Origin of the sequence: Mycolicibacterium monacense (assembly GCF_010731575.1) — a bacterium.
Classification (GTDB): Bacteria; Actinomycetota; Actinomycetes; order Mycobacteriales; family Mycobacteriaceae; genus Mycobacterium; species Mycobacterium monacense.
The window spans coordinates 4119528-4344092 of sequence record NZ_AP022617.1 but is presented as its reverse complement, the minus strand read 5'-3'; the positions used below and the strand labels follow the sequence as shown (position 1 = coordinate 4344092).

Genomic DNA, 224565 nt, shown 5'->3' with positions numbered 1-224565 from the left:
GATGTTCGTGTGGAGTGACCGGGATTCGGCGCTGCTGCCCAAGGGCGCCTACGACACCGCCCGCTACGTCTCCGGCGAGTACCGCTTCGAGATCATGTCCGGCGCGTCGCACTGGCTGCCCGAGGAACGCGCCGACGAACTCGCCGCCCTGCTGCTGGAGTGGTTCGACGCCCACCCGATCACCTGAGCCCGTGGCGGCCCGGTTAGGTTGGGGCGGTGAGCGAATCCAGCAGGCCGACCATCGAATTCCCCGCCCGCATCGGTGTCTGGTGGGCCAGTGAGACCTGGTCGATCACCGACGCGCAGGACGTCGCCCGGGAGATCGAGGCGCTCGGCTACGGCTCGCTGTTCATCCCCGAGGTGACGGGCAAGGAGTGCCTGACCCAGTCGGCGGCGTTCCTGTCCGCCACCGACCGGCTCGTGATCGGCACCGGCATCGCGAACATCCACATCCGGCTGCCCTCGGCTGCGGAGACCGGCGGGCGCACGCTGGGCGCGCTGCACCCGAACCGCTTCGTGCTCGGCCTCGGCGTCAGCCACGCACCGCTCGTCGAGCACGGGATGGGCGGGACGTACTCGAAACCGCTGGCGACGATGCGCGGTTACCTGGAGAAGATGGCGGCGGTGTCGGAGGCGATCGAACCCGGCGCGCCCAGGCCGACCCGGCTGCTCGCCGCGCTCGGCCCCAAGATGATCGAGCTGTCGGGCACCCACGCCGACGGCGCCCACCCCTACCTCGTCACACCCGAGCAGACCCGCACCACGCGGGACATCCTCGGGCCCGACAAGTGGATCGTCTCCGAGCAGGCCGTCGCGATCGGCGGCGACGACGCCGACCAGTTGCGCCGCGCGCATCAGCACCTCGAGGTCTACAGCGGACTGCCGAACTACCGGAACTCGTGGCTGCGTCAGGGATTCGACGAATCCGATCTGGTGCGCGGCGGTTCGGACCGGTTGGCCCGCGGGATCGTCGGCATGGGGTCGGTCGACGCGGCGGCCGCCTCGGTGACCGCGCACCTCGACGCAGGCGCCGACCACGTGGTGCTGCAGGTGCTGGGGGACGACCCGATGGCCGATCCGCGGCCGGCGCTGCGTGAGCTGGCCGCGGCGCTGGGGCTCAACGGGTAAAACCGGTCGGCTGGTTCAATCGCGGATCAGCGGGTGTCGGCCGGGACTACGATCACCCCATTGGGGAGGTCCTGACATGGCTCATCCATCGATCGATCCGACTTTCTACCGCACCGCTGCCGACGCGGCAGCCGCTCCGGGCGAGCGCCTCGCGTACGTGGTGGCCTTCGACCGCGCCGCACACGACCACGATGCGATGACCGTCGTCGACGTGAAGCCGGGCTCCGAACGCTATGGGCGAGTGGTCGGCTGGACCGAGGTCCCCGGCCTCGGCGACGAACTTCATCACTTCGGCTGGAATGCCTGCAGCAGCGCCCTCAAACACGAGGGCCACGACATGCACGGTCTCGAGCGCCGCTACCTCTTGGTGCCGGGTCTGCGATCGTCGCGTGTCCACGTCTTCGACACCCGGCCCGACCCGCGCAACCCGACGCTGGTCAAGACGATCGACGCCAGCACCCTCTCCGAGACGGCGGGCTACTCGCGTCCGCACACCCTGCACTGCGGCCCCGACGGCGTCTTCCTCACCTGCCTGGGCGGCCGCGAGGGCGACGACGACGGCCCGGGTGGGATCGCTCTGCTCGACCACGCGACATTCGACGTGCTGCGGGCGTGGGAGACCGACCGCGGACCGCAGCACTTCCACTACGACGCCTGGTGGCATCTCAATCAGAACGTGCTGATCTCGAGCGAGTGGGGCAGCCCCTCGATGATCGAGAACGGCATCGTGCCGGAATTGTTGCTCGGCCAGAAGTACGGCCACGCCATCCACTTCTGGGACCTCGCCAAGGGTGAACACAGGCAGCGCCTCGACCTGGGCGCCCAGCACCAGATGGTGTTGGAGGTGCGCCCGTCGCACGATCCCGAGGCGACCTGGGGCTTCGTCGGCGTGGTCATATCGACCGACGATTTGTCCGGCTCGGTCTGGCGCTGGTTCCGCGACGGGGACGAGTGGAAGGCCGAGAAGGTCATCACCGTGCCCGCCGAGCCCGCCGACCCCGACCTCCTGCCACCCGCGCTCAAGCCGTTCGCCGCGGTGCCACCGCTCATCAGCGACATCGACCTGTCGGTCGACGACCGGTTCCTGTACGTATCATGCTGGGGCACCGGGGAATTGAAACAGTTCGACGTGTCGGACCCCGCGAACCCGAAGCAGGTGGGTTCGGTGCGGCTCGGCGGCATCGTCGACCGCGCACCGCACCCGGCGATGCCCGATACGCCGCTGGCCGGCGGACCGCAGATGGTCGAAGTCAGTCGCGACGGGAAGCGGGTGTACTTCACCAACTCGCTGTACGGGGCGTGGGACGACCAGTTCTACCCCGACGGTGTGGGCGCGTGGATGGTCAAACTCGACGCGGATCCCGACGGCGGGATGAGTATCGACGAGAGCTTCTTCCCGCACGGCGAGGAATTCCGCGGCCTGCGGGTGCATCAGATCCGGCTGCAGGGTGGCGACGCTTCGTCGGACTCATACTGCTACCGCTGACGCGGCGCCCCCGACAGCGCCGCCTTCACGTCGCGGGTCAACGCGTCGCCGAGGATCTCGTTCTCACCGGCGAACAGACCGTCGAGCGCGAGTTCCGCTATGGCACCCGGGTGGGACTTCTGGTCGGCGGGGATGTAGCTGACCATATCGGTGTCCATGTAGCCGACGTGCAGTGCGGCGACGTGAATTCCCTTTGGCGCCAACTCTGTTCGCACCGCGTCGGTCAGCGCCCAGGCCGCGGCCTTCGCGGCCGAGTAGGCACCGCTGGTCGGCGGATGGAACCACGACAACACCGACAGCACGTTGAGGACGGCCCCTCCGCCGTTACGTTCGATGATCGGGGCGAACGCCCGGAGCACCTGCAGCGTGCCGAAGTAGTGCGTCTCCATCTCCAGCCGGATGTCGTCGAGTGATCCGTCGAGCAGAGTGGATTGCGTCGAGACGCCGGCGTTGTTGATGACGACGTTGACATCGGCTGCGAACTCCGCAGCGCGCCTGATGGATTCGGGATCGGTGATGTCGAGTTGCACCGGTATCGCGCCGGGCAGGTCGACGGTCTCGGGTTTACGGGCGCCCGCGTAGACCTTGGCGCCCCGGGCGATGAGTTGTTCGGCGAAGTGCCGACCCAGTCCGCGATTTGCCCCGCTCACCAGGGCTACGACGTTTTCGGTGTTCATGGCGCCTCCTCCAGTTCGGACTTCCGGGGGAACGCCGATCGCGCTGACGACATTCCCCGTGGCACCATCACAGGCGAGGAGCATCGATGACATCACCACTGAGCGCCCTGGGCGTCCGACTTCCGGTTATCGCCGCACCGATGGCGGGCGGTGCCACCACCACCGACATGGTGGTCGCCGCCGCCCGGGCCGGCAGCCTGGGACTGCTCGCGGCAGGGTACAAGACTCCCGACGCCCTGCAGGCCGAGATCGCGACGGTGCGCGCCGCGTCGATCCCGTTCGGCGTCAACGTCTTCGCGCCGAACCCGGTCCCCATTGACATCGCGGCCTACCGCCGCTACGCAGCGCTCATCCAGCCCGAGGCCGACCGGTTCGGGCTCACCCTGCCCCCGGATCCGATCGATGACGACGACGCGTTCGGCGCGAAGGTCGATCTGCTGCGCGCCGACCCGGTGCCGATCGTGAGCTTCACCTTCGGGCTCCCGGCGAGCGACGTCATTCGCGCTCTGCAGAAGGCGGGCACGACCGTGGTGCAGACCGTCACCTCACCGCAGGAGGCCGAGGCGGCCGCCGCTGCGGGCGTCGACATGCTCGCCGTGCAGGCGTCGGTCGCCGGCGGCCACTCCGGCACCTTCACCCCCGACCGGATGGATGCGCCGGTCGTGCTGACAGAGCTGGTGCGGGCGGTGGTCACCCGGGTCGGCCTGCCCGTCATCGCGGCCGGGGGACTGGCCACCCCCGCCGACGTGACCGCGGTCCTGCATGCCGGGGCCGCCGCCGCGGCGGTCGGCACGGTGCTGCTGCGGGCCGACGAGAGCGGCGCCTCGGCGACTCACAGGGCGGCGCTGGCCGATCCGACGCGCACCGAGACCGTCATCACCCGCGCGTTCACCGGGCGCCCGGCGCGCGGCCTGCGTAACCGGTTCATCGACCGGTTCGAGGCGGACGCGCCGCTGGGGTATCCCGCCGTCCACCACCTGACGAGTCCGCTGCGCAAGGCGGCGGCGGCCGGCGGCGACGCCGACCTGGTCCACCTGTGGGCCGGCACCGGCTACCGCCACGCCGCCGAGAAGCCGACGGCGACGATCCTGACCGAGCTGGCCAGCTAGGCCGGCTCGATCGGCGGCGCGGCGATCCCGGCGCGCTTGGCGGCCTTGCGGCGCTTGTACCACTCGAGCAGCATCGGGGCGACGGAGACGATCACGATCGCGATGACGATCGGCTCGAGGAGTTTCTGCACCATCTCGAACCTGCCGAGCCAGTAGCCGAGCAGCGTCAGCCCCACCCCCCAGACCACCGCGCCGAGGATGTTGAACAGCGCGAACACCGGGTAGCTCATCCGGGCGGCGCCCGCGGTCAGCGGCGCCAGCGTGCGGACGATGGGCACGAACCGCGCGATGACGATCGCGAACGGTCCGCGTTCCTCGAAGAACAGGTGCGCCTCCTCGAGGTAGCGCTGTTTGAGGATGCGGGCGTTCGGTTTGAACATCGCGGTGCCGACACTGCGGCCGATCCAGTACCCGACCTGCCCGCCCAGGATCGCCGCGATGGGGATGAACACCAGCAACTGCCACAGGTGGAAGTTGATCGGCTCACCGCCGCTCTCGGCCACGGCCGCCGTCCCTGCGGCCAACATGCCCGCCACGAACAGCAGCGAGTCACCGGGCAGGACGGGGAACAGCACGCCGGATTCGACGAAGATCACGACCAGCAGGCCCACCAGCGCCCAGCCGCCGAAATAGCCGAGCAAAACCAGCGGATCCAGGAAATCGGGCATGAGGGCCAGATGGGTGGTCGTCATGGGTACCCAAGATACCGGCCGAAAATTGCAGCTAGCCGGTGCGCATTCGGGCGGCGGCGCCGTGTTCTCGTCATTAAGGTCCAAAACATGGCCACTCACAAAGCCGTCCACGTAGCCGCCGCGGGAGAACCGTTGACCCTCGCGGACGTCGAAACACCGTCTCCGCCGCCCGGCCACCTGCGCATCGACGTCGCCGCCTGCGGCGTGTGCGGTACCGACCACGGGTTCGTCAACGGTAACTTCCCCGGCCTGAGCTGGCCGATCACGCTCGGTCACGAGATCGCCGGCACCGTCGCCGAGCTGGGCGACGGGGTCGACGAGTTCGCCGTCGGCGACCGGGTGGCCGTCGGCTGGTTCGGCGGCAACTGCAACAAGTGCATCCCGTGCCGCCGGGGTCTGTTCATGCAGTGCGTCAACATGCAGGTGCCGAGTTGGCATTACCCCGGTGGCTACGCCGAATCGGTCGTCGTGCCCGCAAAGGCGCCGGCGCGCATCCCCGACGGGTTGTCGTTCGTCGAGGCGGCGCCGATGGGATGTGCGGGTGTCACCACGTTCAACGGGCTGCGCCAGACCAGGGCCCGCGCCGGCGACCTGGTGGCCGTCCTCGGCATCGGCGGGCTCGGCCACCTCGGGGTGCAGTTCGCGCGGGCGATGGGTTTCGAGACCGTCGCGATCGCCCGCGGGGCCGCCAAGGAGGACGACGCCCGGGCGCTGGGCGCCCACCACTACATCGACTCGACCGCCGGGGACGTCGCCGCGGCGTTGCAGAAGCTGGGCGGCGCCGCCGTGGTGCTCGCGACCGCGGCCAGTTCGGCCGCGATGGGTCAGACGGTCGGCGGGCTGGGCCCGCAGGGGGAGCTGATCGTCGTGGGCGTCACCCCCGAACAGCTGCCGATCAGCCCGCTCGATCTGATCAACTCGGGTCTGTCGGTGACCGGCCACCCGTCGGGCACCGCACGCGACGTCGAGGAGACCATGCACTTCGCGGTGCTCTCCGGCGTGCGCGCGCGGGTCGAGGAGAAGCCGCTCGCCGAGGCCGCCGAGGCCTACGCCGCGATGGACGAGGGCCGGGCCCGCTATCGCATGGTTCTCACCATGTGATCACGCCCCGATAGGGGGATACTTCGTCGTATGCCGATCGCCACACCCGAGGTCTACGCCGAGATGCTCGACCGCGCCAAGAAGCACTCGTTCGCGTTCCCCGCCATCAACTGCACGTCGTCGGAGACCGTCAACGCCGCGATCAAGGGATTCGCCGACGCCGGTAGCGACGGAATCATCCAATTCTCCACCGGTGGAGCGGAATTCGCGTCCGGCCTGGGGGTGAAGGAGATGGTGACCGGCGCCGTCGCGCTGGCCGAGTTCGCGCACGTGATCGCCGAGAAGTACCCGATCACCGTCGCCCTGCACACCGACCACTGTCCGAAGGACAAACTCGACACCTACGTCCGCCCACTGCTGGCCATCTCGGCCGACCGTGTCGCCGCCGGCGGCAACCCCCTGTTCCAGTCGCACATGTGGGACGGGTCGGCCGTGCCGATCGACGAGAACCTGACGATCGCACAGGAGCTGCTCAAACAGGCCGCCGCCGCCAAGATCGTGCTGGAGGTCGAGATCGGCGTGGTCGGCGGCGAAGAGGACGGTGTCGAGGCCGAGATCAACGACAAGCTCTACACCACCTCGGAGGACTTCGAGAAGACCATCGACGCCCTCGGCGCGGGGGAGCACGGCCGGTACCTGCTGGCCGCGACGTTCGGCAACGTGCACGGCGTGTACAAACCCGGCAACGTCAAACTCAAGCCCGAGGTGTTGGCGGAGGGCCAGAAGGTGGCCGCCGCGAAGCTCGGATTGGATTCGGACGCACAGCCTTTCGACTTCGTGTTCCACGGCGGCTCGGGGTCGCTGAAGTCGGAGATCGAGGACTCCCTGCGCTACGGCGTGGTCAAGATGAACGTCGACACCGACACCCAGTACGCGTTCACCCGCCCGATCGCCGCGCACATGTTCACCAACTACGACGGTGTGCTCAAGATCGACGGCGAAGTGGGCAACAAGAAGGTCTACGACCCGCGCAGCTATCTGAAGAAGGCCGAGGCGGGGATGGCCGAGCGTGTCATCGAGGCCTGCCGGGATCTACACAGCGAGGGCCGCTCGGTCACCGCCGATTAGGGCGACGGCGCCTGGCAGATCTTCCACTGGTCGTCGCGGAACTCCAGGTCGAAGCTGCGGGTCGAGCGGGTCTGCGGCGCATAGGCCATGAAGGCGGTGACGTTGGCCTCCGCGTGGTCGCCGTTGACGACGATCTGGTCGATGCTGGCGACCACCGGGTACTGCTTGGCCGCGGCGACCCGCTTGTGGGTCTCCGCCCAGGCCTTGTCGTCGTAGTTGACGTAACTGTCGCGCTTGGCGCCGCACGTGATGCCCCGCAACGTCGCCAGATCGCCGTTCTGGATGGCGACGTCGAACTGCTCGATTGTCGCGCGGACCTGATCCTCCTGCGATGCGGTCGACCCGGATCCGCGGGTCAACAGGATCGTGCCCAGGATCGCGATCGCCACCAGCGCCGCGATCACCAACACGACGGCCACCACCCAGCCCCAGCTGCGACGGCCCTGCTGCGGCGGTCGCGGCGCATCGCCGCGCGGGGGGATGACCTGCGGGCCCGCGGCCTTCTGCGCGGCGAACGGGTCGGTGCCCGAACCGGGGAGGCCGCCCTCGGAGCGGGGGAACACCTCGGTGGCCGGGTCCGGTGGTGGGTCGATCTTCTGGGTGGACCCGGCGTCGAAGCCCGACGGGGCGGTGAAGCGGCGTTCGCCCTCCGACGGCTCGAACTGGTCCGCCCCCGGTGACGAGGACGCGATCACCTCGGTGGCGGGTTCGTGATCGGCCGTCGGAGACGGCCTGGTGGTGTCGTCGGGGCCGGTCTGGTCGCCGGGGCCACCCGCTGCCGACGGGTCGGTCGGCTCGTCACCCTGTCCGGGCCCTCGTGGGTTCGACATCCCGTTGCGTTCCTCCTCCAACGACGCTACCGATGGAGCTTATCGGCCGATTCGGACCGATGACCGCGCGCCGCGACCGGCACGGCACAATGTTGTCCATGACGCGGATGGGTGACCTTCTCGGACCGGACCCGGTGCTGCTGCCGGGTGACCCCGAAGCGGAAGCGGAACTCGAGGCGAGTGAGAACCCGGCGATCGTGGCGGCGGCCCATCCGTCGGCGTCGGTCGCGTGGGCCGCGCTCGCCGAAGAGGCGCTCGCCGACGACAAGGCCGTCACCGCGTACGCCTACGCCCGCACCGGCTACCACCGGGGCCTGGACCAGCTGCGCCGCAACGGGTGGAAGGGATTCGGCCCGGTGCCCTACCGGCACGAGCCCAACCGCGGCTTCCTGCGCTGTGTGGCCGCGTTGGCCCGCGCGGCGGACACGATCGGCGAGACCGACGAGTACCAGCGCTGCCTCGACCTGCTCGACGACTGCGATCCCTCGGCGCGGGCGGAGTTCGGGCTCAGCTGAGGCCGTCGCGGTCGGGGGAGCGCCGCTACCAGTCGTTGCTCTCGCAGTTGCAGTCGGTTTCACCGGGCGGCTCGACCTGCACCGTCGCATGGTCCAGCCCGCGGGCGGCCAGCACCGCGCGGGCGTCGTCGAGCACGCGGGCCGAATCGCGGGCCGACGTCAGATGCGCGGTCACGACGTCCTTGCCCGGGACCAGCGTCCACACGTGCAGATCGTGCACCTCGGTCACGCCCTCGACCGCGCACAGCGCCGTCTTGAGCTCGTCGACGTCGATGTGGGCCGGCGAGGATTCCGAGAGGATCCGCAGGGCCGCCCGGGCCAGCGAGATCGCCCTCGGCAGCACCCACAGCGCGACGAACACCGCCACCACGACGTCGGCGTACGGCCAGCTTGTCGTCACCGTCACGATGCCCGCGATGAGCACCCCGATGCTGCCGACCGTATCGGCGACGACCTCCATGTAGGCGCCCTTGACCGCGAGGCTCTCCTTGGAGTGCGACCGCAGCAGCAGGACGACCACGGCGTTGGCGGCCAGCCCGGCCAGTGCGACCACGATCATCGGCACACCCGGAACGTCCGGCGCGTCGCCGAGTCGTTCAACCGCCTCGTAGAGGATGAACACCGCCATCGCGAGCAGCAGGACGGCGTTGGCGACCGCGGTGAACACCTCGGCCCGGTGCCAGCCGTAGGTGCGGGCGGGCGAGGCGCTGCCGCGCCGGGCGAGCAGGACGGCGGTCAGCCCCATGAACATCGCGACGAGGTCGGTGAGCATGTGCCCGGCGTCCGCGAGCAGGGCGATCGAGTCGATCCACAGCGCGGTGACCAGTTCGAGGACGAAGAACGCGGTGAGGACGGCGGCGGCGATGAGCATCCTGCTGACACGGGTGTCGGTCCCGTGCTGATGATCGTGACCGGCGCCCATGCCAGCAATCTATGCGTGAAGTCGCATATATCGCAAGAGGCCCCGCCGCCCGCGCACTACAGCCAGGCAGACCAGAAGCGGGTCAGCTGACCGCCGATCGACATCAGCGCGCTCGGCACCCCGGACAGTTCGGCGAGCCAGTACACGGCGCCGAAGAACCACTGGTTGAGCGCGGGGGCGAGCAGCAGGATCAGCAGGATGAAGAAACCCCACTGCTTGACGGGCACCAGGGCGCGCTGGGTGTCCGGGCTCAGGTGCGGCTCCAACGCGCCGTAGCCGTCCAGACCCGGGACCGGCAGCATGTTCAGGACGAACGCCGTGACCTGCAGGAACCCGAGGAATGCCAGCCCGGCCCAGAACACACCGTGCGCCGGGTCGTACAGCAGCCGCGTCGACCCCAGCAACAGGACCGCCAGCACGAGGTTCGCACTCGGGCCGGCGAGGCTCACCAGCGTCTTCTGGCGCGCGGTCATCCACGATGTCCGCAGGTAGACCGCCCCGCCCGGCAGCCCGATCCCGCCGAGCGCGATGAACAACACCGGCAGCCCGAGCGAGAGCATCGGGTGGGAGTACTTCAACGGATTCAGGGTCAGGTATCCGCGGATCTCGACGTCGCGGTCGCCGAACCGGAACGCGGTGTAGGCATGCCCGAACTCGTGCAGCGACAGCGACACCAGCCAGCCCGCGATCACCAGGACGAACACCCCGGCATACGCCAGCGGCGCGACGGTGTCCGCCGCCATCCATGCCAGGGCGCCGCCGGCGACGGTGATCGCCACCACGGCGAGGAAGACGGGGCTCGGCCGCACCGACTGGCGCAGCGGGCGGATGCTCACGATTCGACGTTACCGGCCGCTCCGGCAGCGCTCAGCCGGCCGAGCGGACCTCCGGCGACTCACGCGTGGACAGCACCGCCGCCACTTCGTCGCGGGCCTCCTCGATATGGGCGGCCATCGCCGCCGCCGCGCCGTCGGGGTCCGCGTTGCGGATGGCCTCGATCACCGCGGCGTGGCCGCGGATCGAGGATTCGTAGATGACGGCGAAGTCCTGGCGGTCCAGCCGGGAGAAGGCCGCGGCGCGGGCATCCTCGATCACCTGGCTGAGCATGCTGTTTCCGCTCAACCGGGCGACCGCCAGGTGGAACTCGGAGTCGGCGCGCCGGAAGGTGTGCACGTCGGAGCTGGCCCGCAACGCCTCCTGGCAGGAGTCCAGCCACCGCAGGCCCTCCGGCCGGCCCCGCCGGGCCGCGAGGCGGGCGGCCATCGACTCGACGGCCAGCCGCAACTCGAAGACCTCGTCGAGTCGGCGGCCGTAGTCCACGCCGTCCGGATCGTCCCCGAGGCGGGCGACCGTGGGCGCCACCACCGTGCCGCCGTTGCCCCGTTTGGTGATCAGCAGCCGTTCACCCTGCAAGACCCGCAGCGCCTCGCGCACCGTGACCCTCGAGACGCCGAGCCCTTCGGCCAGCGCCCGCTCGGACGGCAACCGGTCGCCGGGCAGCAACACCCCGAGCGCGACCGCGCGCCGGACCCGCTCGACGACGGCGGCATACGCCGGTGGGGCGTCGAGAGGTCGCAGCAGGAAATCGTCGGGCATCTTTTGCAGCGTAACCGGGCGCGGTCCCGAAGTCTGGTGGTATGAAACTAAGACCATGAATTCGGAAGTAACGCCACTGATCGGTGTCTGCGGGTTAAGCGTCGCCGCGCGCTGGGGTCTGTGGGACCAGCCGGCCGTCCTCGTCGCCCAGACCTACCTGGAGGCAATCCACCGCGCGGGCGGCCAACCGCTGATCCTGCCTCCGTCCGCACACGCCGACACCGACCTGCTGCTCCACACCGTCGACGCGATCGTCCTCGCCGGCGACGGCGACATCGAGGCGCAGCGCGACGATTTCGAACTCGACATCGCGGCCGCCGCCCTGTCCGAAGCGGTGCCGGTGCTCGGTGTCTGCCGCGGACTGCAGGCGCTCAACGTCGCGGCCGGTGGCACCGTTCGCCGACGGTTCGGACACCACCACACCGCCGAGACGACGTCGCACACCGTCGACGTGGCCGTCGACAGCCTGCTCGGCGAGGCCGGGTACGCCGGCGTCCGCGAGGTGAACTCACGCCACCGCCAGGGACTGGCGACGGTCGGCGACGGCGGCAAGGTGACGGCCGCATCGGTACCCGACGGCGCGATCGAAGCCGTCGAGTGGCCGGACCATCCGTTCGCCCTCGGCGTGCACTGGCATCCGGAGGACCCGCTCATGCACGAACTGTTCCGCGCGTTGATCTCGGCCGCAACGGCGCCGCTGTTCAACACCTCGACGCTGCCGGTGCAACCGTGATCCAGACACCATCCCTCTCGACCACATTTGTTGGAGTGCAGTGACAATCGACAACATCTCGACCATCGCGCCGTTCGGCAACCACCTGCCGGTGCGCATCACCTTCGGCGAGGGCAGCGCTCACCGCCTGCCCGACCTGCTCCGCGACGCGGGTGCGCAGCGCGTGCTGGTGCTGACCGATCAGGGCATCGAGCACCACAACCCGGCGGTCGCGGCTGTCCTGACGACCCTGTCCACCTCGGGCCTGACGGTCAGCCGACTGGACAAGGCCCCCGGTGAACCCACGATCGAGATGGTCGACGCCGCCACCGCGAGTATGACCTCCGAATCGGTCGACGCGATCGTCGCCCTCGGCGGCGGCTCGGTGATCGACACCGCCAAGGCCGCCCGGTTGTGCCACCAGCAGGGCCTGACCTTCGGCGAGTTCCTCGACTCCGCGCGCACCTATCCGGCTCCCGCGGTCCCGCTGATCGCCGTGCCGACCACGGCGGGTACCGGATCGGAGGTGTCCGGCGGTGCGGTGGTGTCCGATCCCCAGGCCGGGCGCAAGGCCGGCATCGCCCACCCGAACATGCGGGCCCAGTACGCCGTGGTCGATCCCGTGCTGACGTGGAGCATGCCGCCGGTGATGACCGCCAACACCGGTATCGACGCGCTCGCACAGGCGATGGCCGCGGTCATCGCCAAGGTGCGCACCCCGGTCGGGGATGCCATCGCCCTGGAAGCCGTACGCCTGATGGGCCATTCGCTGCCCGCCGCCTACCGCGACGGCGCCGATGCCGCCGCCCGTGCCGATATGGCCTGCGGCAGCATGATGGCCGGGCTGGCGATGAACATCTCCGACTGCGCGGCCGAACACTCGCTGGGGCAGGCCATCGGCGGCCTCACCGGCGCCCCGCACGGCCTGACCATCGGCCTGGTGTTGGCCGAGACGCTGGAACGGGAGCGCCACCACGTGCCCGACCGGATGGAGCGCATCGCCGACGCGTGGGGACTGCCCGCCGACGGGACCGCGGACGGTAGCCGACTGGTCGGTGCGGTCCGCCGACTCCTGAGTGATCTGCAGTTCCCGGTGCTGAGTGATCTCGGCCTCGGCGCCGAGCATCTGGACCGCCTCACCGACCTGGCCCTGTCGGACTACTTCATCACGATGGCCCCGCAACCGTGGGACCGCGCCGAGGTGCACCAGGCGTTCGCCCGCGCGCTGGCCACCCGTGACCGCGGCCTCGTCACGGCCGCAGGTTAGGAAAACCATGTCCGCCCAGCAGGATTCGCCCGACCGGTTCGACGTCGTGATCGTCGGTGCCGGTTTCGCCGGCCTGTACATGCTGCACCGCGTCCGCGCGCTGGGGCTCACCGCGCGGATCGTCGAACGGGGTGAGGACGTGGGCGGCACCTGGTACTGGAACCGCTATCCCGGCGCACGCTGCGACATCGAGAGCATCGACTACGCGTACTCCTTCGACGAGACCCTGACCCGTGAGTGGCGGTGGACCGAGCGGTACGCCGCGCAACCCGAGATCCTGTCCTACATCGGCCATGTCGCCGACCGCTTCGACCTGCGCGACGACATCACGTTCGGCACCACGGTGCGGCGCGCCGACTGGGACGACGACACGGCACAGTGGACGCTGGTCTGCGATACCGGCCAGGTACTGCGGGCGACGTTCTGCGTGATGGCGACAGGCTGCCTGTCCGTGGCCAAACAGCCGGAATTCCCGGGCCTTTCACAGTTTCGCGGACGGTGGTACCACACCGGGCGGTGGCCCCACGACCCCGTGGACTTCACCGGCAGGCGGGTCGCGGTGATCGGCACCGGATCCTCGGGTATCCAGGCCATTCCGCGCATCGCCGAGGCGGCCGAACAGCTCTTCGTGCTGCAGCGCACCCCGAACTACAGCATGCCGGCACAGAACCGGCCGCTCGCGGCCGATGAATTCGATTCGGCCATCGCCGATTTCGCCACCCGCCGCCGCATCTGTCAGCGCAGCGACGCCGGGGTCCCGCATCCGCCGCCGACCCAGGGCACCTTCGACGTCACCGCAGAGGAGCGCGAACGGCGCTACGAGGAGGGCTGGCAACGCGGCGGGATCAACGCGCTGTCGGCCGCGTTCACCGATTTCTTCACCGACGAAGACGCGAACCGGATGGCTCAGGAGTTCGCGCGCAACAAGATCCGCAGCATCGTCGAGGACGCCCAGACCGCCGAACTCCTCTGCCCCCAACACCACATCGGCACCAAACGCACGTGTGTGGACACCGGCTACTTCCAGACCTACAACCGCGACAACGTCGAGCTGGTCAACAGCCGCGCAGAACCGATCGACCAGATCACCGCCACCGGGATCCGGCTCGTCGGCGGACGCCACCTCGACGTCGACACGCTCGTGTTCGCGATCGGCTTCGATGCGATCACCGGGGCGCTGACCGACATCGACATCCGCGGCACCGGCGGCGCGGCACTGCGCGACGAATGGGACGACGGCCCACGGACCCTGCTCGGCCTGCAGACGGCCGGATTCCCGAACCTGTTCATGGTCACCGGGCCCGGAAGCCCGTCGGTGCTGAGCAACATGCTGGTGTCGATCGAACAGCACGTCGACTGGATCGCCGACTGCCTGCTGCACCTGCGCAAACTCGGCCACGACCGCATCGAGGCCACCCGCGACGCGCAGGACCGGTGGATGGAGCACATCGGCGAGCTGGCCGCCGAAACCCTCTACCCACAGGCGAACTCGTGGTACCTGGGCGCCAACATTCCCGGGAAGGCGCGCACCTTCATGCCCTACGTCGCCGGATGCGGTGAGTACCGGCGCGAGTGCGACGAGGTCGTCGCGTCGGGCTACTCGGGTTTCCTGCTCGGGCGACCCAGTCCGGTCCGCGAGGGGACGAGCGCATGATCGACGCACGCACCGCCCCCACCGCCTCGGAGGTCCTCGCCCGACTGCACGCTGAGGACATCGCGACGGTGATCCTCGGCGGCACCGACACCCACGGGGTGATGCGCGGCAAGCGGGTCCCGATCAGCCAGCTGCCCCGGATGCTCGAGCACGGGATGCCGATGTGCGACGTGTTCTGGGTGATGCACGTCGACGAATCCGACCTCGTCGCACGCCCCGACGGATACCGCGGATACTTCCCCACCGAACGGCAGGGCTACCCCGACATCCTGGCCGTCCCCGACCTGACCACCCTGCGGATCGTGCCCTGGCACGACGACACCGCGCTGTTGCTGTGTGACTGGGAGCTGCCGGCCGACCACCGGCCGGTGCCCATCGCGCCGCGGTCGGTGCTGCGCCGCGTCGTCGAACGTGCCGACGCGATGGGCTACCAGCCGCTGAGCGCGCTGGAGTTGGAGTTCTATCTGCTGCGCGAGAAGGCGGGCACCACGCACCGCAAACGGGCCGACGAACTCGTCCCGCTGCAGGAGGCGCCCAGCACCTACGGCGTGGTGATGGGTTCGCTGCAGGAGGACATCGGAGCGCTGATCCGGCGCCACATGCTCGACTACGGCCTGCCCGTCGAGGCCTGCAACCCCGAGACGGGTCCCGGGCAGTTCGAGATCACGCTGCGGTACGGCAACAGCCTGAAGTCCGCCGACGACGCCTTCCTGTTCAAATCGGCGGTCAAGGAGGTCGCCGCCCAGAACGACCTGCTCGCGACGTTCATGGCGAAACCCGTGACCGACTGGGCGGGTAACAGCTGCCACGTGCACCTGAGCCTGCGCGACATCGCCGGGGGCGGGGTCTTCTTCGACCAGGACGCCCCCGATCAGCTCTCCACCGCGCTGCGCCACTTCGCCGGCGGAATCCTGCACACCATGCGGGAATTCACCGCGCTGATGGCGCCGACACCGAACTCCTACCGCCGCTTCGTGCCGTACTCGTGGGCCGGCACCACCGCCACCTGGGGTGTCGACAACCGTTCGGTCGGCTTGCGCGTCATTCGCGAAGGCGACCACGGCACCCGCGTCGAGCACCGTCAGCCCGGTGGTGACGCCAACCCGTATCTGGCCACCGCCGCCGCCCTCGCGGGCGGACTGCACGGACTGCTCAACGAGATCGAACCCCGCGAACTGTCCACGACCGACATCTACAGCCAGCCGAGCGAGGATCTGCCGGTCCTGCCTGCCACCCTCGCCGAGGCGGTGGACCTGCTCGCGGACAGCGCGGCGGCACGAGAGTGGTTCGGGGACGACTTCGTCGACCATTACGTGCTGATGAAGCGCGCAGAGATCGCGGCCCAGTCGGTGGCGGTCACCGACTGGGAGGTCGCCCGGTACCTCGAGGCGATGTAACCGGTAACCCAGAAGGGAACTCCCGTGGCCGATTCCAGCGAGACACGCAGTTACGGCGACGTCGGATCCGCGCCGCACGGCGAGCTCACCCCGGAGCAGGAACGGGGTCTGCGCCGCGGCGCGATCAACTGGAGACAGGTGGCCGTCCTCTCGGTCGCCGGCTGCGGGCCCGCGTCGGTCATCGCGCTCAACCTGCAGTTCATGGGCCAGTTCGCCGGTGCCGCACTGGTTCTGGCATTCGTCCTGGTGTGGCCGGGAATCCTGTTGCTGGTCAACACGTTCGCGGAGTTCTCCAAGAGACTGCCGACCTCCGGCGGGCTCTACACATGGAACTCCAAGGCGTGGGGGCCCAATGTCGGGTTCGTCTACGGCTGGACGTTCATCGGCGCGTACCTGGTGTTCTCCGCCGCCGGGTTCGCGGTGTTCGGCGGATGGGTGCAGGAATGGCTGCAGACCCAGTTCGGCATCTCGGTGCCGTGGTGGTTGTTCACCTTCGCGGCGCTGGCCTACGTATGCGTGCTGGCCTACCTGGGAATCACCCAATCCCTGCATGCCGCACTGGGATTGCTGGCATTCGAGATCATCGTGCTGCTGGCCCTGGCGGCGTGGATCTTCATCACCGGGCCGCAGTCCGGCAGCGGATTCGGGGTCGCGCCGTTCCAGGTGTCCTCGGCCGGGGCGCTCGCCCTCGGCGGTGTCGGGTTGGCGATGACGTACGGCGTGCTGTCACACGTGGGCATCGAGGAGGGCGCCACCCTGGGCCAGGAGGTCAAGGACCCGAAACGCCAGATCCCGCGGGGGCTCTGGGTGGCGGCCGTCGTGGTGCCGGTCTTCTACATCGTCGTCGCCTACGCGATGGTCTACGGCTACGGCATCGACGACATGACGGCGTTCGGCGAGGATCCCGCACCGCTGCAGACGATCGCCCAGACATACTGGGGGCAGGTCGGTCTCACCGTCATCGTGCTGGCCACGCTGAGCAGCATCCTGGCGTTCAGCCAGACGGCGTTCCTGGCGGGCGCCCGCGTGCTCTACACGCTCGGCCGGGAGGGCGTGCTGCCCACCCGCCTCGGCGCGGTGTCGCGGCGGCAGACGCCGGCGGTGGCGATCGCGGTGATGGGTGTGCTGTCGATGCTGCTCGGGGTGCCCCTGGCGTTCCTCGTCGGACCGTTCAACGTGTGGGGCTACTTCGGGTTCCTCATCTCGATCGCCTTCTTGGTGTCCTACATCTTCACCAACATCGGCCTGGTGCGGTACATGCTGCGCATCGGGGAGTTCCACTGGTTCCGGCACGGCGTGCTCGGCGCCCTGGGGTCGCTGGTGTTCCTCTATCCGCTGTACAAGACCGTGTGGCCGCTGCAGACCGGCATCTACGGGGCGCTGCCGTTCGTGTACCTGGCATGGATCGTGCTGGGCATCGGATTGCTGATCTACACGCTGCGCCGGCGTCCCGAGGTGATGTCGCGCATCGGCACCTCGCTGGCCGACGACGACGTCAGCTGACCCGCAGCCAGCCCTCGGTGTGGCGGTAGAACGTCGACCGTTTCACCTCGCGGGTGCCCTCGACGCCGTCGCGGACCACCCGCGCACCCGTCGTCCCCAGTTGCGCGGCGCGGCCGGCCACCCAGCGCTGCGGCCGCCCGCGCCCGGACAGCACCGCTGCCCGCAACCCCGGGATCTCCGCCGTCGGCTCGATACGCACACCCGCCACCTCGCCGGAGAACAGCGTGGTGTCGTCGACCACCGCCTCGCCGAACAGCGCTCCCTCGGTGCCCCGCCACTGCGCCGAACCCACGATCGCGATCCCGGCGTCGTCCCTGATCAACGGCACCCGCCGCGCCGTACCCGACAGCGCGGTGCGCGGGAACAACCCCCGCGCGGCGGCCAGCTCGACACCGAGGCGCTCGGTGCGCATCAACCGGGTCAGCACCGTCGCCAGATCCGCGTCGGAACCGACGACGACCAGCCGCCGCGCTCCCGCCGCGGCCGCATCGACGTCCGGCGCACCGGCCACGTCGACGGTGTCCAGACCGGTCAACCCGCGCGGGGCGCGGTGTCCGCCGAACCGGAGCACGACCATGCCGTCGCCGCGGCCTGCGGCCCTGTCTCTGGCACTCAAGAGCGATCCTCCCGACCTGCTGGGATAGGGTGTGTCACCGGCTGCACCACATCAAAGCGGGAGACTAAGCCATGCCGGCAATCGTGCTCATCGGCGCCCAGTGGGGCGACGAGGGCAAAGGAAAGGCCACCGATCTACTCGGTGGCCGCGTGCAGTGGGTCGTGCGGTACCAGGGCGGCAACAACGCCGGTCACACCGTCGTGCTCCCCACCGGCGAGAACTTCGCGCTGCACCTCATCCCGTCGGGGATCCTCACCCCCGGCGTCACCAACGTCATCGGCAACGGCGTCGTCGTCGATCCGGGGGTGCTGCTCACCGAGCTGCGGGGTCTGGAGGAGCGCGGCGTGGACACCGAACGCCTGCTGATCTCCGCCGACGCCCACCTGCTGATGCCGTATCACGTCGCGATCGACAAGGTGGTCGAACGATATGCGGGCAGCAAGAAGATCGGCACCACCGGCCGCGGCATCGGACCGTGCTACCAGGACAAGATCGCCCGCCAGGGCATCCGTGTGGCCGACGTGCTCGACCCGACCGTGCTGGCCGAGAAGATCGAGGGCGCACTGGAGCTGAAGAACCAGGTGCTCGTCAAGATCTACAACCGCAAGGCGCTGGAGCCCGCCGAGGTGGTCGAGAACCTGTTGGAGCAGGCCGAGGGGTTCAAGCACCGCATCGCCGACGCACGGCTGCTGCTCAACCAGGCGCTCGAGCGCGACGAGATCGTGCTGCTGGAGGGGTCGCAGGGCACGCTGCTCGACGTCGACCACGGCACGTACCCGTACGTCACATCGTCGAATCCGACGGCCGGCGGCGCATCGGTGGGTTCGGGTATCGGACCCACCCGCATCACCACCGTGCTCGGGATTCTGAAGGCGTACACGACGCGGGTCGGCTCGGGTCCGTTCCCGACCGAATTGTTCGACGAGCACGGCGCCTATCTCGCCAAGACCGGCGGCGAGGTCGGTGTCACCACCGGCCGCGCCCGCCGCTGCGGCTGGTTCGACGCGGTGATCGCGCGGTACGCGACCCGAGTCAACGGCATCACCGACTACTTCCTCACCAAACTCGACGTGCTGTCCAGCCTGGAGACGGTGCCGATCTGCGTCGGCTACACCATCGACGGCAAGCGCACCGACGAGATGCCGATGACGCAGAGCGACATCGCGCGCGCCGAACCGGTCTACGAGGAACTGCCCGGCTGGTGGGAGGACATCTCCGGCGCCCGGGAGTTCGACGACCTGCCCGCGAAGGCGCGCGACTATGTGCTGCGGCTCGAAGAGCTTGCCGGAGCGCATGTTTCGTGTATCGGCGTGGGCCCGGGACGGGATCAGACCATTGTGCGGCGTGACGTGCTGGCGCCGTCGTGAGCTCCGACTACGGTCTGGATCCGCGCCGCGTCGACCCGGAATACGACCGCCACGGCGGGTTCCCGGTGTTCGAGGCCGCCGAACCCGGACCTGGTTTCGAGCGGTTCCTCACCGCCATGCGGCGCGCGCAGGATCTGGCCGTGTCGGTGAACCCGGACCCGGACACCTGGGACGAGGCGGCCGACCGCGTCGAGGAACTGGTCAAGCTGCTCGACCCGTACCGGGCCGGTGAGGGTGTCGGTCCCGCCAACCGGGTGCCGACGCTGCCGGGCGCGGGCAGCCTGCTCATGCCGCCGTGGCGGGTGACCAAGTTCGAATCCGACGGCGTCGAGTTGGAGGTGGCGTTCAGCCGCTACCACGTGGGCGGCAACTCCGCGGTGCACGGCGGTGTGCTGCCGCTGATGTTCGATTCGATGTTCGGCATGGTGATCCACGCGACCGGCCGTCCGATCAGCCGGACCGCCTTTCTGCACGTGGACTACCGCAGGGTCACCCCGATCGACTCGCTGCTGACGGCGCGGGGCTGGCTGCGGGAGGCCGAGGGGCGCAAGGCCTTCGTCAACGCGGAACTGCTCGACGCCGACGGCAATGTGCTCGCCGAGGCGAACGGCCTGATGATCCGGTTGCTCCCCGGTCAGCCCTGACCGCCGAGACTGCTGTCAGATCACGGTTTCGCCTCGGGCGGTGATCTGGCAGCAGCCTCGGGGAGTCGGTGCGACGATGACCGCGTGGCCGGACCTCAACCGCACCCGATGTCGACGCCCAGGGCCGCGGCGCTGGCCGGAGTCGTCTTCGCGCTGCTGTTCGGCGCGGCGCTCATCCTGATCCGCACGTCGCTTCCGGAGGGCGCCGAACCCGGCTCTCAGTGGATCGACGGCGGCAGTGACCGGTTACAAGTGGCAGCGGTGCTCATGCCGTTCGCCGGCATCGCTTTCCTCTGGTTCATCGGCGTGATCCGCGACGGGTTCGGCCGGTACGAGGACAAGTTCTTCGCCACGGTGTTCCTCGGCAGCGGCCTGCTGTTCCTGGCGATGATGTTCGTCGCCGCCGGGGTGGGCGCGGGCCTGGAGTCGATGAGCGGGCACCCCGCAGAATCCGTCTCCGGTGTGGCTCTGCTGGGGCAGACGGTGCTGCTGTCGATCTCGAAGACGTACGCGCTGCGGATGGCCGCGGTGTTCATGATGTCTCTGGCCACGATCTGGCTGCGCACCGGCCTGATGCCCCGGCCGTTGGTCTACGTCACCTATCTCGTGGCGGTGGCGCTGATCGTGGCGGCGGAGGTCAGCATGTGGCTCGTGTTGACCTTTCCCGCCTGGGTGTTGGTGGTCAGCGCACTGATCTACAGCCGCGAAGTCACTCCGACGCCACCCGCAGCGCCGTCGCCGGACACAGCTTGACCGCTTCGCGGGCGTGCTCGTGCTCGCTCTCGGGCACCGGGTCGGCCAGCAGCACGACGATGCCGTCGTCGTCCTGGTCGAACACCTCCGGCGCGGACATCACGCAGTTGCCCGCGCTGATGCACACGTCGCGGTTCGCCTCGATCCTCATCGCATCACCATCCCACCAGCAGCGACCGTAGCCCGTAGATGAAGTGGAACGACCGGAACTCGACATCTTCGAACGGTTCGGCCAGCGTCAGCGTGGGGAACCGGCGCAGCAGCGCGGGGAACGCGATCCGCATCTCCATGCGGGCCAGCGGCGCCCCGAGGCAGTGGTGCACTCCGTGGCCGAACGCGAGGTGACCGGGCGCGCCGCGGCGGATGTCGAAGGTCTCGGGCGCGTCAAGGAAACTCGGATCCCGGTTGGCCGACGGCAGCGACACGAACACCAGCTGACCCTTCGGGATCAGCACGCCGGCCACTTCGACGTCGGTGGTGGTGATCCGCGGGATGCCGCTGTGCACGATCGACAGCCACCGCAGCAGCTCCTCGACGGCGGGACCCACCGCGTCGGGGTCGTCGCGCACGGCCGCGAGCTGCTCGGGGTGGCGCAGCAGCGCCAGCACACCGAGGCCGAGCATGTTTGAGGTGGTCTCGTGCCCGGCGAGCAGCAGCAACCCCGCGATGCCGACCAGTTCGTCGTCGGTCAACTCGTCACCGTGCTCACGGACCAGCATGCCGAGGATGTCGTCACCCGGGGTGCGGCGGGCGCGGCCCACCAGCGTGTGCATGTACTCGCGCGCCTGCCGGGCCAGGTCGAGCCGCTCCGGGATCGGCAGCGACAGGTCGAGCTGGCGGGCGCTGCGGCGCTGGAAGTCCTCCCGGTCGGCGTACGGCACGCCGAGCAGTTCGCAGATCACCAGCGACGGTATGGGCAGCGCGAAGCCGGCCACCAGATCGGCCGGCGGGCCGGACTGCTGCATCGCGTCGAGGTGTTCGTCGACGATCGCCACGATCCGCGGTTCCAGCCGGTTGATCCGGCGCAGCGTGAACTCCGGGGTGAGCATCCGCCGCAGCCGCTGATGTTCGGGCGGATCGTTGGCGAGCAGGTTGCCCGCCTGCGCCCTGGCCTGTTCGGCATCGGAGATCGGCGACCCGGCGCCGGCGAAGCCCGGCGGGCGGGTGTTGGAGAACCGCGTGTGGTCTGCGAGGACCGCCTTGACGTCGTCATGGCGGGTCACCAGGTACACGTCCATCCCGAACGCGTTCTGGGTGAGGCGCACACCGGCCGACTCCCGGATGTCGCGCAGTTCGTCGGTGGGGTCGAATCCGGCGCGCCGCATGTGCAGCGGCGGGAGCGGGGGCGCCGTCGATGCTCCAGTCGTGCCTGTCATACCTACCGAACGTACGCGCGTGGAAGCGGAGCGGGGTTACGGCGAAGCGCGCAGCGCGGGCCACCAGATCTTCGGCCCGATCAACGTGAACAGGGCCGGGATGATGACCGTGCGCACCAGGAACGTGTCGAGCAGGATGCCGAGGCCGACGATGATGCCCAACTGCGTGAGCACGATCAGCGGCAACACCCCCAGCACGCAGAACACCGCGGCCAGCACGATGCCCGCGCTGGTGATGACGGCGCCGGTCGCCGACACCGCGCGCACGATGCCCTGGCGGGTGCCGTGGTCCGGCGTCTCCTCCCGCGCCCGGGTGACCAGGAAGATCGTGTAGTCCACGCCGAGGGCCACCAGGAACAGGAACGCGAACAGCGGCGTCGTGTCGTCGAGCGCCGGGAAGCCGAACAGGTGCACGCTGGCCCAGCCGCCGAGACCCAGTGCGGCCAGTGCGCTGAGCACTGTCACCGCGACCAGGATCAGCGGCGCGAGCGCGGAGCGCAGCAGGACGTACAGCACCACGAGGACGACGGCGAGGATCGTCGGGATCACCACCATGCGGTCACGCGAGGCGGCGCTGCTGATGTCGCGCGCCTGGGCGTCGGAACCACCGACCAGCGTCGACGAATCCACCCCACGCACGTTCTCGCGCAGCGCGTCCACGGTCGAGAACGCCTCGTCGGAGGCGGGTTCGGCGGACAGCACCACTGACCACTGCGTGAGCCCGGTCGGGGAGGTGCCCGCCGGGTCGGCCGACACGACGCCCGGCGTCTCGGAGATGGCGCGCTGGAGCTCGGCGGTCTTGTCGGAGGGCCCGATGACGCGGGTCGGATCGGTCAACCCGCTCGGGAAGTGGTCGGCCAGGGTTTCGTAGCCGGTCACCGATTCGGCCTGCACCCGGAACTGCTCGGTCTGCGTCAGCCCGATCGGGGTGAACAGCAGGCCGGTGCACAGCACGGCCAGCGCACCGATCGACGCGACGGCGACGACGGCGGGACGGCGTGAGACGCCGGCGGCGATGCGGTGCCACAGTCCGCTGTCGGTCAGCGGTGCGGCGCCTTCCTTCGGGATGAGCGGCCAGAACAGTTTCTTGCCGAACAATCGCAGCAGGGCGGGCAGCACCAGCAGTACGAAGACGGCCGCTACCACCAGGCCGGCGGCGGCCTGTACGCCGAGGGCGCGGGTGCTCGGCGCCGACGCGAACACCAGCGTGAGCAGGGCGAGCACCACGGTGGCGTTGCTCGCCAGGATGGCCGGTCCGGCGGCGCGCACGGCGACAGCGAGCGCTTCGCGGTGATCGCCATTGCGGCCCAGTTCCTCCCGGTACCGGGAGATCAGCAGCAGCGCGTAGTTGGTGCCGGCGCCGAACACCAGCACGCTGGTGATGCCGGAGGTCGACCCGTCGGGGGACATGCCGACGGCCTCGGCGATCGCGGTGCCCACCACGGCCGCCACCCGGTCGGCGAACCCGATCACCAGCAACGGCACCAGGAACAGCACCGGTGACCGGTAGGTGACGATCAGCAGCAGTGCGACGACGGCGGCCGTCACCGCCAGCAGGGTGACGTTGGCGCCGGAGAACGAGTTCGCGATGTCGGCGCCGAATGCGGGCCCGCCGGTCACCTCGGCCCGTAGGTCGCCGGGCAGTCCGTCGGCGGCGGCCTCCCGCAGACCCTTGACCGCGTCGTTGAGCCCGAACCCGGACAGGTCGGTGGCGAGCGGCACGGTGGCGATGGCGGCCTTGTCGTCCTCGCTGACGATCACCGGCGGACCGGCTGGCGCGCTCTGGGCGGCGTCGAGCATGCGGCCGCGCGCCGCCTCGGTGGCGGCGATGTCGGCGGGGGACAGCGCTGCGCCGTCGGTGCGGGTCACGACGAGGATCGTCGGCGCCTGATCGCCGCCGGGGAACTCGCTGCGTAAGGCGTTGACCTTGGCCGATTCCGCATCCGTCGGCACCGAGACCGGTGACTGCGAACTCGACTCGCCGCCGCTGAGCACACCCATCAGCCCGCCGGAGACGAGCACCACCAGCAACGCCACCACCCAGGAGAATCGACCTGCCATACCGACCACTATTCCCGATATTTCAGAAACTGAACATCTGCCGACCTATCCTCGTCGAGTGGCTGACGCCGACCGCGCCGCGCTCGAAGCGCTGATCGCCGCCGACGTGCGCGTGCTGTCGGCCGAGTCCGAACACATCGGTCGCGTCTTCGCCGCGCGTCATTCCTTGTCCGCCAACGACTTCCGGGCGCTGCTGCACATCATGGTCGCCGAGACGGCCGGCCGGCCGCTGACCGCTGGCGACCTCCGCAGGCAGATGGGGATGTCCGGTGCGGCGATCACCTACCTCGTCGAACGGATGATCACCTCCGGGCATCTGCGGCGTGACTCCGACCCCGCCGACCGACGCAAGGTGATCCTGCGGGTCGCCGAACACGGGATGGGCGTCGCCGGCCAGTTCTTCGCACCGCTCGCCGAGCACACCACCCGGGCGATGGCCGACATGCCCGACGACGACATCGCCGTCGCGCACCGCACGCTCACCGCGCTGATCGATGCCATGGCCGCCTTCCGGCGCGACCTCGGCGACTGAGGTGGGTCGGGCTATCGCCGGTTGAGCGTCGCCTCCTCGAGGTCGAGCCCGTGGAGCACCGAGCGCAGCACCTCGTCGTCGATGTGCCCGCTGTCGCGTTCGGCGATCAGCGTCGCCCGCTCCGCGGCGAGCATCTCCAACCGCAGCCGGCGGAACGCCGCGGCCGGGCTCTCGCCGATGTCGGCCTCGTCACGGCCGAGCTGCTCCCAGGCGGAGTTGCGCCGCCGGGTGTTCCAGCCGCGGAGCACCTCGGCCGCACGCTCGTGCACGTCGTCGACGGTGCCGTCGGTGCGCTGCTGTTCGAGCACCTCGTCGAGGCGTTCGGCCGCCGCCCTGGCCGCCCTGTCCTGCGCGGCGGCCGCCGCGACCGCATCGGTGTGGGCCTCGTCGCCCTGCACGCCGAGCCGCCTGATCAACCACGGCAGCGTGAGCCCGTGCAGCAGCAGGGTGCCCACCACGACGACGAAGGTGAGGAACACCAGTTGCGGCCGGCCCGGGAACTCGGCGCCGCTCAGCGTGGTCGCCGGCACCGCGAACGCCGCCGCCAGCGACACCACACCCCGCATTCCGGCCCACGCGACGACGAACACCTGCGCGGGCCGCGGGCTGGGTTCGCGGTAACGCAGCGCGGGCGAGACCAGCCGGGGCAGGTAGGCGAACAGGTACACCCACACGATCCGCACCGCGATCACCGTCGCCAGCACCGCCAGCGACGAGACGACGAGGACCGCCGCCGAAATGCCTGCGAGTTCCTCGATGACCTTCGGCAGCTGCAGGCCGATCAGCAGGAACGCGAACGACTCCAGCAGCAATTGCACGGCCTTCCACACCGCCGAGTCCTGCAGCCGGGTTGCGTAACTCGCGTTGGTCGAGTGCTGCCCGAGGATCAGCGCGGCCACCACCACCGCGAGCACCCCCGATCCGTGCACCTCCTCGGCGAGCAGGTAGATCCCGAACGGGGCGACGAGACCAAGGGCGCTCTCGACCAGCGGATCACGCAGCCGCGACCGCACGTGGACGATCACCGCGCCGAGCGCGCCGCCGACGACGACGCCGCCCACCGCGGCCAGCGCGAACGTCCAGAGGCCGCCCGTCCAACTGGCCGACCCGCCGATCGCCAGGCCGAGCGCCACCTTGTAGGCGGTCAGTGCGGTCGCGTCGTTGAGCAGGCTCTCGCCACCCAGCAGCGTCATCAGCCGGCGGGGCAGGCCGAGCCTGCGGCCCACCGCGGTCGCCGACACCGCATCCGGGGGCGCCACGATCGCTCCCAGCGTCAGCGCGGCCGCGATGGTGAGTTCGGGCACCGCCCAGTACGCCACCACCCCGACCGCGAACGTCGTCGCCAGTGGCAGGCCGACCGCCAGCATCCCGATCGAGCGCACGTTGCGCCGCAGCGCCACGTAGCTGCTCTCCAGTCCGGCCGACCACAGCAGCGGCGGCAGTACGACGTACAGCACCAGGTCCGGATCGAGTTGGATGTCCGGTACGCCGGGGATCAGGCCGACGGCCAGCCCGGCGACCACCAGCGCCAGCGGGGCCGACACATCCGCCCGACGGGCGACGGCGGCCAGCAGCACCGCGACGACCAGGACGGCCAGCAGTGAGGCACTCACCCTCGGAGTCCTCCTCTCAGCTCTCTCTCGGACTTCTCTCGGGCGTCCGTATCCTCGATCACCATGCGCAGCAGAGCACGTCGGGCCACCGGGCGGACGCAGGATACGGCCGCGCCGCGCACATGTGAGCACCTGGCTTCGACCAGCCCCGAAGCGGTCAACGCCGACCCGCGGCCGAACACTCCCGGCCGCTGTGAGGACTGCGCCGAACTCGGCGAGGCGACCTGGGCGCACCTGCGCATGTGCCTGACGTGCGGGCACGTCGGCTGTTGCGATTCCAGCCCGCACCAGCACGCCACCGCACACTTCCACCAGACCGGCCACCCGGTGATGCGCTCGGCCGAACCGGGGGAGTCCTGGCGGTGGTGCTACATCGACCTCCGGGTGGGTTGAGCATCTGGCAGGCTGGCGGGCGATGACTGAACCAACCGACGCCGACACACCCGTCACCGACCCCGAGGTGGCGGTCCCGCAGGTCGCACCGGCCGCACCGGATGCGCCGGCCGAGCCCGCCGCACCGAGGAACACGGTGCTGCTGCTCGGGGCAGGCGAACTCAGTCGGGAACTCGCGCTTGCCTTTCAGCGGCTGGGTGCGTTCGTGGTGGCCGTCGACCGGTACGCCGACGCGCCCGCGCACGGGGTGGCCGACCGCTCGGCCGTCGTGCGGCTGACCGACACCGAAGCCGTCACCGCGCTCATCGAACGGGAGAAACCGCGCTACGTCGTCGCGCAGTCGGGTGCCATCGCCGCCGACGCGTTGATCGCGGTGGCCGAACGCGGCGGCGTCGACGTGTTCCCGACGCCGCGAAGCACCCGCCTGGGACAGGACCGCGAAGGGCTGCGCCGCCTGGCCTCCGATGAACTCGGCCTGCCGACGGCACCGTTCTGGTTCGCCGGTTCGGCCGAGGAGCTCGGCACCGTCGCCCAGCACGCCGGGTTCCCGCTCGTCGTCAAACCCATCTCGGGCGCACCCGGGGAGGGCCAGTCGGTGCTGCTGCGCGCCGAGGACGTGGAACCGGCCTGGCACCGCGCCGTCGCCGCGGGGCGCATCACCCACAACCGGGTGATGGCCGAGACCGTGGTCGAGGTGGATTACGAGGTGACGCTGCTGACGGTGCGCAGCACCGGCGCGACCGGCCCGACGCTGACCTTCTGCGAACCGATCGGCCACCGCCCCGGCGACGGCGATGCGCTCGAGTCGTGGCAGCCGCAGCAGATGACGCCCGCGGCGCTGGACGCGGCGAAGTCGATCGCCGCGCGCATGGTCAACTCGCTCGGCGGTCGGGGCGTCTTCGCGGTCGAACTGCTGGTCCGCGGCGACGAGGTGTACTTCTCCGACGTGCGGACCCGGCTGCAGGACACCGGTCTGGTGACGGTGCGCTCCCAGCGGCTGTCGCAGTTCGAGCTGCACGCCCGGGCGATCCTCGGTCTCGCGGTCGACACGATCATGATCTCGCCCGGTGCGGCGGAGGTCCGGTACGCGGGCACCGAGACGTCGGTTTCCGAACCCTCGGGTGCCGATATCGCGGCGGTGGTGGCCGACGCGCTGGCCACCCAGGAGAGCGACGTGCGGTTGTTCGGCAGGCCGGACGAGACCGACGGCCGACGCCGGCTCGGGGTCGCGCTGGCCACCGCACCGGATGTGATCATCGCCCGTGACCGGGCCCGGCGGGTGGGCGCCGCGCTGCGCCGGCTGTGGTGAGCGATGTCCGCTGAATCCGATCCGGACACCGGCCGCCCCAGCGACCGGCCCACCGCCGCGCCGTTCATGATCGCGCTGGTGATCATTGTGCTCGTCGTGATCGGTATCTGGCTGGTCAACCTGTTCGAAGGGGACGAGCCCACGCCAGAACAGCTGATCGGCCGGGTCGCCGCAGCGCAGAACGACGCCCTGCAGCGCGAGGACTATCAGGCATTCCAGGCGTACACGTGCCGTGCGGAACACGCGACCGAATCTGAAGTACTTGAGCGGCAACGAAATTCGTCGGCCGAACAGGGCGCCCGGTTCATCGACGGGGTGAGCGACGTCGTCGTCGACGGTGACCGGGCCACCGCCACCGTCACCTACCACTTCGACAGGTCCGAGGACGACAAGTTCGGGGTCCCGACGACCTTCGTCCAGGAGGACGGAGCATGGAAGGTGTGCTCGACCGGTTCTGGCTAGGTGTGCGAGACTCACGGCCGTGAGTTATGCGGGAGACATCACCCCCGAGCAGGCCTGGCAGCTACTCGACGACGACCCGAACGCCGTGCTGGTCGACGTGCGCACCGACGCGGAGTGGCGCTTCGTCGGGGTGCCCGATCTGTCGCCGCTGTCCCGCGATGCCGTGTTCATCGAGTGGAATCGGACCGACGGCACCCGCAACGACGGGTTCGTCGACGATCTGAAGGCCGCGGGCATCACGCCCGGTGAGCGCCCGGTCGTGTTCCTGTGCCGCTCCGGCAACCGCTCCATCGGCGCCGCCGAGGCTGCGACCGAGGCGGGGATCGGGCCGTCGTACAACATCCTCGACGGGTTCGAAGGTGACCTCGACGAGCAGAAGCACCGCGGTCGCACCGGTTGGAAGGCCGTGGGACTGCCCTGGAAGCAGTCATGAGCTCAGAGGTGCCCTCGCGCACGCAAGAAGCGGACAAGCCCTCCGTCCGCCGGCCCGCCGAACTGCCCGAGGGGGTCGGTCAGGCCACCATCGGGGTGCGCGGCGGTCTGCTGCGGTCCGGTTTCGAGGAGACCGCCGAGGCCCTGTACCTCACGTCGGGCTATGTGTACGCGTCGGCGGCCGAGGCGGAGAAGGCGTTCACCGGAGAGATCGACCGGTACGTCTATTCGCGGTACGGCAACCCGACGATCTCGATGTTCGAGGAGCGGCTGCGGCTGATCGAGGGGGCGCCGGCCTGTTTCGCGACGGCGACCGGCATGGCCGCGGTGTTCACGTCGCTGGGCGCGCTGCTGGGCGCGGGGGACCGGTTGGTTGCCGCGCGCTCACTGTTCGGTTCGTGTTTCGTGGTCTGCAGCGAGATCCTGCCGCGTTGGGGTGTGGAGACGGTGTTCGTCGACGGCGACGACCTCTCCCAGTGGGAGGAGGCCCTCTCGGTGCCCACGCAGGCGGTGTTCTTCGAGACACCGTCGAACCCCATGCAGTCGCTGGTCGACATCGCCGCGGTGACGGAGCTCGCGCATGCGGCGGGCGCAAAAGTGGTGTTGGACAACGTCTTCGCCACGCCGCTGCTGCAGCAGGGTTTCCCGCTGGGGGTCGACGTGGTGGTCTACTCCGGCACCAAGCACATCGACGGTCAGGGCCGGGTGCTCGGAGGCGCGATCCTCGGTTCGCAGGAGTACATCGACGGCCCGGTGCAGAAGTTGATGCGTCACACCGGCCCGGCGATCAGCGCGTTCAACGCGTGGACGCTGTTGAAGGGTTTGGAGACGCTGGCGGTACGGGTCGACTACTCCAACCGGTCGGCGGAGCGGATCGCGGAGTTCCTCGAGGGGCACTCCTCCGTGAGTTGGGTCAAGTACCCGTTCCTGGAGTCCCATCCGCAGTACGACCTGGCCAAACGGCAGATGCGCGGCGGCGGCACCGTCGTCACGTTCGAACTCGCCGGCGGTAAGGAACGGGCCTTCGAGGTGCTCGACAAACTGCAGATCATCGACATCTCGAACAACCTCGGCGACGCCAAGTCGTTGATCACCCATCCCGCCACCACGACCCACCGGGCGATGGGTCCGGAGGGTCGCGCGGCGATCGGTCTGGGCGACGGTGTGGTGCGGGTGTCGGTCGGGCTCGAGGACACCGACGACCTGATCCGCGATCTCGACCGGGCGCTGGGCTGAGTGTCCCGGCGCTCGGAGGCGAAGAAGGCGCGGCGGCGTAAACGCCAGGCGGCGCAGAACGTGGCCTGGGTGCCCGAGGCGGTGGTGGAACAGTTGTCGACGATCGAGGACGCCATCGTCGCCGATCTGGCCGCGTTCGACGAACGAATCACCGAGCGCGGGTGGACGTTCGACGAGCAGGAGTCCGATGACGACTACGCCATCTGGTTCTACGAGCCGTCCGGCGCGGAGGTCTCCGACGGGCTGCCGGTGACCTCGCTGTGGCTGGACGCGGCCGAGGACGGCGAGGTGGTCCGGGTCGTGTTGGTCGGCACGACCGAACAGCACGGTTTCACCCACGACGAGCTGGACCAGCACCTGGACGCGATCGAGTCCTACCGGAACGGTCACCCGGTACCGGACTTCGACTAGGGACTGGCGGAGGGTCTCGCCGAACGTGCGTCCACTGCGAGATTCGGCCCGAGTTTTCGCCGTGAGCGCACGTTCGGTGCCGCGCGCCTAGGTCCTGTCGCCGGACTCGACCACACCGAGCGCCGTCTGCGCGCGGTCCTCGTAGCTCTTGCGCTTGGCGGTGTCGAAGTCGAGGAACACGTTGTCCAGACCGAGCTTCTTGTTCAGCCAGCGTCGCCCGCGCGGTCCGAGCAACTGGGCCGCCTGGGCCGTGAACCGCAGGGCCGGCGGCACCGACACGTGCGTCTTGGGCTTGTCCAGCGTCTTGACGATCGCCGCCGCGATGTCCTCCGGTTCGACCGGTTTGATCGCCCCGGACTCCTTCGTGCCCGAGATCAGCTCGGTGCGGGTGAAGGGCGGCATCACCACCGACACGTGCACGCCGTGCGGTGCCACCTCGTCGGCCAGCGCCGCCGACAAGCCCACCACACCGAACTTCGCGCCGACGTAGACCACCTGACCGGGCACGGGAATCACCCCGGACAGCGAGGCGATGTTGATGATGTGACCACGCCCGCGAGCGACCATGTCGGGCAGCGCCAGCTGGCATCCGGCGATCACGCCGTAGAGGTTGACCTCGATCGACGACCGGATCGCCTGTTCGGACTGTTCGAGGAACGGGCCGATCGGCATGACGCCGGCGTTGTTGATCAACACGTCGATGTGCCCGCCGCCGTCGGTGCGCGCCTTGTCGAGGAACGTCGCGAACGACTCACGGTCGGTGACGTCGAGCGGGTAGCCCGACACCGGGCCCAGCTTGGTCAACTGGGCGACCGCCGACTCCTGCAGCGCCACGTCGCGATCGCCGATGACGACGCGGGCGCCGCGGGCGAGCAGAGCCTTCGCAGTGGCATAACCGATACCGCGAGCGGCGCCGGTGATCGCGATGGTCTTGCCCCTGATGTTATCCATGTCACGAACTTTACAGGTGTCAATTTTTTATCGGAAGAGGGTCTGAAAGGGTGACTCGGTGATCGATGACCTGCGGTTCGTGGCCGTGGACCAGACCGACCCCCTGGCCGAACCCCTGCTCGGCGAGCTCGCCGTCGAATACGCCGACCGCTACGAGGGCCGCGCCGAGGCGGTCCTCGCGTGGCTGCGCCGCTACCCGGCCGCCGAGTTCACCCCACCCGACGGCGCCATGCTGATCGGACTGCTCGGCGACACCCCCGTCACCGGCGGGGCGTTCCGCCGCTTCGGCGTCGTCGACGGAGTGCCGACCGCCGAACTCAAGCGCATCTGGACCGACAGTGCGCATCGTCGCCGAGGTTTCGGTCGCGCACTGCTCGCCGTGCTGGAACAGGAGATCGCCGCCCGCGGGTACCGCCGGATCTACCTGACCACCGGTGACCGTCAGCCCGAAGCCGAGGCGCTCTACCTCGCGACCGGATACCAGCGCCTCGCCGAACCGCTACCCGCCGAGGGTGAGGTGTATCCGGTGGCGTTCGCCAAACTGCTCCAGTGACCGGTTTGTAGGCTGGCGCAATGCCGTTGGCAGCGGGAGTGTCCCAGGCAGCCGTGGGTTGGCTGATCCTGCTGGCAGCGGCCGCCATCGCCGCCGGGGGTGTGATGTTGCGGGCATTCATCGGCCGCCGCGCCGACCGCCACCTGCTCGGCCGCCTGACCCGCCGGATGCGTGGGACGGCGCTCGCGAGGGTGCTGTTCGGCCCCGTGCAACACGATGCGCTCGACCCCGACGAACTCGACCAGATGATCCTGATGCCCACCATCGTGGTGGCATGCGGGCTGTGCCTGACCGCGGTCTTCCTGCTCGGCTACCGGATCCTCACCTAGCGCGCGGCCTGCGCGGCCTCGCGGATCGGCCCCCGCCACAGCGGACCGTGTCCGGGCAGCAACACCTCGGTGTCGAGCGCCGCCAGCGCCGCGAGGCTCGCCACGCACCGCGCCTGATCGTGGTTGAACAGGTCGGGCAGCAGCTGCGGGCGGGTGTCGCTGAGCAGCGGGTGGCCGGTCACCAGGGCGTCACCGCTGACCAGTACGCCGTCGACGACGTAGGAACAGTGCCCGCCGGTGTGGCCGGGCGTCGGGACCGCCGCCGGGGTGCCGGGCAGCGTCGCGGCGATCTCGTCGGTCAAGGCCTGTGCGGTCGGGATGCCGCCGCGGTGCGTACCGCCCTTCCCGCTGATCGTCAGCGACCATTTCAGCCATCGGGGCCGCCACGCATGTCTGGCGACGGCGAGCGGGGACACCTGCTCGAGGTAGTCACGTCTGGCGTGGCCGACCTCGTCGGCGTGGGTGTAGACCGGCACCCCATGCGTCTCGGCGAACCAGATCGCCGACCCGAAGTGGTCGATGTGGGCGTGGGTCAACAGGATCGCGCGGATGTCGTCGATCCCGAACCCCAACCGCCGCACCGAATCCACCACGTCGTCGCGGTGGCCGGGATAGCCGGCGTCGATGAGCAGCACGCCGTCGCCGTCGGTCACCAGCGTCCAGTTCACGAGATCGGTCCGCGCGAGGTGGACCCGGTCGGTGACGGCCGTCAGGGCTGCTGCCATGCCGCGAGTGTAGGCAGGTGGAGTAGAAACGAGTCGTGCGCACGCGAGGAGCAGGGAGACACCATGGCTGAACTCAAACTCGGATACAAAGCGTCGGCGGAGCAGTTCGCGCCGCGGGAACTGGTCGAACTCGCGGTGGCGGCCGAAGAGCACGGTATGGACAGTGCGACGGTCAGCGACCACTTCCAGCCGTGGCGCCACGAGGGCGGACATGCGCCGTTCTCGCTGGCGTGGATGACCGCGGTGGGGGAGCGGACCAAGCGGTTGCAGTTGGGCACCTCGGTGCTCACACCGACGTTCCGCTACAACCCGGCGGTGATCGCGCAGGCGTTCGCGACGATGGCCTGTCTGTATCCGGACCGAATCTTCCTCGGTGTCGGCACCGGTGAGGCGCTCAACGAGATCGCGACCGGTTACGAGGGCGACTGGCCGGACTTCAAGGAGCGGTTCGCGCGGCTGCGCGAGTCGGTGCGGTTGATGCGTGAGTTGTGGCTCGGCGACCGCGTCGACTTCGACGGCGAGTACTACCGCACCAAGGGTGCGTCGATCTACGACGTCCCCGAAGGCGGCGTCCCGGTGTACATCGCCGCGGGCGGGCCAGTGGTGGCGAAGTACGCCGGCCGCGCGGGGGACGGTTTCATCTGCACCTCCGGTAAGGGTGAGGAACTGTACAAGGACAAGCTGCTGCCCGCGGTGGCCGAGGGAGCCGATGCGGCCGGGAAGAACGTCGACGATGTCGACAAGATGATCGAGATCAAGATCTCCTACGACACGGATCCCGAACTGGCGCTGGAGAATACGCGGTTCTGGGCGCCGCTGTCGTTGACCGCCGAACAGAAGCACAGCATCGACGACCCGATCGAGATGGAGAAGGCCGCCGACGAGTTGCCGATCGAGCAGGTCGCCAAGCGGTGGATCGTCGCCTCGGATCCGGATGAGGCCGTCGAGAAGGTCAAGGACTACGTCGGGTGGGGCCTGAACCACCTCGTGTTCCACGCACCCGGCCACGACCAGCGCCGGTTCCTCGAGCTCTTCAAACGGGATCTGGAGCCGCGGCTGCGCAAGCTGGGCTGAGGCTCATCCCGCCGTCGGCGGCGCAGGCCGGCCGGTCACCCGGTAGACGCGGAAACGTTCGTCGCCGGTCGCGCCGTACACCGAGTGCACGAGCGTGCCCAGCCCGGCGCCGTCCTGCCACAGGGTCGGGTACCGGATGTTCAGCGCGTCCGCGTTGCTGATCCCGGGGTTGCTCGCGACCAGGTATTGCACGCCGAAGTCCCACGGGCGGTTGAGCGTTGCGGTGAAGTCGTAGTCGCTGGTGATGACGAACTGCTTCGGCCGCTGCGAACCGAGCCAGACACCCCACGTGTTGAAGGTGTCCATCAGCACCGCGCCCTCGGGCAGGCGCTTGCGGTCGAAGTAGGCGGCCAGTGCGCGGTCGTTGACCATCAGCCGCCGGTACCACTGTTCGGTGGGTGGATACCGCTGCGGGTCGGTCAGCGACTTGAGCCCGAACTGCAACTGCTGGTTGCCGATTCGTTCGTCGGACATCGCCGTCACGGTGACCGGGATACCGATGACCAACGATGCGCACAACAGCCCCGCGCCGACGCGGCCCGCCCGCACGTCGGACCGTGCGACGGTGACCGCGCGCCGGGCGCCCGGTTGCCAGAACGCCAGCGCGACACCGATCACGAGCGGAATCGCGAGCAGGTAGAACCGGAACCAGCCGAACGTGGTCGAGGTGAACTGACCCCATGCGGCGAAGGCCAGCACCGGCCCGAGGGTGGCGACCGGGACGAGAGCGGTGGCGTTGCGGCGGAGGACGGCGAACGCCACTGCGCCCGCTGTGGCGATCAGCACGAACGGCTGCATGCCGAGGAGCCGCGCCGCGATCACCACCCAATCGTCGGAAGCCGCTCCCGCGAGCGGGCTCGCCCGGTCCATCGCCGCGGCGACCTGACTGTCGTTCCCGTACTGCGAGGACAGGGTCGCGAAGAGTTCACCGGACACCACCCATCCGGTCAGCGCCCAGATCGCGAACGCCGAGATGAGCGGGAACATCACGATCAGGACGTTCAGGATCACCGAGTTCACCCGCTGACCCCGCTGCGCGCGGTGGAATGCGACCACGGCCACCAACAGCGCCGCCCCGCACGCCGCGGGGACCGCCTCGTAGCGCGACAGGTATCCGACGCCGAGAGCGATTCCCGCCCAGGCGAGATCGCCGACCCGGTGCGAGTGCACCCACTGCATGAGATGGCGGACGCACCACACCAGGGCGAACGTCTCGGCCGCCTCGCTCATCCCGGAGGCGCCGTAGGTGACGATCATCGGGTGCAGGGCGAAACACCCGACGGCCAGCCACCGCCACACCGTGCCGACGCCGCGGTCGAGGGCGATGCGCCGCACCATCACCGCGGCGCCCGCCATGAACAACGCGCTCTGCACGACCCCCGCGAGGCCGTGGGTCTTGAGCGCCGGCCACCAGTCGGCGAGCGTCAGCACCGGGATCTCGACCAGGCTCGGCAGCGGGTTCCACACGAACCCGATCGCCGACAGGTGCGGCTGCCGGCTCATCAGCACGTATCCGGCGTTGGCCACCCGGCTCGGCGAATCGGGGTCGAACATGTTGAACCGCAGGACCAGTACCGCGCCGACGGTGAAGTACAGCGCGCTGAGCGCGGCGAACAGTGCGACGCCCCAGATGCGCCGCGGGGCGCCCGCCGTCACCGGGCGCGGCGCCGGCGTCGCATCAACACGATGACCACGGCCGCGATCGCCACGGCCACACCGACGGCCGACGACAGCACCGCCCACCACTTCCACGGGTCGCCCGGGTACTCGTTGACCAGCGCGCCGCCCTCACGCACCGTCAGGTTGACCGTCTGGTGTGCCGCGCCGGTGGCGACGACGTCGCCGGTCAGCGAGGCCCACCGGTTCGGCAGCCCGCGGATGTGGTTGAACGTGTCGTCCACCAGCGCCCAGTCCCCGGTCCCGGTGATCGACAGCACGGTGCGGGCATTGTGGGTGAACACCTGCACCACCCCGAGGGGGCCGCTGAGGTCGACGTCGGTCTCCGGAGATCCACTGATCCCGAACGTATTCGGGGCGCCGGGCAGCACCGGTGCGGGCATCGCCGCGTCGGCGAGTTCGGTCCCGCCGCCGACGGCGAGCAGCCCGGTGCCCGAGCCGACGGCGGCGTCGAACGTGGTGATGCGCGGACGCAGCGTCTCGCTGCTCTGCTGGCCCATCAGGTTGATCGCCTGCGCGGCGTACCGGAGGTGCCCCGGGCTGTCGACGGCCACGTCGAAGTCGGGGGTGAACGCCATCGGCAGCACCGGGAAGCCGCCACGGTTGTGCACGCCGGGGATCACGGTGACCGTCGACTGCGGGTCGAGGGCGAAGGTCATCCGGTCGTTCATCGGTGCGCACTCCTGATCGGGAACGTAGCGCAGCTCCAACGCCATTCCGACGTTCGACGTGACCGACTCGGCCGGGATGTCACCGGTCAGGTCCAGCACACCCGACTCGTCGAGACGACGGGTGGCCAGCACCGTCGACCCCGATCGCACCAGGATCGACGCCTCCCCGCCGACCACCGGCGTGTACCTGGCCTTCAGATGCACCCGCGCTCCGGTGATCGGCCCGACGGCGAACCGGGCGACGTCGAAGCCGGCATAGAGCGTGGTGGTGCCCAGCACCGACGCCTCACCGGTCATGCCGAGCTGGGCGAAGGTCTTGATGTCGGTCGACTCCGCGCGGTTGGGCGTGGCGTAAAGCGTTGCCGCCGAATCGGTCTGAGCCAAGGTGAAGCGGCGGTCGGCGAACAGGTCCACCTGTCGGGTGAGTTCTTCACCGGTCCCGCCGATCGCGAGCACCGCCGCCTGGGTGCCGGGGTTCTTGACCGCCATCGCGGCCTTTCCGCCTTCGCTGATCTCGATCACCCGTCGTCCAGGGGCGCCCTTGGCCGATGGAGCGCCGGAGGTGTCGAGGTCGATGCGCACCGGCATCGGCCGGTACAGACGGGTGAGCTCGGCGACGAGGGTGAGCGCGGCCTGCTGTTCGGCCGGCGTCGGCGACGGCCCGACCCGGATGACGATCTCGTCGAGGTAGCCGGGCAGGAAGTCCGATACGGTCCTGGGGTTCGGCGTCGGCCCGGTGAAGGAATTGCCGAGCTGGGTGAGCGACAGCGACGGTGGCTGGCTGCAACTGTCGGCCACGGGGCCGCGGTCGCGCAGAACGAACCTCAGGGTGGCGGTGCCATCGACGATCTCGGCGCCGGAGACATTGACGGAGAAGGGCTTCGACTCGGCCTCACGGGGCACCGGGAAGGATCCGAGGATGCTGTCGCGCCCGTCCATCACCTCGATCCGGCCGTCGGCCACGTTCACCACCGAGCCGACCTGACCGGTCAACCTGCCGGGACGCACCCCGGCGGGCACCGGGATGGACACATCGACCGGCTGGTTCTCGCCGATCAGGTCCAACCGCTCGGACACGCCGAGCGACTCCCACCGGATCTGTCCGGCCGCGCCCAGGCCGGCGACCACGGTGTTCGCCGGGTCCGCCAGTGCCACAGGCGGACCCGACACGCCCAGCGCGAGGCCGGCGACGGCGACTGCGATGACGGCGCGGGTGAGAACTTTCATCGGCGTCCTTCGGTGTGTGGGTGAGTCAGGCAGAAGGGGAGAGACCGTGAACGGTCTTCTCCCAGAAAGACGGTCGGGCGAAGAGCTGGTAGATGGCCTTGACGGCGGCGACGGACTGCAGCATCCAGTACAGCGGTGCCAGCAGTGCGGCCCACCACAGCTGCGGTTTGCCCAGCGCCGCGGTGACGATGAGCCCGGCGAACACCGAAAGGGGTGCGCAGATCAGCAGCAGGAGCAGGCAGACGTAATAGGTGACCGGCGGGAAGAGTGCGCCGATCGCGTCGGGTCTGCCGAGCACCCAGACGAACAGGGTGAACCAGAAGACCACGTTCAGCGCGCTGGTCATCGGCACGCCGCCGGTCATGTTGATCAACCGCAGGAAACCCTTGGTGCCCAGTTCGCGCCGGAGCCGCACGGGTGCGCGCAGATGGACCAGCATGGTCTGCAAATAGCCCTTGTACCAGCGCGAGCGCTGCCGGATCCAGTTCACCACATCGGAATTGGCTTCCTCGAGGGTGACCGAGTCGAGGATGAGGGTTCGGTAGCCATGGCGCGCCAACCGCACGCCGAGGTCGGCGTCCTCGGTGACGTTGAACTCGTCCCACCCGCCGATCTGGCGCCACACGCGAACGGACATGTGATTCGACGTCCCTCCGAGGGGCACCACACACCCGGCGTTCTCCACGGCGGGCAGGACGACCCCGAACCACTGGTCGTACTCGAGGGAGAAGAACCTGGTGAGTAGATTCTGCCGTTCGTTGAAATAGCCCAATCGCGCCTGTAGACAACCGATCTCGACGGGTAACCGGCGAAACGCGGCGACCGCTCGCCGCAGCTGCAGCGGATCGGGGATGTCCTCGGCGTCGTAGATCGTCAGATACTCACCGCGCAGGTCGGGTAGCGACATGCCGTAATTGCAGGCCTTGGGCTTGGTCTTCGGCAGGCTGTGCGGCACGATCACGATGCGGGCCGACTGCAGGTCGGCGCCCAACAGCGCCTCCTGGGTGGCGATGTCGTCCTCCTCGATGAGCAGGAGGATCTCCAGTTTGTCCGGCGGGTAGTCGAGTCTGCCGACGCCGTTGATCAGGTTGGTCACGATGGTCGGTTCGTCGTAGACCGGGAGCAGCACGGTGTAGACGGGGAGGTCGTCGTCGGGGACGGCCCTTGCCTCCTCGGCGTTGACGGTCACGAGGCTCGACATCCGAAGGCCTTTGAACAGCAGGTAATTGCGGTCGACGGTGGAGACCAGGTAGGTGAACGCCACCACCCCGGTGATCACCGGCGCGAGGACCGAAGGCCACGCCCAGACGACCGCCGCGAGCGCAGCGAGTACCGCGGTGACGACCGCCAGGGCTCGTGGCCCGAGCAGGCCGCGCGCCGACATGTGCGCCGGCAGCAGGGTGCCGGCCGGGTCATGCATCTGTCGTCAGACCATCCGCCGGATGGCCGGTGGCGGCGGCGTTGAGCTCGGCCCCCAGCGCGACGGCATCCCGCAGCACGATGTCGTCGACGCCTCCTGCGGCGTCCGGTTGTTGCCGGGCCACCCACAGTGCGGGGCGCAGTGACACGTCGAGCACGCTCACCGGTGAGGGCTCGGGCAGCCGACGGACACCGGTCGGCGACTGATCCGCGACGATGGTGACTCGCTGAAAGACGTTCCCGGCCTGCCACTCCCAGGCGATCGCCACCCAATCGGTGTTCCTGCCGTCTCGGGCGGCATCCGCATTCGTGTGCGCGATCCGCGCGCCGGCGGGCAACCCGGATCCGGTGGGGGCCGGGCGGTAGTTCACCGGCTGTGAGGTGGGGTACCACGTCAGGTCGCCGATCGCGGCCAGCGCCGCACGGTCCGGGGCGGTGATGACGTCGACGGCCGGCGCCGACGATCCCGAAGGCGCCGAGGGGCGGTAGCGCACGAACGTGGCGGCCGGGCCGGCGTAGCGGCTGATGAAACCGTACGACGACGAGGAGGTCAACCCGGCCGCGTTGATCCAGTCGGCCGCGGCGGTGGGCAGCGGCGCCGGACGCACCGTGGCCGGGTTCGACACGGCGAGGACACCGGCCATGGCGGCGAGTGCGGTGACCGACCGCGCCGAAATGCGGTGAGGCGCCGCCCACGCCGTCGGGCCGGACCGTGCAGCACGATGGCGGTACAGCAGCGTCACGGCGACGGGCAGCGCGGCCCCGACGAACAGCGCGGTCGCGGGCAACGGCAGATGCGGCCCGGCCGTGACGATGAATGCGGTCGCGACGACCAGGCACGCCGACGCCGCGAGCATCCGCCGGAATCGGGGAACCTCCGGGCAGGCCAGGAACACGGCGGCGGCCCCGGCGACGGCCGCGGGTGCCGCGGCCGCGGTGTCCGACCCGCCGGCGGCGGCGGTCACCAGGATCCACGGAAGCGGGCTGACGAAACTCGCCGCGGAGATCCACAACGGCCACATCCGCACGACATGCCGCACGCCGAACAGCACCGCGAGCAGGGCGGCGAACCAGACGACCGCACCGAAATCCCGCAGATGCCAGAGCGCGGCGAGGGTCGGAAGCCGGTTTCCGAGAAGTTCGATCCCGGCGAGCGCGGGAACGGCCACCATCAGGGCGATGATCCAGTTCGACTCGGTGTCTCCCACGCCCCGCGGCGGTGTCCGGTAGCCCGTGGCGATCAGCACGATCAGAACGGGCAGTGCCACGAGCTGCGGGGTGCGCGATCCGGCCGCCGACTCGGCGACGGCGGCCGCGTACCCGGCGCCGTACGCGACGGCGGTCACGACCACCGCGACGGCCAACCGGCGAGCGATCCACCCTTGGTGGGGTTGAGTCTCGAGCGACTCGTCCGAAATCCCCAGTAGTGGCCCTAAGGGCTTCGCGCCTGCGACTTCAGTAACGCCATGCTCCGATGGCACCCTCTTCGGGCGCGCAATCGGACGAAGCGCTGTATCGGCGGAAGTACCAGTTCCCACGGCGTTCCTGACTCGTAAGTAAGTTATTGACGCAGACGCCAAAGGCGTGTGCGTGCGAAGGTAGCAAATAGTTAGTCAATAACCAAACTTTTAATCTCCTGCGCGTTCAAACCTGTTCGGGCGGCCTGCTGGCCGCGATGTCGCTGATGCGGCAGGCTGTGAGGGTGCCTGACCAGACCGACTCGCGGGTTTCCGCCATCTACGTCGCGTCGCCGGAGGGCGACACAGGAAAATCCACCATCGCGCTCGGACTGCTCGACCGCCTGACGGCGACCGCGCCCCGGGTCGGGGTGTTCCGGCCCATCACCCGATCGGGGCCGGCGCGCGACTACATCCTCGAACTGCTGCTCGCACACTCCACCGCGGGTCTGACGTACGAGGACAGCGTCGGCGTCACCTACCACCAATTGCACGAGGATCCCGACAGCGCACTCGCCGACATAGTCGACCGCTTCCACCGCGTCGCCGACCGATGCGACGTGGTGCTGATCGTCGGCAGCGACTACACCGACGTGGCGAGCCCCAGCGAGCTGTCGATGAACGCGCGCATCGCCGCCAACCTCGGCGCGCCGGTCGTCCTCGCCGTCAAGGCCCGCGGGCGCACCCCAGACGACGTGGTGCAGGTCGTCGAGGTGTGTCTCGACGAGATCGCCGCCCAACACGCCTACACCGCCGCGGTGGTCGCCAACCGGTGCGATCCCGACCAGCTCACCGAGGTGCGCGAGGCGCTGAAACGTGACGGCGCCCCGCAGGTCTACGTGCTGCCCGAGGAACCGCTGCTGGTCGCACCGTCGGTCGCCGAACTGCGCGATGCCGTCGACGGGTCGATGGTCAGCGGTGACGAGTCGCTTCTCGACCGCGAGGCGTTGGATGTGCTGGTCGCCGGAATGACCGCCGAGCACGTGCTGGAGCGGCTGACCGAAGGCGTCACGGTCGTCACGCCGGGCGACCGGTCCGACGTGGTACTCGCCGTCGTGAGCGCCCATGCGGCCGAGGGTTTTCCGTCGCTGTCGAGCATCATCCTCAACGGCGGGCTGGAACTGCACCCGTCGATCGCGAAGCTGGTCGCCGGGCTCGGGCTTCGGCTGCCGATCGTCGCCACCGGGTACGGCACGTTCGAAACCGCCAGCCGGGTGGCAGGCACCAGGGGCCGGGTGACCGCGGCCTCGGTGCGCAAGATCGACACCGCGCTGACGCTCATGGAGACCCACGTCGACACCGCAGAACTGCTGAGCCGCCTGGCGATCCCGATCCCGACGGTCGTCACGCCGCAGATGTTCACCTACCAGCTGCTCGACCAGGCCCGGTCGGATCGCAAACGCATCGTGCTGCCCGAGGGGGACGACGACCGGATCCTCAAAGCGGCCGGGCGCCTGCTCCAGCGCGGAGTCGCGGACCTGACGATCCTCGGCGAGGAGGCCCCGGTACGCGCGCGCGCGGCCGAACTCGGTGTCGACCTCGCGGCGGCAACGGTGCTCGACCCGCGCACCAGTGAGCTGTGCGACCAGTTCGCCGAGCAGTACGCGGAACTGCGCAAGCACAAGGGCGTCACCGTCGAGCAGGCCCGCGAGATCATCCACGACGTCTCGTACTTCGGCACCATGTTGGTGCACAACGACATGGTCGACGGCATGGTCTCCGGTGCCGCGCACACGACGGCGCACACGGTCCGTCCGGCGTTCGAGATCATCAAGACCCTGCCCGATGTGTCGACGGTGTCGAGCATCTTCCTGATGTGCCTGGCCGACCGAGTGCTCGCCTACGGCGACTGCGCGATCGTTCCCGACCCGACATCCGAACAGCTGGCCGACATCGCCATCTCGTCCGCGCGCACCGCTGCGCAGTTCGGCATCGAGCCGCGGGTGGCGATGCTGTCCTACTCGACAGGGACCTCCGGTACCGGCGCTGACGTCGAAAAGGTCCGCGAGGCAACGGACCTGGTGCACAAGCGGGAACCCGACCTGCTCGTCGAGGGGCCGATCCAGTACGACGCCGCAGTGGAACCGTCGGTCGCCAAGACCAAGATGCCGGATTCACCCGTCGCCGGCCGCGCCACCGTGCTGATCTTCCCCGACCTCAACACCGGCAACAACACGTACAAGGCGGTGCAGCGCAGCGCAGGGGCCATCGCCATCGGTCCGGTGCTGCAGGGGCTCAACAAACCGGTCAACGACCTGTCACGCGGTGCGTTGGTAGAGGACATCGTCAACACGGTCGCGATCACCGCGATCCAGGCCCAGGGAGATCGATGACCCGCACAGTGCTCGTGCTCAATTCCGGGTCCTCGTCGCTGAAATTCCAACTGCTCGAACCGGACTCCGGGGTCTCACTGGCCGACGGGATCGTCGAGCGCATCGGTGAGGATTCGTCGTCGGCGAGCCTGGTGTGCGGTGAGCGGGAGGTCACGCACAGCGACCGGGTACCCGACCACGAGGCCGCGCTACGTACGGCATACGGCCTGTTCGACGAGGCCGGCGCCGAATTGGGCAGCGTCGGTCTCGTGGCGGTCGGGCACCGCGTCGTGCATGGTGGGCCCGATCTCTACCAGCCGACGCTGATCGACGACGCGTTGGTCGACACGCTCGAGAGCCTGGCCCCGTTGGCGCCTCTGCACAACCCGCCCGCGGTCCTCGGCATCCGCGGGGCTCGTAAGGCCTTCCCGGACCTGCCCCACGTCGCGGTGTTCGACACCGCCTACTTCCACGACCTACCGGCTGCGGCAGCCACATACGCGATCGACCGGGACCTCTCCGAGCAGTGGCACATCCGGCGTTACGGGTTTCACGGCACCTCACACCAGTACGTCAGTGAGCAGGCGGCGCTGTTCCTCGACGTCCCGCTGTCGTCGCTCAGCCAGATCGTGTTGCACCTCGGCAACGGAGCGTCGGCGTCGGCGATCCTCGGCGGCCGCCCGATCGACACCTCGATGGGCCTGACGCCGATGGAGGGTCTGGTGATGGGCACCCGATCCGGCGACGTCGACCCGGGAGTGCTCGTATACCTCTGGCGCACAGCGGGAATGAGCGTCGACGAGATCGAGACGATGCTCAACAAGCGGTCCGGGGTCCGTGGTCTCGGCGGTGAGATCGACTTCCGGGTGCTGCACCAGCGGATCGAAAGCGGTGACGAATCCGACCGGGAGAACGCGCAACTGGCCTACGACGTGTACATCCACCGGCTGCGGAAGTACATCGGCGCGTACCTCGCGCTGCTGGGGAGCACCGACGTGATCGTCTTCACCGCAGGTGTGGGCGAAAACGACGCCGCCGTGCGACGCGACGCGCTGTCGGGCATGGGACGGCTGGGCATCGAGTTGGACGAGCATCTCAACGAGAGCCCGTCGCACACGGCGCGGCGCATCTCGGCGGAGACGTCGCCCACCACGGTGCTCGTCATCCCCACCAACGAGGAGTTGGCGATCGCCCGGGCGTGCGTGGAGGTCATCTGACGATCAAAGATGATGACCGCAAACCCGCGAGATTCGCGCGGAGTTCGGCATAGGATGCGCTGATGGTATTCGGGGGGATCACCGGGTGGGCGGAGTGCCCGTCGTGATGCAGGTACTTCAAGCGGTCGCGGCGAACCCGCTGCAACGACGGATCCGGCGCGACAAGCTCACATATCTCGGATACCAAAAGCTGCGCAGCCTCTCGCGTGCTGCAGAAGCGGTGCGGGAGGTGCCGGGGTGCGTCATCGAATGCGGCCTGGCGCTCGGAGGCTCGGGCATCATGTTGGCCACCGAGTTGCCGGACCGACCGTTTCACGGCTATGACGTGTTCGCGATGATTCCGCCGCCGGGGCCGAACGACCCCGCGAAGGCTCACGATCGGTATGAGGTGATCGCGTCGGGCCGTTCGGAGGGGCTCGGCGGGGAGACGTACTACGGCTACGTGGACGATTTGTTCGACCGGGTGTCCGACTCGTTCGCCAGGTACGGGGTGCCCACCGGCGACCGGATCCACCTCCACAAGGGTCTGTTCGAGGACACCCTCGACCCACAGTGGCCGGTCGCGTTGGCGCACATCGACTGCGACTGGTACGACCCGGTGAAGCTGTGCCTCGAGCGGTTGACCCCGTGGTTGTCACCGGGTGCGCGGGTGATTCTGGACGACTACTCCGACTATGGCGGGGCGAAGAAGGCGACCGACGAGCACGTCGCCGCCCATTCCGGATTCAGCGTGGAGCGCGATGCCGGGCACCGGGTGCTGGTCTACAAGCCGGGAGCCTAGAACGTGCTCATCGGGCGCACGCTGTTCGCCAGGTCGATCAGCGCGTAGCGGTGCGCCTGCGTGGGCGCGACGCGGGCCAGCGCGCGTAGCGACGCCTCGACGCCGAGCTGTAATCCGTATTCGGTGAACGGGAAACCCAGGATGTGGTTGGTGTTCGCCGAGTTGTCGACCAGCCAGTCCATCGCCGTGCCGAGCACCAGCGCCCGGATCTGCAGCACCCGCGGTTCGGTGTCGGGCAGCGCCTCCACCCGGCGGGCGGCATCGCGGATCTGCTGTTCGGTGATCTCATTCGACGAGCGGCCCGACAGCAGCGTCACCGCACTGGTCAACCGGGCGGTGGTGAAATGGCGTGAGGTGGCAGGGACTTCGTCGAGTGTGCGCACGGCTCCGTTGCGGTCACCCTCGGCGGACAGCGCCCGTGCCAACCCGAACCCCGCCGAGATGATGCCGTGGTCGGTACCCCACACCGTCTCGTAGAACTTGCGCGACGGTGCGTGGTCGAGGTCGGAGCCGGCGAGTTCGGCGGTGGCCGCCAACGCCAGCTTCGGCGCCAGCTCACCGGGCACCGTGTCGAGCACCTCGGTGAAATGCTTTGTCGCCGACTCGTAATCGGCCGAAAGCAATTCGGCGACCGCGCGGAACCACACCAGCCGCCACCGCCAGCCGACGCGCGTGGCCAGGTCGTCGAGCTTGCGGGTGGCCTTCGCGACGTCGCCGAGATCGAGCAGTGCTCGCGCCTCCATGAGCGGCAATTCGACGGACTCCGACAGGTCGATGCCCTCGGAGTCCAATGAGCCGTGCCGGGCGGCCCGCAACTGATCGAGGGTCTGCACCGGTTCGCTGAGCACGCTCGCCGAGAGCACGGCGGCGCCGACGTCGGTCGGATCCACCAGCGGTACGGGCAGCGCCCTGACGATCTCCTGGGCGGTCAACTTCTCCGAGTGCACCTGGCCGTCGACGTAGACGTCGGTGTGCGCGACCAGCAGGTCGATGCCGAACGTCGACCGGGTGGGTGAGAACACCGTCGACAGGCCGGATCTCGGCACACCGGTGTCGCGGGCCACCACCTCACGCAGCACACCCAGCAGCTGCGACGACATCTCCTCGGAACTGGCGAACCGGCGCCGCGGGTCCGGGTCGATCGCGCGGCGCAGCAACCGCCCGAACGAGTCGTACTGCGCGAGCACCGGATCGTCCTCGGGCAACCCCTCGACGTAACGGCCCTTGCGCGTGCGCAGTTCGAGCGTCAAGGCCGCCAGCGTCCGGCCGACGGTGTAGATGTCGCTCTGCACGGTCGGACCCGTCCGCACGATCTCCGGAGCCTGGTATCCCGGCGTGCCGTACAGGTAGCCGAACGAGTTGATCGTCGAGACCGCACCCAGGTCGATCAGCTTGACTTGATCCTCGGTCAGCATGATGTTCTCGGGTTTGAGGTCGTTGTAGGTCAGTCCCAGCGAGTGCAGGTAGCCCAGCGCCGGCAGGATCTCCAGCATGTAGCCGATGGCCTGGGCGACCGGAAGCCGTTGCCCCCTGGCCTGTTTGAGTGACGTTCCGCCGACGTACTCCATCACGATGTAGCCGACGGGGTTGCCGTGCTTGTCCTCGTGCTCGACGAAGTTGTAGATCTTCACGATCCCCGGATGCGTCACCTCGGCGAGGAACTGCCGCTCCGCCATCGCGATGGCCTGGGCCTCGGCGTCGCCGGAGTGCACCAGACCCTTGAGCACCACCGGCCGTTCGTTGACGTTGTGGTCGAACGCCAAATACACCCAGCCGAGCCCGCCGTGGGCGATGCAGCCCTTGATCTCGTACTGGTCTGCGACCATGTCACCCGGATTGAGCTGCGGCAGAAACGAATACTGGCTGCCGCAGTGCGGGCACCAGCCTTCCGAGAGCGCCTTGCCGTCCGACGTCGAACGCCCGACCGGTCGCCCGCAGTTCCAGCAGAAGCGCTTGTTCTCGGCGACCACCGGGTTGGTCATCAGCGCTTCGAGCGGATCCTTGGCGGGCACCCGCGGGATCTCGACCAGCCCGCCGCCGAGCCTGCGGACCGGCGACAGCGTCCGGATCGCCGTGGTGGCGTGGTCCTGGGGTTCGGTGTCCCCGGTGTGCACGCTGATGCTGTCGGAGTCGTCGAAGTCGGGGCGGAACACCGCCTGGGTCGCCATCGGCCGTACGGTCGACGCCGAATCCAGATCGAGATCGTCGAGGCTCGCCGGCTGGGTGCCGGGTTCGTCGTCGACGGCGGGGTCGAGGTCGTGGTCGGAGGCAGCCATCAGTCCACGTACCTCGCCACCGGCGGTGCGGGTGCGGGACCCAGCACCGTCAACCACTTGCGGTACAGCGCATACCAGGTGCCGTCGTTGCGGATGCGCTGCAGCGTCCCGTTGACGAACCGCACCAACCCGGTGTTCTCCAGGTTCACCCCGATCCCGTAGGGCTCCTGGTTCATACTCGGCCCGACGATGTGCAGATAGGGGTCCTGCGCCACGAGCCCCGCCAGGATCGCGTCGTCGGTGCTGACCGCGTCGACCTGCCGCTGCTGCAACGCCACCAGGCAGTCCGCCCACGTCACGGTGGACACGATGATCGGCGGGGGGCTGATCTGCTGGACCCGCCGCAGCGACGTCGTCCCCTTCACCACACACACCCGACGGCCCGACAGGTCCGCGGCCCGCGTGATCGCCGAATCCCGTGGCGCCAGGATCCGCTGGTCGGCGTTGAGGTACACCGTGGAGAAGCCGACCTTCTTCTTGCGCTCACACGTGATCGTCATGGTCTTCACGACGACGTCCACCTGATTGTTCTGCAGCGCGACGATCCGGTCGGCCGACGACAGGATCCGGTAGTCCACCTGGGCGGGGCTGCCGAAGATGTCCCGGGCGATCTCACCGGCGATGTCGACGTCGAACCCGGTGATGTCGCCGGTGATCGGATCGCGGAAGGAGAACAGATTGCTGCCGATGTCCAGTCCGACGATGAGCCTGCCGCGTTCGCGGATGTACGCCACCGCGGCGTCGGCCTCGGCGCGGGTGGGGAAGGGCCGCAGGCTCGCCCGGCGGTTGCAGTCGTCGGTCTCGGGTATCGGCAGCCGCGCCTGTTCGGGTGGAAGTTCCTCCATCCCCGCCGGGGTGGGCGGCGCGAGCGTCACCCCGGGTGTCGGCACCACCGACGCCGCCTGGCCACAACCCGCCAGCACCAGAACCGTGGCACTGAGCAACGCGAGCAGCCTCTTCATCACCGGTACTCACTCAGTCGTGGCCACAAGCCCAGCGCCACCGCCACCGCCGCGATCACGCTGAGCGCCGCGGCGCCCGCCGTCGCACCCGACAGCACCCGCCGGGCGTTGAGGATGTCGTTGCGCAGCTGGCTCCGGCTCTGCTCGATCGCCTTGGTCAGCGCATCGTTGAGCTTGTCGAACGCCGGGGTGGAATCGTCCTCGCCTGTGCCGAGCGCGACCTGGGTGGCGGCCTGGTAGTTGCCGACCGCGATGTAGGCGTTGATGCGGTCGTCGGCCGCCCGCCACCGGGCCAGCAGGTCCTCGGCGGCGACCAGGTCGGTGCTGTCGATCGCGTCCTCCCGCGCGAGGTAGTCCGCCAGCTTCTTCTGCATACCGTCGATTCGCTGGTAGTAGGACTGTTTGCGGACCTCCTCGTCGCCGCGGCGGATCAGCGCGAGCGTCTCGTCGGCGCGGGCCTGCTGCGCGGTGATGGCCAGGGTGGTGATCGTCTTGAGCGATTCGGCGCCTGCGCCCCTGGCGCTGCGGCTGTCGGTGGTCGAGATCGTCAGCGCGGTACCGACCCACAACACCATGATCAACACCGCCAGACCGCCCGCGACGAAGCCGATGTTCACCCGCCGCCGGGTGCGCCGGGCCAGCCAGCGGTTGGCGAACAGACCGAACAGCAGCGTCGCGAGCACCACGAGGATGACCGGCGCCGGGATGCGGGTGGATGCGCCGGTCTCCTGATCGACCTGCGCCGAGGTGCGCTCGTAGAGCCGCTCGGCGTCGGGCAGGATCTTGGTCTGCATCAGCGACGACGCCTCGGACAGGTAGGACGAGCCGACCGGGTTGCCCGCCCGGTTGTTGGTCCGCGCCGTCTCCACCAGTCCGGTGTACACCGCGAGTTCGGCGTTGATCCGGCCGAGCAACTGAACCAGCTCCTCGTCGGTCAGCCCACTCGAGGCCCGCGTCAGAGCGACCGCGGCGTCGGTGATCGCCTGTTCATAGCGCTGGCGCACGTCGCGCGGTTCGGTGCCGGCGATGAACGCCGTCGCGGCGGCGGCATCGGCGACCGAGAGCCGGCTGTACAACTCACCGGCGGCGAACGACAGGGGTTCGGTGTGGTTGAGGACGGTGGTGAGCGCCCGCTGGCGGTCGTTGATCGTCGTCGATGTGGCGAAGGCGCTGGCGATCGCGAGAGCGGCGAGCACGATGCCGATGGTCAGAATGCGGCCCGGCGTGGTCCACAGGAAGAACCAGCGCGGATGGGCGGGAGTGGTCGGCGACCGGGACGCCAGCGGCTCGGTCGAGGGATGCGCCAACTCCACAGTCACCTGCGCGCGGTCCTCATCTCTCCGGCAACTTCCCGACCGTCCGACTCTATAAAAGAATCCTAAGAGGTTCTGTCACGGCTCGCGCCCAATCGAGCGGAGCCGTACAGGTTGGGTGCGCCCTATCCTGTACGGGTGCGTGGCGACGGTGACGGCTGGGTGTTCTCCGAGGGCGGCGGCCGCTACTGGGGCAGGCACGGTGCCGCCGGCCTGCTGCTGCGTGCACCGCAGTCCGACGGTTCGGCCGCAGTGTTGTTGCAGCACCGCGCGCCCTGGAGCCATCAGGGCGGGACGTGGGGCCTGCCGGGCGGCGCCCGCGACAGCCACGAGACACCCGAACAGGCCGCCGTACGCGAGGCGCACGAGGAAGCGGGGCTCTCGGTCGAGCAGCTGACCGTGCGGACCACGGTGGTCACCGCCGAGGTCGTCGGCTCCGGTGGCGCGTCGTGGACCTACACCACGGTGATCGCCGACGCGCCCGCACTGCTGCACACCGTGCCCAACCGGGAGAGCGCCGAACTGCGCTGGGTCGCCGAGGAGGACGTCGACTCCCTGCCGCTGCACCCGGGTTTCGCCGCCAGCTGGGACCGACTGCGGACCGTCACCGCGGCTTTTCCGCTGCTGGTCAGCGACTGACGAGCGCATCCTTCAGCCGGCGAGCCGCCGCCTTCGGATCGTCGGCCGCCGTGATCGCGCGGACCACGACGATGCGGCGGGCGCCGGCGTCGAGCACCTCGGGCAGCCGCGCCTCGTCGATACCGCCGATGGCGAACCACGGTTTCTCTGTTGCCCGCGAAGCGGCCTCGCGAACCAGGCCGAGCCCGGGGGCCTCGCGTCCGGGTTTGGTCGGCGTCGGCCAGCACGGCCCGACGCAGAAGTAGTCGACCTCCTCGGCCACTGCCGCGGCGACCTGGGCGCTGTCGTGGGTGGACCGCCCGATCAGCGGGCGTGGACCGATGATCCGGCGGGCCACGGGCAGCGGCAGGTCGTCCTGACCGAGGTGCAGGACGTCGGCGCCGGCGGCCAGCGCGATATCGGCGCGGTCGTTGACCGCCAACAGTGCGCCGTGGCGGCGGGCGGCTTCGGCGAGGATTTCGAGCGCGGCCAGTTCCTCGCGCGCCTCGAGTGGGCCGAACCGTCGTTCGCCTGCCGACCCCTTGTCCCGCAGCTGGATCAGGTCGACGCCGCCCGCGAGCGCCGCGTCGGCGAATTCGGCGAGGTCGCCGCGTTCGCGGCGGGCGTCTGTGCACAGGTACAGCGAGGCTTGCGCAAGGGCTGGGCCGAGCGGGTCGAGGGGTTCACGCACACGGCGACGGTAGCGCCTCGGCCGCGGGTAGGGTTGATGGCCGACACGGGAGTCCCGGGACAGCGGGACTGAGAGTGGGCCAGACGATCCGGCCCTTACCGTCGGACCTGATCCGGGTCATGCCGGCGAAGGGAGGGCTATGCCACCGGACAGCACCCTCGCCGTCATCGGCGGCGGGGTCATCGGCCTGTCGGTCGCGCGCCGCGCCGCGCTCGACGGTTGGTCGGTGCGGGTGCACCGCAGCCCCGCCAAGGGCGCGTCATGGGTGGCAGGCGGGATGCTCGCCCCGCACAGCGAGGGCTGGCCGGGGGAACACGAACTGCTGCGCATCGGGCTGGATTCGCTGCGGCTGTGGCATGGCGGCTTCCTCGAGGGACTGCCCGACGAGGTGGTGACCGCCCGGGAGTCACTGGTGGTGGCCGTGGACCGGGCCGACGCCGCCGATCTCAAGACCGTCGGTGAATGGCTGGCCGTCCAGGGCCACCCGGTCACGTTCACGACGGCGGCCCGTGACATCGAACCGCTGCTGGCGCAGGGCATCCGGCACGGGTTCGTCGCCGACACCGAACTGGCCGTCGACAACCGCGCCGTCGTGGATGCGTTGGAGGCGCACTGCACCCGGCTCGGGGTGCGGTGGGCGCCGCCGGTCGACGATCTGGCTGCCGTCGACGACGTGGACCTGCGGGTGCTCGCCAACGGCGTCGACGCACCGACGTTGTGGCCCGGGCTGCCGATCCGCCCGGTGAAAGGGGAGGTGCTGCGCCTGCGTTGGCGGCGCGGGTGTATGCCTGCCCCGCGCCGGGTGGTTCGCGCCCGCGTCCACGGCAGGCAGGTGTATCTGGTGCCGCGCGCCGATGGCGTGGTCGTCGGCGCGACCCAGTACGAACACGGACGCGACACAGCACCCGCGGTGACCGGGGTTCGCGATCTGCTCGACGACGCGTGCACGGTCATGCCGGCACTGGGGGAATACGAGTTCGCCGAATGCGCGGCGGGGCTGCGGCCGATGACGCCCGACGGGTTGCCTCTTGTCGAGTGGCTCGACGAGCGCACACTGGTGGCTGCAGGGCACGGCCGCAACGGCTTCCTGCTCGCGCCGTGGACCGCCGAGCGGGTCTCCGCCGAACTGCAGACGACACAGGGAGCCAGGACATGAGGAGTCACGGATGAAGATCGTGGTGAACAACGAAGACGTCCACCTCGACGAGCAGACCACGGTCGCGCAGCTGGTGGCTCGAATGGGGTTCCCGGAGAAGGGGATCGCCGTGGCGGTGGACTGGTCGGTGCTGCCGAGGACGGAGTGGGAGACCCCGCTGCGCGACGGCGCCCGCGTCGAAGTGGTGACGGCGGTGCAGGGTGGCTGAGGCCGCGAAGCTCACCATCGCGGGACGGGAATTCGGATCGCGACTGATCCTCGGCACCGGCGGGGCGGCCAATCTCGCCGTGCTGGAACAGGCGCTGATGGCGTCGGGCACCGAACTGACCACCGTCGCGATGCGCCGCGTCGACGCCGAAACCGGCACCGGTGTGCTGGAACTGCTGAACCGCCTCGGGATCAGCCCGCTGCCCAACACCGCGGGGTGCCGCGGTGCCGCCGAGGCGGTGCTCACCGCGCAACTCGGCCGTGAGGCGCTGGGCACCGACTGGGTGAAGCTCGAGGTGATCGCCGACGAACGCACCCTGCTGCCCGATGCCGTCGAACTGGTCCGTGCCGCAGAACAACTCGTCGACGACGGGTTCACCGTGCTGCCGTACACCAACGACGATCCGGTGCTCGCCCGGCGGCTGGAGGACATCGGGTGTGCCGCGGTCATGCCGTTGGGGTCGCCCATCGGGACCGGGTTGGGGATCGCCAACCCGCACCACATCGAGATGATCGTCGACGCCGCGAACGTGCCGGTGATCCTCGACGCCGGTATCGGCACCGCCAGCGACGCCGCGCTGGCGATGGAGTTGGGTTGTGACGCAGTGTTGTTGGCCAGTGCGGTGACCCGGGCCGCCGACCCGCCGGCGATGGCCGCCGCGATGGCCGCCGCCGTGACCGCAGGACACCTGGCCCGCCACGCCGGCCGCATCCCGAAGCGGTTCTGGGCGCAGGCGTCGAGTCCTGCGCTGTGACGCGCTATGTGGCGCTCGGTTCGTCCATGGCGGCGGGGCCGGGCATCCGGCCTCCGGCCGACGGCGCGCCGTTCCGCGCGGGTCGGTCGGCGCGCAACTACGCGCATCTGGTGGCCGAACGCCTCGGCCTCGATCTGACCGACGTCACGTACTCGGGGGCCACCACCGCCAACATTCTCGACGAACCCCAGCACGGCACACCGCCGCAGTTCCTGGCGCTCGACGGCACCGAGACGCTGGTGACGGTGACGATCGGCGGCAACGACGTCGGCTACGTGCCGATGCTGATGGCCGCGGGGCTCCCGCGGGTGGTCCGCTGGCTGCCGCCGGTGTCGACACTGTTCGACCCCACCGCCCGCGACCGCGCACTGGTCGAGGTCGGGGAATCGCTGCACCGCGTCGCTCGCACGGTACGGGCGCGCGCGCCGCGGGCGCGGGTGCTGTTCGTCGACTACCTGACCTTGCTGCCGCCACCGGGCGAGCCGGTCGCCCCGCTGTCGGACGCCGATGCGGCGCTGGGCCGGCGGATCGCCGACACGCTCGAGCGGTTGACCGGCCGGGCCGCCGCCGACACGGGGTGCGGTTGGATCCGGGCCGCGCAGGCCAGCCGCGCGCACCACGCGTGGTCGTCCGAACCGTGGACGACCGGCCCGGGTCTGCCGTGGCCGGGCCGGCCTGCGCCCCTGCACCCCAACGCCGCCGGTATGCGCGCGGTGGCGGATCTGATCGTCGACGCGGTGGAGTCCCGCGATGATTGAGCTGACCGGCCTGACCAAGAGATTCGGCCGGGTCCGTGCCGTCGACGACCTCACGTGCACGGTCGAACCGGGCGTCGTCACCGGATTCCTCGGCCCCAACGGTGCGGGCAAGTCGACCACCATGCGGATGATCCTCGGGCTGGACCGGCCGAGCGCGGGCACCGCCACCGTGATGGGTAGGCCGTACCGCGAGCACAGGCACCCCCTGCGAACGGTGGGCGCGCTGCTCGACGCGCGGCAGGTTCACCCGAACCGCACCGCACGTTCGCATCTGCGGTGGATCGCCGCCAGTAACAGATTGCCGGACAAGCGCGTCGACGAAGTCCTCGGCATGGTCGGTCTGGCCGATGTCGCGGGTAAGCCTGCGGGTGCGTTCTCGCTGGGGATGTCCCAGCGCCTGGGGATCGCGGCCGCGCTGCTCGGCGACCCGCAGGTGTTGCTGTTCGACGAACCGGTCAACGGTCTTGACCCGGAAGGGATTCGGTGGATCCGCACACTGATGCGCGACCTCGCCGGCGAGGGCCGCACCGTGTTCGTGTCCAGCCATCTGCTCGCCGAGATGGCCCAGACCGCGGACCGGTTGCTGGTGATCGGACGCGGCAGGCTGATCGCGGCGACCACTGTCGGCGATTTCGTCAACCGCGCCGGCCTGGACACCGTCCGGGTGCGGACACCGGACCGCGACCGGTTGTGCGACGCGTTGACCGCCGCGGGACTGTCGACGACTGTCGAGGATTCCGCCGTGCTGGTGCACGGCGCATCCACCGAGCAGGTGGGTGAACTGGCCGCGCGGACCGGAGCGACGTTGCACGAGTTGAGCATTCAACGCGCCTCGCTGGAGGAGGCCTACATGGCGCTGACCGACGAAGCCGTCGACTTCCGGGCGCGACGCTGATGCTGCGCGCCGAGCAGATCAAACTGCGCACCACCCGCTCACCACTGTGGACCCTGTTCGCCGTCGTCGTGGTGAGTTTGGGCTTCGCGGTGATCCAGGCGTCGGTCGGCAGCACCGCGGTGCCGCTGGCGCCGGAGCGCGCGGCGATCGGCGTGGCGGGCTTCGCGGTTCCCGTCCTGATGGTGCTCTCGGCGCTGACCGTCACCGGCGAGTACCGCACCGGCATGATCCGAACCACCTTCCTCGCCATGCCGGGGCGTACCCGGGTGCTCGCCGCGAAGGCCGTTGTGACCGCGGTGTTCTCAGGTATCTGCGCGGTGATCATGGTGCTGGCGTCGGCGCTGGCTGTCCGCCTGGTGGGCACCCCGGCACAGGGTGCGGAGTTGTCGTTCACCGAGTTCGCTGTGTGGCGGACGGCAGGGGCGATCGGCCTGTACGCGGTGCTGGGCGCGGTGCTCGCCGTCGGTCTGGGGACTTTGATCCGGCACAGCGCCGGCGTCATCGCCATCCTGCTCCTGCTGCCGTTCGTCATCGAGCCGCTCCTCGGGTCGATTCCTCGAGTGGGTGCGCGGGTCGGACCGTTGATGCCGTTCGCCAACGTCAACACCTTCACCGAGGTGGAGTGGGTGCAGACGTTCTCCATGTGGTGGGGACCGCTGGGCGCGCTGCTGTACTTCACCGGCGTGGTGGCCGTCGTGTTCGTCGCCGCCGCCGTCGACATCAACCGCCGCGACCCCTAGACGCTGGCAAACTACCGTCAGCGACAGCCGACGCCGCAGTGATCGCTTGGTGCCGTCCGAACGCGTTACCTCACCTGTGGAGCGGCGCCGCCGGTTGTTTGCGATAAGAGCAAATCCTTGGTCGTTGCCTGCGCAAGGGATATCGCGGGCGTTTGCTGGGCACGGGCCCGGATCTGCTCGGAGGCGAGCCCGCGTTGATGGCTACGCGGTACAGCAAATGAACGATGTCGACTCTGACATGATTCCGGCGTTCTCATTCGCTCGCGTTTCTGTGAAATCTTCGCGCCGTGAGGCAGGTTATGGTATGAGCCTTTCGGATTGCTGATGTTCGTCCTCGGTCGGTCCGCATGATGAGCGGATCGCTTACATCCCAGCTTGACCCGATGATCGGTGGGTCATTGTCAGCCGGGTGTCGAAGGCGGACATTTGCCTGAGTTCACCGTGTGCGCGCGCATCCGAATCGAGAACTTTGCGTATGGAAGTTTCTGCGGCGGCGTCCGGTGCGTACTACGCAAATAGCAGCGAATATTGACAAGATCGAAAATGCGGTCATAGATTGGCCCAGCAACTGGCAACGACGCCGGCCCACACCGTAGAAGGGGTTGGGGACATGGGTAAGCACTCGCTGCAACCGCCGAAGAATGTCTCTCCTCCAGCCAAGTCGGACGCTACGAGTGCGGCGTCGGCGGTACGGCGAACACTGACCGCGCTCTGCGCCGGCGGAATGGCGCTGTCGGTGACCGCCTATTCGCAGGTGCCCCGATCTCCAGAGGTTCAGTTACTTTCCACACCCGGCGCTGGAATGGTCCCGCTCGCGCCAGTGGGTGGGGACGCCGGTGAGAACGAGGGTGACGACGGGTCCGATGGCTCGCCCGGCTCGGAGGGTGGTTCGTCCGCTACGTCGGACGGCGAGTCGCCGTCGGCGGACGAGCCGGACGCCGGGTCTCGGATCGGCACAAGAGGATTGCTGGATCTCGGAGGCGGCGGAGGGCTGGACCTCGGCAATCTCGATATCAGCGACCTCGTCGACGGCGTGCTCGACACCGTTGACGACACGGTCGACGGCGTGACCGACACCCTCGACACCACGGTAGACGGCCTGGATGACGCGCTCGATCTCACGGACGCGACGGATCTCACTGACCTGACCGACGTGGTCGATACGGCTGCCGACGGGCTGGGTGATGCAGTCGACTCCACGCTGGATGCGGCCTCGGATGCTGACGGGGTGAGTGATGTCCTCGACACCGCGGTTGATGGGGTGCTCGACACGGTCGACGGTGCCGCTGACAGTCTGGATCTGACCGACGTGGTCGACGGCACTGATCTCACCGACACGGTGGACGTGACGGTCGACGGTCTCGGCGACGCGGTCGATTCCACGCTGGATGCGGCCTCGGATGCTGACGGGGTGAGTGATGTCCTCGACACCGCGGTTGATGGGGTGCTCGACACGGTCGACGGTGCCGCTGACAGTCTGGATCTGACCGACGTGGTCGACGGCACTGATCTCACCGACACGGTGGACGTGACGGTCGACGGTCTCGGCGACACGGTCGATTCCACGCTGGATGCGGCCTCGGATGCTGACGGGGTGAGTGATGTCCTCGACACCGCGGTTGATGGGGTGCTCGACACGGTCGACGGTGCCGCTGACAGTCTGGATCTGACCGACGTGGTCGACGGCACTGATCTCACCGACACGGTGGACGTGACGGTCGACGGTCTCGGCGACACGGTCGATTCCACGCTGGATGCGGCCTCGGATGCTGACGGGGTGAGTGATGTCCTCGACACCGCGGTTGATGGGGTGCTCGACACGGTCGACGGTGCCGCTGACAGTCTGGATCTGACCGACGTGGTCGACGGCACTGATCTCACCGACACGGTGGACGTGACGGCCGACGGCCTCGGCGACGCAGTCGATTCCACGCTGGATGCCGTGGATTCCACACTCGATTTCAGCGACGGCTCAGATTCCACCGACGCGGTCGACGCTACGAACCCATCTGATCGACCGACCCCCAATCCGATCGCTCGTTTCTTCAAGTTCCTCTCCGATCTCTTCTGGCGGGTCGTGCACTTCTTCGAAGATCTCGTCTCCCGGTTCGTCGATGTCCTCTTCGGTGGTGGCCCGGTGGGGCGGGACGGTTGGTGGGAGCTGTAAGCGCCGATGTCCACGCACGAGGGTGAATCAGCTTCGAGGACCAGACGGGCCGGTGACATCGCCATCAGCGTCATGGTGGCGCTGCTCGTCGTCGTCGCCGTCGTCGGATCGCTGCCGGATTCAGCGATCAAGGACACGCTCGCGCCGATGCTCCAACCCCTCACTCGGGCAACAGGTCTCGACCAGAGCTGGGGCGTGTTCTCGCCGAACCCGCCACGAAAGCTGACTGAGGTCGAGGTCCACGTCATCATGAGCGACGGCGAAGACCGCGTGTGGCGCCTCGACGCCGATCGCTCACTTCCGGGGTACCGGTGGCGCAAGCTGAAGGAAGAAGTGATCCGGCACAACAAGTTGCGGCCCGGACTGGCCAAGTACGTCGTCCGCGAGGTGACCGAGCCCGGTGAACGCGCGGTGCGGGTCCTGATGGTGGTACAGACCGAGACGCTACCCCTGCCCGGTGACGGCGAACCGAAGACGGTGCGCAAGTTGCTGTTCGACCAGAAGATCAAACCCACCCAAACCCGTTCGCCGGGCGATGCGCCGAATCCGGTGGCGACGCGGTGACGGCCGACCTGTGGTCGCGTCTGCGGCAAACCGGTGGCGACTCGGCGCGGGCCTGGCGCCGATTCTGGTTCAGCTACGACTCGGCCTATCCGCTCGGCTTCATCCGAATCGCTTTCGGGGTCCTGATGATGGTCTGGACGGTGTCGCTCTACCCCGGGTTGCACGACCGTTTCGGCACCGACGGCGTCGTCCCGCGTCCTCCTACCGCGGACTTCACCTGGAGTGTCTTCCGGGTGTTCCCGGACGACGACGCGGTCTTCGCCGGATGGGTACTGCTGCTGGTGGCCTCGATCGCCCTGACCGTCGGTTGGCACAGCAGGCTGGCGGCGGTCCTGGTCTTCGTCATGGTCGTGTCCTTCGAGCGCCGCAACCCGTTCGTGATGAACGCCGGTGACGTGCTGTTGAGGGTCGAGGCCCTGTTCATCGCCCTCGCAGCCTCCGGTGCCGCGCTGTCGCTCGACCAGCGTAGGCGGACCGGTTCGTTCTGGACGGCGGAACAACGACGGATTTGGCCCGTCCGACTCATGCAGATCCAGGTGTCGGTCATCTACGTGTCGACAGTCGTCGCCAAACTCCACGGTGAAACCTGGCAGGACGGAACCGCCGTGTCGTATTCGCTGCGGCAGAACGACTTACTGTTTTTCACCACTCCCCGGTGGATCACCGACAACCTGCTCGTCTCGAACGTGCTGAGCTGGTCGACTCTGCTCATCGAACTGTCCATCGGGCTGTTGGTGTGGAACCGCCGCTGCCGGCCGTGGGTGTTGGCCGCCGGGGTGGTCCTCCATCTGAGCATCTTCGTCAGCATGTCGATCGGGTTGTTCAGCCTGGCCATGTTCGTCCTGTACCTGGCGTTCCTGCCCAGCGGACGCGCGGAGGCGCTCGGCAACCGACTCGCCCAGCGGAGCGCCGCCCGCTGTGGCAGGCACAGCGGGCGCCACTCGAGGCAACGGTCAGCGGACATGACCCGCGACCTCGCGCGAAGCGGCGGTTGAGCCTGGCCCACAGTTGCAGCCGCTAACGTGGATGCAATGGTGCGCGAGATGCTGGCGGTGCTGTCGATAGTGGCCGTCACGGCAGGCTTGACCGGTTGCGGCGACGATGAAAAGGGAAACCCGGTGCCGGCGCCGTCCACCCAGGAGACCGCACCCGAAGCCAAGGAGTTCGGCGCTGCACTGAAGGACAAGGTGACCGTGGACGCGATGATGGGCCACCTCGACGAACTCCAGAAGATCGCCGACGCCCACGGCGGCAACCGGGCGCTCGGCACACCGGGATACGACGCGAGCGTCGACTATGTGGCCAACACCCTGCGCGACAAGGGTTTCGACGTGCAGACCCCCGACTTCGAAGTACGCCTGCCGTTCGCCGAGAAGCCGCAGCTGACCGTCGGCGGGCGGGCCGTCGAGGCCAAAGCGCTGGAGTACACCATCGGCACCGCGCCGCAGGGCGTCGAAGGTCCGCTCGTGCCCGCCCGCGTCGAAGACTCACCGGGCTGCACCGCGTCGGACTACGACGGACTGCCGGTGCAGGGTGCGGTGGTGCTGGTCGACCGCGGGGAATGCCCGTTCGGGGTCAAACAGGCCGTCGCCGCCCAACGCGGCGCGGTGGCGCTGGTGGTGGTCAACAACGTCGACGGGGAGGTGGTGAGCGGGACCCTCGGCGACGACACCGACGTCAAGATCCCCGCCGTCAGCGTCACCAAGGCGGTCGGCGGCGAGTTACGCGACGCTCCGGGGCAGACCACTCTGCGGCTGGAGGCCGGTGTGCGCACAGATCGCACCCGAAATGTCATCGCCCAGACCAAGACCGGATCCACCTCCGATGTGGTGATGGTGGGGGCGCACCTCGACAGCGTTCCGGAGGGTCCTGGCATCAACGACAACGGATCCGGTGTGGCCGCCATCCTCGAGACGGCCTTGCAGCTGGGTGTCGACCCCGACGTGCGCAACACGGTGCGCTTCGGGTTCTGGGGCGCCGAGGAACAGGGTCTGCTCGGATCCATGGATTACGTCCAGTCGCTGAACGAGGAACAGCTCAAGGACATCTCGCTCTACCTCAACTTCGACATGTTGGGCTCACCGAACCCCGGCTATTTCACCTACGACGGCGATCAGTCCGCACCGCCGAACCCCGAGGCGGGTTCGCCTCGGGTGCCGGAGGGGTCGGCGGGCATCGAACGCACCCTCATGCAGTACCTCGACGATGCGGGCAAACCGGGCGAGGACACCAGCTTCGACGGCCGCTCCGACTACGACGGCTTCACCCTCGCAGGCATCCCGGCCGGTGGTTTGTTCTCCGGCGCCGAAGAGGAGAAGACCCCGGAGCAGGCCGAGCGCTGGGGTGGTGAAGCCGACCGACCCTTCGATCCGAACTATCACAAGAAGGAAGACGATCTCACCCACATCGACCGCACCGCGATGGAGATCAACGGCGGCGGCGTGGCGTACGCGGTCGGGCTGTACGCCCAGGATCAGCGCGGCCGCAACGGGATTCCGATCCGTGACGACCGCACGCGCCATCCCGTCGAATCCTGATGCGCATCAGCCGGGCGGTCACAGCGCTGGTGGCGGCGCTGGTCGCGGCGTGCTCGTCACCCGCCCCGCCGCCGGATGTCACGGGCGGTGATCTGGCAGGCAAGGTCACCGTCGACGCGCTCTACACCCACCTCGAGGCGCTGCAGGACATCGCCGAACGTCACGGCGGGAACCGCGCGCAGGGGACGGCGGGGTTCGACGCCAGCGTCGACTATGTGGCCAATCTGCTGCGAGACAGCGGTTTCGATGTTCAGACCCCTGAGTTCGACCGCTACGGTGGCACGCGTGGTGGTGCACCACGGCTGACCGTGAACGGCCGCGCTCATGCGGTGGAGAAGGCGTCGCTGCTGGTGGACACCGGACCCGAGGGCCTCGATGCGGTCACCCTGCGCCCGGGCCGGCCCGCCGGCTGCAGCGCCGGCGATTACGGCGGAGTCGACGTCCGTCGTTCGATCGTGGTGGTCGACGACACGGGGTGCTCGGTGGTGGTCAAGCAGGACGTCGCCGTAGCCAGGGGCGCGGTGGGGGTGCTGGTGGTCACCGGCAGTGGCGGCGGCAGCCCACCGGGGCTGTTCACACCCGGGTACTACCGTGAACTCACCGTCCCGGTGGGGATCATCAACTCGGACGCGAACGCCGCACTGCGCCGTACGACCGCACCGGTGCGGTTACGTCTGGACGGACAGCCGGTGCTGGTGAAATCACGGAACGTCCTGGCCCAGACGAAGACCGGCGACACCCGCAATGTCGTGATGGCCGGCGCACATCTCGACAGCGTGTCGAGCGGGCCGGGGATCAACGACAATGCCACCGGTGTGGCCGCGGTTCTGGAGACGGCCCTGCAGCTGGGTAGTTCACCGCGGGTCGCCAACGCCGTGCGGTTCGCGTTCTGGGGTTCCGAGGAGATCGGCCTCGAAGGATCACGGGCCTACCTCCGCGACCTCGACGGCGAACAACTCGACGACATCGCGCTGTACCTCAACTTCGACATGCTCGGGTCGACCAACGCGGGATACTTCACCTACGACGGGGATCAATCCGCGGCCACCGAACCGGTGTCGGTGCCGGAGGGATCGGCGGGCGTCGAACGCCTGCTCGCGGGATACCTCAACGAGGCGGGTGTGCGGCCCGCCGACATGCCGCTGAGCGACCGGACCGACTACCACTCGTTTCTGGCCGCCGGCGTGCCGTTCGGCGGTACGACCACCGGTGCGGCGCAACAGAAGACCGAGGTGCAGGCGCGGCTCTGGGGCGGACGGGCCGGCGCGGCGTTCGACCCGAACTATCACACCCGTCGCGACACCATCGACAACGTGGACCGTCACGCGCTGGGAATCATGGGTCCGGCGGTGGCCTTCGCGGTCGGCACCTATGCGCACTCCATCGAGGGCGTTAACGGGGTGCCGCCGCGCGACCGACGCGACCGTGACAGGCCGTAGACACCACCGAATCCGTCGTGTACACGAGCGCCCTTCACGACAGCGAACTGGGCAACGGGGCTGATTTGTCGACTTCTCGTTGCTGGGCGGGGGCCGGTCGCGCTGCGCGCCCTTAGCCGTCACCCCGCCGTGTGAGCCAGTTCATAGTGGGCGGGCAAAGGTGCTCCAGGGCATAGCAGCAGCTGTTACCGACGAGTAATGGTCGCTCCGAGTCGGCGGCCGCTTCGTGTAGCGAACTCGCCCCGGGTGGTGGGGCCACGTGCGCCACAGTTTGCACGGTACGGGAGTGCTTGTGCTTGCAAGTAGTTAGCTGCTCGCAAGTTGGCATTTCCAGCGGGAGGCCGCCAGCGAATTTCGTTTTGCGGATATTGACGATCACTTCGCTGCGTTCCCGGCAACGCAACGCCCTGACATGCAAATTCACACTTGCTTTTAACTTACTCTCGGGTAGGTTTCAGGCTCGGGTGGGGATGAGCAAAGGAGAATTCAATGCAGACCGCTGTTCGCTCGTACGTGTCGGCAGGTGTCGCCCTCGCCGGTGTCGGCGCCATCGCCTTCAGCCCAGTGGTGCCGATTCCGGACGTCGAGGTGCCGGCGATCTCGTCGTCGGCCGTCGAGCTCAACGCGCTCGTCAACCCGATCGAGCTCTTCGTGCCGATCTTCGAGAAGGCGTTCGCGGACACCGGCGCGCTCGGTCAGCGGGTCTTCGCGAATCCCGCGCCGATCCTGGAGCAGATCCTGGCCAACCAGGTCGCCAGCGCCCAGACGCTCGGCGAGATCGCCGGGGTGTTCGGGGAGTCCTTCCAGACGGCATTCGCGGCCGCCCCGGGACTGCTCGAGACCGCATTCGATCAGTTCGCGGCCGGTGAGATCACCCTGGCGCTGAACACCTTGTTCGACCTCGCGCTCTCGCCGGTCATCGGGCCGCTGCTGGACAGCATCTTCATGGGGGACGGGGTCCTCCAGGACCTCGTGGGCGTCCTCCAGAAACCGTTGGTCAACGCCCAAAATGTGATCGGCCTACTCGGTGACCCCGACTTCCTGCTGACCATCGGACTCCTCCCCCTGCAGACGGCGTATGCGCTCAACACCGCCGTCGGCGGAGCGGCCGAAGCGCTCCTCGCCGCCGCCGAAGCCGGAGATCCCGAGGGGTTCGTCAATGCGATCACCACCGGTAGTGCGAATGTCACCGCGGCAGTGCTGGACCTACTCCTCAACCCGGGCACTCCGCCGTACAACTACGACCAGGGTCTCGTCGCTGCGCTTCTGAGCGCCCGCGACATGATCGCCCAAGCCATCGGCGCGCCCGCACCGAGCCCAGCGCTGTTGGCAACAGTGAGCTCGGAGGTGACCGATCCGGCGCTGACGACCATCACGTTGGACGTCGCGCCTGCATCGGACGCCATCGAGGCCCCGAAACCCGCTGCCGAAACTGATGTTTCAGCCGTCAGCCTCAGCGCCGATGCGGTCGATGCCACGGAGCCCGCGACGGCGGTGGCCGAGGAGACGGCTGCGGTCGAGGCCGGTGTCGATGAGGTCGTCGCGGAATCCGAGGTCGTCACGCCGAAGAAGTCGGATCCGCTCAACGAGCTTCGCAAGGGCGTCGAAGGCGCCGTCAACGACATCCGCAACGGGTTCAAGCACGCCGCGGCGAGCCTCACCGGCAAGGCGAGCAAGCCCGCGAAGTCGGAAAGTTCCCCGGCGTCCGACAGCGGCTCGGCGTCCGAGAGCGACTCGGGGTCGGACTCGGGCAGCGGTTCGGGGTCCGACTCGACGTCGGGCGACGCCGAGTAGAGCCGTTCCGTCCGGCCTCACACGGTGGAGGTGGAGGGCTCGGCAGATCTGCTCGTGCGCAGGCCCAGCAGGCGCATCCCGTGGTAGACCAGCAGCGCCGCGATCGAGCCGAGCGCGATCCCGGTGAACGTGAGTTCGCCTGCCTGCCAAGTGAAGTCGGCGATGCCGATGATGAGTGGGATGGCCGCGGTCATCTGGTTGACCGGCAGCGAGAAGTCGACGTGGTTGGTCAACCAGATCCGCACACCGAGCACGCCCACCAACCCGTAGAGCACCACGGTCGCGCCGCCGAGCACACCGGCCGGGGTGGCCGAGATCGCCGCCCCGATCTTCGGGCACAGCGACAGCGCGATGGCCACCACCGCTGCCACCCAGTACGCGGCCGTCGAGTACACGCGGGTGGCGGCCATGACGCCGATGTTCTCCGCGTACGTCGTGGTCGCCGATCCGCCCCCGAAACCGGCCAGCGTGGTCGCGACACCGTCGGCGGCGAGTGCCCGCCCGATGAGCGGATCCATGTCGGTTCTGGTCATCTGACCGACCGACTTCACATGGCCGATGTTCTCGGCGATCAGCGCGACCACGGCGGGCAGGAACATCGGCAGCACTGCGAGCGAGAACGACGGCGCCTCGAAGTCGGGTAGACCGACCCAGGGGGCCGCCGCGATCGCCGAGGTGTCGACGTCGCCCATCGCCAATGCGAGCAGATACCCGATCAGCACCGCGAGGAAGATCGCCAACCGGCCGATCATCCCGCGGAAGAACGCCAACGTCGCGACCAACAGCACCAGCGTGACGGTGGCGACGACGGGCCCGGCCTCGAAGTTCGTCTTGGCGGCGGGTGCGAGGTTGAACCCGATCAGCGCGACGATCGCACCGGTGACGACCGGCGGCAGGGTGACGTCGAGCCAGCGGGTGCCGACGAGGTGGACGACGCCGCCGATGACGATCAGCACCAGTCCGAGTGCGACGATGCCTCCGAGCGCGCTGCCCGTGCCCTCCGACGCGACGGCCGCCGTGACGGGCGCGATCACCGAGAAGCTCGAGCCCAGGTAGCTGGGCAGCCGGTTGCCCGTGATGATCAGGAACAGGATCGTGCCCACACCGGAGAACAGCAGGGTGGTGGCGGGCGGGAAGCCGGTCAGCACCGGCACCAGGAACGTGGCACCGAACATCGCCACCACGTGCTGAGCGCCCAGGCCGATGGTGCGGGGCCAGCTCAGGCGCTCGTCCGGGGCGACGACGAAATCGGCGTCCGCGCGCGCTTCGACGGGCTTCCACTTCCAGTTCGCCGACCGACCGGTCTTGGCTGGGATCACGGTTGCCTATCTTGCACCGTTGCCGGTGCTCCGCGCGCGGCGTACCGCATAGGCCAGCGCGCCCACCGCGAGCACGGCGACGCCGGCGAGCACGGACGTCCACGGCAGCGCGAACGCCAGCAGCAGGCAGCCGGCCAGTCCGACCGCCGGCACCACCCGGGCGCCGAGCGTCCACGCCGACGCGTTGGCGATCGCGTAGTACATCAGCACCGCGAACGACGAGAAGCCGATCGCGTCGCGCAGATCCACCGTCGCCGCCAGCGCGGCGACCAGCACGCCCACCGCGACCTCCGCGCGGTGCGGGGTGCCGTGGCGGGCGTGCACGGCGGCCAACCCGGACGGCAGGTGACGGTCGCGCGCCATCGCCAGCGCCGTGCGCGAGACGCCGAGAATCAGCGCGAGCAGCGAGCCGAGCGCGGCGACCGCGGCGCCGGCGCCCACGACAGGGACCCAGCCCGGGAACCCGGCCGCCCGGACCGCATCGGCCAGTGGCGCCGTCGAGCCGGCCAGCGCCGCGGGTCCCAACTGGGCCAGCACGGTGACCGCCACGACGGCGTAGACCGCCAACGTGAGGCCCAGCGCGATCGGGATGGCGCGGGGGATGGTGCGCGCCGGGTCGCATACCTCCTCGCCCAGGGTGGCGATGCGGGCGTATCCGGCGAACGCGAAGAACAACAGGCCGGCCGACTGGAGTGCGCCGCCGACCGTGACGTCCGCCCCGAAGTCCAACCGGTCGCCGACAGGATCCCCGAACCCCAGGACGATCACCACCACGACGGCCAGCACCGCCAGGACGACCGCGACGATGAGGCGGGTGAGCAGCGCCGATTTCCGGATGCCCGCGTAGTTGACCGCGGTGAGCGCGACCACGGCGGCGACCGCGATCAGGCGGGCGCCACCGGGCCAGACATAGACGCCGACGGTCAGCGCCATCGCCGCGCACGAGGCGGTCTTCCCCGCGACGAACCCCCAACCCGCCAGATATCCCCAGAACGGGCCCAGTCGCTCCCGGCCGTAGACATAGGTGCCGCCGGATTCCGGATAACGCGCGGCCAGGCGCGCCGAGGAGGTGGCGTTGCAGTACGCGACGACCGCCGCCACGGCCAGCCCCACCAGCAGGCCGCCACCGGCGGCGGCCGCCGCAGGCGCGAGCGCGGTGAAGATGCCGGCGCCGATCATGGCGCCCAGGCCGATGACGATCGCGTCGACGAGACCGAGTCGTCTCGACAGCGCCGGCCCGCCGGGTGGGTTCACACCGTGATGCTAGGAAGTCTCCCGGTCGCCGGCGAGCGTGTCCTCGTCCTCGTGGGCGACCGTTGCCGTGAGCAACACCGCGACCATGGCGACGACCCCGGCCGCGATCAGCGGGATGGTCCACAGCCGGCGGGTCAGCAGCGCGTTCTGGCAGGAGGCGACGAAGTCGGTGCCGTCGACGGCGGCATTCTCGGCCTGTGTCAGGTTGGCGACGAATCCGCTACCGCACTCGACCTGCCAGCCCCACTGGTCGTAACCGTCGATCAGGACCGGGAATCGCAGCGCGAACAGGCCGATCGCCATCAGGATGGCGCCGCCGATGCCGATGTACCAGGCCCGTGCCGACATGCTTCCCCCTCCGAGACGCTCCGACGATGTTAACGCTCATTCTCAGCCCACGTCGACACCGAATGACAATCTCTGCCGTCGCACCGAGTTGTGCGGTGTGCGGCATTAGTGTGTTCGGCATGGCGCCCACCCCGCCCGGCCGCGGTGACGGTGTTCGGCGCCGTCCCAAAGACCGCAAAGCCCAGATCGCCCGGGCGTCGGCCGAAGCGTTCAGCTCACTGGGCTATCACGGGGTGAGCATGGACGCCATCGCCTCACGCGTCGGCATCTCGGCGGCCGCGCTGTACCGGCACTACACCGGCAAGTACGAGTTGTTCCGCGACGCGGTCCTGGCGCTCGGGCAGCAGCTGGTCGACGCCACCGCCTTCGTCGACGGGGAGATAAGCGACGACGGGTTCGGCGCCCACATCACCGAAGACCCCGAGCGGACCCTGGTCCACCTGGCGACCGCGGTGTGTGACGCGGCGCTGGCCAATCGCGAATCCGGCGGGCTGTACCGCTGGGAGGCGCGTTTCCTGCGCGGTGACGATCAGGCCACCCTGGACTCGCAGATCCGCACCGTGCACCGCCGCTTCCAGCAACCGCTGCGCATGCTGCGCCCGGAACTCGACTCCCGGCAGCGGTGGACGTTGTCGACGGCGATGATCAGTGTGCTCGGCAGCATCGTGGACCACCGGGCCAAGCTGCCCGCCGGTCAGATCCGCCCACTGCTCGCCGAACTCGTCGTCGCGCTCGTGCCCGCCGAGTTTCCCGACCTGCCCGACGATCCCGAACCCCCGGCACCCACCGCCGCCGCGCACCGGTCGAAATACGAAGCGCTGCTGATGGAATCGATGCGGCTGTTCAACCTGAAGGGCTATCGCGACACCTCGATGGAGGACATCGCGGCGGCCACGGGCATGCCGGCCTCGGGCATCTACCGGTACTTCTCCGGCAAGAGCGACATCCTGGCCGGGGCGTTCCGCCGGTCGGCCGATCGTTGGTCGGCGGAGATGTCGGCCATCCTCGACACCACCGCCGACCGCGAAGAGGCGCTGGCCAAGCTGATCGACGGACACGTGGCCAGGTCGTTCAGCGAGCCCGAACTGGACTACGTGTACTACACCGAACGCCTGAACATGTCACCGGCCGATCAGCAGATCCTGCGCAACCTGCAGCGCTCGACGGTCGAGACCTGGGCCGACCTGGTGGTGACGTTGCGACCGGAATGGACTGCGGGACAAGCCCGTTTCGCTGTCTACGCGGCGTTGGCGGTCACGACCGACCTGGGCAGGCTGGTCCACTACCGCAACTCGCCCTACACGCGCGCGCTCGTTGCGGGGTTGATGGACCTGACCCTGCTCGGCCGCTACCGCTTGCGAACGGTGTTGCCCGCCAAGTAGACCGCGTATCCCAGCAGTCCGGCCAGACCGAATTTGCGGGTCCTGCGGCCCGCCAGCGCGAGACCGATCGCCGTCTCGAGGCTGCCGTTGGTGTAGATGTGGCGACGGGTGTTCTGCGGGAATGCCGCCACGGTGATCGGCTCGAACACCTGCGGGCGAACGAAGTGCGCCAGTCCGGTCCCGGCGATGGCCAGCCCGGTCAGCTTGGCGGCACGGTTGTCTTGTTGCGGCACAGAGGGTCCTCTTTCAGGCAATCTGGTAATCACTGAGCGGGAACTCGGACGCCTCTTTGATGGCGTCGCGCGTCGACATCGGGCGCAGCAGCGACGGTTCGCCGCTCGGGTTGAAATAGTAGGACCGCGACGAGGCGCAGTTGCCGAGCGTCCACAGGGAACTGCCGAGCGCTTCCGTCATCCGATCGAGGTAACGGGTGTTGGCCTCCTCGGTCACCTCGAACGTCGTGGCGCCGCGCCGGTGCACCTCGCTGAAAAGCCGGTCCATCAGCCGCATCTGGTACTCCATGGTGTTGAAGAAGTTCAGACCCAGGAATGCGTACGGGCTGGCCAGGCTGAGGTAGTTCGGGAAATACGGCATCGACACACCCTGGTACGCCTGGAAACGCGTTTCGCGCCACCACTTCCCGAGGTTGCGGCCACCGCGGCCGATGATCTCGATCGCCGGGAAGTTGGCCTCCCACAGGTCGAATCCGGTGGCCAGCACCAGCGTGTCGATGACGGTCTTGGTGCCGTCGGCGTTGACGATGCCGTCGGCTTCGACATGGTCGATCCCGTCGGCCTGCAGGTGGACGTGCGGTTTGGTGAACGTGCGGAAGTAGCTGTTGGAGAACGTCGGTCGCTTGCAGCCGATGTCGTAGTCGGGGGTGAGCTTGCGCCGCAGCTCTTTGTCGCGGATCGCCACGAACTGGTTGATCTTGCACAGATCCATCGCCGACATGTTGAGGCGCCGGAACAGCGGCACCTTGTAGTGCACGACACCGATGTTGATCATCGCCTCGTAGATCGTGTCGGTGATCAGCCGCACGGTGCGCTGGAGCAGCGGAACCCGCGCGAACAGCCGTTTGGTGCGCTCGGAGAACCGGATGTCGACCTTGGGCGCCACCCAGATCGGGGTGCGCTGGTAGACGGTGAGGTCGGCGGCGTTCCTGGCCAGTTCGGGGATCAGCTGAACGGCGGTGGCGCCGGTGCCGATGATCGCGATCCGCCGGCCCGACGGGTCGAAGCTGTCGTCCCAGTCGGTGGTGTGGATGACCTTGCCCTCGAACGAGGTGATGCCGGGAATGTCGGGGGTCCGCGGTTGCGAGAGGAACCCCGTCGCGGTGATGAGATAGCGGGTGCTCAGCGTCTCCCCGCCGTCGAGCGCCACGCGCCAGAGCTTCGCCTCTTCGTCCCAGCGGGCGCCCTCGACGGCCGTGTTGAAGCGGATGTGGCGACGGACGTCGTACTTGTCGGCCACCTCGTCGGCGTACTGCTTGATCTCCGCACCGGTGGAGAACAGCCGCGACCACTTCGGGTTGGGCTCGAAGAAATAGCTGTAGGTGGTGGTGGGGACGTCGACGGCCAGGCCCGGGTAGTGGTTGACGTACCAGGTGCCGCCGAGGTCGTCCTCGCGGTCGAGGATGACGAAGTTCGCGTAGCCCATTCGCTTGAGCTGAATCGCGGCACCGATTCCGGCGAATCCGGCGCCCACGATGACCGCGTCGTACTGCTCCGAAGTCATGAGTAGACGGTACCCCAGGTATCGGAGTGGTCCCGTGCCGCCGACCTGGGCGGCGTCAGCCCTTCAGTGAACCCGCGCGCGGCGGGTTCAGGGTTGCGACGCAGGTCACCGCCCGGTCGCCGTCGGACCAGGTCTCGTCGGTGGGGAAGAGGACGAACAGTCGCACGGTGTCGTCGGTGACCGCGGACGGTGAATAGCTCGCCAGTTCGGGTGCGCACCGGTTGGCGTACTCGACCATCGCGTCCTGTCCGGGGAAGTCACCGTCGGGCATCTGGAGCACCGCGAACACCTCGCCGGCGTGCGGTTCGGCGCAGTCGACGGTCTTGAGCGTCCTGACCTCACTGCCGTCCGGGATCTCGGAGAGGCAGTCGCCCAACTTCACCTGTGTTGCTGTCACCGTGCCCTCGCGCACCACCAGGACCACGAAGAGCACCACGGCGATGGCGATCACGACGACGGTCAGCGCCACCAGGCCCAGGATCAGCCAGAGCTTGCTCTTCTTGGGCGGGGGCGGCGGTCCGGCCGGCCGCATCTCGGCGTAGGGCTGCGGCGGGGGCGGTGGGAAGTACGGCTGTCCGTAGGCGGGCTGGCCGTAGGCCGGCTGACCGTAGGGCTGCTGGCCGTACGGGGGCTGGCCGGGGGGTGGGGGTGGCGGGCCCGGCGGCATGCTCATGTGTTCGACCCTAACCGGTGGCCAGCAGTCGCAGCGCCGCGTCGACCGCCAGTTTCGGCACGTCGAGCGCCTTGGACCCCAGATCGTGACGCGCGCCGGTGATCTCGACGAGTTCGGTCGGCCCGGCGACGAGCGCCGCCGCCGCGGTGAGCTCGTCGATGCTCCCGAACGGATCCGCGGTGCCGTGCACGAACACCGTCGGCACACCGATGCGGGGCAGGTGTTCGGTGCGGGCCCGGTCGGGCTTGCCGGGCGGATGCAACGGGTACGAGGACAGCGTCATCACGTCGAGGGCCACCCCGTCGTCGGCGACCGCCATCGACGTCATCCGGCCACCGTAGGAGTGTCCGCCGGCGATCACCGGCCCGTCGGTGAGTTCGCGGGCGGCGGCGACCGCGTCGGCCACCCCCGCCCGGTCGGCGGTGGCCGACCCCGAGGGCGGGCCCTTGGGTCTGCGCCTGCGGTAGGGCAGGTTGTAGCGCACGGCCAGCCAACCCCGCCCGGCCCACTCGTCGCAGAACCTGACCAGCAGCGGCGCGTCCCGGTTACCCCCGGCGCCATGGGTCAGCAGCACCACCCCGCGCGGTGTGCCCGCCGGTTCGTGGGCGACGCCGGCGATGTCATCGAGGTTCATCGGCGCTCAGCCTGAACAGCGCGGAGACCGGACCGTGGCCGTGGCCCAACGGGTATGCGGCGCGCAGACATTCGGTCACCCACTGTTTGGCGAACGCGACCGCGTCGGGGACGGAGTAGCCGTGCGCGAGTGCGGAGGCCGTGGCGGCCGCCAGGGTGTCGCCCGCGCCGTGGTCGTGGCCGGTGTCGATGCGGTCGGCGCCGAACTCGTGGAACTCGGAGCCGTCGAACAGCAGATCGGGGCTGTACGCCGACGAGCGCAGGTGGCCGCCTTTGACCAGTGCCCACTGTGGGCCGAGCGCATGCAGCGCCCGCGCCGCGTCGCGCTGGGAGGCGGCGTCGGTGACGTCGATCCCGGTGATCAGCCGCACCTCGTCGAGGTTGGGGGTGACCAGGGTGGCGAGGGGGAACAGTTCGGAGCGCAGTGCGTCGAGCGCCGACGGATGCAGCAGCGGATCGCCGTGCATGGAGGCGCACACCGGGTCGACGACCAGCGGTGCGGGCCGCAGGCGACGCCACGTCTCGGCGACGGCGGTGATGATCTCCGAAGAGGCCAGCATCCCGGTCTTGGCCGCCTGGATGCCGATGTCGGAGACCACCGCCTCGATCTGCCCGGTGATGACGTCGATGGGGATCTCGTGGAAACCCTTGACGCCCACGGAGTTCTGTACGGTGACGGCGACCACCGCGACACAGCCGTGGACGCCGAGCATGGCGAAGGTGCGGGAGTCGGCCTGGATCCCCGCGCCACCGCCGGAGTCGGTGCCCGCGATGGTCATCACCCGCGCCGGGGTCTGGCCGGGTGGGGCGAGTGGCAGGTATCGCGTATCGGTCATCGAAAACTCCCTACGCCGGCATTACCCGGTCAGGTTCGTACGGTCGACGACCCCAGTCGTCCTCTCAGCGCGCTGGTGCGCGCTCCCGCGTGGTCGGTGGTGCGTTGCTCAACCTAGCGCAGACGCCGGATGGGGCGAACGCGAATTGCCGACCGATTATTTGTATAGATAATATATGTGTTCTGCGGCGTCCGCTCGTCGCTGCGCACCGTCGGATACGAAACGAACGAGACTGCAGATGACAACCGAGCTCACCGGCCGGCGCCGGATCGCCACCGATCGCGACCACCCCCTCTACAAGTGGGTGGTGCTCTCCAACACCACGCTGGGGATGCTGCTCGCGACCGTCAACTCGTCGATCGTGCTGATCTCGCTGCCGGCGATCTTCCGCGGCATCGGCCTCAACCCCCTGCAGCCTGCCAACGTGACCTACCTGCTGTGGCTGCTGATGGGATACATGGTGGTCACCGCGGTGCTCGTGGTGCTGTTCGGACGGCTGGGCGACATGTTCGGCCGGGTCCGCATCTACAACCTGGGCTTCGTCATCTTCACGCTGTGTGCGCTCGCGCTGTCGTTCCAACCGTTCGACCTCGACGCCGGCGCGTGGTGGCTGATCGGGTGGCGGGTGGTCCAGGGCGTCGGCGGTGCGATGCTGATCGCCTCCTCGGCGGCCATCCTCACCGATGCCTTCCCCGCGCATCAGCGCGGAATGGCGTTGGGCGTCAACATGGTTGCCGCCGTCGCCGGTTCATTCCTCGGGCTGGTGATCGGCGGCGCGCTGTCCGAATGGCACTGGCAGGCGATCTTCTGGGTGGGCGTCCCGATCGGCGTCCTCGGCACGGTCTGGGCGATGCGTTCGCTGCGCGAGGTGGGGGAGCGCAGCCCCGGCCGGCTCGACTGGGCGGGTGCGGTGACGCTCGGCCTCGGGCTCACGGTGCTGCTCACCGGGATCACCTACAGCATCCAGCCCTACGGCGGTTCCCCCACCGGGTGGGGCAACCCGTGGGTGCTCGGCGCGATCGCCTTCGGGGTGCTGGCGCTGGTGGCGTTCTGCGTCATCGAACTGCGGGTCGATCAACCCCTGGTCGACATCCGGCTGTTCCGCATCACCGCGTTCGGCATGGGCAACCTCGCCGGGCTGATGTCCTCGGTCGGCCGCGGTGGACTGCAGTTCATGCTGATCATCTGGCTGCAGGGCATCTGGCTGCCGCTGCGGGGCTACGACTTCGAGGCCACCCCACTGTGGGCGGCGATCTACATGCTGCCGTTGACCTTCGGATTCCTCGTGGCCGGACCTCTGTCGGGGTGGCTGTCCGACCGCTACGGCGCCCGCCCGTTCACCGTCGGCGGCATGCTGCTGATGTGTGCCACCTTCGTCGCGCTGGTGCTGATCCCCGTCGACTTCGACTACTGGCTCTTCGCGACGCTGATCTTCCTCAATGGTGTCGGTGGCGGGGTGTTCACCTCCCCGAATTCGGCCGGGATCATGTCGAGCGTGCCGGCGAGCGCGCGCGGCGCCGCCTCCGGGGTGCGGGCCACGTTCTTCAATGCCGGCGGATCGCTGTCGATCGGGATCTTCTTCTCGCTCATGATCGTCGGGCTGGCCAACACGCTGCCCGGAGCCATGAGCGCAGGCCTGCAGGCGCAGGGCGTCTCGGCGGCGGTCGCCGACGAGGTCGCAGGCACGCCGCCCGTCGGCAGCCTGTTCGCGGCGTTCCTCGGCTACAACCCGATCGGCGAACTCCTGGAGCCGTCGCACGCGCTGCAACAGCCCGGCGTCAACGCCGAGGTGCTCACCGGTCAGACCTTCTTCCCGCACCTGATCATCGAGCCCTTCCACACCGGACTGGTGGTGGTGTTCGTCGCCGCCGCGGTGATGATGCTGATCGGCGCGGTGGCGTCGCTGTTCAACGCTGGGCGTTACGCCGAGCAAACGTGATCATCCGGTGGGCGGCCCCCACGATCTGCTGCGAAGATACGTAGGTGCCCCTGCAGCTCATCAGCCGCGACGCGGAGTTGAGCGCTGTCGACGACCTGCTCTCCGCAGTGCCGACGGGTACCTGCGTGCTGGTGCTCGAAGGCGATGTCGGGATCGGTAAGAGCACCGTGTGGCGCGCAGGCATCGAACGCGCCCGGACCCGCGGCTTCCGGGTGCTCGCGGCGCACCCGGTGTCCAGCGAGTCGGTGGCCGCGTACTCATCGCTGGCCGAACTGCTCGCCGATGTGGACACCGAGGTGCTCGACCACCTGCCCGCCCCGCAACGAGTCGCGATCGACCGGGTCCTCTCTCGCGCCGACGACACGGGACCCGGCACCGATCAACGCGCGGTGGCCGCCGCCGTCCGGTCGGTGCTCGAACGGCTGGCCCACGACAGTCCCGTCCTCGTCGCGATCGACGATCTGCAGTGGCTCGACCCGCCGACCGCCGCCGTTCTCGCGTCGGTGGCCCGCCGGTCCGCGGGCGCCATCGGTTTCCTCGTGACCGTGCGCTCCGGCGCAGGCGACCACACCGAGACGCTGCTCGAACCGTCGCGTCCGGAGCGTCTGCACCGGGCCCGGGTGCATCCGATGACGGTCGGGGGCCTGCACGCCATGATCAGCCACCAGCTGGGCCGGTCGCTGACCCGCCCGAGAATGGACTGGGTGTACGAGGTTTCGGCCGGAAACCCGCTCTACGCCCTCGAATTGGCGCGGGCACTGGACCGGGACGCCACCGGTGTCGGGCCGCTGCCGGCCACCCTCGCCGATCTGGTGCGGACACGCATCTCCGGTTTGCCCGACCACACCCGGGAGGTCCTCCTCGCCACCGCCTGTATCGCGTCGCCCACCGTGGATCTGGTGGCGCGCGCCGTCGGCGACAACGTCGAGTGGACCGTCGCGGCTCTCGAGGAGGCCGAACGGCACGGCGTCGTCGAGATCACCGGCTACAAGGTGACTTTCAGTCATCCCCTGTTGGCCCGTGGGGTGTACGCCGAGGCGTCCGCGGACGAACGGCGGTGGATGCACCGCCGGTTGGCCGACATCGTCGAGAGCCCTGAGTCCCGGGCCCGGCACCGCGCCCTCTCGAGTGACGGCGCCGACGAGCAGACGGTCAAGGCGCTCGACGAGGCGGCCGAATCGGTCCACCTGCGCGGCGCACCCGCGACCGCCGCCGAACTGCTCGACATGGCCCGTGCCCGCGGGGGTGACACCCCTGAACGCACGCTGCGTGCCGCGGCCTGCCACTTCGAGGCGGGTGATGCCGCGCGGGCACGAGTGTTGTTGGAACACGCCCTTTCCGAGATCCCGCCGGGTGAGCTGCGGGCCCGGGCGCTGCAGCTGCTCGGTCTGGTACGGCTCTACGCCAACAGTTCGTCCGAGGCGGTGCCGATGCTCGAACAGGCCATCGCCGAGCCGGGCGTCAACCCGGACCGCCGGGTGCACATGCTCGTCATGTTGGCGTTCATCGAGTTCAACGCGGGGCGCGCGGACCGGGCGGTGCAGCGCGCGGAAGAAGCCGTGACACAGGCGATGACACTGCATCGGCCGGATCTGATCACCCAGGCCAAGCCGATTCGCGCGCTGCTGCGGTTCCTGCTCGGCGAGGGTTTCGACGAGGCTGAACTCGACGGCGTGTTCGATTTCGACGAGCCCGAGGGCCTACCGCTGGCCGCGCAGCCGAGGACCCTGCACGCCCTGCTGATGTTGTGGACCGACCGGCTCGACGAGGCCGCCGACCAGTTCAACGCGATCGCACAGCGCTGCATCGAACGGGGCGACGAAAGCGAGCGGGCGTTCGTCGACTTCCACCTCGGGCAGGTCAACGTCTGGCGGGCCGACCTCGCGGCTGCGGAACGGGTCGCCGAGGACAGCGTCGAGCGGGCGTTGCAGTCCCACGGTGACCTGCCGCTGTTCGTCGCGTTGATCGTGCGGGTGATGGTGAGTGCCCACTTCGGCCGCGAGGACCAGACGCGCCGGTTCGCCGCCCAGGCGCGGACGGTCGGGGAGCGGTGTGAGTCCACCCGTCTCGGGGTGTGGCTGACCACGAGCCTGGGTTTCCTCGAGTTGTCGCTGGGCGACCACCGGGCCGCGGTGGACGTGTTGAGTCCGGCGGTCGAGGGCTGGTCGTCGGCGGCGACCGGGATCCCGGCGCCCACCGAACTCGTCACGGCGCCGTTCCTGCCGGACGCGGCGGAGGCGCTCATCGGCATCGGCCGCCTCGATGAGGCGGAACGGCTCGTCGAGGCGTTGGAGGCCAACGGAACCCGCCTCGACCGGCCGTGGATGCTCGCCCTCGGTGCGCGCTGCCGGGCGCTGCTGCTCGCCGCACGCGGTGACCTGACCGCCGCCGTCAGGGCCGGTGAGCGCGCGTTGACCGAGCACGGCCGGCTGTCGATGCCGTTCGAACTCGCCCGCACCCAACTCGTGGTCGGCCGGTTGCAACACCGGCGGCGCCAGTACGACGCCGCCACCGCCACCGTCTCGACCGCTCTCGCGGCGTTCGAGCGCATCGGGGCGGAGCTGTGGGCGCGGCAGGCCCGCGCCGAACTCGACGCGCTGACCGGTAGGCAGACCGCGGCCGGCCTCGCCGAATCCGAGCGCCGCTTCGCCGATCTCGCCGTGCAGGGGATGACGAACCGTGAGATCGCCGCGACGCTGTACGTGAGTGAGAAGACGGTGGAGGCCAACCTGTCGCGCGTCTACCGCAGGCTGGGCATCCGTTCCCGCGGCGAGCTCGCCAGGGTGCTCAACGCCGAATCCTGACAGGGAGATTCAGTCTCGCAGGTCCACCAACACCGGTGCGTGATCGCTGGCGCCCTTGCCCTTGCGTTCCTCGCGGACGATCTCGGCGTGGGTGACCCGATCGGCGAACGCCGGTGAGCCCAGGATGAAGTCGATGCGCATACCGCGCCGCTTCTGGAACGCCAGCCGGGTGTAGTCCCAGTACGTGTAGACACCCGGTCCGGGGGTGAAAGGTCGCACCACGTCGGCGTATCCGGCGTCGACGATCTCGGTGAAGGCCTGACGCTCGGGCGGTGTGACGTGGGTACTGTCCTGATACGCCTCGACGCTCCAGACGTCGTCGTCGGTCGGGGCGATGTTCCAGTCGCCGACCATCGCGATCGGCAGGGCGGGGTTCTCGGTGAGCCAGCCGTGCGCGGTCTTGCGCAGGGCGGCAAGCCATTCGAGCTTGTAGGCGTAGTGCGGTGAGCCGACGAACCGGCCGTTGGGTACGTAGAGGCTCCACACCCGCACCCCGGCGCACGTCGCACCCAACGCGCGGGCCTCGGCGGCGGCCTCTATGTCGGGTTTGTCACACCAGGTGGGTTGGCCGTCGAAGCCGACCGCCACGTCGTCGAGGCCGACCCGCGATGCGATCGCGACGCCGTTCCACTGGTTGAACCCGCAGTGCACGACGTCGTAGCCGAGCGCGGCGAACGGCATGGTGGGGAACTGCTCGTCGTTGCACTTGGTCTCCTGCATGGCCAGCACGTCGACGTCGGCCCGCTCCAGCCAGTCGGTGACCCGGTCCACCCGGGCGCGGATCGAGTTGACGTTCCAGGTGGCCAGGCGCATGGGCTACAGCTTAGAAGCGTCGACGTAGCGCTCCCGGTGCTGTGCCGTGAACCCCATCGACTCGTAGAGGGCGATGGCGCCGTGGTTGTCGGCGAGCACCTGCACGTAGGCGTGGGTCGCACCGCCGCGCGCACCCCACTGCAGCAGCGCCGCGCACAGCGCGCGGGCGTGGCCGCGACGGCGCCGGTCCTCGGCGACGCGCACGGCCGACAGCCCCACCCATCGCGTGCCGTCGTGCGCGGGCGTGACGGCGGCGCGGCCCACCGCGGCGTCGTCGATGCGGCCGAACGCCACCTGTCCGTCGACCACCGCGGTCAGCACCTCGATCGGCACCTCGCGCTCGTAGACGGCCAGCCAGGCGGGGTCGGGCTGCGGGGTCACGGTCACCTCCGCGGCCGCCTCGGCGGGCAGGGCGCGCACCATCACGATGCTCTCGAGGTGGACGTCGCGCAGCGGCAGGCGCACCAGCCGGTCGGGTACCGCCAGCCACGGGGTGAGGCCGCGCCGGGCGTACCAGTCCCTGATCGCAGGCACCGTCGCCGCATTGGCGTTGATGTCAAGCGGCACCGCGGAATTGCCGCGGTGGGTGTACCCGTCGGAGGCGCGCAGCAGCCACCCGTCGACCCATTCACGGTGCAGACCCGGCCAGGCCAACGCGGCCGCGTGCTCGACGGCGCGGATCTGCGACGACTTGACCGGGACGTCGGTGAGCACCCGCACCGTGACCACATCGGCGGGTGAGATCGTCACGCTCTCACCGGTTTTCGTCCGGACGCGGACCACCGGATCGCGTTCGAGCAGGTGTCCGACGACATCGTTGAGTGGCGGGACCGAACCGGCGGGCAGCCGGTAACGCAGGCTCACCCGGGTGCCGGCGCGGGGTAGCTCGGGCACGGGACGGCTCAGTGGCCGAACGGATCGGGATCCTCGCCCGGCGTCCAACTCAGCCCGGGCACCCCCCAGCCGTTGTGTTTGACTGCGCGTTTGGCCGCGCGCGCGTGCCGACCGATCAGGCGGTCGAGGTAGAGGAATCCGTCGAGGTGGCCCGTCTCGTGCTGCAGCATCCGCGCGAACAGTCCGGTGCCCTCGACGGTGATGGGGCTGCCGTGGGCGTCCAGGCCCGTCACCCGCGCCCAGTCGGCCCGCCCGGTGGGGAACTGCTCGCCGGGCACCGACAGGCAGCCCTCTTCGTCGTCATCGGGATCGGGCATGGTCTCGGGGATGTCGGACGTCTCCAGCACCGGATTGATCACGACCCCGCGGCGCCGGCCCGCCCGGCCGCGCGAATCGGGGCAGTCGTAGACGAACACCCGCTGGGAGACGCCGATCTGGTTGGCGGCCAAGCCGACACCGTTGGCGGCGTCCATCGTCTCGTACAGATCGCGGATGAGATCGGCCACCTCGGCGGGGAGGGAACCGTCATCGCCGACGGGGATCGGGGTGGTTTCGGTGCGCAGGACTGGATCTCCCACGATGCGGATCGGAACGACTGCCACGTGGAGGAGCTTAGGGCGAGCCGCTTATGTGAGCCGACTCGCCCGTATCGGTGACGCCTCAACTCTGGCCGCCGTGATTGAATGAGCGCCGAACCACATGGATGTTATTTCGAGTGTCGGAGGGTCCGAGGAGCAATATGGACGGCGCCATGGCGCAGACTGAGCAATCCGGTGACGACTCTGATCTGCCTGCAGGACTGACCAGGCGCGAATTCGACATCTTGGCGTTCGAACGCCAGTGGTGGAAGTACGCGGGTAGCAAAGAGGACGCCATCAAAGAACTGTTCTCGATGTCGGCCACCCGCTACTACCAGGTGCTCAACGCCCTGGTCGACCGGCCGGAGGCGTTGGCGGCGGATCCGATGCTGGTCAAACGGCTGCGTCGGTTGCGGGCCAGCCGGCAGAAGGCGCGGGCCGCGCGACGGTTGGGCTTCGAGGTCACCTGATTCGGCCCGCTAGATACAGTGGGGCGTGATGAACCAGCGAGAATCCTCCGGACTGCCTCTGCGCGCCATCGTGATGGTGCTGCTCTTCCTCGGCATCGTCTTCCTCTTGGTGGGATTCCAGGCGCTGAGATCCGATGACTCGTCGGCCGACGAGACGACTGTGGCCACGACGACTTCGTCGACCCCGTCACCGAAACCCGCTCCCGAGGCCGACGCCCGTCCCGAGGTGCGGGTGTTCAACATCTCCGATGTGGCGGGCGCCGCGGAGGGGGTGGCGACCCGACTGCGTGACGAGGGTTGGAACGTCACCGAAACCGGCAACCTGACTCTCGAGGGTGTCACCGCGACGACGGTGTACTTCGGTGAGGCTCCGGGGGAGCGGGAAGCCGCCGACGAAGTGGGCCGACTGCTCGAGGCGCCGGTCGAACCGCGGGTGCCCCCGCTGGCCGAACAACCACCGGGCGTCGTCGTGGCGGTCACCGGTTAGGCTCTTGACCATGCTCAAGCCCGGTCTCACATCCGCCGCCGTCGCCGCCATGTTCGCCGTTCCCGCGCTCGCGCTGAGCGCCTGCAGTCCCAACGAGCCGGTGTCCAGCGAGCCGGGCACCACGCCGTCGGTGTGGACCGGTTCGCCGTCTCCCTCGGCGGCGCCCGGACAGGGCGAAGAAGGCGGGAGCGGATCGGAAGGCCAGGGCGAGGGTGGTCAGAAGCTGACCGCCGAGCTCAAGAGCCCGGACGGCACCACCGTGGCGAATGCGGAGTTCGACTTCAGCGGCGGCTATGCCACCGTCACCGTCCAGACCGTCGCTTCGGGCCAGCTGGAACCGGGGTTCCACGGGATGCACGTCCACCAGGTCGGCAAGTGCGAGCCGAATTCGGTCGCTCCCAGCGGCGGTGCGCCGGGCAACTTCAACTCCGCGGGCGGGCACTTCCAGACCGAGGGCAAGACCGGGCACCCGGCCAGCGGTGACCTCACCTCGCTGCAGGTCCGCGAGGACGGGTCGGCGATGGTGGTGACCACCACCGATGCGTTCACCGCCGAGGATCTGACCGGCGGTGAGGGCACCGCGATCATCATCCACGAGAAGGCCGACAACTTCGCGAACATCCCGCCGGAGAAGTACAACCAGGTCAACGGCACCCCGGGCCCGGACCAGGCGACCATGGCCACCGGTGACGCCGGTGGGCGGGTGGCGTGCGGTGTTATCCGTTCCGGCCAGTAGTCGTATCGACTTCGCCGGGTCACCCCGGCCCACCGTCGGCGTCGAGTGGGAGTTCGCGCTCGTCGACGCCCACACCCGCGATCTGAGCAACGAGGCGGCCACCGTCATCGCCGAGATCGGCGAGACCCCGCACGTGCACAAGGAATTGCTGCGCAACACCGTCGAGGTCGTCACCGGGATCTGCGAGAACACCGGTGAGGCGATGGCGGATTTGCACGACACCCTGCAGGTCGTGCGCCGGATCGTGCGGGACCGCGGCATGGAACTGTTCTGTGCCGGGACGCACCCGTTCGCCAACTGGTCGACCCAGCAGCTGACCGACGCGCCGCGTTATGCCGAGCTGATCAAGCGCACGCAGTGGTGGGGCAGGCAGATGCTGATCTGGGGTGTGCACGTGCACGTCGGGATCTCGTCGGCGCACAAGGTCATGCCCATCATCTCGTCGCTGCTCAACCAGTACCCGCACCTGTTGGCGTTGTCCGCGTCCTCGCCGTACTGGGACGGTTCGGACACCGGATACGCCAGCAACCGGGCGATGATGTTCCAGCAGTTGCCGACCGCGGGGCTGCCGTTCCAGTTCCAGTCGTGGCCGGAGTTCGAACGGTTCGTCCACGATCAGAAGAAGACCGGGATCATCGACCACATGAACGAGATCCGGTGGGACATCCGGCCCTCGCCTCATCTGGGCACCGTGGAGATCCGGGTCTTCGACGGGGTTTCCAACATCGCCGAACTCGGTTCACTGGTCGCGCTCACCCACTGCCTGGTCGTCGACCTCGACCGCCGGCTCGACGCGGGGGAGCAGTTGCCGGTCATGCCGCCCTGGCATGTGCAGGAGAACAAGTGGCGCGCCGCGCGCTATGGACTCGACGCCGAGATCATCCTCGACGCCGACAGCAACGAGCGGCTGGTCACCGAGGACCTCGACGACCTGCTCACCCGGTTGCAGCCGGTGGCCCGATCCCTGGACTGTGCCGACGAACTCGCCGGGGTCGCCGAGATCTACCGGCACGGTGCCAGCTACCAACGGCAACGCCGGGTCGCCGAGGAACACGACGGTGATCTGCTTGCGGTCGTTGACGCCCTGGTCGCCGAACTGGAGCTATAGAGTGGGTTGATGAGAGTGCGGCGATGGGTGCTGACGGGGTGCGCGGTCGCCGCACTCACCGCCGCCGGGTGCAGCAACGTCACGACGGGGACGCCGATGGCCGACCCGGACCAGGTGGCGATGAACACCACGGCGCCGTCCACCACAACGACGAGTCCGTCGCCGACCACCCGGGCCCGGGTACCCGATCCGACGCCGAGCGCACCGCGGTCTCCCGGTGCGCCCGCGCCTGGAGGTCTGGCCGCCACCACGTGTGGTGAATACGTCGACATGGACGAGGCGACGCAGCGTCAGGTGATCGAGGCGATCGGCGAGCAGAACGAACTCGTCGCGCTCAATCCCGAACTCTGGATCACGATGGCCTCCGCGATGTGCACGTTCGCCGATCCGGCGACGCTCGTCAGCGACGCGGTCGTCGGGGGCGGTTTCAACTGACCGATGACCGTGACGCCGATGTTCCCTCTCGAGGTGACCATGCTCCCAGGCGAGGAGCTGCCCCTGCGGATCTTCGAACCGCGGTACGTCGCGCTGGTGCAGGACTGTCTGGCGATGACGGACCCGGCGTTCGGTGTGGTGCTGATCGAGGCCGGACGTGAGGTCGGTGGCGGTGATCGGCGCAGCACAGTGGGTGCGCTGGCGCGAATCGTGGACTACGCCGATCTCGGTGTCGGGCGGTTCCGGTTGAGATGCCTGATGGGCGAACGCATCCGGGTGAGGCAGTGGCTCGACGATGCGCCGTACCCGCGGGCCGACATCGAGGTGTGGGAAGACGAACCCGGCTCGGTCGACTCCGCGGCAGTTTTCGATGTCGAGGATCGCGTCGTGGCGCTTTACGAACGGATCGCTGCGGCAAGGGGTTCCGAGTTCGGCGGTCGATCTGCGGTGCTCGGACCCGAGGAGTCCGACGTGGTCAAACGCCTCTACGGGCTGGCGGCACGCGTGCCGATGGGACAGGCCGACAAGTACGCCGTACTGTCGGCGCCCACGGTGTCGGCCCGGTTGTCCGCGTTGAGTGAGGCCGTCGACACCGTCACGGCGATGGTGGAGTTCCAACTCTCCGAGTGAACCCCGGCGCTCAGAACTGAGGTGACTCTCGGCGCGGGTGAACCGCCGGAGGCTCATCTCATGGTTGCCAGGTTGTGCCAGAGATTGCGAAGGCTGTCGGTGCCGCCGAAGAGGGTGGTGAAGTGTGTCGAGTCGATCAGCACGACGTCGCCGGAGCGATGGCCGGTCGGGGGCATCCAGATGAGCGCGTTGAACTCGGTGTTGCCGCCGTCGGTGAATGGATGCGGTCTGTGGGGGTCCACGCGCTGCCTACCTAGCACTCGGAGCGTGTCGCTTTCGGGTGCCGTCAATTCATAGTGCGGGAGGTGGGGGTGGAAGTTGAAGGTCGTGACGTTGTCGAGCAGTCGGGCGGTGTCGAGGTCTCGAAATCCGTTCAGCGGCGCGATTTCCCGGGTGCGCTCGACGACCGCTGGGCGTAAACCCCAGGTGTTGTGGACCGGTACGTCGAGCGCCTTCATCAGCGAGCGCGTGTACTGGCCGAACCGCTGCTGGCGGGGTACCAGCGGATCGCCGTGATGTGCGAACTCCGCGGCGCGCTGGTCGAAGTCGTCGGTGAAGCCCACATCGTGATGCGGCGCCAGCAATAGGCACGTGCCCTCCCGCTGCAGCCACTGCTTGATCGCCGCGATCTCGTCAGCGGTCGCCTCCTGCTCGGACAGAATGTGGTCGAGTCCGAACACCATCAGCGTGTCTGTGTCCGCGAGAATGCGTTCGTCGATCGGCAGTAGGTATCCGGCTTGGTCGATGCGTTGGAACACCGCGACGGGGTGGCCGGTCACCTCACCGGCGAGTTCTTGAAAGGCGAGCGTCGACCGGTGGAACAGTTCAAGGGTGCCGGCTATGCCCTGCAAGAAGTGGGCGTCGTCGTATTCGGTAGTTTCATAGCTGGGCCACAGTGCGTTTCGCACTTCAGTCATGGTGGAGAAGCGGTTGTAGACTTCTGCCGGGTTGCGCTGCGCTTCCCACGGGTAGCTCCACGTCCAGTAGATGCTGATTCTTCGGCGGCCGTCGCGCCGTCGTGGAACGTGCTCCTGGTTGTACGTGCGAGCGGTGGTCATGATGTGTCTCCCAGTGTGGCCAGATACCTCAAGCCCCGCAGGCCGGGCAGGAAGAAGTAGGCGCCGCCACGCAGGGTGGTGAAGGCCGGGATCCCCTTGTGCACCCTGCGGATGGGCCGTTTCGGCACGGTGAAGTCCAAGGTGTTGTCCTGCGTCCCGGCGATGGGGTCGTGCTCGTTGTCGAGCTCGTGGAAGGTTTTGTCGTTGATCCAGACGTTCTGTGCGAATTCGAATTGCCGGACCAGGTCGGCGCAGATGATGAACGCGGCGATACCGCGTTCGACTCCGTCGTCGGGCGCACCCTCGGGTAACGCGGGACCGTAGGTCGCACCGCGCCGGATCATTCGCCGTCGGTTCATGTAGTGGGCGGTGTCCCGGGGATTGAGTCGTCTGGCGTGCGATCCGAGCGGGCACGCGTATCCGAACGGGTCCATCTTTTTGTAGTTGAAATCGTTGTTGCGCATCGGATCGGCGCCCAATTCGGGATCGTCCTGATCGGGCGCGAGAACCAGCGGCGCACCGCTTCGCCAGCGGCCCATGAACTTCGCGGCGAGAAGCTCTTCTTCGCCGGCGTCCTTCGAGTTCGCCCGCAGGTAGTCGCGGAACAACCCCACGTGTTCCTCGAGTCGGCGGTACGCCATGTAGCTGCCATTGCGGGCCAACGCCTCGGGCTGGAGGGAATCGGCGACCGGACCGTTCTCGTCGGGATAGCCGAGAATGAATTCGCCCGGCGCCAGTGGTGCACCGGACCCCGGCGTCGGTTCCTCGCCGGAGCCCTTTATCACCGGCTGGGACAGGCGATCCCGGAATCCGAAGTGGTCGTGTGCGTAGTTGAACGGCGGTGCGGCGTTGAGGTCGAGGTGGGACAGGCTGCGCACACCGGCCAGGCTGTCGAGGAGTGCATCGTGGTTGGCGACCGATGCGCGGTACTGCTCGTCGGTCCGGGAGAACAGGATGGCGATGGCATGCAGATCGTCGCCGGCGAGACCGCCGAGCCAGTGTTCCGGTGCGGCCGCCCCGGTATCGCCCAGGATGCGCGCCCGCGCGGCCATACCCTCCCGGAACGCGTCTGGAAAGGTCGCCAGTGAAGTGTCGGGCACGCCCAGTGCGCGCAGGCCCTGCCACGTGAAAGCCAGCGTGACCCAGCGATCCGACGTGTCCATCGCGGCACGGACATCGGCGGCGGACTGGACCTTGTCGAGCAGCGCGGTGACCCAGGCCCGCCCGCCTGCCGGTGCGTCAAAGGTCAGGAACTCGTACCGTCCCGTTATAGCCGGTGTGCGGGTCAGCAGGATGTGCTGAATGTCATCGAGTTCGAGTTCGGTGAGGGTGAAAGTCACTGCTGCGTGCCTTTCGTCCATGCCCAGGCGGTGATGCGCCAGCCTTCTGCGACCTGGCGAAGGGCGACTGTGAAGAAGGCACCCGTCTGCGTCACCGGTGTGCCTCGGACGCGGAAGGTCATCCTCGCCGGAATCGCGAGATAGGCGCGATCGCCGGTGACATTGTGATGCAGAGGTTCACCGAGTGTGACGGCATAATCAGAAGCGCCATGGTGCTCGCCTTCGACCAGCACGTCGCGATACCAATCCTGAGCGGCTGACGGACCCAACCAGACGTGGGGCGCCATGCCGTCCAGAATCACACCCTCGGTGTCGAACATCGATGCCATGACAGCGGCGTCGCCGCGGTTGAACGCTTCGATGTAGCGAGTCACCGTGACCAGGGGGTCTGACGTGCCCATGGTCGCTATTGCATCTGATCGAGCATGTCGGAGAACGCGGCTTTGAGCCGCAGCGCCTTCTTGATCTCGTCGGCGGTCACATACGGGTATTCGCCGTACTCGAGGAAGCTTGGAACCTGGTGTTCGCGAACGAAATTCACGAATGACTCAGGGTTCTCCTTCCAGTCCTCAGGGAAGCCTTCGAGGTTGGTGAACACCGTGGTGATGCCCGTGGCGCTGAACAGCTGGACGGCATCTTCGGTGTACTTGTCGAAGTCGGTGTCGAAGATGCCCTGGTACTGGAAGTGCAGTCCCGAACCGACGTCGAACAGTTGCCATCGCAGATAGTGCAACCGAAGCGGCGCCAGTGCGTCGGGACTGGCTGCGATCGTCTCCTCGATGGTCTTGCCGTAGGCCCGTACGGCTTCCTCGCGGCCTTCTTTCACCTTGGCGATGATCGAGAAGCCGTAGCAGGCCGGCGTCCGGGGATACACCGGTCCGTAGCGGCCTTGCTCGAGTTCGAAGTATCCCTCCCTGGGGATAGCCATCGCGGCCGGTTTGGACCAATGTTGATTGTCTGCCGACATGTCCGCCCCTTATGTTGAACCGGATGCCCGGACACTAACACCGGACGGACATCGAATCGGGGCGATTGGTCTCGCGCGCGAAGCCCGGCGCAACGGACCTGCCCTTGATCAGCCCCGCGCCTCGGCCATCAGCAAAACGGGACACACCGCGAAAGTGCAAGCCAACAACGCGGACGATCGGTGAGGCAATGAATCCACGGCGGCGCGCATCCTGACATGAGGCCGCAGCGGGACGTCAACGGGATCGAAACCGCAGAGCCGTAACTGAAATGATTTCCTGGAGATTCGAGTCGAGATTCAGCGGTCCCGTGTGGCGTTGACGAACACCGTGTCCATGCCAGCGTCGGTGTCGCTGTGATCACCGCATCGCCCGTAGCGGGTCATCAATTCCTGCGCCCCGATCACGGTGACCTGCCAGCCCTGCGTGGACAACCAGTCGGCCACTCCCGTCCCGACAGCCTCGACGGCCAATCGGCTCCCGGCCGGACTGATCTCGTGGATTCGGTCGAACAACAGATGCGGGCCGTCCGCGACGTACGGGAGCAGCCCCTCGACCGCCCACGCGGTCGGTTCGGAGACGTCGAATCCCGCGTCGCGCAACCGTTCTGACCATCCATCGGACAGGTCGGCCGGAACCGGCACATAACGGGACACCGAAGGGCTCTCGCCGTGCTCGTGCAGGGCCTCGTTCTTGAACTTCAGGACCCCGGGGTGGTCGATCTCGAAGAGGGTGGTCCCCGCGACCCAGGGCAACCGCCACGCCCGCGCATCGAGTCCCGCCGCGACGATCACCATCTGCTCGAGCCCGTGCGCGCCCGCGGCGATGAAGTACTCGTCGAACCATTTGGTGCGCGACGAGGCGTAATTCGCGATGCCGTTGATCCGTTCGGACGTCTCATCCGACGGGAGCTGGCAACCCCGGCTCAGAGCGGCGTCGATGAACACCTGTGCGTACGGGTCGTTGAACAGCGGACAGTCGGCGTGCGACTCACTCTGTCTGGCCAGCGCGACGGCGAGCGCGCTCACGATGCCGTCAGGAGTCGTCATGGCGGCGGTGTTCCCCTTCCGCGGCGACTTCAAGCATTTCGTCCCTGGTCAACAGGTCGTCACGGATGTTCTGCTCGTGGTAGGCGAGTTGACCGACGCGGTTGGCGATCACCGGTGCGGTGATGATGGTGAAGAGTCCGGCGAGGATCAGCATCCCGACATCGATGTTGCCGCGCAAGCGGATCGCCGCACCCGCGAGTACCAGGAGCAGACCGAGCACCTGAGGCTTGGTTGCGGCGTGCATCCGGGAGAGGGTGTCCGGGAATCGGACCACGCCGATGGCGGCGGTCAGCGCCAGCGTCGAACCGCCGAGCACGAGAACGCTGGCAACGATGTCGAAGGCGTTCACGAGATCCTCCGTGTCCTGTCGGGCCTTTGCACGTCGGGGACGCGAAAGCGCGCGACGCTGACCGAGCCGACGAAGCTGATCAAGGCCAGGGCGGTCAGGCTGTAGGTGACCGTCGTGTTCAGGCTGAAGGCCGCCCACGTGCCGATCGCGCACATCGTGACGGCGACGAGGGTGTCGAGCGCGACGAGCCGGTCCAGTGTGCTCGGCCCGGCCAACAGCCGGAACATCGTCGCGGCTGCGGCGGTGCTCAGCATCACACCCGCGATGATCCATACGGTATTCATGCGCGATCCGCCTTCGCTTCTCGCTCGGCCTTCATTCGGGATCCGCCTCCTTCTCCGTCGATGGCCGCCAGTCCGACTCCCGTTCGAATGCCGCGATCAGCAACCGCTCGAACTGTCCGATCTGGCGGTAGAAGCGACTCAACGCACGGTCGGAGCCGACATCGATGACGTGGACGTAGACCACGCGCCTGGTCTGGTCGATCTCGAGCGCGATGGTGCCCGGCGTCAGGTTCACGATGTTCACCGCGAGGGCGAGCACCAGATCCGATTTCACTGCGAAATGCGCGCGCAGCACCGCGGTCAGCGGCGGCGGACCCGGTTTGACGGCCAGCCACGCCACCTGCACGGACGACACCACGAGGTAGTACGCCACGGTGGCGACCAGGCGCAGCAGTGACAGCAGGTGGACCCGGCCCTCCACGGGTACCGGCGGCAGCGGCAGCAGCAGTGTGATCATCAGCGCGACGGCCAGGCCGCTGACGACGTTGGCCGCGGACAGCGTGCCCCACAACAGGACCCACACCAACGTCAGCCAGCACAGCACCCACGCGCGCAGTGCCAGTCGGCGCGGTGACCACCTGGTCCCTTCGATCACCTTCATGGCCGCTCACCCACCACCGCGGTGATGTAGTTGTCGCGCTGGATCACCTCGTCGGCGGCCCGGCCGCTGTAGGCGAAGATCGGTCCGGCCGCCACGGTCAGCGCCAGGCCGACGGCGATCAGCAGACCCGTCGGCACCAGCATGCCTGCGGGCATGCGGCCGACGTGATCACGGTCCACGAACTGGATGTCGTCGGACTCCGCGGTGTCGTCCAGCAGTGCGGCGGGCGCGGTGGAGGACAGGTGCCCCTCCGGTGCGTCTTCGCGCGAGCGCCAGAACGCTTTCGTCCACACCCGCGCCACCACGTACAGCGTCAGCAGGCTCGTCACCACCCCGCCGGCCACCAGCGCCCAGGCCAGCGGCGTTCCGTTGGCCGCGCCGGCTTCGAGCAGCGCCACCTTGCCGATGAACCCGGAGAACGGCGGTATCCCACCGAGATTCAGCGCCGGGACGACGAAGACGAAGGCGAGCAACGGGCTCGCGGCGGCGAGTCCGCCGAGGCGGGTCATCGTCGATGCCCCGGCCTGGCGCTCGATCAGACCCACGACCAGGAACAGGGTGGTCTGCACGACGATGTGGTGCGCCACGTAGTAGATGGCACCGGCCATCCCGATGTCGTTCGACAGCGCGATGCCGAACACCATGTACCCGATATGGCTGACGAGGGTGAACGACAGCAGTCGCTTGATGTCGCTCTGCGCGATGGCGCCGAGGACGCCGACCACCATCGTGAGCAGCGCCGCCCACAGCAGCACCTGGTCCAGCCCGCCGCCGGGGAACAGCAGCGAGTGTGCCCGGATGATCGCGTAGACACCGACTTTCGTCAGCAGGCCGGCGAACACGGCCGTCACCGGCGCCGGTGCCGTGGGGTAGGAGTCGGGCAGCCAGGTCGACAGCGGGAACACCGCGGCCTTGATGCCGAACGCGACCATCAGCACGGCGAACAACGCCATCCGCGTCCCCTCGGAGACGTCGTCGAGGCGTACGGCCAGTTCGGCCATGTTCAGCGTGCCGGTCGCGGCGTACACGAGTCCGATGCCGAGCAGGAAGATCAGTGACGACACCATCGACACCATCACGTACGAGATACCGGCGCGGACACGTTCGGCGCTCGCACCGATGGTGAGCAGCACGAAGCTCGCGGACAGCAGAACCTCGAACCCGACGTACAGGTTGAACAGGTCACCCGCGAGGAAGGCGGTGCACACACCCGCCGACAGCACCAGATAGGTGGGCAGGAAGATCGACACCGGCTGACGGCCGTCGCCGTCGCGGATGCCCTGCCCGATGGCGTACGCGACCACCGCCAGCAGCACGATCGACGACACCATCAGCATCAGCGCCGACAACCGGTCGACCACCAGGGTGATGCCGAGCGGGCCCATACCGGGAACGCTCTGACCCCAGCCGCCGACGTGTAGCGCCAGCGTTCCGTCACGGTCGGTCAGGTAGACCAGCGCAGCGCACACCACCACGACGGCGACCAGCGCCAGTTGGGCGATCACCCGCTGCAACACCGGGCGGCGGCCCGCGAACAGCGTCAGCGCGGCGGCGATCGTCGGGATGAGCACCGGTAGGGGCGTGAGCACCGAGCTGAGACTCACCGGGACCCCTCCCGACCGGGTAGCGCGTCGAGTTCGTCGGGCAGGTCGGTGTCGATGGCCAGATCCGGTTCGGGTGGGCGGTCTTCGTCGAGGGCGGCGGCCTCCTTGGCGGCCATCGACGACACGCGGGTGTCCTCGGGGTCGTTGCCGACATCTTCGGCGGTGGTCAGTCGATAGGACCGGTAGGTGAGCGCCAGGACGAACGCCGCGATGCCCATGCTGATGACGATCGCGGTGAGGATCATGCCCTGCGCCAACGGATCCGCCGTGGTGGTCTCCCCGGCCTTGGTGCGCCCCCGCACCGGCGGATTGCCGGACGGTCCGGCCACCGTGAGGATGAGCAGATTGATGGCATTACCGATCAGCAACAGCCCCAACAACATTCGGGTGAGGTTGCGCTCGAGCAGCAGGTAGACCCCCACGCTGGTGAGGCCGCCGATCAGGATCAGGGGAACGAGGAAGGTGGTCACCGCGCACCGACCTTCGCCGCGGACCCGCCCGAACCGGGGTTCGGTTGGGACATCTCCACGTCGACCTGAGCGCCCAGGCTGCGCAGTACATCGAGGACCAGTCCGACGACGATCAGATACACCCCTAGATCGAAGAACAGCGCGGTCACCAACTTGACCGTTCCGAGTACCGGCAGGTCGAATTCGATGACCGCCGAGGACAATACGGGCGCACCCAGGAACAGTGAGGTCACCGCGGTGCCCGCGGACAAGGCCAGGCCGACGCCGAGGATCTTGCCCGCATCCAGGGGCAGTGTCTCCCCGAGTTCGTAACGGCCGCCGGCGAGATAGCGCAGCACCAGGGCCAGACCCGCCGTCAGACCGCCGGCGAAGCCGCCGCCGGGCGTGTTGTGTCCGGCGAAGAAGAAGTACGCCGAGAGCACCATGATGAGCGGGAAGATGACCCGCGTCGCGACCTCCAGCACCAGCGAGCGGTGCCGCGGATCGCGCAGTTCGCTGCCGCGCAGCCAGGTGATCTCACCGACGGCCGGGCTGGTGGCGAAGTTGCCGATCCGTCCGATGTCGGGCTGGCCGGCGTCCGACACCCGCGGCGCGGTGCCGAAGCGGCGGTTGCGGAACACCAGGGACGCGACGCCGGTGGCCGCGACGAGCAGCACCGAGATCTCGCCCATGGTGTCCCAGGCGCGGATGTCGACCAGCAGCACGTTCACCGCGTTGGCGCCCTGGCCGCGGTAGTAGGCCGCGTCGGGGATCAGCTCGGCGATGCCGACACCCGTGCGCGCCGCCATCGCGTACACCGCGAGCGACGTCACCGTCGCGCCCACCGCCAGTGAGAGCAGCGCACGCGGCAGGCGTTTGTGCCTGATGTGGGCCTTCTCGGCCTCCGCGGGCAGCGTGCGCAGCACCAGCACGAAGATGACCAGCACCAGCGTCTCGACCAGGAACTGGGTCAGCGCCAGATCGGGCGCACCGTGCATCGCGAAGATCGCGCCGCAGCCGTAACCGCTCACGCCGATCAACAGGACGGCGGCCAGACGGTTGCGCATCACCGCGGCGCCCACCGCGGCGGCGAGCATCAGCAACCCGACCACGACCTGCCACGGCGAATCCCACAGCGCGAATTCGGGCCGGTCACGCACCCCGAGGGCGAGAGCGGCCGCGGGGACGACGACGAGGGTGCAGAGGATGACCGACTGGGTGGCCGGAATGGACCCGCGCTGGGTGATCGCGGTGAGCCGGACGGACACGATGTCGAGGCCGCGGATAAGGGCGTCGTAGACGTGGTCGGCGTTGCCGAACGGAAGGTAGGCGACCCGGGCCCGGCGCAGCTTGGACCGCTCGAAGAACGCGGCGAACCCGGTCGCGATGACCACCGCCGACAGCAGCAGCGGCAGGTTCAGCCCGTGCCACAGGGCCAGCTCGTAGTCCGAACCGCCCGGGACGGTGTCGGCGTAGTCGTCGAGGACGGCGTCCAGCGGTGCGGGCCACAGCCCCGCCAGCAGGCCTGCGGCGGCGAGGACGGCCGGTGCGGTGAGGAACGCCACCGAGGGCCGGTGCATCTCCCGGACGCGCAGGCTCGGCTCGTGTAAACCCTTCCGGCTGAACGCACCCCACAGGAAACGCAGGCTGTAGATGGTGGTGAACACCGAGCCGACGGCGATCCCGGCCAATACCCACGGGGCGAACGGACCCAGCGCGGCGCTGTGCAGCACCGTCTCGAAGTCGGCCTCCTTGGCGACGAATCCGAGGAACGGCGGGAGTGCCGCCATGCTCGCCACGGCGCCGACGGCGATGATCAGCAACGGTTTGTGGCGGTCGCCCAGCCAGGCGAGCCGGCGGATGTCGCGGGTGCCGGTCGTGTGGTCGATCACGCCGACCACCATGAACAGCGATGCCTTGAACATCGCGTGGGCGACCAGCATGGCCAGCCCGGCGAGCATCATGTCGCGTCCGCCGGTGCCCACCATGATCGTGATCAACCCGAGCTGACTGACGGTGCCGAAGGCCAGAATCAGTTTGAGGTCGTACTCGCGCACCGCCCGCCAGCCGGCCAGCAGCATGGTCGCCAGGCCGAGGGTGATGATCATCGGCCGCCACACCGGGGAGTCGGCGAACCCCGGTGTCATCCGGGCCACCAGGAACACGCCGGCCTTCACCATGGCCGCGGCGTGAAGGTAGGCGCTGACGGGGGTGGGTGCGGCCATCGCGCCCGGCAGCCAGAAGTGCAGCGGGACGATCGCCGATTTGGACAGCGCGCCGACGAGGATGAGTGCCACCCCGACGGCGGCGGCCACCCCGGACGGCGGTGCGGCGACCAGCTCCGAGAGCAGATAGGTGCCCGACAGGTTGCCCAGGATGATGATGCCGACCAGCATTGCCAGCCCGCCGAAGGTGGTGACGAGCAAAGCCTGGGTCGCGGCCCGGCGGCTCGTCGCGCGTTCTGCGTAGTGGCCGACCAGCAGGAACGACAGCACCGTCGTGGTTTCCCAAAACACGTACAGAATCAGCATGTTGTCGCTGATGACGAGGCCGAACATCGAGCCGGCGAACGCGACCATCTCGGCGGCGAAGCTGGGCAGCCGCTTCTCGGTGTGCCCGTCGCGGTGGTGGAAGTAGGTCGCGCAGTAGAACAGGACGAGCGCGCCGATACCGAGGACGAGAACGCTCATGATGGCTGCCAGCGTGTCGAAACGCAGCGTGATGTCCATCGAGAGTTCGGGCAGCCAGACCAGGTCGACGGTCTGCGCGCCTCCGGGTGGCGGCCAGTTGAGTACGACCCAGACCAGGGAGATCAGCGGGACGAGCGCCAGCGGGTAGAAGGCGACCCGCCCCCATCTGGCCACCAGAAGCGGCGCCAACGCGGTCGCGACCGCATGGGCACAGAGGATGGCCAGCATGGCACTCCGATCTTGATTGGGGTCGGGGTGTCAGCCTCAGCTGCTTTGGATTGTGTCAATTCTACGTGGGCCACCGACGGGGTCGACGGGCCACTGCAAACGGCTTTCATCAGAAGTACCTCAGCCACACATAGCCCCAGGCCAGCGTAGTGCTGAGCAGGGTCACCACGATCCCGTACCGGGTGAACCGCCAGAAGCTGATGGGGTGGCCGGCCCGCGCGGCGATACCGATCGCCACCACGTTGGCGCTGGCGGCGATCGCGGTGCCGTTGCCGCTGAAGCAGGCGCCCAGTGCGAACGCCCACCACAGCGCCTGACCGGTGCCCGGGTCCGGCGTCTCGGCGACCATCGACCCGACCACCGGCGTCATCGTCGCGGTGTAGGGGATGTTGTCGACGAACGCGCCGACGATCGACGACCCGAACAGCAGCGCCGTGGCGGCAGCGAACCAGTTGTCGCCGAAGGCGGACTGGGCGACCGAACCGAGCGCGCCGATCACACCGGTGTGCGTCAGGCCGGCCACCATCACGAACAGGCCCATGAAGAACACCAGCGTCGGCCACTCCACCTCGGGCAGCACCTCGCCCACGTCCATGTCGGTGACCAGCAGCATGGCCCCGGCCCCGAGCAGCGCCACCACCGACGGCGCCACATGCAGCACGGAGTGCAGGGCGAATCCGACGATGACGAGGTTGAGCACCACCAGCGAGCGGACCAGCAGCCTGGTGTCCTTGATCGCCCGGCGTTCCTGAAGCGCCATCACCTCATCGAGGTGGATGTCGTCCGTACGCAGATCCTTTCGGAACAGCACCCGGGTGAACACCACGAACAGGGCGAAGATGATCAGCACGATCGGCGCCATGTGGACGAGGAAGTCGTTGAACGTCAGGCCGGCGCGGCTGCCGATGATGATGTTGGGCGGATCGCCGATCAGGGTGGCCGCGCCGCCGATGTTGGACGCCAGGACCTCGGCGATCAAGTAGGGCTGCGGGGCGATCCGCAACCGGTCGCAGATGACCAGCGTAACCGGGGCGATCAGCAGGATGATCGTGACGTTGTCGAGCACCGGTGAGGCGAACGCGGTGATCAGCATCAGCATGACCATCAGCCGGAAGGGTTTGCCCTGCGAGCGTTTCGCCGCCCAAATCGCCAGGAAGTCGAACAGTCCGGTCTGCTTCACGACGCCGACGATGACCATCATCCCGAGCAGCAGGAAGATGACGTTCCAGTCGATGCCCGCATGCTCGGAGTAGAAGACCTGCTCGCCGGGGATCAGGCCGAGCAGGGCCATCAGCCCGGCGGCGACGAGGACGGTCTTGACCTTGTCGGCCCGCTCGGTGGCGATGAACCAGAACGCGACGACGAAGATCGCCAGTGCGAGCACCGGAGCCGGCGAGAACGACACGGCCGGAGCTGCTGACACGCGCTCGCAGAGCCGGGATCAGTCGCCCGGGCCGGCGACGGCCAGACTGGTCAGCAGCCGTTCGAGGGTCACCGCACCGGTCAATCGCCCAGCGCCGTCAACGATCGCGATCAACGGACTCCGCTTGGTCGCCATCACGGTCGCGACCTCGAGCAGGGTGGCGTCGGGCGCCACCGTCGCGGGTTTCGCGACGGGTGACGGCAGGCAGTCGCCGACGGTGAGCCGCCCGGGGCCGTGCCAGAACAGGTCGGCGTGGATCTCGTCGACGGTGCGGACCAGGGCCGGATCGTCGCGGTAGGTCTCGGGGATGGTCAGGCGGAGGACCTGCGTGCCGGGCAGGACGGCGATCGGGTGGTCCGCGTCGTCGACGACGACGAGCCCGGGCAGCCGGTTGACGACCATGAGCTGCACCGCCTTGGACACCGGATCGTCCATGCGGACGGTCGGGGGCGAGACCGCGATCTCGTGTGCTTGCATGGCGACTTCATTCAATCGGGCGGTCCATCCGGTGGCCGTCGTAATCGTCATGATGCCCGTTCTCCGATCAGCGCATCGACGCGGCGTTCCAGCGACCGGACCCGGTCGGCGATGGGGCGGCTGTGCAGGATCTCCGCGACACCGTCGGCCTCGTCGGGTGCCAGCACCAGTTCCTTGGCAGGCTCGTCGCTGTCGTCGTCGTAGACGAAGACCTGCCGTTCGCCGTCGCGGGTGACCAGTACGCACAGCCGGCCACCGGCCCGGGTGACGATGTGGTGCAGCATCCCGCCGCCGGGCACCGTCGTCCGATCGATACGCATCGCAGCTCCTTATTGGTCCACCTCCATGTTCGGCAGGAGACGCGAGGGCCACCATCGGGGCTGACACCCATTTCCGGGGGGCGGTGCCGTGTATGGACATCCTCAGGCCGGGACGCCACGCTGGTGGGTATGAATCGGGCGCGCACCCCCGCGGCCGCACTGTTTCGCCGGGTCTTCTTGATCAACGGCCTCATCTTCACGCTCGGCACACTCGTCCTCGCCGTGTCACCGGCCTCGGTGTCGTCACGCATCCGGCTCACCGAGATCCCGGTCCTGGTCGTCGGTTTGGCGGTCATTCTGAGCGCCAACGCGTTGCTGCTGCGGTCCAGCCTGGCCCCGCTCGATCGGCTGACCGCGTCCATGCGACGGGTCGACCCGCCGCGGCGCAGTGACCGTGTCGACGATCGGGGCAGCGGTGATCTGCACCATCTGATCGAATCGTTCAACGCGATGCTCGACCGGTTGGAGACCGAGCGGACCACGGCCAGCGCATCGGCGCTCGCCGCGCAGGAGAACGAACGGCAGCGCATCGCGCGCGAACTGCACGACGAGATCGGGCAGACGTTGACCGTCGCCCTGCTCACGCTCAAACGTGCCGTGGACCGCGCGCCGGCGGAGATCCGCGGCGAGTTGGAGGAGACCCAGGAGACGGTGCGGGCCAGCCTCGATGAGGTGCGCGGCATCGCCCGCCGGCTGCGACCGGACGCGCTCGAGGATCTGGGACTGCAGAGCGCGCTCAATGCGCTATGCAATGAATTCGCCCAGGCGACCGGGCTTCCGGTCGTCAAACACATCGCCTTGCCTGCCGCGCGGCTGGCTCCCGACGTCGAGCTGGTCTGCTACCGCATCGCCCAGGAGTCGCTCACCAACGTCGCGCGCCACGCCGACGCCCGCAAGGTCTGGGTCGACCTGCACGTCGCCGACGATCAGGTGACGTTGCGGATCGCCGACGACGGGGCGGGCGGTGCGGGTGACGCGGGGGAGGGCGCCGGCATCAGCGGTATGCGGGAGCGGGCGCTGTTGGTCAACGCGACGCTGACGATCGCGTCTCCACCGGGTGAGGGCACCGAGGTTCGGTTGACCATCCCGTACCGCGACGGGAGCCGGTGATGCCGGCGCGGATCCTGCTCGCCGACGACCACGCGCTGGTGCGCAGCGGGTTGCGGCTGATCATCGACGCCGAACCCGACCTGCAGGTGGTCGCCGAGGCGGCCGACGGGCACGAGGCGCTCGAAGCGCTCGAGCGGACCCCCACCGATCTGGCGATCCTCGACATCGCGATGCCACGGATGACGGGTCTGCAGGCCGCCCGCGAGATCAGCCGCATGCATCCGCACGTGCGGATCCTGATCCTGTCTATGCACGACAACGAGCAGTACTTCTTCGAGGCGCTCAAGGCCGGGGCGTCGGGCTACGTGCTCAAATCTGTCGCCGACCGCGATCTGCTCGCGGCGTGCCGCGCGACGCTGCGCGGTGAACCGTTCCTGTACGCAGGTGCGGTGACGGCGCTGATCCGCGACTATCTGCACCGCGCCCGCAGCGGCGACGAACTGCCCGACACCATCCTCACCCCGCGGGAGGAGGAGGTGCTCAAGCTGGTCGCCGAGGGCTACTCGACGCGGGAGATCGCGGCGACGCTGAGCATCAGCGCCAAGACCGTCGACCGGCACCGGGCGAACATCCTCGCCAAGCTGGGTCTGCGGGATCGGTTGGCGCTCACCCGATACGCCATCCGGGCGGGACTGATCGAGCCGTGAGCCGCCCGCACGGTGAACCGCCCACGTAGCGCACCGGCAGTGCGTGGCCGAGCACCCCGATGCCTGCGCCGAGGATCGGCCAGATCGGCCAGAAGTACCAGGCCCCCGCGGCGAGCCCGACGGCCAGCCACACCGTGAGCACGATGACGACCATGGCGAGGTAGCCGGCCAGGTGCCAGCGCACCCCGCGGCGGGCGGCGCGCCGCCGCTCGGCCCGCCGCGCCGGATCGTTGCGGCGCAGGGTGGCGACCGGGAGGTCGGCGGTGAGGCTGTGCAGTTCGGTGTTGGTCTGCGCGGCGAAGGCCGCCTGCAGGCGCTGTTCGTAGTCGGGCATGTCGAGGTAGCCCTGGGCCAGCGCCAGGCCGAGCAGATTCGCGGTGCGGGTGCGGTCGTCGTCTCCGACGCGGACCGTGGTGGGGACGGTCATGATGCCTCCCGAAGTCATCTAGACAGTGGCTAGTTGCGATGGTTCGACTGTCCCACCACAACTAGGCACTGTCAAGATTTATGCCCGCGGTGTTCAGCGGTTCTCCGCGAACGCCCGCAGCGTGTCGACCTGCAGCGGGTCCAGCGACGGGCGCACCGTCTGGCGGGCGGCCTCCACGTCGGCGGCAGTGACGTCGGCGGCGTCGATCGATCGTCGCATCGCCGTCATCGCCGCCTCCCGCAGCAGCGCGACGCAGTCCGCAGCGCTGTACCCGTCGAGACCGGCGGCCAGCGTGTCGAGGTCGACGTCGTCGGCGAGCGGTACGGATTTGCCTGCGGTGCGCAGGATCTCGCGGCGCGCCTCGGCGTCGGGCGGTTCGACGAACACCAGCCGCTCCAACCGCCCGGGCCGCAGCAGCGCGGGGTCGATCAGATCGGGCCGGTTCGTGGCGCCCAGCACGACGACGTTGCGCATCGGTTCGATGCCGTCGAGTTCGGTCAGCAGCGACGCCACGACCCGGTCGGTCACCCCGGAGTCGAAGCTCTGCCCGCGCCGCGGCGCGAGCGCGTCGATCTCGTCGAGGAACACCAGCGACGGGGCGGAGTCGCGCGCCCTGCGGAACAGTTCGCGCACCGCCTTCTCCGAGGCGCCGACCCATTTGTCCATGAGCTCGGCGCCCTTGACCGCGTGCACCGACAGCCGCCCCGAACTGGCGAGGGCGCGCACCACGAAGGTCTTCCCGCAGCCCGGCGGTCCGTAGAGCAGCACCCCGCGCGGCGGTTCGATGCCGAGGCGTTCGAAGGTGTCCGGATGCTGCAGCGGCCACAACACCGCCTCGGTCAGCGCCTGCTTGGTCTCGGTCATGTCGCCGACGTCGGCGAGGGTGACCGACCCGACCGACACCTCTTCGGTGGCCGACCTCGACAGCGGACGGATCACGGTGAGCGCACCGGTGAGATCCGCCTGGGTGAGTTGCGGCGGCGCCCCGTCGGCACTGGCCCGTGCCGCCGCCCGCAGCGCCGCCTCACGCACCAGCGCGCACAGGTCGGCGATCACGAAACCCGGTGTGCGTCCGGCGATCTCGTCGAGGTGCAGTTCCTGCGCCGGGACGCTGCGCAGCAGCACCTCGAGCAGCTCCTTACGAGTGGCCGCGTCGGGCAGGCTCAGCCCGAGCTCACGGTCGCAGAGGTCGGGGTCGCGCAGGCGGGCGTCGACGCCGTCCGGCCTGGCCGAGGTCGCCACGAACGCGACACCGGGTGTCGCGACGGCGGTGCGCAGTTCGGTGAGGATCAGCGTGCCCACCGGTTCCGGCGTCGCGGGCAGCAGTGCGTCGATGTCGGTGATCAGCAGTACGCCGCCGCCGTCGCGGACCGTCGACACCGCCGACGACACCCGGTTGAGCCGGTCCTCGGCATGCAGCGCGCCGACCTCCGGACCGTCCAATTCGACGAGCCGTCGCTGGGCGCACACCGTCCGCACCAGCGTGGCCTTGCCCACCCCGGCCGGACCCGATACCAGCACGCCGAGATGCGCTGTGGCGCCGAGCGTCTCGAGCAACGACGGCTCGTCGAGGGAGAGCTTGAGCCATTCCGTGAGCCGGCCGGCCTGCGCGTGGCTGCCCTTGAGATCGTCGAAGGACACCGCCGGTCGGTCCACCGACGGTGTGGTGACGGTGGCCTCGCCGACCGCCGCGCCGTCGGTCGGGCGGGCGGACGCGGCCTTCGGCGCGGGTCCGTCACCCCAGGTGACCGACGAATTCGGCTGGATGCTCACGGTGCCCGGGGGGTCGACGCTGGTGACCGTCAGCAGTTCCGAGGTCCAGGTGATGCCCACCGACGACGCGAGCGCGGTGGTCGCCGACGACGTCGACGTGCCGGGGCCCAGATCGCGGGGGAGCAGCGAGACGGTGTCGCCGACCGTCATCACCTTGCCCAGCAGCGCCTGGCGCAGAGTGGCCGGGGAGATCGAGTTGGTGGCCAGCCGGGACCCCGACACGGTCACCGATCGTGCGCCGTAGACCGTCACCGGCGCCACGATGACGCTGCTGTTCTCGGGCAGCCCGGCGTTGGACAGCGTCACGTCGTCGAGCAGGGCGGTGCCCGTCGGCGTGCCCGGCGGGGCGATGCCGACCACCGCGGCCGTCGTCCGTGCGCCGGTGAGCGACACCGCATCCCACTCCCGGATCCCGAGCGCGGCGATCACCTCCGGATGCAGCCGGACCACCCCGCGCCGGGAGTCGAGGGCGGCGGTGTTCAACCGCGCCGTGAGCCGCAGGTGGCTCAGATTCGGTTCGCGCTCGGACAGTCCGGCCTCGGTCATGTCACCTGCCCGGTTTGCGCAGACCCAGCCGGGCCACCGAACGGCGGTGCGGTTGGGTGCGCCGGATCTCGCGACGGGAGGCGCGGCGGATCGCGCGGCGCTGCCGCGGTTTGTCATCCCACGTCTCCGGGTGGGCGGCGAGCCAGCGCTCGGTGCGCACCGCGAACGGGATGTGGATGACGTAGGCCAGGATGATCACCAGGATCACCAGGTAGCCGTAGAGGATCGAGGCGGTCACACCGATCGCCAGCAGCGCGAGCAGCGGCGCCACCATGTTCGGCGGGACCGAGAACGTGTGGATCTTGCGCATCGGGATGGTGCTGACCACCAGGAGCGAGACCCCGACCATCCAGATGACCACGGCGATCTCCGACGTCCACCAGCCGTCGCCGAACTGCATCTTCGCCGCCAGCGGGCCGATCGCGCCGATCGCACCGGCGGGCGCGGGCATCCCGACGAAGAACTCCTTGGTGTAGGCGGGCAGGTCTTCGGCGAGCATCGCGTTGAACCGGGCCAGCCGCAGCACGATGCACACCGCGTAGAGCAGCACCACGATCCAGCCGATGCGCGACTGTGACAGCAGTGTGCCGTAGACGATGAACGCCGGTGCGACACCGAAGTTCACCGCGTCGGCCAGCGAGTCGATCTCCTCGCCCATCTTCGAGGTGGCCTTGAGCATGCGGGCGATACGGCCGTCGAGGGCGTCGAGGATGGCCGCCACCGCGAGGAACGCCATCGCCTCGGTGGGCCTGCCGTCGAGTGCGAACTTGACCGACGACAGCCCGAGGCAGATCGCCGCCACGGTCATCGCGCTCGGCAGCATGCGCAGGCTGACGACGCGTTTGGGGATGCTGCGCGGCTGGATCACGGCAGCTCCGCCAGGATCGTCTCGCCGCCCACCGCGCGCTGGCCCGGCAGCACCTGGATGTCGGTGCCTTCGGGCAGGTAGGTGTCCAGCCGGGAGCCGTAGCGGATCAGCCCGTAGGTGTCGCCGATGGTCACCTTGTCGCCGGTGGTGAGGTCGCAGACGATGCGGCGGGCGACCAGGCCCGCGATCTGCACCGCGATCACCTGTGCGCCGGTGTCGGTGCGGATCACCACGCTGTTGCGTTCGTTGTCCTCGCTGGCGGCCGCCAGCTCGGCGGATCCGAACAGACCGGGCCGGTGTTCGACGGCGACCACCTCACCGCTGATGGGGATCCGCTGCACATGGGCGTCGAAGATCGACAGGAAGATGCTCACCCGCGGCACGGGCCGGGCCGGCAGGTTGAGTTCGGCGGGCGGTTCGGCGTCCTCGACCAGGCAGATCAGGCCGTCGGCGGGGGCGACCACCACACCGGGGCGGGTCGGTGGCACGCGCGGCGGATGCCGGAAGAAGGCGGCGTTGGCGCCGGCGGCGACCAGGCCCGCGCCGCGCACCCACCGGTTGCGGCGGCCCGCGGCCGCCAGCGCGAGGCCGGCGCCGATGAACGGCAGGCCGGCGGGGTGTACCGGCGGGACGGTGGTTTTCACCAGCGCCATGAACCGCTCTGGGCCGGATCTCAGGTCATCGGTGCTGGGGCGTCTGGCCATCGGCTGGATTCTACGTGCGTGGGGTGTCGGGCAGGCTAGCTCAGGTCCCATACTTCTACCCGCGATCCGGCGGGTAGCTCGCTGACGTCTTCGGGGATCTCGAGGAGGCAGTTGGCCGACGCCAGCCAGCGCAGGTGGTGTGACGCCGGGGGACCGTAGCTCGTGACCTCGCCGGTGTGCTGGTCGAACACCCCGCGCCGGAACTGGCGTTTACCGCGCGGCGACGTCAGATCCTCGGTCAGCACCGCGCTGCGGCGCGGACGTTCGGGCCGGTCCGCCCCCATCGCCGCGCGCAGCGGCGCCCGTAGGAACACCTCGAACGAGACCAGCGCGCTGACCGGGTTGCCCGGCAGGGTGATGACGGGTGTCTCCCCGACCCGGCCCGCGCCCTGCGGCATACCGGGCTGCATGGCGACCTTGGCGAACTCGACCTCGCTGGAACCAAGCGTGTCCTTGACGACCTCGTACGCGCCCGCGCTGACGCCGCCGGTGGTGACGATCAGATCCGCCTGTCCGGCGTACCGGTCCAGCGTCGCCCGGAAGGCGTCCACGTCGTCACCGGTCATCGTCGAGGCGACCACCTCACCGCCCGCCTCCCGGACGGCGGCGGCGAGCATGACGGCGTTGGACTCGTAGATCTGACCCGGCAGCAGCGGGGTGCCCGGCGCGACCAGTTCGGTCCCCGTCGACATGACCAGCACCCGCTGCGGAGCGATGACCGACAACTCGCCGAGGCCGAGCGCGGCCGCCAGACCCAGGGCCGCCGGGGTGAGCGCGACCCCGGCCCGCAGGACCGTGGTACCCGCGGTGACGTCCTCACCGGCGGTACGGACGTGCTGGCCGGCCTTGGCCGCGGACCGGATCGCGACGGTGTCGGTGGCGGCGTTCGTCGCCTCGACCGGGACCACCGCGGTCGCCCCGCGCGGCAGCGGTGCGCCGGTCATGATGCGGTGCGCCGTACCCGGTTGCAGCACCAGCGGATCGGTGCGCCCGGCGGGGATGTCCTCGGCGACCGGCAGATACACCGGCCGGTCCTCGGTCGCGTCCGCGACGTCCTCGGCGACGACGGCGTACCCGTCCATCGCGGAGTTGTCGAACCCCGGCAGCGACAACGGCGCGACGATGTCCTCGGCCAATGTGAGACCGAGCGTGGCGGCGATCGGCAGACGGACGGGTGGACGCCGCTGGATCAGCCCGGCGACGACGCGCTGGTGCTCTTCGACAGTCCGCATGTTCAGACGGGGAACGTGACGCCGGTGAGTTCCTCGGACACGCTCCACAACCGGCGCTGTGCGGCCTCGTCGTACGAGCGGGCGTTGGACTGCACGAGTTTCGGGTGGCCGCGTTGTTCCCCGATGCCGTCGGGCCCGTAGTACTGCCCGCCGCGCACGTCCGGGTCGGTGGCAGCCCGCAGTGTCGGCAACGCACCCATCTCCGGTGTCTGCGAGACAAGCCCCCAGACGAGTTCGACGGGCCGGCGGGCCACCGGCCACAGGTTGCGGGTCAGCTCGGTACTCGATGTCCCGGGATGGGCGGCGACGGCGATGGTCGGCGCACCCTTCGCCGACAGTCGGCGGTTGAGCTCATAGGTGAACAGCAGGTTGGCCAGCTTGCTCTGCCCGTAGGCGGTGACCCGGTTGTAGCTGCGCTCGGACTGCAGATCGTCGAAGTTCACGCGGCCCCACCGGTGGGCGTTGCTGCTGACGGTCACCACCCGCGACCCCTCGACGGGGAGCAGGTTGTCGAGCAGTTGGCCGGTGAGCGCGAAGTGGCCGAGGTGGTTGGTGCCGAGCTGGAGCTCGAAACCGTCCTTGGTGGTGCCCTTCTCGGTCATCATCACGCCCGCGTTGTTGATCAGCAGGTCGATCCGCGGATAGTCGGCGCGCAGCCCGTCCGCGGCCGCGCGGATGCTGTCCAGCGACGTCAGGTCGAGTTCCCGAACGGTCACGTCGGCATGCGGCAGCGCAGAACGGATGCGCTCGGCCGCGGCGCCGCCCTTGTCGGTGTTGCGCACCGCGAGCACCACGTGGGCGCCCTTGGCGGCCAGCACCGCCGCCGCCTCGTAACCGATACCCGTGTTGGCGCCGGTGATGACGGCGACACGGCCTTCCTGGTCGGGCACGTCCGCCGCAGTCCATTTGGTGTTCGCGCTCATGGGGAAACCCTACTGGCCTCCCGCCGTCGGCCCCCGATGAGCCATGCTCGGACCATGGAGTACGCGCCCCTCGTTCTGGCAGATCCCGAGCACCGGCCGAGCGCCAAGGCGCCTCTGCTGTGGGCGGCGTCCGCGGCGCTGCCGTGGCTGGTGCTCGTGGTGGCGCAGGTGGCCTGGTGGGTGACCGACCCGGCGTCGGGGTGGCTGCACGCCGTGGCGGCGGCGGGCACGGTGCTCGGCATCGTGCTGTTCGTCGGCGTCGTTCCGGTATGGCGTTATCGGGTGCACCGCTGGGCCGTCGACGCGCGTGCGGTGTACACGCGGACCGGGTGGCTGACGCAGGAGCGGCGGATCGCGCCGATCTCCCGCGTGCAGACCGTCGACACCCAGCGCGGTCCGCTGGACCGGATGTTCGGGTTGTCCAGTGTGACGGTGACGACGGCCTCGTCGGCCGGGGCCGTGCGCATCGTCGCGCTCGATGCCCCGGTGGCCGAACGGATCGTCGCGCAGCTGACCGACATCGCGGCGCTCGGCGAACAGGATGCGACGTGACGGCCCCGGCGCCACAACCGCAATGGCTGCGGTTGAGCCCCCGCATGCTGCTGGTCCATCCGGTGCACGAGGTGCTGCGGCAGGTTCCGGTGCTGATCGGGTCGGTGGTGCTCGGCTCCGCGACCGGCAATCCGTGGTGGGCGGTCGCCGCCCTGGTGGGGACGGTCGGCGTCGGGATCGCGCGGTGGTTCACCACGACCTACCGGATCGACGCCGAGGAGGTGCAGCTTCGCGCAGGTGTCCTGCAACGCCGGGTCCTGTCGGTGCCGCGCAACAGGATTCGGTCGGTCTCCACCGATGCCCGCCTGCTGCACCGGGTGCTCGGCCTGGCCGTGCTGCGCGTGAGCACCGGACAGGAGGCGCGCGGTGACGACGCGTTCGCACTCGACGCCGTCGAGGCCGCCCAGGTCCCGCATCTGCGGGCCGAACTGCTGGCCGAGTCGCTGACCATCGCCGCCGATCCCGAACACCGGGGACGGGTGCTGGCCAGCTGGCAGCCGGCGTGGCTGCGGTACAGCCCGCTCAGCTTCACCGGTCTGGCGATGATCGCCGCCGCGGCGGGTCTGCTGTACCAGGCGGGAGCCGGTGTGCTGCTGCGGGATTCGAGCCTGGCCGAGGGCGGGCGCGGCGTCGCCGAGCGGTTCGGCGTTGCGGCGACCGTGGCCGTCGTCGTACTGGCCGTGCTGGTCGGGTCCGTGGTGCTGTCGGTGCTCCGGTCCCTGGTGACGTACGGAAACCTGTTGTTGCGGCGCGACGGTGAGGTGCTGCATCTCGAACACGGTCTGCTGCGTCGACAGGAACACACCTACGACATGCGCCGGCTCCGCGGCGGCACGTTGCGGGAGCCGCTGTTGGTCAGGGCGTTCGGCGGCGCGCGGCTGGACGCGGTGATGACCGGGGTGGGCGGTGAGGGCGAGGCGTCGTTGTTGTTGCCGCCGTGCCCGGCTGCGACGGCCCGGGCGGTGCTCAGTGATCTCATCGCCGATGAGGAGGAGGTCGCCGGACCGCTGCGCAGCCACGGGGTGGCCGCGGCGCGGCGCCGGTGGACCAGGGCGCTCGCCGTGCCGGTGGCGACGGGGCTCGCGCTGGTGGTGGCGACCGTCTTGACGGCGCCGCCGATCTGGCTGTGGGCGGTGTGGGCGGTTCTCACGGTGTGCTGCGCGCTGCTGGCCGCCGACCGGGTCCGCTCGCTCGGGCACCGGGCCGGCCACGGCTGGCTGGTGGCGCGCACCGGCAGCCTCGAGCGCCGCCGCGACTGCATCGCCGGTCCGGGCATCATCGGCTGGACGGTGCGGCAGACGTTCTTCCAGCGGCGGTCCGGGGTGGCGACGCTGATCGCCGCCACCGCCGCGGGGGAGAAGGCCTACCGGGTCGTCGACGTCCCCGCCGATGCGGCGTGGGCGACCGTCGCGGCGGCGTCGCCGTGGGTGAGGGATGTCCCCTGGGCGCGTGATTGACCGGGTCCGAGTTGCACGTCGTCGGCCGCGGTTTACTGTCGGCACATGGCGATCGGTGGAGTGCTCTTCGACATCGATGGCGTGCTGGTGACGTCGTGGCGGCCGATCGACGGTGCGGCCGAGGCGCTGCGTGTGCTCTCCGACCAACAGATCGCCCGGTCCTATCTGACCAACACCACGACCAAGACGCGCAGGCAGATCGCCGATCTGCTCGTCGACGCCGGAATGGCGGTCACCGCCGACGAGGTGATCACCGCGGCGGTGCTCACCGCCGAGTACGTCCGCGACCGCTACCCGGGCGCCCGGTGCTTCCTGGTGAACAGCGGCAGGATCGGGGAGGACATGCCCGGCGTCGATCTGGTGTACGCCGGGGAGTTCGGCCCCGACCACGTGCCCGAGACGCCGGATGTGGTGCTGCTCGGTGGCGCAGGCCCGGAGTACGACCATCTGACGTTGAGTTGGGTCTACGACTGGATGGCCCGCGGTGTGCCGGTGGTCGCCATGCACCGCAGCACGTCGTGGAACACCGCCGACGGTCTGCGCATCGACACCGGTATGTACCTCATCGGGATGGAGGAGACGTCGGGGCGTAAGGCGACGGCGGTCGGTAAACCGGCACCCGAGGGATTCCTGGCCGCCGCCGGCCGCCTGGGTGTCGACCCGGAGGAGATGTACATCGTCGGTGACGATCTCAACAACGACGTGCTCGCGGGTCAGGTGGTCGGGATGACCGGGGTGCTGGTGCGCACCGGCAAGTTCCGCCAGGACACGTTGGACCGTTGGGCGGCAGACGAATTCGCCATGCAGCCGAACCACGTCATCGATTCGGTGGCCGACCTGCCCGGCCTGCTGGGGCTGTGACAACGCGGCCGGTTGCGCGCTGCGACAAGGCATCTCAACCGTTCGGCTGAGGCGCCGCACCCTGTGGGGGTGATTGGGTTGAGCCCGTCACCTACCAGGGCGAGGAGTGAGCGATGCCGAGAACAGGGGCGCACGCGGTGGTGTGCGGGGCGAGTATGGCGGGGCTGCTGGCCGCTCGGGTGCTCACCGAGCACTACGACCGGGTCACCGTGGTCGAACGGGACCGATTGGTGGACGAGCCGGTGGCGCGCCGCGGCGTACCGCAGAGCTGTCAACCGCACGCCCTGCTCGCACGGTGCGCACAGATCCTCGACGAACTGTTCCCGGGCTACCTCGACGAACTTGTCGCCGCGGGGGCTCACCGCTGGGACGACGGCGACATGTCGAAGTTCGACATCAGCTTCGGCGGTCACGTCATGCTGCAGAACGCCATGATGCCGAAGCCCGAGAGCCTGGTGCAGCACTACGCGAGCCGGCCGATGCTGGAGCACCACGTCTGGCGGCGGGTGCGCGAACTGCCCCGGGTCGACATCCTCGACGGGCACCACGTCGACCGACTGCTGGGGTCCGGCCCTCGTGTCACCGGCGTGCGGCTGAGCCACAAGTGCGGCGCCACAATCGATCTGGATGCCGACCTGATCGTCGATGCCTCCGGACGCGGCTCGCGCACACCTGCCCTGCTGGCCGAACTCGGATACCAGCGACCAGAGGTGGACGAACTGGTCATCCGAGTCGCGTACGCGAGCATGCCGGTGCGGATCCCACCGGATGCGCTGCGGCAGAACCTGATCGTCCGGATGTTCGAGCCGGGACGTCCCCGGGGCTTCGTCATGTTCCGGTGCGAGCGGGACGTCTGGCTGGTCGCCGCCGGCACGCTGGGGCCGATCCGCCCGCCGACCACCCCCGCGGAACTGCTCGACTTCGGCGAGGGGATCGCACCCGCCTATGCGCTCGCCGCGGCGCGTGCCGCCGAGCCGCTTGCCGGTGTGCGGGTGCACCAGTATCCGAGTAACCGGTGGCGGCGCTACGACAAGCTGAAGCGTTTCCCGGCCGGCTTCGTCGTCCTCGGGGACGCGTTCTGCAGCTTCAACCCGATCTACGGGCAGGGGATGACGGTCGCCGCGATCGAGGCGACGATCCTGCGGGACTGCCTGCGCGCCGGCGACGCCGACCTGCCGCGCCGCTTCCACCGCGCGGCGGCCAAGACGATCCGGATCGCCTGGCAGACGGCGGTGGGCAGCGATCTGGCGCTACCGGAGGTGCAGGGCCGGCCCTCGCTGTCCATGCGTCTGACGAACGCCTACACCGACCGCGTGCTGCGGGCCGCCGAGACCGATCCGGTGGTGACCCGGGACTTCCTGCGAGTGGTCGGGATGGTGGCCCCGCCCGCACAGTTGGTGCATCCGGCGACGCTGGCCCGGGTGGCGCGGGGTCAGCGCCGGCGCGCGACCCCGGTGGGCGACGGCGCGCCGGTCCTCACGGCAGCAGGGCGGTGAGGAGACGGACCAGCTCGGCCTGCCGGTGAGTGTCGGTCTTGTCGAACACGTGCTGCAGGTGGGTCTTGACCGTCGCGAGCGAGACCGACAATTCGTCGGAGATGGGCGCGAGACCCTGACCGTTCGCGACCCGCAGCGCGACGTCGGCTTCGCCGTTGGTGAGGCCGAACAAGTTGCGCAGCATGTCCTTCGGTGGTTGTGGCCGGTGGTCGGGATCGACGATCACGACGATCGCTCTCGGCTCGCCCTCCCGGTTGGGGAACGGGAAGGCGTGTGCGACATACGCCCGGTCACCCGACGGCCGCGGGCACAGCACCGACGTGCCGAAGCGGGCCCCGGCCTCGTTCATCCCGAGCGCGTCGGCCAGCGCGCGTTGTACCGCACAGTCCACATCAGAGCGGAAGGCGCACAGCCGGCCCGATCGGACGGTGAGCCCGTCGGCGCGGTGTAACAGCGCGTCGCATGCCGCATTGCTGTGCAGGACAATGCCGTTCACGCCGGTGACCAGAACGGCCTGCCGCATGCTGTCGATCGCCCCGGCCAGGTCACCGGCGTCGCGTCTGAGCTCGGCGAGGTGCTTCTCGGTGCGCAAGGCCTGCTGGAAGTGGGGGACGAGGGCGGCGACGAGTTCCGCGCGTTCGGTGGTGACGAAGGATTCGTCGCGCCGCGGGTTGGCGACGATGAAACAGGCGGGATGGTCGTTGCCGGTCAGCCGGACGAACATCCCATCGTCCATGTGATTGGGCCGGATCCAGTCGACGTTGAACTCCGAGCGCTCGTCCTGCTCGATCAGCTGCCGCCCGCTGTGGATCAAGCCGACCGGGCCACGCTCGACCGCTTCGAGCACGTAGTCGATCCGGTGGTAGTACTCGCGGTAGGTGCGGTGGGCGTCCGGCGGAAGGCTGGCCCGGTCGGCCGCCCGTCCCACATCGTCGGCGATCAGCATCGCCCCGGTGATCGCGCCGAGCGAGTGGCGCAGGTCGGTCATCGTGTCCACCCAGTGGTCGGGCGTGACCGCGGCGTCGTGGATCGCCGAGACTAGGCGCGAGAACTCATCGAGCGTGACCATCGCCGGTACCCCGTACGGACAACCCAATTCATCGCGACCCCCGATCGTGCGTACACCGACTGTAAGTCCTGACCGGCCCGCTGACAGCACGGGTGAGCGGACTGCTTACATCGGCAACAGACGCCCCACCGGTCACGCCTTGAGCGTGCGCACCGCCGCGATCCTGGCCTGCAACTGATCCGACGTCGCTGCGGCCACCGGTGGCCCGCCGCAGATCCGGCGCAGTTCGTTGTGTATCCATCCGTGCGGTTTGTTGAGCCGGTGATGCGCCAGCGACACCAGCGTGTTGAGCTCCTGACGCAGCTCGCGAAGCTGGCCGTACGGCGTCACCGGCGGCGGCTCACCCGACGCGGTGCGTCTGGTCAGCTGCTCTTCCTGCCTGCGCCGCAACAGGTCTCGCATCTGATCGGCATCGAGCAGACCCGGTATACCGAGGTAGTCGGCCTCTTCCTCGCTGCCCGCGGGCGTGGCGGTGCCGAAGGACGCCCCGTCGAAGATCACCTGGTCGAGTTCGGCGCTGGCGCCCAGTGATTCGAACCCCCGGTCCTCTTCGGTGGGTTCGCTGCGGCGGCGTTCGACGAGCTCCTCGTCACCCATCGACTCACGGTGGGGTTTGCCGAGCACATGGTCGCGCTGGGCCTCCATCTGGCTGGCCAGGTCGAGCAGCGTCGGCACCGAGGGCACGAAAATGCTGGCGGTCTCACCGGGGCGTCGCGACCGCACGAAGCGCCCGATCGCCTGGGCGAAGAACAGCGGGGTCGATGCGCTGGTGGCGTAGACGCCGACCGCCAGGCGCGGCACGTCGACCCCCTCGGACACCATCCGGACCGCCACCAGCCACGGCGTGTCGCCGGCCGAGTACTCCGCGATCCGCGCCGACGACCCCGGATCGTCGGAGAGCACCAGCGTCGGCGCCTCACCGGTCATCTTCGTCAGCAGCGCCGCGTACTGGCGGGCGGCGGTCTGATCGGTCGCGATGATCATGGCCCCGGCGTCGGGCATACCTCCCGCGCGCAGCTGGCGCAGCCGGGTGTCCGCGGCCTTGAGCACCGCCGGGATCCACTCGCCGTTCGCGTCGAGGACGGTGCGCCAGGCCCGCGCGGTCTGTTCGGCGTTCAGCGGCTCGCCGAGGCGGGCGGCGTGCTCCTCACCCGCGCTGCTGCGCCACCGCGCCTCGCCGGAGTAGGCGAGGAAGATCACCGGGCGCACCACCCCGTCGGCCAGTGCGTCGGCATAGCCGTAGGTGTGGTCGGACTCCGAGCGCAGCAAACCCTCGGCGTCCGGGACGTAGTTCACGAACGGGATGGGGCTGTCGTCGCTGCGGAAGGGCGTCCCGGTCAACGACAGGCGGCGGGTGGCGTCGCTGAACGCCTCGCGCATCGCGTCACCCCACGTCTTGGCGTCCCCGCCGTGGTGGATCTCGTCGAAGATGACCAGGGTCCGGTAGTTCTCCGTGCGCACCCGGTGCCGGGTGGGGTGGCTGGCCACCTGGGCGTAGGTGACCACGACACCGTGGTACTCCGACGACGTCTGCGCCGAGGAGTTGCTGAACTTCGGGTCCAGGGCGATACCGGACCGCGCGGCCGCCTGCGCCCACTGGATCTTGAGGTGCTCGGTCGGCACCACCACCGTGACGCGTTCGACGGTGCCGTCGGCCAGTAGCTCACCCGCGATGCGCAGGGCAAACGTGGTCTTACCTGCACCGGGGGTGGCGACCGCCAGGAAGTCACGCGGCTTGGCGCCAAGATACCGCACCAATGCCCGACGCTGCCAGCCACGTAAAGCCTGGGTGTCGGGCGCTGCATAAGCCCGCACCCAAAGACTCCTCACTGATCGGACAGCAGCCTAGCGCAACGGATTCCGGCCGCGCATCTCTGCTTGGCGAGTCGCCGGACAGACGGTGTGTCGCCCTTCGCCCGCGGCCGGGACGCCGCCACGGGGCGGGCTCGGCGACTGCAAACGCCGTGCGTGCCCGCGCGCATCGTGGGTACCCTTCTGCGCACCATGACAGCAACTTCCGACGCGCGCGACGACGAGCACGACCCCTGCGTGCGCGTGTTCGGTACGCGGGTGCACAACCTCAAAGGTGTCGACGTCGCCGCCCCGCGCGATGCGCTGGTCGCGTTCACCGGGATCTCGGGGTCCGGCAAGTCGTCCCTGGCGTTCGGGACCATCTACGCCGAGGCCCAGCGACGGTACTTCGAGTCGGTCGCCCCCTACGCGCGGCGGCTCCTGTTGCCGACCGGCGCCCCGAAGGTGGACGACATCACCGGACTGCCGCCCGCGGTGGCGCTGCAGCAGCGGCGCGGAACCGCGACGTCGCGGTCGACGGTGGGCACCGTCACGACGCTGTCCAACCTGCTGCGGATGCTGTTCTCCCGCGCGGGCACCTACCCGCGCGGGGCGACCGAACGCCTGGACTCCGACGCGTTCTCACCGAACACCGCGGTCGGCGCCTGTCCGGAGTGCCACGGCCTCGGCCGGATCCATCAGGTGACCGAGCAGACGCTGGTCCCCGACCCGTCGCTGACCATCCGCGAAGGCGCCGTCGCCGCCTGGCCGGGGGCCTGGCAGGGGCAGAACCTGCGTGACATCCTCATCACGCTGGGCTACGACATCGACCGGCCGTGGCACAAACTGCCCAAGCGCCAACGGAATTGGATCCTGTTCACCGACGAGCAGCCGACCGTCGAGATCGATCCGAGCCAGCACCCCGTCACCGCCGACTACTACTACAACGGGACATTCTCGAGTGCCGAACGCCATGTCCGGCACACCCTGGCCAACTCGCAGAGCGCGACGATGCGCCGCCGGGTGCTGCAGTACGTCGACACCGTCGAGTGCGGGATGTGTGGCGGATCGGGGCTGCGTCCGGAGGCGCTGAAGGTGACCTTCGCCGGCCGCACCATCGCCGACTACGTGGCGATGCCGCTGGCCGGACTCGCCGAGGCACTGCGCCCGGTCGCCGCGCGCACCGATGCGGCGGCCGCATACGAGTCGACGGCGTCCGGTGAGTTCACCGAGGTGGCCACGATGATCGCCACCGACCTCGTCGCCCGCCTCCAGGTGCTCATCGATCTGGGCCTTGGCTACCTGACGCTCAACCGCCGCACCCCGACCGTGTCACCGGGTGAACTGCAGCGGCTCCGGTTGGCCACCCAGTTGCGCGCCGGGCTGTTCGGGGTTCTCTACGTCCTCGACGAACCGTCCGCGGGTCTGCATCCCGCCGATGCCGAACCCCTGCTCGAGGTGCTGGATCGCCTTCGGCGAGCAGGTAATTCGGTATTCGTCGTCGAGCACGACATGGACGTGGTGCGCCGCGCCGACTGGATCGTCGACGTCGGCCCCGGCGCGGGCGAACTCGGCGGTCAGGTGCTCTACAGCGGGCCCGTCCCCGGACTCGCCGAGATAGGTGAATCGGTAACCGGCAGATACCTTTTCGACTCCGCGCCCACCGCCACGCGGACGCCGCGCCCGCCGTCGGGCTGGCTGCGGATGGGCGGCATCTCGTCGCACAACCTGCGTGACCTCGACGTCGACCTGCCACTCGGGGTCTTCGCCGCGGTCACCGGGGTGTCGGGTTCGGGCAAGTCGACGCTCGTGGTGAAGGTGCTCGGCGACGTGGTCAACCGCCATCTGGGCCGCGCGGTGAACCAGCCGGATGCCGATGCCGCCGACGGGGCGGATCCCGACGCCGAGATCGTCGACCTCGACCACGACGCGTCCGTCGGCGTGAGTGTGGAAGGGGTGGAGGCGATCACCCGACTGGTGGCCGTCGACCAGCGGCCGATCGGGCGGACCCCCCGGTCGACGCTGGCCACCTACACGGGGCTCTTCGACGCCGTCCGGCGGGAGTTCGCCGCGACCTCCGCCGCGCGCCGACGCGGTTGGACGGCGGGCCGGTTCTCGTTCAACGTCGCCGACGGTCGCTGCCCGACCTGTCAGGGCGAAGGGTTCGTCTCCGTCGAATTGCTCTTCCTCCCAGGCACATACGCCACCTGTCCGACGTGCCACGGCGCGCGTTACAACGAGGCCACACTCGGTGTCCGGTACCGCGGCCGCACGATCGCCGAGGTGCTCGCGATGACCGTCGACGAGGCGGGAGAGTTCTTCGCCGACATCGCCGGTGCCTCGCGCAGCCTGGTGACGCTGCACGAGGTCGGCCTCGGCTATCTGCGGCTCGGGCAGCCCGCCACCGAACTGTCCGGCGGTGAGGCGCAACGCATCAAGCTGGCCTCAGAGCTGCAACGGCCCAAACGCGGCCACACGCTCTACGTACTGGACGAACCGACCACCGGTCTGCATCCGGCCGATGTCGACCTGCTCGACGCACAGCTGCACCGCCTCGTCGACGCGGGTAACACCGTCGTGGTGGCCGAACACGACATGCGGATGGTCGCGGGATCCGACTGGGTCGTCGACCTCGGACCCGGCGCCGGCGCCGACGGTGGGCAGGTGGTCGCCGCGGGCACCCCGGCCGAGGTGAGCCGGGTCGACCGCAGCCGTACCGCGCCGTATCTGGCGGCGCGCCTGGGTCACTCCACGAAGTAGTTGTCGTTCTTGACGAACCACTCCCGGCGCTCGTCGTCGGTGAGCTCACCGAGGTGGGCGAGGCCCTCGAAGTAGTGCTCCCGAGGCGCACCGGGTGCGAACAGCATCAGGATCGACGCCGGCTCGTCGGACTCGTTGCGGAAACCGTGGATTCCGCCCGGCGGCACATAGAGGAAGTCGTTGGGGTTGCCGTCGGACCATTCGGTGCCGTCGTAGAGCTTGATGCTGCCGGACAGGACGAAGAACGCCTCGGACATCGCGCGGTGGTAGTGCGGACCCGGCCCGCCACCGCGCGGGGCGATCTCGACGCGGTAGAGGCCGTAGTCCCCGCCGGTGGCCTTCTGGTCGGCGAGATAGTGGTACCGCACCAGCCCGAACGCGTCGTAGTCCGGCGGCTCGTCCCCGCGCCGGACCCACGCGCTCACCGCAGGTTCGTCCTCGGTGTAGCGCGGCGGGGGATAGGGCGGTACGACCAGCGACACAGGAAACGAGCCTAGAGCGGAAACGCCACTCCGGTGAGCTCTTCGGACACCGTCCACAGCCGGCGGGCCAGGTCCACGTCGCGCGACTGCGCGCTCGACGTGACGAGCTCGGGGTAGCCGCGGATCTCGCCCAGTCCGCTCGGCCCGAAGTACTGCCCGCCCCGCACGGTGGGGTCGGTCGCGGCCCGCAGCGTCGGCAGTGCCCCCATCGTGGGGCTCTGCGTGAGGACACCGACCAGCGGGTTGAACACCGGCGGCAGATGCAGGTGACGCATGAGTTCGGTGTTGGACACCCCGGGGTGGGCGGCGACCGCGATGGCGTCGCGGGTGTCGAGGCGGCGCTGGAGTTCGTAGGTGAACAGCAGATTCGACAGCTTCGACTGTCCGTAGGCGCCGACGCGGCTGTAGCTGCGCTCCCATTGCAGATCGTCGAAGTGGATCGCGGCCCGGATGCGGTGCCCCTGGCTGCTGACGGTCACCACCCGCGAGTTCGGCGCCGCCAGGACGTTCTCCAGCAGCAGTCCGGTGAGGGCGAAGTGGCCGAGGTGGTTGGTGCCGAACGTGAGCTCGAAACCGTCCTCGGTGGTCTGCTTGGGCGGGTACATCACCCCGGCGTTGTTGATCAGCAGGTCGATGCGCGGGAAGTCGGCCTTGAGCGCCTCGGCCGCGGTGCGCACCGAGCGCAGCGACCCGAGGTCGAGGCTCTGCACGCTCACCGCGGCCTCGGGATGGGCGGCGGTGATCTCGTCGGCGGCGCGTTTGCCCTTCTCGGTGTCGCGGACCGCGAGCACGACGTGTGCGCCGCGTGCGGCCAGCGCTTTGGCGGTTTCGAGGCCGAGCCCGGTGTTGGCGCCGGTGACGACCGCGGTGCGGCCGGACTGGCTCGGGATGTCGGCGGTGGTCCATTTCGTCATCAGGTCTCCTAGACTGAAGCGGAACGTGCGCTCCGGTTGCTTTCCACTATACGGAACGCTCGCTCCGTTTCAAGGTTTCGAGAGGAGCGGCTGGGATATGGCCAGGGACGCCGCCGGGGCTCGACCGCTGCGGGCCGACGCCGCACGCAACCGTGATCGCGTCCTGCGGGTGGCCTACGAGACATTCGCTGCCGACGGATTGACGGTTCCGGTCGACGAGATCGCCCGCCGCGCCGGGGTGGGCCCCGGCACGATCTACCGCCACTTCCCGACCAAAGAGGCGCTCTACACCGCCGTCGTCGAACACCGGCTGTACGAGATGATCGAACGCGGTCGGGAGCTGCTGGCGTCCGGCGACCCCGGTGAGGCGCTCTTCGACTTCCTGCGCGCGATCGCGGTGGAGTGGGGCGCGGCCGACCGGGTGCTGATCGACGGGCTGGCGGGTTGGGGGCTCGACGTGCACACCGTCGCCCCGGAGGCCGACGCCGCCGCCCGCACACTGCTCGCCGAGCTGCTTGCCGCAGGTCAGCGGGCGGGTACGGTGCGGGCGGACCTGACCGCGCCCGAACTGAAATCGATCCTGGTCGGTCTGCAGGCCATCGGGGCTTACGACGCCGCGGTGGCCGCGCGCGCGACGGCCGTGGTGGCGGACGGTTTACGGCCCCCACCAAGCCGGCACTGACGCCTTGCACTCTCCCTGGTCGAGTGCTAAGAATGCAACTGGCACTCGCGACCGGTGAGTGCTAGGTCGGGACGGTGAGGCGAGGGTCCGCACCTGCGGGGCACACCCAAGCCGTCCGTCGCGGGCACTGGACCCGACCGACGAGAACGTGCATCCGTTATCGGAGGAAACACTTCGCAATGGCCAAGACAATTGCGTACGACGAAGAGGCCCGTCGCGGCCTCGAGCGGGGCCTCAACGCCCTCGCCGACGCCGTAAAGGTGACGTTGGGCCCCAAGGGTCGCAACGTCGTTCTGGAGAAGAAGTGGGGCGCCCCCACGATCACCAACGATGGTGTGTCCATCGCCAAGGAGATCGAGCTGGAGGACCCGTACGAGAAGATCGGCGCTGAGCTGGTCAAAGAGGTCGCCAAGAAGACCGACGACGTCGCAGGCGACGGCACCACCACCGCCACCGTGCTCGCCCAGGCGCTCGTGCGCGAGGGCCTGCGCAACGTGGCCGCCGGTGCGAACCCGCTCGGCCTCAAGCGCGGCATCGAGAAGGCCGTAGAAAAGGTCACCGAGACGCTGCTGAAGTCGGCCAAGGAGGTCGAGACCAAGGAGCAGATCGCTGCCACCGCCGGGATCTCCGCCGGTGACCAGTCCATCGGCGATCTGATCGCCGAGGCCATGGACAAGGTCGGCAACGAGGGTGTCATCACCGTCGAGGAGTCCAACACCTTCGGCCTGCAGCTCGAGCTCACCGAGGGTATGCGCTTCGACAAGGGCTACATCTCGGGTTACTTCGTCACCGACGCCGAGCGTCAGGAAGCGGTCCTCGAGGATCCCTACATCCTGCTGGTGTCGTCGAAGATCTCGACCGTCAAGGATCTGCTGCCGCTGCTGGAGAAGGTCATCCAGTCCGGCAAGCCGCTGCTGATCATCGCCGAGGACGTCGAGGGTGAGGCGCTGTCCACGCTCGTCGTGAACAAGATCCGTGGCACCTTCAAGTCCGTCGCCGTCAAGGCCCCGGGCTTCGGTGACCGCCGCAAGGCGATGCTGCAGGACATGGCCATCCTCACCGGTGGTCAGGTCATCAGCGAAGAGGTCGGCCTCTCCCTGGAGACCGCTGACATCTCGCTGCTGGGCCAGGCCCGCAAGGTCGTCATCACCAAGGACGAGACCACCATCGTGGAGGGTGCCGGCGACGCCGAGGCCATCCAGGGCCGGGTGGCTCAGATCCGCGCCGAGATCGAGAACAGCGACTCGGATTACGACCGTGAGAAGCTGCAGGAGCGCCTGGCCAAGCTGGCCGGCGGTGTTGCGGTGATCAAGGCCGGCGCTGCCACCGAGGTGGAGCTCAAGGAGCGCAAGCACCGCATCGAGGACGCCGTTCGCAACGCGAAGGCCGCCGTCGAGGAGGGCATCGTCGCCGGTGGCGGCGTGGCGCTGCTGCAGGCCGCCCCGTCGCTCGAGGAGCTCAACCTCACCGGTGACGAGGCCACCGGCGCCAACATCGTGCGCGTCGCGCTCGAGGCCCCGCTCAAGCAGATCGCCTTCAACGGTGGTCTGGAGCCGGGTGTGGTGGCCGAGAAGGTCCGCAACTCGGCAGCCGGCACCGGCCTCAACGCCGCGACCGGTGAGTACGAGGATCTGCTCGCCGCCGGCGTCGCCGACCCGGTGAAGGTGACCCGCTCGGCGCTGCAGAACGCAGCTTCGATCGCGGCGCTGTTCCTCACCACCGAGGCCGTCGTCGCCGACAAGCCGGAGAAGTCGGCCGCACCCGCGGGCGACCCGACCGGTGGCATGGGCGGTATGGACTTCTAAGAAGTCGTCTGAAGAGGCCCGGTCCCGTTCGCGGGGCCGGGCCTTTTCGTGTGCCGGTCGCCGAGTGTGCGGTTTCATCCGCAACCCGCCGCGGCGGGCGTATCGATTCGCACACTCGACGCCCGTGGGCTGTGGATAACTCGGCGGTGAGTACCGGATCGTCGGAGGCCGCTGAGACCGTCCGGCCATGCACCACGTCAACGGCCCGTTCCTGGCACGCGAGGCGCTCGATGACGGCCTCCTCACCTTTCGGGAACTGCGGCGGTTCCATCGCGCGGACTTTCCCGGCGTGTGGATGCTGCGCGGCAGCGACCTGTCGATGGATCAACTCGCTCACGCGGCGTGGCTCTGGTCCGGCCGTAAAGCGGTGGTCGCGGGACTGGCGGCCTCGGCGTTGCACGGTGCCAAGTGGATCGAACCGGGCGCGCCTGTCGAGCTCGTCCACACCAATCGACGCCCACCCACCGGCATCGTGGTTCGCACGGAAACGCTTGCGCCCGAGGAGATGCAGCGTGTCGGAACCCTACCCGTCACTTCTGCCTGTCGCACGGTCTTCGATCTCGGGAGACGCCTGCGGCTCGGCGACGGTGTGCAACGCATCGACGCGCTGCTGAACGCCACCGACGTCAAGATCGCCGATGTCGAGGCGGTGATCGCGCGGCATCCCGGCGTCCGTGGACTGCGACAGTTGCGTGAGACGCTCGCCCTGGTCGACGGGGGAGCGGAGTCGCCCTACGAATCCCTCACCCGACTCGTCCTCGTGCAGGCCGGGTTTCCGCCGCCGCAGACGCAGATCCGGGTCTGCGACGAGAACGGATACGTCTTCGCGCGCGTCGACATGGGTTGGCCGGAGTACCTCGTCGGCGTGGATTTCGAAGGCGCGCAGCACTGGACGGATCCGAAGCAGCGGTCCGGTGACGTCGTGCGATACACCCGGCTGGCGGAGATGGGATGGATCGACGTCAGGCTGACCAGCGGCATCCTGCACACCCGCAGGCAGTGGTTCCTCGACCAGGTCGGCGCCGCGCTCGAGTCGCGTGGATGCCCGAAGACGTGGTGAGTGTGCGGATCGATACGCCCACCCCGGCGCGTCGCGTATGAAACCGCACAGTCGGGTGGCGCGGCACCCACTAGGCCGGCGCCGGTTGCCGTCCGCGCACCAGCTTGCCGGGGCGGGCGGCCGTCGGAACCCCGCGTTCGGCGATCACGACACCGCTGACGACGGTGGCGACATAACCGTCCGCCGTCTGGTCGAGCCGTTTACCGCCGGCGGGCAGATCGTGGACGACGACGGGTTTGTGCAGGTGCAGGGCGGCGTGGTCGATGACGTTGAGGTCGGCCTTGTAGCCGACGGCGATACGGCCGCGGTCGGCCAGTCCGGCGACGCCCGCCGGTACCGACGTCAGCTCACGCACCGCCTCGGCGACCGACAGCCGGCCGGTGGCCCGGTCGCGCGTCCAGTGCGTCAGCATGAACGTGGGAAAGCTTGCGTCGCAGATCATCCCGTAATGGGCACCGCCGTCACCGAGGCCGAGCACCACATCGTCGCGGTGCATCAGCTCTCCGACGGTGTCGAGCGAGTTGTTCTCGTAGTTGCCCAGGGCCACCAGCATCATGGCGTGCCCGTCCTCGTCGAGCAGCCGGTCGTAGGCCTCCTCCAGTGGGCTCACGCCGCGCGCCGCGGCGCGGGCCGCGATCGACGTCGAGGCCGCCGGTTCGTAGTCGGGGTTCTCGCCGAGCGGGAAGATCCAGTTCCACGCCTGCACCATGAACATCAGCGGGTGACCGGGAGCCGACGGTGTGTCGTTCAGGATGCGTTCGCGCACTTCGGGTTTGCGCATCTCCGCGACCCGCTCGGCCAGCGGCAGGTCGGCGATCTCCTGGTAGCTCGGGTACATGATGAACGGGTTACCGCTCACCTCGAGGCCGATCACCATGCCGATCGGCCGGGGGAACATCTGCGCGGTGATCGAACCGCCGGCGGCGTTGAACTTCTCGACGAGGTTCATCGCCTGCGGCCACACCGGATCACCGGTGTTGCCGGTGAGGAGGGAGAACGTCACCGGCAGGCCGACGTCCGCGGCGACCTCGAACACCTGCCGCAACACCGTCTCGTAACCGCCGGCCGGGATGTCGGGGACGAATTGGAGCAGCCCGCCGCCGCCGTCGGCCACCCCGGCGGCGATCGCGGCGATCTCGGCCTGCGCCGCATCGTAGGTCGGGATCGGCGATCCGCTGGAGGTCTTGTGCAGTGCGAAGCGCGACGAGGCGAATCCCAGCGCACCCGCCTCGACCGCCTCCTTGGCCAGCGCCCGCATCCGCGCGAGGTCCTCGCCGGTGGCGGGTTCCCGGTCGGCGCCCCGCTGACCCATCGTGTACACCCGCAGCGGCGAATGCGGCAGATACGCCGCCACGTCGATGTCCCGGGACCGCGAGTCGACGGCGTCCAGGTACTCCGGGAACGTCTCCCAGTCCCACGGCAGCCCGTCGACCATCACCACCCCGGGGATGTCCTCCACGCCGGCCATCACGTCGACGAGCACGTCGTGGTCCTGCGGGCGGCACGGCGCGAAACCGACACCGCAGTTCCCCATCACCGCGGTGGTCACCCCGTGCGCCGACGACGGCGTCATCCGGTCCGACCAGATGGCCTGCCCGTCGTAGTGGGTGTGCAGGTCGACGAAACCGGGGGTGACGAGCAGGCCGGTGGCGTCGATCTCGCGGTCACCGCGTTCGGTGACCGCGCCGACCGCGGCGATCGCCCCGCCGCTGACCGCCACGTCACCCGCATACGGTTCACCACCGAGGCCGTCGACGATGGTGCCGTTGCGAATGACGAGTTCGAATGTCATGCCCCGAATGTACGGTGGCCGGGTGATCGATCACTTCGGAATCAACTGCGCCGACCTTGACAGGTCAAAAGAGTTCTACGACAAGGTGCTCGGCGTGCTGGGCTACACGCGCCAGATGGACTTCGGGGTCGCCGTCGGTTACGGCACCGAGGGCCATCCCGACTTCTGGATCGCCGATATGAGCGAGGGCAACGTGGCCGGGCCGAACCGCGAGATCCACGTCGGGTTCGCGGCCAAGGACGCCGAGAGCGTGCAGGCGTTCTACCGGACCGCACTGGCGCTCGGCGCCGAACCACTGCACGAGCCACGGCTGTGGCCGGAGTACCACGAGAACTACTACGGCGCGTTCGTCCGCGACCCGGACGGCAACAATGTCGAGGCGGTATTCCACGGCGGTGGCCCGCGGGCGTGAGCTTCGCTGGGTAGGTTGGCCGTATGCCTGATTCGGATGCGGCCGCCGCCCGCGAACTGTTGCGTGACTCGTTCACCCGCCTGATCGAGCACGTCGAGGACCTGACCGACGAACTGACCGACGAGGTGGCGCTCTACCGTCCGACGGCGACCGCCAACAGCATCGCGTGGTTGCTGTGGCACAGCGCTCGCGTGCAGGACGCGCAGGTGTGCGACATCGCCGGCACCGAACAGGTGTGGACACGTGAGGGCTACGTCGACCAGTTCGCGCTCGATCTGCCCCGCGACGACACCGGCTACGGCCACAGCCCCGACGACGTCGGCAAGGTGCGGGTGTCCGCGGACCTGCTGGCCGGTTACTACTCCGCGGTGCACAAGATGACGTTGGCCTACATCGCGTCCGTCACGCCCGAGGACCTCGGCCAGATCGTCGACCGCCGCTGGGACCCGCCGGTCACGGCAAGCGCTCGGCTGGTCAGCATCATCGACGACTGCGCCCAGCACCTCGGTCAGGCCGCCTACGTCCAGGGGATCTCGCGCTAGATGCGGTCCGCGTTGCACTGGTGGCCGGTGGTCGCCGTGGCCATGATGTTCGCGCTCGGGCTGCTGGTGGGCAGGGGCTCGACACCGCTCGACAGCCGCCTGCTGGAGATCGACATCCCCGACCGGCTGCTGGTGTTCGTTCAGGCACCCGCTCAGGTGGCGGTGCTCGGCGCCGCGGTGGCCTACGCGCTGTGGCGCAAACGGTGGCGGTTGGCCGCGGTGACGGCGCTGTGCCCGCCGGTGGCCGTCGTCTCCGCGCAGTTGCTCAAGCGCGTGTTCGGCCGCACCCGCGACGGCGAATTGGCCTACCCCAGCGGACACATCACCGCGCTGGTGGTGGTCGCCGGGATGGTGGTGCTGGTGGCAGGCGGGCGGCTGTGGGCGGTGGCGGCCGCGGCGGTGGCGGTCGTGGTGGGCATGGTCCTCGTCGGAATGTCGTTCCACTACTTCACCGACACCGTCGGCGCGCTGCTGCTGGGGAGCGCCTGGGTCGCCGTCGCCGCCCGGTTGGTCGCCCGCACGCCAAGCCGGGCAACTTGACAGGTGTCAACCCCGGTGCGATCTGCGTCACAACGGGTGGTTAACATAGGTCCATGACCGCGACGCCAGAAGTTGATGCGCGAGACAGCAGCACCATCCGCAACCCCGCCACCGGTGCCGTCGCCGGCCAGGTCCGCTGGACGGACCCCGCCGACGTGACCCGGATTGCCGCAGGCCTGCGCGCCGCGCAGACGGACTGGGAGGCGCGCGGCGCCAAGGGCCGGGCCAAGGTGCTGGCCCGATACGCCGTGTGGCTGGGCGAACACCGCGCCGAGATCGAGGACCTGCTGATCAAGGAGACCGGCAAATCCGCCGTCGACGCGGCACAGGAAGTGCCGCTGATCCTGATGATCACCTCGTACTACGTGCGCACCATGGAGAAGGCGCTGGCGCCGGATTCGCGTCCGGCGGCGCTGCCGTTCCTGTCGATCAAGAAGATCACCGTGCACTACCGGCCGCGTCCGGTGGTCGGGATCATCGCGCCGTGGAACTACCCCGTCGCCAACGCGCTGATGGACGCGATCGGGGCCCTGGCCGCCGGTTGTGCGGTGCTGCTCAAACCGTCCGAGCGCACCCCGCTGACCGCCGAGCTGCTGCTGCGCGGCTGGCAGGATTCGGGTGCCCCCGAGGTGCTCGCGCTCGCCCAGGGCGCCCGTGAGGTGTCCGAGGCCGTCATCGACAACTCCGATTTCATCCAGTTCACCGGCTCCAGCGCCACGGGTGCGAAGGTGATGGAACGGGCCGCGCGCCGCCTCACCCCGGTCAGCCTCGAACTCGGCGGCAAGGATCCGATGATCGTGCTCGAGGACGCCGACGTCGAACTGGCCGCCCACGCCGCGGTGTGGGGTGCGATGTTCAACGCGGGCCAGACGTGCGTGTCGGTGGAACGCGTGTACGTCCTCGAGTCGGTCTACGACCAGTTCGTCGACGCCGTCGTACGGGACGTCAAGAACCTGAAGATGGGCGCCGGTGAGGGCAACGACTTCGGGGCGCTCATCGACGACGGTCAGGTGTCCGTCACCGAACGGCACGTCGAGGACGCGATCGCCAAGGGCGCCAAGGCGCTCACCGGCGGTGAGCGCCGCAACGGCCCGGGCAGCTTCTACGAGCCGACGGTGCTCGTCGACGTCGATCACTCGATGGCGTGTATGACCGAGGAGACCTTCGGCCCCACGCTCCCGATCATGAAGGTCAAGTCGGTGGAGGAGGCCGTCCGCCTCGCCAACGACAGCCCCTACGGCCTGTCCGCGGCGGTCTTCTCGAAGGACGTCGACCGGGCAAAAGCGGTTGCGCTGCAATTGGATTGCGGTGGGGTGAACGTCAACGACGTGATCTCCAACCTGATGTGCACCACCGCGCCGATGGGCGGCTGGAAGACGTCGGGCATCGGTGCGCGCTTCGGCGGTCCCGAGGGGTTGCGCAAGTACTGCCGGGTCGAGACGGTGGTCGCCCCGCGGACCAACGTCGGCGCCGGCGGCAACTACTACAACAACTCGCCCAAGGCGCTCAAGCGGATGAACACGATGATGACCAAGCTGGCGCTGATCCGCCCGCGCCGCATGGCCAAGTAGGGCGCCGGTCTCACCGCGTGCGGTTCGTGCTGACAGCCCTGCTGTGGCTGCTGACGACGGTGCTCCTGGCCGCTGCCGTGCCCGCGGTGTGGGCGCAGCAGAACCTGGTCAGTGAGCAGGGCTACACCGAGTTCGCCGAATCCGCGGCCACCGACACCCGCCTGCGGGACGCGATGGCCGACGAGCTCACCACGCAGATCGTCGCGCTCGCGGCCGACCGCGGGTACGGCCTCAACGAGATGCTGGTGCATCAGGTCACCTCGGCCTACACCGGTAACGCCGGTTTCCCTGGACAGTTCGCGCAGGCCAACCGCATCGCGCACCGGTGGATGTTCTCCGACGGCGTCCCGCAGGCCAACGCCGACGATCAGTGGCTGATCGACATCGCGCCGATGCTGTCGGATCCGTCGCTGGCCGCGACGCTGGGCAACCTCGACCTCGACGTGCCCGATTCACTGATGGTCCCGGTCACCGTGCCGTCGCCCGAACTGCGGCCGGGCCGTCTCCAGGCCGTGGCGACGTGGGGGCCGTGGGTCAGCATCGGGTTGGCGGTGCTCACCGCGGTGTTCGCACTGCTGACGCTGGCGAGTTCGCGCCGGCGCGGCAAAGGGCTTGCCGCGCTTGGCGTCTCGGCCCTGCTGGTCGGTGCGGCCGGATGGGCCGGGCTGGAGGTGGCCAACGGCTACATCGACGACGCGCTCAACCGCACGGAGGGCAACTTCCGCCGGATCGCCGACGAGATGGTCCGACACGCCGAGGACAGCCTGCACCACTGGCTGAATCTGACGCTGGCCGCGGGTGGGGCGCTGGTGGCGGTCGGTGTGGTGGTCTCGCTGCTCGGGGGTCTGGGGCGTCCACCGGAGCGATCAGGGATCGATCGAGTGTGACGGATCGGGGCGCCGGTGTGGGGGAGCCTGGCTGTAGTCGCCCCACGGACCGTCGCGCCGTTCGACCGCGGCGCGCACGCCGTGCGACTCGGCCGTCGCGATGAACTCCAGCGCCTCCGGGGTGTTGCGCATCAGCCCGTCGAGGATGCCGCCGAGGGTCTGCGTGGAGGCCAGCCCCATGTTCTCGTAGGCCTGGTTGACGATCAGCTTCTGGGCCTGCAACTGCGACAACGGAATCCGGGCCAGTCGTCCGGCCACCTCGGCCACCCGCGCCTCGAGACGTTCGAACGGCACCGATTCGTTGATCAACTCGACGGCGGCGGCCTCGACGCCGGTCAGCGGTTCACCGGTCAGCGAATGCCACTTCACCTTCGCCAGGCTGAGCCGGTAGAGCCACATCCCGGTCAGGTAGGCACCCCACATCCGGGCGTACGGCGTGCCGATGACGGCGTCGTCGCTGGCGATCACGATGTCGGCGCACAGCGCGTAGTCGCTCGCCCCGCCGACACACCAGCCGTGCACCTGCACGATGACGGGTTTCGACGCCCGCCAGATCGACATGAACTTCCCGGTCGGCGAGGTGGCGCGGCCGGTGACGAACGCGAAGTCCTTGCCCGGGTCCCAGCGGCCGTCGCTGTTCATCGACTCGTCCCAGTGCGCGAATCCGCCCCCGAAGTCGTAGCCGCCCGAGAACGCCCGGCCCGCGCCGCGCAACACGATGACCTTGACCTGCGGATCCCGCTCGGCGAGTCCGATCGCGGACTCGATCTCGTCGGGCATCGGCGGCACGATCGTGTTCAGCTGATCCGGCCGGTTGAGGGTGATCGTCGCGACGGCGGCGTCGGTGTCGGTGCGGTAGAGCAGCGTCTCGAACTCCGTCATACCTGCAGTTTGGCAGGGTGCCGGCCGGGGAAATGCCAGTTCATGGGAGCGAGTGGGCGTCGACTCACCGGGGCGAGGGCCGCCGCGACGTTGGCCGACCTGGGTCCGGCGTCGACCGCCGCCAGGGCGGTCCGCCGGATGCAGCAGCTGCGGGAGCAATTCGGCGCCGGGCCGGTCGAGCTGGTGCTGCCGGGCCGGCGCATGGTGGTGGTGCTCGACCCCGACGACGTCCGCCGGGTGCTCGCCGGTGCGCCCGAACCGTTCCACCCGGCCAACCGTGAGGAGCGCAAGTCCCTCGAGTGGTCCCAGCGGCGCGACCTCGACGACGCGGCACTCGACTCAGGTGCCGAGATGCACCGCCTCGCCGGTGCTTTCGGCGACGTGATCGCCGCGGAGGCGCGCGAGTTGACGGATGAGGTCACCGCCCGCGGCACCATGGATGCGAACCAGTTCATGGCCGCGTGGTGGCGGATCGTGCGCCGGATCGCACTCGGCGACCGCGCCCGCGACGACGACGAGATCACCGATGCGCTGCTGCGGCTGCGCAGGGCGCGCAACTGGTCGTTCCTGTCGATGCCGCACTACCGCACGCGGGCGAGGTTCCTCGAGCGGCTCTACGACTACGTGGAGGATCCGCAGATCGGAACATTGGCCGCCGCGGTGCCCGCGAGCGGTGCCGTCGATCCGGTGGGCCCGCTCCCGCAGTGGCTGTTCGCCTTCGACGCCGCGGGGATCGCGCAGTTGCGGGCGCTGGCCGTACTGGCGACGCATCCGGCGGCGATGGCCAGGGCGATCGAGGATGCCGCGGAGCCGGACCGGCTGAGGCTGCGGCCGTTCCTGCGGGCGTGCGTACTGGAGTCGGTGCGGTTGTGGCCGACCACGCCGACGATCCTGCGCGAGACGACCGAGAAGGGCGCCGGGCTCATGATCGTGACGCCGGCGTTCCACCGCGACCCGAAGCTGTTGCCGTTCGCGAACGACTTCGTGCCCGACATCTGGCTCGACGGCCGCGCCCGCTCCTATCCGCAGTTGGTGCCGTTCTCCGCCGGTCCGGCCGAGTGCCCCGGACGCAACCTGGCGTTGTTCACGACCAGCACGCTGTTGGCGAACCTGTTGAGCGCGTTGGACTTCCGAATTTCGTCGATGCCACACCTCTCACCGGACGAACCGCTGCCGGTGACGTTGAACCAGCACGGGTTGGAGTTCGCGGTGGTCACCGCACCAAGGTGGCGCCACCATCGAGCCGGATCTGCTGTCCGGTCATGAACCGCGATTCGTCGGCGAGCAGATACACGGCGGCGTAGGCGCTCTCCCAAACGCTGCCGCGGCCCATCTTGAGCTTGACGACCTCGTTGTGCCGCTGGGTCGCCTCCTCGGCGTCCAATCCGAAGAGCGACTGCGAATCATTCTTCGCCAGAACGGAATCGATGGGGCCCAGCATCAACGTGTTGGCGCGGATGCCGGCCGCCGCGTACTGCACGGCGGTCAGTTCGGTGATCTGGTTCAGACCGCTCTTGCCCAGCGCATAGGGCATGATGCCGATGTTCAGACCGAGTTCGTTCTTCACGCTCGCGATCGACGAGAGGTTGACGATGCTGCCGGTGGAGTCCCCGTCGTTGCGCTCCATGCACTGTGCGGCATACAGATTGCAGTAGTAGCACCCGAGCATGTTGACGTTGATGCCGCGGTTGAAGTTCTCGACGGTCATCGAGTTCGTCTCGATGTCGAACGGCGGATTGGTCGCGACGCTGTAGACCATGCCGTCGACACGACCGCTGGTGGCCATCGCCGTGTCGAAGATTCGCCGGCAATCGTCCTTCTCGGCGACGTCCGCCTCGATGGCGTAGGCCTTGCCGCCCTCGGCGAGGATCATCTCGACGGTCTCTTTCACCGCGGCCGGGTTCAGGTCGACCGCCACGACCTCCGCGCCGTGACGTGCCGCCAGGAGCGAGATCGCGCGCCCGTTGCCCATGCCGGGGCCCGGGCTCTGTCCCGCTCCCACCACGACGACGACCTTGCCGGTCAGGTCGAAGGCCTTGCGCTCTCTGCGGTCGAAATCAGTTGACATGGTTCTCCTCTTTGATGTGGATGGCGTGTTCGGGACACCCGTCGACCGCCTCGCGCACCGAGGCCTCGAGGTCCGGCGGGATGCCGTCGGCGGTGGCTTCGGCATAGCCGCCGTCGGTGATGACGAACACCGACGGGCACACCGCCGCGCAGACCCCGTGGCCGCGGCAGAGGTCGTCGTCGACGGTGACCCTCATCGGGTGACCTTGACGTGCAGATCGGTCAGGCCGCGCAGGACGTAGGTCGGCACGTAGGCGTAGCGCCGTGCACCGGCTGGTCCGTGTGCGGCCTCGTCGATGGTGATGGCGGTGGTGCGTGCCAGCAGCCGCTCCAGGAGCACCCGGCCCTCGGCGCGCGCGAGTGGTGCGCCGATGCAGCTGTGCACACCCCTGCCGAAGCCGATGTGGCGCCGGGCATTCGGTCGGTCCGGGTCGAAGACGTTCGGGTTGTCGAAGTGGCGGGGGTCGCGGTTGGCGGCCCCGAGGTGGACCATCAGCGTCGTCCCTGCGGGGATCTCGACGCCGCCCAGGGTCGTCGTCGCGCGGGCCAATCGGAAGTCCCCCTTGATGGGGCTCTCGAAGCGCAGGCACTCCTCGTTGAAGTTGGAGATCTTGTCCGGCGAATCACGCAGTGCAGCCTGCAGTTCCGCATTCTCGGCGACCAGCTGCAGCGCCGTCGACAGCAACCGGACGGTGGTCTCCTGACCGGCGGAGAACAGGTTGGCGGCGACCCGGACGACATCGATGACCTCGGGCGTCGACCCGTCCGGGAAGGTCGCGAGCGCCATCCCCGTCATGATGTCGTCGCGCGGCGCCTTGCGACGGTCGTCGATGTAGTCGGTGAAGCGGGTGTAGAGGTACTCCAGCGGGGCGTGCTCCATGACGGTGTCATCGGTGCTGCCGAGTGCCATGTCGCCGGTGAGCCTCGCGGTCAGCTCGGCGTGGTCCTCCTCGGGCACGCCGAGCAGGTCGGCGACGACGAGAAGGGCGAATTTGCCCGCGACCTGCCGGATGAATTCGCCGCCACCCTGCGCCAGGAACGGGTCGAGCACCCGGTCGGCGAGGGTCCACATGAACTCCTCGTTCTCCTTGAGCCGCTTGGGTGTGATGAGGCGGGACAGCAGCGAACGGTGCGCGGTGTGCTTGGGCGGGTCGAACGAGGGCAGCTGGTCACTGAACGGCAACTCCTCGCGGTGCGCGTCGATCAGCGCGCTCACCTCGGCACCGTCCAGACCCTCGAGGGGAACCGGGAAGCCCGGAATGGGTCCGGTCACGGAGTTGCACGAGGAGAACGTCTCGGGGTCGCCGAGGACGGCGAGCGCTTCGTCGTAGCCGGTGACGATCATGACGCCGTGGACCGGTTCACGCAGCACGGGGCCGGCCTCGCGCATCTGGTTCAGCACCGGGTAGGGGTCGTCGATCAGCGTCTCGTCGTGGAAGAAGTCGAGCGATTCAAGGGTCGTCACATGCTCTCCTAGGGCGTGGTCGGCGGCGCGAATCTACTGACCAACCGTACAGGTCTCTCCTGACCAAACGTACAGCAGATTCCTGTACGAATGGTCAGGTAGAGTCTGGAGTGTGAGCAGCCAGACAATCGCCCACGGGGGACCGACCCGGCAGCGTCTCATCGACGTGGCGATCGAGCTGTTCAAACAACACAGCGTGGCCGGTACGTCACTGCAGATGATCTCCGACGAACTCGGCCTGACGAAGTCGGCCATCTACCACCACTTCCGCACCCGCGACGAACTCCTGAGCGCGGTGATGGAACCGCTCATCGCCGAGGTGACCGCCCTCGTCGAGGCAGCCGAGGCCCGCACCGGAGTCCGCGCCCGCGCCGACCACCTGCTCTGCGGTTACGCCGCGCTGGCCGCGGCCCACCGCGACCTGATCCCGTTGCTCACCGGCGACCCCGGCGTCGTCGCCCTGCTGCGGATCCGCGCGGACTGGGGTGCGGTCGTGGAGCGTCAGATGGCCGTGTTCGCCGCCGTCGAACCCGGCCTGGGCGGTCAGGTGAAAGCCGCGGTCGTCATGTCCGGGATCGCCTCGGCGGCAGGCGCCGACTACGGTGACGCCGACGATGCGGAGCTGCGCGATCAGCTGATCGCGGCCGGCCGCCGCGCGCTCGGATTGCGGGCACCGCACGGCCGCTCTCGCTAGCCGTTCGTCAGAACGGTGGTGGTCGCTCCGCGCGCGAATTTCGTTGGGCGGCGTTGTGTTCGCGTTCGGCTTTGACGCGGGCGGCGTTGTCGGCGGCGCGGGTGCGTCGTCGCTTGGGCATCTTCGCGGTGCGCCCGGGGTCCGGGGGCGGTTGGGCCAGCGGCGGTAACTCGGCGGTGGTGGTGTCCCATTCGGGGAAGAACAGCCGGCTGCCCGGCACCGTGGTGTGGCGCTTGCCGGTCGGCGTTGTCCAGGTCACCGTGCCGTCAGGTGATTGTTCGTCATGCCAGCCGTCCCAGAAGGTCTTTCCCAGGTGGTGGGTGCGGCATTTGCAGTTCAGGTTCGACGCGTGGGTGGGTCCGTACGGCCACGGCACGACATGGTCGATATCGCAGCGCTCGGCGGGCACGTCGCAGCCGGGGAAGCGGCAGAACAGGTCGCGGGCGCGCACGAACGCGGCCAGCGTGGCCGAGGGCCGGTAGTGCGGTTCGGGATCCGGGCCGGGCAGCCACAACGGTTTGATCGCCGCTCCACCGCGGATCGCCTCGGCCAACGCCACGATCGGCAGGAGCTTCACCCCGGGCAGCAACGCCACCCCCGAATCCTGCGGGCACGGGACGGGTTCGGGCTCGTCCTTCGCGGCGTGGTGTTCGTCCTCGGCGGCGATCAGCTTCTGGGCCGCCTCGACCGCGGCCGGATCGGCGATCACCGAGATGACCACATTCGACTTCTCCGGCGCTGCTGCCGCGCATGCGGGGGAGCCGCAGCGGCACGGCAGATGGTCGTGGCCCTGGACGATGGCGCCCACCGCACACGAGCGCCGCTCACCCACGCTGCGCGGGTCGTTGTCGCAGATCCCTTTGAGCAACGCGGCGATCCGCGCCGACAGCGCTGCGGCGTCACAGCCCAGCAGCTGACCCCAGACCAACACCAACTCGTCGGGATCATCAACGGATCCGATATGGAAGTCGCGGGTCTTGACGGTGTCTTTGGCTCGGATCACCGCATCCCGGTCATACCGGTGGATCACCGCATCGAGGGCCCGGGCCAACCGCGCCTCCGACAACGGCCCCCACCGCAACGCCGCCTCGGCCAGCGCCGCATCCAACAGCCCCAGCACCTGCTCGTCGTCGACCAGGCGGGTGCGCCAGCTGATCTCGGAGATCAACCGGGCACTCAACCGCCCCTGCAGGTACAGCGCCGCGACCTTGGGCAGCCGGTCACGCAGGGCGACCGCGATCCGCATCTGCCCCGACGCCCGCTTGTGGCCGATGTTCAACACCGCCCCGATCTCGGAGGCGGCCGCAGCCCACGAGTCATACACCCATCCGTCGCACTCCTCGTCGCAGGTCACCGTCAGATGCACCAGTTCCGCGATCGCGGCCAACTTCCGCGCCCCGGCCTGCGCCTCCTCACGCGCGGACTGCTCGATCGCAGCAAGAAGCGCGGACTCCTCCAGCCCCGCAAACACCGTATCGAACATGTGTTCGATTGTAGCGTCGACGGGTGACAACCCGCTGTGATGTCTCAAAACATCGGTGACCGTTCTGTATCAGGACATCGGTGACGGTTGATGTGTCAGGACTTCGGTGACGTTTGGGTGGTCTTGGGGTGTGGGCCGCGGGGTCGTCCGTTGCCGACGTAGGTGATTCCGGGTGCGGGGCGGGTGTGTTCGATGAGGACTTCGCCGTCTAGGTCGGCCGCGGTGATCTTGTCGCCGTCGATGACGACTAGGACCTGCTCGAGACTGCGTCGTCCGTCGACTTTGTAGGTGACGCCGGCGAGGACGAAGGCGCCGGCGGTATTGAGAGTCTTGACCGAAGTGCCGTGTGGGAGGTCCGCGGGCGTCGGTGCGGGCCGGTGTGGTCTGACTACGGCGTGGTCGAACGAGGGCGGGTCGGGCTTGGGACGAGGAGCCGGCGCTTTGGCGGTTGCCTCCCATGCCGTGCGGGGTGTGACACGCCCCGGTAGCCCTTGGTGGGGGCGTTCGGTGTTGTAGATGCCGTCGAAGGCGTCGACGTGGCACTGCAGTTCGGCCAGCGACTCGGCGATCGGCTGCTTGTCGAGGTAGCGGAACAGGGTCTGATGGAAACGTTCGTTCTTGCCCTGGGTGGTCGGCTTGTAGGGCTTGCCGGTGATCGCCTCCACGCCCAGGGCGGCCAGGTGGGCGACGAGTTGGCCGACATGCCCACGCCGTGACGGGTTGAGCGCGATCCCGTTGTCCGACAGCAGCCGTTGGGGCACCCCGTGGGCGGCGATGGCTTTATCTACCACGGCGATCGCCTCCTTGGCGGTCTCGCTGAGTGCGACGTGGGAGGCGAGCGCGTAGCGGGAGTGGTCGTCGATGAGCTGAAAGATCACGCACCTGCGCCCGCCGCTCAACACGTACTCGGTGGCGTCGAGTTGCCAGCATGCGTTTGGCGCCGGGTAGACGAAACGCCGCCAAGCCGAGCGCGGCTTCTTCTTCGGCTCCAGGCGAGCCACGCCCGCCTCACGGAACACCCGCGCCAGCGACGCCGTGGAAGGGACCCGCTCTAGGCCCATCGCGTGCATCTTGTCGTGCACGCTGATCGGGCCGTGATCCAGCCCGGTGGCCTCCAGAGCGGCACGTACGGCCAAGGCCTGTTCCTTGACCTCGTCGCTCAGCTTCGAGGGACTCGACTTCGGTCGTCGTGTCATCGGTTCGAGCACCGCTGCCGGCCCCTCAGTCTTCACACGCTTACGCAACTCGTAGAACGACTTACGCGAAATGCCGTACTCGGCGCAGAACGTCGACACCGCTCCGCGAGGAGCGTTATCGGGCCACTGCGAGATCGCCAGCCGAACGAGAGGATCGATGGGTTCATTGACAGCCACCACCGCAGCCTCGGGGCAGAACTGTCACCACCAAGACCACCAGAACCGTCACCGATGTCCTGATGCAGAACTGTCACCGATGTCCTGAGAGATGACACGGGTGACAACCCGCGGTGCTGTCGCCGGTGAACGCCTATCCGCCCAGCTTCCGCCACAGGAACTCGTAGATCAGCGCCGCGCGGAACGCAGCCTGCGAATTGTCCGCGGCGCCGCCGTGCCCACCCTCGATGTTCTCGTAGTACTGCACCGGCTGTCCGGCATCCTCGAGCGCTGCGGTCATCTTGCGCGCATGTCCCGGATGCACGCGGTCGTCGCGTGTGGAGGTGGTGATCAGCACCGGCGGGTATCGGCGCTCGGCCGAGATGTTCTGATAGGGAGAGTATTTCGAGATGAACTCCCAGTCGTCCGGGTCATCCGGGTTGCCGTACTCGGCCACCCAGGACGCCCCGGCGAGCAGCAGGTGGAACCGGCGCATGTCGAGCAGCGGCACGCTGCAGACCAGCGCGCCGAACAACTCCGGGTACTGCGTGAGCATGATCCCCATCAGCAGCCCGCCGTTGCTGCCGCCCTGCGCGCCCAACCGGTCGACCGTCGTGATTCCGCGTTCGACGAGATCGGCTGCGACGGCGGCGAAGTCCTCACCCACCAGGTGGCGGCCCTCGCGCATCGCCTGCGTATGCCACGTCGGTCCGTACTCCCCGCCGCCGCGGATGTTGGCCAGCACGTAGGTGCCGCCCCGAGACAACCAGAGCCGGCCGAGCACACCGTCGTAACCGGGTGTGCGCGCGACCTCGAACCCGCCGTAACCGCCCAGCAGCGTCGGCCCGGGCGCCTGCTGATGCCGGTGGCCGACAACGAAGTACGGGATCTTGGTGCCGTCGGCTGATGTCGCGAAGTGCTGGTCGACCTTGAGATCGGCGGCGTCGAAGAACGACGGCGCCCGCTTGATCTCGGTGAGTTCACCGCCGGCCGCGCCCTGCAGGAGCCGCGACGGGGTGTCGAAACCGCTGGAGTCCAGGAAGATCTCGTCGCCCAGGTCGTCGGCCGCCACGATCACCGTGTTGGTGTTGTCCGGCAGTCCCGGCACGGGCTGCGCCGTCCACTCGCCGGGGGTGTACACCTCGACGCGGCTCGCGACGTCGGCCAGCGTGACGACCACGAGTCGGTCCTTGGTCCACGCGTAGTGGTGCAGGCACGTGTGCTCATCGGGTTCGAACACCACCTGCAGAGCCCTTGTGCCATCGAGGTATTCGTCGTATTTCGCGGCCAGCAGCGATCCTGCCCGGTAGCCGTCCCAGTCGCTGCGCAGCTCGATGAGCAGCCAGTCGCGGTGTGCCGACACGGTCGCGTCGGTCGGGGCGTCGATGCGGCTGAGTTCGCCGGCGCGCAACTCGTACACCTCGTCGTTGAAGAAGTCGACGGCGCGGCGCACCACGGTGCGCTCGAAGCCCGGTGTCCGATCGACCGACGCGGTGACGATGACGTCGGCGGGCTCGCCGCTGTAGACCGTCTCGGCCTCGGTGAGCGGCGTACCGCGACGCCACCGCTTGACCAGCCTCGGATAACCGGATTCGGTCAGGGCGCCCTCCCCGAAATCCGTTCCCACCAGGACGGTGTCCTCGTCCTCCCACGTGATCGCCGTCTTGGCCTCCGGCAGCTCGAACCCGCCGTCGACGAACTCCATTGACACCATGTCGAATTCGCGCACGATCGCGGCGTCGGCACCGCCGCGCGAGAGGCTGATCAGCGCACGGGTGTGGTCGGGGTCGATGACGTCGGCGCCCGCCCACACCCAGTTCTCGTCGTCGGCGCGGGCGAGTGCGTCGACGTCGATGACCACCTCCCAGTCGGGCTCCTCGGTGCGGTAGCTCTCCAGCGTGGTGCGTCGCCACAGCCCCCGCGGGTTGGCCGCATCGCGCCAGAAGTTGTAGAGGTACTCACCGCGGCGCCGGACGTAGGGGATGCGGGCGTCGGTGTCGAGCACCTCGAGCGCCTCGGCGCGCATCTGCTCGAAGCGCTCACCGCCCAGGTCGGCCAGGGTCGGTTCGTTGTGCCGTCGCACCCAGTCCAGGGCGTCGTCGCCGGTGATGTCCTCGAGCCACAGGTGCGCGTCGTCTACCGTCACCCATTCATTGTCGCCCGTGGGGCGTCAGCTCAGGTGGTGCACCTCCTGCAGTCCGTACACGGGTGTCGGGATGCCTTCGAAGCGGGCCTTGAGCTGTAGCGCGAGATACAACGAGTAGTGCCGCGACTGGTGCAGGTTGCCGCCGTGGAACCACAGGTTCTCCTGCTGGGTCGGTTTCCACATGTTGCGTTGTTCGCCCTCCCACGGCCCGGGGTCCTTGGTGGTCGACGAGCCCAGTCCCCACACCTTGCCGACTTTGTCGGCGACGTCCTGACCGATGAGGTCGGCGGCCCAGCCGTTCATCGAGCCGTAGCCCGTCGCGTAGACCACGACGTCGGCCGGCAGTTCGGTGCCGTCGGCCAGCACGACGGTGTCCTCGGTCAGGTGCGACACCTGACCGTGGGCGAGTTTGATCGTCCCGTCGGCCACCAGATCGCACGCCCCGACGTCGATGTAGTAGCCCGACCCGCGGCGCAGGTACTTCATGAACAGCCCGGAACCGTCGTCACCCCAGTCCAATTCGAACCCCGCTGCGGTCAGCCGCTCGTAGAAGTCCTTGTCCCGCTCGCGGATCGCGTCGTAGATCGGGGTCTGGAATTCGTGCATGATCCGGTACGGCAGTGAGGCGAACGTGAGGTCGGCCTTCTCGGTCGTCATGCCCGCCGCCAGCGCCCGCTCGGAGTACAGGTCGCCGAGGCCGAGGTCCATCAGCGAGTCCGATTTCACGATGTGCGTGGAGGACCGCTGGACCATGGTGGTGTCGACGCCGTTCTCGACGAGCGCCTTGCAGATGTCGTGGGCGGAGTTGTTCGACCCGATCACCACGGCCCGCTTGCCGACGTAGCGATCGGGTCCCGGGTGTGCGCTCGAATGGTGCTGCTCGCCGCGGAAGACGTCCTGGCCCGGCAGCGTCGGAACGCTGGGTTTGCCCGACATGCCGGTGGCCAGGATCAGCTGCGTCGGGCGCAGGGTCAGCCGCTCGCCGTCACGGTCGACCTCGACCGTCCACGTGTCGGGGGCGCCGTCCGACCCCGGATTGAACACAGCCGACAGGCAGGTCGTCTTCGACCAGTACGGCACCTCCATCACGCGGGTGTAGAACTCCAGCCAGTCGCCGATCTTGTCCTTGGGCGCGAACACCGGCCAGTTCTGGGGGAACGGCAGGTAGGGCAGGTGGTCGTACCACACCGGGTCGTGCAGGCACAGCGACTTGTACCGTTTGCGCCACTGGTCACCGGGTCGTTCGTGACGGTCGACGACGATGGCCGGCACGCCGAGTTGGCGCAGCCGCGCGCCGAGCGCGATGCCGCCCTGCCCGCCGCCGATGACCAGCGCGTAGGGCTGGACGGTCCGCCCGAGCGCCGCGTCCTCCTCGGCCCTCTTCTCCGCCCACGACCGCGGATCCGGGTCCGATCCGTGCACCGCGCCGAGCACCCGCGACGGCCCCTTGCGCTCCTCGTGGCCCTTGATCTCCTGCATCGTGGTCAGCAGGGTCCAGCATTCGTCGCCCCGCAGCCGCAGGTGTCCGACGCCGCGGCCGACGCCGGTCTCGAACTCGATGAACGCCGTCGTGACGTCGCCGTCGACCGTCGGGGCCTCCCGCGTCCGGAAGCGGGCCGGGTCGGTTTCGGTCAGCCGGGCGGTGAGCATGTCGGCGATGCCGTCGCGGCCTTCGAGTGTCTTGATATTCCAGGTGAACGCCACCAGGTCACGCCAGAAGCTGTCGGTCGCGAACTTGGCCACCACGCGTTCGATGTCACGCACCGCCAACGCGGCCTCGAAGTCGGCGAGCCAGGCGTCGACGCGCTGCTGCGGCGTCAGATCGGTGGTCGGTTCCCGAGGATCGGCAAGAGTTTGTGTCATGTGACCCAGCGCACACCGCCGGCGACGGCTGCACAAGGGTTGCACGCCGTTGCATACCGGCATGCAACCCGATGCAACTCTTTCGGGGTGTGGTCGCGGTCACATACAACTGGGGTATGGCAACACAGATCCCCGCACCCCTGTCCGGCAAGGTCGCCCTGGTGACGGGCGCCGGTCGCGGCATCGGCCGCGGTATCGCCGTCGAACTGGCCCGGCAGGGCGCCGACATCGCACTGGTCGACGTGTCGGAGGCCGGCCTCCCCGATGCGGCCGCCGAGATCAGCGAGATAGGCTCGAAGACAACGACTTTCGTCGCCGACGTGAGGGATCGCGACGCCGTGTTCGCCGCAGTGGACCATGCCGCGGCCGCGCTCGGCGGTTTCGACGTGATGGTGAACAACGCCGGGATCGCGCTCGTGGGCCCCATCGCCGAGGTGACTGCCGAGGACCTCGCGCGACTGTGGGCGATCAACGTCGACGGCGTGCTGTGGGGCATCCAGGCGGCGGCCGCGAAGTTCAAGGAACTGGGCAACCAGGCTGAAGGGAAAGTCAGCAAGATCATCAACGCCTCGTCGATCGCCGGCCACGAGGGTTTCGCGATGCTCGGCCCGTACAGCGCGACGAAGTTCGCGGTGCGCGCTCTGACCCAGGCCGCCGCGAAGGAGTACGCCGCCGACGGCATCACGGTCAACGCCTACTGCCCGGGGGTGGTCGGCACCGACATGTGGGTGGAGATCGACAAGCGGTTCGCCGAACTCACCGGTGCCGCCGAAGGTGAGACGTTCGAGAAGTTCTCCGAGACCATCGCGCTGGGCCGACCGGAGACACCGCAGGACGTGGCAGGTTTCGTGGCCTACCTGGCCGGACCCGGCGCCGACTACATGACCGGACAGGCCGGTCTCATCGACGGCGGCATGGTCTACCGGTGACCTCGTTGCCGCGCCGTTGTGACGGGGAGCACAATCGGCAGTGATGCCTCGCCCGCCCGTCCCGGAACCCGCTGTCGCAGCGGGCGAGGACCCACGTCAGTACGCCCGGCTGATGTCGGCGGTCTACGACGCCACCATGGCGGGTGGCCGCGCCCCCGCGCGTCCCCGCAAGGTCATCGAGGACTCGTGGCGCCGGCTCATGGCCCGCGGCATCGAACCCGACACGCTGCCCGACCCCGAGGTGGAGGGCGCCACGCTGGAGGAGATGCGCCACTCCTCCGGGTTGATGTCGGTGCTCGAGGACCTCTCGCGCGGGCTGGAATCGCTGATCGTCGAGGGCGACAACATCCTCGTGGTCGCCGATGCGCGGGGCCGGGTGCTGTGGCGGGCGGGGTCGCGTGCGGTGCTCGGGTCCGCGGACCGGCTGGGCTTCATCGAGGGGGCGCACTGGGGCGAGAACGCCGTCGGCACCAACGCCATCGGCACCGCGCTGATGTCGAACGCCGCGGTGCAGGTGTTCTCCGCCGAGCACTTCTCGCGCAGCCACCACCCGTGGACCTGCGCGGGCGCGCCCATCAAGGATCCCAGGACCGGTCACGTCATCGGCGTGGTGGACGTGTCCGGGCCCGCGGCCACCGTGCATCCGACGACGGTGGCGCTCGTCGACGCCGTGGCGCGCCTCGCCGAATCGCATCTGCGCGAACAACACAACCGCACCCTGAACAGCCTGCGGATGGTCGCGGCGCCCATCCTGGCCCGCATCGGCAGCCCCGCCCTCGCGGTCGACCCCGACGGCTGGGTCGCCGCGGTGGATTCACTTCCGCCGCACAACCGGATCGCGCTGCCCCGCGAGGTGACACCCGGCCGGCTGCTGGTCCCGGCGCTGGGGCTGTGCGACGTCGATCCGCTGCCCGGGGGATGGCTGGTCCGGTTGGCCGGCGACCGGGAGGCCGACTCCGGGTCGCAGGTGGCGCTCGATCTGCGTAACCCTGAGGCGCCGGTATTGAAGATGGTCGGACAGGCCGGCGGCTGGCGCCGCGACCTGAGCCTCCGGCACGCGGAAATCCTTCTCGCGCTTGCGGTTCAGCGACAGGGCCGGTCGGCGCCGGAGCTGGCGGCCGATCTGTACGGCGATGCGTCGCGGGTGGTGACGGTGCGCGCCGAGGTCTCGCGGATGCGCAAACAGTTCATCGGACTGCTCGCCGCGCAGCCGTACCGCATCACCGACACCGTGCATCTCGACGTGCAGTACCCCGCCGATAGGATGCGACTCCTGCCGACGTCGACCGCTCCCGTCGTCCGCGCCGCACGCATCGGACCACCGAATTCCCAACCCCACCAAGGAGGAAACGCATGACTGTCTACGCACGCCCCGGTGCCGCGGATGCATTGATGGCTTTCGAGTCGCGGTACGGCAACTTCATCGGCGGCGAGTGGGTCGCGCCCGCGGGCGGGGAGTACTTCGAGAACCTGACACCGGTGACGGGACAGACGTTCTGCGAGATCCCGCGCTCGACGGAGGCCGACATCGACAAGGCGCTCGACGCGGCGCACGGCGCGGCGACGGCGTGGGGCAAGACCTCGCCGGGGGAGCGGGCGCAGATCCTGATCAAGATCGCCGACCGGTTGGAGGCCAACCTCGAATCGCTCGCGCTCGCCGAATCGTGGGACAACGGCAAGCCGATCCGCGAGACGCTGAACGCCGACATCCCGTTGGCGATCGACCACTTCCGCTACTTCGCCGGTGCGATCCGCGCCCAGGAGGGTGCGCTGTCGCAGATCGACGAGGACACCGTGGCCTACCACTTCCACGAACCGCTGGGCGTGGTCGGCCAGATCATCCCCTGGAACTTCCCGATCCTGATGGCGACCTGGAAGCTGGCGCCCGCCCTGGCCGCGGGCAACGCCGTCGTCCTCAAACCGGCCGAGCAGACACCGGCGTCGATCCTCTACCTGATGTCGTTGATCGCCGACCTGCTCCCGGCCGGTGTGGTCAACGTGGTCAACGGGTTCGGTGTCGAGGCGGGTAAACCGCTGGCGTCGTCGAACCGGATCGCCAAGATCGCGTTCACCGGGGAGACCACCACGGGCCGGCTGATCATGCAGTACGCCAGCCAGAACCTGATCCCGGTCACCCTCGAACTCGGCGGCAAGAGCCCGAACATCTTCTTCTCCGATGTGATGGCCGCCAACGACGACTACCAGGACAAGGCGCTCGAGGGCTTCACGATGTTCGCCCTCAACCAGGGTGAGGTGTGCACGTGTCCGTCGCGCAGCCTGGTCCAGGCCGACATCTACGACGAGTTCCTCGAGTTGGCGGCGATCCGCACCAAGGCCGTCCGCCAAGGGGATCCGCTCGACACCGAGACGATGATCGGGTCGCAGGCGTCCAACGATCAGCTCGAAAAGGTGTTGTCCTACATCGAGATCGGCAAGGACGAGGGTGCGCGCGTGGTCACCGGCGGTGAACGCGCCGAGTTGGGCGGCGACCTCAACGGCGGATTCTACGTACAGCCCACGATCTTCGAGGGCAAGAACTCGATGCGCGTGTTCCAGGAGGAGATCTTCGGCCCGGTCGTCGCGGTCACCTCGTTCAAGGACTACGACGATGCGATCTCGATGGCCAACGACACGCTCTACGGTCTGGGCGCCGGGGTGTGGAGCCGCGACGGCAACACCGCCTACCGGGCCGGACGTGACATCAAGGCCGGCCGGGTGTGGACGAACTGCTATCACATGTACCCCGCGCACGCGGCGTTCGGCGGCTACAAGCAGTCCGGCATCGGGCGCGAGAACCACAAGATGATGCTCGACCACTACCAGCAGACGAAGAACCTCCTGGTGTCGTACAGCAACAAGGCACAGGGCTTCTTCTAGATGACACCGCCTCGGGCGCTGATCACCCAGGCGGCCGCCGACCTGCTCACCAGGCTGCAGGGCCGCCACGGCGCGCTGATGTTCCACCAGTCCGGCGGCTGCTGCGACGGGTCGTCGCCGATGTGTTATCCCGACGGCGATTTCATCGTCGGCGACCGCGACGTGCTGCTCGCCGTGCTCGACGTCGGAGCCGACGGTGTGCCGGTCTGGATCTCCGGCCCGCAGTTCGACACCTGGAAACACACCCAGCTCGTCATCGACGTGGTGCCCGGCCGCGGCGGCGGGTTCAGCCTCGAAGCGCCCGAGGGCATGCGTTTTCTCAGCCGCGCCCGCGCGTTCACCGACGCCGAGAACGCCGAGTTGGCCCAGGATCCGCCGGTGACCGGCGCCCGCTACGCCGACGGGGACCGCCCGGCCGGTCGCGCACCCGTCGTCGCTCGAGCCGAAGACGCGTGCCCGATACCTGGGAGGCGCGCCGCGCGCGTGCAGGGTTGAGGGCGCCCGGCGGCGTTATCGTCGAATACGTGATTCCGCTGCCCCGCGCCTGGCTGCTGACCAGTGCCATGCTGGTCGGCGCCGCCATCGGGCTGGTCGCCGCCGTCACGTCGACGCTGCTGATCACGGCCACCGTCCGTCCCGACCTCGTCATCGCGCTCGTCGTCGGTGTGCCCGGCGCGGTCGGTGTGGTCACGATCCTGTGTTCGGCTCGACGGTGGGTCACCACGCTGGGGGCGTTCATCCTGGCCATCGGGCCGGGCTGGCTGGGCACATTGGCGCTGATCGAGGTGGTCAACGGTGGCTGACAACGGAAACGAACACCCGACCGGCGAGCACACCTCGCCGTACCTGCCGACATTCGACACCGGCGGGTTCAGCCAACCCGATCCGGTGACGCCGCTGGCCGCCAGGCCCGAGCCCACGCTCACCCTCGACCGGGAGCCCGATCCGCTCGCCTACGAGGCGCTCGACTTCGAACCGGACTCGGAGCCGATGGTCGTACCGCCCGCGCAGCCGGTCGTGCTGCCCGGCTCCTACCAGTTCCTCAAGCGGTGGGTGTTCGCGCTCGTACTCTCCGCGGTGTGGGTGGTCGCCGCCGCCGTCGGCGCCGGCCTCTACTACTGGTGGGTCGGCGACCTGGATCCCGACAAGACGTGGCCCGTGTACGTCGTGCTGGTCTACCTGCTCGGCTGCACGGTTGCCGGCCTGATCGTCGCGATGGTCGCCCGCAAACCGGTCGTCACGGCGCTGGCGATCGCGCTGATGTCGGCGCCGCCGGCGTCCACCGCAGGCGCCGCCGCGCTCTACGGCGCCTACGTTTTCGGCTGGATCGCACACTGACACAGCGGCCGCGACCACTAGGGTGGTGAGGGTGACCCACTATGACGTCGTCGTTCTCGGAGCCGGTCCCGGCGGATACGTCGCGGCTATTCGCGCTGCCCAACTCGGGCTGAACACCGCAATCGTCGAACCCAAGTACTGGGGCGGCGTATGCCTCAACGTGGGGTGCATCCCGTCGAAGGCGTTGCTGCGCAACGCCGAACTGGCGCACATCTTCACCAAGGAGGCCAAGACCTTCGGCATCAGCGGGGAGGCCACGTTCGACTACGGCGCCGCCTTCGACCGCAGCCGCAAGGTCGCCGAGGGCCGCGTCGCCGGTGTGCACTTCCTGATGAAGAAGAACAAGATCACCGAGGTTCACGGGTACGGGAAGTTCACCGACGACCACACCATCGAGGTCGATCTCAACGAGGGCGGGACCGAGACGCTCACGTTCGACAACGCGATCATCTCGACCGGCGCGAGCACCAAGCTGGTGCCCAACACGTCGCTGTCGGAGAACGTCGTCACCTACGAAGAACAGATCATGGAGCGCGAACTGCCCGGCTCGATCGTCATCGCCGGCGCCGGCGCGATCGGCATGGAATTCGGCTACGTGATGAAGAACTACGGTGTCGACGTCACGATCGTCGAGTTCCTGCCGCGCGCGCTGCCCAACGAGGACGCCGAGGTCTCCAAGGAGATCGAGAAGCAGTTCAAGAAGCTGGGCGTCAAGATCATGACCGGCACCAAGGTCGAGTCCATCAAGGACGAAGGAGGCGACGGCTCCGTCACCGTCACCGTCAGCAAGGACGGCAAGTCCCAGGAACTCAAGACCGACAAGGTGCTGCAGGCCATCGGCTTCGCGCCCAACGTCGAGGGTTACGGCCTGGACAAGGCCGGGGTCGAGTTGACCGACCGCAAGGCCATCGGCATCGACGACTACATGCGCACCAACAAGCCGCACATCTACGCGATCGGCGACGTCACCGGGAAACTGCAACTCGCGCACGTCGCCGAGGCGATGGGCGTGGTGGCCGCCGAGACGATCGCCGGTGCCGAGACCCTGCCGCTGGGCGACTACCGCATGATGCCGCGGGCTACGTTCTGCCAGCCGCAGGTCGCGAGCTTCGGGCTGACCGAGGAGCAGGCCCGCGAGGAGGGCTACGACGTCAAGGTCGCGAAGTTCCCCTTCACCGCGAACGGCAAGGCGCACGGTATGGGCGCCCCCGGCGGTTTCGTCAAGCTCATCGCCGACGCCAAGTACGGCGAACTGATCGGCGGGCACCTCATCGGCCACGACGTCTCCGAATTGCTGCCCGAACTCACGCTGGCGCAGAAGTGGGATCTGACCGCCAACGAACTGGCCCGCAACGTGCACACCCACCCGACGCTGTCGGAGGCGCTGCAGGAGGCCTTCCACGGGCTTGCCGGCCACATGATCAACTTTTGAGAAACGAGATCGTCGCCGGTGTCGGCGGATTCGTGATCGGCCACATCCTGTGGCTGATCGCGATCACGCTCGCCACCAACACCTCCGACGTCAGCACCTGGGTGCTGGTGGTCGCCGCGCTGTCGTTCGTGGTGGGCGCCGCGCTGGGTTACCTCGGCTGGCGCAGGTTCCAGCGCAAGGAACACGTGTGGTCGTCGTTCGTATGGGGTCTGGCGGTCTCGCCGGTGCTGTTCTCGATCGTCGTGCTCGGCGTGACGTACCTCTGACCCTCTAGTCCGGGAAGTCGAGCGGCACCTGCAGCGTGCTGATCGTCGCCGCCAGACCGTCGTAATGCGCTGCCAGCAGGCAGAATTCGATGAGCTGAGGTTTGGTGAGATGCCGGGCCAGCACCGACCACGTCTGCGGTGACACCCCGCGGGTGACGACGAACTCGTCGGTGGCGGTGACGAGCACCCGCTGCCGGTCGGTGAGACCCTCGGCGTCGGGGCCCTCGAAGATCCGGGCCTGAAGGTCCGCGCCGACGCCGCGGCTGCGGGCCAGCCGGCGGTGCTGCTGCAGTTCGTACTCACACTCGCGCAGATGGCCGACCCGCAGGATCACGAGTTCGGCGTCCTGACGGGACAGCTTGCCGAGGCGGCCGAGCAGCACACCGCTGTAGGGCAGGAACGCCAGGAACAGCAGACGGTGTTGGCCGAGCACGTTGAACAGGCTGAAGCGCGGCGCGCGGATGGCACGGGCACCCGCCTTCGCGATGGCCCAGTTCAGGGGTCCCAGTTCCCGGAATCCGCCGGGTGCGATACGCGTCACGACTGCTTCACCAGGTATGGCGAGACCGTGGACCGGTGCTCGTCGAGGTCGAGGGCGCGGCCCAACGCGGGGAACGCCCGCTGCGGACAGTTGTCCCGCTCGCATACGCGGCAGCCGGCCCCGATGGGTGTCGCATTTTCACCAGAAAGATCCAATCCCTCGGAGTAGACCAGCCGATGCGCGTGGCGCAGTTCGCATCCGAGACCGATCGCGAACGTCTTACCCGGCTGACCATAGCGCGATGCCCGGCGCTCGACGGTCCGCGCCACCCACATGTAGTTGCGGCCGTCGGGCATCTGGGCGATCTGCACCAGGATCTTGCCCGGGTTGGCGAAGGTCTCGTAGACGTTCCACAGCGGGCAGGTGCCACCGCTGGACGAGAAGTGAAAACCCGTCGCGGACTGGCGTTTCGACATGTTGCCCGCGCGGTCCACGCGGACGAAGGAGAACGGCACCCCGCGCATCGACGGGCGCTGCAGCGTCGAGAGCCGGTGCCCGATCGTCTCGTAGCTGACCTGGTAGAACGCCGAGAGCCGTTCGACGTCGTAGCGGAAGTTCTCCGCGACGTCGTGAAACTGCCGATACGGCAGCACCGTCGCGGCGGCGAAGTAGTTGGCCAGACCGAGGCGGGCCAGGGTGCGCGATTCGTCGCTGGTGAACATGCCCTCGTCGACCATCTTGTCGATGAGGTCGCCGAATTCGAGGTAGGCCAGTTCGGCCGCCATCTTGAACACCTGCTGACCGACCGACAGGTGGGTGCTCATCTCGAGTGTCTTGGTGCCGGGTTTGAACCGGTGCAGCACGGTCTCGCCGAGGTCGATGCGCCGCACGATGTGCACGCCGTGCACCGTGGACAGCCGGTTGGACAGTTCACCGGCGAGGTCGCCGCGATGCATGCGCATGCGGACGGTGAGGTCTTCGGCCGCGGAGTCGAGTTCGTGCAGATAGTTCTGGCGTTGGTAGAAGTAGTCGCGCACTTCCTCGTGCGGCATGGAGATCGAGCCCGATCCCGAACTGGACCCGGTGCCGTCGCTGTAGCGGTCCTCGGTCGCGGCGGCCAACTGCGTGGTGGTCAGCCGGTAGCGGCGGTGCAGGTTGACCATGGCGCGGGCCAGCGTCGGATGCGCCGCGACCATGTCGGCGATCTCGGAGACGTCGACCTCGACGCCCAGTTCGCGGTCCATCGCCACTTCGCGTAATTCGGCGACCAGTCGGGTGTCGTCCTGGGAGGCGAAGAACGTGGCGTCGACGCCGAACACCTCGGTGATGCGCAGCAGCACCGCGACGGTCAGCGGGCGGACGTCGTGCTCGATCTGGTTCAGATAACTCGGGGAGATCTCGAGCATCTGCGCCAGCGCCGCCTGGCTGTATCCGCGTTCGTTGCGCAGTTGCCGGACACGCGACCCCACGAACGTTTTTGCCACGTCAACCAGCGTAACAACGCTGCGAACAACGGCCTTCGCAGTCTTGGCATGGGCCGGGCTGTGGCAGGATCGGGGCGCCTGGCATCAACGCGTCGGGCAGTCAGCAGGGAGGACGACAGGTGAGCGGTACGACCACGGGGACCGGCCTGAGCAAGACGATGATGCCGGTGCCGGATCCGCACCCCGACGTCTTCGACACCGGCTGGCCGCTGCGGGTGGCCGACGTGGACCGGACCGGGCGGCTGAAGTTCGACGCCGCCACCCGGCACATCCAGGACATCGGCTCCGACCACCTGCGCGAACTCGGCTACGAGAAGACGCACCCGCTGTGGATCGTGCGGCGCACGATGATCGACCTGATCCGCCCCATCGAGTTCCAGGACATGCTGCGGCTGCGGCGCTGGTGTTCGGGGACGTCGAACCGGTGGTGCGAGATGCGGGTGCGCATCGACGGCCGCAAGGGCGGGCTGATGGAATCCGAGGCGTTCTGGATCAACATCAACCGCGAGACGCAGGGGCCGGCGCGGATCAGTGACGACTTCATCGCCGGGTTGCAGCGCACCACCGACGTCAACCGGCTGCGCTGGAAGGCGTATCTGAGTGCCGGCAGCCGTGACGACGCCGAGGAGATCCGCGAGTATCCGGTCCGGGTCAGCGACATCGACATCTTCGATCACATGAACAACTCGGTGTACTGGTCGGTGGTCGAGGACTACCTCTACAACCATCCCGAGTTGCTGACGGCGCCGCTGCGGGTGACCATCGAACACGACCTCCCGGTCGCGCTCGGCGACAAGCTGGAGATCATCTCGCACGTCCACCCACCCGGTTCGACCGACAAGTTCGGTGCGGATCTCACGGATCGGACTGTTAGAACGCTCACATATGTGGTCGGCGACGAGACCAAGGCCGTCGCATGCATCTTCCCGCTGTGACGTTCCCCGTTTAACAGTACGGGCGTACTGACCAGCGGAAACCGGTTACTGGCCAGTAGCTACTGAACCGGTCAAGCCGTGCGCGCCTTCGCAACCTTCGCAAGTTCCGTGTAGCTCTTGGCAAAACTTGGCGATTGAAACGGGTGGACCTGCGGTTATGCCGTAGGGCATCCTCGCATCAGCAAGGCAGTGAACTCCTGCAGGTGTTAACAAGCCGGAACGACGGCGGCACCGGCAGCGACGCAAGTAACCGAAGGAGCCACTCAATGTCGACCGTTGGCAAGCCGAAGTCCCCCGAAGAGATCCAGAAGGACTGGGACACCAACCCCCGCTGGAAGGGCATCACCCGCGATTACTCCCCGGCAGACGTCGTGGCCCTGCAGGGCTCGGTCGTCGAGGAGCAGACGCTGGCCCGCCGCGGCGCCGAGGTGCTGTGGAACCAGCTGCACGACATGGAGTTCGTGAACGCGCTCGGCGCGCTGACCGGCAACATGGCCGTCCAGCAGGTCCGCGCCGGCCTGAAGGCCATCTACCTGTCGGGTTGGCAGGTCGCCGGTGATGCGAACCTGTCCGGCCACACCTACCCCGACCAGAGCCTGTACCCGGCCAACTCGGTGCCCCAGGTCGTCCGCCGGATCAACAACGCGCTGCTGCGCGCCGACGAGATCGCCAGGGTCGAGGGCGACACCTCGGTCGAGAACTGGCTCGTGCCGATCGTCGCCGACGGTGAGGCCGGATTCGGTGGCGCGCTCAACGTCTACGAGCTGCAGAAGGCGATGATCGCCGCCGGTGTCGCGGGTTCGCACTGGGAGGACCAGCTGGCCTCGGAGAAGAAGTGCGGCCACCTCGGTGGCAAGGTGCTGATCCCGACCCAGCAGCACATCCGCACGCTGACCTCGGCCCGCCTGGCCGCCGACGTCGCCGACGTGCCGACCGTCGTCATCGCCCGCACCGACGCCGAGGCCGCCACCCTGATCACCTCCGACGTCGACGAGCGCGATCAGCCGTTCATCACCGGTGAGCGGACCAAGGAAGGCTTCTACCGCGTCAAGAACGGCATCGAGCCGTGCATCGCGCGCGCCAAGGCCTACGCGCCGTACTCGGATCTGATCTGGATGGAGACCGGCACCCCGGACCTGGAGCTGGCCCGCAAGTTCGCCGAGGGCGTGCAGGCGGAGTTCCCGGACCAGATGCTGGCCTACAACTGCTCGCCGTCGTTCAACTGGAAGAAGCATCTCGACGACGCGACGATCGCGAAGTTCCAGAAGGAACTCGGTGCGATGGGCTTCAAGTTCCAGTTCATCACGCTGGCCGGCTTCCACGCCCTGAACTACTCGATGTTCGATCTGGCCTACGGCTACGCCCGCAACCAGATGACCGCGTACGTCGAGCTGCAGGAGCGCGAGTTCGCCGCCGAGGAGCGCGGTTACACCGCGACGAAGCACCAGCGCGAGGTCGGCGCCGGCTACTTCGACCGGATCGCCACCACCGTCGACCCGACCAGCTCGACCACCGCGCTGACCGGTTCCACCGAAGAGGGCCAGTTCCACTAAGTCGTTGACCGCCGAGCGCACGGTTGTTGTACGCAAACGTCGAATAGACGTGACAACAACCGTGCGCTCGTCGTCTGTTAGGAAGTAGCAGTGAGCAATCCCATCGAACGAGTAGGCGTGATCGGCGCGGGGCAGATGGGCGCCGGCATCGCCGAGGTGTCCGCCCGCGCGGGCGTCGAGGTACTGGTCTTCGAGACCACCGACGCGCTGGTCACCGCGGGTCGCAACCGCATCACCAAATCGTTGGAGCGTGGGGTGAGCGCGGGCAAGGTCACCGATCGGGAGAAGTCGGCGGCGCTCGGGAAGCTGAGCTTCACCACCGACCTCGCCGACATGGCGGACCGCCAGCTCGTCATCGAGGCGATCATCGAGGATGTGGCGATCAAGGCCAAGGTGTTCGCCGAACTCGACAAGGTCATCACCGACCCCGACGCGGTGCTGGCGTCGAACACCTCGAGCATCCCCATCATGAAACTCGCTGCGGCGACGCAGAATTCGGGCCGAGTGCTGGGCCTGCACTTCTTCAACCCGGTGCCGGTGCTGCCGCTGGTCGAGCTGGTCAGCACGCTGACGACCACCGATGCGGCGATCGCGCGGACCGAGGCGTTCGCCAGCGACGTGCTCGGTAAGCAGGTGGTGCGCTGCAGCGACCGGTCGGGCTTCGTGGTCAACGCGCTGCTGGTGCCGTATCTGCTGTCGGCGATCCGGATGGTCGAGGCGGGCTTCGCCACCGTCGAAGATGTCGACAAGGCGGTCGTGGCCGGGCTGTCGCATCCGATGGGCCCGCTGCGGCTGAGCGACCTGATCGGCCTGGACACCATGAAGCTGATCGCCGACGCGATGTTCGACGAGCTCAAGGACGCGCACTACGCCCCGCCGCCGCTGCTGCTGCGCATGGTCGAGGCGGGTCAGCTGGGCAAGAAGTCGGGCCAAGGCTTCTACTCCTACTAGCGCCGAGTGCACGCTTGTTGTACGCATCGGCCGAGTAGGGCCGTCAACAACCGTGCGCTCGACGAGCGGCCGTCACCCGGTCGATGATCTCGGCCCGGCGGTGACGCAGTTGGGTGGCGCTTACGCGGACGATCAGCCATCCCCGCGCTGCGAGGAACTCGAGCCGTTCGATGTCCGCGGCGTAGTCGTGCGGATTGGTGAAGTGCTGTTCGCCGTCGTACTCGATACCGACCATGGCATCCGGCCAGCCCATGTCGATGCGGCGAACGACTCGTCCGAGTTCGTTGTGCACCGGTATCTGCGTCACCGGTCGCGGCAATCCCGACCGGATGATCAGCAGCCGGAGCCGGGTTTCCTGCGGGGACTCGGCGCCCGCGTCGACCAGTGTCAGTGTCTTGCGTAACCGCCTGATGCCCCTGGCGCCGGGATGCCGTGCCGCGACGGCGGCGACGGTCGAGGGGGCCACGCCGGTCGCGTTGAGTAGCGCGTCGATGCGGACCACGCCCATCTGTTCGGTGAGTCGCCGCCCCAGGTCGTAAGCCGTTCTGGCGACGGTGGTGCAGCGGATGCCGTCGACGACGCATACCTCGTTGTCATGAAATGTGTTGCAGCGGGCGATCATTCCTCGGGCCGCTGGCCGGCGGGAGTGGGCGATCTCGACGGGGGCGTCCGGCGGAATCCAACGGCTGCCGAGAAGGGCGGCCGCGCAGTGCCCGGTGAGCGTGGCCCGCCGTCCCGACCAGAGCCAGGCCGCCCGCGCCCGGTCCTCTGCGGTCAGCTGAAGACCGTTGCGGATGTAGACGTTGCGATAGACCATCGTGTACCGGCGCCGTAGGTCTCGGCGCGTCAACTCGCCGGACTCGAGCGCTTCGGTGGCGATGATCAGTGCGGCTCCCACACTCTCATCGTCAGGCCGTGCCGGTGGGCACCCCGACGGCAATCGCTCAACCTGTGTACAACTGCGCCGAGCGCACGGTTGTTGTACACGAACGCCGAGAGGACGTGGCAACAACCGTGCAGTCGGCGCAAACCTAGGCGTTCGCGAGACGCTTCTTCTCCGCCTTGACGTCGAAATCCGGTGGCGGCCAGGACATGTTGAGGCGTTTGAGCGCCTCGATGAGCAGCTCGGTGATCGCCAGCCGGCTGTACCATTTTCGGTCGCACGGCACCACGTGCCACGGCGCGTAGTCGGTCGACGTGCGGTCGAGCACCGCCTGGTAGGCCTGCTCGTACTGCGGCCACAGCAGCCGCTCGTCGATGTCGGCCGGGTTGTACTTCCAGTACTTGTCGGGGCGCTCCAGCCGTTCGGCGAGGCGGCGCTTCTGCTCCTGCAGCGATACGAACATCGCGACCTTCACGATGGAGGTTCCGCTGTCGACGATTTCGCGTTCGAAGGCGTTGATCTCGTCGTAGCGCGCCCCCCACACATCGGGCGGTACCAGGTTGTGCACACGCACGACCAACACGTCCTCGTAGTGCGAGCGGTCGAAGACCCCGATGTGCCCCGGCGTCGGCAGCGCGTTGCGGATACGCCAGAGGTAGTGGTGCGCCAACTCCTCCGCAGTGGGCTTACCGAAGCTCGTGTACTTCACGCCTTGCGGATTGGCCGCTCCGACAACGTGTTTGACGATGCCGCCCTTGCCTGCGGTGTCCATGCCCTGCAGGATGAGCAGCACCGAGCGGGTGTCGCCCGCGCGGCTGTTGGCGTAGAGCTTCTCCTGCAGTTCGCCCAGCCGCATACTGCGCTCGGCCTGCAGCACCGGGGCATCGCTCTTGGAGCCGATGAATCCGGGTGTGGCGTCGGTCTCGATGTCGCCCACCTTGTCGCCGGTACGGAAGCGGAGGTGGACATGCGGGTCGTGGGACCACAGGGCGGGTAGCTCGGGTTCTCGGCTCATTGCTCCATCAACTGGGGAGGCAGGATCGGGGAGGGGTGCGGTTCGGACCGGAACTTCTCGAGCGATCCGCCTACTTCGACGATGCCGCACAACGCACTCCACGACAGCATCGTCAGGTAGTCGATGAGCTCGTCGGCGCTCATCCGCGGATGCGACATCCACGAGTGCGTGGCCAGCTGCACGCCGCCGACGATGTGATAGGCCCACGGCTCGACGCCGCCGGTGTCCATCCCGGCCTGCGCCATCCGGCGGCGCAGCATCACCGCGAGCATGCGGGCGATGATGCGTTCGGAGTCCGCGACGGCCTTGCTCTTGCTGGCCGAGTTGTTCGCCATCACGAAGCGGTAGGGCTCCGGCTCGTTCGCAACGGTTTCCACGTAGACCTTGATGATCTCGCGGGTCAGGTCGTAGCCGTCGAGGTTGGACATCAGCGCGGCGGCCATGTTCGGGATCAGTGTGGTCTGGGCGAACCGCATCATCACCGCGGTGGTGAGGTCGTTCTTGTCGACGAAGTAGCGGTACAGGACCGTCTTGGAAACGCCGATCTCCGCGGCGATCTCGTCCATGCTGACGTTGCTGCCCCGGCGGCGGATCGCCTCCAGGGTGCCATCGACCAACTCATTGCGGCGCTCGACCTTGTGCTGGTGCCAGCGCCGCTTCCGACCATCGGTCTTGACCGCCAAAGGCGGGGTCTGTTGTGCCACTATCCCCGTAGTCCCGTTCACTAGTCCGTCTCGATACTACGGCGGATCGGCGCCGACAGCCGCGTCGGACCGCTGCGCTGACGGGATAGCGGATGATGGAACCCGTGGTATCAACACAGCAGTCCGAACGGCCCAGCTTCGCCGAGGCGATCGCGGGCGCGGACTCGGCCGCCGACGCCGAACGCCGTCGCGGTCTGCGGCGCATGAAAACCGTCGCACTGGGGTTCCTGCTCGGGGCCACGGTGATCTTCCTGGTCTGCACCTGGGCGCAGTCGCAGGGGACCGCCGCCCCGTGGATCGGCTACGTGCGGGCCGCCGCCGAGGCCGGCATGGTCGGTGCGCTCGCCGACTGGTTCGCGGTCACCGCGCTGTTCAAGCATCCGCTGGGCATCCCGATCCCGCACACCGCGATCATCAAACGTAAGAAGGACCAGCTCGGCGAGGGTCTCGGCGAGTTCATCCGGGAGAACTTCCTGTCGCGGGAGAACGTCGAGACCAAGCTGCGGAGCGCCGAGGTGGCGGGCCGTCTGGGCAAGTGGCTCTCCGACCGTTCGCACGCCGAACGTGTGGCCACGGAGGCCTCCAACGTGCTGCGGGTGCTGGTGGAGATGCTGCGCGACGAGGACGTCCAGCAGGTCCTCGACCGGATGATCGTCAAGCGGATCGCCGAACCGCAGTGGGGTCCGCCGGTGGGCCGGGTGCTCTCGCAGCTGCTGCAGGAGGGGCGTCAGGAGGCGCTCATCCAACTGCTCGCCGACCGGGCGTTCGAGTGGTCGCTGAACGCGGGCGAGGTCATCGAGCGGGTGATCGAGCGTGATTCGCCGACGTGGTCGCCGCGCTGGGTCGACCACCTGGTGGGCGACCGGATCCACCGTGAGCTGATGGACTTCACCGACAAGGTGCGCCGCAACCCAGACCACGAGCTGCGCCGGTCGGCGACCAAGTTCCTGTTCGAATTCGCCGATGACCTGCAGAACGATGACGCCACCATCGAGCGCGCGGAGAACGTCAAAGAGCAGATCATGGCCCGCGACGAGGTGGCGCGGGCCGCGGAGACGGCGTGGAGCGCGGCCAAGCGCATCATCTTCGAATCGGTCGACGATCCGTCGTCGACGTTGCGTGCCCGCATCGCCGACTCCGTCATGCGCATCGGTGAGAGTTTGCGCGACGACGCCGAGCTGCGGGACAAGGTGGACAACTGGATCATCCGCGGCGCCCAGCACGTGGTCGGCGAGTACGGCGCCGAGATCACCACGATCGTCACCGACACCATCGAGCGCTGGGACGCCGACGAGGCCAGCAGCCGCATCGAATTGCACGTCGGCCGCGATCTGCAGTTCATCCGGATCAACGGCACCGTCGTCGGGTCGCTCGCGGGCCTCGTCATCTATTCGATAGCTCAGCTACTGTTCTGACCTGCGCTAGCTAGTGCTTGCAAAAGTTAGCACCCCCGCGTACGGTTGGTGATGTCGTTGATCGGATACCCGCGTTTCGAGGGGGTTGTCACCCAATGTCGCAGGACGAGAATCTTGCCGCCGTGGTGACCAACGCCGCTCAGGACATCGGCAGCTTCATCCGGAGCCAGCGAGAAGCGGCGCAGGTGTCCGTGCGGCAGCTGGCGGAGAAGGCCGGTGTCAGCAATCCCTATCTCAGTCAGATCGAGCGGGGATTGCGGAAACCGTCCGCCGATGTGCTCAACCAGATCGCCAAGGCGTTGCGGGTCTCGGCCGAAGTGCTCTACGTGCGAGCCGGGATCCTCGAACCCAGCGAGGCCGGACAGGTCCGCGACGCCATCCTCAGCGACACGGCGATCACCGAGCGGCAGAAGCAGGTGCTGCTCGACATCTACACGTCGTTCTGCCAGCAGAACGAGGTAGCCGGAAGCGAAGTAGACGAGGAGCCGACGACTGCACACACACCGATCAGTGGCGACCCGATCCAACGCGCACTAGAAACCACACCCGAAGATTCCCGAAAGGACATCCACCATGGCTGAGAAGAACCCCCAGGTCGACATCGAAGACCTCAAGGCCCCGCTGCTCGCCGCCGTCGGCGCCGCCGATCTGGCGCTGGCCACCGTCAACGAGATCGTCGCGAGCCTGCGTGACCGCGCCGAAGAGGCCCGCACCGACGCGAACAGCCGCGTCGAGGAGAGCCGGGCCCGCATCAACAAACTGCAGGAAGAGCTTCCGACGCAGGTCACCGAGCTGCGGGAGCGGCTGACCGCCGACGAGCTGCGCCGTGCCGCCGAGGGCTACGCCGAGGCCGCGCAGAGCACCTACGCCAAGCTCGTCGAGCGTGGCGAGGCCGCACTCGAGCGGCTGCGCAGCCAGCCCGGCTTCACCGACGCCGCCAACCGGGTCGAGACCTACACCGACCAGGCCGTCGAGCTGACCGAGCAGGCGCTGGGCAACGTGGCGACGCAGACCCGCGCCGTCGGTGAGCGCGCCGCCAAGCTCGTCGGTGTCGAACTGCCGAAGAAGACCGAGGAGACCGCCGAGCCGGTCAAGGCGGCGGCCAAGAAGGCCCCGGCCAAGAAGGCTCCCGCGAAGAAGGCTCCGGCCAAGAAGGCTCCGGCCAAGAAGGTCACCCAGAAGTAAGTCGAATTCGACCGAAGGATGACGCCCGCATAGGCTGGTGAGGTGATACTTGCCGACCTTGCGGGCGTCATCGTCTTGGGTCTCGTTCTGATCGTGTTGGTCGTCGGCGTGTACTCGTTCGTCCACGCCGCGATCCAGCGTCCCGACGCCTACACCGCGGCCGGGAAACTCACCAAGCCGGTATGGCTGGCCATCCTCGGCGGCGGTGTCCTGATCCTGCTGCTGTTCCGCGACGCGTTCGGCGCCGCGGTGTGCGCCTGCGCGGCGGGTGTCTACCTGGTCGACGTGCGGCCCAAGATCCTCGAGATCCAGGGAAAGTCGCGGTAGGTCCGTGCGCTACTTCCTGGCCGCCGTGACGGCGGCCCTGGTCCTGCCGCTGTCGATGAGCCTGTCGCCGGTCGCGGCCGCTCAACCCGCCCCGCCACCGCCCTACATCGACCATGTCACGTGGGCGAAGTGGGGCGATCTGTCGAGCCTGCGCGTCTACCCGACGACCGCGGGCCGGCGGGCCGCAGGCCAGGTCGGCACCGTCGCCGAAGCCGAACACGCCTGGGCCGAGGTGCTCGCCGCCTCGCCCGACGCCGCCATCCCCGGGATGCGGGAACAGTTCGACTGCCACTGGCAGTTCGCGGAGTTCGCCGCACCCGGTAAGACGAGCTGGAACCTCGAGCCGTGGCGACCGGAGGTCCCCGTCGAGCAGATGGTGGCCGCCGGCTGCAATCCCGGCGGCACCGAAGAGCCGTTCTGATGGGCGGGTGGACCCGCGAACGCGTGGCCGGACTCGTCGACCACACGCTCCTCAAACCGGAGGCCGGCGAGGGGGACGTCGAGGCGCTCGTGGAGGAGGCCGAGGCACTCGGCGTCTACGCCGCCTGCGTATCGCCGTCGATGGTGCCCGCCGCCGTCCGCATGCGCCCGTTCAGTACCAAGATCGCGGCCGTCGTCGGCTTTCCCTCCGGTAAGCACCTCCCGGCCGTCAAGGCACACGAGGCCGCGCTCGCCGTCGCCGCCGGAGCCGACGAGATCGACATGGTGATCGACGTCGGCGCCGCCCTGGCCGGTGACATCGACGCGGTGCGTGCCGACATCGCCGCGGTGCGCGCCGCGATCGGCGAGCGCACCCTGCTCAAGGTGATCGTGGAATCGGCCGCGCTGCTCGAACTCGGCGGCCGCGACGTGCTCGTCGACACGTGTCTGGCCGCCAAGGCCGTCGGCGCCGAATACGTCAAGACCTCGACGGGGTTCCACCCGCTCGGCGGCGCTTCGGCGGGCGCGGTCGAGATCATGGTCGCGGCGGTCGGACCGCAGGTCGAGGTCAAGGCCAGCGGTGGCATCCGCACCGCCGCCGACGCGATCGCGATGCTCGACGCGGGGGCGACCCGGTTGGGTCTGTCGGCCACCCGCGCCGTACTCGACGATCTGGACTGAACCGGGCTCAGAGCCCGTTGAAGCAGGGGTCCTCGCCGCTCTTCGGGATTTCGGCGTTCTGCGTCGAGAACAATGCCGTCACGCCGGTGTCGGTGACCTCGACGCTCTGCGCCTTGATGTCCATCGGGTAGTTCTGGGTCAACCCCGAGGTGAAGGCGTCGAGCGCGGGCTGCACGGCTTCGCGCGGGAGGGTGAACCCGAGCCCGGAGAGCTGCTGCACCTGCAGGGTGATGCCACCATTGCTGACCTGCGGTTTGGCGACGATGCTGCCGAGCGCGCCCTCGAGTTCGATGGTGCCCGCCGACGGGTTGGTGCTCACCCCGTTCAGGAAGCTGCCGAACAGCGGGATCGCGTCCTGGACGGTCTGGGTGATGCCCTCGGACGACCAGGTGATGTTCGCGGACAGCGAGCCGATGGTGCCGCTGGAGTTCGCGGTGTCCTCGAGCCGGACGTCCTGGATGTCGATGCCGACCTTCATACCCTTGGCGTCGCGGATCTGGTTACCCGCGGTCTCGATGTCGATGTTCGTGTAGTGGCCGGTCATGTGCTGCAGCAGGAACGGCGGCATCGCACCGAACGATGCGGTGGCCTCGTCCTCGACGACGCAGGACACGACGCGGGAGACCACGTCGTCGGCCCGGTTGCGGGCGTACAACTCCCCACCGAGCAGGCCGGCCGCGGTGAGCGCCACCACGATGACCACGGCCAGCACGATGGACAGCGGATCGCTGAACATGTCCTTGACCTTGGCCAGGAGAGAGCCGCGTTCCTTCGGTGGTTCCGCTCCCGGGCCGGGCGCCGACGGCGGCGCACCCTGCGGGAACGGCGGGGGAGGCGGGACTGGCTGCTGGTCGGCCGGACGGGCCCAGGGATCAGTCACGCCCGCGATTCTGCCCTACCGGGTGAGTCGACCTCCGCGCGGTTGTTCAGCACCGCGATGGTCTCGCGCACATTGCGCGCCGCGTCGAGGTCGAGGTCGGCGACCATCAGCTGCGGGTCCGCACCCGCGCTGACCACCACCTCTCCGGTCGCCGAGGCGACCAGGCTGCCGCCGATCCCGGTCGGTCCGGAGGCAGCCACCTCGTCGCCGGGATAGGCCTGGTCGACGGCGGCGAGGTAGCCGGTGGTGTCCAGCGCCCGGGCCCGCGCCAGCAGGGTCCACTGGTCGAGCTTGCCGGGCCCCGCACCCCACGAGGCGTGGACGGTGATCAGCTGGGCGCCGCGGCGCGCCAGCTCGACGTAGAGCTCGGGGAAGCGGATGTCGTAACACGTCGTGAGGCCGACCTCGACACCCGCGACGGTGATCGTGGCGGGCTCCGAACCCGGTGCGACCGTTCGGGATTCGCGAAAGCCGAACGCGTCGTAGAGGTGGATCTTGTGGTAGTGGGTGTCGACTCCGCCGCCGGTCGCGATCAACGTGTTGAGGACGCGACCGTCGCCGCTGGGGGTGAACATGCCGGCGACGACGGTGACGCCGGCCCGTTCGGCGATCGACCGCACCGCCGACGCCCACGGCCCGTCGAGCGGTTCGGCGACCGGCGCCAGCGGCACCCCGAACCGGCACATCGTCGCCTCGGGGAACAGCACCAGTTGCGCACCGGCGTCGACGGCGCGGCCGGTGTGGTCCTCGAGCACCTCGAGGTTGGCCGCCGGGTCGGTGCCCGCGGCGATCTGTGCGCAGGCGATCCGCATGGCTCCGGACATGTGCCAAGCCTACGGCCGCCGTCGTTCGCAACACGCGCTTAACCCCGCTCGCGAACCGCTGTAACCGCGCGGGGTTTGTCTGGGCCGATGGTGCTCTTCGGCGTGGGTGTCAGCATCGCCGTGGTGGTGCTCGTCGGCTTCCTGGTGTCCCGGCGGATCGCGGGTGACAGCGCCAACTTCCTCGTCGGCGGCCGGACGCTGCCGCTGATACTCGTCGGCGGCGCGCTGATGGGTTCGGCGGTCGACACCAACGCGACGCTCGGCAACACCGACCTGGCGTCGGAGTTCGGCTTCTGGGCCGGTGCGTGTCTGCCGCTGGGGCTCGCGCTGTGTCTGTTGTTCACCGGTCTGTTCTTCGCCAAGCCGATGAACCGGATGGGCCTGACGTCGTTCCCCGACTACTACCGCCTGCGGTTCGGCCGCGGCGTGGAGGTCGCCGCCTCGGTGATGCTGATGATCGGCTTCTGCATCCTGGTGGCGGGGAACCTGGTCGCGGGCGGGTTCCTGTTCAACTACTTCCTCGGCATCCCGTACTGGCTGGGCACGGTCGTCATCGCCGCGCTGGCCGTCGCCTACACCGGGACCGGCGGGCTGTTGGCCGACGCGTACACCGCGATCATCCAGATGGCGATGATCCTGGTCGGGGCGATGGGGCTGCTGATCTGGATGGTCCTCACCCATGGCCTGGCGATCGAAGAGGGGATGGGTCCGCTCGATCTCGGTCAGATGACCGATCCGGCGCAGGGCGCCACGGTCAACTGGGCGACGCTGATCGCGCTGGGGATCGGCGACATCGTGGCGATCGACTTCATGCAGCGGGTCTTCGCCGCGAAGTCGCCCGAGACCGCCCGCCGCGCGTGCTTCGGCGCCGCGGCCGGGGTGGTCGCGATCTGCGTGCCGTTCGGGTTGGTCGTGCTGTCGGCCAGGGCGTTCCTGCCCGGCGACCTCGATGGGCCGATCCTGCTGGTGCTGCTCGACGGCTATGCGCCGCTGGCGTTGACGATCCTGGTGCTGTGCGGGTTGGTCGGCGCGTCCATGAGCACCGCCAACGGCGCGATCCTCGCCATCTCCAACGTGTGCGTGCGCAATCTCGGCGGCGTGCGGCGGACGCACGTGCCGGGACAACCGGATCCGCTGCTGCGCGCCACCCGGATCGCGATGGTCCCGGTGACGCTGCTGGCCATCGCGATCGCGATCTACGTCAAGCAGACCGGGATCCTGCTCACCCTGGCGTTCGACCTGCTGCTCGCCTGCCTGGTGGTCCCGTTCATCCTCGGTCTGGTGTGGCGCAAGGGCACGTCGACGGCGGCGCTGGCGTCGATCGTCGTGGGCCTGTCGGTGCGGCTGGTGCTGTTCGTGATGACGCCGACGATGTACGGCCTCGACAACACGATCCTCTACATCCCCAACGGCGTGTTCGACGCGACGTTCGACGGGTGGCCGACGTTCATCGCGTTCGCCGCATCGCTGGCCACCTACGTCGTCGTCGCCCTCGTCACCCCGGCCGCGCCGATCCGGGGACTCGACATCCAGATGGCCGAGGACCTCGACGACGCGCTCGCCGCCGAACCGGTCACGGCGCGACCGTTGACCACGGCACGGTGAGCACCCCGTCACGCATCCGTCGCCGCGGCGGCTCGACCGGAAACCCTTCTGCGGCAAGCAGATTCAGCATCGCGCGCCAGCGGATCCGCGGGCCGAACACGCCGTGGCCCGCCACGCTGGCCCACGCCCGGTCCGCAGCGGCGAGCAGCCGGTGGATGGGCTGACCGGGCACGTTGTGGTGGATCAGCACCTTGGGGAGGCGTTCGGCGAGATCGGACGGGCGCTCGATGGCGAACGGATCGCACGCCAGCGTGAAGCTGACCGGTCCGACGGCGTCGAGCAGCACCCAGGCGCACCGGCGCCCGAGTTCGTCGCAGGTGCCGTCGACGATCAGACCGCCGGGCGCCAACCGGCTCCGCATGACCTCCCACGCCCCGGCCACCGCGTCGACCGGATACTGGCGCAGCACGTTGAACGCGCGCACCAGCACCGGCCGCAGCCCGGCCAGTTCGAAACCGCCCAGCGCGAACTCCACATCCGACGGCGCGGCGGCGCGGGCGGCCGCCACCCGCTCGGGATGGATCTCCAGACCGACCACCCGCGCGTCTGGGCGCACCGACCGCAGCCGTGACGCCAACTCCAGGGTGGTGATCGGCAGCGCGCCGTAGCCGAGGTCGACGACGAGCGGATCGGCGGCCGACCGCAACGCGGTGCGCACACGCGGCGAGTGCATAAGCCAGCGGTCGCTGCGGCGCAGCCGGTTGTGCCCGGTGGTGCCGCGGGTGAGGACACCGATCGGGGCGTTCGGACTCTGCGTCATCGGCTGTCAGCGGCGGCCGGAGACCCGTTCGGCGGTGAAGCGTTGTTCACCGTCGAAGAGGGTGCGCATATTGGTCAGGATGAGGTCTTCGAGCGTGCCGCCGACCAGCGGTATGGAGACCTTGCAGGTGCTGTGCACCAGTAACCGGCTGCCGGCCGGGGTGTCGGACAGTTCGTAGCGGCCCTCGAGCCGGCCCGGTGCGCGCGGCATCGTGGCGGCGAACCTGCCATGGGCGCACGCGGCGCCGTCGTCGAACGGATCGAAGTGCTGTTCACGGGTGATCACCAGGTCGACGGGCATCACCTTGCGCGCGACCGGCGGCAGATCGTCGCGCGGCATCACCTGACGCAACGCGATGTCGGTGCCACGCGCGTCCGAGCGGAACAGCGTCAGCTCGGTGCGCGGGTTGAGTGCGCGGTACACGTCGGTCAGCTCGCGCCAGTAGTCCTCGGAGGTGAACTGCGCGTGGACGTGTGCGGCGGGCGCATCGAACGCGACGGTGTGCTCCATCCGCCGTCCCATGGGGACTCACGGTACGCGTCAGGTCAGACGTTCTCGGTGATCCACACCGTGGTGAACCGTTGCTCGGCGATGATCAGGTCGACCAGACCGTTGCCGATGAAGTTCTCGATCTTGCCGCCGACGAGCGGCACACGCACCTCCACGGTGGCCTTGAGTTCCAGCCGCGAACCGCCGGAGGCGCCGGGCGACAGCACCGCCGTCCCGTTCAGCGTGACCGGGGCCCCGGGGATGGAACCGGTGACCGTCGCGGTGGCCCGGCCGTCCCGCACGCCGGTCCACGTCTCCTCCCGCTGGATCTCCAGATCGCCGCGGTGGAACTGGGCCACCACACCGGGCAGCCGGTCGGCGCGCAGCGTCTGCGTGGTCGTGACGTCGATGCTCCCGTCCTCGCCGACGGTCATCCCGTCGAGCGTGGCGTGGTCGGCGCCGGAGTCGGCCAGCCGTGCCAGCCAGTACCGCTGGTCGCTGAACGCCCGGTGGACATCTTCGACGGTGCCCTCGTAGTCGGCGGCCAAGTCGAATGAACGCGGCATAGCTGGCCACGCTACCGTTACCGCCCGTGACCGGTCAGGAACTCGCGGGCGCGGAGGTCGAAGCCGACGTCGCGCTGGCTCCCTTGACCACGCTGCGGGTCGGACCGGTCGCGCGGCGGCTCGTCACCGCGACCAGCACCGAACAACTCGTCGCCGCCCTGCGCGCACCCGTCGGCCGGGACGCGCTGATCCTCGCCGGCGGTTCGAACGTGGTGCTCGCCGACGACATGGCCGACCTCACGGTGATCCGGGTGGCCAACAGCGAGATCACCGTGCGCGACGGCATCGTGCGCGCCGAGGCGGGTGCGAACTGGGACGACGTCGTGGTCACCGCGCTGGCACACGGCCTCGGCGGGTTGGAGTGCCTGTCGGGAATCCCCGGTTCGGCAGGGGCGACACCGGTGCAGAACGTCGGCGCCTACGGGTCCGAGGTCGCCGACAACATCCGGCGCGTGCGGCTGTTCGACCGACGCACCGGCCGAGACGATTGGGTGACACCGCAGGACATGGCCTTCGGGTACCGAACCAGCGTGTTGAAGCACTCCGATCACGCCGTGGTGCTCGAGGTGGAGTTCGCGCTCGACGTCGGGGGCCGCAGCGCGCCGCTGCGCTACGGCGAACTGGCCAGGGCGCTCGACGTGGAACCGGGCGGCCGCGCCGATCCGGTCGCGGTGCGCGACGCGGTGCTGGCGCTGCGCCGCGGTAAGGGCATGGTGCTCGACGAACCCGACCGCGACACGTGGAGCGTCGGATCGTTCTTCACCAACCCCGTGGTCACGACGGCGGACCACGAACGCCTCGCCGCCGAGGTGGACGGTCCGGTGCCCAGCTATCCCGCCCCGGACGGGGTGAAGCTGGCCGCCGGCTGGTTGGTGGAACACGCGGGGTTCGGCAAGGGTTACCCCGGCGACGACGCCCCGGCCCGGTTGTCGACCAAACACGCGCTTGCTGTGACCAATCGGGGCCATGCGACCACAGCGGACGTGATCGCGCTGGCCAGGACGGTGCGCGACGGTGTGCGAACCACCTTCGGGATCGAACTCACCCCCGAGCCGACACTGGTCGGCTGCACTCTCTAGGTATGTTGGGTACACGTGAGTGCCGCCGACAAGCTGCCGCCCATGAATCGGCGGCGTGCCCTGACCGCCCTGGCGGTCGGACTCGTCGCGCCCGGAGCGCTCGCGGCGTGTAGCCGCTCGATCAGCAACCCCGGTGAGGCCGCGCAGGCGCCCGCGTCGGCGTCGCTGGCGTTCGAACCGGCCACCTCCGCCACCGACGTCTCACCCACCGAGCCGGTGCGGGTCGAGGTCAGCGGCGGCTGGTTCCAGCGGGTCGCGCTGATGAACGCCCAGGGCAAGCCCGTCGCCGGTGCCCTGAACCAGGACCGCAACGTCTTCACGGTGAGTGAACCGCTCGGCTACGGGGTGACCTACAGCTGGTCCGGCTCGGCGGTCGGGGAGGACGGCAAGGCCGTCCCCGTCAGCGGAAAGTTCACCACGCTCGACCCGGCCACCCAGGTCAACGGCCAGTTCCAGCTGTCCGACGGGCAGACCGTCGGCGTCGCCGCCCCGGTCATCCTGCAGTTCGACGCCTCGATCGGCGACGAGGACCGGGCCACGGTCGAGAAGGCGCTGTCGGTGACCACCAACCCGCCGACCGAGGGCAGCTGGGCGTGGCTGCCCGACGAGGCCGCCGGGTCCCGGCTGCACTGGCGCAGCAAGGAGTACTTCGCGCCGGGCACCACCGTGCGGGTGGACGCCCGGTTCTACGGGGTGAAATTCGGCGAGGACGCCTACGGCGCCGCCGACTCCTCGCTGGACTTCACGATCGGCCGCCGCCAGGTGGTCCGGGCCGAGGCGTCATCGCACCGCATCCAGGTGATCGACGAGGCCGGCGCGGTGATCATGGACTTCCCGTGCAGCTACGGCGAGGGCGACCTCGACCGCAACGTCACCCGCAGCGGCATCCACGTGGTCACCGAGAAGTACGAGGACTTCTACATGACCAACCCGGCCGCCGGTTACGCCAACGTCCGTGAGCGGTTCGCGGTGCGGATCTCCAACAACGGCGAGTTCATCCACGCCAACCCCGCCAGCCTGGGTTCACAGGGCAACAGCAACGTGACCAACGGCTGCATCAACCTGTCCGAGTCGGATGCCGAGCAGTACTTCCGCACCGCGCTCTACGGCGATCCGGTGGAGGTGACGGGCACGCGCATCCAGCTGTCCTACGCCGACGGCGACATCTGGGACTGGGCGGTGCCGTGGGAGGAGTGGAAGTCGATGTCGGCGCTGTCGGATCAGGCGTCGCCGGCGGGCATCCCGAGCACCGCACCGGTGACCCCGACCGGCGCACCGCAGCCGGTCAACGGCCGCCCCGGCGGGTAGCCCCGCCGTCAGCGGCGGTTGAAACGTGAGCCGCTGGCGCCGCTGACCTGATCGCGCGGCCGGATCACGATCAGGTCCAGGTCGACGTGCGAGGGCCGGCTGGCGACGAATCCGATCACCTCGGCGATGTCCTCGGCGACCAGCGGGGTGACCCCCTCGTAGACCTTCTCGGCGCGCTCTTCGTCGCCCTCGAACCGGTTGAGCGAGAAGTCCGTCTTCACCATGCCGGGCGCAACCTCGGTGAGCCGCACCGGTTTTCCGAGCAGCTCGCTGCGCAGCGTGCGGTGCAGGACCCCCTGGGCGTGTTTGGCCGAGGTGTAGCCGCCACCGTTGTCGTAGATCTCCACCGCGGCGATGGAGGTGACCGTGACGATCAGCCCGTCACCGGAGTCGATGAGCTTCGGCAGCAGCGCGCGGGTCACCAGCAGCGTGCCGAGCACGTTGGACTCCCACATCCACCGCCAGTGCTCGATGTCGGCTTCGGCGATCGGGTCCAGCCCGCGGGCGCCGCCGGCGTTGTTGACCAGCACATCCACCCGGTCCAGCGCCGCGGCCAATGCGTCCACCGCCTCGGTGGACGTGACGTCCGCCACAATGGCGGTCCCGCCGATCTCGTCGGCGAGAGCCTTGATGGGTTCCTCTCGGCGGGCCACACAGACCACGTGAAAGCCTTGGGCGGCAAGGTTTCTCGCGGTCGCCTCGCCGATACCGGCGCTGGCGCCGGTGACCACCGCGACGCGTTGGTCGCCTCGAGATGTCGTCATCTGCCCAACTCTAGCCAGCGTGCTAGATTCACTCTCGTGTTCTCCGATGGTCAGGTCTTCGACGCGCGGCACTGTTGTTGTCGTTGCGCATTTCGCCGCGCCTGACCGAACCGAGGGAGTCTTCCCGTTGAGTCGCAGGTGTGGCCAGGACCCACCAGCCGACTCTCCCGAAGGACCATCCCGTGCGTGCCACCCTCGATTCCGCCCCCGCCGCTTCGGTCGCCGTTCGTCGTCTGCCGGCGTCCAAGCGCCCCCTCGCCGCGGCGCCGCCGCGCATCACCCATCAGCGCCACGTCGTCGCTCCCGCGCTGAAAGTTGCTGACGCAGCGGCATCTTCGGTCTTCGCCGCCGCCCGCATGCGCGGTCCGATCGCCCGTGACGCCATCGCCCGCGTCACCGGGCTGAGCATCGCCACGGTGAACCGCCAGGTCAGCGCGCTCCTCGACGCCGCGATCCTGCGCGAGCGGGCCGACCTCGCGGTCTCCGGAGCCATCGGCCGCCCGCGGGTGCCGGTCGAGGTCAACCACGAACCGTTCCTCACCCTCGGCATCCATATCGGCGCCAAGACCACCAGCATCGTGGCGACCGATCTGTTCGGCCGGACGCTCGACGTGGTGGAGACGCCGACCCCGCGGGGTCCGCAGGACGCGGCGCTCGCGGTGCTGTCGGCCAGTGCCCGCAAATATCTGAGCCGGTGGCACCGACGGCGTGCGCTGTGGGTCGGGGTGGCCGCAGGCGGTGTCGTCGACGGCGTCACCGGCCACCTCGACCATCCGCGGCTGGGCTGGTCACACGCCCCCGTCGGCCCGGTGCTGGCCGAATCGCTGGGGTTGCCGGTGTCGGTCGCTTCGCACGTCGACGCCATGGCCGGCGCCGAGTTGCTGCTCGGTGCGCGCAGGCCGACCGTGGCGCCGTCGTCGACCAGCCTGTACGTGTACGCCAGGGAGACCGTCGGTTTCGCGTTGTCGATCGACGGGCGGGTGCACTCACCGACGAGCGGTCCCGGCACCATCGCCGCCCTGCCCGCCCAGTCCGAATTGCTCGGCGGCAGTGGCCAATTGGAGTCGACGGTCAGTGACGAAGCCGTCCTCACGGCGGCCCGCCGACAGCGCATCATCGCGGCCGACGGCCCCACCTCGACGATGGCGGCGGTGCTGCGCGCGGCGCGGCAGGGCAACGACGCCGCGCAGGCGTTGCTGGCCGAGCGGGCACGCGTGCTCGGTGAGGCCGTCGCGTTGCTGCGCGACATGCTCAACCCCGACGATCTGGTGGTCGGTGGGCAGGCGTTCACCGAGTACCCCGAGGCCATGCCGCTGGTCGAGGCGGCGTTCACGGCGCGCTCGGTGCTGCCGGGCCGTGACATCCGGCTGACGACGTTCGGCAACCGGGTGCAGGAGGCCGGCGCCGGGGTGGTGTCGCTGGGCGGTCTCTACGCCGACCCGATCGCCGCGATGCGCCGGTCGGGCGCCCGCCGCCCGGAGGCGGCGTCCTGACGGCCCGCCGATGACAGAGGTGTAGACATGAGTGTGTGCGCCTAGCAACGGACCAGCTCGGTAGGCCGCCCCAGCGCGTGGCCGTGTTGTCGGTGCACACGTCGCCGCTGGCGCAGCCCGGCACCGGCGATGCCGGCGGGATGAACGTGTACGTACTGCAGAGCGCGCTGCACATGGCGCGCCGCGGCGTCGAGGTGGAGATCTTCACCCGCGCCACGACATCGGCCGATCCGCCCGTCGTGCGGGTGGCGCCGGGCGTACTCGTGCGCAACGTCGTGGCAGGCCCGTTCGAAGGGCTCGACAAATACGATCTGCCCACCCAGCTGTGCGCGTTCACCGCCGGGGTGCTGCGCGCCGAAGCCACCCACGAACCCGGTTACTACGACATCGTGCACTCGCACTACTGGCTGTCCGGTCAGGTCGGCTGGCTGGCCCGGGACCGCTGGGCGGTGCCGCTGGTGCACACCGCCCACACGCTCGCGGCGGTGAAGAACGCCGCACTGGCCGAGGGTGACTCACCCGAACCACCCCTGCGTGCCGTCGGCGAGCAGCAGGTGGTCGACGAGGCGGACCGGCTGATCGTCAACACCGAACTCGAAGCCGAACAACTGGTTTCGTTGCACAACGCCGACCCGTCACGCATCGACGTCGTGCACCCCGGGGTCGACCTGGACACCTTCACCCCCGGTGATCGGGCAGCCGCCCGCGCCGCGCTCGGCCTGGACCCGCGCGAGACCGTCGTCGCGTTCGTCGGCCGGATCCAGCCGCTCAAGGCGCCCGACATCCTGCTGCGGGCGGCGGCGAAGCTGCCCGACGTGCGGGTGCTGGTCGCCGGCGGACCATCGGGGTCGGGCCTGGCCGCGCCGGACAACCTGGTTGCCCTCGCCGACGAACTGGGTATCTCAGAGCGCGTGACGTTCCTGCCCCCGCAGTCGCGCGAGGATCTGGTGCGGGTGTATCGCGCCGCCGATCTTGTTGCGGTGCCGAGCTACTCGGAGTCGTTCGGGCTGGTTGCCGTCGAGGCGCAGGCCTGCGGCACCCCGGTGGTCGCGGCCGCCGTGGGCGGGCTGCCGGTGGCGGTGCGCGACGGGGTGACCGGTGCGCTGGTCGACGGTCACGACGTCGGCGACTGGGCGCACACCATCGACTCGCTGCTGTCGCGCGGTCCGGCCACCATGCGGCGGGCCGCAGTCGAGCATGCGGCCACCTTCTCCTGGGCCCACACCGTCGACGACCTGCTGGCCAGCTACGGCCGGGCGATCAGCGACTACCGCGACCGGCATCCGCACGCCGACGAAACGCTGTCCCGCCGCACCGCACGGCGGTTCTCGAGGCGACGGGGGGTCCGGGCGTGAGTGACGACGGTCCGCTGGGGCAGCGAACGGATGACACCGTCCAGCGGACGATCGTCGACACCCTGGAGGAACACGACCTCGCCTACACGTTCCACGAGGGCGCCCACGGCGGACTGCCCGGCATCATCGTCGAACTGCCCGGCGAACGACGCCTCAAGACCAACACGATCCTGTCGATCGGTGAGCACTCGGTGCGGATCGAGGCGTTCGTCTGCCGCAAACCCGACGAGAACCACGAGGGCGTCTACCGGTTCCTGCTCAAGCGCAACCGCAGGCTGTACGGCGTCGCCTACACCCTCGACAACGTCGGCGACATCTACCTCGTCGGCCGGATGGCGTTGCACTCGGTGACGGCCGACGAGATCGACCGCATCCTCGGCCAGGTGCTCGAGGCCGTCGACAACGACTTCAACACCCTGCTCGAACTCGGGTTCAAATCCTCGATCCAGCGCGAATGGGAGTGGCGGGTCTCGCGCGGCGAATCGCTGAAGAATCTGCGCGCCTTCGAGCACCTCATCGACGACGACTGACGGCTCGGATGCAACCACCGCCCCCGTGAGAAGATTCAGCCATGGGAGATTCCACGCTGATCCTGCTTCGTCACGGCGAAAGTGAATGGAACGCGAAGAACCTGTTCACCGGCTGGGTCGACGTCGACCTGACCGACAAGGGCCGGGCCGAGGCCACGCGGGCCGGTGAGCTGATCGCCGATCTGGACCGGTTGCCCGACGTGCTGTACACCTCGCTGCTGCGGCGCGCGATCACCACGGCCAACATCGCGTTGGACAAGGCGGACCGGCACTGGATCCCGGTGCACCGGGACTGGCGGCTCAACGAGCGGCACTACGGGGCGCTGCAGGGGCTGAACAAGGCCGAGACCAAAGAGAAGTACGGCGAAGAGCAGTTCATGGCCTGGCGGCGCAGCTACGACACCCCGCCGCCGCCGATCGAGGCCGGCAGCGAGTACAGCCAGGACCGCGATCCCCGCTACGCCGACATCGACGGCGGACCGCTCACCGAATGCCTGGCCGACGTGGTGGCCCGCTTCGTGCCCTACTTCGAGCAGACGATCGTGCCGGATCTGCGCGAGGGCAAGACCGTGCTGATCGCAGCGCACGGCAACTCACTGCGTGCGCTGGTCAAGTACCTCGACGGCATGTCCGACGAGGACGTGGTCGGGCTGAACATCCCGACCGGCATACCGCTGCGCTACGACCTGGACTCCGATCTGAAGCCGACGGTGGCAGGCGGCACGTACCTCGATCCGGAGGCCGCGGCGGCCGGCGCGGCGGCCGTGGCATCCCAGGGCGCGAAGTAAGGGCCACGAATCAAGGGGGCCAACACAAACACGCGGTGAACTGCGGCCGAACTCCTGCGATTCGCGGTGTGACTTGTCTCGATTTGGCCGCACGCTGCTGGGATGACGTTCACCGCATGCGTACGATTTCGCTGTGAGTGTGGCATCCGCACTGCTGATGACGGCAGTCGTGGCGCTACTCACGCTGCTGGTGGGCGTGGGAGTGGGCGTCGCGCTCACCCCTCGGGTGGCGGAGCGCCGTCGCCGGCGGGCGGCCGAGACGGCGGGGATCACCGTGTCGCAGATGCTCGCCCACATCGTCTCGTCATCGCCCGTCGGCATCGTCGTCGTCGACAAATTCCGTGACGTGGTCTACAGCAATGTGCGGGCAGAGGAGCTGGGCCTGGTCCGGGACCGGCTGCTCGACGAACGGGCGTGGGAAGCCGCGCAGCACACGCTGAGCACCGGTGAGGACGTCCAGGTCGACCTGTCCCCGCGTAGGGTCGCCCACCCCGGCCGCTCCGGGCTGTCGGTGCGCGGCGCGGCGCGGTTGCTGACCAAGGCGGACCGCCGGTTCGCGGTGGTCTACGTCGACGACCACTCCGAATACGCCCGGATGGAAGCCACACGCAGGGACTTCGTGGCCAACGTCAGCCACGAACTCAAGACCCCGGTCGGGGCGATGGGCCTACTCGCCGAGGCGTTGCTGGCCTCCGCCGACGACCCCGAGACCGTGCGCCGCTTCGCCGGGAAGATGGTCGACGAAGCGCATCGACTCGCCGACATGATCGGCGAACTGATCGAACTGTCCCGCCTGCAGGGCGGTGAGCGGCTGCCCGACCTCGGCGTCGTGGACGTCGACACCGTCGTCTCCGAAGCGCTGTCGCGCCACAAGGTGGCCGCCGACAACGCCGACATCGCGATCACCACCGATGCGCCGACCGGCTTCAAGGTGCTGGGCGACCAGACGCTGCTGGTGGCCGCGCTGGCCAACCTGGTCTCCAACGCGATCGCCTACTCGCCGCGGGGGACCCCGGTGTCGGTGAGCCGGCGGCGTCGCGGCGACAACATCGAGATCTCGGTCACCGACCGCGGTATCGGCATCGACAAAGACGATCAGGAGCGGGTCTTCGAACGCTTCTTCCGCGTCGACAAGGCCCGCTCGCGGGCGACCGGCGGTACCGGTCTGGGCCTGGCGATCGTCAAACACGTCGCCGCCAATCACAACGGAGCCATCCGGCTGTGGAGTCAGCCGGGCACCGGATCGACGTTCACCCTGTCGATTCCGGCCTACCCGCGACCTCAGGAAGTAGACGATGAACCGAGTCAATAGGAGGACCCGAGACCAATGACCAGTGTGTTGATCGTGGAGGACGAGGAGTCCTTGGCCGATCCCCTGGCCTTCCTGCTGCGCAAAGAGGGCTTCGAGACCACCGTGGTGGCCGACGGACCCTCGGCGCTGGCCGAGTTCGACCGCGCCGGCGCCGACATCGTGCTGCTGGACCTGATGCTGCCCGGAATGAGCGGCACCGACGTCTGCAAGCAACTGCGCGCCCGGTCCAGCGTGCCGGTCATCATGGTGACCGCCCGCGACAGCGAGATCGACAAGGTCGTCGGGCTCGAACTCGGCGCCGACGACTATGTCACCAAACCGTATTCGGCCCGCGAACTGATCGCGCGGATCCGGGCGGTGCTGCGCCGCGGCACCGACGTCGACGACCCCGGCGTCCCCGACGGGGTGCTTGAGGCCGGACCCGTGCGGATGGACGTCGAGCGCCACGTGGTCAGCGTCAACGGCCAGTCGATCACGTTGCCGCTCAAGGAGTTCGACCTCCTCGAGTACCTGATGCGCAACAGCGGCCGGGTGCTGACGCGCGGTCAGCTCATCGACCGGGTGTGGGGTGCGGACTACGTCGGTGACACCAAGACCCTCGACGTCCACGTCAAGCGGCTGCGGTCGAAGATCGAGGCGGATCCGGCGAACCCGGTGCACCTGGTCACGGTGCGCGGTCTGGGATACAAGCTCGAGGGCTGAACCCGCCCCGACGCCGGACACCTATCCGGTTGTGCCGCCCATGATCTCGAAGACCTCGAAGGTGTTCACCCCGGCGAGGACCGAGGGGTCGTGTCGGCCGATCTCGAGGACCTCGGCGCGGTCCGCGGCGCGCAGCACGCCCAGCCCCCACACCCCCTCCGGATCGGCCACCGGACCGTAGACGACGACCTTGCCCGCCGCGAGGAGGTCCCGCCAGTAGTCCTGGTGGCCGGCCATCGCCTGCTGTTCGTCGGCCGTCATCGTCTGCGCGAAGTCGGCGCGCGGGGGCACCAGCTTGAACAGGAACACCCCCGGCCCGCTCACTGTGCGGCCCGCGTCGCCGGGTGGACCGCGACGAGTCCGAGCCCGCTGCGCCGACGGCACATGGCCGCCAGTTCCGCGTACGCCTTCTCGCCGAGCAGTTCGGTCAGCTCGGGTCCGTAGGACTCGTACACCTGCCGCGCGCCCACGTGGGCCGCCGGGTCGCCGGTGCAGTACCAGTGCAGATCGGCACCACCCTCACCCCAGCCCCGGCGGTCGTATTCGGTGATCGTGGTCTTGAGGATCTCCGAACCGTCCGGCCGGGTCACCCAGTCCTGCGTCCGCCGGATCGGCAACTGCCAGCACACATCCGGTTTCATCGTCAGCGGTTCGACGCCCAGCTTCAGCGCCTTGGTGTGCAGCGCGCAGCCGATCCCGCCCGCGAAGCCGGGGCGGTTGAGAAAGATGCACGCGCCCTTGTACTTCCGCGTCCGCAGGTTGGGCTTGTCGTCGTACTCGTCCATCTCGAGGTAGCCCTTCTTGCCCAGGCCCTTGTCGCGGAACTGCCAGTCGTCGGCGGTCAGCTGTTCGACGGCCGCATCGAGGCGGGCGCGGTCGTCGTCGTCGGACAGGAAGGCCCCGTGCGAACAGCAGCCGTCGTCGGGCCGGCCCTCGACGGTCCCCTGGCAGGCCGGGGTGCCGAAGACACACGTCCACCTCGACAGCAGCCACGTCATATCCGCGGCGATCAGGTGCTCTGGATTGTCCGGGTCGTAGAACTCGACCCACTCGCGGGCGAAATCGAGCTCCACCTCACCGGGATGGGCTGGCATCACGGGTGAAACGCTACCCGCCCCGGCGGGGTGCCGCGGTATACGAGATGGGGTGTCGGCGCACGGCAGGCCAGGGGCGACGGTCTAGGTTGGAAGCGTGCGACTGGGCGTGCTCGACGTGGGCAGCAATACCGTCCATCTGCTTGTGGTGGATGCGCGACGGGGCGGCCACCCGACCCCGATGAGCTCCACCAAGGCGTCCCTGCGGCTGGCCGAGGCGATCGACGACTCCGGCAAGCTGACCCGCAAGGGGGCCGACCGGCTCGTCGCGACCGTCGACGAATTCGCCAAGATCGCCACCAGTTCCGGCTGTGCGGAGATGATGGCGTTCGCCACCTCCGCGGTGCGCGACGCCACCAACTCCGACGACGTCCTGGCGCGGGTGCTGGCCGAGACCGGGGTCCGGTTGCGGGTGCTCAGCGGGGTCGACGAGTCACGGCTGACCTTCCTGGCCGTGCGGCGCTGGTACGGCTGGAGCGCCGGCCGCATCATCAACATCGACATCGGCGGTGGCTCGTTGGAGCTGTCCAACGGGGGCGACGAGGAGCCCGAGGTGGCGCTGTCGCTGCCGCTCGGCGCGGGACGGCTGACCCGCGAGTGGCTGCCCGACGATCCACCCGGCCGGCGCCGTGTGGCGATGCTGCGCGAATGGCTGGCCAACGAGCTCTCGGATGCCAGCACAGAACTGCTGGAAGCGGGCAGCCCCGACCTCGCCGTCGCGACGTCGAAGACGTTCCGGAGCCTCGCGCGGCTCACCGGGGCGGCGCCTTCGGGGGCCGGACCGCGGGTCAAGCGGACGCTGACGGCGACCGGGTTGCGGCAGCTCATAGCTTTCATCTCTAGGATGACCGCGGCTGACCGAGCGGAATTGGAAGGGGTGAGTGCCGAGCGCGCGCCACAGATCGTGGCCGGAGCGTTGGTGGCTGAAGCAAGCATGCGGGCGCTCGGAATCGAGTCCGTGGACATCTGTCCGTGGGCGTTGCGGGAGGGTTTGATTCTGCGGAAACTCGACAGTGAGGCCGACGGCAGCGCTTTCGTCGGCGGGACGGAGGTCGGCGGAGCCGACGACCTCACCCGCGTGAGCGGTATGGACGATCTCGCCGCGGTGGAGACGCCGGTGCGGGATGCTGGACCCAAGGCGCTCAGCCCAACTGCCACTAAAGGCAACACACGATGACAGAACCAGATAACAGCTCCAGCAGCACCCGGCCGATCTCGGTCGCCGAGTTGCTCGCGAAGAACGGCACCATCGGCGCGCCCCCGGTCGGCGGCCGGCGTCGGCGCCGCCGTGGCAACGCCGATGCGGTGACCGTCGCCGAGCTGACCGGTGAGATCCCGATCGTCACCGACCGCGCCTCGGACACCCGCGAGGAGCGGGCCGACGAGACCGCGCGGATCCCCGTCAACGGCGCCACCCAAGAGCAGGAGACGGTCACCGAACCCGCGCCGGAGGACGTCGCCGAACCCGAGGTCACCGAGGTGGCCGAATTCGAGACCGAGGAGCCCGACGACGTCGACGTCGACGAGGACATCCCGCTCGAACAGGACACCGTCGAACAGGACACCGTCGGCGCCGAGGACATGAGCCCCGACCCGCTCCTCGACGACGACGAGGAGCCGGCGGATCTGCTCGACTCTGACCTCGACGAACCGGCGCGCGAACGTTCCCAGACCGACGACGACGAGTTGCCGTCGTATCTGCGTTCGTCGGCCGGGCCGCTGTTCGGCGGCGGCACCGTCGCCGACGACCTCGCCCGCCGCGGCAAGGACGCCGACACCGCCACGATCGACGAGCACGACGACGAGGACGAACTCGACGAGCACGACCTCCGCGATGACCTCCGCGATGATGACGTCGAGGCCGGCGGTCGCATGTCGGCGTTCCTGCGCGGCGCCTGGATCGTCGGACAGTGCATCATCGCCGTCGCGTTCGGAGCGGGCCTGTTCATCGCGTTCGACCAGCTGTGGAAGTGGAACAACATCGTCGCGCTCGTGCTGTCGGTGCTGGTGATCCTCGGGCTGGTGGTCGGGGTGCGCGTGGTGCGCAAGACCGAGGACATCGGCAGCACGCTGATCGCCGTGGCAGTGGGCGCACTGGTCACGCTGGGACCGCTGGCGTTGCTCCAGTCCGGCTAGTCACCCTGTGCGCCCCGCGATCAAGGTCGGTCTGTCGACGGCCTCGGTCTATCCGCTGAGGACCGAGGCCGCCTTCGAGTACGCCGCCCGCCTCGGCTACGACGGCGTCGAACTGATGGTGTGGGCCGAAGCCGTCAGCCAGGACATCGACGCCGTGGCGCGGTTGTCCGCCCAATACGGGGTGCCCGTGCTGTCGGTGCACGCGCCCTGCCTGCTGATCTCGCAACGGGTGTGGGGCGCCAACCCGATCCCCAAACTGGACCGCAGCGTGCGCGCCGCCGAACAGCTCGGCGCCCAGACCGTCGTCGTGCATCCGCCGTTCCGCTGGCAGCGCCGCTACGCCGAGGGCTTCAGCGAGCAGGTCGCCGAGCTCGAGGCGGGCAGCGACGTGATGGTCGCGGTGGAGAACATGTTCCCGTTCCGGGCCGACCGGTTCTTCGGCGCCGGCCAGACGTCGATCGAGCGGATGCGCAAACGCGGCGGCAGGCCCGGACCGGGTATCTCGGCGTTCGCCCCCTCGTACGACCCGCTGGACGGCGATCACGCGCACTACACGCTCGACCTGTCGCACACGGCGACGGCGGGCACCGACGCCATCGAGATGGCGCAGCGGATGGCAGACGGGCTGGTGCACCTGCACCTGGCCGACGGCAGCGGCGCGTCGGCCGACGAGCACCTGGTGCCCGGTCGCGGCACCCAGCCGACCGCCGAGGTGTGTCAGATGCTGGCCAACGGCGACTTCAGCGGCCATGTCATCCTCGAGGTCACCACGTCCGGGGCGCGCACGGCCAACGAGCGCGAGGCACTGCTGCGCGAATCGCTGCAGTACGCCCGGGCGCACCTGCTGCGCTGACCGACTGCGCGCCGACCCACGGAGGATCCACATGTCCGGTTCGACCCTGTTCACCGACGCGATGGCGCTCACCGCGCTGGGCGAGGGCCGGTACCGCGGTGAGCTCAACGAGCACTGGACGATCGGCCCGAAGGTGCACGGGGGCGCGATGCTGGCGTTGTGCGCGAACGCGGCCCGCCTCGAACACGGGACCGCCGGGCAGGAGCGAAACGACTCGGGGGGTGGGGAAAGTGGTGTCGAGCCGATCGCGGTGTCCGCCAACTTCCTGTGGGCGCCGGACCCGGGTCCCATGGACGTCGTCACGACCGTGCGCAAGCGCGGGCGGCGGGTCAGCCTGATCGACGTCGAACTGCAGCAGGGCGACCGGGTGGCGGTGCGCGCCGCGATCACCCTCGGCGAACCCGAACACCACACCCCGCCGCTGCTGTCGGTCAACCCGGTCGTCCCGTTGATGACGCCCGAGCCGCCGCCGGGGCTCGAACCGATCGGCCCGGGGCATCACATGGCCGACATCGTGCACCTGGCGCACGGCTGCGACATCCGGCCGTCGCTCACCACGATGGCGCCGCGCTCCGACGGCGGCGCACCGGTGATCGAGTACTGGGTGCGGCCGCGCGACGCCGCACCGGACGTCCTGTTCGCGCTGCTGTGCGGCGATGTGTCGGCTCCGGTGACGTTCGGGGTCAACCGGTTCGGCTGGGCGCCCACCGTGCAGCTGACGGCGTATCTGCGGGCCCGTCCGGCCGACGGCTGGCTGCGGGTCATCTGCACCACGACGCAGATCGGTCAGGAGTGGTTCGACGAGGACCACGTCGTCGTCGACTGCGAGGGTCGCATCGTCGTGCAGAGTCGGCAGTTGGCGATGGTGCCCGCCGCGCAGTGACGCGCGCCGGATGACGGTGCGCGAGGCGGACATGCCATGCTTTGGCGCATGGCCAGAATCGCGATCATCGGTGGCGGAAGTATGGGTGAGGCGCTGCTGTCCGGGCTGCTCCGGGCCGGCAGGCAGGTCAAGGATCTGGTGGTCGCCGAGAAGCATCCGGACCGCGCGAAGTTCCTCGCCGAGAAGCACTCGGTGCTGGTGACCTCCGTCGTCGAGGCCATCGACAACGCCCACTACGTCATCGTCGCGGTGAAGCCGGCCGACGTCGAGCACGTCATCGACGACATCGCCGAGGCCGCCGCCAACGCCGATACCGACACCGCCGAGCAGGTCTTCGTCACGGTCGCGGCCGGGGTGTCGACCGCGTACTACGAGAACAAGCTGCCGGCGGGCGCACCGGTGATCCGCGCGATGCCCAATGCGCCGGTCGTGGTCGGCGGGGGAGTCAGCGCGCTGGCGCCGGGCCGCTTCGCGACCCCCGAGCACCTCAAGGAGGTCTCGGCGATCTTCGACTCGGTCGGCGGCGTGCTGACCGTGCCGGAGTCGCAGCTGGACGCGGTGACCGCGGTGTCGGGCTCCGGGCCCGCCTACTTCTTCCTGATGGTCGAGGCGTTGGTCGACGCCGCGGTGGCCAGTGGGCTGTCGCGCACGGTGGCCACCGACCTGGTGGTGCAGACGATGGCGGGTTCGGCCGCGATGTTGCTGGAGCGCCTCGACGAGGCCCAGCCGGTGGGCGATGCGGCAATGGGAACGGCGATGGACACCACGGCGGCGCAACTCCGCGCTACGGTTACCTCACCGGCCGGTACCACCGCCGCTGGGCTGCGAGAACTCGAACGCGGTGGTTTGCGGTCGGCGGTGGCGAATGCGGTGGAAGCCGCGAAAACCCGCTCTGAGCAGCTAGGAATTACATCAGAGTAGTTCGTGGATTTCGGACTGATTAGCCCACACCCGTCGCAGTAACCCCATCCGCCACGCTATTCTCCTCGTGTATGCACGGGTCGGTGCCAGCGGTGGGGAAGCCGCTGGAACTGCCCGCGCCTGATGGATTGGGTTGCGATGACGTCTATGAACGGGCCATCGGCACGTGATTCGGCTGGCGGTAAGAGGGAAAGCGGCGCCGACGGCCAACAGCCACGGGCTCAATTCCTCACGGTCGCCGAAGTGGCGAGCCTGATGAGGGTCAGCAAGATGACGGTGTATCGCCTGGTGCACAACGGCGAGCTGCCCGCGGTGCGGGTGGGCCGGTCATTCCGGGTGCACGCCAAAGCCGTCCACGACATGTTGGAGAGTTCGTACTTCGACGCGGGCTGACAGCCGGCGGAGCGGGCCGACGGGCACCGACGTTTTCGTTCACCTGCGCCCCTTGGGTAAGGTGTCCGGGTTGGACGTCAATCCTGACGTCGGGCCGATCGTCGGGTCGGGCCCCGAGTCGGACCGAGGAAAACGTAGGTAGCGGAGTTCATGGGTTCAGTCATCAAGAAGCGGCGTAAGCGCATGTCGAAGAAGAAGCACCGCAAGCTGCTTCGTCGGACACGGGTGCAGCGCAGAAAACTCGGTAAGTAGTCTGCCGGCCGTCGCCCAGGTGGCTCTCAGCCGCAGCCGTTAGGCTGGCGTGGTGGATTCGAGCACCTCGGGCGACGTCGGTTCGTACCCGAAGGTGGTCCTGGTCACCGGGGCGTGCCGGTTCCTCGGCGGCTATCTGATCGCGCGGTTGGCGCAGAACCCCTTGATCAACCATGTGATCGCGGTCGACGCGATCGCGCCGAGCAAGGATCTGCTGCGGCGAATGGGCCGCGCCGAGTTCGTCCGCGCGGACATTCGTAATCCGTTCATCGCCAAGGTGATTCGCAACGGCGATGTGGACACGGTGGTACACGCGGCCGCCGCGTCGTACGCCCCGCGCGCAGGTGGCCGGGCCGCGTTGAAAGAACTCAACGTGATGGGCGCGATCCAGCTCTTCGCCGCCTGCCAGAAGGCGCCTGCGGTACGGCGGGTGATCCTGAAGTCCACCTCGGAGGTGTACGGCTCGAGTCCGCGCGACCCGGTGATGTTCACCGAGGACAGCGACGCGCGCCGGCCACCCGGCGAGGGCTTCGCCCGCGACAGCATCGACATCGAGGGCTACGCCCGCGGCCTCGGGAGGCGCCGCCCCGACATCGGGGTCACCATCCTGCGGCTGGCCAACATGATCGGGCCGGCGATGGACACCGCCCTGTCGCGGTATCTGGCCGGACCCGTCGTCCCGACGGTGCTCGGACAGGACCCGCGGCTGCAGCTGCTGCACGAACAGGACGCACTGGGTGCGCTGGAACGCGCGACGACGGCGGGTAAGTCCGGCACGTTCAACATCGGCGCCTCCGGAATCATCATGATGAGCCAGGCGATCCGGCGTTCGGGCCGGGTCGCGCTGCCGGTCCCGCGTTCGGCTCTTTCGCTCGTGGACTCCTTGCGACGGGCAACCCGATACACTGAGCTCGATCGGGAGCAGCTGAACTATCTGAGCTACGGCCGGGTCATGGACACCACTCGCATGCGCGAAGTCCTCGAATACCACCCGAAGTGGACCACGGCGGAGGCTTTCGACGACTACGTGCGTGGCCGTGGATTGACGCCCATCGTCGATCCACGGTGGGTACGGTCGGTGGAAGACCGCGCCGTGGGGGTGGCGCAACGGTGGGGACGTTAGAGACAACTGACGAATCGGTGGGGTGAAGAGTACGTGTCTGGCGAGTCGAAGGCCAAAGTCATCCCGCTGCATGGGACGTCGGGGCGGAACGCGGCGAGGCGGGCGGCCCAGCGCGCGGACAGCGCCCGTCGTCACCCTTCTCTTCTGTCCGATCCCGGCAGCCGGGCCTCGGCCGAGCAGATCGCCGCGGTGGTCCGCGAGATCGATCAGCACCGCGCGGGTGGCCTCGGGGCCGGGGTCGAGGAGACCCCCACCGAACTCGCCAAACGCATCGCGGCGGTCGCCGAATTCGTCCGCAAACGGATGTCGGGTGACTACACCGTCGACGAGTTCGGCTTCGACTCGCACCTCAACAGCGCCGTCTTCCTGCCGATCCTGCGGGTGCTGTTCAACTCGTGGTTCCGCGTCGAGGTCAGCGGCACCGAGAACCTACCCGCCGAGGGCGCCGCGCTGGTGGTCGCCAACCACGCCGGTGTGCTGCCGTTCGACGGGATGATGCTGTCGGTGGCGGTCAAGGACCACCACCCCGTGCATCGGGATCTGCGGCTGCTGGCCGCCGACCTGGTGTTCGACCTGCCGATGGTCGGGCAGGCCGCGCGCAAGGCCGGCCACACGATGGCGTGCACCTCGGATGCGCACCGGCTGCTGGCCGCCGGTGAGCTGACCGCGGTCTTCCCCGAGGGATACAAGGGGCTGGGCAAGCAGTTCAAGGACCGCTACAAGCTGCAGCGGTTCGGCCGGGGTGGCTTCGTCTCGGCGGCGCTGCGCACCAAGGCCCCGATCGTGCCGTGCTCGATCGTCGGGTCCGAGGAGATCTACCCGATGATGGCCGACGTCAAGCTGCTGGCCCGGTTGCTCGGCCTGCCGTACTTCCCGGTCACCCCGCTGTTCCCGGTGGCAGGCCCGCTCGGTCTGGTGCCGCTGCCGTCCAAGTGGCACATCCAGTTCGGTGAGCCGATCTCGACCGAGGACTACGACGAATCCGCCGCCGACGATCCGATGATCACGTTCGAGCTGACCGACCAGGTGCGCGAGACCATCCAGCACACGCTCTACCAGTTGCTCGCCGGCCGACGGAACATGTTCTTCGGCTGAGTTCCCTCGGCGGGGCTGCGCTCACTTCGCGTTCTGCCCCGACACCATCTTCGCGATCGCCGCATCCCGGCGGGCCTTGATGGTCGCGCTGATCTCGTCCGCCTCGTTGTCGTGGGCGGCCTCGCCGATGACGGTCACGACGCTGGTCAGCACCGGTTTCCCGGCCTCGTCGCTTACCTCGCCGCGGACCTCGGTCACGACCGTGCCGTGCGCCTCGATCACCGAGTCCAGGTAGGAGTCGAAGAACAGTTTGTCGCCGGCCACGATCGGCCGGTGGAAGGTGATCTTCTGGTCGCGGTGCAGCACCCGCTCCATGTTGATCGGCACGTCGAACTGGTTGAAGATCTCGGCCTGCACCTTGCGCCCGGCCACCGCCAGGAACGTCAGCGAGGCGATCAGCGCGTCGTAGCCGGACTCCTTGGCGGCCGCCTCGTCGTGGTGCGCCGGATGGTCGTCCTTGACCGCGCGGGCGAACTCGCGGATCTTCTCCCGGTCCACCTCGAAGTAGTCCGGATACCGGTAGTGCGTGCCGATGATCTCTTCAGCGATGGCCATGCTTCGCTTACTCCCAGCGTCGACGTGCTTGGCGGCGCGAGCCTATCAGCGCCAGCCGGTACGGCCGTCCTGGCGGCGTGACACCACGGCCGCCAGCGCACCGCCCAGCGCGCCGAGCGCCACCGCCGACGGCACCCCGATCCGCGCCGCTTTGCGGGCGGTGCGGAAGTCGCGGATCTCCCAGCCACGTTCGCGGGCCAGGCTGCGCAGCGCGGCGTCCGGGTTGATCGCCACCGCGGTGCCGACCAGCGACAGCATCGGCACGTCGTTGTAGCTGTCCGAGTAGGCGGTGCAGCGGCGCAGGTTGAGGCCCTCCCGGATGGCCAGCGAGCGCACGGCGTGCGCCTTGCCGGTGCCGTGCAGGATGTCACCGACCAGCCGGCCCGTGAACACCCCGTCCACCGACTCGGCCACCGTGCCCAGCGCACCGGTCAGGCCCAGCTTGCGGGCGATGGTCGCGGCGAGTTCGTAGGGCGTCGCGGTCACCAGCCACACCTGCTGGCCGGCGTCGAGGTGCATCTGCGCGAGCGCGCGGGTCCCCGGCCAGATCTTGGAGGCGATGATCTCGTCGTAGATCTCCTCGCCGAGCGCCACCAGCTCCGCCGTCGACCGGCCTTCGATGAACGACAGCGCCTTACTCCGTCCGGCCGCCACGTCGTCGCTGTTCTCCCGGCCGGTCAGCTGGAACTTCGCCTGGGCGTACACGAAGCCCAGCACGTCGCCGTAGGTGAAGTACTTGCGCGCGGCCAGCCCGCGGGCGAAGTGCACCAGCGACGAACCGTGCACGAGCGTGTTGTCGACGTCGAAGAACGCCGCGGCGGTCAGGTCGGGCGGCGGCGCCGGCGGTGCCGGGACGGGCTCGGTCTCCAGCTCGGTGACCGCGGCAGCCGCGCTGGCGTCCCCGGCGATCTGTTGCCGCTCGGCGTGCGTACCCCCGGTTTCGGACACGGCTCAACCCTAGGACACCGGGCCCGGATACTGGGGTGGTGGACCATGCAATCGAGTTGCTGACGCGGGCCGGATGCGGTTTGTGCGAGCAGGCGGCCGCCCGGCTGGCGGAACTGTCCGGCGAACTCGGCTTCGGGCTGACCATCACAGACGTCGACGCCGCGGCGGCCGGCGGGGACGCCGCGCTGCGCGCCGAGTACGGCGACCGGCTGCCGGTGGTGCTGCTCGACGGCGCCGAACACAGCTACTGGGAGATCGACGAACCCCGGCTGCGGGCGGATCTCGGGTGACAGAATCCCGCTTTGGTGACAAAGATGACTAGGTGAAATTTGGTCGGCACGCTCGTGAACGGATACCGTGGATGACGTGGTGATGAAGCCATGAGCGTGCTGCTGTTCGGGGTTTCGCACCGCAGTGCCCCGGTATCGGTCCTCGAGCAGTTGAGCACCGACGAGTCCGACCAGGCCAAGATCGTCGACCAGGTGTTGCAGTCGTCGCTGGTGACAGAGGCGATGGTGCTGTCCACCTGCAACCGCGTCGAGGTCTATGCCGTGGTCGACGCCTTCCACGGCGGGCTGTCCGTCATCGGCCAGGTCCTCGCCGAGCACTGTGGCATGTCGCTCAACGATCTGACCAAGTACGCCTACGTGCGCTACGCCGAGGCCGCCGTCGAGCATCTGTTCGCCGTGGCGAGCGGACTGGACTCCGCGGTCATCGGTGAGCAGCAGGTGCTCGGGCAGGTGCGCCGCGCCTACACCTCCGCCGAGGCCAACCACACCGTCGGCCGCACGCTGCACGAACTGTCGCAGCGCGCACTGTCGGTCGGCAAGCGGGTGCACTCGGAGACCGGGATCGACGCCGCGGGCGCCTCGGTCGTCTCGGTGGCCCTCGACATCGCCGAAGCCAAACTCGGCTCGCTGGCCGGTCGTACCGCGGTCGTCATCGGCGCCGGATCCATGGGCGCCCTGTCGGCCAAACACCTGGTCCGCGCCGGAATCGAACGGGTGCACGTGGTCAACCGGTCGCTTCCGCGCGCCCGCCGCCTCGCCCAGAGCCTGCTCGACCAGGGTGTCACCGCCGATGCGCACACCCTCGACGACATCGCCCACGCGCTGGCCGACGCCGACGTGGTGATCACCTCCACCGGTGCGGTCCGGCCGGTGGTGTCGCTGGCCGACGCCCACCGCGGGCTGACCGGCCGTCCTGAGCACCGCCGGCTGGTGATCTGCGACCTGGGCATGCCCCGGGACGTGGAACCGGCGATCGCCGGGCTGCCGGGTGTCAACGTCATCGACATGGAGCGCATCCAGCGCGAGCCTTCGGCGCGCGCCGCGGCCTCCGACGCCGACGCCGCCCGCTCCATCGTGGCCGCCGAGGTCGCGAACTACCTCGCCGGACAGCGGATGGCGGAGGTCACCCCCACCGTCACCGCGTTGCGGCAGCGGGCCGCCGACGTGGTCGAGGCGGAGTTGCTGCGCCTGGACAACAGGTTGCCGGAGCTCGACGCCGCGCACCGCGCCGAGGTCGCCAAGACGGTCCGCCGGGTCGTCGACAAACTCCTGCACGCCCCGACCGTGCGCGTCAAACAGCTCGCCAGCGCACCCGGCGGCGACAGCTACGCCGAGGCGCTGCGTGAGCTCTTCGAGCTCGACCAGCAAGCGGTCGACGCGGTGGCCGCCGGCGAACTGCCCCTGCTGCCAATCGAACTCGACAAGTCCGAGTAACGCTTGAGCAACGCCGACACGCCCATCCGGATCGGCACCCGGGCCAGCCTCCTCGCGACGACGCAAGCCGGCACCATTCGCGACGCACTGATCGCCAGGGGGCATGCCGCCGAACTGGTGCTCATCTCCACCGAGGGTGACCGCAACCAGGGCCCGATCGCCGACATCGGCGTCGGGGTGTTCACCGCCGCTTTGCGCGAGGCGATCCACGACGGTCGCGTCGACGCCGCCGTGCACTCCTACAAGGATTTGCCGACGGCGGCCGACGAGCGGTTCACGATTCCCGCGATCCCGCGCCGTGAGGACCCGAGGGACGCCCTGGTGGCCCGCGACGGGCTGGTGCTGGGGGAGTTGCCGGCCGGTTCCACGGTCGGCACGTCGAGCCCGCGCCGGGCCGCGCAGCTTAGAGCACTGGGTCTCGGTTTGGAAATCCGCCCCCTAAGAGGCAACCTAGATACCAGGTTGAACAGGGTCGGCAACGGTGAGCTCGACGGCATCGTGGTCGCCCGGGCGGGTCTGGCCCGCATCGGACGGCTGGGCGATGTCACCGAGACTCTCGAGCCGGTGCAGATGTTGCCAGCGCCGGCTCAGGGTGCCCTCGCGGTCGAGTGCCGCGCAGGTGACACCGGACTGATCGCGCTACTGGCGGAGTTGGACGACGCCGACACGCGCGCGGCAGTCACCGCTGAACGGGTCCTGCTCGCCGAACTGGAGGCGGGTTGCTCCGCACCGGTGGGCGCGATCGCCGAGGTGGTCGAGTCTATCGATGAGGACGGCCGCGTCTTCGAAGAGGTGTCGCTTCGCGGGTGCGTGGCGGCGCTGGACGGATCCGACGTGATCCGTGCGTCTGGCATCGGAACTCCCGGCCGGGCCGCAGACCTCGGGGTCTCGGTGGCCGCGGAACTGTTCGAACTGGGTGCGCGAGAGCTCATTGCGGATCACCACTGAGCTGTAGAGCGGAGTGAGCGACAAATGACTCGGCAGGAGAGCGGGCGTGGGCGCAAGATGAAGCCCGGCCGCATCACCTTCGTGGGCTCGGGCCCGGGCGACCCCGGCCTGTTGACCGCACGGGCCCACAGTGTGCTCGTCAATGCCGCGCTGGTCTTCACCGACCCCGACGTCCCCGAGGCGGTGCTGTCCCTGGTGGGCGCGCACCTGCCCCCACCGTCGGGCCCTGAACCGGCCGAGCCGGCGGACGCCGCCGACGAGCAGGCGGGCTCGACCATCCCCGGCGGCCCGGACATCCGGCCCGCGCTGGGCGATCCGGCCGAGGTGGCCAAGGTCCTGGCCGGTGAGGCCAAGCACGGTGTGGACGTGGTCCGGCTGGTGGCCGGCGACCCGCTGTCGGTCGACGCCGTCATCGCCGAGGTGAACGCGCTGGCCAAGAGCCACGCCAACTTCGAGATCGTGCCCGGCCTGCCGAACACCACCGCGGTCCCGACGTACGCCGGCCTGCCGCTGGGTTCCACCCACACCGTCGCCGACGTGCGCGACCCGAACGTGGACTGGGCGGCCCTGGCCGCCGCGCCCGGCCCGCTGATCCTGCACGCGACCGCCTCGCATCTGCCCGACGCCGCGCGCACGCTGATCGAGTACGGCCTGGCCGAGACCACCCCGGCGGTGGTCACCGCCAACGGCACCACCTGCCAGCAGCGCTCGGTCGAGTCGACGCTGTCCGGGCTGCTCGACAAGGCCGCGCTGACCGCACCGGACGCGACCGGTGCACCCGCCGCACCGCTGGCCGGCCCGCTGGTCGTGACGCTCGGCCGCACCGTCACCAACCGGGCCCGCCTGAACTGGTGGGAGAGCCGCGCACTGTACGGCTGGACCGTGCTGGTGCCGCGGACCAAGGATCAGGCCGGGGAGATGAGCGACAAGCTCGTCGGCCACGGCGCCCTGCCGATCGAGGTGCCCACCATCGCCGTCGAACCGCCGCGCAGCCCCGCGCAGATGGAGCGTGCGGTCAAGGGTCTGGTCGACGGCCGGTTCCAGTGGGTCGTGTTCACCTCCACCAACGCGGTGCGCGCGGTGTGGGAGAAGTTCAACGAGTTCGGGCTCGACGCCCGCGCGTTCTCCGGTGTGAAGATCGCCTGCGTCGGTCAGGCGACGGCAGAGCGGGTGCGCGCGTTCGGGATCAACCCCGAGCTGGTTCCGACGGGGGAGCAGTCCTCGCTGGGTCTGCTCGACGAGTTCCCGCCGTACGACGACATTTTCGATCCGGTGAACCGGGTGCTGCTGCCGCGCGCCGACATCGCCACCGAGACGCTGGCCGAGGGGCTGCGCGAACGCGGTTGGGAGATCGAGGACGTCACCGCCTACCGGACGGTGCGTGCCGCACCGCCGCCGGCCTCGACGCGCGAGATGATCAAGACGGGCGGCTTCGACGCGGTGTGCTTCACGTCGAGCTCGACGGTGCGCAACCTGGTCGGCATCGCCGGTAAGCCGCACGCCCGCACGATCGTCGCCTGCATCGGGCCCAAGACCGCGGAGACGGCAGCGGAGTTCGGCCTGCGCGTCGACGTGCAGCCCGAGGTGGCCGCGGTCGGTCCGCTGGTGGAGGCGCTCGCCGAGCACGCCGCCCGACTGCGCGCCGAGGGTGCGCTGCCGCCGCCGCGCAAGAAGAGTCGCCGCCGCTGATCATGCGTCAGCGTCCGCGTAGGTTGCGTTCGACACCGGCCATGCGTCGGCTGGTTGCTGAAACCTCCCTGGAGCCAAGGCATCTCGTGCTGCCGATGTTCGTCGCCGACGGGATCGACGAGCCGCGGCCGATCTCGTCGATGCCCGGGGTGGTGCAACACACCCGCGACTCGTTGCGCCGCGCGGCCGCCGACGCGGTGGCCGCCGGGGTGGGCGGGCTGATGCTGTTCGGGGTGCCCCGCGACGAGGACAAGGATCCGCGCGGTTCGATCGGCATGGACCCCGAGGGCATCCTCAACGTCGCGCTGCGCGACCTCGCCAAGGACCTCGGCGAGGACACCGTGATCATGGCCGACACCTGCCTCGACGAGTTCACCGATCACGGCCACTGCGGGGTGCTGGACGACCGGGGTCGGGTCGACAATGACGCGACCAATCAGCAGTACGTGAAACTTGCTGTGGCCCAGGCGCAGTCGGGTGCCCACGTGGTCGCGCCGAGCGGGATGATGGACGGTCAGGTGGCCGCCATCCGCGACGGGCTGGACGGCGCAGGACACACCGACGTGGCGATCCTGGCGTATGCGGCCAAGTTCGCCTCGGCGTTCTACGGCCCGTTCCGCGAAGCCGTCGGATCGAGTCTGCAGGGCGACCGCCGCACCTATCAGCAGGACAGCGGCAACGCGCGCGAGGCTCTGCGCGAGATCGAACTGGACCTCGCCGAGGGCGCCGACATGGTGATGGTGAAGCCGGCCATGTCCTACCTGGACGTGGTGCGCGCATGCGCCGACATCTCCCCGGTGCCGGTCGCGGCGTACCAGATCTCCGGTGAGTACGCGATGATCAGCGCCGCCGCCGCCAACGGCTGGATCGATCTGCAGGCGTCTGCCCTCGAAGCGCTCACCGGTATCCGGCGGGCCGGTGCGGACATCGTGTTGACCTACTGGGCGGCCGACGTGGCCGGCTGGCTGGGATGACCGGATCCGCTCCCACCCGGCCGCCTGACGTCGACACCGGGTTCTGGCTGTGGGTGGCCGCGCTGCCGCTGCTGGTCATCGGCTACCTGATCGACAACCTGATGGTGCCCGTGGCCGGCGCCTCGGTGTTCCTCAAGGGCATGGCGGTGATGATCGTCGTCGTGGTCTCGGCGATCGTGGTGACGTTCCTGGTCCTGCTGCGGCAGGGCTACCGCTGGACCCGCACGCTGCTGACCGCGGGCGGGTTCGGGTCGGTGGCCTACACCGTGACGAACCTGTTCACCGTCGAGCGGGAGTCGCCGGTGGCCGCGTTCGGCTATGCGGTCACCGCGATCATCGGGTCGGTGCTGATCGCCGGCGGCATCTTCCTGCTGCACCGAAAAGACGCCAACGCCTTCTTCACCCGCTGACCCGTTAGGCTGACCCGACCATGACCGCTTCGCCAACACCGTCGCGGCCGCGCGTCGTCGAGTTCGGTTTCTGGGCACTGGTCGCCGGGGCCGCGCTGCTCGTCTTCGGCGGGCTCATCGCCACCACGGTCACCTTCGAGACCGCCCGCTCGGCCGTCGACCCGGAGATGTCGAACGACCAGCTGCGCGACTACCTCACCGTCTACCGGGGGGTGGGTATCGGCGCTGCGGTGGCCGGCGGGGTGCTGGCGTTCCTGGCGAGCAGGGCACGCCGCGGTGATCCGAAGTTCCGGCGGGCGACGATAGGACTGTCGTTGGCGATCGCGGTGGTGCTGGTGCTGCTGGCCGCGGGAGCCGGGCTCGGTCAGCCCGTCATGCTCCTGGCGTTGGTGCCGATCGCCGTCGGCACCGTCCTGTTGACGCGGCGCAGTGCCGCCGGCTGGTTCGACCAAGGGGAGGCCCGATGACGAACCCGTCTGGTGATCCGTCGACCGAGCGTCTGTTCTACGAGCCGGGCGCCAGCTGGGCGTGGCTGCTCGCCGGGCCCGCGGCGGGCGGGGCGATGCTGGCGATCCAGATCTCCGCCGGGTACGGCCTGCAGCCGTTGGTGCCGGGACTGTTTCTGGTGCTGGTGTCGGGCTTCCTCGCGGTCCAGGTGAAGGCCGCGCGCATCCACACCTCCGTCGAACTGACCCCCGAGACCCTGCGGCAGGGCGCCGAGATCACCAAACTGTCCGAGATCGTCGCGGTGTACCCACCCGCGACGGGGTCCGAGATGCAGAAGTGGCAGTCGGCGCGAGCGCTCGGCGAGCTGACGGGCGTTCCGCGTGGACGCACCGGGATCGGACTCAAACTGTCCGGCAGCCGCACGGCGCAGGCGTGGGCGCGGCGGCATGCGACCCTGCGCGCGGAGCTGACCAGGCTGGTCGAGGAACGGGTGCCGTGAGCGCGCGGAGTCGCGCGCTGTTCGAACTCGCGTTGGCCGCGGCCGCGGCGGTCGGCTGTGTGCTGAGTTGGGCGGCCGCGGGCAGGCCGGCGACGGCGGCGCCGGTCATGCCGGGAGAGCCCGAGACCGTCGTGACGGTGTACTCGGCTCCGCTGCTGGTGCTGGCACTGCTGCTGGCCACCGTCGCGGGCGTGCTTCTCGTCCTCGGGGTGGCCCGGCTGCGGCGCCGCTGAGCCGGACGCGGGAGGCTGCCGGTGCGCGATCGTTCCCCGCTCAGCAGGCAGATCCTCGTCCAGTCGACGCTGGCCGGGTTGATCAACCTCCTGGTCAACCCCGCGATCGACTATCTGACGTCGAGGCATGAGCCGCCGCAGCGGGTGTGGGGCGTCGACGGTCTGGTGGTCGGTTTCGTGCTCACATCGCTGATTCTGTCGACGCTGGTCGGCGTTTTCAGCGCGCGGGCCGCCCGCCGCCTCGACGCCGACGGTATGGCGACTCCGCGGTGGCTGCGGCGGCTGCCCCGCCGGGGCTGGTCGGCGGGCCTCGCGCTGGGCGCCGGGGCCGCGGTGTTCGCGATCGCGGGGTCGTGGCTGCTGTCGGTCGCCGGCGTGACCACGTTGTCCCTGCCGGCGCTCATGGCGGTCAAGGCCGTGTACTGCGGGACGCTCGGCTTCTGGGTCGCCCGCCTGGTGATCCTGCGGACGCTCGCGTGATGCTGGTCACTGAACCGTTGGTACAAAGTTCGGAATCTGTAACACTGTTGCACATGACGGAGTTGGCGGAGAACAGGACCGAGATCGACGCACTACCACTGGGGCCGCAATCGCTGGTCTGGCGCTACTTCGGCGACAACCGCATGTACCTGATCGGCCCGCGGCCCGCGGTCCTGCAGAACATGCTCGCCGAACTCGGCCAGGGCGTCCTGGACCACTCGGTGTTCTTCTCCGACACCGCCGCGCGCGTCAAACGGTCGCTACCGCCGATCTTCATGACGGTCTACGGATCAGACGACCGGAACGAGGGCTTCAACGTCCGCGACTTCCACCACGACATCAAGGGCGAGATGCCCGACGGTTCGCGCTACCACGCGCTGGATCCGGAGACCTACTTCTGGGCGCACGCGACGTTCGTCGAGCAGGTCCTCTACTTCGCCGACACCTTCGTCAAGCGCCTGACGCGTGCGGAGAAGGAGCAGATCTACCTGGAGTCGAAGACCTGGTACCGCCGCTACGGCGTCAGCGACCGGCCGATGCCAGCGACGTACGCCGAGTTCGAGCAGTACTGGGAGCGGATGCTCGACGAGACCGTCATCGCGCACCAGACCGCCAGATACGGCGTCGGCTACGTGACCAAGGGCTTTCCGTGCCCCAAGGGTGTGCACCCCACGGTGTGGCGGGTGCTGTCGATCGCCTTCGATCCGCTCGCGGCGTTCCTCACCACCGGTGGGCTGCCGCCCCAGGCCCGGCACCTGCTCGACCTGCCGTGGAGTGAACGCCAGGAACGGCGCTACCAGCGCTTCGCGGCGTTCTGGCGGTCCCGGCCGGTCAACTGGGTGTGGGACCGGCTGCCGATGAGCGTCCGCTACAACAAGTACGCCCAACGCGGCTATGCACAAGCCGGATAGCGCCACCGAAGCGATCCTCGACGCCGCGGTCGTCGAGTTCGAACGGCACGGTTTCCGTCGGGTCGCCCTCGACGACGTCGCCCGGCGCGCGGGCGTCAGCCGCACCACGATCTACCGGCGCTTCGCCAACCGCGACGAACTGGTGGCGGCGGTGGTGGAGCGGGAGAATGTCGCGCTGTTCGCCGACATCGCGCTCGAGCTCAAAGAGGCCGGGCCGCAGGCGAATTACTACGTCGAGGCGTTCACGCTGTCCATTCTCAAGTTCCGCGGGCACCGGATCCTCAACGGCATGCTCGCCGAGGATCCCGGTTTCGTGCTCGCCCTGGCGCATCAGCACTGGGCGGCGGCCGTCGAGCGGATGGCCGAGGCGTTGCGGGTGATCTTCCCGGCCGGATTCGCCGAACGGATCGGCCCGCGGGCGGTCAACGAACTCGCCGACGTCATCCTGCGCTACGCCGCGACGGTGCTGCTGCTGCCGAGTATGCAACCGCTGGACACCGCCGACGACCTCCGGGCGTTCGCCACCCAGCATTTCCTGCCGAGCCTGCCCGCCGCACTGAGAGCCGTACCGGCGTAACCAGGCTTCTGTTTCGCGGGTCACACATTCGGGCAGTCGTTAGCGCATGAGCAGCGACGACAAGGACGAAGAACAGACCGGGGCCGAGGCGAACGCGTCGCAGAAGGTAGCCGACGATCCCGACGCCAAGATCACCGAGAAACCCGAGGTCACGGACGAGCACCGCGAAGTGGCCAAGGAGATGCGCAAGGAGTACGAGGAGGAGCGGCCCACGATCGTGATGCCGGGCACCGGCGGAACGGTCGCCGGGACCGCGGTCAACGACTGGGTCGACGAGAACGGCGAACCCAAGTTCGGCAAGGACGAGGGCGGTGAGGGCACCGGCGGTCAGGACGGCGGGCAGGACAAGGCCGAAGACAAGGCCGAAAACAAGGCCGAGGCAAGTTCGGAGTCCGGCTGACGGTCGCGAGACGGAACGCACGCAGCGGAAGCCCGAGAGGGTCCCTGCGTGAGTTCAGTGTCGCGTCGCTGCGCCTTAGGGTGAGGGTGTGCACACCCTGGACCGCACCGCGCCGGCGTTCGTCGAAATGGCGCACGCGATCGTGTGGGCGTCGGTGGCCACCGTCGACGCCAACAGCCGCCCGCGATCGCGGGTGCTCCACCCCATCTGGGAGTGGGACGGCACCGATCTGTTCGGCTGGATCGCGACGGTGCCGTCACCGGTCAAGCGCGCCCACCTGCACGCGAATCCGTACGTATCCGTGAACTATTGGACCCCGACCCAGGACACCTGCAGCGCCGACTGCCTCGTCGAGTGGTACACCGACGACGAGACCCGCACGGCGGTGTGGCAGAAATTCGCCGACGGTCCGGAACCGGTCGGTTACGACCCGTACGTCATTCCGCAGTGGAGCGGCGGGCCGACATCCGACGAATTCGCCGCGCTGCGCCTGACGCCGTACCGGCTGCGCGTGATGCCGGGAACGGTGATGACCCAGGGGGCGGGGGAAGTGCTCACCTGGCACGGACGGTTGCCCTGACCGATCCCACGCCCGCACACTTACCGTCATGGCGTACCTCGAGCCGCCGTGGTTCACCCGCGTGGTCTTCAACCGGATCGCGAAGGTCACCGGTGTGGGCGGGGCCGAAACACTGACCGTCAGCCGTCGCCGCACTGGCGGGCTGCAGAGTGTTCCGGTCATCCCCGTCGAGGTGAGCGGTCACAGGTACGTGGTGTCGACGCGCGGCGAGGCGCAGTGGGTGAAGAACCTGCGGGCATCCGGGACCGCGACGATCGGTTCGACGGCATACGTCGCGCGCGAGGTCGCCGAGTCCGAACGCCCCGTCGTCCTCGCCGCCTACCGGGAGAAAGCGGGACGTGCCGTCGCGGGGTACTTCCGCCGGCTGCCGGGCGACGCCGACCATCCGGTGTTCGCGCTCGTGCCGAAATAGCGGTATGACAGTTCCCACTACACCCTGTAGTTGACGGGTTCGACGCGGCTGGGACACTGGTGGTCATGGGTGCTCACCACACCGCGACCGAGCAGTCGGCGCGGCTGTTCGCTGATGCGTGCGCTGTCATCCCCGGCGGGGTCAACTCCCCGGTCCGGGCGTTCAACGCCGTCGGCGGAACACCCCGCTTCATCACCTCGGCCAACGGCTACTGGCTGACCGACGCCGATGACAACCGCTACGTCGACCTGGTGTGCTCCTGGGGGCCGATGATCCTCGGCCACGCCCACCCGGCCGTCGTCGAGGCGGTGCAGCGCGTCGCCGCCGACGGTCTGTCGTTCGGTGCGCCGACGCCGTCGGAGACCGAACTGGCCTCCGAGATCATCTCCCGTGTCGCGCCCGTCGAGCGGTTGCGGATGGTCAACTCCGGCACCGAGGCCACGATGAGCGCGATCCGGTTGGCCCGCGGGTTCACCGGCCGACCCAAGATCGTCAAGTTCTCCGGCTGCTACCACGGCCACAGCGACGCGCTGCTCGCCGACGCCGGTTCGGGTGTCGCCACGCTGGGCCTGCCGTCCTCGCCGGGTGTGACGGGTGCGGCCACCGCCGACACCATCGTGCTGCCCTACAACGACGTCGACGCCGTCGACGAGATCTTCGAGCAGGTCGGCGACCAGATCGCCGCCGTCATCACCGAGGCCAGCCCGGGCAACATGGGTGCCGTCCCACCGGAGCCCGGCTTCAACGCCGCACTGCGGCGCATCACCGAAGAACACGGCGCGCTGCTGATCCTCGACGAGGTGATGACCGGGTTCCGGGTCAGCCGGTCGGGGTGGTACGGCCTCGATCCGGTCGACGGCGACCTGTTCACCTTCGGCAAGGTGATGAGCGGCGGCCTGCCCGCCGCGGCGTTCGGCGGTCGCGCCGAGGTGATGGAACGGCTCGCGCCGCTGGGCCCGGTGTACCAGGCCGGCACCCTGTCGGGGAACCCCGTGGCGATGGCCGCCGGATTGGCGACGCTGCGCACCGCCGACGATGCGGTGTACGCGGCGCTGGACAAGAACGCCGACCGGCTGGCCGGTCTGCTCACCGACGCCCTCACCGACGCCGGTGTCACCCACCGCGTCCAGCGCGGCGGCAACATGCTGTCGGTGTTCTTCACCGCCGAACCGGTCGGCGACTTCGCCACCGCCCGCGCGAGCGAGACCTGGCGCTTCCCGCCGTTCTTCCACGCCCTGCTCGACGCCGGCGTCTATCCGCCGCCCAGCGCGTTCGAGGCGTGGTTCGTCTCGGCGGCCCTCGACGACGAGGCGTTCGACCGCATCGCCGCCGCCCTGCCCGGCGCGGCCCGTGCCGCCGCGGAAGCGAGTAGGCCCGCATGACCGAGAAGACGATCGTGCACGTGATGCGGCACGGTGAGGTGCACAACCCCGAGGGGATCCTGTACGGCCGGCTGCCGGACTACCACCTGTCCGAACGCGGCCGGGCCCAGGCCGAGGCCGTCGCCGCCTGGCTCGCCCACCGCGACGTCGTCTATGTGGTGGCCTCTCCGCTGGAACGCGCCCAGGAGACCGCCGGCCCGATCGCGGCGGCGCACGGGCTGTCCATCGACACCGACGACGAACTGATCGAATCGCTCAACGTCTTCCAGGGCAAGAGGGTCTCACCCGGCGACGGTGCGCTGCGCAATCCGGCCAACTGGCGCCACCTGCGCAACCCGCGCACCCCGTCGTGGGGTGAGCCGTACCGCGACATCGCCGAGCGGATGACCGCGGCGCTACACCGGGCGCGGGAGAAGGCCGCAGGCCACGAGGCGGTGTGCGTCAGCCACCAGCTGCCGGTGGAGACGCTGCGCCGTGCGGTCACCGGAAAGCCGTTGCACCACTTCCCGACCCGGCGGCTGTGCAACCTCGCCTCGGTCACCTCGTTCTACTTCCACGGCGACGAATACGTCGGCTGGGGTTACGCGGAGCTGTCCGGACAGTGAGGCGGTGGTGGATCGTGCTGGCAAGCGTGGCGGTGGTCGCGCTGGCCGGCTGCTCCACCGGTGACGACGCCGTCGCCCAGGGCGGCACCTTCGAGTTCGTGGCGCCCGGCGGCAAGACCGACATCTTCTACGACCCGCCCGCCGACCGCGGCAGACCCGGCGCGCTGTCCGGCCCCGACCTGCTGGACCCGGCCAAGACGTTGTCGCTCGACGACTTCGCGGGCCAGGTCGTCGTGATCAACGTCTGGGGCCAGTGGTGCGCGCCGTGCCGCACCGAGATCGGCGAACTGCAACAGGTCTACGACGCGACCCGCGCAAAGGGTGTGGCCTTCCTGGGCATCGACGTGCGGGACAACAACCGGGAGGCCGCGGTGGACTTCGTCCGCGACCGCGGCATCACGTTCCCGTCGATCTACGACCCGCCGATGCGCACCATGATCGCCTTCGGCGGTAAGTACCCGACGACGGTCATCCCGTCGACCGTGGTCCTCGACCGCGAGCACCGGGTCGCGGCGGTGTTCCTGCGGGAGCTGCTCGCCGAGGACCTGCAGCCGGTCGTCGAACGCCTCGCCGCCGAACCTGCGGCCGATGCGGGGGCCCAGCCGTGACCGGATTCGCCGAGATCGCCGCGGCCGGCCCGGTGGCCCTGGCGATGGGGCTCTGCGTGCTGGCCGGGCTGGTGTCGTTCGCCTCGCCGTGCGTGGTGCCGCTGGTGCCGGGCTACCTGTCCTATCTGGCCGCGGTGGTGGGCGTCGACACCGACGAGACCGGCTCCGGCGCCGTCGCCGTGCGCACCCGGCGGCTCAAGGTGGCCGGCGCCGCCGGGCTGTTCGTCGCCGGGTTCACCGCGGTGTTCCTGCTCGGCACCGTCGCGGTGCTCGGCATGACGACGACGCTGATCACGAATCAGCTTCTGCTGCAACGCATCGGCGGAGTCGTCACGATCATCATGGGTCTGGTGTTCATCGGGTTGATCCCCGCGCTGCAGCGGCAGGCCCGGTTCACCCCTCGTCAGCTGTCCACCGTCGCCGGTGCGCCGCTGCTGGGCGCGGTGTTCGCACTCGGCTGGACGCCGTGCCTGGGACCCACGCTGACCGGGGTCATCACGGTCGCGTCGGCGACCGACGGCGCCAGCGTCGCCCGCGGCGTCGCGCTGGTCATCGCCTACTGCCTGGGCCTCGGCATCCCGTTCGTGCTGCTGGCATTCGGTTCGGCGCGCGCGGTGCAGGGGCTGGGCTGGCTGCGCCGGCACACCCGCACCATCCAGATCTTCGGGGGAGTGCTGCTGCTGATCGTGGGCGCCGCACTGGTCACCGGGGTGTGGAACGACTTCGTGGCGTGGGTGCGCGACGGTTTCGTCAGCGACGTCAGGTTGCCGATCTGATGCCCCGCCCGTTCTCGAAGCTGCTCGCCTACGCGCGCAACACCTGGCGGACGCTCACCTCGATGGGCACCGCGCTGGTCCTGCTGTTCCTGCTGGCGCTCGCCGCCATCCCGGGCGCCCTGCTGCCGCAGCGCAGCCTCAACGAGGCCAAGGTCGCCGAGTACATCGCCGAACGGCCCACGCTCGGCCCGTGGCTGGACCGTGTGCAGGCCTTCGACGTGTTCTCGAGTTTCTGGTTCACGGCGATCTACGTGCTGCTGTTCATCTCGCTCGTAGGCTGTCTGACACCGCGGCTGGTCGAACACGTCAAGAGCCTGCGGGCGGTTCCGGTGCCGGCGCCGCGGAACCTGGGCCGGCTGCCCAAACACCACACCGCCGAGGTCGCCGGCGACCCGCAGCAGGTGGCAGCCGCGATGGGCGAGGAGCTCAAGGGCTGGCGCAAGACCACCCGCACCGACGGTGAGGTCACCGAGGTGTCCGCGGAAAAGGGCTATCTGCGGGAGTTCGGCAACATCGTCTTCCACTTCTCGCTGCTGGGCCTGCTCGTCGCGATCGCCGCGGGCAAGCTGTTCGGCTACGAGGGCAACGTCATCGTCATCGCCGACGGTGGCCCCGGCTTCTGTTCGGCCTCGCCGGCGGCGTTCGACTCGTTCCGCGCGGGCAACACCGTCGACGGCACCTCGCTGTACCCGATCTGCTTGAAGGTCAACGGCTTCCAGGCCGACTATCTGGACAACGGCCAGGCCACGTCGTTTTCGGCGGACATCGCCTACCAGGCCGGCGAGGATCTGAGCACCGGCACCTGGCGACCCTACGAGCTCAAGGTCAACGAGCCGCTGCGCGTCGGCGGTGACCGGGTGTACCTGCAGGGCCACGGTTACGCACCGACGTTCACCGTCACGTTCCCCGACGGGCAGACCCGCACCCAGACCCTGCAGTGGCGCCCCGACGACCAGACGACGTTCCTGTCGTCGGGCGTGATGCGGTTCGACCCGCCGGCGGGCACCTATCCCGACGCCGACGAACGCCGCAAGAACCAGATCGCCATCCAGGGGTTGTTCGCGCCGACGCAGCTGCTCCACGGCAGCCTGCTGTCGTCCAGCTTCCCCGCGATGCGCGACCCCGGCGTCGCGATCGACATCTACCGCGGCGACACCGGCCTCGACTCCGGCCGGCCGCAGAACATCTTCTCCCTCGACGAGCGGCTGGTCGGGCAGGGCCGGCTGACCCGGGAAGCCCGGGTGAACCTCGACCTCGGGGCGGAGACGCGGCTCGACGACGGCACCGTGGTCCGGTTCGACGGGGCGGTCCCGTTCGTCAACGTGCAGGTCTCGCATGATCCGGCGCAGATCTGGGTGCTGGTGTTCGCGATGACGATGATGGCCGGTCTGGTCGTATCGCTGATCATCCGTCGCCGCCGGGTCTGGGTTCGGATCACACCGGCAGGTCCGGGTACCGTTGGCGTCGAATTCGGCGGTCTGGCCCGCACCGACAACTCCGGGTGGGGCGAGGAGTTCGAGCGGTTGACGGCGCGGCTGCTGGCCGGCCACCCCGACGCTGGTCATGCCGGCACGCAGGCCGACGCCGTGTCAGGAGAGAGAGTCACATGAACGCTCAGCGAGTAGCGAAGGCGGATCGCGCATGAACGCTCAGCGAGTAGCGAAGGCGGATCGCGCATGAATACCGTCGAGATCGACCTCGGTCTGGCCCGGTACTCCGACTGGGCGTTCACGTCCTCGGTCGTGGTGCTCGTGGTGGCGCTGCTGCTGCTTGCCGTCGAACTGGCCTACAGCCGCGGCCGCACGGTGGAGCGCCGCGAGCTGGTCTCCGCCGGAGCCGCCCCGGCGGCGACATCGGGTCGAGGCGTCGGCGCCGACAGCGCAGGCCCGGGCATCGTCGCCGACACCCCCAGGCGTCCGCTCGGCGAGCGGATCGGCTCGTCGGGGGTGGCGCTGGTCTACGTCGGCACCGCGCTGCTGCTGGCGTGCATCGTGCTGCGCGGGCTGTCCACCTCACGGGTGCCGTGGGGCAACATGTACGAGTTCATCAACCTGACCTCGTTCTGCGGTCTGGTCGCCGCCGCGGTGGTGTTGCGCCGGCCGCAGTACCGCGCGCTGTGGGTGTTCGTCCTGGTCCCGGTGCTCATCCTGCTCACGGTGTCGGGCCGGTGGCTCTACTCACACGCCGCCCCCGTCATGCCGGCGTTGCAGTCGTACTGGCTGCCCATCCACGTGTCGGTGGTCAGCCTCGGCTCCGGGGTGTTCCTCGTCGGCGGTGTCGCCAGCATCCTGTTCCTGCTCAAGATGTCGCGGTTCGGTCAGCCCGGGCACGACGGCCCGGTGGCGCGGATCGTGCAGCGGCTGCCCGACGCGCAGACCCTCGACCGCATCGCCTACCGCACGACGATCTTCGCGTTCCCGGTGTTCGGGTTCGGCGTGATCTTCGGCGCCATCTGGGCCGAGGAGGCGTGGGGCCGCTACTGGGGCTGGGACCCCAAGGAGACGGTGTCGTTCATCGCGTGGGTGGTCTACGCCGCCTACCTGCACGCCCGCTCGACGGCCGGGTGGCGGGACCGCAAGGCCGCGTGGATCAACGTGGCCGGGTTCATCGCGATGGTGTTCAACCTGTTCTTCATCAACCTCGTCACCGTCGGCCTGCACTCCTACGCCGGGGTCGGCTGATGGGTGACCACTCGGCGGGCGGGTTCCGGGCTCAGCAGCGGTTCCGCGATCCGGCGGCCGACGAGCCGCAGGCGCCGCCGGAGTGGTCTGTCCCCACCCCGCCGACCGGTATCCCGGTCGTCGACCCGGCCGCGGTGGCGCCGGCACCGTCCGTCGCCGAACCGCAGCTGGACGCCCAGCCGGTTTCGCACCCCGTCTCCCAGCCCCTGCCGGTGCCGCCCACCCCGTACCTCGACCTGTCCACCGTGGCCCTGCTGGGCCGGCCCAAAGAGGCCCCGTCGCACGGGTGGCGCAAGTGGCTGTACCTGGCGACGTTCAAACTCGTCAACATCGGTGAAAGCCCCAAGGCCGCACAGCAGGACAGCCTCGTCACGCGCGTGAAGCAGCCGCTGGGCGGCTGCTATCGCATCGCGGTGCTGTCGCTTAAGGGCGGCGTCGGTAAGACGACGATCACCGCCACCCTGGGCGCCACGTTCGCCTCGATCCGCGGGGACCGCGTGGTGGCCGTCGACGCCAACCCCGATCGGGGCACGCTGAGCCAGAAGGTGCCGCTGGAGACGACGGCCACGGTGCGGCACCTGCTGCGCGATGCGGAGGGCATCGAGCGCTACAGCGACGTGCGGGCCTACACCTCCCAGGGGCCAAGTCGGCTCGAGGTGCTGGCGTCGGAGACCGATCCGGCGGTGTCCGAGGCGTTCAGCTCCGACGACTACACCCGCACGCTGGAAGTCCTCGAACGCTTCTACAGCCTGGTGCTCACCGACTGCGGCACCGGGCTGATGCACTCGGCGATGACCTCGGTGCTCGCACACGCCGATGTGCTGGTGGTGATCAGTTCCGGTTCGGTCGACGGGGCGCGCAGCGCCTCGGCCACCCTGGACTGGCTCGATGCGCACGGGCATCAGGCGATGGTGGCCAACGCGATCGCCGTCATCAACGCGGTGCGGCCGCGGTCGGGCAAGGTCGACCTGCAGAAGGTCTCCGACCACTTCTCGCGGCGATGCCGCGCGGTCCAGGTGGTGCCGTTCGATCCGCATCTGGAAGAGGGCGCCGAGATCAGCCTCGACCGGCTCAAACCGGCGACGCGGCAGGCGCTGCTGGAACTGGCGGGTGTGGTGGCCGACGGATTCGCCGGCGCGGCGCGACGCGACGGGGACCGCGGGTAGGCGCCGACGAAGCGGACTACTGCCGCGGGTTGTTGTCGTCCTGGCCGAGGCGCCGGAGAAAATCCGGGTCGTCGTCGGGCCCGATCACACGCCGCTGCGGCCGGGTCGCGCTGACCCGCATGAGCCGCCAGCCGATGTAGACCAAGCCGGCCAGAACGAGTATCAGGAGCAAATACGCCACTCAAACCTCCTGACATCGAATATACGCGCCGTCGGTAGGCTCGGGTGCGTGTCAGAAGGTCGACAAGGTGCCCGTCTCGTAGCCGATGTGCTGATCTACGTCGGGGCCCGCTTGCTACTGGTGGCGGTGCTCGCCGCGGCGATCCTGGGCGTCGGCCACCTGCTCGGTTTGCGGGAGTTCCCGTTGGTCATCGCCATCCTGTTCGCACTCGTGATCGCACTGCCCCTGGGCATCTGGATGTTCGCACCGCTGCGGCAGCGGGCCACCGCGAGCATCGCCGCCTTCGACGAGCAGCGGCGCAAGGACCGCGAACAGCTACAGGCCCGACTGCGCGGCGAGGAGTCGCCCGGCGACCCGCAGGCATGACGCCACGTCAGGTGTACGGCGCCGAGTTCGCCGGTGCCGCAGGTTTTCTCAACTCTCCGACGTACGGCCTGCCCCCGGATTTCCTGATGCGGGCGCTGCACGACTGTCTTGCCGCGTGGCAGGCCGGGACGCTCGACGCGAAGTCGTTCGACCAACCCGTGCGCGACGCCAGGGCCGCATACGCGGCGCTGGTCGGCGTGCCGTACGCCACCGTGGCGATGGCCGGCAGCACGTCGGCGGCACTGGGTTTGGTGGCCGCCGCCATACCCGACGGCAGCCGGGGCGCCACGCTGGCCGGTGAATTCACCAGCACCACCTTTCCGTTCGCCGCGCAGGCTCGCCGCGGGGTCTCGCTCACCGAACTGTCCGCCGACGAACTCGTTGCCAGGGCCGGCGATTACGACTTCGTGACGGTCAGCCTGGTGCAGTCGGCGACGGGCGCGGTGCTCGACGCCGAGGCGCTGCGGACGAACGTGGCGGGCACCGGGACGCTCACGATCGTCGACGTCACCCAGGCCGCCGGATGGAAGCTGCTGAACCTCGACTGGGCCGACGTGACGGTGGCATCGGTCTACAAGTGGCTGCTCGCACCGCGCGGCACCGCGTTCCTGTCGGTCAGTGAGCGGACCGCCGACCTGATGACCCCGCACGCCGCGAACTGGTACGCCGGGGATCAGCCGTGGGAGTCGATCTACGGGCTGCCGCTGCGGCTGGCGTCCGACGCGCGCCGCTTCGACGTCTCACCGGCCTGGTTCAGCGCGCTGGGTGCGGGCCTGACCCTTCCGTGGCTGGCCGGCCTCGACAGGGCCGCGGTCGAGGCGCACACCGTGGGCCTGGCCGACACCCTGCGGGCCGAACTGGACCTCCCGCCGCATCCCTCGGCGATCGTGACGCTGCCGTCGGACCGCCACGACGACGCTGCCGAGCGTCTGCAGCGCGCCGGCATCCACGCCTCGGTGCGGGCGGGGGCCGTCCGCGTCGGATTCCACCTGTACAACACCGCCGACGATCTGAATGGGCTCCTCGACGCCCTGGCATGACCGGCGCCGCAGGTGGGTAGCCGATTGATCATGACGACTCACAAGAACCTCTACGAGCAGTGGATCACGCGGCTGTGGGCCGGAGAACCCGTCGCCGCCGAGTTGGTCACCGACGATTTCGTCGGGCATTGGCCCGACCGTCAGGTGCACGGACCCGCGGAACTCCAGGCGATCATCGAGCAGACCCACAAGATGCTGTCGGACCTGACCTTCGAGATCGAGCTGGGCCCGTTCGTCGACGGGGACATGGTGGCCGGACGCTGGGTCGGCAGCGGCACCGGCGAACAGGGCCCGATGCGGTTCACCGGCAACGACATCCTGCGGGTGGCCGACGGCAAGTTCGCCGAGTACTGGACGGGCACGTCGACGAGCTGACGTTCGGCTGCGTCGACTCTGCGCACAGGGCGACGACACGCCGACAGGCAACGCCCTCACCGCAGAGCCACTGTCAAGAAATCTTGACATCTCCGGATTTGTCAAGTTACCTTGACACCGTGACCGACATCGACGAACTGAACGCAGCCACCAAAGCTGTCGCGAGTGCGGATCCGGCTGTCGGTCTGCGGGCGGTCAAGGCGCTGCGCCGCACGGTCGAGAAGCTCGAAGCCATGCACGTCGCCGACGCGCGCCGCAAGGGCTGGAGCTGGCAGGGCATCGCCGACGCACTCGGCGTGAGCCGGCAGGCCGTTCATCAGAAGCACAACGGGAGGAGTTGAGATGTTCGAGCGGTTCAGCGGTCCGGCGCGCACGGCGGTGAGAGTGGCGCACGAAGAGGCACGGGCAATGCGCGCCGACGACATCCGGCCCGAACATCTCCTCGTCGGCGTGCTGCGAAGCGCCGGACCGAGCCTGTCGCGCATGCTGAACGGCCACGCGTTGACCGCCGAGGATGTCCGCGAACGACTGGCCGCGGCGAGTACCGGCGAATTCGACGACGACGCCTCGGCGCTCCGGGAGATCGGCATCGACCTGTACGCAGTCCGCGACATCGCCGACCGCAGGTTCGGGGCCGGCGCGTTCGACTCCGCCGGCCGCGCACCCCGGCGGCGCCGCCGCCTCGGCACGCCGCTCGTCAAACCGGCGAAGAAGGCGCTGGAGTTGGCCTTACGGGAAGCGTTGGCGCACAGGGACAGCGTCATCGGCTGCGAACACCTGCTCCTGGGGATCCTGCGCGGCGGCGACGAGGTGGCCGTCGGCCTGATCACCGAGCGCGTCGATGCCGCGCGGCTGCGCGCCGACATCGTGGCCCTGCTCGACCGGGCCGCCTGACCCGGGCTCGCCCTAACCGAGGGCGAGCGCGAGCGCGACGGCGACCGCCCACACCAGCATGGTCAGCCCGGTGTCGCGAAGAACGGGGATCAGGTCCTTACCGCCGAGCCCGCCGCGCACCGGACGGGCCGCCCGCACCGCCAGCGGCAGCGCCACCAGACCGACCGCACACCAGGGCGTGGCGAGCATCAGCACCAGCGTGAGCGCGAACGCGGTGGCCAGCAGCGCCTGGTACAGCAGCCGGGTGCGGGCGTCGCCGAGCCGGACGGCCAGCGTGATCTTGCCCGACTCGCGGTCGGTGGGGATGTCGCGCAGGTTGTTGGCGACCAGCACCGCCGACGACAGCGCACCCATCGCGACGGCCAGGGCCAGCCCGACCCAGTCGACGCGCAGCGCCTGGGTGTACTGCGTGCCGAGCACCGCGACCAGGCCGAAGAAGACGAACACCGCGACCTCGCCGAGCCCGAGGTAGCCGTAGGGCTTCGAACCCCCGGTGTAGAGCCACGCGCCCGCGATGCAGACGGCGCCGACGGCGATCAGCCACGGGGCGCTGGCCACCGCGAGCGCCAGACCGGCCACCGCCCCCACCGCGAGGCTGGCGATGGCCGCCGTGAGCACCGCCCGCGGGGACGCCAGCCTGGAGCCCACCAGGCGCAGCGGCCCGGACCGCACGTCGTCGGTGCCGCGGATACCGTCGGAGTAGTCGTTGGCGTAGTTGACCCCGATGATCAGCGCGACCGCGACGACGAACGCCAGCAGCGCTTTCCACCACACCGCACCGTCCAGCCACGCCGCCGCCCCGGTACCGGCGATCACCGGTGCGACGGCGTTGGGCAGCGTGCGGGGGCGCGCGCCCTCGACCCATTCGGCGAAAGTTGCCACGACCGCAATCGTCGCACGGCCGGTCCGTCCGCCCTGCGCGGTGCGCGATGGTCGAGAATGGTCCCATGCCCGCGCACGTGAGGAGCATCTGAATGCTGGGAGTCATCGGCGGCAGCGGTTTCTACTCGTTCTTCGGACCCGATGCGCGCAGCGTCAGGCTCGACACCCCCTTCGGCGCCCCGAGCGCGGCGATCACGGTCGGCACCGTCGGTGACCACGAGGTCGCTTTCCTGCCCCGGCACGGCGTCGACCACGAGTTCTCCCCGCACACCGTGCCGTACCGGGCCAACATGTGGGCGCTGCGCGCGCTCGGCGTGCGGCGGATCTTCGGGCCGTGCGCGGTCGGCAGCCTCACCCCCGACCTGGGCCCGGGCTCGATGGTGGTGCCCGACCAACTCGTCGACCGCACCAGCGGACGCGACGACACCTATTTCGACTCCGGCGGCATCCACGTCGACTTCGCCGATCCGTACTGCCCGACGCTGCGCGCGGCGGCCGCCGGCCTGCCCGGGGTCGTCGACGGGGGCACCATGGTGGTGATCCAGGGACCGCGGTTCTCCACCCGCGCGGAGAGCAAATGGTTCGCGAGCCAGGGTTTCTCGCTGGTCAACATGACCGGGTATCCCGAGGCGGTGCTGGCGAGGGAACTCGAGATGTGTTATGCCGCAATAGCTTTGGTGACCGACCTGGACGCGGGCATCGACAGCGAAACGGCGGTCCGGGCTGTCGACGTGTTCGCCGAGTTCCAGCGAAACCTCGTACCGTTCAAGAAGGTGGTGCACGAGGCGATCGATCAGGTCGCCGTCGAGCGGACGTGTGACCACTGCCTACCGCACGACGGTGTGACGCTGCCGATCGAGTTGCCGTGAGGGTGCTGCTGACCGGGGCCGCCGGATTCATCGGCTCGCGGGTGCGCGCGGCGCTGGAATCGGCGGGCCACGAGGTCGTCGCCGTCGACGTGATGCTGCCCGCCGCCCACGGCGGAGCCGCACCGCTGCCCGAGGACACACACCGCGTCGACGTCCGGGACGCGGACGCCCTGGCCCCGCTGCTCGAGGGGGTCGACGCCGTCTGCCACCAGGCCGCCGTGGTCGGCGCCGGGGTCAACGCGGCCGACGCACCGTCGTACGGCAGTCACAACGACTACGGCACCACGGTGCTGCTCGCCGAGATGTTCGCCGCGGGCGTGCGGAAACTGGTGCTGGCGTCGTCGATGGTGGTGTACGGGCAGGGCCGGTTCGACTGTCCCGCACACGGACCCGTCGACCCGTTACCGCGCACCCGGGCCGATCTGGACGCCGGTGTGTTCGAGCACCGCTGCCCCGTCGGCGGTGAGGAACTGCAGTGGCGACTGGTCGGTGAGGACGAGCCGGTGCGGCCCCGAAGCCTCTACGCGGCAAGCAAAGCCGCCCAGGAGCACTACGCGCTGGCATGGGCCGAAGCCACCGGCGGGTCGGTGGTGGCCCTGCGCTACCACAACGTCTACGGTCCGCACATGCCGCGTGACACCCCCTACAGCGGGGTGGCGGCCATCTTCCGCTCCGAACTCGAGAACGGGGACGTGCCGCGGGTTTTCGAGGACGGCGGTCAGATGCGGGATTTCGTGCACGTCGACGACGTCGCGGCGGCGAACCTGGCCGCGATCGAGGCGGGCCTGCCGGGTTTCGAGGCCTTCAACGTGTGCTCCGGCCGGCCCATCTCCATCATCGAGGTCGCCAGCGAACTGTGCGAGATCCGCGGCGCCGCACCGCCGTTGGTGACGGGTCAGTACCGCAGCGGCGACGTGCGCCACATCGTCGCCTCACCCCGGCGGGCGGCCGAACAGTTGGGCTTCCGGGCCGTGGTGGATCCGCGGGACGGGCTGCGCGAGTTCGCCTTCGCACCGCTGCGGGCGTGACGTGCGCCGCTTGGCACGCCTTGTCGTTATCGTCGTCCTCGTGGCCAACGGAGCATTGGCGCTGCTGTGGAACCAGCAGCGGCGGCTGATCTACTTCCCGGCCCCGGGACCCGTGCCGTCGGCGACCGCGGTGTGGTCCGGCGCCCGCGACGTCGTGGTGCGCACCGCCGACGGTGTGGATCTGGGTGCCTGGTTCTTTGCGGCCGCCGACCGCGGGCCGGCCGTTCTGGTCTGCAACGGCAACGGCGGTGACCGGTCGATGCGGGCGGCGTTGGCGCTGGCGCTGCGGCGAATGGGGTTGTCGGTCCTGTTGTTCGACTACCGCGGTTACGGCGGCAACCCGGGGCGCCCCACCGAGGACGGTCTGGCCGCCGACGCCAGGGCGGCCCGCGACTGGCTGGCCGCGCAACCGGAGGTCGATCCGGACCGCCTCGCCTACTTCGGCGAATCGCTCGGCGGCGCGGTCGCCGTCGGCCTGGCTGCCGCGCGTCCACCCGCCGCACTGGTGTTGCGGTCACCGTTCACCTCACTGGCCGACGTCGGCGCGGTGCACTACCCGTGGCTGCCGGTGCGGCGTCTCCTGCTGGACCGGTATCCGTCGATCGAGCGGATCGCGGGGATTCACGCGCCGCTGCTGGTGATCGCCGGCGACCGCGACGACATCGTGCCGGCCGGGCTGAGCCGACGCCTGTACGACGCCGCCGCCGAACCGAAGGAGTTCGTGCTCGTGCCCGGCGCCGGCCACAACGACCCGGAACTGCTCGACGGACCACAGATGCTCGAGGCGATCGAGCGGTTCCTGCGGCACACCGCCGTCCTCGGCCCGTAGCACGGGGCGATACTGACTGCGTGAAAACCGCGATCTGTGAACAGTTCGGCATCGACTTCCCCCTCTTCGCGTTCAGCCACTGCCGCGACGTCGTCGCCGCCGTGACCAACGCCGGCGGGTTCGGCGTCCTCGGGGCGACCGCCTACACCCCCGAGCAGCTGGACCGCGAGCTCAGCTGGATCGACGAGCAGGTGGGCGGGAAGCCCTACGGTGCGGACATCATCGTGCCGGCCAAGTTCGAGGGCAAGGGTGAGAACCTCACGCGTACCGACCTGGTCGACCGCATCCCCGCCGAGTACCGCGAGTTCGTCACCCAGCTGCTGGCCGACCACGACATCGAACTCGACAGTGCGCCGAAGCTCGGCGGCTCGTCGCTGTCCGGTGACACCGGCCGTGAACTGCTCGACGTCGCGATGAGCCACCCGATCAAGCTGATCGCCAACGCGCTCGGCGTCCCGCCGGACTACATGATCGAGGCGGGCCGCGAACGGGGCGTGCCGGTGGCGGCGCTCGTCGGCGCGCGCGAACACGCGGTCAAACAGGTCGCCGCCGGTGTCGACCTCATCGTCGCGCAGGGCACCGAGGCCGGCGGACACTGCGGTGAGGTGACGACGCTGGTGCTGATCCCCGAGGTCATCGCGGCCGTCGAGGAGACCGGCACCAAGGTTCCGGTGCTGGCCGCCGGCGGCATCGTCACCGGACGGCAGATGGCCGCGGCCGTGGCGATGGGCGCCGACGGGGCGTGGACCGGTTCGGTGTGGCTGACCACCGAGGAGGCCGAGACCGCCCCGCACACCGTGCAGAAGATGCTGGCGGCGACGTCGCGGGACACCGTGCGGTCGGCGGGCCGGACCGGTAAACCCGCCCGGCAGTTGGTGTCGGACTGGACGCAGGCCTGGGCGCCGCGCGGAGATCGGCGGCCGCTGCCGTTACCCCTGCAGAACATGCTCGCCGAACCCCTGTTGCGCAGGATCGACATCCTCGCCGCGCAGGGGCATCCGGGTGCGCAGCAGCTGGCGACCTACTTCGTCGGCCAGGGGGTGGGGCTGATGAACAAGGTCAAACCCGCGCGTGAGGTGGTGCGCGAGTTCATCGAGGACTACCTGTCCGCCGCGGAGCGGTTGAACAACTCGCTGCCGGACTGATCGGCTTCGCGACCTCGGTGCCAGCGATTAGCGTTGCGGTGATGAGCCACAGCAGACCCCGGGTCCTGATCATCGGCGGCGGGTTCGGCGGCTTGTTCTGCGCGCGGCGGTTGTCCCGCGCCGACGTCGACGTCACCGTGCTCGACCGCGCCGCAGGCCACCTGTTCCAGCCGCTGCTGTACCAGTGCGCAACCGGGAAGCTGAGCATCGGGCAGATCAGCCGCCCGCTGCGCGAGGAGTTCGCGCGGCACCGCAACATCAGGACACTGCTGGGTGAGGCGATCGAGCTCGATCCGGTCGCCCGCTCGGTCACCGCGCTGCGTCCCGACGAGACCACGTTCACCGTCGACTACGACGTCCTGGTCGTCGCCGCCGGTATGCGGCAGTCCTATCTCGGCAACGAGCAGTTCGCCGAATGGGCGCCGGGTATGAAGACCCTCGACGACGCACTCGACATCCGGCAGCGCCTGTTCACCGCATTCGAGATCGCCGAGACCCTTCCGCCGGGGCCGGAACGGACGAGCTGGTTGACGTTCGCGGTGGCCGGTGGCGGACCGACCGGCGTCGAACTGGCCGGCCAGATCCGCGAGGTGGCCACCAAGACGCTCGCGAAGGAGTTCCACAGCATCGATCCCGAAGAGGCCAGGGTGCTGCTCTTCGACGGCGGGGACCGTGTGCTGAAGACTTTCGCACCCGCCCTGTCCCTCAAGGCCAACGACACCCTGCGAGAACTCGGGGTGGAGTTGCACTTCGGTGTGCACGTGACCGATGTGCGCCGCGACGGCATCACCGTCACACCGAAGCAGGGCGGGCCCGACCAGCAGTTCGGCACCCGGACGGTGCTGTGGACCGCCGGTGTCGAGGCGGTGCGCTTCGCCCGTCACGTCGCCGAGGTGCTCGGCGCGGAGACCGACCGGGCCGGTCGCATCACGGTCGGCCCGGATCTGACCGTGGCCGGCCACCCCGAGATCTTCGTCATCGGCGACCTCGCCGGACGCGAGGGGTTGCCCGGCGTCGCCGAGAACGCCATGCAGGGCGGTCTGCACGCGGCGTCCTGCATCCGCCGCGACCTCGCCGGCCGGCCGCGCCGCCCCTACCGCTACCGCGATCTGGGGTCGGCCGCCTACATCAGCCACGGGCACGCGCTCCTGCAGGTCGGACCGCTTCGCGTCTCGGGTTATGCGGGGTGGGTGGCGTGGGGGCTGCTGCACATCGCCTTCCTGACCGGGGTCAGCAACCGGATCAGTACCGTCGCCACCTGGTTGGCGTCGATCGCGCGCACCGGCCGATACCACCGGGCGTTCATGCTCGGGGCCGGGGACCGTCACGATCAGCGGTACACCTACTCCTCGTGGGACCTCCCGGAACCCGCCCCCGAGGGCAACTAGACCGGATCCGGCCCGCTCGGTCAGTCGGAGACGTCCGAGGCCAGCGGAAGCCGCACCTCGAAGCGCGCGCCGGTGTCCAGGTTGTGCGCCGACAACGTGCCCCGGTGCGCCTGCACCAGACCCGCGGCGATGGCCAGCCCCAGCCCCGAACCGCTCGGCAACGACGAATCCTCGCGCGGCACACGGTCGTTCGATCCGCGGTAGGCGACGTCGAACACCCGCGGCAGGTCGGCCTCGTCGATGCCGACCCCGGTGTCGTCGACACGGGCCCAGGCCACGTTCTCGTCGGATCCGAGCGCCAACTGCACGCGCCCGCCCTCCGGGGTGTGCGCGATGGCGTTGGCCACCAGATTGGACAGCACCCGCACCAGCGCGCGGTCGCTGCCCAGCACCCGCACGGGTTCGTCGGGCAGTTCGGCCCGTAGTTGCACTCCCGCGCGTTCGGCGGCGATGCGGTGGGCGGCCAGCACGTCGTCGACCACCTCGTCGAGCGCGACCCGGTCGAACGTCGGCTGCACCGCCCCGGCGTTGATCTTGCTCATCTCGAACAGGTCGTCGACCATCTCCGAGAGGCGGATGGACTCCTGTTCGATGTGCTTGGCGTGGGCCCGCACCTCGTCGCCGCCGACCAGACCGTCGGCGATGGCTTCGGACACCGCCCGGATCCCGGCCAGCGGGGTCCGCAGATCGTGGCTGACGAACGCGACCAGCTGGCGTCGCGACATCTCGGCCGCCCGTTCGGAGTCGCGGATCTCCTGTTCCCACACCGTGCGGCGGGCCTGGTAGCGGCCGAGCATCACGGCCCCGGGGATGGTGACCACCGCCACGACCACGAGCACGACGGCGATCGGTTCGAAGGTCTCGGTGATCATGAATCCGCTGGCGCCCAGCACGCCGGTGAAGGTCGCGATCACGGGAATCAGCACCAGCACGACCATGCTGACCGCCAGCGACCACGTGCGGGCCAGCCGGATGACGAGCGCACCGGCCAGCACCACCGGAATCGAGCAGGCCAGCGCCCAGGCGCCGATCTCCCAGAGGTCAGTTGACGGCACCGCTGGCCAGGCCTTCACGGGCGCCTGCGGTGTCGCTCCACATGTAGCCGCGGCCCCACACCGTCTGCACCCGGTGCTGGTCGCCGAGCTTGGAACGCAACCGTTTGACGTGCACGGTCACCGTGGACAGATCGCCGAAATCCCACCGCCACACCTGCTTGAGCAGCTCTTCGCGGGTGAACACGGTGTCGGCGTGGGTGATGAAGAACAGCAGCAGGTCGAATTCGCGGTTGGTGAGGCTGACCGGCCGGCCGTCGACGGTGACCGAGCGGGCGGCCGCAGAGATCGTGAGGGCGCCGACCGTCAGGTCGACCGGGGTCACCCCGACCGGTGTCGGTGAACGGCGCAGCACCGAACGCACCCGTAGGGCCAGTTCCCGCGGGCTGAACGGTTTGGTCAGGTAGTCGTCCGCGCCGGCTTCCAGTCCGGCGATGCGGTCGTCCTCCTCGCCGAGGGCGGTCAACAGGATGACCGGGACGGTGTGTTCGCCGCGCTGGCGCAGGGTGCGGCACAGCGTCATCCCGTCGGGTCCGGGCATCATCACGTCGAGTACGGCGACGTCGATCCGCTCGGTGCCGAGCAGTCGCAGCGCCTCGGTGCCGTCGCGGGCGATGGCCACTTCGAGGCCGTCCCGTTCGAGGTATCGGCGCACGACATCCCGCACGACGGAGTCGTCGTCGGCGATCAGGACGCGTGTCACCCTTCGAGGTTAGCCGTCGGCGCCCGCCACCTGCGCCGATGTCAGAGATTCGTCACTGTTGCCCCAGATGGCCCCCGGTGGGGGTGGTTAGCCTCGGTGCTATGCCCGAGTGTCCCGTGACGGTGGTGCTGCCGTGCCTGGACGAGGCGGAGTCCCTGCCTGCGGTGCTGGCCGCTCTTCCCGACGGCTACCGCGCGCTGGTGGTGGACAACAACAGCACCGACGGGACCGCGGAGGTGGCCCGGCGGCACGGGGCCGAGGTGGTGCACGAGGCGCGCCCCGGCTATGGCGCCGCGGTGCATGCCGGTGTGGTGGCGGCCGGCACCCCGGTGGTCGCCGTCCTCGACGCCGACGGGTCGCTCGACCCGCGCGAGCTGCCCGCTCTGGTGGCCGAGCTCGACCGCGGCGCGCACCTGGTGGTCGGCCGCCGGCGGGCGGTGCCGGGGCTGCGCTGGCCGTGGCACGCTCGGCTCGGGACGGCCGCGGTGTGTTGGCGGTTGCGGCGCAGGCACGGTCTGCCCGTCCACGACATCGCGCCGATGCGGGTGGCCCGCCGCGACGATCTGCTCGCGCTCGGTGTGCGCGATCGCCGTTCCGGGTATCCCCTGGAACTACTGGTCCGCGCCGCCGCCGCGGATTGGCGCGTCGTGGAATTCGACGTCACCTACGGTCCGCGCACCGGCGGGAGATCGAAGGTCAGCGGCTCGTTGCGCGGCAGCGTGGTGGCCGCCCTGGACTTCTGGCGGGTGATCGAGTGACGCAGTTGCCGGTGACGGTGCTCGTGGTCGCCAAGGCTCCGGTGCCCGGGCTGGCGAAGACGCGGCTCGCGGTGACGGTGGGCTTCGAGATGGCCGCGGTGATCGCGTCGGCGGCGCTGCTCGACACCCTCGACGCGGTGCTGGCGACCCCGGTGCAGGCGCGGGTGGTCGCGCTGACCGGCGACCTGGACGACGTGCACAACGGCGCGGTGCTGCGCGCCAAACTCGCCGGCTTCACCGTCGTCGACCAGCACGGTGACTCGTTCGCCGAACGGCTGGCGTACGCCCACGTCGATGCGGCCGCGGCGGTGGGGGACCGTCCGATTCTCCAGATCGGTATGGACACCCCGCAGGTGACCGCCGACCTGCTGGCCCGGTGCGCACAGACGCTGCTCGGCGCCGACGCGGTGCTGGGCCCCGCAGTCGACGGGGGCTGGTGGCTGCTCGGGGTGCGCACCGCAGCAATGGCCGACTGTCTGCGCGAGGTGCCGATGTCGCGGGACGACACCGGTGAGCTTACCCGGAAAGCATTGCAGGACAGGGGGTTCGATGTGGTGATCGTCGATGAGCTCGCCGATGTGGACACCGCCGCCGACGTCGAACCAGTTCGGCGGGCATGTCCGCCCGGTGGGCGGTTCCCGTTCGCGACGGCCGCGGCGGGGCTGTGATCCGATGCTGGGCAACCTCTACGACCGCGCGCTCGACGGGGAACGGTGCTGGATTCGCAGCGGTGACGGGGAGGTCAAGACGCTTCCGGTGCGCAGCTGGCTCGGCGGGCGGCACGCCGACCGGCTCTTCGATCGGGCCGTCGTGCGGCTCTGTGAGGGTCCGACGATCGATCTGGGTTGTGGCCCAGGACGTCTGGTCGCCGACCTGGTCCGGCGCGGTGTTCCCGCGCTGGGTGTCGACCAGTCCGCCACCGCGGTCGAACTGGCGCGGCGAAACGGTGCGCCTGCGCTGCGCCGCGACGTGTTCGGGGCGTTACCCGGGCTCGGGCGCTGGCAGACGGCGTTGCTGGCCGACGGCAACATCGGCCTCGGCGGAGACCCGCGGCGGGTGCTCCGGCGCGCCGCCGAACTGTTGCGCCCCGGCGGCCGATGCGTCGTCGAATTCGACTCCGAAACCCAAGGTGTGCAGAAGAATCTGGTGCGCCTGGAATCGTCGAACACCGTCGGACCCTGGTTCAGGTGGGCGTCGGTGGGGGTGGATTGTGCGGCCGCGCTGGCGGAGGAGGCGGGGTTGGTGATGACGGGTCTGCATCCCGCCGGGCGTCGGATACTCGCGACGCTGGCGACACCGTAGCGGACTGTCGGGGACGCCCCAGCCGGACCGCGTACACCGCGGCGCTGAGCGTGAACATCGCGGCGACCAGCAGCAGCCAGCGACCGAGGTACGGTTCCTGCGTCAGGCCGGTGGCCGCGGTGTAGGCGGGCGCACCCTGTTGCAGGATGCCCGGACTGAACACCACGAACGTCAGTGCGGCGCCCAGCAGGGGTACGCGCAGGTGGTTGAGCACCGGCACAGGTGTCGGAATGCGTTGGGAGAGCACAAGTATCCGGTCGGTGAGCGCGTAGAACGGGAACAGCACCAGGTCGTGGGCGACGATGGCCGCGGCGAACCACACCGCGATCGACTGCCACCAGGTGCGCGGATTCCACAGCGCCGAAAAGCCTAGCGTCACAATGGCATAGCCGAACAGCGCGAAGCCGGCGATCAGCGTCAGCAGATGCAGCGGATGCGCGCCGTACACCCTGCGGAACGCGGCCATCACGGTGCCTCGAAATCGATCGCCGACACCCACTTGGTGTTGTGCACACCGGGTAGCGCAGGCACGATCACCCTGGCGGGGAAGCCGTGGTCCGGCGAGAGGTCCGCACCGTTGACGCGCAGCGCCAGCAGCGCATCGCCGTGCGCGATCTGGTTGGCCTGCAACCGGGCCCGGTTGAACGCGCCCCGCCGTTCGACCGAGGACACCAGGGCCGACGCCGGTTCGGGCACCCCGGCCAGCGCGGCGAGGTCGCGCAGTCGCACCCCGCTCCACGTCTGGGTGGTCGACCATCCCTCGACGCAGGCGATCGGCAGTCGGGCCGTGTGCTGGGGGAGGGCGGCCAGCGCGGCGCGGTCGAGGACGATCGGCCTCGGGCCGCCACGGAGCGTGAGCGCCCACTCCGCACCCGTCGCCGCGGGGGTGATGCCCGCCGCGCGGGCGGTGCGGTTGACCTGGAAGTCGTTGGCGCCGTCACCGTAGGAGCGGCCGCGGGGCAGCAGCAGCGCGGCCTGTCTGGTGACGCCGCCGAGGGTCTGGCCCGCGGTCAGGACGGCCATCAGCAGCGCACCCCCTCCGACGAGCGCGAGCGCACCGCGGCGACTCACCGTCGGCTCCGCCGGGTCGGCCGGCGCCAGCCCGTCGGGTTCGAACGCCTCGGGCCGGGTGCCGGCGCGGTCGGTGCGCAGCACCGCGCGCAGCGGCATCGACCGCAGTCCGGCCCGCATCCGCGGGATCTTGATCGCGATGTGGACCAGGAAGCCCGCGATGAACACCCAGGCCCCGAAGTAGTGGGCGGTGTAGAAGCTGAAGCCGAAGATGTAGTCGTACTGGATGTTCAGCACCCCGGTGACGATCTCGAACAGGATGCCGCCGACGAGCATCAGCAGCGAGACCCGTTCCAGCAGTTGGGCGGTCGACCGGGCCGGCGGCCAGACGAACAGTCTGGGGATCACCGACCACAGCTTGGCCAGCACCACCGGGATCAGGATCAGTCCGAGCCCGACGTGGAGCCCCTGGGTCAGCCGGTACAGCCACGCCGGGTCGGTCGGCCAGTCGAACGTCGGCAGCTTCAGCCATCCGACGTCGGCGGGGATGGCCTGACCGAACTGCGGACCGTAGGCGATGTAGGAGAGCAGGCCGGTGACGGTGACGATCGGCAGGGTCACCAGGAGTACGGCGCCGAGGACGGAGGTCAGCCACCTCCCGCGGAGCGGGCTGCGCCACGGGAACTTCCGGGGACCCATGAGGGCATTGTGCCGATCCGCCGCACCGTCGGCGCACGAAAAGGCGGTTCTCGGCGCATCGTCACCAGTTGGTCAGGATGAGGTGGTTGATCAGCAGCGCGCCGAGCACGTTCAGCGCGAGCCACCACCGCTGCGCGCGCACCGGGAGCAGCGCTCCGGCCGCAACCAGCCACATCGTGAACGGCAGCCAGATCCGCTCGGTCTCGGCCTTGCTCAGCATGCTCAGATCGGCGCACAGGATGGCCGCCAGGGCGCCGAGCATCAACAGGTGCAGACCGGAGCGGGCGCGGATGGCGGCGATGTCGAAGACCCGGCCCAGCCCGGCGACGCTGCCCAGCCCGATCGCGCAGACGACGGAGGCCAGATTCGCCCAGCCCCAGTACTGGAACGGCCGGTCGACGGCGATGCCCTGCCAGTAGCGTTCCTGCACCAGCTGATATCCGTCGAACCACCAGAACCCGGCGATGACGAACACCACGACGATCACGACGGCCGCGCCGACCGCGGGCAGCAGCGCGCGCAGCGCCGAGCGCCAGTCGGCCGAGCAGATCAGCACCGCGAGCGCGGGCAGCGCCATCAGCACCAGGCCGTAATTGAGGAAGACCGCCCACCCCAGCAGCAGGCCCGCACCGACGGCGAACAGTTCGGGGCGGCGGCCGACGCGGCGCACCGCCAACGCCAGCAGCGCGATACCCCAGGCCGCGACACCGGCGAAGTAGCCGTCGGCCGACACCGCCACCCAGATCGCGGTCGGCGCCACCGCGAGGAACGGCGCGGCGAGACGGGCGGTGCGCTCGTCGGCCAGTGCGCGCACCGCCACGAGGATGGCCGCGGCCACGCTCGATCCGGCGAGCAGGCACAGCAGCCCGGCCCACGCGCCGCCGCCGAGGCCGATGCGGTCCAGCCAGACGAACGTCAGCAGCGCGCCGGGCGGGTGGCCGGATACGTGGGTGATCCATGAATCGGGTTGGTAGTCGAGGATGCGGTCGGCGAAGGTGCGGACGGCGTCGGGGATGTCGGTGACGGTCGGCACCTGCCGCAGATACTCGTGGCGCGCGGTCAACCGGCCGGCGAAACCGCGTTGCCATCCGTCGACCATCGCCAGCGAGAACGCCCACGCCGCCGAGGTGGCCCACGTCGCCGGCACCAGCGTGCGCCAGCTGAGCCGCTCCGACAGCGTTCGGCCCCAGACGACGGCGGCGACGCCGAGGAAGACGGCGGGGACGGTGCCCCACCCGACATGGGCGTTCCACCACCCGAAGACGGGTGCGGTGCCTGCGAAGCTGCGGAACCGTTCGGGTGTCGCGTTGATCAACGGAGTGACGACACCGAGGTCGAGGTGGGGCACGATGAACGCCGTCACCACGAGCAGCAGGCCGACGGCGGCGGCGATCGTCTCCCTGCGGTGGGCACGCACCCGGCCAGCCTATGGCGTGCGGCTGGCGGCCGTGTGAACCACGTCACCCGCGGGGAGCCTCACAGCTGGTCATCAGCGTCGGTGAAGTAACCGTGACGCGCTGTCAAAGGCGCGTTACGTGCCCGACACATGCAGTCGCCAAGCTGAGGTCACGTTCAGTGCCGTCGTCCGCCGCTGCCACTCACCGTCCGAAAAGGAGCGACGACCCATGTCCTACGTGAATCCAGCACAATTCGTCACGAAGATGATCGACGCCGGGGAGACCAAGGCGTTCATGTCGACCCGTGACACCGTGATCCGCGCGTACATGGCGGGGGCGATCCTCGCGCTGGCCGCGGCATTCGCGGTGACCATCACCGTGCAGACCGGTAACGCCCTCGCCGGCGCCGTGCTGTTCCCGGTCGGCTTCTGCCTGCTGTATCTGCTCGGATTCGATTTGCTCACCGGGGTTTTCACGCTGGTGCCGCTCGCCCTGCTCGACAAGCGGCGCGGGGTGACGGTGCGGTCGGTGATGCGCAACTGGGGGCTGGTGTTCCTCGGCAACTTCGCCGGTGCGCTCACCGTCGCGTTCATGATGGCGATCGTCTTCACCTACGGATTCTCCGTGGATCCCAACGAGGTCGGCCAGAAGCTCGGCGAGATCGGCCACAGCCGGACCGTCGGTTACGCCGAACACGGCGCCGCCGGCATGCTCACGCTGTTCATCCGCGGTGTGCTGTGCAACTGGATGGTCTCCACCGGTGTGGTCGCGGCGATGATGTCGACGTCGGTGTCGGGCAAGGTCATCGGGATGTGGATGCCGATCATGCTGTTCTTCTACATGGGCTTCGAGCACTCGGTGGTCAACATGTTCCTGTTCCCCTCCGGTCTGATGCTCGGCGGTGACTTCTCCATCATGGACTACCTGGTGTGGAACGAGATCCCCACGGTGGTGGGCAATCTCGTCGGCGGGTTGGCGTTCGTCGGGTTGACGCTGTACGCCACCCATGCCCGCACCGGCACCGAGTGGAACCGGCCCGTCGACCCGGAGCAGTTCACCCTGCCGGTGGAGGCGCGCGCATGACCCGGGAGCAGCTCACCGCCGAACAGGCCGCCCGCCTCGCGAAACAGCTGACGTGGCAACAGCTCGCCGATGCCATCGACCGGCCGGTGATGTGGACCATCGCCGCGCTCCTCGGCCAGCATCCGATCCCCGTCGACAGCGGCAAGGTCCTGGTCGACATGCTGGGTCTGGACGAGGCCGCCATACCGGTTCTCGCCACTGTCCCGATGCGCGGTGGCCTGCCCACCGCGGTACCGACCGATCCGACCATCTACCGCTTCTACGAGGTGCTGCAGGTGTACGGCGGGGCCATCAAGGAACTCATCCACGAGGAGTTCGGCGACGGCATCATGAGCGCGATCAACTTCAGCATCGACGTTCAGCGCAAACCGCATCCCGCCGGCGACCGCGTGGTGGTGACGCTCGACGGCAAGTTCCTGCCGTACGACTGGACCGCCGCCGAGGTCTGACCCTCGGCGTGCGTCACGGCTGTGCCGCTTCGAGCCGGACCACCACGGCCTTGGACACCGGGGTGTTCGACTTCGCGGCGGTGTGATCCAGCGGCACCAGGGGGTTGGTCTCGGGATAGTAGGCGGCCGCATTGCCCACCGGAGTCGAGTAGGGCACCACCAGGAAGTCGTCCACACGCCGCTCCACGATCGACCCGTCGGCGTCGGGGAACTCCGAGATCAGGCTGACGCGCTGCCCGTCGCGCAACCCCAGCGACTCGATGTCGGCGGGGTTCACGAACACCACGCGACGGCCGCCCTTGACCCCGCGATAGCGATCGTCGAGCCCGTAGATCGTGGTGTTGTACTGGTCGTGGCTGCGCAGCGTCTGCAGCACCAGCCGTCCCGGCGGCACCGGCACCCATTCCAGCGGGTTGACCGCGAAGTTGGCTTTGCCGGTGTGCGTGTGGAATTCGCGGGCGTCGCGGGGCGGGTGGGGGAGCTGGAATCCGTCGGGCCTGCGGACCCTGGCGTTGTAGTCGGCGCAGCCGGGTACCACGGCGGCGATCGCGTCCCGGATGCGGTCGTAGTCGGCGACGAACCAGTCCCACGGCACCGGATGATCGGCACCGAACAGTGTCCGCGCCAACTGGCAGACGATCGCGACCTCACTGCGCACCTGATCACTCGGCGGGTGCAGGCTCCCGCGTGACAGGTGCACCATCGACATCGAATCCTCCACCGACACCACCTGTTTGCCGCCGGCCTGGACGTCGCGGTCGGTACGGCCCAGCGTGGGCAGGATGACCGCGGTTCGGCCGTGTACGAGGTGGCTGCGGTTGAGCTTCGTCGAGATCTGCACTGTGAGTGTGCAATTGCGCAGTGCCGTCTCGGTGACGTCGGTGTCGGGGGTGGCCGAGGAGAAGTTGCCCCCCATTCCGATGAACACCTTGGCGCGGCCGTCGCGCATCGCCCGGATCGCGTCGACGGTGTCCATACCGTGCTTGCGGGGGCTTGTGATGCCGAACCGTTCGTCGAGCGCCGCCAGGAACGTCTCGGGCATCTTCTCCCAGATGCCCATCGTGCGGTCACCCTGGACGTTCGAGTGGCCGCGCACCGGGCACAGTCCGGCGCCGGGTTTACCGATCATGCCGCGCATGAGCAGCAGGTTCGTGGCTTCGCCGATGGTGGCGACGGCGTGGCGGTGCTGCGTCAGTCCCATCGCCCAGCACAGCACCGTGCGTTCGGAGTCGATCAGCAGCCGGGCGATGCGCTGCAGTTGTTCGCGGCCGACACCCGTTGCCTCGGTGACGGTGTCGAGGTCGACCGCGCGCGCCTGGGCCTCGTAGTCGGCGAATCCCGCGCAGTGCCCGTCGATGAACGCCCGATCGAGCACCGTGCCGGGAGCCGCGTCCTCGGCTTCCAGCAGTAGCCGCCCCAGCCCGGCGAACAGCGCCATGTCACCGCCGAGGCGGATCTGGACGAACTCGTCGGCGATGGCCACCCCGTGGCCGATCACGCCGTGCACCTTCTGCGGATCCTTGAAGCGCATGAGGCCGGCCTCGGGCAGCGGGTTGATCGCGACGACGATCGCACCGTTGGCCTTGGCCTTCTCCAACACCGAGAGCATCCGCGGATGGTTGGTGCCGGGGTTCTGCCCGGCGATGACGATGAGGTCAGCGTGTTCGACGTCGGCCACGGTGACCGAGCCTTTTCCGATGCCGATCGACTCCGTCAAGGCCGCCCCCGACGACTCGTGGCACATGTTCGAGCAGTCGGGCAGGTTGTTGGTGCCGAAGCTGCGGACCAGCAACTGATAGAGGAACGCGGCCTCGTTGCTGGTGCGGCCGGAGGTGTAGAACACCGCTTCGTCGGGGTCGGCGAGCGCGCGCAGTTCGTCGGCGATCAGCCGGTACGCGTCGTCCCAGGCGATCGGTTCGTAATGGGTGGCACCCGGCCGCAACACCATCGGATGGGTGAGGCGGCCCTGCTGGGACAGCCAGTACTCGGGCCGGCCGCCGAGTTCGGCGACCGAATGGCGGGCGAAGAACTCGGGCGTCACGACCCGACGGGTGGCTTCCTCGGCGACGGCTTTGGCGCCGTTTTCGCAGAACTCGGCGAGCTTCCGGCCGCCCGCGTCCTCGGGCCAGGCGCAGCCGGGACAGTCGAAGCCGTGCCGCTGGTTGAGCCGCGTCAGTGCCGTCGCGGTGCGCACCGCCCCCATCTGCTCGACGCCGCGTTTGAGCGACACCATCACCGCCTTGACGCCGGCGGCCTCAGTCTTGGGTGCGGAGGTGACGATCGCGTGCTCGTCGAAGGATGCGTCGTGGTCGTGGTGCGGTCGGCGGCGGCTGTTCACCCGCGGATCCTACCTTCGGCCTTCACTGATGCTGTGCGCGGACCGCAACTGTGCGAACGGGTTTGGACCTTCCTCGTGTCCGCCGCCACCACGCGGCGCAACACCTCGCCCGCGAACGCACACGGGTTGAGGACTTTGGTGCGGCTGTCACCGTAGTGTTCGTAGGGAAGCCCACTGAAGGAGCGCCATGTCTTCGTCTGTCACCACCCACGGCATCGTTGTCGGTGTCGACGGGTCCGCCGCCGGCAAGGTCGCGGCGGATTGGGCGGCACGCGACGCCGCCCGGCGCGGGGTTCCGCTCACGCTCGTCCACGTCATCGCGCCGAAGGACCTGCAGATGTGGATCGAGGTCCCGGCCCCGCAGGAGTATCTGCGCTGGCAGTCCGAACGCAGTGAGCGTGTCATGGCGGAGGCGACGGCGATCGCCGAACGGGCCGCCGAGAACCGGCAGCTCACGGTGGTGCGGCAGGTCGTCCCCGGCGAGGCGAAGGCGACGTTGATCGAGATGTCCAAGGACGCCGACATGGTCGTCGTCGGCAGCCGCGGCCTCGGCGCCTGGGGCAGGCGGCTGCTCGGCTCGGTGAGCACCGCCGTCGTGCACCACGCCCAGTGTCCGGTCGCGGTGATCCACGACGAAGACCCGCTGATGGACCACCCCGACCAGGCTCCCGTCGTGGTCGGGGTCGACGGCTCCAAGGCCGCCGAACAGGCGATCGCGATCGCGTTCGAAGAGGCATCCCTGCGCGGCGTCGACCTGGTCGCCGTCCATGCCTGGAACGACGTCGACTACGAATTCCCCGACATCAAGTGGGTGGACTACACGGCCCGTGGCGAGCGCATCGTCGCCGAATGCCTGGCCGGCTACTGCGAGACCTACCCCGACGTGACGGTGCGCAAGGTGCTGGTGCGCGACCGCCCGGCCCACCAGTTGCTGCAGCAGTCCGAGGCGGCGCAGCTGCTCGTCGTGGGCAGCCACGGCCGCGGCGGGTTCCCCGGCATGCTGCTCGGCTCGGTCAGCTCCGAGGTGGTGCAGTCCGCGCGAATGCCGGTGATCGTGGCCCGCAGCAACTGATCACCGATTCCGAATGCTTGCAGCGATGCCGTGGACCAGCAGCACCACGGTATCCGTACCGGCCCGTCGGTCGACCGAGATCTGTTGGTACTCAGGAGAATCGGCCCACCGGCGAAACTCCGCCTCGTCGGGGAACGACATGAGCACCACTTTGTCGCCGGTCCACTCACCCTCGATCACCCGCGGCGCGTCGTCGGCGGCCAGCAGGGTGCCGGAGTACCGGGCGAACACCTCCATGAAGGCCGCCTGATACCGGTCGTAGGCCGTGCGGTCGGTGAATCGCAGCTGGGCGACGGCATATACGGTCATCGCCGCAGGCTAGTACGTCGGCCTCATCGCGTCGGCAGCAATTCCACACAGCATTCCCCGGCGACGGGTGACAGAACGGCTTCGACGGTATCGGCGCCCAACCCGTCGAGCGCGCCGGCGAGGAAGGCGTGGTTCAGCCGGCATACGAGCTCGGGCAGCTCGCGAGCGAGCGGGTGAAACGGGCAGTTGCGCAGCCGGATGCACCCCGCTCGCGCGCGGTAGGGTTCGAACCCGTAGTCGACGAGCAGCTCTTCGGCCAGGCGCAGCGCCCGCTCGGCGCCGATGCGGCCGCCCCGTGGGCGTTTGACTGCGGTGGTGGCATCCACGCCACGCTGGTGGGCCACCCGCACCGCGGCGGCCCGCGCCGATGTCCGGTCACCGTCGTCGAGCACTGCATGCGCCAGGATGTCGGCGAGCAGGTCGGGTCGGCGTGCCGGAATGCTCACCGCGAACTCGGCATCGGCAGGTGCGTACACCTTCGGAGGCCGGCCGACACGGGCCTCGGCAGGCTGCAGAAAGCGGAAGCGCAGCAGGCCGACGTCGACGAGCTTGTCCAAGTGGAACGCGGCCAGCTTGCGCGAGATGCCGACGGCCGACGCCGCTTCGTCGCGGCTCACCGGTCGTCGCTCATCGCGGGCGTACTCGTACAGTCGTCGCCGAAGCTCGTCTCCCAGCGCCGCGATCGCGCGGATGGAGCCCGTGTGCGTGCTCGGGCGGTCGTCCTCCACGCCCTCATGTTATCGCTAACAAAGATTGGCGAAATGGGATCTTGACGGGCATTCCCGGATAAGACCAGAATTGATTGCCTAAAACCACGCAATGTGGGAGGTGGTCGTGAACGCACCACTCGAGCAGGCCAAGCGCCCAGTCAGCGCATTGCTGGCCGGCCCCTACGGGCACCCGTTCCATCCGATCCTGGTCACGGTGCCGATCGGGGCGTGGGCTTCCAGCCTGGTCTTCGACGTCGCGTCGCATCTCGTCGACGGACCGGGCTTCCTGGCCCGAGGTGCGGAGTGGCTCATCGCGATCGGCGTGCTCGGCGCCCTCGTGGCCGCGACGGTGGGCTTCCTCGACCTGATCGCGATCCCCTCACGCACCCGGGCACACCGGATCGGCCTGCTGCACATGGCGCTCAATCTGACCGTCACTGCGCTCTACATCGCCGGCTTCGCCTGGCGACACGCGGACTATCCGCAGCAGGCCGCGGTGGGGTTCGGGCCGCTGGCACTGTCGGTGGTGAGCTTCGCGGTGCTCGCGGTGTCGGGTTACCTGGGCGGAATGCTGTCCTACCGGTACGGCGTGCGGGTCGCCGAGGAGTCGACGCAGGCAGAGGGATTCGGACGAGTCGAACAACCGGCACAGGGAGGAAAACCATGAGTATCGCGTCTCTGATCGCATGGATCCTGACCGCGGGAGGCGGCGCCTTCATGCTCGCCAAATGGGTTGGTGGCGGCGGTCATCGCGACCGCACGAGAACCCACCTGCCGCCCGCAGTGGTGTTCGGCCATTTCGCGCTGGCGGCCTTGGGCCTGGTGCTCTGGATCGTCTACGTCTTCACCGACAACCACCCGATCGGCTGGGTCGCGCTGGCCCTTCTGGTACCGGTGGCCGCACTCGGTGTCGTGATGGTGCTGCGTTGGTTGCCCGTGCACCGGGCGCAGGCTCAGTCCGTCGGCGGCGGATCCCAGGCGGCGCTCCAGGATGCCCCTGAGCGGTCGTTCCCGGTCGCGGTGGTGGCCGCACACGGTGTACTCGCCGTCGCCACCGTGGTGATCGGGTTGCTCGCGATCCTCGGGATCGGCGGCTGATCAGTACAGCTGCTTGTCCATGTTGTCGGGGGAGTAGTACTCGTCCAGTTCGGCCTGCGTCAGATCCGGTTTGAACGTCTTGGCCAGCTGCGCGACGCTCGGCACGGCATCCGGAGTCCACGACTCCGGGTTCCACGCGCCGGAACGCAGAAAAGCCTTAGCGCAGTGGAAGAACACCTCTTCCACGCGGATCTCCAGGGCGAGGACGGGCCGCTTACCCCTGACCGCCATGCCGTCGAAGTAGTCGGCGTCGGCCAGCACGGTGGCGCTGCCGTTGATCCGCAGGGTGTCGCCGCGGCCGGGGATGACGAACACCGTGCCGACCCGCGGCCGCTGCAACACGTTGAGGTAGCCGTCGACCCGCTTGTTGCCGGGCCGTTCGGGGATCGCGATCGTCCGGTCGTCGATGATGTGGACGAAGCCGGCCGGATCACCCTTCGGGGACACGTCGAGGTGGCCCTGCGCGTCGACGGTCGCCACGAAACCGAGAGACGCGGCGCGCAACCACTCCTGCTGCACCGACGACAGCCGCGGACCCACCTTGTTCGCCACGTAGCTGTTCGGATGGCCGACGATCGCGCGCAGTTCCTCCACGGTCGTGATTTCTCGACGCATGGGTCCCATCATGCCCGGCTTCCGCAGCGCGGCCATTGATTAACCGTCGGCGGTACGGGTAGCCGGGGACGAAGGAGGTGGCCGACATGAGCCGACACGTCGAGGTCGACGACGATCTGTGGGACGAGTTTCACCGCGTGGTCAACATGACGTCCCGCGAACTGCTCGACTGGTTGCGCACGCGCTCCGCCGGCGAGGGCAGCGAGGAACTGCCCGATCAGGCCGGCACCCAGACGGGCAGGCATGTGCTCGACATCCTCGGCAAACGACGGGGCGACCTGACGGCCGACGACGAGCATGTGATGCGCCGGGTGGTCGAACGCGTCCATGCCGAACGACGCGACGATCTGGAGCCGACGGCCGGGCAGGAGAACTGGCGGCACCGGCTCATGACGATCGGGCACGATCCGCTCAAGCCCCCGCGCTAGCTGAACTGCGCGCTCAGCGCGCGCTAGCTGAACTGCGCGCTCAGCGCGCGGCGGTCCACCTTGCCGATCCCCCTTCGCGGCACCTCGTCCACCACGTGCACCTCGCGCGGTGCGGCGGTCGCATCCAATTCGCGCGCGACGTGTGCGCGCAGGTCCGCCACCGTCGGCGCCGGGGCGCCCGCGGCGAGCACGATCGCCGCGACCACCCGCTGCCCGAGTCGCTCGTCGGCCACCCCGAACACCGCACAGTCGGCGACAGCCGGGTGGCGGGACAACACCGCCTCGACGACAGGGGGCATCACCGTCAGCCCGCCGGTGCTGACGGCGTCGTCGACACGGCCCAGCACCCGCAACACACCGTCGTCCAGCGCGCCGACGTCGTCGGTGCGGAACCAGCCCGGTTCGGCGAAGGGGTCCGGCTGCACCGTGTTGCGGTAGCCCTTGGCCAGCGTCGGCCCGCCCAGCAGGACCCTGGATCCCTCGAGACGCACCCGCACCCCGTCCAGCGGCACCCCGTCGTAGACACAGCCGCCCGCCGTCTCGCTCATCCCGTATGTCCGGACGACGGGAACCGCTGCGGCAGAGGCTTTCTCAGCCAGTCCGGCCGGCATCGGGCCGCCGCCGATCAGCACCGCGTCGAACGTGGCGAGCGCCGCGGTGGCCGCCGGATCGCGCAGCGCCTTGTCCAGTTGCACGCTCACCAACGACACGTACCGCCGGCCCGCGCCCATACCCGCCACCGCCGACACGAGGTCGGGTGGCTCGAAACTCGCAGGTATCGCGACCGGCCGCTCGCCGGCGACGACACTGCGCACCAACACCTGCAGTCCGGCGATGTGGTGGGCGGGCAGCGCGAGCAACCACCGGCCGGGGGCACCCAATCGCGCATGGGTGGCATGCGCGCTCGCCGTCAACGCCGCGGCGGTCAGCATCGCCCCCTTTGGGGTTCCGGTGGTCCCCGAGGTCGGCACCACGACGGCGACGTCCTCGTCGATCGCCGCACCGGCGCGCAGTGCCCCGGACAACCGCGCGGCGTGGTCGGCGTCGTCGGCCGGAGTGGGCAGCAGCGCCGGGCCACGGCCGGCCATCAGGGTCTCGACGACCGGGAGGATGTCGAGCGCCGCGGCGCCGGACGGGACGGCGAGGGCGCGCAGGACGGCTATGTGTCCTCCCGGGGTTCGCGGTCGTCGATGGGCCAACTGCGGCCCGCGAGCCGGGTGCGTACGCGCTCGATGTCGGCCGGGGTGGGCATGTCGTCGGTGATCGACGTGATCATCACCGCAATGTCGACGTGATCCCACTGACCGCGCTCGGCGAGGGTCTGCGCCACCGCCGTGACCTCCTCGTCGGTCAATCGTCGGCGCAGCAGCGCGAGCAGCGGTACCCGGTCCGGCCCCGGGACGCCCTCGGGGTAGCCGGCGGTGATCCACCCGACGATCTTGGCGAGGAAATTGGGCACTTACGTCACTTTCCCGGGCATCGAAGAAGGCCGGTGCCCGCAGGGAGTCGATGGTAGCTCCGGCCGGTGGTGAGCGTCGTCCGGCCAACGGCGACTGCACGTTGGATGAACAGTTGGTGAACAACCCACCGAAGCCGCCGAAAGCCCAGGACACACCGGAAATTAGGCGCGCTAGTTTTTGGTTTTGGAAGCCATGGCCCAGCAGAATGTGGACTCGTGAGTTCCGAGTGGATCATCTTGGTGCTGCTCATCGCGACAGCACTGGCTTTCGACTTCACCAACGGTTTCCACGACACCGGAAACGCGATGGCCACGTCGATCGCCACCGGCGCGTTGAAGCCCAAGACTGCCGTGACGCTGGCCGGCGTGCTCAACCTGGTCGGCGCGTTCCTCTCGGTGGAAGTGGCCGTCACCGTCACCACCTCGGTGCTCAAGATCCAGGACAGCAAGACCGGATCGCTGCTGCCGAACATCGACGCCTCCACCGGCCTGACCATCATCTTCGCCGGGCTGGTCGGCGGCATCCTGTGGAACCTGCTGACGTGGTTGTTCGGCATCCCGTCGAGTTCGTCGCACGCGCTGTTCGGCGGGCTGATGGGCGCGGGCCTTGCCGCGATCGGGCTGGCGGGCGTCAACTGGTCGGGCGTCACCCAGAAGGTGCTCATCCCCGCGATCGCCGCACCCGTCATCGCCGGTCTGGTCGCCGGATGCGGCACCTGGCTGATCTACCGCATCACCCGAAGGGTGGGACGCAAGCAGCGCGAATCGGGCTTCCGGTGGGGCCAGATCGCCACCGCGTCGCTGGTCGCGCTGTCCCACGGCACCAACGACGCGCAGAAGACCATGGGCGTCATCGCGCTGGCCCTGATCACCACCGGCCACCTGACCGGCGACGTCGCCGAGGACGGTCTGCCGTTCTGGATCATCGCCAGCTGCGCACTGGCCATCGGCCTCGGCACCTACCTCGGAGGTTGGCGGGTCATCCGCACACTCGGCAAGGGTCTGGTCGAGATCGAGTCGCCGCAGGGCCTGGCCGCCGAGGCGTCGTCCGCCGCGATCATCCTCAGCTCCAGCGCCGCGGGGATGGCGCTGTCGACCACGCAC

General features: G+C 69.1%; 237 protein-coding genes and 2 riboswitches (2 of these 239 running past the window's edge). Of the genes, 144 read left to right on the top strand and 93 right to left on the bottom strand.

Annotated elements, in window-relative coordinates; translation table 11 throughout:
* The 3 genes from G6N49_RS20845 to G6N49_RS20835 all read left to right on the top strand — a co-directional run.
* Window positions 1-187, top strand: the final stretch of a protein-coding gene (locus G6N49_RS20845) for an alpha/beta fold hydrolase (RefSeq protein WP_407665048.1). It extends 656 nt beyond the left edge of the window; 187 of the gene's 843 nt are visible here — the last part of the coding sequence; the start codon falls outside the window, past its left edge; its stop codon occupies window positions 185-187.
* 29 nt (window positions 188-216) lie between these two features.
* On the top strand, window positions 217-1128 hold the full coding sequence (locus G6N49_RS20840) for an LLM class F420-dependent oxidoreductase (protein ID WP_011557923.1): 912 nt from the start codon (window positions 217-219) through the stop codon (window positions 1126-1128).
* A gap of 76 nt (window positions 1129-1204) precedes the next feature.
* The gene (locus G6N49_RS20835) at window positions 1205-2614 is read left to right on the top strand and encodes a selenium-binding protein SBP56-related protein (protein ID WP_083045049.1); all 1410 of its coding nucleotides are present in this window, start codon (window positions 1205-1207) and stop codon (window positions 2612-2614) included.
* On the opposite strand, the gene G6N49_RS20830 is transcribed toward G6N49_RS20835, so the two are convergent.
* Entirely contained in the window at window positions 2605-3291 is a 687-nt protein-coding gene (locus G6N49_RS20830; RefSeq protein WP_064872024.1) for an SDR family oxidoreductase, read from the bottom strand. The genes G6N49_RS20835 and G6N49_RS20830 overlap by 10 nt on opposite strands.
* 86 nt (window positions 3292-3377) lie before the next feature.
* On the opposite strand from G6N49_RS20830, the gene G6N49_RS20825 reads away from it, so the two are divergent.
* Window positions 3378-4400: a nitronate monooxygenase gene (locus tag G6N49_RS20825; protein ID WP_064872022.1), complete on the top strand. Its 1023-nt coding sequence runs from the start codon at window positions 3378-3380 to the stop codon at window positions 4398-4400.
* Here G6N49_RS20825 and G6N49_RS20820 read toward each other — a convergent pair.
* Window positions 4397-5092, bottom strand: a complete 696-nt coding sequence (locus G6N49_RS20820) for a VTT domain-containing protein (protein ID WP_011557927.1) — start codon at window positions 5090-5092, stop codon at window positions 4397-4399. The two genes, G6N49_RS20825 and G6N49_RS20820, sit on opposite strands and share 4 nt — an antisense overlap.
* 87 nt (window positions 5093-5179) lie before the next feature.
* On the opposite strand from G6N49_RS20820, the gene G6N49_RS20815 reads away from it, so the two are divergent.
* Both G6N49_RS20815 and fbaA read left to right on the top strand, forming a co-directional pair.
* On the top strand, window positions 5180-6193 hold the full coding sequence (locus G6N49_RS20815) for an alcohol dehydrogenase catalytic domain-containing protein (RefSeq protein ID WP_083045050.1): 1014 nt from the start codon (window positions 5180-5182) through the stop codon (window positions 6191-6193).
* A gap of 30 nt (window positions 6194-6223) precedes the next feature.
* Window positions 6224-7261, top strand: coding sequence for a class II fructose-bisphosphate aldolase (gene fbaA, locus G6N49_RS20810; RefSeq protein ID WP_011557929.1), 1038 nt, complete (start codon window positions 6224-6226; stop codon window positions 7259-7261).
* On the opposite strand, the gene G6N49_RS20805 is transcribed toward fbaA, so the two are convergent.
* On the bottom strand, window positions 7258-8091 hold the full coding sequence (locus G6N49_RS20805; RefSeq protein ID WP_064872053.1) for an Rv0361 family membrane protein: 834 nt from the start codon (window positions 8089-8091) through the stop codon (window positions 7258-7260). The two genes, fbaA and G6N49_RS20805, sit on opposite strands and share 4 nt — an antisense overlap.
* Before the next feature lie 98 nt (window positions 8092-8189).
* Between G6N49_RS20805 and G6N49_RS20800 the strand changes: the two genes are divergently transcribed.
* Entirely contained in the window at window positions 8190-8606 is a 417-nt protein-coding gene (locus tag G6N49_RS20800; protein ID WP_041310002.1) for a DUF3151 domain-containing protein, read from the top strand.
* A gap of 25 nt (window positions 8607-8631) precedes the next feature.
* Here G6N49_RS20800 and G6N49_RS20795 read toward each other — a convergent pair whose 3' ends face one another.
* The 3 genes from G6N49_RS20795 to G6N49_RS20785 are packed head-to-tail and all read right to left on the bottom strand — an operon-like array spanning window position 8632 to window position 11124.
* Window positions 8632-9528, bottom strand: a complete 897-nt coding sequence (locus tag G6N49_RS20795) for a cation diffusion facilitator family transporter (RefSeq protein ID WP_011557932.1) — start codon at window positions 9526-9528, stop codon at window positions 8632-8634.
* A 56-nt stretch (window positions 9529-9584) separates the two neighbouring features.
* Window positions 9585-10364 (bottom strand): site-2 protease family protein, encoded by a 780-nt coding sequence (locus G6N49_RS20790; RefSeq protein WP_011557933.1) that lies wholly within the window; start codon window positions 10362-10364, stop codon window positions 9585-9587.
* A 31-nt stretch (window positions 10365-10395) separates the two neighbouring features.
* The gene (locus G6N49_RS20785) at window positions 10396-11124 is read right to left on the bottom strand and encodes a FadR/GntR family transcriptional regulator (RefSeq protein ID WP_011854451.1); all 729 of its coding nucleotides are present in this window, start codon (window positions 11122-11124) and stop codon (window positions 10396-10398) included.
* 55 nt (window positions 11125-11179) lie between these two features.
* On the opposite strand from G6N49_RS20785, the gene G6N49_RS20780 reads away from it, so the two are divergent.
* The 5 genes from G6N49_RS20780 to G6N49_RS20760 are packed head-to-tail and all read left to right on the top strand — an operon-like array spanning window position 11180 to window position 17657.
* Entirely contained in the window at window positions 11180-11857 is a 678-nt protein-coding gene (locus G6N49_RS20780; RefSeq protein ID WP_083045051.1) for a gamma-glutamyl-gamma-aminobutyrate hydrolase family protein, read from the top strand.
* 40 nt (window positions 11858-11897) lie between these two features.
* Entirely contained in the window at window positions 11898-13103 is a 1206-nt protein-coding gene (locus G6N49_RS20775; RefSeq protein ID WP_083045052.1) for an iron-containing alcohol dehydrogenase, read from the top strand.
* A 7-nt stretch (window positions 13104-13110) separates the two neighbouring features.
* On the top strand, window positions 13111-14757 hold the full coding sequence (locus G6N49_RS20770; RefSeq protein WP_011557937.1) for a flavin-containing monooxygenase: 1647 nt from the start codon (window positions 13111-13113) through the stop codon (window positions 14755-14757).
* Entirely contained in the window at window positions 14754-16154 is a 1401-nt protein-coding gene (locus G6N49_RS20765) for a glutamine synthetase family protein (RefSeq protein ID WP_083045053.1), read from the top strand. Before G6N49_RS20770 ends, G6N49_RS20765 begins: the two co-directional genes overlap by 4 nt.
* A 24-nt stretch (window positions 16155-16178) precedes the next feature.
* On the top strand, window positions 16179-17657 hold the full coding sequence (locus G6N49_RS20760; RefSeq protein ID WP_064872015.1) for an APC family permease: 1479 nt from the start codon (window positions 16179-16181) through the stop codon (window positions 17655-17657).
* Here G6N49_RS20760 and G6N49_RS20755 read toward each other — a convergent pair.
* Window positions 17650-18273, bottom strand: a complete 624-nt coding sequence (locus G6N49_RS20755; protein WP_064872013.1) for a hypothetical protein — start codon at window positions 18271-18273, stop codon at window positions 17650-17652. The genes G6N49_RS20760 and G6N49_RS20755 overlap by 8 nt on opposite strands.
* 71 nt (window positions 18274-18344) lie before the next feature.
* Between G6N49_RS20755 and G6N49_RS20750 the strand changes: the two genes are divergently transcribed.
* The 3 genes from G6N49_RS20750 (at window position 18345) to G6N49_RS20740 (ending at window position 21037) form a co-directional block, all read left to right on the top strand.
* Window positions 18345-19640, top strand: a complete 1296-nt coding sequence (locus tag G6N49_RS20750) for an adenylosuccinate synthase (RefSeq protein ID WP_011854456.1) — start codon at window positions 18345-18347, stop codon at window positions 19638-19640.
* Window positions 19637-20284 (top strand): PaaI family thioesterase, encoded by a 648-nt coding sequence (locus G6N49_RS20745; protein WP_064872011.1) that lies wholly within the window; start codon window positions 19637-19639, stop codon window positions 20282-20284. Before G6N49_RS20750 ends, G6N49_RS20745 begins: the two co-directional genes overlap by 4 nt.
* Before the next feature lie 108 nt (window positions 20285-20392).
* Window positions 20393-21037, top strand: coding sequence for a hypothetical protein (locus G6N49_RS20740; RefSeq protein ID WP_064872009.1), 645 nt, complete (start codon window positions 20393-20395; stop codon window positions 21035-21037).
* On the opposite strand, the gene G6N49_RS20735 is transcribed toward G6N49_RS20740, so the two are convergent.
* Genes G6N49_RS20735 through G6N49_RS20725 form a run of 3 tightly spaced genes read right to left on the bottom strand, consistent with a single transcriptional unit; the run spans window position 20994 to window position 24474 of the window.
* The gene (locus tag G6N49_RS20735; RefSeq protein WP_064872007.1) at window positions 20994-21188 is read right to left on the bottom strand and encodes a ferredoxin; all 195 of its coding nucleotides are present in this window, start codon (window positions 21186-21188) and stop codon (window positions 20994-20996) included. The two genes, G6N49_RS20740 and G6N49_RS20735, sit on opposite strands and share 44 nt — an antisense overlap.
* Before the next feature lie 4 nt (window positions 21189-21192).
* Window positions 21193-22413 carry a cytochrome P450 gene (locus G6N49_RS20730; RefSeq protein ID WP_083045054.1) on the bottom strand — a complete coding sequence of 407 codons (1221 nt, stop codon included), beginning with the start codon at window positions 22411-22413 and terminating at the stop codon, window positions 21193-21195.
* 36 nt (window positions 22414-22449) lie between these two features.
* Window positions 22450-24474 (bottom strand): MMPL family transporter, encoded by a 2025-nt coding sequence (locus G6N49_RS20725; protein WP_083045065.1) that lies wholly within the window; start codon window positions 24472-24474, stop codon window positions 22450-22452.
* Between the two features lie 58 nt (window positions 24475-24532).
* Between G6N49_RS20725 and G6N49_RS20720 the strand changes: the two genes are divergently transcribed.
* A complete protein-coding gene (locus G6N49_RS20720; protein ID WP_083045055.1) occupies window positions 24533-25006 on the top strand; it encodes a MarR family winged helix-turn-helix transcriptional regulator in 474 nt (157 codons plus the stop codon).
* 11 nt (window positions 25007-25017) lie between these two features.
* Here the strand turns inward: G6N49_RS20720 and G6N49_RS20715 are convergent, their stop codons facing one another.
* On the bottom strand, window positions 25018-26619 hold the full coding sequence (locus G6N49_RS20715) for a Na+/H+ antiporter (RefSeq protein WP_083045056.1): 1602 nt from the start codon (window positions 26617-26619) through the stop codon (window positions 25018-25020).
* A gap of 63 nt (window positions 26620-26682) precedes the next feature.
* On the opposite strand from G6N49_RS20715, the gene G6N49_RS20710 reads away from it, so the two are divergent.
* The 6 genes from G6N49_RS20710 to G6N49_RS20685 are packed head-to-tail and all read left to right on the top strand — an operon-like array spanning window position 26683 to window position 30862.
* Complete coding sequence (locus G6N49_RS20710) at window positions 26683-27012, top strand: UBP-type zinc finger domain-containing protein (protein ID WP_083045057.1); 330 nt, start codon at window positions 26683-26685, stop codon at window positions 27010-27012.
* Between the two features lie 22 nt (window positions 27013-27034).
* Complete coding sequence (gene purT / locus G6N49_RS20705) at window positions 27035-28321, top strand: formate-dependent phosphoribosylglycinamide formyltransferase (RefSeq protein WP_011557949.1); 1287 nt, start codon at window positions 27035-27037, stop codon at window positions 28319-28321.
* 3 nt (window positions 28322-28324) lie between these two features.
* Window positions 28325-28783 carry an Rv0361 family membrane protein gene (locus tag G6N49_RS20700; protein ID WP_011854463.1) on the top strand — a complete coding sequence of 153 codons (459 nt, stop codon included), beginning with the start codon at window positions 28325-28327 and terminating at the stop codon, window positions 28781-28783.
* A 19-nt stretch (window positions 28784-28802) separates the two neighbouring features.
* The gene (locus tag G6N49_RS20695) at window positions 28803-29216 is read left to right on the top strand and encodes a rhodanese-like domain-containing protein (protein ID WP_011557951.1); all 414 of its coding nucleotides are present in this window, start codon (window positions 28803-28805) and stop codon (window positions 29214-29216) included.
* Window positions 29213-30451 carry an O-succinylhomoserine sulfhydrylase gene (locus tag G6N49_RS20690; RefSeq protein ID WP_064871998.1) on the top strand — a complete coding sequence of 413 codons (1239 nt, stop codon included), beginning with the start codon at window positions 29213-29215 and terminating at the stop codon, window positions 30449-30451. The genes G6N49_RS20695 and G6N49_RS20690 overlap by 4 nt, the downstream gene beginning before the upstream one ends.
* A complete protein-coding gene (locus G6N49_RS20685; RefSeq protein ID WP_083045058.1) occupies window positions 30452-30862 on the top strand; it encodes a hypothetical protein in 411 nt (136 codons plus the stop codon).
* An 87-nt stretch (window positions 30863-30949) separates the two neighbouring features.
* Here the strand turns inward: G6N49_RS20685 and G6N49_RS20680 are convergent, their stop codons facing one another.
* Window positions 30950-31813 carry an SDR family oxidoreductase gene (locus G6N49_RS20680; protein ID WP_011557954.1) on the bottom strand — a complete coding sequence of 288 codons (864 nt, stop codon included), beginning with the start codon at window positions 31811-31813 and terminating at the stop codon, window positions 30950-30952.
* Between the two features lie 58 nt (window positions 31814-31871).
* Here G6N49_RS20680 and G6N49_RS20675 point away from each other — a divergent pair, with 58 nt between their 5' ends.
* Together G6N49_RS20675 and G6N49_RS20670 are read left to right on the top strand one after the other, a co-directional pair.
* Complete coding sequence (locus G6N49_RS20675) at window positions 31872-32366, top strand: GNAT family N-acetyltransferase (protein WP_011854467.1); 495 nt, start codon at window positions 31872-31874, stop codon at window positions 32364-32366.
* A 20-nt stretch (window positions 32367-32386) separates the two neighbouring features.
* Window positions 32387-32695 carry a hypothetical protein gene (locus G6N49_RS20670; RefSeq protein WP_011557956.1) on the top strand — a complete coding sequence of 103 codons (309 nt, stop codon included), beginning with the start codon at window positions 32387-32389 and terminating at the stop codon, window positions 32693-32695.
* Here G6N49_RS20670 and G6N49_RS20665 read toward each other — a convergent pair.
* On the bottom strand, window positions 32692-33420 hold the full coding sequence (locus G6N49_RS20665; RefSeq protein WP_011557957.1) for an MBL fold metallo-hydrolase: 729 nt from the start codon (window positions 33418-33420) through the stop codon (window positions 32692-32694). The genes G6N49_RS20670 and G6N49_RS20665 overlap by 4 nt on opposite strands.
* Before the next feature lie 63 nt (window positions 33421-33483).
* On the opposite strand from G6N49_RS20665, the gene fgd reads away from it, so the two are divergent.
* On the top strand, window positions 33484-34494 hold the full coding sequence (gene fgd / locus G6N49_RS20660; RefSeq protein ID WP_011557958.1) for a glucose-6-phosphate dehydrogenase (coenzyme-F420): 1011 nt from the start codon (window positions 33484-33486) through the stop codon (window positions 34492-34494).
* A gap of 3 nt (window positions 34495-34497) precedes the next feature.
* On the opposite strand, the gene G6N49_RS20655 is transcribed toward fgd, so the two are convergent.
* The 4 genes from G6N49_RS20655 to G6N49_RS20640 are packed head-to-tail and all read right to left on the bottom strand — an operon-like array spanning window position 34498 to window position 40834.
* Entirely contained in the window at window positions 34498-36150 is a 1653-nt protein-coding gene (locus G6N49_RS20655; RefSeq protein WP_083045059.1) for a glycosyltransferase family 39 protein, read from the bottom strand.
* On the bottom strand, window positions 36147-38069 hold the full coding sequence (locus G6N49_RS20650; protein ID WP_083045060.1) for a cellulose biosynthesis cyclic di-GMP-binding regulatory protein BcsB: 1923 nt from the start codon (window positions 38067-38069) through the stop codon (window positions 36147-36149). The genes G6N49_RS20655 and G6N49_RS20650 overlap by 4 nt, the downstream gene beginning before the upstream one ends.
* A 25-nt stretch (window positions 38070-38094) precedes the next feature.
* The gene (locus G6N49_RS20645; RefSeq protein ID WP_083045061.1) at window positions 38095-39489 is read right to left on the bottom strand and encodes a glycosyltransferase family 2 protein; all 1395 of its coding nucleotides are present in this window, start codon (window positions 39487-39489) and stop codon (window positions 38095-38097) included.
* Entirely contained in the window at window positions 39482-40834 is a 1353-nt protein-coding gene (locus tag G6N49_RS20640; RefSeq protein WP_235679557.1) for a hypothetical protein, read from the bottom strand. Before G6N49_RS20640 ends, G6N49_RS20645 begins: the two co-directional genes overlap by 8 nt.
* A 356-nt stretch (window positions 40835-41190) precedes the next feature.
* Here G6N49_RS20640 and pta point away from each other — a divergent pair, with 356 nt between their 5' ends.
* The 3 genes from pta to G6N49_RS20625 all read left to right on the top strand — a co-directional run bounded on the left by pta (window position 41191) and on the right by G6N49_RS20625 (window position 45255).
* On the top strand, window positions 41191-43278 hold the full coding sequence (gene pta / locus G6N49_RS20635; RefSeq protein ID WP_235679556.1) for a phosphate acetyltransferase: 2088 nt from the start codon (window positions 41191-41193) through the stop codon (window positions 43276-43278).
* The gene (locus tag G6N49_RS20630) at window positions 43275-44474 is read left to right on the top strand and encodes an acetate kinase (protein ID WP_083045064.1); all 1200 of its coding nucleotides are present in this window, start codon (window positions 43275-43277) and stop codon (window positions 44472-44474) included. Before pta ends, G6N49_RS20630 begins: the two co-directional genes overlap by 4 nt.
* An 85-nt stretch (window positions 44475-44559) precedes the next feature.
* Complete coding sequence (locus tag G6N49_RS20625; RefSeq protein ID WP_235679555.1) at window positions 44560-45255, top strand: TylF/MycF/NovP-related O-methyltransferase; 696 nt, start codon at window positions 44560-44562, stop codon at window positions 45253-45255.
* Here the strand turns inward: G6N49_RS20625 and G6N49_RS20620 are convergent.
* The 3 genes from G6N49_RS20620 to glnX are packed head-to-tail and all read right to left on the bottom strand — an operon-like array spanning window position 45252 to window position 49812.
* Window positions 45252-47531, bottom strand: a complete 2280-nt coding sequence (locus G6N49_RS20620; protein ID WP_011557966.1) for a serine/threonine-protein kinase PknG — start codon at window positions 47529-47531, stop codon at window positions 45252-45254. The genes G6N49_RS20625 and G6N49_RS20620 overlap by 4 nt on opposite strands.
* On the bottom strand, window positions 47531-48493 hold the full coding sequence (locus tag G6N49_RS20615) for a glutamate ABC transporter substrate-binding protein (protein ID WP_064871990.1): 963 nt from the start codon (window positions 48491-48493) through the stop codon (window positions 47531-47533). The genes G6N49_RS20620 and G6N49_RS20615 overlap by 1 nt, the downstream gene beginning before the upstream one ends.
* Window positions 48493-49812 carry a protein kinase G-activating protein GlnX gene (glnX, locus tag G6N49_RS20610; protein ID WP_011557968.1) on the bottom strand — a complete coding sequence of 440 codons (1320 nt, stop codon included), beginning with the start codon at window positions 49810-49812 and terminating at the stop codon, window positions 48493-48495. Before glnX ends, G6N49_RS20615 begins: the two co-directional genes overlap by 1 nt.
* Before the next feature lie 132 nt (window positions 49813-49944).
* Here glnX and G6N49_RS20605 point away from each other — a divergent pair, with 132 nt between their 5' ends.
* A complete protein-coding gene (locus G6N49_RS20605; RefSeq protein ID WP_041309454.1) occupies window positions 49945-50445 on the top strand; it encodes an NUDIX hydrolase in 501 nt (166 codons plus the stop codon).
* On the opposite strand, the gene thiE is transcribed toward G6N49_RS20605, so the two are convergent.
* Window positions 50435-51115: a thiamine phosphate synthase gene (gene thiE / locus G6N49_RS20600; protein ID WP_064871988.1), complete on the bottom strand. Its 681-nt coding sequence runs from the start codon at window positions 51113-51115 to the stop codon at window positions 50435-50437. The genes G6N49_RS20605 and thiE overlap by 11 nt on opposite strands.
* Window positions 51116-51150: 35 nt before the next feature.
* Window positions 51151-51264: riboswitch (TPP riboswitch) on the top strand.
* Between thiE and thiO the strand changes: the two genes are divergently transcribed.
* The 12 genes from thiO (at window position 51255) to G6N49_RS20545 (ending at window position 64127) form a co-directional block, all read left to right on the top strand.
* Window positions 51255-52271: a glycine oxidase ThiO gene (gene thiO / locus G6N49_RS20595; RefSeq protein WP_011557971.1), complete on the top strand. Its 1017-nt coding sequence runs from the start codon at window positions 51255-51257 to the stop codon at window positions 52269-52271. (Overlaps the previous riboswitch by 10 nt.)
* Before the next feature lie 10 nt (window positions 52272-52281).
* A complete protein-coding gene (thiS, locus tag G6N49_RS20590; RefSeq protein ID WP_011854478.1) occupies window positions 52282-52479 on the top strand; it encodes a sulfur carrier protein ThiS in 198 nt (65 codons plus the stop codon).
* Window positions 52472-53233, top strand: coding sequence for a thiazole synthase (gene thiG, locus G6N49_RS20585; RefSeq protein ID WP_011557973.1), 762 nt, complete (start codon window positions 52472-52474; stop codon window positions 53231-53233). The genes thiS and thiG overlap by 8 nt, the downstream gene beginning before the upstream one ends.
* Entirely contained in the window at window positions 53230-53991 is a 762-nt protein-coding gene (locus G6N49_RS20580; protein ID WP_234786773.1) for an SGNH/GDSL hydrolase family protein, read from the top strand. The genes thiG and G6N49_RS20580 overlap by 4 nt, the downstream gene beginning before the upstream one ends.
* Window positions 53984-54886, top strand: a complete 903-nt coding sequence (locus tag G6N49_RS20575) for an ABC transporter ATP-binding protein (RefSeq protein ID WP_011557975.1) — start codon at window positions 53984-53986, stop codon at window positions 54884-54886. Before G6N49_RS20580 ends, G6N49_RS20575 begins: the two co-directional genes overlap by 8 nt.
* Window positions 54886-55626 (top strand): ABC transporter permease, encoded by a 741-nt coding sequence (locus G6N49_RS20570; protein ID WP_011557976.1) that lies wholly within the window; start codon window positions 54886-54888, stop codon window positions 55624-55626. Before G6N49_RS20575 ends, G6N49_RS20570 begins: the two co-directional genes overlap by 1 nt.
* 610 nt (window positions 55627-56236) lie before the next feature.
* Window positions 56237-57793: a YhgE/Pip domain-containing protein gene (locus tag G6N49_RS29285; protein WP_179967774.1), complete on the top strand. Its 1557-nt coding sequence runs from the start codon at window positions 56237-56239 to the stop codon at window positions 57791-57793.
* 6 nt (window positions 57794-57799) lie between these two features.
* Window positions 57800-58357 (top strand): hypothetical protein, encoded by a 558-nt coding sequence (locus G6N49_RS29280; RefSeq protein ID WP_049771474.1) that lies wholly within the window; start codon window positions 57800-57802, stop codon window positions 58355-58357.
* A complete protein-coding gene (locus G6N49_RS20560; protein WP_011557978.1) occupies window positions 58354-59352 on the top strand; it encodes an HTTM domain-containing protein in 999 nt (332 codons plus the stop codon). The genes G6N49_RS29280 and G6N49_RS20560 overlap by 4 nt, the downstream gene beginning before the upstream one ends.
* A gap of 36 nt (window positions 59353-59388) precedes the next feature.
* Window positions 59389-60894 carry a M28 family metallopeptidase gene (locus G6N49_RS20555; RefSeq protein ID WP_011854481.1) on the top strand — a complete coding sequence of 502 codons (1506 nt, stop codon included), beginning with the start codon at window positions 59389-59391 and terminating at the stop codon, window positions 60892-60894.
* Entirely contained in the window at window positions 60894-62333 is a 1440-nt protein-coding gene (locus tag G6N49_RS20550; protein ID WP_011854482.1) for a M20/M25/M40 family metallo-hydrolase, read from the top strand. The genes G6N49_RS20555 and G6N49_RS20550 overlap by 1 nt, the downstream gene beginning before the upstream one ends.
* 489 nt (window positions 62334-62822) lie before the next feature.
* Complete coding sequence (locus G6N49_RS20545) at window positions 62823-64127, top strand: hypothetical protein (RefSeq protein WP_011557981.1); 1305 nt, start codon at window positions 62823-62825, stop codon at window positions 64125-64127.
* Between the two features lie 17 nt (window positions 64128-64144).
* Here the strand turns inward: G6N49_RS20545 and G6N49_RS20540 are convergent, their stop codons facing one another.
* The 3 genes from G6N49_RS20540 to G6N49_RS20530 are packed head-to-tail and all read right to left on the bottom strand — an operon-like array spanning window position 64145 to window position 67048.
* Entirely contained in the window at window positions 64145-65446 is a 1302-nt protein-coding gene (locus G6N49_RS20540; protein ID WP_011557982.1) for a uracil-xanthine permease family protein, read from the bottom strand.
* A gap of 6 nt (window positions 65447-65452) precedes the next feature.
* Window positions 65453-66700: an APC family permease gene (locus G6N49_RS20535; protein ID WP_011557983.1), complete on the bottom strand. Its 1248-nt coding sequence runs from the start codon at window positions 66698-66700 to the stop codon at window positions 65453-65455.
* 9 nt (window positions 66701-66709) lie between these two features.
* Entirely contained in the window at window positions 66710-67048 is a 339-nt protein-coding gene (locus G6N49_RS20530; protein ID WP_011557984.1) for a hypothetical protein, read from the bottom strand.
* Window positions 67049-67167: 119 nt separating this feature from the next.
* Here G6N49_RS20530 and G6N49_RS20525 point away from each other — a divergent pair, with 119 nt between their 5' ends.
* Window positions 67168-68430, top strand: coding sequence for a TetR/AcrR family transcriptional regulator (locus G6N49_RS20525; RefSeq protein WP_225891789.1), 1263 nt, complete (start codon window positions 67168-67170; stop codon window positions 68428-68430).
* Here G6N49_RS20525 and G6N49_RS20520 read toward each other — a convergent pair.
* From G6N49_RS20520 to thiD, 5 genes are all read right to left on the bottom strand, one after another.
* Window positions 68397-68663 carry a DoxX-related protein gene (locus tag G6N49_RS20520; RefSeq protein WP_011854484.1) on the bottom strand — a complete coding sequence of 89 codons (267 nt, stop codon included), beginning with the start codon at window positions 68661-68663 and terminating at the stop codon, window positions 68397-68399. The two genes, G6N49_RS20525 and G6N49_RS20520, sit on opposite strands and share 34 nt — an antisense overlap.
* Before the next feature lie 13 nt (window positions 68664-68676).
* Window positions 68677-70167: a flavin-containing monooxygenase gene (locus G6N49_RS20515; protein WP_011557987.1), complete on the bottom strand. Its 1491-nt coding sequence runs from the start codon at window positions 70165-70167 to the stop codon at window positions 68677-68679.
* A gap of 55 nt (window positions 70168-70222) precedes the next feature.
* Window positions 70223-70840: a septum formation family protein gene (locus tag G6N49_RS20510; RefSeq protein WP_011557988.1), complete on the bottom strand. Its 618-nt coding sequence runs from the start codon at window positions 70838-70840 to the stop codon at window positions 70223-70225.
* A 10-nt stretch (window positions 70841-70850) separates the two neighbouring features.
* The gene (locus G6N49_RS20505; protein WP_011557989.1) at window positions 70851-71474 is read right to left on the bottom strand and encodes an alpha/beta hydrolase family protein; all 624 of its coding nucleotides are present in this window, start codon (window positions 71472-71474) and stop codon (window positions 70851-70853) included.
* On the bottom strand, window positions 71461-72309 hold the full coding sequence (thiD, locus tag G6N49_RS20500; protein ID WP_011557990.1) for a bifunctional hydroxymethylpyrimidine kinase/phosphomethylpyrimidine kinase: 849 nt from the start codon (window positions 72307-72309) through the stop codon (window positions 71461-71463). Before thiD ends, G6N49_RS20505 begins: the two co-directional genes overlap by 14 nt.
* Window positions 72300-72408, bottom strand: a riboswitch (TPP riboswitch). (Overlaps the previous gene by 10 nt.)
* Window positions 72409-72547: 139 nt before the next feature.
* On the opposite strand from thiD, the gene G6N49_RS20495 reads away from it, so the two are divergent.
* Both G6N49_RS20495 and G6N49_RS20490 read left to right on the top strand, forming a co-directional pair.
* On the top strand, window positions 72548-74248 hold the full coding sequence (locus tag G6N49_RS20495) for an MFS transporter (protein WP_235679554.1): 1701 nt from the start codon (window positions 72548-72550) through the stop codon (window positions 74246-74248).
* Window positions 74249-74292: 44 nt separating this feature from the next.
* Window positions 74293-77052, top strand: coding sequence for a helix-turn-helix transcriptional regulator (locus tag G6N49_RS20490; protein WP_083045415.1), 2760 nt, complete (start codon window positions 74293-74295; stop codon window positions 77050-77052).
* Window positions 77053-77061: 9 nt separating this feature from the next.
* On the opposite strand, the gene G6N49_RS20485 is transcribed toward G6N49_RS20490, so the two are convergent.
* The 3 genes from G6N49_RS20485 to G6N49_RS20475 are packed head-to-tail and all read right to left on the bottom strand — an operon-like array spanning window position 77062 to window position 79361.
* Window positions 77062-77865: an exodeoxyribonuclease III gene (locus G6N49_RS20485; protein WP_011854487.1), complete on the bottom strand. Its 804-nt coding sequence runs from the start codon at window positions 77863-77865 to the stop codon at window positions 77062-77064.
* 3 nt (window positions 77866-77868) lie between these two features.
* Window positions 77869-78759 carry an N-acetylglutamate synthase, CG3035 family gene (locus G6N49_RS20480; protein ID WP_064873774.1) on the bottom strand — a complete coding sequence of 297 codons (891 nt, stop codon included), beginning with the start codon at window positions 78757-78759 and terminating at the stop codon, window positions 77869-77871.
* 8 nt (window positions 78760-78767) lie between these two features.
* Window positions 78768-79361 carry a peptide deformylase gene (locus G6N49_RS20475; RefSeq protein ID WP_083045416.1) on the bottom strand — a complete coding sequence of 198 codons (594 nt, stop codon included), beginning with the start codon at window positions 79359-79361 and terminating at the stop codon, window positions 78768-78770.
* 137 nt (window positions 79362-79498) lie between these two features.
* Here G6N49_RS20475 and G6N49_RS20470 point away from each other — a divergent pair, with 137 nt between their 5' ends.
* From G6N49_RS20470 to G6N49_RS20445, 6 genes are read left to right on the top strand one after another with little or no spacing between them, the layout of a single operon-like run.
* Window positions 79499-79807, top strand: coding sequence for a nucleoid-associated protein NapA (locus G6N49_RS20470; RefSeq protein ID WP_011557996.1), 309 nt, complete (start codon window positions 79499-79501; stop codon window positions 79805-79807).
* A gap of 28 nt (window positions 79808-79835) precedes the next feature.
* Window positions 79836-80294: a LytR C-terminal domain-containing protein gene (locus tag G6N49_RS20465; RefSeq protein ID WP_011854489.1), complete on the top strand. Its 459-nt coding sequence runs from the start codon at window positions 79836-79838 to the stop codon at window positions 80292-80294.
* A 10-nt stretch (window positions 80295-80304) separates the two neighbouring features.
* Complete coding sequence (sodC, locus tag G6N49_RS20460) at window positions 80305-81030, top strand: superoxide dismutase[Cu-Zn] (RefSeq protein ID WP_179967773.1); 726 nt, start codon at window positions 80305-80307, stop codon at window positions 81028-81030.
* On the top strand, window positions 81008-82138 hold the full coding sequence (locus G6N49_RS20455; protein WP_011854490.1) for a glutamate--cysteine ligase: 1131 nt from the start codon (window positions 81008-81010) through the stop codon (window positions 82136-82138). Before sodC ends, G6N49_RS20455 begins: the two co-directional genes overlap by 23 nt.
* A 9-nt stretch (window positions 82139-82147) precedes the next feature.
* Window positions 82148-82573: a hypothetical protein gene (locus G6N49_RS20450; RefSeq protein ID WP_225891788.1), complete on the top strand. Its 426-nt coding sequence runs from the start codon at window positions 82148-82150 to the stop codon at window positions 82571-82573.
* Window positions 82574-82576: 3 nt separating this feature from the next.
* Window positions 82577-83203, top strand: a complete 627-nt coding sequence (locus G6N49_RS20445) for an LON peptidase substrate-binding domain-containing protein (protein WP_064873776.1) — start codon at window positions 82577-82579, stop codon at window positions 83201-83203.
* A 53-nt stretch (window positions 83204-83256) separates the two neighbouring features.
* Here the strand turns inward: G6N49_RS20445 and G6N49_RS20440 are convergent, their stop codons facing one another.
* The 14 genes from G6N49_RS20440 to G6N49_RS20375 all read right to left on the bottom strand — a co-directional run bounded on the left by G6N49_RS20440 (window position 83257) and on the right by G6N49_RS20375 (window position 96040).
* Window positions 83257-84261, bottom strand: a complete 1005-nt coding sequence (locus tag G6N49_RS20440) for a hypothetical protein (protein ID WP_011558002.1) — start codon at window positions 84259-84261, stop codon at window positions 83257-83259.
* Complete coding sequence (locus tag G6N49_RS20435; protein ID WP_110807734.1) at window positions 84258-85622, bottom strand: Dyp-type peroxidase; 1365 nt, start codon at window positions 85620-85622, stop codon at window positions 84258-84260. Before G6N49_RS20435 ends, G6N49_RS20440 begins: the two co-directional genes overlap by 4 nt.
* Window positions 85598-86002, bottom strand: coding sequence for a YybH family protein (locus tag G6N49_RS20430; protein ID WP_011854492.1), 405 nt, complete (start codon window positions 86000-86002; stop codon window positions 85598-85600). The genes G6N49_RS20435 and G6N49_RS20430 overlap by 25 nt, the downstream gene beginning before the upstream one ends.
* 5 nt (window positions 86003-86007) lie before the next feature.
* The gene (locus tag G6N49_RS20425; RefSeq protein ID WP_011558005.1) at window positions 86008-86568 is read right to left on the bottom strand and encodes a hypothetical protein; all 561 of its coding nucleotides are present in this window, start codon (window positions 86566-86568) and stop codon (window positions 86008-86010) included.
* Window positions 86569-86865: 297 nt separating this feature from the next.
* Complete coding sequence (locus G6N49_RS20420) at window positions 86866-87615, bottom strand: SAM-dependent methyltransferase (protein WP_011854493.1); 750 nt, start codon at window positions 87613-87615, stop codon at window positions 86866-86868.
* Window positions 87602-87964, bottom strand: a complete 363-nt coding sequence (gene mnhG / locus G6N49_RS20415) for a monovalent cation/H(+) antiporter subunit G (RefSeq protein ID WP_011854494.1) — start codon at window positions 87962-87964, stop codon at window positions 87602-87604. Before mnhG ends, G6N49_RS20420 begins: the two co-directional genes overlap by 14 nt.
* Window positions 87961-88248 (bottom strand): monovalent cation/H+ antiporter complex subunit F, encoded by a 288-nt coding sequence (locus tag G6N49_RS20410; protein WP_011854495.1) that lies wholly within the window; start codon window positions 88246-88248, stop codon window positions 87961-87963. Before G6N49_RS20410 ends, mnhG begins: the two co-directional genes overlap by 4 nt.
* 31 nt (window positions 88249-88279) lie before the next feature.
* Window positions 88280-88849, bottom strand: a complete 570-nt coding sequence (locus G6N49_RS20405; protein ID WP_011558009.1) for a Na+/H+ antiporter subunit E — start codon at window positions 88847-88849, stop codon at window positions 88280-88282.
* Window positions 88846-90453, bottom strand: coding sequence for a Na+/H+ antiporter subunit D (locus G6N49_RS20400; protein WP_011854497.1), 1608 nt, complete (start codon window positions 90451-90453; stop codon window positions 88846-88848). Before G6N49_RS20400 ends, G6N49_RS20405 begins: the two co-directional genes overlap by 4 nt.
* A complete protein-coding gene (locus tag G6N49_RS20395; RefSeq protein ID WP_011558011.1) occupies window positions 90450-90923 on the bottom strand; it encodes a Na(+)/H(+) antiporter subunit C in 474 nt (157 codons plus the stop codon). The genes G6N49_RS20400 and G6N49_RS20395 overlap by 4 nt, the downstream gene beginning before the upstream one ends.
* Complete coding sequence (locus G6N49_RS20390; protein WP_083045418.1) at window positions 90920-93820, bottom strand: Na+/H+ antiporter subunit A; 2901 nt, start codon at window positions 93818-93820, stop codon at window positions 90920-90922. Before G6N49_RS20390 ends, G6N49_RS20395 begins: the two co-directional genes overlap by 4 nt.
* Before the next feature lie 109 nt (window positions 93821-93929).
* Window positions 93930-95243, bottom strand: a complete 1314-nt coding sequence (locus tag G6N49_RS20385) for an ArsB/NhaD family transporter (protein WP_011854498.1) — start codon at window positions 95241-95243, stop codon at window positions 93930-93932.
* Between the two features lie 18 nt (window positions 95244-95261).
* Complete coding sequence (locus G6N49_RS20380; protein WP_011768044.1) at window positions 95262-95720, bottom strand: CBS domain-containing protein; 459 nt, start codon at window positions 95718-95720, stop codon at window positions 95262-95264.
* 47 nt (window positions 95721-95767) lie between these two features.
* Complete coding sequence (locus G6N49_RS20375; RefSeq protein ID WP_011768045.1) at window positions 95768-96040, bottom strand: cation:proton antiporter regulatory subunit; 273 nt, start codon at window positions 96038-96040, stop codon at window positions 95768-95770.
* Window positions 96041-96169: 129 nt separating this feature from the next.
* Between G6N49_RS20375 and G6N49_RS20370 the strand changes: the two genes are divergently transcribed.
* Both G6N49_RS20370 and G6N49_RS20365 read left to right on the top strand, forming a co-directional pair.
* Window positions 96170-97150 carry a sensor histidine kinase gene (locus G6N49_RS20370; protein WP_011768046.1) on the top strand — a complete coding sequence of 327 codons (981 nt, stop codon included), beginning with the start codon at window positions 96170-96172 and terminating at the stop codon, window positions 97148-97150.
* The gene (locus tag G6N49_RS20365; protein WP_011558016.1) at window positions 97150-97797 is read left to right on the top strand and encodes a response regulator; all 648 of its coding nucleotides are present in this window, start codon (window positions 97150-97152) and stop codon (window positions 97795-97797) included. The genes G6N49_RS20370 and G6N49_RS20365 overlap by 1 nt, the downstream gene beginning before the upstream one ends.
* On the opposite strand, the gene G6N49_RS20360 is transcribed toward G6N49_RS20365, so the two are convergent.
* From G6N49_RS20360 to G6N49_RS20335, 6 genes are all read right to left on the bottom strand, one after another.
* Window positions 97757-98224, bottom strand: a complete 468-nt coding sequence (locus tag G6N49_RS20360) for a DUF1707 domain-containing protein (RefSeq protein ID WP_011558017.1) — start codon at window positions 98222-98224, stop codon at window positions 97757-97759. The two genes, G6N49_RS20365 and G6N49_RS20360, sit on opposite strands and share 41 nt — an antisense overlap.
* A gap of 93 nt (window positions 98225-98317) precedes the next feature.
* Window positions 98318-100543 (bottom strand): AAA family ATPase, encoded by a 2226-nt coding sequence (locus G6N49_RS20355; RefSeq protein ID WP_011854499.1) that lies wholly within the window; start codon window positions 100541-100543, stop codon window positions 98318-98320.
* A gap of 1 nt (window position 100544) precedes the next feature.
* Entirely contained in the window at window positions 100545-101366 is an 822-nt protein-coding gene (pssA, locus tag G6N49_RS20350; protein ID WP_221221784.1) for a CDP-diacylglycerol--serine O-phosphatidyltransferase, read from the bottom strand.
* Between the two features lie 41 nt (window positions 101367-101407).
* On the bottom strand, window positions 101408-102115 hold the full coding sequence (locus tag G6N49_RS20345; RefSeq protein ID WP_011768047.1) for a phosphatidylserine decarboxylase: 708 nt from the start codon (window positions 102113-102115) through the stop codon (window positions 101408-101410).
* A 35-nt stretch (window positions 102116-102150) separates the two neighbouring features.
* Entirely contained in the window at window positions 102151-103347 is a 1197-nt protein-coding gene (gene moeA, locus G6N49_RS20340; protein WP_083045419.1) for a molybdopterin molybdotransferase MoeA, read from the bottom strand.
* Window positions 103348-103349: 2 nt separating this feature from the next.
* Entirely contained in the window at window positions 103350-104270 is a 921-nt protein-coding gene (locus G6N49_RS20335) for an SDR family NAD(P)-dependent oxidoreductase (protein WP_083045420.1), read from the bottom strand.
* 36 nt (window positions 104271-104306) lie between these two features.
* Here G6N49_RS20335 and G6N49_RS20330 point away from each other — a divergent pair, with 36 nt between their 5' ends.
* From G6N49_RS20330 to G6N49_RS20315, 4 genes are all read left to right on the top strand, one after another.
* Entirely contained in the window at window positions 104307-104822 is a 516-nt protein-coding gene (locus G6N49_RS20330; RefSeq protein WP_406540057.1) for a PH domain-containing protein, read from the top strand.
* Entirely contained in the window at window positions 104819-106279 is a 1461-nt protein-coding gene (locus tag G6N49_RS20325; protein WP_083045421.1) for a PH domain-containing protein, read from the top strand. Before G6N49_RS20330 ends, G6N49_RS20325 begins: the two co-directional genes overlap by 4 nt.
* Window positions 106280-106324: 45 nt before the next feature.
* The gene (locus tag G6N49_RS20320; RefSeq protein ID WP_083045422.1) at window positions 106325-107140 is read left to right on the top strand and encodes an HAD-IIA family hydrolase; all 816 of its coding nucleotides are present in this window, start codon (window positions 106325-106327) and stop codon (window positions 107138-107140) included.
* Between the two features lie 113 nt (window positions 107141-107253).
* Window positions 107254-108636 (top strand): FAD-dependent oxidoreductase, encoded by a 1383-nt coding sequence (locus G6N49_RS20315; protein WP_083045423.1) that lies wholly within the window; start codon window positions 107254-107256, stop codon window positions 108634-108636.
* On the opposite strand, the gene G6N49_RS20310 is transcribed toward G6N49_RS20315, so the two are convergent.
* Both G6N49_RS20310 and G6N49_RS20305 read right to left on the bottom strand, forming a co-directional pair.
* The gene (locus tag G6N49_RS20310) at window positions 108617-109705 is read right to left on the bottom strand and encodes a helix-turn-helix transcriptional regulator (protein ID WP_083045424.1); all 1089 of its coding nucleotides are present in this window, start codon (window positions 109703-109705) and stop codon (window positions 108617-108619) included. The genes G6N49_RS20315 and G6N49_RS20310 overlap by 20 nt on opposite strands.
* 132 nt (window positions 109706-109837) lie before the next feature.
* Window positions 109838-111520, bottom strand: a complete 1683-nt coding sequence (locus G6N49_RS20305) for a DEAD/DEAH box helicase (RefSeq protein WP_011558028.1) — start codon at window positions 111518-111520, stop codon at window positions 109838-109840.
* Between the two features lie 189 nt (window positions 111521-111709).
* Here G6N49_RS20305 and G6N49_RS20300 point away from each other — a divergent pair, with 189 nt between their 5' ends.
* Entirely contained in the window at window positions 111710-114256 is a 2547-nt protein-coding gene (locus G6N49_RS20300) for an excinuclease ABC subunit UvrA (protein WP_064873804.1), read from the top strand.
* On the opposite strand, the gene G6N49_RS20295 is transcribed toward G6N49_RS20300, so the two are convergent.
* Both G6N49_RS20295 and G6N49_RS20290 read right to left on the bottom strand, forming a co-directional pair.
* Window positions 114241-114738 (bottom strand): cupin domain-containing protein, encoded by a 498-nt coding sequence (locus G6N49_RS20295; protein ID WP_083045425.1) that lies wholly within the window; start codon window positions 114736-114738, stop codon window positions 114241-114243. The genes G6N49_RS20300 and G6N49_RS20295 overlap by 16 nt on opposite strands.
* A gap of 11 nt (window positions 114739-114749) precedes the next feature.
* Entirely contained in the window at window positions 114750-115652 is a 903-nt protein-coding gene (locus G6N49_RS20290) for an SDR family NAD(P)-dependent oxidoreductase (RefSeq protein WP_064873783.1), read from the bottom strand.
* A 97-nt stretch (window positions 115653-115749) separates the two neighbouring features.
* Here G6N49_RS20290 and G6N49_RS20285 point away from each other — a divergent pair, with 97 nt between their 5' ends.
* The 3 genes from G6N49_RS20285 (at window position 115750) to G6N49_RS20275 (ending at window position 119199) form a co-directional block, all read left to right on the top strand.
* Window positions 115750-116334 (top strand): TetR/AcrR family transcriptional regulator, encoded by a 585-nt coding sequence (locus G6N49_RS20285; protein ID WP_083045426.1) that lies wholly within the window; start codon window positions 115750-115752, stop codon window positions 116332-116334.
* A gap of 179 nt (window positions 116335-116513) precedes the next feature.
* Window positions 116514-118139, top strand: a complete 1626-nt coding sequence (gene groL / locus G6N49_RS20280) for a chaperonin GroEL (protein WP_011558033.1) — start codon at window positions 116514-116516, stop codon at window positions 118137-118139.
* A 187-nt stretch (window positions 118140-118326) separates the two neighbouring features.
* Window positions 118327-119199 carry a putative endonuclease domain-containing protein gene (locus G6N49_RS20275; RefSeq protein ID WP_064873787.1) on the top strand — a complete coding sequence of 291 codons (873 nt, stop codon included), beginning with the start codon at window positions 118327-118329 and terminating at the stop codon, window positions 119197-119199.
* A 70-nt stretch (window positions 119200-119269) separates the two neighbouring features.
* Here the strand turns inward: G6N49_RS20275 and G6N49_RS20270 are convergent, their stop codons facing one another.
* Window positions 119270-120991: an N-acyl-D-amino-acid deacylase family protein gene (locus G6N49_RS20270; RefSeq protein ID WP_011558035.1), complete on the bottom strand. Its 1722-nt coding sequence runs from the start codon at window positions 120989-120991 to the stop codon at window positions 119270-119272.
* Between the two features lie 22 nt (window positions 120992-121013).
* Between G6N49_RS20270 and G6N49_RS20265 the strand changes: the two genes are divergently transcribed.
* Genes G6N49_RS20265 through G6N49_RS20245 form a run of 5 tightly spaced genes read left to right on the top strand, consistent with a single transcriptional unit; the run spans window position 121014 to window position 124943 of the window.
* Window positions 121014-121403, top strand: coding sequence for a VOC family protein (locus G6N49_RS20265; protein WP_011558036.1), 390 nt, complete (start codon window positions 121014-121016; stop codon window positions 121401-121403).
* Between the two features lie 23 nt (window positions 121404-121426).
* On the top strand, window positions 121427-121945 hold the full coding sequence (locus tag G6N49_RS20260; RefSeq protein ID WP_011558037.1) for a mycothiol transferase: 519 nt from the start codon (window positions 121427-121429) through the stop codon (window positions 121943-121945).
* Complete coding sequence (locus G6N49_RS20255; protein WP_011558038.1) at window positions 121946-122485, top strand: phosphatase PAP2 family protein; 540 nt, start codon at window positions 121946-121948, stop codon at window positions 122483-122485.
* A gap of 53 nt (window positions 122486-122538) precedes the next feature.
* Complete coding sequence (locus G6N49_RS20250; RefSeq protein ID WP_011558039.1) at window positions 122539-124056, top strand: aldehyde dehydrogenase family protein; 1518 nt, start codon at window positions 122539-122541, stop codon at window positions 124054-124056.
* Between the two features lie 17 nt (window positions 124057-124073).
* Complete coding sequence (locus G6N49_RS20245) at window positions 124074-124943, top strand: hypothetical protein (protein WP_011558040.1); 870 nt, start codon at window positions 124074-124076, stop codon at window positions 124941-124943.
* On the opposite strand, the gene G6N49_RS20240 is transcribed toward G6N49_RS20245, so the two are convergent.
* On the bottom strand, window positions 124923-125825 hold the full coding sequence (locus G6N49_RS20240) for a crotonase/enoyl-CoA hydratase family protein (protein ID WP_083045427.1): 903 nt from the start codon (window positions 125823-125825) through the stop codon (window positions 124923-124925). The genes G6N49_RS20245 and G6N49_RS20240 overlap by 21 nt on opposite strands.
* A 42-nt stretch (window positions 125826-125867) precedes the next feature.
* On the opposite strand from G6N49_RS20240, the gene G6N49_RS20235 reads away from it, so the two are divergent.
* Window positions 125868-127091: a cytochrome P450 gene (locus tag G6N49_RS20235; RefSeq protein ID WP_011558042.1), complete on the top strand. Its 1224-nt coding sequence runs from the start codon at window positions 125868-125870 to the stop codon at window positions 127089-127091.
* Here G6N49_RS20235 and G6N49_RS20230 read toward each other — a convergent pair.
* From G6N49_RS20230 to G6N49_RS20220, 3 genes are read right to left on the bottom strand one after another with little or no spacing between them, the layout of a single operon-like run.
* The gene (locus G6N49_RS20230; protein ID WP_011558043.1) at window positions 127039-127893 is read right to left on the bottom strand and encodes an SDR family NAD(P)-dependent oxidoreductase; all 855 of its coding nucleotides are present in this window, start codon (window positions 127891-127893) and stop codon (window positions 127039-127041) included. The two genes, G6N49_RS20235 and G6N49_RS20230, sit on opposite strands and share 53 nt — an antisense overlap.
* Window positions 127883-128089: a ferredoxin gene (locus G6N49_RS20225; RefSeq protein ID WP_011558044.1), complete on the bottom strand. Its 207-nt coding sequence runs from the start codon at window positions 128087-128089 to the stop codon at window positions 127883-127885. Before G6N49_RS20225 ends, G6N49_RS20230 begins: the two co-directional genes overlap by 11 nt.
* Window positions 128086-129357 carry a cytochrome P450 gene (locus G6N49_RS20220; RefSeq protein WP_011558045.1) on the bottom strand — a complete coding sequence of 424 codons (1272 nt, stop codon included), beginning with the start codon at window positions 129355-129357 and terminating at the stop codon, window positions 128086-128088. Before G6N49_RS20220 ends, G6N49_RS20225 begins: the two co-directional genes overlap by 4 nt.
* Before the next feature lie 112 nt (window positions 129358-129469).
* Here G6N49_RS20220 and G6N49_RS20215 point away from each other — a divergent pair, with 112 nt between their 5' ends.
* A complete protein-coding gene (locus tag G6N49_RS20215) occupies window positions 129470-130051 on the top strand; it encodes a TetR/AcrR family transcriptional regulator (protein ID WP_011558046.1) in 582 nt (193 codons plus the stop codon).
* Window positions 130052-130058: 7 nt separating this feature from the next.
* On the opposite strand, the gene G6N49_RS20210 is transcribed toward G6N49_RS20215, so the two are convergent.
* From G6N49_RS20210 to G6N49_RS20195, 4 genes are all read right to left on the bottom strand, one after another.
* The gene (locus tag G6N49_RS20210; protein ID WP_163647424.1) at window positions 130059-131534 is read right to left on the bottom strand and encodes an HNH endonuclease signature motif containing protein; all 1476 of its coding nucleotides are present in this window, start codon (window positions 131532-131534) and stop codon (window positions 130059-130061) included.
* Between the two features lie 95 nt (window positions 131535-131629).
* On the bottom strand, window positions 131630-132910 hold the full coding sequence (locus tag G6N49_RS20205; protein WP_011558048.1) for an IS481 family transposase: 1281 nt from the start codon (window positions 132908-132910) through the stop codon (window positions 131630-131632).
* A gap of 130 nt (window positions 132911-133040) precedes the next feature.
* Window positions 133041-135032, bottom strand: coding sequence for a prolyl oligopeptidase family serine peptidase (locus G6N49_RS20200; RefSeq protein ID WP_011558049.1), 1992 nt, complete (start codon window positions 135030-135032; stop codon window positions 133041-133043).
* Window positions 135033-135056: 24 nt separating this feature from the next.
* Window positions 135057-136895 (bottom strand): NAD(P)/FAD-dependent oxidoreductase, encoded by a 1839-nt coding sequence (locus tag G6N49_RS20195; protein ID WP_011854515.1) that lies wholly within the window; start codon window positions 136893-136895, stop codon window positions 135057-135059.
* A 116-nt stretch (window positions 136896-137011) separates the two neighbouring features.
* On the opposite strand from G6N49_RS20195, the gene G6N49_RS20190 reads away from it, so the two are divergent.
* From G6N49_RS20190 to G6N49_RS20155, 8 genes are read left to right on the top strand one after another with little or no spacing between them, the layout of a single operon-like run.
* Window positions 137012-137824 carry an acetoin reductase gene (locus tag G6N49_RS20190; protein ID WP_011854516.1) on the top strand — a complete coding sequence of 271 codons (813 nt, stop codon included), beginning with the start codon at window positions 137012-137014 and terminating at the stop codon, window positions 137822-137824.
* Window positions 137825-137867: 43 nt separating this feature from the next.
* Window positions 137868-139181: a GAF domain-containing protein gene (locus tag G6N49_RS20185; RefSeq protein ID WP_064874383.1), complete on the top strand. Its 1314-nt coding sequence runs from the start codon at window positions 137868-137870 to the stop codon at window positions 139179-139181.
* Window positions 139178-140701: an aldehyde dehydrogenase gene (gene adh, locus G6N49_RS20180; RefSeq protein ID WP_011558053.1), complete on the top strand. Its 1524-nt coding sequence runs from the start codon at window positions 139178-139180 to the stop codon at window positions 140699-140701. The genes G6N49_RS20185 and adh overlap by 4 nt, the downstream gene beginning before the upstream one ends.
* Window positions 140702-141196 carry a DUF779 domain-containing protein gene (locus G6N49_RS20175; protein ID WP_011558054.1) on the top strand — a complete coding sequence of 165 codons (495 nt, stop codon included), beginning with the start codon at window positions 140702-140704 and terminating at the stop codon, window positions 141194-141196.
* A 29-nt stretch (window positions 141197-141225) separates the two neighbouring features.
* On the top strand, window positions 141226-141504 hold the full coding sequence (locus G6N49_RS20170; protein WP_179967772.1) for a putative holin: 279 nt from the start codon (window positions 141226-141228) through the stop codon (window positions 141502-141504).
* Window positions 141497-142039: a hypothetical protein gene (locus G6N49_RS20165; RefSeq protein ID WP_011558056.1), complete on the top strand. Its 543-nt coding sequence runs from the start codon at window positions 141497-141499 to the stop codon at window positions 142037-142039. Before G6N49_RS20170 ends, G6N49_RS20165 begins: the two co-directional genes overlap by 8 nt.
* A 31-nt stretch (window positions 142040-142070) precedes the next feature.
* Complete coding sequence (gene lpdA, locus G6N49_RS20160) at window positions 142071-143471, top strand: dihydrolipoyl dehydrogenase (protein ID WP_011558057.1); 1401 nt, start codon at window positions 142071-142073, stop codon at window positions 143469-143471.
* On the top strand, window positions 143468-143737 hold the full coding sequence (locus tag G6N49_RS20155; RefSeq protein WP_011558058.1) for a hypothetical protein: 270 nt from the start codon (window positions 143468-143470) through the stop codon (window positions 143735-143737). The genes lpdA and G6N49_RS20155 overlap by 4 nt, the downstream gene beginning before the upstream one ends.
* Before the next feature lie 4 nt (window positions 143738-143741).
* Here the strand turns inward: G6N49_RS20155 and G6N49_RS20150 are convergent, their stop codons facing one another.
* Window positions 143742-144278: a carboxymuconolactone decarboxylase family protein gene (locus G6N49_RS20150; RefSeq protein WP_011558059.1), complete on the bottom strand. Its 537-nt coding sequence runs from the start codon at window positions 144276-144278 to the stop codon at window positions 143742-143744.
* Complete coding sequence (gene ramB / locus G6N49_RS20145; RefSeq protein WP_064874379.1) at window positions 144275-145702, bottom strand: acetate metabolism transcriptional regulator RamB; 1428 nt, start codon at window positions 145700-145702, stop codon at window positions 144275-144277. Before ramB ends, G6N49_RS20150 begins: the two co-directional genes overlap by 4 nt.
* A gap of 158 nt (window positions 145703-145860) precedes the next feature.
* On the opposite strand from ramB, the gene G6N49_RS20140 reads away from it, so the two are divergent.
* The 3 genes from G6N49_RS20140 (at window position 145861) to G6N49_RS20130 (ending at window position 149141) form a co-directional block, all read left to right on the top strand.
* Complete coding sequence (locus G6N49_RS20140; protein WP_167535190.1) at window positions 145861-146637, top strand: acyl-ACP thioesterase domain-containing protein; 777 nt, start codon at window positions 145861-145863, stop codon at window positions 146635-146637.
* A 266-nt stretch (window positions 146638-146903) separates the two neighbouring features.
* Window positions 146904-148190, top strand: a complete 1287-nt coding sequence (gene aceA / locus G6N49_RS20135; protein ID WP_011558062.1) for an isocitrate lyase — start codon at window positions 146904-146906, stop codon at window positions 148188-148190.
* Window positions 148191-148280: 90 nt separating this feature from the next.
* Window positions 148281-149141, top strand: coding sequence for a 3-hydroxybutyryl-CoA dehydrogenase (locus G6N49_RS20130; protein WP_011558063.1), 861 nt, complete (start codon window positions 148281-148283; stop codon window positions 149139-149141).
* Between the two features lie 43 nt (window positions 149142-149184).
* Here G6N49_RS20130 and G6N49_RS20125 read toward each other — a convergent pair whose 3' ends face one another.
* From G6N49_RS20125 to G6N49_RS20115, 3 genes are all read right to left on the bottom strand, one after another.
* A complete protein-coding gene (locus G6N49_RS20125; protein ID WP_083044805.1) occupies window positions 149185-150039 on the bottom strand; it encodes an endonuclease domain-containing protein in 855 nt (284 codons plus the stop codon).
* A gap of 133 nt (window positions 150040-150172) precedes the next feature.
* Complete coding sequence (locus G6N49_RS20120; RefSeq protein WP_011854524.1) at window positions 150173-151039, bottom strand: polyphosphate kinase 2 family protein; 867 nt, start codon at window positions 151037-151039, stop codon at window positions 150173-150175.
* On the bottom strand, window positions 151036-151743 hold the full coding sequence (locus G6N49_RS20115; protein WP_011558066.1) for a TetR/AcrR family transcriptional regulator: 708 nt from the start codon (window positions 151741-151743) through the stop codon (window positions 151036-151038). Before G6N49_RS20115 ends, G6N49_RS20120 begins: the two co-directional genes overlap by 4 nt.
* A 92-nt stretch (window positions 151744-151835) precedes the next feature.
* Between G6N49_RS20115 and G6N49_RS20110 the strand changes: the two genes are divergently transcribed.
* The 6 genes from G6N49_RS20110 to deoC all read left to right on the top strand — a co-directional run bounded on the left by G6N49_RS20110 (window position 151836) and on the right by deoC (window position 155771).
* Window positions 151836-153158: a DUF445 domain-containing protein gene (locus G6N49_RS20110; protein ID WP_083044806.1), complete on the top strand. Its 1323-nt coding sequence runs from the start codon at window positions 151836-151838 to the stop codon at window positions 153156-153158.
* A 95-nt stretch (window positions 153159-153253) separates the two neighbouring features.
* Window positions 153254-153739 carry a helix-turn-helix domain-containing protein gene (locus G6N49_RS20105; RefSeq protein ID WP_011558068.1) on the top strand — a complete coding sequence of 162 codons (486 nt, stop codon included), beginning with the start codon at window positions 153254-153256 and terminating at the stop codon, window positions 153737-153739.
* Window positions 153732-154343: a hypothetical protein gene (locus G6N49_RS20100; protein ID WP_011558069.1), complete on the top strand. Its 612-nt coding sequence runs from the start codon at window positions 153732-153734 to the stop codon at window positions 154341-154343. The genes G6N49_RS20105 and G6N49_RS20100 overlap by 8 nt, the downstream gene beginning before the upstream one ends.
* A gap of 42 nt (window positions 154344-154385) precedes the next feature.
* Window positions 154386-154670: a DUF2516 family protein gene (locus G6N49_RS20095; protein ID WP_011558070.1), complete on the top strand. Its 285-nt coding sequence runs from the start codon at window positions 154386-154388 to the stop codon at window positions 154668-154670.
* 4 nt (window positions 154671-154674) lie between these two features.
* Complete coding sequence (locus G6N49_RS20090; RefSeq protein ID WP_011558071.1) at window positions 154675-155091, top strand: DUF2599 domain-containing protein; 417 nt, start codon at window positions 154675-154677, stop codon at window positions 155089-155091.
* Window positions 155091-155771, top strand: coding sequence for a deoxyribose-phosphate aldolase (deoC, locus tag G6N49_RS20085; protein ID WP_011854527.1), 681 nt, complete (start codon window positions 155091-155093; stop codon window positions 155769-155771). Before G6N49_RS20090 ends, deoC begins: the two co-directional genes overlap by 1 nt.
* A gap of 7 nt (window positions 155772-155778) precedes the next feature.
* Here deoC and G6N49_RS20080 read toward each other — a convergent pair whose 3' ends face one another.
* A complete protein-coding gene (locus G6N49_RS20080) occupies window positions 155779-156651 on the bottom strand; it encodes an LmeA family phospholipid-binding protein (protein ID WP_083044807.1) in 873 nt (290 codons plus the stop codon).
* A complete protein-coding gene (locus tag G6N49_RS20075; protein ID WP_179967857.1) occupies window positions 156648-157463 on the bottom strand; it encodes a carbon-nitrogen hydrolase family protein in 816 nt (271 codons plus the stop codon). The genes G6N49_RS20080 and G6N49_RS20075 overlap by 4 nt, the downstream gene beginning before the upstream one ends.
* A 99-nt stretch (window positions 157464-157562) precedes the next feature.
* On the opposite strand from G6N49_RS20075, the gene G6N49_RS20070 reads away from it, so the two are divergent.
* Window positions 157563-159080 (top strand): high affinity choline transporter 1, encoded by a 1518-nt coding sequence (locus G6N49_RS20070; protein WP_083044808.1) that lies wholly within the window; start codon window positions 157563-157565, stop codon window positions 159078-159080.
* Here the strand turns inward: G6N49_RS20070 and G6N49_RS20065 are convergent.
* The 3 genes from G6N49_RS20065 to G6N49_RS20055 are packed head-to-tail and all read right to left on the bottom strand — an operon-like array spanning window position 159049 to window position 160895.
* Entirely contained in the window at window positions 159049-159840 is a 792-nt protein-coding gene (locus tag G6N49_RS20065) for an SAM-dependent methyltransferase (protein WP_083044809.1), read from the bottom strand. The two genes, G6N49_RS20070 and G6N49_RS20065, sit on opposite strands and share 32 nt — an antisense overlap.
* 6 nt (window positions 159841-159846) lie before the next feature.
* The gene (locus G6N49_RS20060; RefSeq protein WP_235679553.1) at window positions 159847-160362 is read right to left on the bottom strand and encodes a DUF2505 domain-containing protein; all 516 of its coding nucleotides are present in this window, start codon (window positions 160360-160362) and stop codon (window positions 159847-159849) included.
* A gap of 23 nt (window positions 160363-160385) precedes the next feature.
* Complete coding sequence (locus G6N49_RS20055) at window positions 160386-160895, bottom strand: DUF2505 domain-containing protein (RefSeq protein WP_011558078.1); 510 nt, start codon at window positions 160893-160895, stop codon at window positions 160386-160388.
* 26 nt (window positions 160896-160921) lie between these two features.
* Here G6N49_RS20055 and G6N49_RS20050 point away from each other — a divergent pair, with 26 nt between their 5' ends.
* Window positions 160922-161974 (top strand): UDP-N-acetylmuramate dehydrogenase, encoded by a 1053-nt coding sequence (locus G6N49_RS20050; protein ID WP_083044810.1) that lies wholly within the window; start codon window positions 160922-160924, stop codon window positions 161972-161974.
* Between the two features lie 15 nt (window positions 161975-161989).
* The gene (locus G6N49_RS20045) at window positions 161990-163282 is read left to right on the top strand and encodes a L,D-transpeptidase (RefSeq protein WP_011854534.1); all 1293 of its coding nucleotides are present in this window, start codon (window positions 161990-161992) and stop codon (window positions 163280-163282) included.
* 8 nt (window positions 163283-163290) lie between these two features.
* On the opposite strand, the gene G6N49_RS20040 is transcribed toward G6N49_RS20045, so the two are convergent.
* Window positions 163291-164046: an SDR family oxidoreductase gene (locus G6N49_RS20040; RefSeq protein ID WP_064874363.1), complete on the bottom strand. Its 756-nt coding sequence runs from the start codon at window positions 164044-164046 to the stop codon at window positions 163291-163293.
* Between the two features lie 233 nt (window positions 164047-164279).
* Here G6N49_RS20040 and G6N49_RS20035 point away from each other — a divergent pair, with 233 nt between their 5' ends.
* The 6 genes from G6N49_RS20035 (at window position 164280) to regX (ending at window position 170226) form a co-directional block, all read left to right on the top strand.
* Complete coding sequence (locus G6N49_RS20035) at window positions 164280-165539, top strand: ROK family protein (protein ID WP_221221765.1); 1260 nt, start codon at window positions 164280-164282, stop codon at window positions 165537-165539.
* Between the two features lie 35 nt (window positions 165540-165574).
* On the top strand, window positions 165575-166894 hold the full coding sequence (gene mshA / locus G6N49_RS20030; protein ID WP_011558083.1) for a D-inositol-3-phosphate glycosyltransferase: 1320 nt from the start codon (window positions 165575-165577) through the stop codon (window positions 166892-166894).
* On the top strand, window positions 166891-167424 hold the full coding sequence (locus tag G6N49_RS20025; RefSeq protein WP_011558084.1) for a type III secretion system chaperone family protein: 534 nt from the start codon (window positions 166891-166893) through the stop codon (window positions 167422-167424). The genes mshA and G6N49_RS20025 overlap by 4 nt, the downstream gene beginning before the upstream one ends.
* A gap of 41 nt (window positions 167425-167465) precedes the next feature.
* On the top strand, window positions 167466-168212 hold the full coding sequence (locus G6N49_RS20020; RefSeq protein WP_064917158.1) for a phosphoglyceromutase: 747 nt from the start codon (window positions 167466-167468) through the stop codon (window positions 168210-168212).
* A gap of 133 nt (window positions 168213-168345) precedes the next feature.
* On the top strand, window positions 168346-169524 hold the full coding sequence (locus G6N49_RS20015; RefSeq protein WP_083044811.1) for a sensor histidine kinase: 1179 nt from the start codon (window positions 168346-168348) through the stop codon (window positions 169522-169524).
* Between the two features lie 15 nt (window positions 169525-169539).
* Window positions 169540-170226 carry a two-component sensory transduction protein RegX gene (gene regX, locus G6N49_RS20010; protein WP_011558087.1) on the top strand — a complete coding sequence of 229 codons (687 nt, stop codon included), beginning with the start codon at window positions 169540-169542 and terminating at the stop codon, window positions 170224-170226.
* Window positions 170227-170247: 21 nt separating this feature from the next.
* Here the strand turns inward: regX and G6N49_RS20005 are convergent, their stop codons facing one another.
* On the bottom strand, window positions 170248-170535 hold the full coding sequence (locus tag G6N49_RS20005) for a YciI family protein (RefSeq protein WP_011854539.1): 288 nt from the start codon (window positions 170533-170535) through the stop codon (window positions 170248-170250).
* Between the two features lie 11 nt (window positions 170536-170546).
* Window positions 170547-171320, bottom strand: a complete 774-nt coding sequence (locus tag G6N49_RS20000; RefSeq protein ID WP_011854540.1) for a DUF3109 family protein — start codon at window positions 171318-171320, stop codon at window positions 170547-170549.
* 97 nt (window positions 171321-171417) lie between these two features.
* On the opposite strand from G6N49_RS20000, the gene G6N49_RS19995 reads away from it, so the two are divergent.
* The 9 genes from G6N49_RS19995 to G6N49_RS19955 all read left to right on the top strand — a co-directional run bounded on the left by G6N49_RS19995 (window position 171418) and on the right by G6N49_RS19955 (window position 178976).
* The gene (locus tag G6N49_RS19995; protein WP_011558090.1) at window positions 171418-172497 is read left to right on the top strand and encodes a Ppx/GppA family phosphatase; all 1080 of its coding nucleotides are present in this window, start codon (window positions 171418-171420) and stop codon (window positions 172495-172497) included.
* Window positions 172494-173456, top strand: coding sequence for an Rv0497 family membrane protein (locus tag G6N49_RS19990; protein ID WP_083044812.1), 963 nt, complete (start codon window positions 172494-172496; stop codon window positions 173454-173456). Before G6N49_RS19995 ends, G6N49_RS19990 begins: the two co-directional genes overlap by 4 nt.
* A gap of 7 nt (window positions 173457-173463) precedes the next feature.
* On the top strand, window positions 173464-174309 hold the full coding sequence (locus G6N49_RS19985; RefSeq protein WP_011558092.1) for a sugar phosphate isomerase/epimerase family protein: 846 nt from the start codon (window positions 173464-173466) through the stop codon (window positions 174307-174309).
* A 31-nt stretch (window positions 174310-174340) separates the two neighbouring features.
* Window positions 174341-175192 carry a thioesterase family protein gene (locus tag G6N49_RS19980; protein ID WP_011558093.1) on the top strand — a complete coding sequence of 284 codons (852 nt, stop codon included), beginning with the start codon at window positions 174341-174343 and terminating at the stop codon, window positions 175190-175192.
* 48 nt (window positions 175193-175240) lie between these two features.
* Window positions 175241-176113, top strand: coding sequence for a pyrroline-5-carboxylate reductase (proC, locus tag G6N49_RS19975; protein WP_085975368.1), 873 nt, complete (start codon window positions 175241-175243; stop codon window positions 176111-176113).
* Between the two features lie 138 nt (window positions 176114-176251).
* A complete protein-coding gene (locus G6N49_RS19970; RefSeq protein WP_011558095.1) occupies window positions 176252-176506 on the top strand; it encodes a helix-turn-helix domain-containing protein in 255 nt (84 codons plus the stop codon).
* 150 nt (window positions 176507-176656) lie between these two features.
* On the top strand, window positions 176657-176758 hold the full coding sequence (locus G6N49_RS19965) for a 30S ribosomal protein bS22 (protein ID WP_003402602.1): 102 nt from the start codon (window positions 176657-176659) through the stop codon (window positions 176756-176758).
* 49 nt (window positions 176759-176807) lie between these two features.
* Window positions 176808-177881 (top strand): SDR family oxidoreductase, encoded by a 1074-nt coding sequence (locus tag G6N49_RS19960; RefSeq protein WP_011854543.1) that lies wholly within the window; start codon window positions 176808-176810, stop codon window positions 177879-177881.
* Window positions 177882-177914: 33 nt separating this feature from the next.
* Entirely contained in the window at window positions 177915-178976 is a 1062-nt protein-coding gene (locus G6N49_RS19955) for a lysophospholipid acyltransferase family protein (protein ID WP_011558097.1), read from the top strand.
* Between the two features lie 21 nt (window positions 178977-178997).
* Here G6N49_RS19955 and G6N49_RS19950 read toward each other — a convergent pair whose 3' ends face one another.
* Both G6N49_RS19950 and G6N49_RS19945 read right to left on the bottom strand, forming a co-directional pair.
* Complete coding sequence (locus tag G6N49_RS19950) at window positions 178998-179531, bottom strand: FAS1-like dehydratase domain-containing protein (protein ID WP_011558098.1); 534 nt, start codon at window positions 179529-179531, stop codon at window positions 178998-179000.
* Window positions 179532-179576: 45 nt separating this feature from the next.
* Window positions 179577-180479: an HAD family hydrolase gene (locus G6N49_RS19945; protein ID WP_011558099.1), complete on the bottom strand. Its 903-nt coding sequence runs from the start codon at window positions 180477-180479 to the stop codon at window positions 179577-179579.
* A 35-nt stretch (window positions 180480-180514) separates the two neighbouring features.
* Between G6N49_RS19945 and G6N49_RS19940 the strand changes: the two genes are divergently transcribed.
* From G6N49_RS19940 to G6N49_RS19835, 22 genes are all read left to right on the top strand, one after another.
* Complete coding sequence (locus tag G6N49_RS19940; protein ID WP_011558100.1) at window positions 180515-180769, top strand: glutaredoxin family protein; 255 nt, start codon at window positions 180515-180517, stop codon at window positions 180767-180769.
* Between the two features lie 90 nt (window positions 180770-180859).
* Window positions 180860-182203, top strand: coding sequence for a glutamyl-tRNA reductase (locus G6N49_RS19935; protein WP_011558101.1), 1344 nt, complete (start codon window positions 180860-180862; stop codon window positions 182201-182203).
* A 3-nt stretch (window positions 182204-182206) separates the two neighbouring features.
* Complete coding sequence (gene hemC / locus G6N49_RS19930) at window positions 182207-183151, top strand: hydroxymethylbilane synthase (RefSeq protein WP_011558102.1); 945 nt, start codon at window positions 182207-182209, stop codon at window positions 183149-183151.
* 24 nt (window positions 183152-183175) lie between these two features.
* Window positions 183176-184840 (top strand): bifunctional uroporphyrinogen-III C-methyltransferase/uroporphyrinogen-III synthase, encoded by a 1665-nt coding sequence (locus G6N49_RS19925; protein ID WP_011558103.1) that lies wholly within the window; start codon window positions 183176-183178, stop codon window positions 184838-184840.
* A 2-nt stretch (window positions 184841-184842) separates the two neighbouring features.
* Window positions 184843-185814, top strand: coding sequence for a porphobilinogen synthase (gene hemB, locus G6N49_RS19920; RefSeq protein WP_011558104.1), 972 nt, complete (start codon window positions 184843-184845; stop codon window positions 185812-185814).
* Complete coding sequence (locus tag G6N49_RS19915; protein WP_011558105.1) at window positions 185811-186224, top strand: hypothetical protein; 414 nt, start codon at window positions 185811-185813, stop codon at window positions 186222-186224. The genes hemB and G6N49_RS19915 overlap by 4 nt, the downstream gene beginning before the upstream one ends.
* 20 nt (window positions 186225-186244) lie before the next feature.
* Window positions 186245-186691, top strand: a complete 447-nt coding sequence (locus G6N49_RS19910; protein WP_011854546.1) for a hypothetical protein — start codon at window positions 186245-186247, stop codon at window positions 186689-186691.
* The gene (locus G6N49_RS19905; RefSeq protein ID WP_011558107.1) at window positions 186688-187170 is read left to right on the top strand and encodes a transport-regulating membrane protein Mce1N; all 483 of its coding nucleotides are present in this window, start codon (window positions 186688-186690) and stop codon (window positions 187168-187170) included. Before G6N49_RS19910 ends, G6N49_RS19905 begins: the two co-directional genes overlap by 4 nt.
* The gene (locus G6N49_RS19900) at window positions 187167-187403 is read left to right on the top strand and encodes a hypothetical protein (protein ID WP_011558108.1); all 237 of its coding nucleotides are present in this window, start codon (window positions 187167-187169) and stop codon (window positions 187401-187403) included. Before G6N49_RS19905 ends, G6N49_RS19900 begins: the two co-directional genes overlap by 4 nt.
* A 21-nt stretch (window positions 187404-187424) precedes the next feature.
* Window positions 187425-187883, top strand: coding sequence for a hypothetical protein (locus G6N49_RS19895; RefSeq protein ID WP_011854547.1), 459 nt, complete (start codon window positions 187425-187427; stop codon window positions 187881-187883).
* Window positions 187884-187936: 53 nt separating this feature from the next.
* The gene (locus G6N49_RS19890; RefSeq protein ID WP_179967770.1) at window positions 187937-188794 is read left to right on the top strand and encodes an oxygenase MpaB family protein; all 858 of its coding nucleotides are present in this window, start codon (window positions 187937-187939) and stop codon (window positions 188792-188794) included.
* Complete coding sequence (locus G6N49_RS19885) at window positions 188778-189371, top strand: TetR/AcrR family transcriptional regulator (protein ID WP_011558111.1); 594 nt, start codon at window positions 188778-188780, stop codon at window positions 189369-189371. Before G6N49_RS19890 ends, G6N49_RS19885 begins: the two co-directional genes overlap by 17 nt.
* 46 nt (window positions 189372-189417) lie before the next feature.
* Window positions 189418-189771 (top strand): hypothetical protein, encoded by a 354-nt coding sequence (locus G6N49_RS19880; protein ID WP_064872228.1) that lies wholly within the window; start codon window positions 189418-189420, stop codon window positions 189769-189771.
* Window positions 189772-189859: 88 nt separating this feature from the next.
* Window positions 189860-190351: a pyridoxamine 5'-phosphate oxidase family protein gene (locus G6N49_RS19875; protein WP_011854550.1), complete on the top strand. Its 492-nt coding sequence runs from the start codon at window positions 189860-189862 to the stop codon at window positions 190349-190351.
* 28 nt (window positions 190352-190379) lie between these two features.
* On the top strand, window positions 190380-190763 hold the full coding sequence (locus G6N49_RS19870) for a hypothetical protein (RefSeq protein WP_011854551.1): 384 nt from the start codon (window positions 190380-190382) through the stop codon (window positions 190761-190763).
* A 65-nt stretch (window positions 190764-190828) separates the two neighbouring features.
* Window positions 190829-192145 carry a glutamate-1-semialdehyde 2,1-aminomutase gene (gene hemL, locus G6N49_RS19865; RefSeq protein WP_011854552.1) on the top strand — a complete coding sequence of 439 codons (1317 nt, stop codon included), beginning with the start codon at window positions 190829-190831 and terminating at the stop codon, window positions 192143-192145.
* Window positions 192142-192750 (top strand): histidine phosphatase family protein, encoded by a 609-nt coding sequence (locus G6N49_RS19860; RefSeq protein WP_011558116.1) that lies wholly within the window; start codon window positions 192142-192144, stop codon window positions 192748-192750. Before hemL ends, G6N49_RS19860 begins: the two co-directional genes overlap by 4 nt.
* Window positions 192747-193358, top strand: a complete 612-nt coding sequence (locus G6N49_RS19855; protein WP_011558117.1) for a TlpA disulfide reductase family protein — start codon at window positions 192747-192749, stop codon at window positions 193356-193358. The genes G6N49_RS19860 and G6N49_RS19855 overlap by 4 nt, the downstream gene beginning before the upstream one ends.
* Window positions 193355-194134 (top strand): cytochrome c biogenesis CcdA family protein, encoded by a 780-nt coding sequence (locus tag G6N49_RS19850; protein ID WP_011558118.1) that lies wholly within the window; start codon window positions 193355-193357, stop codon window positions 194132-194134. The genes G6N49_RS19855 and G6N49_RS19850 overlap by 4 nt, the downstream gene beginning before the upstream one ends.
* Window positions 194134-195744 (top strand): cytochrome c biogenesis protein ResB, encoded by a 1611-nt coding sequence (gene resB, locus G6N49_RS19845; RefSeq protein ID WP_083044813.1) that lies wholly within the window; start codon window positions 194134-194136, stop codon window positions 195742-195744. Before G6N49_RS19850 ends, resB begins: the two co-directional genes overlap by 1 nt.
* Before the next feature lie 66 nt (window positions 195745-195810).
* Entirely contained in the window at window positions 195811-196815 is a 1005-nt protein-coding gene (gene ccsB, locus G6N49_RS19840) for a c-type cytochrome biogenesis protein CcsB (protein ID WP_011558120.1), read from the top strand.
* On the top strand, window positions 196815-197981 hold the full coding sequence (locus G6N49_RS19835) for a MinD/ParA family ATP-binding protein (protein WP_011558121.1): 1167 nt from the start codon (window positions 196815-196817) through the stop codon (window positions 197979-197981). The genes ccsB and G6N49_RS19835 overlap by 1 nt, the downstream gene beginning before the upstream one ends.
* A 16-nt stretch (window positions 197982-197997) precedes the next feature.
* Here G6N49_RS19835 and G6N49_RS29225 read toward each other — a convergent pair whose 3' ends face one another.
* A complete protein-coding gene (locus G6N49_RS29225) occupies window positions 197998-198162 on the bottom strand; it encodes a hypothetical protein (RefSeq protein WP_011768050.1) in 165 nt (54 codons plus the stop codon).
* Window positions 198163-198210: 48 nt separating this feature from the next.
* On the opposite strand from G6N49_RS29225, the gene G6N49_RS19830 reads away from it, so the two are divergent.
* From G6N49_RS19830 to G6N49_RS19810, 5 genes are all read left to right on the top strand, one after another.
* Window positions 198211-198528: a DUF4229 domain-containing protein gene (locus G6N49_RS19830; protein WP_011558122.1), complete on the top strand. Its 318-nt coding sequence runs from the start codon at window positions 198211-198213 to the stop codon at window positions 198526-198528.
* Window positions 198525-199568, top strand: coding sequence for an aminotransferase class V-fold PLP-dependent enzyme (locus tag G6N49_RS19825; RefSeq protein ID WP_064872238.1), 1044 nt, complete (start codon window positions 198525-198527; stop codon window positions 199566-199568). Before G6N49_RS19830 ends, G6N49_RS19825 begins: the two co-directional genes overlap by 4 nt.
* A gap of 30 nt (window positions 199569-199598) precedes the next feature.
* On the top strand, window positions 199599-199943 hold the full coding sequence (locus G6N49_RS19820) for an ester cyclase (protein ID WP_083044814.1): 345 nt from the start codon (window positions 199599-199601) through the stop codon (window positions 199941-199943).
* A 128-nt stretch (window positions 199944-200071) separates the two neighbouring features.
* A complete protein-coding gene (locus G6N49_RS19815; protein ID WP_064872250.1) occupies window positions 200072-200284 on the top strand; it encodes a helix-turn-helix domain-containing protein in 213 nt (70 codons plus the stop codon).
* A gap of 1 nt (window position 200285) precedes the next feature.
* The gene (locus tag G6N49_RS19810) at window positions 200286-200837 is read left to right on the top strand and encodes a Clp protease N-terminal domain-containing protein (RefSeq protein WP_064872240.1); all 552 of its coding nucleotides are present in this window, start codon (window positions 200286-200288) and stop codon (window positions 200835-200837) included.
* Between the two features lie 12 nt (window positions 200838-200849).
* On the opposite strand, the gene G6N49_RS19805 is transcribed toward G6N49_RS19810, so the two are convergent.
* Window positions 200850-201719 carry a 1,4-dihydroxy-2-naphthoate polyprenyltransferase gene (locus G6N49_RS19805; protein WP_011558127.1) on the bottom strand — a complete coding sequence of 290 codons (870 nt, stop codon included), beginning with the start codon at window positions 201717-201719 and terminating at the stop codon, window positions 200850-200852.
* 92 nt (window positions 201720-201811) lie between these two features.
* On the opposite strand from G6N49_RS19805, the gene G6N49_RS19800 reads away from it, so the two are divergent.
* The 5 genes from G6N49_RS19800 to G6N49_RS19780 are packed head-to-tail and all read left to right on the top strand — an operon-like array spanning window position 201812 to window position 206978.
* A complete protein-coding gene (locus tag G6N49_RS19800; RefSeq protein WP_011854557.1) occupies window positions 201812-202588 on the top strand; it encodes an S-methyl-5'-thioadenosine phosphorylase in 777 nt (258 codons plus the stop codon).
* A complete protein-coding gene (locus tag G6N49_RS19795) occupies window positions 202585-203616 on the top strand; it encodes an NAD-dependent epimerase/dehydratase family protein (protein ID WP_011854558.1) in 1032 nt (343 codons plus the stop codon). The genes G6N49_RS19800 and G6N49_RS19795 overlap by 4 nt, the downstream gene beginning before the upstream one ends.
* 1 nt (window position 203617) lies before the next feature.
* The gene (locus G6N49_RS19790; protein ID WP_064872244.1) at window positions 203618-204445 is read left to right on the top strand and encodes an alpha/beta hydrolase; all 828 of its coding nucleotides are present in this window, start codon (window positions 203618-203620) and stop codon (window positions 204443-204445) included.
* A gap of 20 nt (window positions 204446-204465) precedes the next feature.
* Window positions 204466-205590 carry an NAD(P)H-dependent flavin oxidoreductase gene (locus G6N49_RS19785; RefSeq protein WP_083044815.1) on the top strand — a complete coding sequence of 375 codons (1125 nt, stop codon included), beginning with the start codon at window positions 204466-204468 and terminating at the stop codon, window positions 205588-205590.
* A gap of 41 nt (window positions 205591-205631) precedes the next feature.
* Window positions 205632-206978 (top strand): NAD(P)/FAD-dependent oxidoreductase, encoded by a 1347-nt coding sequence (locus G6N49_RS19780; protein WP_083044816.1) that lies wholly within the window; start codon window positions 205632-205634, stop codon window positions 206976-206978.
* 20 nt (window positions 206979-206998) lie between these two features.
* Here G6N49_RS19780 and G6N49_RS19775 read toward each other — a convergent pair whose 3' ends face one another.
* Together G6N49_RS19775 and G6N49_RS19770 are read right to left on the bottom strand one after the other, a co-directional pair.
* Entirely contained in the window at window positions 206999-208033 is a 1035-nt protein-coding gene (locus G6N49_RS19775) for a sensor histidine kinase (RefSeq protein WP_011558133.1), read from the bottom strand.
* The gene (locus tag G6N49_RS19770) at window positions 208020-208733 is read right to left on the bottom strand and encodes a response regulator transcription factor (protein WP_011854561.1); all 714 of its coding nucleotides are present in this window, start codon (window positions 208731-208733) and stop codon (window positions 208020-208022) included. Before G6N49_RS19770 ends, G6N49_RS19775 begins: the two co-directional genes overlap by 14 nt.
* Before the next feature lie 101 nt (window positions 208734-208834).
* On the opposite strand from G6N49_RS19770, the gene G6N49_RS19765 reads away from it, so the two are divergent.
* The 3 genes from G6N49_RS19765 to G6N49_RS19755 are packed head-to-tail and all read left to right on the top strand — an operon-like array spanning window position 208835 to window position 210793.
* The gene (locus tag G6N49_RS19765) at window positions 208835-209491 is read left to right on the top strand and encodes a glycosyltransferase family 2 protein (RefSeq protein WP_011854562.1); all 657 of its coding nucleotides are present in this window, start codon (window positions 208835-208837) and stop codon (window positions 209489-209491) included.
* Window positions 209488-210159, top strand: a complete 672-nt coding sequence (locus G6N49_RS19760; protein WP_011558136.1) for a TIGR04282 family arsenosugar biosynthesis glycosyltransferase — start codon at window positions 209488-209490, stop codon at window positions 210157-210159. Before G6N49_RS19765 ends, G6N49_RS19760 begins: the two co-directional genes overlap by 4 nt.
* Window positions 210160-210163: 4 nt before the next feature.
* Window positions 210164-210793: a class I SAM-dependent DNA methyltransferase gene (locus G6N49_RS19755; RefSeq protein ID WP_011558137.1), complete on the top strand. Its 630-nt coding sequence runs from the start codon at window positions 210164-210166 to the stop codon at window positions 210791-210793.
* Here G6N49_RS19755 and G6N49_RS19750 read toward each other — a convergent pair.
* The 3 genes from G6N49_RS19750 to G6N49_RS19740 all read right to left on the bottom strand — a co-directional run bounded on the left by G6N49_RS19750 (window position 210675) and on the right by G6N49_RS19740 (window position 213920).
* Window positions 210675-211262 carry a hypothetical protein gene (locus tag G6N49_RS19750; protein WP_235679551.1) on the bottom strand — a complete coding sequence of 196 codons (588 nt, stop codon included), beginning with the start codon at window positions 211260-211262 and terminating at the stop codon, window positions 210675-210677. The two genes, G6N49_RS19755 and G6N49_RS19750, sit on opposite strands and share 119 nt — an antisense overlap.
* Window positions 211259-212503, bottom strand: coding sequence for a molybdopterin-dependent oxidoreductase (locus tag G6N49_RS19745; protein ID WP_083044817.1), 1245 nt, complete (start codon window positions 212501-212503; stop codon window positions 211259-211261). The genes G6N49_RS19750 and G6N49_RS19745 overlap by 4 nt, the downstream gene beginning before the upstream one ends.
* Before the next feature lie 61 nt (window positions 212504-212564).
* Entirely contained in the window at window positions 212565-213920 is a 1356-nt protein-coding gene (locus G6N49_RS19740) for a hypothetical protein (RefSeq protein WP_011854566.1), read from the bottom strand.
* 208 nt (window positions 213921-214128) lie between these two features.
* Here G6N49_RS19740 and G6N49_RS19735 point away from each other — a divergent pair, with 208 nt between their 5' ends.
* Together G6N49_RS19735 and cynS are read left to right on the top strand one after the other, a co-directional pair.
* Entirely contained in the window at window positions 214129-214983 is an 855-nt protein-coding gene (locus G6N49_RS19735; RefSeq protein WP_011854567.1) for a formate/nitrite transporter family protein, read from the top strand.
* The gene (cynS, locus tag G6N49_RS19730; RefSeq protein WP_083044818.1) at window positions 214980-215432 is read left to right on the top strand and encodes a cyanase; all 453 of its coding nucleotides are present in this window, start codon (window positions 214980-214982) and stop codon (window positions 215430-215432) included. The genes G6N49_RS19735 and cynS overlap by 4 nt, the downstream gene beginning before the upstream one ends.
* Before the next feature lie 13 nt (window positions 215433-215445).
* Here the strand turns inward: cynS and G6N49_RS19725 are convergent, their stop codons facing one another.
* Window positions 215446-217770, bottom strand: coding sequence for an FdhF/YdeP family oxidoreductase (locus tag G6N49_RS19725; RefSeq protein ID WP_083044819.1), 2325 nt, complete (start codon window positions 217768-217770; stop codon window positions 215446-215448).
* A gap of 187 nt (window positions 217771-217957) precedes the next feature.
* Between G6N49_RS19725 and G6N49_RS19720 the strand changes: the two genes are divergently transcribed.
* The gene (locus tag G6N49_RS19720; protein ID WP_011854570.1) at window positions 217958-218842 is read left to right on the top strand and encodes a universal stress protein; all 885 of its coding nucleotides are present in this window, start codon (window positions 217958-217960) and stop codon (window positions 218840-218842) included.
* Here the strand turns inward: G6N49_RS19720 and G6N49_RS19715 are convergent, their stop codons facing one another.
* Complete coding sequence (locus G6N49_RS19715) at window positions 218843-219151, bottom strand: DUF1330 domain-containing protein (RefSeq protein WP_083044820.1); 309 nt, start codon at window positions 219149-219151, stop codon at window positions 218843-218845.
* Window positions 219152-219174: 23 nt separating this feature from the next.
* Entirely contained in the window at window positions 219175-219879 is a 705-nt protein-coding gene (locus tag G6N49_RS19710) for a helix-turn-helix transcriptional regulator (protein WP_083044821.1), read from the bottom strand.
* Between the two features lie 106 nt (window positions 219880-219985).
* On the opposite strand from G6N49_RS19710, the gene G6N49_RS19705 reads away from it, so the two are divergent.
* Together G6N49_RS19705 and G6N49_RS19700 are read left to right on the top strand one after the other, a co-directional pair.
* Window positions 219986-220528: a DUF2231 domain-containing protein gene (locus tag G6N49_RS19705; protein ID WP_235679550.1), complete on the top strand. Its 543-nt coding sequence runs from the start codon at window positions 219986-219988 to the stop codon at window positions 220526-220528.
* Complete coding sequence (locus G6N49_RS19700) at window positions 220525-220959, top strand: hypothetical protein (protein ID WP_083044823.1); 435 nt, start codon at window positions 220525-220527, stop codon at window positions 220957-220959. Before G6N49_RS19705 ends, G6N49_RS19700 begins: the two co-directional genes overlap by 4 nt.
* On the opposite strand, the gene G6N49_RS19695 is transcribed toward G6N49_RS19700, so the two are convergent.
* The gene (locus G6N49_RS19695; protein ID WP_110807637.1) at window positions 220960-221574 is read right to left on the bottom strand and encodes a pyridoxamine 5'-phosphate oxidase family protein; all 615 of its coding nucleotides are present in this window, start codon (window positions 221572-221574) and stop codon (window positions 220960-220962) included.
* Window positions 221575-221660: 86 nt separating this feature from the next.
* Here G6N49_RS19695 and G6N49_RS19690 point away from each other — a divergent pair, with 86 nt between their 5' ends.
* Window positions 221661-222002: a DUF3140 domain-containing protein gene (locus G6N49_RS19690; protein ID WP_011558149.1), complete on the top strand. Its 342-nt coding sequence runs from the start codon at window positions 221661-221663 to the stop codon at window positions 222000-222002.
* 23 nt (window positions 222003-222025) lie between these two features.
* Here G6N49_RS19690 and menE read toward each other — a convergent pair whose 3' ends face one another.
* Together menE and G6N49_RS19680 are read right to left on the bottom strand one after the other, a co-directional pair.
* Window positions 222026-223090 (bottom strand): o-succinylbenzoate--CoA ligase, encoded by a 1065-nt coding sequence (menE, locus tag G6N49_RS19685; protein ID WP_235679623.1) that lies wholly within the window; start codon window positions 223088-223090, stop codon window positions 222026-222028.
* Window positions 223091-223161: 71 nt separating this feature from the next.
* A complete protein-coding gene (locus G6N49_RS19680; protein ID WP_011768052.1) occupies window positions 223162-223461 on the bottom strand; it encodes a DUF3349 domain-containing protein in 300 nt (99 codons plus the stop codon).
* 216 nt (window positions 223462-223677) lie between these two features.
* Here G6N49_RS19680 and G6N49_RS19675 point away from each other — a divergent pair, with 216 nt between their 5' ends.
* Window positions 223678-224565 carry the 5' portion of an inorganic phosphate transporter gene (locus G6N49_RS19675; protein WP_011558152.1) on the top strand. The gene runs 363 nt beyond the window's last position, so 888 of the gene's 1251 nt are visible here — the first part of the coding sequence; the start codon lies at window positions 223678-223680; the stop codon falls past the right edge of the window.

What these genes read in the sequence shown, in the direction of transcription:
- G6N49_RS20140 (WP_167535190.1), top strand. Translation starts at nt 145,861, where the DNA reads ATGATGCCGGTGCCGGATCCGCACCCCGACGTCTTCGACACCGGCTGG.
- G6N49_RS19820 (WP_083044814.1), top strand. Translation starts at nt 199,599, where the DNA reads ATGACGACTCACAAGAACCTCTACGAGCAGTGGATCACGCGGCTGTGG.
- G6N49_RS19835 (WP_011558121.1), top strand. Translation starts at nt 196,815, where the DNA reads ATGGGTGACCACTCGGCGGGCGGGTTCCGGGCTCAGCAGCGGTTCCGC.
- fgd (WP_011557958.1), top strand. Translation starts at nt 33,484, where the DNA reads ATGGCTGAACTCAAACTCGGATACAAAGCGTCGGCGGAGCAGTTCGCG.
- G6N49_RS20105 (WP_011558068.1), top strand. Translation starts at nt 153,254, where the DNA reads ATGTCGCAGGACGAGAATCTTGCCGCCGTGGTGACCAACGCCGCTCAG.
- G6N49_RS20185 (WP_064874383.1), top strand. Translation starts at nt 137,868, where the DNA reads ATGCCTCGCCCGCCCGTCCCGGAACCCGCTGTCGCAGCGGGCGAGGAC.
- ccsB (WP_011558120.1), top strand. Translation starts at nt 195,811, where the DNA reads ATGAATACCGTCGAGATCGACCTCGGTCTGGCCCGGTACTCCGACTGG.
- G6N49_RS20615 (WP_064871990.1), bottom strand. Translation starts at nt 48,493, where the DNA reads ATGAAGAGGCTGCTCGCGTTGCTCAGTGCCACGGTTCTGGTGCTGGCG.
- G6N49_RS20055 (WP_011558078.1), bottom strand. Translation starts at nt 160,895, where the DNA reads ATGCCGCGTTCATTCGACTTGGCCGCCGACTACGAGGGCACCGTCGAA.
- G6N49_RS20425 (WP_011558005.1), bottom strand. Translation starts at nt 86,568, where the DNA reads ATGTCGGCAGACAATCAACATTGGTCCAAACCGGCCGCGATGGCTATC.
- G6N49_RS20075 (WP_179967857.1), bottom strand. Translation starts at nt 157,463, where the DNA reads ATGCGGATCGCCTGCGCACAGATCGCCGCGGGCACCGACCCGGCGGCC.
- G6N49_RS20300 (WP_064873804.1), top strand. Translation starts at nt 111,710, where the DNA reads ATGACAGCAACTTCCGACGCGCGCGACGACGAGCACGACCCCTGCGTG.
- G6N49_RS19905 (WP_011558107.1), top strand. Translation starts at nt 186,688, where the DNA reads ATGACGAACCCGTCTGGTGATCCGTCGACCGAGCGTCTGTTCTACGAG.
- G6N49_RS20665 (WP_011557957.1), bottom strand. Translation starts at nt 33,420, where the DNA reads ATGGCAGCAGCCCTGACGGCCGTCACCGACCGGGTCCACCTCGCGCGG.
- G6N49_RS20175 (WP_011558054.1), top strand. Translation starts at nt 140,702, where the DNA reads ATGACACCGCCTCGGGCGCTGATCACCCAGGCGGCCGCCGACCTGCTC.
- G6N49_RS20465 (WP_011854489.1), top strand. Translation starts at nt 79,836, where the DNA reads ATGAACCAGCGAGAATCCTCCGGACTGCCTCTGCGCGCCATCGTGATG.
- G6N49_RS20510 (WP_011557988.1), bottom strand. Translation starts at nt 70,840, where the DNA reads ATGAGCATGCCGCCGGGCCCGCCACCCCCACCCCCCGGCCAGCCCCCG.
- G6N49_RS20320 (WP_083045422.1), top strand. Translation starts at nt 106,325, where the DNA reads ATGGCGATCGGTGGAGTGCTCTTCGACATCGATGGCGTGCTGGTGACG.
- G6N49_RS20430 (WP_011854492.1), bottom strand. Translation starts at nt 86,002, where the DNA reads ATGGGCACGTCAGACCCCCTGGTCACGGTGACTCGCTACATCGAAGCG.
- G6N49_RS20795 (WP_011557932.1), bottom strand. Translation starts at nt 9,528, where the DNA reads ATGGGCGCCGGTCACGATCATCAGCACGGGACCGACACCCGTGTCAGC.
- G6N49_RS20070 (WP_083044808.1), top strand. Translation starts at nt 157,563, where the DNA reads ATGGTGCTCTTCGGCGTGGGTGTCAGCATCGCCGTGGTGGTGCTCGTC.
- G6N49_RS20335 (WP_083045420.1), bottom strand. Translation starts at nt 104,270, where the DNA reads ATGAGCGCGAACACCAAATGGACTGCGGCGGACGTGCCCGACCAGGAA.
- G6N49_RS19935 (WP_011558101.1), top strand. Translation starts at nt 180,860, where the DNA reads ATGAGCGTGCTGCTGTTCGGGGTTTCGCACCGCAGTGCCCCGGTATCG.
- G6N49_RS29285 (WP_179967774.1), top strand. Translation starts at nt 56,237, where the DNA reads ATGGGTAAGCACTCGCTGCAACCGCCGAAGAATGTCTCTCCTCCAGCC.
- G6N49_RS20530 (WP_011557984.1), bottom strand. Translation starts at nt 67,048, where the DNA reads ATGTCGGCACGGGCCTGGTACATCGGCATCGGCGGCGCCATCCTGATG.
- G6N49_RS20800 (WP_041310002.1), top strand. Translation starts at nt 8,190, where the DNA reads ATGACGCGGATGGGTGACCTTCTCGGACCGGACCCGGTGCTGCTGCCG.
- G6N49_RS19860 (WP_011558116.1), top strand. Translation starts at nt 192,142, where the DNA reads ATGACCGAGAAGACGATCGTGCACGTGATGCGGCACGGTGAGGTGCAC.
- proC (WP_085975368.1), top strand. Translation starts at nt 175,241, where the DNA reads ATGGCCAGAATCGCGATCATCGGTGGCGGAAGTATGGGTGAGGCGCTG.
- G6N49_RS20525 (WP_225891789.1), top strand. Translation starts at nt 67,168, where the DNA reads ATGGCGCCCACCCCGCCCGGCCGCGGTGACGGTGTTCGGCGCCGTCCC.
- aceA (WP_011558062.1), top strand. Translation starts at nt 146,904, where the DNA reads ATGTCGACCGTTGGCAAGCCGAAGTCCCCCGAAGAGATCCAGAAGGAC.
- G6N49_RS20440 (WP_011558002.1), bottom strand. Translation starts at nt 84,261, where the DNA reads ATGACCACCGCTCGCACGTACAACCAGGAGCACGTTCCACGACGGCGC.
- G6N49_RS20550 (WP_011854482.1), top strand. Translation starts at nt 60,894, where the DNA reads ATGCGCATCAGCCGGGCGGTCACAGCGCTGGTGGCGGCGCTGGTCGCG.
- G6N49_RS19970 (WP_011558095.1), top strand. Translation starts at nt 176,252, where the DNA reads ATGACGTCTATGAACGGGCCATCGGCACGTGATTCGGCTGGCGGTAAG.
- fbaA (WP_011557929.1), top strand. Translation starts at nt 6,224, where the DNA reads ATGCCGATCGCCACACCCGAGGTCTACGCCGAGATGCTCGACCGCGCC.
- G6N49_RS20445 (WP_064873776.1), top strand. Translation starts at nt 82,577, where the DNA reads ATGACCGTGACGCCGATGTTCCCTCTCGAGGTGACCATGCTCCCAGGC.
- G6N49_RS20360 (WP_011558017.1), bottom strand. Translation starts at nt 98,224, where the DNA reads ATGACCGTCCCCACCACGGTCCGCGTCGGAGACGACGACCGCACCCGC.
- G6N49_RS20620 (WP_011557966.1), bottom strand. Translation starts at nt 47,531, where the DNA reads ATGGCTGCCTCCGACCACGACCTCGACCCCGCCGTCGACGACGAACCC.
- G6N49_RS20700 (WP_011854463.1), top strand. Translation starts at nt 28,325, where the DNA reads ATGTCCGCTGAATCCGATCCGGACACCGGCCGCCCCAGCGACCGGCCC.
- cynS (WP_083044818.1), top strand. Translation starts at nt 214,980, where the DNA reads ATGACCCGGGAGCAGCTCACCGCCGAACAGGCCGCCCGCCTCGCGAAA.
- G6N49_RS20470 (WP_011557996.1), top strand. Translation starts at nt 79,499, where the DNA reads ATGGACGGCGCCATGGCGCAGACTGAGCAATCCGGTGACGACTCTGAT.
- G6N49_RS20040 (WP_064874363.1), bottom strand. Translation starts at nt 164,046, where the DNA reads ATGACGACATCTCGAGGCGACCAACGCGTCGCGGTGGTCACCGGCGCC.
- G6N49_RS20765 (WP_083045053.1), top strand. Translation starts at nt 14,754, where the DNA reads ATGATCGACGCACGCACCGCCCCCACCGCCTCGGAGGTCCTCGCCCGA.
- G6N49_RS20735 (WP_064872007.1), bottom strand. Translation starts at nt 21,188, where the DNA reads ATGAGGATCGAGGCGAACCGCGACGTGTGCATCAGCGCGGGCAACTGC.
- G6N49_RS20730 (WP_083045054.1), bottom strand. Translation starts at nt 22,413, where the DNA reads ATGACAGGCACGACTGGAGCATCGACGGCGCCCCCGCTCCCGCCGCTG.
- G6N49_RS20505 (WP_011557989.1), bottom strand. Translation starts at nt 71,474, where the DNA reads ATGAACCTCGATGACATCGCCGGCGTCGCCCACGAACCGGCGGGCACA.
- G6N49_RS20830 (WP_064872024.1), bottom strand. Translation starts at nt 3,291, where the DNA reads ATGAACACCGAAAACGTCGTAGCCCTGGTGAGCGGGGCAAATCGCGGA.
- G6N49_RS19715 (WP_083044820.1), bottom strand. Translation starts at nt 219,151, where the DNA reads ATGACCGTATATGCCGTCGCCCAGCTGCGATTCACCGACCGCACGGCC.
- G6N49_RS20680 (WP_011557954.1), bottom strand. Translation starts at nt 31,813, where the DNA reads ATGGATAACATCAGGGGCAAGACCATCGCGATCACCGGCGCCGCTCGC.
- G6N49_RS20690 (WP_064871998.1), top strand. Translation starts at nt 29,213, where the DNA reads ATGAGCTCAGAGGTGCCCTCGCGCACGCAAGAAGCGGACAAGCCCTCC.
- G6N49_RS20020 (WP_064917158.1), top strand. Translation starts at nt 167,466, where the DNA reads ATGGGAGATTCCACGCTGATCCTGCTTCGTCACGGCGAAAGTGAATGG.
- purT (WP_011557949.1), top strand. Translation starts at nt 27,035, where the DNA reads ATGACTGAACCAACCGACGCCGACACACCCGTCACCGACCCCGAGGTG.
- G6N49_RS20645 (WP_083045061.1), bottom strand. Translation starts at nt 39,489, where the DNA reads ATGCATGACCCGGCCGGCACCCTGCTGCCGGCGCACATGTCGGCGCGC.
- G6N49_RS20290 (WP_064873783.1), bottom strand. Translation starts at nt 115,652, where the DNA reads ATGACGAAATGGACCACCGCCGACATCCCGAGCCAGTCCGGCCGCACC.
- G6N49_RS20570 (WP_011557976.1), top strand. Translation starts at nt 54,886, where the DNA reads ATGCTGCGCGCCGAGCAGATCAAACTGCGCACCACCCGCTCACCACTG.
- G6N49_RS20250 (WP_011558039.1), top strand. Translation starts at nt 122,539, where the DNA reads ATGACCGCGACGCCAGAAGTTGATGCGCGAGACAGCAGCACCATCCGC.
- G6N49_RS19915 (WP_011558105.1), top strand. Translation starts at nt 185,811, where the DNA reads ATGACCGGATCCGCTCCCACCCGGCCGCCTGACGTCGACACCGGGTTC.
- G6N49_RS19695 (WP_110807637.1), bottom strand. Translation starts at nt 221,574, where the DNA reads ATGCGTCGAGAAATCACGACCGTGGAGGAACTGCGCGCGATCGTCGGC.
- G6N49_RS20780 (WP_083045051.1), top strand. Translation starts at nt 11,180, where the DNA reads ATGAATTCGGAAGTAACGCCACTGATCGGTGTCTGCGGGTTAAGCGTC.
- G6N49_RS19755 (WP_011558137.1), top strand. Translation starts at nt 210,164, where the DNA reads ATGCTGGGCAACCTCTACGACCGCGCGCTCGACGGGGAACGGTGCTGG.
- hemL (WP_011854552.1), top strand. Translation starts at nt 190,829, where the DNA reads ATGGGTGCTCACCACACCGCGACCGAGCAGTCGGCGCGGCTGTTCGCT.
- G6N49_RS19980 (WP_011558093.1), top strand. Translation starts at nt 174,341, where the DNA reads ATGTCCGGTTCGACCCTGTTCACCGACGCGATGGCGCTCACCGCGCTG.
- G6N49_RS20225 (WP_011558044.1), bottom strand. Translation starts at nt 128,089, where the DNA reads ATGAGGGTCACCGTCGACGACGACCTCTGCCGCGGCCACGGGGTCTGC.
- thiD (WP_011557990.1), bottom strand. Translation starts at nt 72,309, where the DNA reads ATGACCGATACGCGATACCTGCCACTCGCCCCACCCGGCCAGACCCCG.
- G6N49_RS20450 (WP_225891788.1), top strand. Translation starts at nt 82,148, where the DNA reads ATGAGAGTGCGGCGATGGGTGCTGACGGGGTGCGCGGTCGCCGCACTC.
- G6N49_RS20370 (WP_011768046.1), top strand. Translation starts at nt 96,170, where the DNA reads ATGAATCGGGCGCGCACCCCCGCGGCCGCACTGTTTCGCCGGGTCTTC.
- G6N49_RS20380 (WP_011768044.1), bottom strand. Translation starts at nt 95,720, where the DNA reads ATGCAAGCACACGAGATCGCGGTCTCGCCCCCGACCGTCCGCATGGAC.
- G6N49_RS20195 (WP_011854515.1), bottom strand. Translation starts at nt 136,895, where the DNA reads ATGACACAAACTCTTGCCGATCCTCGGGAACCGACCACCGATCTGACG.
- G6N49_RS20405 (WP_011558009.1), bottom strand. Translation starts at nt 88,849, where the DNA reads ATGAAGGTGATCGAAGGGACCAGGTGGTCACCGCGCCGACTGGCACTG.
- G6N49_RS19890 (WP_179967770.1), top strand. Translation starts at nt 187,937, where the DNA reads ATGACGGAGTTGGCGGAGAACAGGACCGAGATCGACGCACTACCACTG.
- G6N49_RS20770 (WP_011557937.1), top strand. Translation starts at nt 13,111, where the DNA reads ATGTCCGCCCAGCAGGATTCGCCCGACCGGTTCGACGTCGTGATCGTC.
- thiO (WP_011557971.1), top strand. Translation starts at nt 51,255, where the DNA reads ATGCCACCGGACAGCACCCTCGCCGTCATCGGCGGCGGGGTCATCGGC.
- G6N49_RS20255 (WP_011558038.1), top strand. Translation starts at nt 121,946, where the DNA reads ATGCGGTCCGCGTTGCACTGGTGGCCGGTGGTCGCCGTGGCCATGATG.
- G6N49_RS20835 (WP_083045049.1), top strand. Translation starts at nt 1,205, where the DNA reads ATGGCTCATCCATCGATCGATCCGACTTTCTACCGCACCGCTGCCGAC.
- G6N49_RS19765 (WP_011854562.1), top strand. Translation starts at nt 208,835, where the DNA reads ATGCCCGAGTGTCCCGTGACGGTGGTGCTGCCGTGCCTGGACGAGGCG.
- G6N49_RS19870 (WP_011854551.1), top strand. Translation starts at nt 190,380, where the DNA reads ATGGCGTACCTCGAGCCGCCGTGGTTCACCCGCGTGGTCTTCAACCGG.
- G6N49_RS20815 (WP_083045050.1), top strand. Translation starts at nt 5,180, where the DNA reads ATGGCCACTCACAAAGCCGTCCACGTAGCCGCCGCGGGAGAACCGTTG.
- sodC (WP_179967773.1), top strand. Translation starts at nt 80,305, where the DNA reads ATGCTCAAGCCCGGTCTCACATCCGCCGCCGTCGCCGCCATGTTCGCC.
- G6N49_RS19965 (WP_003402602.1), top strand. Translation starts at nt 176,657, where the DNA reads ATGGGTTCAGTCATCAAGAAGCGGCGTAAGCGCATGTCGAAGAAGAAG.
- G6N49_RS20065 (WP_083044809.1), bottom strand. Translation starts at nt 159,840, where the DNA reads ATGACGCAGAGTCCGAACGCCCCGATCGGTGTCCTCACCCGCGGCACC.
- G6N49_RS20555 (WP_011854481.1), top strand. Translation starts at nt 59,389, where the DNA reads ATGGTGCGCGAGATGCTGGCGGTGCTGTCGATAGTGGCCGTCACGGCA.
- G6N49_RS20240 (WP_083045427.1), bottom strand. Translation starts at nt 125,825, where the DNA reads ATGACGGAGTTCGAGACGCTGCTCTACCGCACCGACACCGACGCCGCC.
- G6N49_RS19910 (WP_011854546.1), top strand. Translation starts at nt 186,245, where the DNA reads ATGACCGCTTCGCCAACACCGTCGCGGCCGCGCGTCGTCGAGTTCGGT.
- G6N49_RS20330 (WP_406540057.1), top strand. Translation starts at nt 104,307, where the DNA reads ATGAGCCATGCTCGGACCATGGAGTACGCGCCCCTCGTTCTGGCAGAT.
- G6N49_RS19880 (WP_064872228.1), top strand. Translation starts at nt 189,418, where the DNA reads ATGAGCAGCGACGACAAGGACGAAGAACAGACCGGGGCCGAGGCGAAC.
- deoC (WP_011854527.1), top strand. Translation starts at nt 155,091, where the DNA reads ATGGGCGGGTGGACCCGCGAACGCGTGGCCGGACTCGTCGACCACACG.
- regX (WP_011558087.1), top strand. Translation starts at nt 169,540, where the DNA reads ATGACCAGTGTGTTGATCGTGGAGGACGAGGAGTCCTTGGCCGATCCC.
- G6N49_RS19810 (WP_064872240.1), top strand. Translation starts at nt 200,286, where the DNA reads ATGTTCGAGCGGTTCAGCGGTCCGGCGCGCACGGCGGTGAGAGTGGCG.
- G6N49_RS19885 (WP_011558111.1), top strand. Translation starts at nt 188,778, where the DNA reads ATGCACAAGCCGGATAGCGCCACCGAAGCGATCCTCGACGCCGCGGTC.
- G6N49_RS20275 (WP_064873787.1), top strand. Translation starts at nt 118,327, where the DNA reads ATGCACCACGTCAACGGCCCGTTCCTGGCACGCGAGGCGCTCGATGAC.
- groL (WP_011558033.1), top strand. Translation starts at nt 116,514, where the DNA reads ATGGCCAAGACAATTGCGTACGACGAAGAGGCCCGTCGCGGCCTCGAG.
- G6N49_RS20785 (WP_011854451.1), bottom strand. Translation starts at nt 11,124, where the DNA reads ATGCCCGACGATTTCCTGCTGCGACCTCTCGACGCCCCACCGGCGTAT.
- G6N49_RS19950 (WP_011558098.1), bottom strand. Translation starts at nt 179,531, where the DNA reads ATGGCCATCGCTGAAGAGATCATCGGCACGCACTACCGGTATCCGGAC.
- G6N49_RS19990 (WP_083044812.1), top strand. Translation starts at nt 172,494, where the DNA reads ATGACAGAACCAGATAACAGCTCCAGCAGCACCCGGCCGATCTCGGTC.
- G6N49_RS20485 (WP_011854487.1), bottom strand. Translation starts at nt 77,865, where the DNA reads ATGCGCCTGGCCACCTGGAACGTCAACTCGATCCGCGCCCGGGTGGAC.
- G6N49_RS20390 (WP_083045418.1), bottom strand. Translation starts at nt 93,820, where the DNA reads ATGCTGGCCATCCTCTGTGCCCATGCGGTCGCGACCGCGTTGGCGCCG.
- G6N49_RS20060 (WP_235679553.1), bottom strand. Translation starts at nt 160,362, where the DNA reads ATGGGACGGCGGATGGAGCACACCGTCGCGTTCGATGCGCCCGCCGCA.
- G6N49_RS20260 (WP_011558037.1), top strand. Translation starts at nt 121,427, where the DNA reads ATGCCTGATTCGGATGCGGCCGCCGCCCGCGAACTGTTGCGTGACTCG.
- G6N49_RS20235 (WP_011558042.1), top strand. Translation starts at nt 125,868, where the DNA reads ATGGGAGCGAGTGGGCGTCGACTCACCGGGGCGAGGGCCGCCGCGACG.
- G6N49_RS20100 (WP_011558069.1), top strand. Translation starts at nt 153,732, where the DNA reads ATGGCTGAGAAGAACCCCCAGGTCGACATCGAAGACCTCAAGGCCCCG.
- G6N49_RS20495 (WP_235679554.1), top strand. Translation starts at nt 72,548, where the DNA reads ATGACAACCGAGCTCACCGGCCGGCGCCGGATCGCCACCGATCGCGAC.
- G6N49_RS20000 (WP_011854540.1), bottom strand. Translation starts at nt 171,320, where the DNA reads ATGCCAGCCCATCCCGGTGAGGTGGAGCTCGATTTCGCCCGCGAGTGG.
- G6N49_RS19700 (WP_083044823.1), top strand. Translation starts at nt 220,525, where the DNA reads ATGAGTATCGCGTCTCTGATCGCATGGATCCTGACCGCGGGAGGCGGC.
- G6N49_RS20230 (WP_011558043.1), bottom strand. Translation starts at nt 127,893, where the DNA reads ATGTCAACTGATTTCGACCGCAGAGAGCGCAAGGCCTTCGACCTGACC.
- G6N49_RS29280 (WP_049771474.1), top strand. Translation starts at nt 57,800, where the DNA reads ATGTCCACGCACGAGGGTGAATCAGCTTCGAGGACCAGACGGGCCGGT.
- G6N49_RS20750 (WP_011854456.1), top strand. Translation starts at nt 18,345, where the DNA reads ATGCCGGCAATCGTGCTCATCGGCGCCCAGTGGGGCGACGAGGGCAAA.
- G6N49_RS20365 (WP_011558016.1), top strand. Translation starts at nt 97,150, where the DNA reads ATGCCGGCGCGGATCCTGCTCGCCGACGACCACGCGCTGGTGCGCAGC.
- G6N49_RS19825 (WP_064872238.1), top strand. Translation starts at nt 198,525, where the DNA reads ATGACGCCACGTCAGGTGTACGGCGCCGAGTTCGCCGGTGCCGCAGGT.
- hemB (WP_011558104.1), top strand. Translation starts at nt 184,843, where the DNA reads ATGCGTCAGCGTCCGCGTAGGTTGCGTTCGACACCGGCCATGCGTCGG.
- G6N49_RS20355 (WP_011854499.1), bottom strand. Translation starts at nt 100,543, where the DNA reads ATGACCGAGGCCGGACTGTCCGAGCGCGAACCGAATCTGAGCCACCTG.
- G6N49_RS20120 (WP_011854524.1), bottom strand. Translation starts at nt 151,039, where the DNA reads ATGAGCCGAGAACCCGAGCTACCCGCCCTGTGGTCCCACGACCCGCAT.
- G6N49_RS20375 (WP_011768045.1), bottom strand. Translation starts at nt 96,040, where the DNA reads ATGCGTATCGATCGGACGACGGTGCCCGGCGGCGGGATGCTGCACCAC.
- G6N49_RS20190 (WP_011854516.1), top strand. Translation starts at nt 137,012, where the DNA reads ATGGCAACACAGATCCCCGCACCCCTGTCCGGCAAGGTCGCCCTGGTG.
- G6N49_RS20725 (WP_083045065.1), bottom strand. Translation starts at nt 24,474, where the DNA reads ATGGCAGGTCGATTCTCCTGGGTGGTGGCGTTGCTGGTGGTGCTCGTC.
- G6N49_RS19925 (WP_011558103.1), top strand. Translation starts at nt 183,176, where the DNA reads ATGACTCGGCAGGAGAGCGGGCGTGGGCGCAAGATGAAGCCCGGCCGC.
- G6N49_RS20110 (WP_083044806.1), top strand. Translation starts at nt 151,836, where the DNA reads ATGATGGAACCCGTGGTATCAACACAGCAGTCCGAACGGCCCAGCTTC.
- G6N49_RS20575 (WP_011557975.1), top strand. Translation starts at nt 53,984, where the DNA reads ATGATTGAGCTGACCGGCCTGACCAAGAGATTCGGCCGGGTCCGTGCC.
- resB (WP_083044813.1), top strand. Translation starts at nt 194,134, where the DNA reads ATGCCCCGCCCGTTCTCGAAGCTGCTCGCCTACGCGCGCAACACCTGG.
- G6N49_RS20805 (WP_064872053.1), bottom strand. Translation starts at nt 8,091, where the DNA reads ATGTCGAACCCACGAGGGCCCGGACAGGGTGACGAGCCGACCGACCCG.
- adh (WP_011558053.1), top strand. Translation starts at nt 139,178, where the DNA reads ATGACTGTCTACGCACGCCCCGGTGCCGCGGATGCATTGATGGCTTTC.
- G6N49_RS19720 (WP_011854570.1), top strand. Translation starts at nt 217,958, where the DNA reads ATGTCTTCGTCTGTCACCACCCACGGCATCGTTGTCGGTGTCGACGGG.
- G6N49_RS19800 (WP_011854557.1), top strand. Translation starts at nt 201,812, where the DNA reads ATGCTGGGAGTCATCGGCGGCAGCGGTTTCTACTCGTTCTTCGGACCC.
- G6N49_RS20420 (WP_011854493.1), bottom strand. Translation starts at nt 87,615, where the DNA reads ATGACGACTCCTGACGGCATCGTGAGCGCGCTCGCCGTCGCGCTGGCC.
- G6N49_RS20285 (WP_083045426.1), top strand. Translation starts at nt 115,750, where the DNA reads ATGGCCAGGGACGCCGCCGGGGCTCGACCGCTGCGGGCCGACGCCGCA.
- G6N49_RS20825 (WP_064872022.1), top strand. Translation starts at nt 3,378, where the DNA reads ATGACATCACCACTGAGCGCCCTGGGCGTCCGACTTCCGGTTATCGCC.
- G6N49_RS19690 (WP_011558149.1), top strand. Translation starts at nt 221,661, where the DNA reads ATGAGCCGACACGTCGAGGTCGACGACGATCTGTGGGACGAGTTTCAC.
- G6N49_RS20435 (WP_110807734.1), bottom strand. Translation starts at nt 85,622, where the DNA reads ATGGACGAAAGGCACGCAGCAGTGACTTTCACCCTCACCGAACTCGAA.
- G6N49_RS20210 (WP_163647424.1), bottom strand. Translation starts at nt 131,534, where the DNA reads ATGTTCGATACGGTGTTTGCGGGGCTGGAGGAGTCCGCGCTTCTTGCT.
- moeA (WP_083045419.1), bottom strand. Translation starts at nt 103,347, where the DNA reads ATGCGGACTGTCGAAGAGCACCAGCGCGTCGTCGCCGGGCTGATCCAG.
- G6N49_RS19780 (WP_083044816.1), top strand. Translation starts at nt 205,632, where the DNA reads ATGAGCCACAGCAGACCCCGGGTCCTGATCATCGGCGGCGGGTTCGGC.
- G6N49_RS20515 (WP_011557987.1), bottom strand. Translation starts at nt 70,167, where the DNA reads ATGACTTCGGAGCAGTACGACGCGGTCATCGTGGGCGCCGGATTCGCC.
- G6N49_RS20820 (WP_011557927.1), bottom strand. Translation starts at nt 5,092, where the DNA reads ATGACGACCACCCATCTGGCCCTCATGCCCGATTTCCTGGATCCGCTG.
- G6N49_RS20670 (WP_011557956.1), top strand. Translation starts at nt 32,387, where the DNA reads ATGCCGTTGGCAGCGGGAGTGTCCCAGGCAGCCGTGGGTTGGCTGATC.
- thiS (WP_011854478.1), top strand. Translation starts at nt 52,282, where the DNA reads ATGAAGATCGTGGTGAACAACGAAGACGTCCACCTCGACGAGCAGACC.
- G6N49_RS20545 (WP_011557981.1), top strand. Translation starts at nt 62,823, where the DNA reads ATGCAGACCGCTGTTCGCTCGTACGTGTCGGCAGGTGTCGCCCTCGCC.
- G6N49_RS19735 (WP_011854567.1), top strand. Translation starts at nt 214,129, where the DNA reads ATGTCCTACGTGAATCCAGCACAATTCGTCACGAAGATGATCGACGCC.
- G6N49_RS20710 (WP_083045057.1), top strand. Translation starts at nt 26,683, where the DNA reads ATGCGCAGCAGAGCACGTCGGGCCACCGGGCGGACGCAGGATACGGCC.
- G6N49_RS20740 (WP_064872009.1), top strand. Translation starts at nt 20,393, where the DNA reads ATGTCGACGCCCAGGGCCGCGGCGCTGGCCGGAGTCGTCTTCGCGCTG.
- G6N49_RS20345 (WP_011768047.1), bottom strand. Translation starts at nt 102,115, where the DNA reads ATGGCCAGACGCCCCAGCACCGATGACCTGAGATCCGGCCCAGAGCGG.
- G6N49_RS20270 (WP_011558035.1), bottom strand. Translation starts at nt 120,991, where the DNA reads ATGACATTCGAACTCGTCATTCGCAACGGCACCATCGTCGACGGCCTC.
- G6N49_RS20650 (WP_083045060.1), bottom strand. Translation starts at nt 38,069, where the DNA reads ATGAAAGTTCTCACCCGCGCCGTCATCGCAGTCGCCGTCGCCGGCCTC.
- G6N49_RS20315 (WP_083045423.1), top strand. Translation starts at nt 107,254, where the DNA reads ATGCCGAGAACAGGGGCGCACGCGGTGGTGTGCGGGGCGAGTATGGCG.
- menE (WP_235679623.1), bottom strand. Translation starts at nt 223,090, where the DNA reads ATGGCCGGCCGTGGCCCGGCGCTGCTGCCCACTCCGGCCGACGACGCC.
- G6N49_RS19745 (WP_083044817.1), bottom strand. Translation starts at nt 212,503, where the DNA reads ATGGGTCCCCGGAAGTTCCCGTGGCGCAGCCCGCTCCGCGGGAGGTGG.
- G6N49_RS20630 (WP_083045064.1), top strand. Translation starts at nt 43,275, where the DNA reads ATGACCCGCACAGTGCTCGTGCTCAATTCCGGGTCCTCGTCGCTGAAA.
- G6N49_RS20310 (WP_083045424.1), bottom strand. Translation starts at nt 109,705, where the DNA reads ATGGTCACGCTCGATGAGTTCTCGCGCCTAGTCTCGGCGATCCACGAC.
- pssA (WP_221221784.1), bottom strand. Translation starts at nt 101,366, where the DNA reads ATGCTGCCGAGCGCGATGACCGTGGCGGCGATCTGCCTCGGGCTGTCG.
- G6N49_RS20410 (WP_011854495.1), bottom strand. Translation starts at nt 88,248, where the DNA reads ATGAATACCGTATGGATCATCGCGGGTGTGATGCTGAGCACCGCCGCA.